Source organism: Rhodococcus sp. MPR-R1B (assembly GCF_058793255.1).
This window is the reverse complement of record NZ_JBXAFO010000011.1, coordinates 57,672-235,298: the sequence shown is the minus strand read 5'-3', so window position 1 is coordinate 235,298 and position 177,627 is coordinate 57,672. Positions and strand designations below refer to the sequence as shown.

General features: G+C 63.7%; 127 protein-coding genes and 1 riboswitch (1 of these 128 cut by a window edge). Of the genes, 52 read left to right on the top strand and 75 right to left on the bottom strand.

Translation table 11 applies throughout. The features are described 5' to 3' along the window. Positions 1-16 precede the first annotated feature (16 nt). The gene (locus AC1Q61_RS17730; protein ID WP_492654895.1) at positions 17-13,783 is read left to right on the top strand and encodes an amino acid adenylation domain-containing protein; all 13,767 of its coding nucleotides are present in this window, start codon (positions 17-19) and stop codon (positions 13,781-13,783) included. Position 13,784: 1 nt separating this feature from the next. Here AC1Q61_RS17730 and ku read toward each other — a convergent pair whose 3' ends face one another. After that, positions 13,785-14,624 carry a non-homologous end joining protein Ku gene (gene ku / locus AC1Q61_RS17725; protein WP_172932851.1) on the bottom strand — a complete coding sequence of 280 codons (840 nt, stop codon included), beginning with the start codon at positions 14,622-14,624 and terminating at the stop codon, positions 13,785-13,787. A gap of 149 nt (positions 14,625-14,773) precedes the next feature. Here ku and AC1Q61_RS17720 point away from each other — a divergent pair, with 149 nt between their 5' ends. Beyond that, complete coding sequence (locus AC1Q61_RS17720; protein ID WP_073512394.1) at positions 14,774-15,745, top strand: alpha/beta hydrolase; 972 nt, start codon at positions 14,774-14,776, stop codon at positions 15,743-15,745. A 14-nt stretch (positions 15,746-15,759) separates the two neighbouring features. Here the strand turns inward: AC1Q61_RS17720 and AC1Q61_RS17715 are convergent, their stop codons facing one another. Both AC1Q61_RS17715 and AC1Q61_RS17710 read right to left on the bottom strand, forming a co-directional pair. After that, positions 15,760-16,890 carry a lycopene cyclase family protein gene (locus tag AC1Q61_RS17715; RefSeq protein WP_042919803.1) on the bottom strand — a complete coding sequence of 377 codons (1,131 nt, stop codon included), beginning with the start codon at positions 16,888-16,890 and terminating at the stop codon, positions 15,760-15,762. Between the two features lie 10 nt (positions 16,891-16,900). Next, positions 16,901-17,686: an SDR family oxidoreductase gene (locus tag AC1Q61_RS17710; RefSeq protein WP_215515903.1), complete on the bottom strand. Its 786-nt coding sequence runs from the start codon at positions 17,684-17,686 to the stop codon at positions 16,901-16,903. A 129-nt stretch (positions 17,687-17,815) separates the two neighbouring features. On the opposite strand from AC1Q61_RS17710, the gene AC1Q61_RS17705 reads away from it, so the two are divergent. After that, complete coding sequence (locus AC1Q61_RS17705) at positions 17,816-19,447, top strand: ABC-F family ATP-binding cassette domain-containing protein (protein ID WP_003944932.1); 1,632 nt, start codon at positions 17,816-17,818, stop codon at positions 19,445-19,447. Positions 19,448-19,507: 60 nt separating this feature from the next. On the opposite strand, the gene AC1Q61_RS17700 is transcribed toward AC1Q61_RS17705, so the two are convergent. Continuing rightward, a complete protein-coding gene (locus AC1Q61_RS17700; protein WP_003944970.1) occupies positions 19,508-20,074 on the bottom strand; it encodes a TetR/AcrR family transcriptional regulator in 567 nt (188 codons plus the stop codon). 180 nt (positions 20,075-20,254) lie between these two features. Next, on the bottom strand, positions 20,255-23,056 hold the full coding sequence (gene acnA, locus AC1Q61_RS17695; protein WP_058226740.1) for an aconitate hydratase AcnA: 2,802 nt from the start codon (positions 23,054-23,056) through the stop codon (positions 20,255-20,257). 456 nt (positions 23,057-23,512) lie between these two features. On the opposite strand from acnA, the gene AC1Q61_RS17690 reads away from it, so the two are divergent. The 8 genes from AC1Q61_RS17690 (at position 23,513) to AC1Q61_RS17655 (ending at position 32,227) form a co-directional block, all read left to right on the top strand. Then, positions 23,513-24,103: an Rv1476 family membrane protein gene (locus tag AC1Q61_RS17690; protein WP_021332993.1), complete on the top strand. Its 591-nt coding sequence runs from the start codon at positions 23,513-23,515 to the stop codon at positions 24,101-24,103. A gap of 451 nt (positions 24,104-24,554) precedes the next feature. Further along, complete coding sequence (locus AC1Q61_RS17685) at positions 24,555-26,102, top strand: NlpC/P60 family protein (protein WP_003944866.1); 1,548 nt, start codon at positions 24,555-24,557, stop codon at positions 26,100-26,102. A 150-nt stretch (positions 26,103-26,252) separates the two neighbouring features. Then, positions 26,253-27,449, top strand: coding sequence for an AAA family ATPase (locus AC1Q61_RS17680; protein WP_215515904.1), 1,197 nt, complete (start codon positions 26,253-26,255; stop codon positions 27,447-27,449). Next, a complete protein-coding gene (locus AC1Q61_RS17675) occupies positions 27,446-28,438 on the top strand; it encodes a DUF58 domain-containing protein (RefSeq protein ID WP_003944991.1) in 993 nt (330 codons plus the stop codon). The genes AC1Q61_RS17680 and AC1Q61_RS17675 overlap by 4 nt, the downstream gene beginning before the upstream one ends. Then, a complete protein-coding gene (locus tag AC1Q61_RS17670) occupies positions 28,435-29,415 on the top strand; it encodes a VWA domain-containing protein (RefSeq protein WP_019748426.1) in 981 nt (326 codons plus the stop codon). Before AC1Q61_RS17675 ends, AC1Q61_RS17670 begins: the two co-directional genes overlap by 4 nt. 70 nt (positions 29,416-29,485) lie before the next feature. Further along, a complete protein-coding gene (gene fabG1, locus AC1Q61_RS17665) occupies positions 29,486-30,235 on the top strand; it encodes a 3-oxoacyl-ACP reductase FabG1 (RefSeq protein WP_007727875.1) in 750 nt (249 codons plus the stop codon). 57 nt (positions 30,236-30,292) lie between these two features. Continuing rightward, positions 30,293-31,090: an NADH-dependent enoyl-ACP reductase InhA gene (inhA, locus tag AC1Q61_RS17660; RefSeq protein WP_003944803.1), complete on the top strand. Its 798-nt coding sequence runs from the start codon at positions 30,293-30,295 to the stop codon at positions 31,088-31,090. Positions 31,091-31,174: 84 nt separating this feature from the next. Then, positions 31,175-32,227 carry a ferrochelatase gene (locus AC1Q61_RS17655; protein ID WP_492650822.1) on the top strand — a complete coding sequence of 351 codons (1,053 nt, stop codon included), beginning with the start codon at positions 31,175-31,177 and terminating at the stop codon, positions 32,225-32,227. An 11-nt stretch (positions 32,228-32,238) separates the two neighbouring features. On the opposite strand, the gene AC1Q61_RS17650 is transcribed toward AC1Q61_RS17655, so the two are convergent. Together AC1Q61_RS17650 and AC1Q61_RS17645 are read right to left on the bottom strand one after the other, a co-directional pair. Continuing rightward, positions 32,239-32,847: a transcriptional regulator gene (locus tag AC1Q61_RS17650; protein WP_215515905.1), complete on the bottom strand. Its 609-nt coding sequence runs from the start codon at positions 32,845-32,847 to the stop codon at positions 32,239-32,241. A 106-nt stretch (positions 32,848-32,953) separates the two neighbouring features. Next, entirely contained in the window at positions 32,954-33,295 is a 342-nt protein-coding gene (locus tag AC1Q61_RS17645; protein ID WP_003944783.1) for a metallopeptidase family protein, read from the bottom strand. A gap of 77 nt (positions 33,296-33,372) precedes the next feature. On the opposite strand from AC1Q61_RS17645, the gene AC1Q61_RS17640 reads away from it, so the two are divergent. Then, complete coding sequence (locus AC1Q61_RS17640) at positions 33,373-33,864, top strand: hypothetical protein (RefSeq protein WP_003944993.1); 492 nt, start codon at positions 33,373-33,375, stop codon at positions 33,862-33,864. A gap of 181 nt (positions 33,865-34,045) precedes the next feature. Continuing rightward, positions 34,046-35,812, top strand: coding sequence for an enoyl-CoA hydratase-related protein (locus tag AC1Q61_RS17635; protein WP_492650785.1), 1,767 nt, complete (start codon positions 34,046-34,048; stop codon positions 35,810-35,812). Here AC1Q61_RS17635 and AC1Q61_RS17630 read toward each other — a convergent pair. Further along, positions 35,802-36,593 (bottom strand): Rv1486c family protein, encoded by a 792-nt coding sequence (locus AC1Q61_RS17630; protein WP_007727857.1) that lies wholly within the window; start codon positions 36,591-36,593, stop codon positions 35,802-35,804. The genes AC1Q61_RS17635 and AC1Q61_RS17630 overlap by 11 nt on opposite strands. Positions 36,594-36,660: 67 nt before the next feature. Here AC1Q61_RS17630 and AC1Q61_RS17625 point away from each other — a divergent pair, with 67 nt between their 5' ends. Genes AC1Q61_RS17625 through AC1Q61_RS17615 form a run of 3 tightly spaced genes read left to right on the top strand, consistent with a single transcriptional unit; the run spans position 36,661 to position 39,245 of the window. After that, on the top strand, positions 36,661-37,488 hold the full coding sequence (locus tag AC1Q61_RS17625; RefSeq protein WP_042919794.1) for a DUF3097 domain-containing protein: 828 nt from the start codon (positions 36,661-36,663) through the stop codon (positions 37,486-37,488). Between the two features lie 42 nt (positions 37,489-37,530). Next, complete coding sequence (locus AC1Q61_RS17620; protein WP_003944877.1) at positions 37,531-37,962, top strand: NfeD family protein; 432 nt, start codon at positions 37,531-37,533, stop codon at positions 37,960-37,962. After that, positions 37,962-39,245 (top strand): SPFH domain-containing protein, encoded by a 1,284-nt coding sequence (locus tag AC1Q61_RS17615; protein WP_030536387.1) that lies wholly within the window; start codon positions 37,962-37,964, stop codon positions 39,243-39,245. Before AC1Q61_RS17620 ends, AC1Q61_RS17615 begins: the two co-directional genes overlap by 1 nt. A gap of 43 nt (positions 39,246-39,288) precedes the next feature. Here the strand turns inward: AC1Q61_RS17615 and AC1Q61_RS17610 are convergent, their stop codons facing one another. Genes AC1Q61_RS17610 through AC1Q61_RS17600 form a run of 3 tightly spaced genes read right to left on the bottom strand, consistent with a single transcriptional unit; the run spans position 39,289 to position 41,213 of the window. Further along, positions 39,289-39,822: a hypothetical protein gene (locus AC1Q61_RS17610; protein WP_003944797.1), complete on the bottom strand. Its 534-nt coding sequence runs from the start codon at positions 39,820-39,822 to the stop codon at positions 39,289-39,291. Between the two features lie 55 nt (positions 39,823-39,877). Then, a complete protein-coding gene (locus AC1Q61_RS17605) occupies positions 39,878-40,474 on the bottom strand; it encodes a hypothetical protein (RefSeq protein ID WP_042449124.1) in 597 nt (198 codons plus the stop codon). Positions 40,475-40,505: 31 nt separating this feature from the next. Next, positions 40,506-41,213: a TVP38/TMEM64 family protein gene (locus AC1Q61_RS17600; protein ID WP_215515918.1), complete on the bottom strand. Its 708-nt coding sequence runs from the start codon at positions 41,211-41,213 to the stop codon at positions 40,506-40,508. Positions 41,214-41,636: 423 nt separating this feature from the next. On the opposite strand from AC1Q61_RS17600, the gene mutA reads away from it, so the two are divergent. Genes mutA through meaB form a run of 3 tightly spaced genes read left to right on the top strand, consistent with a single transcriptional unit; the run spans position 41,637 to position 46,791 of the window. Beyond that, positions 41,637-43,532: a methylmalonyl-CoA mutase small subunit gene (mutA, locus tag AC1Q61_RS17595; protein ID WP_215515906.1), complete on the top strand. Its 1,896-nt coding sequence runs from the start codon at positions 41,637-41,639 to the stop codon at positions 43,530-43,532. Next, a complete protein-coding gene (scpA, locus tag AC1Q61_RS17590; RefSeq protein WP_003944912.1) occupies positions 43,529-45,781 on the top strand; it encodes a methylmalonyl-CoA mutase in 2,253 nt (750 codons plus the stop codon). The genes mutA and scpA overlap by 4 nt, the downstream gene beginning before the upstream one ends. Positions 45,782-45,798: 17 nt before the next feature. Further along, positions 45,799-46,791 (top strand): methylmalonyl Co-A mutase-associated GTPase MeaB, encoded by a 993-nt coding sequence (gene meaB, locus AC1Q61_RS17585; protein WP_003945003.1) that lies wholly within the window; start codon positions 45,799-45,801, stop codon positions 46,789-46,791. Between the two features lie 62 nt (positions 46,792-46,853). On the opposite strand, the gene AC1Q61_RS17580 is transcribed toward meaB, so the two are convergent. From AC1Q61_RS17580 to AC1Q61_RS17515, 14 genes are all read right to left on the bottom strand, one after another. After that, positions 46,854-47,801: a sulfite exporter TauE/SafE family protein gene (locus AC1Q61_RS17580; RefSeq protein WP_007727818.1), complete on the bottom strand. Its 948-nt coding sequence runs from the start codon at positions 47,799-47,801 to the stop codon at positions 46,854-46,856. A 230-nt stretch (positions 47,802-48,031) separates the two neighbouring features. Next, complete coding sequence (locus AC1Q61_RS17575; RefSeq protein WP_003945017.1) at positions 48,032-49,066, bottom strand: nucleoside hydrolase; 1,035 nt, start codon at positions 49,064-49,066, stop codon at positions 48,032-48,034. After that, complete coding sequence (locus AC1Q61_RS17570; RefSeq protein ID WP_007727816.1) at positions 49,059-49,535, bottom strand: OsmC family protein; 477 nt, start codon at positions 49,533-49,535, stop codon at positions 49,059-49,061. Before AC1Q61_RS17570 ends, AC1Q61_RS17575 begins: the two co-directional genes overlap by 8 nt. 31 nt (positions 49,536-49,566) lie before the next feature. Continuing rightward, the gene (locus tag AC1Q61_RS17565) at positions 49,567-50,880 is read right to left on the bottom strand and encodes a CoA transferase (protein WP_042919788.1); all 1,314 of its coding nucleotides are present in this window, start codon (positions 50,878-50,880) and stop codon (positions 49,567-49,569) included. 18 nt (positions 50,881-50,898) lie between these two features. Continuing rightward, complete coding sequence (locus tag AC1Q61_RS17560) at positions 50,899-51,777, bottom strand: hypothetical protein (protein WP_042919785.1); 879 nt, start codon at positions 51,775-51,777, stop codon at positions 50,899-50,901. 3 nt (positions 51,778-51,780) lie between these two features. Continuing rightward, entirely contained in the window at positions 51,781-52,869 is a 1,089-nt protein-coding gene (locus AC1Q61_RS17555) for a hemolysin family protein (RefSeq protein ID WP_003944826.1), read from the bottom strand. Next, positions 52,862-54,244 carry a hemolysin family protein gene (locus AC1Q61_RS17550; RefSeq protein WP_003944847.1) on the bottom strand — a complete coding sequence of 461 codons (1,383 nt, stop codon included), beginning with the start codon at positions 54,242-54,244 and terminating at the stop codon, positions 52,862-52,864. Before AC1Q61_RS17550 ends, AC1Q61_RS17555 begins: the two co-directional genes overlap by 8 nt. Before the next feature lie 311 nt (positions 54,245-54,555). Beyond that, positions 54,556-55,992: a GuaB1 family IMP dehydrogenase-related protein gene (locus tag AC1Q61_RS17545; protein ID WP_042919784.1), complete on the bottom strand. Its 1,437-nt coding sequence runs from the start codon at positions 55,990-55,992 to the stop codon at positions 54,556-54,558. A gap of 3 nt (positions 55,993-55,995) precedes the next feature. Beyond that, positions 55,996-56,877, bottom strand: a complete 882-nt coding sequence (locus AC1Q61_RS17540) for a DMT family transporter (RefSeq protein WP_042919783.1) — start codon at positions 56,875-56,877, stop codon at positions 55,996-55,998. Between the two features lie 4 nt (positions 56,878-56,881). Beyond that, entirely contained in the window at positions 56,882-58,384 is a 1,503-nt protein-coding gene (locus AC1Q61_RS17535) for a DEAD/DEAH box helicase (protein WP_042919780.1), read from the bottom strand. Positions 58,385-58,446: 62 nt separating this feature from the next. Next, positions 58,447-59,904 (bottom strand): NADP-dependent phosphogluconate dehydrogenase, encoded by a 1,458-nt coding sequence (gene gnd, locus AC1Q61_RS17530; RefSeq protein ID WP_007730904.1) that lies wholly within the window; start codon positions 59,902-59,904, stop codon positions 58,447-58,449. A 217-nt stretch (positions 59,905-60,121) separates the two neighbouring features. Next, positions 60,122-62,089 carry a DEAD/DEAH box helicase gene (locus AC1Q61_RS17525; RefSeq protein WP_050656951.1) on the bottom strand — a complete coding sequence of 656 codons (1,968 nt, stop codon included), beginning with the start codon at positions 62,087-62,089 and terminating at the stop codon, positions 60,122-60,124. A 261-nt stretch (positions 62,090-62,350) separates the two neighbouring features. Beyond that, entirely contained in the window at positions 62,351-63,304 is a 954-nt protein-coding gene (locus AC1Q61_RS17520; protein ID WP_492650784.1) for a M56 family metallopeptidase, read from the bottom strand. Between the two features lie 25 nt (positions 63,305-63,329). Further along, positions 63,330-63,743, bottom strand: a complete 414-nt coding sequence (locus tag AC1Q61_RS17515) for a BlaI/MecI/CopY family transcriptional regulator (protein WP_003944876.1) — start codon at positions 63,741-63,743, stop codon at positions 63,330-63,332. 192 nt (positions 63,744-63,935) lie between these two features. On the opposite strand from AC1Q61_RS17515, the gene AC1Q61_RS17510 reads away from it, so the two are divergent. Continuing rightward, positions 63,936-66,509: a bifunctional lysylphosphatidylglycerol flippase/synthetase MprF gene (locus AC1Q61_RS17510; protein ID WP_042450926.1), complete on the top strand. Its 2,574-nt coding sequence runs from the start codon at positions 63,936-63,938 to the stop codon at positions 66,507-66,509. Positions 66,510-66,519: 10 nt separating this feature from the next. Here AC1Q61_RS17510 and AC1Q61_RS17505 read toward each other — a convergent pair whose 3' ends face one another. Genes AC1Q61_RS17505 through AC1Q61_RS17495 form a run of 3 tightly spaced genes read right to left on the bottom strand, consistent with a single transcriptional unit; the run spans position 66,520 to position 69,916 of the window. Next, entirely contained in the window at positions 66,520-67,371 is an 852-nt protein-coding gene (locus AC1Q61_RS17505; protein WP_003945031.1) for an ABC transporter ATP-binding protein, read from the bottom strand. After that, a complete protein-coding gene (locus AC1Q61_RS17500) occupies positions 67,368-68,459 on the bottom strand; it encodes a FecCD family ABC transporter permease (protein WP_003944960.1) in 1,092 nt (363 codons plus the stop codon). Before AC1Q61_RS17500 ends, AC1Q61_RS17505 begins: the two co-directional genes overlap by 4 nt. Continuing rightward, positions 68,456-69,916: a FecCD family ABC transporter permease gene (locus AC1Q61_RS17495; RefSeq protein WP_073512408.1), complete on the bottom strand. Its 1,461-nt coding sequence runs from the start codon at positions 69,914-69,916 to the stop codon at positions 68,456-68,458. Before AC1Q61_RS17495 ends, AC1Q61_RS17500 begins: the two co-directional genes overlap by 4 nt. Positions 69,917-70,118: 202 nt before the next feature. Here AC1Q61_RS17495 and AC1Q61_RS17490 point away from each other — a divergent pair, with 202 nt between their 5' ends. Both AC1Q61_RS17490 and AC1Q61_RS17485 read left to right on the top strand, forming a co-directional pair. After that, positions 70,119-70,901, top strand: coding sequence for a hypothetical protein (locus AC1Q61_RS17490; protein ID WP_003944809.1), 783 nt, complete (start codon positions 70,119-70,121; stop codon positions 70,899-70,901). A gap of 236 nt (positions 70,902-71,137) precedes the next feature. Further along, the gene (locus AC1Q61_RS17485; RefSeq protein WP_215515910.1) at positions 71,138-71,566 is read left to right on the top strand and encodes a PaaI family thioesterase; all 429 of its coding nucleotides are present in this window, start codon (positions 71,138-71,140) and stop codon (positions 71,564-71,566) included. An 83-nt stretch (positions 71,567-71,649) separates the two neighbouring features. On the opposite strand, the gene AC1Q61_RS17480 is transcribed toward AC1Q61_RS17485, so the two are convergent. Continuing rightward, positions 71,650-73,065, bottom strand: coding sequence for an NAD(P)/FAD-dependent oxidoreductase (locus AC1Q61_RS17480; protein ID WP_003944885.1), 1,416 nt, complete (start codon positions 73,063-73,065; stop codon positions 71,650-71,652). Positions 73,066-73,476: 411 nt separating this feature from the next. Between AC1Q61_RS17480 and AC1Q61_RS17475 the strand changes: the two genes are divergently transcribed. Then, positions 73,477-74,274: an ArsR/SmtB family transcription factor gene (locus tag AC1Q61_RS17475; protein WP_081604857.1), complete on the top strand. Its 798-nt coding sequence runs from the start codon at positions 73,477-73,479 to the stop codon at positions 74,272-74,274. Between the two features lie 421 nt (positions 74,275-74,695). Here AC1Q61_RS17475 and AC1Q61_RS17470 read toward each other — a convergent pair whose 3' ends face one another. After that, entirely contained in the window at positions 74,696-75,007 is a 312-nt protein-coding gene (locus tag AC1Q61_RS17470) for a hypothetical protein (RefSeq protein WP_007732085.1), read from the bottom strand. A 52-nt stretch (positions 75,008-75,059) separates the two neighbouring features. Here AC1Q61_RS17470 and AC1Q61_RS17465 point away from each other — a divergent pair, with 52 nt between their 5' ends. The 5 genes from AC1Q61_RS17465 to galE are packed head-to-tail and all read left to right on the top strand — an operon-like array spanning position 75,060 to position 80,456. Next, entirely contained in the window at positions 75,060-77,147 is a 2,088-nt protein-coding gene (locus AC1Q61_RS17465; protein WP_042919774.1) for a glycosyltransferase, read from the top strand. 46 nt (positions 77,148-77,193) lie between these two features. After that, entirely contained in the window at positions 77,194-77,466 is a 273-nt protein-coding gene (locus tag AC1Q61_RS17460) for a PqqD family protein (protein WP_042919772.1), read from the top strand. A 7-nt stretch (positions 77,467-77,473) separates the two neighbouring features. Further along, on the top strand, positions 77,474-78,352 hold the full coding sequence (locus tag AC1Q61_RS17455; RefSeq protein ID WP_228232702.1) for a hypothetical protein: 879 nt from the start codon (positions 77,474-77,476) through the stop codon (positions 78,350-78,352). Then, a complete protein-coding gene (locus AC1Q61_RS17450) occupies positions 78,331-79,461 on the top strand; it encodes a nucleotidyltransferase family protein (protein WP_042919771.1) in 1,131 nt (376 codons plus the stop codon). The genes AC1Q61_RS17455 and AC1Q61_RS17450 overlap by 22 nt, the downstream gene beginning before the upstream one ends. Next, a complete protein-coding gene (gene galE, locus AC1Q61_RS17445) occupies positions 79,458-80,456 on the top strand; it encodes a UDP-glucose 4-epimerase GalE (RefSeq protein ID WP_042919769.1) in 999 nt (332 codons plus the stop codon). Before AC1Q61_RS17450 ends, galE begins: the two co-directional genes overlap by 4 nt. Before the next feature lie 7 nt (positions 80,457-80,463). On the opposite strand, the gene AC1Q61_RS17440 is transcribed toward galE, so the two are convergent. Further along, on the bottom strand, positions 80,464-81,249 hold the full coding sequence (locus tag AC1Q61_RS17440; RefSeq protein WP_492650783.1) for a hypothetical protein: 786 nt from the start codon (positions 81,247-81,249) through the stop codon (positions 80,464-80,466). A gap of 610 nt (positions 81,250-81,859) precedes the next feature. Here AC1Q61_RS17440 and AC1Q61_RS17435 point away from each other — a divergent pair. After that, positions 81,860-82,909, top strand: a complete 1,050-nt coding sequence (locus tag AC1Q61_RS17435) for a GGDEF domain-containing protein (protein WP_252194416.1) — start codon at positions 81,860-81,862, stop codon at positions 82,907-82,909. Here the strand turns inward: AC1Q61_RS17435 and AC1Q61_RS17430 are convergent. The 4 genes from AC1Q61_RS17430 to AC1Q61_RS17415 form a co-directional block, all read right to left on the bottom strand. Further along, positions 82,898-83,371, bottom strand: a complete 474-nt coding sequence (locus tag AC1Q61_RS17430) for a DUF5709 domain-containing protein (protein WP_007732075.1) — start codon at positions 83,369-83,371, stop codon at positions 82,898-82,900. The genes AC1Q61_RS17435 and AC1Q61_RS17430 overlap by 12 nt on opposite strands. 73 nt (positions 83,372-83,444) lie before the next feature. Then, complete coding sequence (locus AC1Q61_RS17425; protein WP_215515920.1) at positions 83,445-84,620, bottom strand: lipase family protein; 1,176 nt, start codon at positions 84,618-84,620, stop codon at positions 83,445-83,447. 110 nt (positions 84,621-84,730) lie between these two features. Continuing rightward, a complete protein-coding gene (locus AC1Q61_RS17420) occupies positions 84,731-111,307 on the bottom strand; it encodes a non-ribosomal peptide synthase/polyketide synthase (protein WP_492654894.1) in 26,577 nt (8,858 codons plus the stop codon). Between the two features lie 294 nt (positions 111,308-111,601). Then, a complete protein-coding gene (locus tag AC1Q61_RS17415; protein WP_042450945.1) occupies positions 111,602-111,958 on the bottom strand; it encodes a hypothetical protein in 357 nt (118 codons plus the stop codon). Positions 111,959-112,147: 189 nt separating this feature from the next. On the opposite strand from AC1Q61_RS17415, the gene AC1Q61_RS17410 reads away from it, so the two are divergent. Beyond that, a complete protein-coding gene (locus tag AC1Q61_RS17410) occupies positions 112,148-112,486 on the top strand; it encodes an RNA polymerase-binding protein RbpA (protein ID WP_003944971.1) in 339 nt (112 codons plus the stop codon). Positions 112,487-112,930: 444 nt separating this feature from the next. Here the strand turns inward: AC1Q61_RS17410 and AC1Q61_RS17405 are convergent, their stop codons facing one another. The 6 genes from AC1Q61_RS17405 to AC1Q61_RS17380 form a co-directional block, all read right to left on the bottom strand. After that, positions 112,931-114,109 carry a PrsW family intramembrane metalloprotease gene (locus tag AC1Q61_RS17405; protein WP_209908676.1) on the bottom strand — a complete coding sequence of 393 codons (1,179 nt, stop codon included), beginning with the start codon at positions 114,107-114,109 and terminating at the stop codon, positions 112,931-112,933. After that, on the bottom strand, positions 114,106-114,759 hold the full coding sequence (locus AC1Q61_RS17400; RefSeq protein ID WP_228400993.1) for a hypothetical protein: 654 nt from the start codon (positions 114,757-114,759) through the stop codon (positions 114,106-114,108). The genes AC1Q61_RS17405 and AC1Q61_RS17400 overlap by 4 nt, the downstream gene beginning before the upstream one ends. Before the next feature lie 136 nt (positions 114,760-114,895). Next, positions 114,896-115,726, bottom strand: a complete 831-nt coding sequence (locus AC1Q61_RS17395; RefSeq protein WP_042919763.1) for a hypothetical protein — start codon at positions 115,724-115,726, stop codon at positions 114,896-114,898. A 92-nt stretch (positions 115,727-115,818) separates the two neighbouring features. Next, positions 115,819-117,387, bottom strand: coding sequence for an apolipoprotein N-acyltransferase (gene lnt, locus AC1Q61_RS17390; RefSeq protein WP_492650821.1), 1,569 nt, complete (start codon positions 117,385-117,387; stop codon positions 115,819-115,821). Positions 117,388-117,424: 37 nt separating this feature from the next. Next, positions 117,425-119,059 (bottom strand): amidohydrolase, encoded by a 1,635-nt coding sequence (locus AC1Q61_RS17385; RefSeq protein WP_215515912.1) that lies wholly within the window; start codon positions 119,057-119,059, stop codon positions 117,425-117,427. 12 nt (positions 119,060-119,071) lie between these two features. After that, a complete protein-coding gene (locus AC1Q61_RS17380; RefSeq protein ID WP_003944915.1) occupies positions 119,072-119,632 on the bottom strand; it encodes an FxsA family protein in 561 nt (186 codons plus the stop codon). 250 nt (positions 119,633-119,882) lie between these two features. Here AC1Q61_RS17380 and AC1Q61_RS17375 point away from each other — a divergent pair, with 250 nt between their 5' ends. Next, the gene (locus AC1Q61_RS17375; protein ID WP_042919973.1) at positions 119,883-120,542 is read left to right on the top strand and encodes a hypothetical protein; all 660 of its coding nucleotides are present in this window, start codon (positions 119,883-119,885) and stop codon (positions 120,540-120,542) included. Positions 120,543-120,579: 37 nt separating this feature from the next. Here the strand turns inward: AC1Q61_RS17375 and AC1Q61_RS17370 are convergent, their stop codons facing one another. Both AC1Q61_RS17370 and AC1Q61_RS17365 read right to left on the bottom strand, forming a co-directional pair. Continuing rightward, positions 120,580-121,239 (bottom strand): response regulator, encoded by a 660-nt coding sequence (locus tag AC1Q61_RS17370; RefSeq protein WP_003945024.1) that lies wholly within the window; start codon positions 121,237-121,239, stop codon positions 120,580-120,582. Positions 121,240-121,296: 57 nt separating this feature from the next. Further along, positions 121,297-122,460 (bottom strand): sensor histidine kinase, encoded by a 1,164-nt coding sequence (locus AC1Q61_RS17365; protein WP_039973119.1) that lies wholly within the window; start codon positions 122,458-122,460, stop codon positions 121,297-121,299. A 38-nt stretch (positions 122,461-122,498) separates the two neighbouring features. Here AC1Q61_RS17365 and AC1Q61_RS17360 point away from each other — a divergent pair, with 38 nt between their 5' ends. From AC1Q61_RS17360 to AC1Q61_RS17345, 4 genes are read left to right on the top strand one after another with little or no spacing between them, the layout of a single operon-like run. Continuing rightward, positions 122,499-123,266: a TSUP family transporter gene (locus tag AC1Q61_RS17360; RefSeq protein ID WP_042919758.1), complete on the top strand. Its 768-nt coding sequence runs from the start codon at positions 122,499-122,501 to the stop codon at positions 123,264-123,266. A gap of 30 nt (positions 123,267-123,296) precedes the next feature. Next, positions 123,297-124,817, top strand: coding sequence for a TldD/PmbA family protein (locus AC1Q61_RS17355; RefSeq protein ID WP_042919756.1), 1,521 nt, complete (start codon positions 123,297-123,299; stop codon positions 124,815-124,817). Continuing rightward, complete coding sequence (locus AC1Q61_RS17350; protein WP_007729834.1) at positions 124,814-126,172, top strand: metallopeptidase TldD-related protein; 1,359 nt, start codon at positions 124,814-124,816, stop codon at positions 126,170-126,172. Before AC1Q61_RS17355 ends, AC1Q61_RS17350 begins: the two co-directional genes overlap by 4 nt. Next, positions 126,172-127,077 (top strand): TIGR01777 family oxidoreductase, encoded by a 906-nt coding sequence (locus AC1Q61_RS17345; RefSeq protein WP_042919754.1) that lies wholly within the window; start codon positions 126,172-126,174, stop codon positions 127,075-127,077. The genes AC1Q61_RS17350 and AC1Q61_RS17345 overlap by 1 nt, the downstream gene beginning before the upstream one ends. A 7-nt stretch (positions 127,078-127,084) precedes the next feature. Here the strand turns inward: AC1Q61_RS17345 and AC1Q61_RS17340 are convergent, their stop codons facing one another. Beyond that, entirely contained in the window at positions 127,085-127,465 is a 381-nt protein-coding gene (locus AC1Q61_RS17340; protein WP_054188250.1) for a PPOX class F420-dependent oxidoreductase, read from the bottom strand. Between the two features lie 218 nt (positions 127,466-127,683). Between AC1Q61_RS17340 and AC1Q61_RS17335 the strand changes: the two genes are divergently transcribed. Further along, on the top strand, positions 127,684-129,324 hold the full coding sequence (locus tag AC1Q61_RS17335; RefSeq protein WP_042919971.1) for a GMC oxidoreductase: 1,641 nt from the start codon (positions 127,684-127,686) through the stop codon (positions 129,322-129,324). 36 nt (positions 129,325-129,360) lie between these two features. On the opposite strand, the gene AC1Q61_RS17330 is transcribed toward AC1Q61_RS17335, so the two are convergent. Beyond that, positions 129,361-132,981, bottom strand: coding sequence for a cobaltochelatase subunit CobN (locus tag AC1Q61_RS17330; protein ID WP_042919753.1), 3,621 nt, complete (start codon positions 132,979-132,981; stop codon positions 129,361-129,363). A 39-nt stretch (positions 132,982-133,020) separates the two neighbouring features. After that, positions 133,021-133,153, bottom strand: a riboswitch (cobalamin riboswitch). Between the two features lie 51 nt (positions 133,154-133,204). Between AC1Q61_RS17330 and cobG the strand changes: the two genes are divergently transcribed. The 7 genes from cobG to AC1Q61_RS17295 all read left to right on the top strand — a co-directional run bounded on the left by cobG (position 133,205) and on the right by AC1Q61_RS17295 (position 138,165). After that, on the top strand, positions 133,205-134,347 hold the full coding sequence (cobG, locus tag AC1Q61_RS17325) for a precorrin-3B synthase (protein WP_215515913.1): 1,143 nt from the start codon (positions 133,205-133,207) through the stop codon (positions 134,345-134,347). A 19-nt stretch (positions 134,348-134,366) separates the two neighbouring features. Continuing rightward, complete coding sequence (locus AC1Q61_RS17320) at positions 134,367-134,993, top strand: precorrin-8X methylmutase (protein ID WP_007729839.1); 627 nt, start codon at positions 134,367-134,369, stop codon at positions 134,991-134,993. Then, the gene (gene cobJ, locus AC1Q61_RS17315; protein ID WP_492650781.1) at positions 134,990-136,474 is read left to right on the top strand and encodes a precorrin-3B C(17)-methyltransferase; all 1,485 of its coding nucleotides are present in this window, start codon (positions 134,990-134,992) and stop codon (positions 136,472-136,474) included. The genes AC1Q61_RS17320 and cobJ overlap by 4 nt, the downstream gene beginning before the upstream one ends. A 26-nt stretch (positions 136,475-136,500) precedes the next feature. Further along, entirely contained in the window at positions 136,501-136,860 is a 360-nt protein-coding gene (locus AC1Q61_RS17310; RefSeq protein WP_076948440.1) for an HNH endonuclease, read from the top strand. Next, complete coding sequence (locus AC1Q61_RS17305; RefSeq protein WP_007729842.1) at positions 136,857-137,261, top strand: nuclear transport factor 2 family protein; 405 nt, start codon at positions 136,857-136,859, stop codon at positions 137,259-137,261. Before AC1Q61_RS17310 ends, AC1Q61_RS17305 begins: the two co-directional genes overlap by 4 nt. Continuing rightward, a complete protein-coding gene (locus AC1Q61_RS17300; RefSeq protein ID WP_042919749.1) occupies positions 137,258-137,497 on the top strand; it encodes a PLDc N-terminal domain-containing protein in 240 nt (79 codons plus the stop codon). Before AC1Q61_RS17305 ends, AC1Q61_RS17300 begins: the two co-directional genes overlap by 4 nt. A 77-nt stretch (positions 137,498-137,574) precedes the next feature. After that, entirely contained in the window at positions 137,575-138,165 is a 591-nt protein-coding gene (locus AC1Q61_RS17295; RefSeq protein ID WP_042450962.1) for a dihydrofolate reductase family protein, read from the top strand. A gap of 413 nt (positions 138,166-138,578) precedes the next feature. Here the strand turns inward: AC1Q61_RS17295 and AC1Q61_RS17290 are convergent, their stop codons facing one another. The 9 genes from AC1Q61_RS17290 to dprE2 form a co-directional block, all read right to left on the bottom strand. Beyond that, positions 138,579-139,361, bottom strand: a complete 783-nt coding sequence (locus tag AC1Q61_RS17290; protein WP_042919747.1) for an alpha/beta hydrolase family protein — start codon at positions 139,359-139,361, stop codon at positions 138,579-138,581. 201 nt (positions 139,362-139,562) lie between these two features. Then, complete coding sequence (locus tag AC1Q61_RS17285) at positions 139,563-140,078, bottom strand: DUF1990 domain-containing protein (protein WP_007729847.1); 516 nt, start codon at positions 140,076-140,078, stop codon at positions 139,563-139,565. Next, entirely contained in the window at positions 140,078-140,437 is a 360-nt protein-coding gene (locus AC1Q61_RS17280) for a VOC family protein (protein WP_042919743.1), read from the bottom strand. Before AC1Q61_RS17280 ends, AC1Q61_RS17285 begins: the two co-directional genes overlap by 1 nt. Before the next feature lie 10 nt (positions 140,438-140,447). Beyond that, positions 140,448-141,089, bottom strand: a complete 642-nt coding sequence (locus AC1Q61_RS17275) for a ScbR family autoregulator-binding transcription factor (RefSeq protein ID WP_019748499.1) — start codon at positions 141,087-141,089, stop codon at positions 140,448-140,450. Positions 141,090-141,248: 159 nt separating this feature from the next. After that, positions 141,249-142,148, bottom strand: a complete 900-nt coding sequence (locus tag AC1Q61_RS17270) for a HAMP domain-containing protein (protein ID WP_225320034.1) — start codon at positions 142,146-142,148, stop codon at positions 141,249-141,251. A 166-nt stretch (positions 142,149-142,314) separates the two neighbouring features. Beyond that, complete coding sequence (locus tag AC1Q61_RS17265; protein ID WP_042919740.1) at positions 142,315-143,061, bottom strand: cobalt-precorrin-6A reductase; 747 nt, start codon at positions 143,059-143,061, stop codon at positions 142,315-142,317. Between the two features lie 23 nt (positions 143,062-143,084). Continuing rightward, positions 143,085-143,834 carry a precorrin-4 C(11)-methyltransferase gene (gene cobM, locus AC1Q61_RS17260; RefSeq protein WP_003944967.1) on the bottom strand — a complete coding sequence of 250 codons (750 nt, stop codon included), beginning with the start codon at positions 143,832-143,834 and terminating at the stop codon, positions 143,085-143,087. Continuing rightward, on the bottom strand, positions 143,831-145,114 hold the full coding sequence (gene cbiE, locus AC1Q61_RS17255; RefSeq protein ID WP_192712398.1) for a precorrin-6y C5,15-methyltransferase (decarboxylating) subunit CbiE: 1,284 nt from the start codon (positions 145,112-145,114) through the stop codon (positions 143,831-143,833). Before cbiE ends, cobM begins: the two co-directional genes overlap by 4 nt. Next, on the bottom strand, positions 145,111-145,872 hold the full coding sequence (dprE2, locus tag AC1Q61_RS17250; RefSeq protein WP_051649467.1) for a decaprenylphospho-beta-D-erythro-pentofuranosid-2-ulose 2-reductase: 762 nt from the start codon (positions 145,870-145,872) through the stop codon (positions 145,111-145,113). The genes cbiE and dprE2 overlap by 4 nt, the downstream gene beginning before the upstream one ends. A gap of 30 nt (positions 145,873-145,902) precedes the next feature. Here dprE2 and AC1Q61_RS17245 point away from each other — a divergent pair, with 30 nt between their 5' ends. After that, on the top strand, positions 145,903-146,328 hold the full coding sequence (locus AC1Q61_RS17245) for a PPOX class F420-dependent oxidoreductase (protein ID WP_030536346.1): 426 nt from the start codon (positions 145,903-145,905) through the stop codon (positions 146,326-146,328). Here the strand turns inward: AC1Q61_RS17245 and AC1Q61_RS17240 are convergent, their stop codons facing one another. Beyond that, positions 146,329-147,465, bottom strand: coding sequence for a M24 family metallopeptidase (locus AC1Q61_RS17240; RefSeq protein WP_030536345.1), 1,137 nt, complete (start codon positions 147,463-147,465; stop codon positions 146,329-146,331). Positions 147,466-147,502: 37 nt separating this feature from the next. On the opposite strand from AC1Q61_RS17240, the gene AC1Q61_RS17235 reads away from it, so the two are divergent. Then, positions 147,503-148,468 (top strand): 5'-3' exonuclease, encoded by a 966-nt coding sequence (locus AC1Q61_RS17235; RefSeq protein WP_058038861.1) that lies wholly within the window; start codon positions 147,503-147,505, stop codon positions 148,466-148,468. Positions 148,469-148,472: 4 nt separating this feature from the next. On the opposite strand, the gene AC1Q61_RS17230 is transcribed toward AC1Q61_RS17235, so the two are convergent. The 7 genes from AC1Q61_RS17230 to pafA form a co-directional block, all read right to left on the bottom strand. Then, positions 148,473-149,285, bottom strand: a complete 813-nt coding sequence (locus tag AC1Q61_RS17230; protein WP_042919737.1) for a DUF4333 domain-containing protein — start codon at positions 149,283-149,285, stop codon at positions 148,473-148,475. Between the two features lie 52 nt (positions 149,286-149,337). After that, entirely contained in the window at positions 149,338-152,049 is a 2,712-nt protein-coding gene (locus AC1Q61_RS17225; protein WP_211920143.1) for a DEAD/DEAH box helicase, read from the bottom strand. A 48-nt stretch (positions 152,050-152,097) separates the two neighbouring features. After that, the gene (tatC, locus tag AC1Q61_RS17220; RefSeq protein WP_003945030.1) at positions 152,098-153,126 is read right to left on the bottom strand and encodes a twin-arginine translocase subunit TatC; all 1,029 of its coding nucleotides are present in this window, start codon (positions 153,124-153,126) and stop codon (positions 152,098-152,100) included. 73 nt (positions 153,127-153,199) lie between these two features. Then, on the bottom strand, positions 153,200-153,475 hold the full coding sequence (gene tatA / locus AC1Q61_RS17215) for a Sec-independent protein translocase subunit TatA (protein WP_003944836.1): 276 nt from the start codon (positions 153,473-153,475) through the stop codon (positions 153,200-153,202). A gap of 134 nt (positions 153,476-153,609) precedes the next feature. Further along, the gene (locus AC1Q61_RS17210; RefSeq protein WP_030536343.1) at positions 153,610-154,587 is read right to left on the bottom strand and encodes a helix-turn-helix transcriptional regulator; all 978 of its coding nucleotides are present in this window, start codon (positions 154,585-154,587) and stop codon (positions 153,610-153,612) included. Then, entirely contained in the window at positions 154,587-155,597 is a 1,011-nt protein-coding gene (locus tag AC1Q61_RS17205) for a helix-turn-helix transcriptional regulator (protein ID WP_042919732.1), read from the bottom strand. Before AC1Q61_RS17205 ends, AC1Q61_RS17210 begins: the two co-directional genes overlap by 1 nt. A gap of 110 nt (positions 155,598-155,707) precedes the next feature. Beyond that, a complete protein-coding gene (gene pafA / locus AC1Q61_RS17200; RefSeq protein ID WP_007729869.1) occupies positions 155,708-157,066 on the bottom strand; it encodes a Pup--protein ligase in 1,359 nt (452 codons plus the stop codon). A gap of 144 nt (positions 157,067-157,210) precedes the next feature. On the opposite strand from pafA, the gene AC1Q61_RS17195 reads away from it, so the two are divergent. Beyond that, a complete protein-coding gene (locus AC1Q61_RS17195; protein ID WP_007729871.1) occupies positions 157,211-158,629 on the top strand; it encodes a bifunctional phosphatase PAP2/diacylglycerol kinase family protein in 1,419 nt (472 codons plus the stop codon). Positions 158,630-158,666: 37 nt separating this feature from the next. On the opposite strand, the gene prcA is transcribed toward AC1Q61_RS17195, so the two are convergent. From prcA to dop, 4 genes are all read right to left on the bottom strand, one after another. Continuing rightward, positions 158,667-159,434 (bottom strand): proteasome subunit alpha, encoded by a 768-nt coding sequence (prcA, locus tag AC1Q61_RS17190; RefSeq protein WP_003945006.1) that lies wholly within the window; start codon positions 159,432-159,434, stop codon positions 158,667-158,669. Next, the gene (prcB, locus tag AC1Q61_RS17185; protein WP_054187394.1) at positions 159,431-160,309 is read right to left on the bottom strand and encodes a proteasome subunit beta; all 879 of its coding nucleotides are present in this window, start codon (positions 160,307-160,309) and stop codon (positions 159,431-159,433) included. The genes prcA and prcB overlap by 4 nt, the downstream gene beginning before the upstream one ends. Next, entirely contained in the window at positions 160,306-160,500 is a 195-nt protein-coding gene (locus AC1Q61_RS17180) for a ubiquitin-like protein Pup (RefSeq protein WP_003944925.1), read from the bottom strand. The genes prcB and AC1Q61_RS17180 overlap by 4 nt, the downstream gene beginning before the upstream one ends. Positions 160,501-160,648: 148 nt before the next feature. After that, positions 160,649-162,148 carry a depupylase/deamidase Dop gene (gene dop, locus AC1Q61_RS17175; protein ID WP_003944852.1) on the bottom strand — a complete coding sequence of 500 codons (1,500 nt, stop codon included), beginning with the start codon at positions 162,146-162,148 and terminating at the stop codon, positions 160,649-160,651. A gap of 58 nt (positions 162,149-162,206) precedes the next feature. Between dop and AC1Q61_RS17170 the strand changes: the two genes are divergently transcribed. Then, positions 162,207-162,764 carry an NUDIX hydrolase gene (locus AC1Q61_RS17170; protein WP_116056719.1) on the top strand — a complete coding sequence of 186 codons (558 nt, stop codon included), beginning with the start codon at positions 162,207-162,209 and terminating at the stop codon, positions 162,762-162,764. Positions 162,765-162,799: 35 nt separating this feature from the next. Here AC1Q61_RS17170 and AC1Q61_RS17165 read toward each other — a convergent pair whose 3' ends face one another. Together AC1Q61_RS17165 and arc are read right to left on the bottom strand one after the other, a co-directional pair. Beyond that, complete coding sequence (locus AC1Q61_RS17165; RefSeq protein ID WP_003944961.1) at positions 162,800-163,477, bottom strand: TIGR00266 family protein; 678 nt, start codon at positions 163,475-163,477, stop codon at positions 162,800-162,802. A gap of 118 nt (positions 163,478-163,595) precedes the next feature. Then, the gene (gene arc / locus AC1Q61_RS17160; RefSeq protein ID WP_003944870.1) at positions 163,596-165,371 is read right to left on the bottom strand and encodes a proteasome ATPase; all 1,776 of its coding nucleotides are present in this window, start codon (positions 165,369-165,371) and stop codon (positions 163,596-163,598) included. A 195-nt stretch (positions 165,372-165,566) separates the two neighbouring features. Between arc and AC1Q61_RS17155 the strand changes: the two genes are divergently transcribed. Further along, a complete protein-coding gene (locus AC1Q61_RS17155) occupies positions 165,567-166,091 on the top strand; it encodes a WKL family lipoprotein (protein WP_003944789.1) in 525 nt (174 codons plus the stop codon). Positions 166,092-166,155: 64 nt separating this feature from the next. Here AC1Q61_RS17155 and AC1Q61_RS17150 read toward each other — a convergent pair whose 3' ends face one another. Then, entirely contained in the window at positions 166,156-167,079 is a 924-nt protein-coding gene (locus tag AC1Q61_RS17150) for a tRNA (adenine-N1)-methyltransferase (protein ID WP_042919726.1), read from the bottom strand. 138 nt (positions 167,080-167,217) lie between these two features. Between AC1Q61_RS17150 and AC1Q61_RS17145 the strand changes: the two genes are divergently transcribed. Next, positions 167,218-168,108 carry a RecB family exonuclease gene (locus AC1Q61_RS17145; protein ID WP_370852750.1) on the top strand — a complete coding sequence of 297 codons (891 nt, stop codon included), beginning with the start codon at positions 167,218-167,220 and terminating at the stop codon, positions 168,106-168,108. Position 168,109: 1 nt separating this feature from the next. Next, entirely contained in the window at positions 168,110-168,919 is an 810-nt protein-coding gene (locus AC1Q61_RS17140; protein ID WP_003944950.1) for a thioesterase family protein, read from the top strand. A 46-nt stretch (positions 168,920-168,965) separates the two neighbouring features. On the opposite strand, the gene hisG is transcribed toward AC1Q61_RS17140, so the two are convergent. From hisG to metH, 6 genes are all read right to left on the bottom strand, one after another. Next, a complete protein-coding gene (gene hisG, locus AC1Q61_RS17135) occupies positions 168,966-169,817 on the bottom strand; it encodes an ATP phosphoribosyltransferase (RefSeq protein WP_003944905.1) in 852 nt (283 codons plus the stop codon). A 97-nt stretch (positions 169,818-169,914) separates the two neighbouring features. Continuing rightward, a complete protein-coding gene (locus tag AC1Q61_RS17130) occupies positions 169,915-170,178 on the bottom strand; it encodes a phosphoribosyl-ATP diphosphatase (RefSeq protein ID WP_003944933.1) in 264 nt (87 codons plus the stop codon). A gap of 59 nt (positions 170,179-170,237) precedes the next feature. After that, a complete protein-coding gene (locus AC1Q61_RS17125; RefSeq protein WP_047270562.1) occupies positions 170,238-171,098 on the bottom strand; it encodes a pseudouridine synthase in 861 nt (286 codons plus the stop codon). Between the two features lie 57 nt (positions 171,099-171,155). Next, entirely contained in the window at positions 171,156-172,016 is an 861-nt protein-coding gene (gene trhO / locus AC1Q61_RS17120; protein WP_042450983.1) for an oxygen-dependent tRNA uridine(34) hydroxylase TrhO, read from the bottom strand. A 12-nt stretch (positions 172,017-172,028) separates the two neighbouring features. Next, positions 172,029-172,727, bottom strand: coding sequence for an HAD family hydrolase (locus AC1Q61_RS17115; protein WP_007729900.1), 699 nt, complete (start codon positions 172,725-172,727; stop codon positions 172,029-172,031). Further along, on the bottom strand, positions 172,720-176,289 hold the full coding sequence (gene metH / locus AC1Q61_RS17110; RefSeq protein ID WP_214925684.1) for a methionine synthase: 3,570 nt from the start codon (positions 176,287-176,289) through the stop codon (positions 172,720-172,722). The genes AC1Q61_RS17115 and metH overlap by 8 nt, the downstream gene beginning before the upstream one ends. Before the next feature lie 168 nt (positions 176,290-176,457). Here metH and AC1Q61_RS17105 point away from each other — a divergent pair, with 168 nt between their 5' ends. Then, on the top strand, positions 176,458-177,312 hold the full coding sequence (locus tag AC1Q61_RS17105; RefSeq protein ID WP_223257810.1) for a PAC2 family protein: 855 nt from the start codon (positions 176,458-176,460) through the stop codon (positions 177,310-177,312). After that, positions 177,309-177,627, top strand: partial view of an MFS transporter gene (locus tag AC1Q61_RS17100; protein ID WP_050655280.1) — the 5' end (the start) only. Its footprint extends 842 nt past the window's final position; the window shows 319 of its 1,161 coding nt (coding positions 1-319); it begins with the start codon at positions 177,309-177,311; its stop codon lies beyond the right edge, outside the window. The genes AC1Q61_RS17105 and AC1Q61_RS17100 overlap by 4 nt, the downstream gene beginning before the upstream one ends.

Here is a 177,627-nt window from a genome sequence, read left to right as displayed (position 1 = left end):
GATCTACACCGCTGTGGTGCGCGATCTGCCAGTTCCCCCAGCGGTAACTGCCCCCCTCCAATCGTTGGTGAAGGCAGAGGCCGACTATCTGGGCTCCACGCGGTGGGAGCGCGATCGCGACTACTGGAACACCAAGATGGCCGACAAACCGGGCGGAACCTCGCTCGCGTCCTCGACTGCTCCGTCGCAGGCATGGTCTCGCCTACGGTCGGCGACGGTACCTACGGAACTGCGGAGCTCCCTCGAACGGCTGGCCGCCGCCCACGATGTGACGACGTCGTCAGTGGTGATCGGTGCTCTGGCGGCTTACCTCGCCCGGGCCACCGGGACCCGCGACGTGGTCCTCAGCCTGCCGGTCTCGGGGCGGACGACAAAAGCTGCTCGCAGGTCCGGCGGAATGATGTCGAACGTCGTCCCGATACGTGCGAGCGTCGATCCGCATTTCGCGGTCGGGGACTTGCTGCACGAGGTGAAGATCGAACTCACCGGCGCACTGCGTCATCAGAAATACCGCCACGAGGACCTACGACGCGACCTCAACGCCGGTGATCACAGCATCGCCGACGGACGAGGCTTCCACGGGCCGTTGATCAACCTCATGCTGTTCCATTCCGGAATCACTCTCGGGGACGCGCACGGCGAACTGAACGTGATCTCGACCGGGCCGATCGAAGACCTCTCCGTCAACGTCTATCAGACTTCCGCAGCCGAAGAGATCCAGATCGACTTCGCCGCGAATCCAGACCTGTACACCAACGAGGACATCTCGCGTCACCACCGGCGTTTCCTCGAGTTCCTCGACTTGTTCTGCGCTGCGGAATCGGGAACTCGATTGATGGATATCGACCCCGACGCCGCGGGTAAATGGATCGCCGAAGTTCAACACGCCCGCAACGTCGAGTACTGGTCTGCGACCTTGTCGAACCCCGCCGAGGAACTGGGTTTGCCGGTCGTCGCCGGATCCGGTCGAACGTCCACGCCCCTCGAGATCGAGGCAGGCCTCTGCCGGAGCCTCGAGACGATGGCGACGACGATGAACACGAGTCTGTTCGTGCTGTTTCAGTCTGCGATGGCCGGACTGCTGCGCCGCGTCGGTTCGGCCGACGAGGTGTCGATCGGCGTCTCGGTCCGAGGGTACGGCGCCTCCAATCCGGACGATTTCGTCTCGATGTTCGCCAACCAGTTGGTGCTTCGCTCGACGGTGTCGAACACCATGACGCTCACCGACCTGGTCGGTGCGGTGGACACCGTCGCAATCGAAGCTCTCGAACACGCAGACATTCTTCTGTCTTCGGTGACCGCCGCACTCGGTGACGGCCGCTGGGTCGAGACGGGCCCGTTGTTCCGGGCGATGGTCTGTTTCGAGGAGCCGCTGGATGCTCACCCGAGATTTCCGGGGCTCATGGTCGGTGCGCCTATCGGATCGGATCTGGCCACCGTGCCGGAACTGTTTGTCTCCCTGGCGATTCCGACTGGTGAGCATGCCGATTTCGATCAGCCGATCTCCGGTGTTCTGGATTGGCTCGGCACGAAAGAGCAAGCCGAGGACCTCGCCGACCGTTATCTACGAATCTTGACCGCGATGGTCGGTACCCCGCACTCGGCGCTCGGCTCAGTGGATCTACTGCGCCCGGAGGCGCGCCAGGCGCTGGTGCCGCCCGTTCTGCCGATTACCCCGGTCCGAACGCTCTCCGAGATCCTTTCCGACCGCATTCGGGCGACCCCGGAAGCGATCGCCGTGGTCGCGGGCAGCGAGCGCGTGTCGTACCGCGAACTCGATCGACGATCGAATCAGTTGGCGCGCAAGCTCGTCGATCATGGCGTGCAATCCGAGTCGTTGGTCGGAATCATGCTGCCGAAATCCGTGGACATGATCGTTGCCGCTGTCGCGGTAGTGAAGGCCGGCGGCGGATACCTCCCACTCGATCGTGCACACCCCGCCGAGCGTTTGGCATACGTGGTCGAGGATGCGCAACCGGTGTGCGTCATCTCCGATTCCACTTTCCCGAACTCCGCCTTCCCGAACTCTGACGTGGTGGTCGTCGGCGTCGAATCCGACGAATACTCCGGTGAGAGTCTGGAAACCGATGAGCGCCCGCGCGGACACGGAGCCGACAATCTGGCGTACGTGATCTACACCTCGGGGTCGACGGGCCGACCCAAAGGTGTCTCCGTCACCCACGCCACCGTGGTGCGATTGTTCGAGAACACGCACGTCGAATTCGGATTCGACGGCAACGACGTGTGGACGATGTTCCACTCGTTCGCCTTCGACTTCTCGGTCTGGGAACTGTGGGGCGCGCTGCTCCACGGCGGAACGCTGGTCCTGGTCGATCACGAGGTATCACGCGACCCTGACGCCTTCCGGGCGCTGGTCGCCGCAGAAGGCGTCACCGTGCTCAATCAGACGCCCTCGGCCTTCTACCAGTACATCGAAGCCGACCTTCGGGCCGATTCGGAGACCCGGCTCCGGTACGTGATCTTCGGTGGCGAAGCCTTGGACCTGCGTCGACTCGGGCGCTGGTACGACAATCACCCGGGGTACGAAAGTCACACGGAATCCGCGCCTGCACTCGTCAACATGTACGGCATCACCGAGACGACGGTGCACGTCACCCATCTCGAACTCGACCGGGCGAGCGCGAGTGCGCTGACCGGCAGCCGGATCGGTGACGCGATCGACGGACTTCGTGTGTACCTGCTCGACGAGCATCTCTCCCCGGTCCCGGTGGGGATCGCGGGGGAGATCTATGTCGCGGGCGGTCAACTCGCCCGTGGCTATCTGGGCCGTCCAGACCTCACCGCGGGCCGGTTCGTTGCCGATCCTTTCAATGCCGGCGGACGACGGTTGTACCGGTCCGGCGACCGCGCACGATGGATTGCGCCCGGACAACTCGAGTACCTCGGACGCGGCGACGCGCAGGTCAAGATCCGCGGATTCCGGATCGAACTCGGCGAAATCGACTCCGTCATCCTCAGCGCGCCGGGAATCGACGATGCCGTGACGGTTGTGGCTCCGACGCCGGCGGGCGGCGCTCTCGTGACCTATGTGACCGCTTCCAACGTCGTGGACGCCGACGCCCTCCGAGCTCACGCCGCCGAAGCCCTCCCGACCTACATGGTTCCCGATGCCTTCATGGTCCTCGATTCGATTCCGTTGACCACCAACGGAAAACTGGACCGGCGTGCGCTGCCGTCGCCTATCCTGGCCTCCACCAAGGTCTTCCGACCCCCGACGACCCCGACCGAGGGCAAGGTTGCGGCGGTTCTGGCTGACATCCTGGGTAGTGGACCGCTCGGACTCGACGATAATTTCTTCCATCTGGGCGGAAACTCGCTGGTAGCGACGACGGCGGTAGCGCGCTTGACCGAAGCCACCGGGGTTAAAATGCCGCTGCGTGCACTCTTCGACCATCCCACGGTGTCTGGGATCGCGGCGACGATCGAGCGTGCGGCACAGACCCCGGACGCCGACGGTATTCAGGTCGTGGCCCGGCCGGCTGTACTGCCTCTCGCTCCCGCGCAGCAGCGACTGTGGTTCCTGAACCGCGTGGCACCGGAATCAGGTGCGTACAACATTCCACTGGCGGTGTCGTTGCGCGGCGCCGTCGATCCCGACGCACTCAGTGCCGCGATCGTGGACGTCGTGACACGTCACGAGTCACTACGCACCGTGTTTCCTCAGATCGGGGACAACGCGACGCAGAAGGTTCTGGGCCTGGGCGAGGGGATCGCAGGGCTCGAGTCGATCGACGTGGAACGCGGAAGCCTCGAGAGAGTGATCTTCGAATTCTCTTCGGCCGGTTTCGATCTGGTCCGCGAACGTCCGGTGCGCTACCTGCTGATCACTGTCGCCGCCGAGAAGGAAGGCGATGACGAGGAAGCTGTCCTCGTAGTGGTTCTGCACCACATGGTGGCCGACGGTTGGTCGCTCGCGCCGTTGGCTGCTGATCTCACCGGCGCCTACGCCGCCCGCGTCGGCGGCAACAGCCCGCAGTGGGCACCCCTTCCGGTGCAGTACGCCGACTACACGCTCTGGCACCGAGAACACCTCGGCGACGCGTCATCCACCGATTCACTTGCCCACTCACAGATCGCGTTCTGGAAGCAGCAGCTGGCGGGAGCGCCCGAGCAGCTCCACCTGCCGACGGACCGTCCGCGCGCACTCGACCCGACCATGCGCGGAGCCGGAGTCGACATCAGAATCGGCGCTTCCACGCATCAGAAGCTCGTTGTACTTGCCGCCGATCACGACGCCACGCCGTTCATCGCCCTGCACGCGTGCTTCGCCCTGCTTCTGGCCAGGTACAGCGGCACGGACGACATCGTCATCGGAACACCGGTGGCCGGACGAGGGGACAGATCTCTCGATCTGCTCGTCGGCATGTTCGTCAACACTCTTGCCCTGCGGACCGTCGTCGATCGGGACGCAACGTTCGCCGCATACCTGTCACAGGTCAGGGCCGTCGACGTGGATGCCTTCGACAATGCGGACGTGCCTTTCGACGTCGTCGTGGACGCGCTCGAACTGGACTGCTCGCCCGCACACCACCCGGTCTTTCAAGCGGCCATCACCTCGCGGATAGCCACCACCCACACAGCCGAACTGGCCGGGGTGTCGATGACGGCGCGGGCAGTCGAGACGGGGCTGACCAAGTTCGACCTCGAGCTCACCGTCACCGAACGTCACGAGGCCGGGGCCGCAGCAGGAATCGATGCCACGTTCACCTATTCCACCGACCTGTTCGACAGCGCGACCGTCGAAGCGTTGGCGCGAAACTTCGTGACACTCGTGGAATCGGCAGTGTCGGAACCGACTGCATCGGTTGGTGACCTTCGTGTACTCGGATCGCGGGAGAGTGCCGCGACGTTGCCGCGACGCGGTGTGGCTTCGGTGGGCGAATCGACGCTGGCGCAGATCCTCGGGGACACCGCGAGGACGTATCCCGACGCGATCGCCCTCGAAGACTCCGAGCGCTCACTCTCGTACGGGGAGCTGGAGCGTCGATCGAATCGGATCGCTCGATACCTCATGGACCTGGGAGTCGGCCCCGAGACACCGGTCGCACTGGCCGTCGCCCGATCGGTCGACTCCGTGCTCGCAGTCTGGTCGGTCACCAAAGCCGGTGGCGTTTTCGTCCCGGTCGATCCCCGTTATCCCGCAGATCGAGTTGCGCACATGCTCGAGGATTCGGGTGTGCGGATCGGAATTCGGTCCGCCGAGGTTGCGGCTGGTCCGGCAGCCGGTGGGAACGTCGCAGTCTGGATCGACCTCGGCGACGCGGACACGGTTGCAGAATGTGCCGCCTACTCCGACGCTGCCATCGACGACGCTGACAGAACAGCGTCGATCACTGCGGCGTCGGCTGCGTACGTCATCTACACGTCCGGCTCGACCGGAGTGCCGAAGGGCACCGTCGTCACTCACGCGGGTTTGGCCAATCTTGCTCGCGAACAACAGGATCGGTACCGGATCACCGCCGGGTCGCGAACTCTGCATTTTGCGTCACCGAGCTTCGACGGCGCCGTACTCGAGCTACTGCTCGCCGGTTCGACCGGCGCGACGATGGTGATCGCCCCTCCCGACATCTACGGAGGGGAGGCGTTGAGCGAGTTCCTCCGAAGCCACGAGGTCACTCATGCCTTCATCACTCCGGCTGCGCTGGCGACCGTCGATCCGGCGGGCGTGACGGCACTGGAATGCGTAGTCGTCGGCGGCGACGTGTGCACGCCGGAATTGGTCTCGAGCTGGGGCAACGGGCGCAGACTGCACAACGGATACGGTCCGACCGAAACCACTGTCATGGTTGCCATCAGTGACCCACTCTCACCGGGGGAGCCGATCACCATCGGCGGTCCCATCCGCGGAATCGACGCCGTGGTGCTCGACTCTCGGCTGCAACCGGTCCCGATCGGCGGCGTCGGCGAGCTGTACATCGGTGGGCCGGGCCTTGCACGTGGTTACCACCTTCGTCCCGCGCTGACGTCGGATCGGTTTGTCGCGCATCCGTACTCGACGCCCGGTGCCCGGATGTACCGAACCGGTGACCTGGTCCGCTGGACCAAGGACCTGACCCTTCGCTACGTGGGCCGCAGCGATCATCAGCTCAAGATCCGCGGGTTCCGCATCGAACTCGGCGAGATCGACGCTGCTCTGATGGATTCCCCTCTCGTCCAGTTCGCCACGACGATTCCCGTCGAATCCGCCGCGGGTACCACTCTGGCGTCGTACGTGTTGCTGAGCGGCGACGCTGATATCGAGTCGCTGTTCGTGGGACTCGCCGACACGCTGCCGCGGTACATGATTCCGTCGTCGATCACCCCGATCGACGCCATTCCGTTGACTCCGGTCGGCAAACTCGATCGCAGAGCGTTGCCGACGCCGATACCGCGCGAAATCCTCGGAACGGGCCGTGAACCCGAGGCCGGACTCGAACGAACCGTTGCCGACGTGTTCGCTTCACTGCTCGACGTGCCCGAGGTCCGAGCTGGAGACAGCTTCTTCGATCTCGGGGGCAACTCGCTCGTCGCGACGCAGGTGTCCGCGCGGTTGAGCGCAGCGACGGGACTCACCGTGGACGTGCGCTCGATCTTCGAAGCACCGACCGTCGAAGCGCTCGCTGCACGTCTGGCGGCGAGCGCCGAAGAATCAGACGATCGACCTGCCCTGAGCGCCGGTGCTCGCCCGGACCGACTACCGCTCTCCGCTGCGCAACAGCGGCTGTGGTTCGTCAATCGCTTCGACCCGCAGTCCGCGGTCTACAACATTCCGTTCGCGATCCGCATCACCGGAGACATCCACGGCGATGCACTCGAGGAGGCGCTTGCGGACGTCATTGCACGCCATGAGGTGCTTCGAACGATCTACGTCGACAGCGCCGACGGCCCGAGCCAGGTCATCCGAGCGCTCTCCGACGTGCAGTTCTCCGTCGAGCGCTACTGCGGATCCGAAGGTGTCGACGCGGCGACGACGGAGTTCGCGGCGCGTGGGTTCGATCTCGGTTCGGATCTGCCGATTCGGGCCATGCTGGTGCGCGAGGACGCCGGCGCTCACGTACTGGTCGTCGTCATCCATCACATCGCCTTCGACGGCTGGTCCCTGACTCCCTTTGCGGCAGATTTCGTCGCGGCGTACTCCGCACGCGTCGTCGGAGACGCCCCGGTTTTCACAACGCTCGACGTGCAGTACGCCGACTACGCGGTATGGCAGCAGGACTCGCTCGGACAGGTCGGCGACCAGGAGTCTCTGGTTGCCCGCGAACTGACCTTCTGGACCACTGCCATGGCTGGTGCCCCGGACGAGGTACTGCTACCGGTCGATCGCCCACGCGGATCTGTCTCCACGACCGCCGTGGGATCGGTGCCGATCGTCATCGACGCGGCGACCGGGGAGCGTCTCGCCGCCGTGGCGAGGCGCAGTGGCTCGACGCAGTTCATGGTCGTACACGCGATCCTGGCGGTTGTTCTCGCGCGTCTCGGTGCAACCGACGACGTGGTGGTCGGCACCCCGGTGGCAGGCCGCGGGCGACCCGAGCTGGATTCCCTGATCGGGATGTTCGTCAATTCGGTACCGCTTCGCACGCCGGTCGATCACCGAGCGTCGTTCACCTCCCTGCTCGAGGTCGTCCGTGAACGCGACCTTGCCGCCTTCGCGCACCCCGAGCTGCCCTTCGAGGTGCTGGTCGACGCCCTCGATCTCGACCGGTCCACTACGCGACACCCCCTGTTTCAGGTCATGCTGTCGTACCACCAGAATGTGGTCTCGCCGCAGGTCACGGTCCACGACGCGCATCTCGAAGCGCAAGCACTCGAACCGTCCGTCGCGAAGTTCGACCTCGAGTTCACCCTGCTGGCAGGCGATTCCGAGAAGACCGAGATCACCGGGTCGCTCAGGTTCGCCGAGGCGCTCTTCGACATTGCCACCGCGGAAACGATCGCCGCGCGTGTGCAGTCGGTGGCCCGCGCCGTCGCCGCAGATCCGGACGCCGCGATCGACGACCTAGATTTCCTCAGCACCCTCGAGCGGGCGTCGCTGATGCCGGTACGAGGTCCGGCGTGGACAGCCTCGCGTACCTTGGCCGAAATATTGACGCGGACCGCCACCCGTTCAGGCGATTCGGTGGCCCTTCGATCCGGTGACACCACCGTGCTCTACCGAGATCTCTTCGCCCGTGCATCGGCGCTTGCCCGCCGTCTGACCACGGAAGGGATCGGTGCCGAAGACATTGTGGCGATCGCGATTCCGCGCTCGATCGACTCGATCGTCGCCTTGTGGGGCGTTTCCTTGACCGGCGCCGCGTTTGTTCCGGTCGATCCGCGATACCCCGCCGATCGCATACTGCACATGCTCACCGACTCCGGAGCCACTCGCGGAGTGACGACGGAAGCGGTGATCGAATCACTGCCCCGCCCGGTTCCGTGGATGGCGATGGACGACATCCACGGCGACGGTGTCGGGCAGCCGGTTCCGGCCGCGCCGATCCGAATCGACAACCTCGCCTACATCATCTACACCTCCGGATCGACGGGAAAGCCCAAGGGCGTCAGCGTCACTCATCGTGGCCTGAGCGCGTTGGCGGCCGAGCAGACGGCGCGTTACGGCATCTCGGCGCAGTCGCGGACGCTGCACTTCTCCTCACCGAGCTTCGACGCATCCATCCTCGAACTGCTGCTCGCAGTCGGTGAAGGCGCGACGATGGTGATCGCCTCTCCCGACGTCTACGGCGGCCAGGACCTCGCCGAATTGGTCACCGATCACCAGGTGACCCACGCGTTCATCACACCGGCAGCGCTGGCCTCGGTCGATCCCACCGGGCTGGACGTCCTGCAGTCGATCGTTGTCGGTGGCGAGGCATGCCCACCCGAACTGGTCCGTAAGTGGGCACCGGGTCGCCGATTGTTCAACGGCTACGGGCCGACGGAAACCACCGTCATGGTCTGCATCAGTGATGCCTTGAGCGTGGGGGAGACCGTGACCATCGGCGGGCCCGTCCGCGGCGTGTCCGCGGTAATTCTCGACGGCTCGGCTCAGCCGGTACCCGTCGGGGTCACCGGTGAGCTCTACATCGCCGGCCTGGGACTTGCCCGCGGCTACCTCGACCAACCCGCCTTGACGGCGACGCGATTCGTGGCAGCGCCGTTCGGCCCGGCCGGCACCCGCATGTACCGGACCGGTGACTTGGTTCGGTGGACGCCGCTCGAGACGATCGAATACGTTGGACGCTCCGATCACCAGGTGAAAGTGCGCGGATTCCGCATCGAACTGGGCGAGATCGACTCCGTCCTCAGCACTTACCCCGGCGTCGAGTTCGCGGTCACCGTGGGCGTCGACGCAGCTTCCGGTGAGACGATGTTGGCGTCGTACGTAGTGCTCGGTGCCGATGCGGTCGAGATGGACGAGTTGCTGAACCATGCGCGCCGCTCACTGCCCGCCTTCATGGTGCCGTCGGCGATCACCCCGATCGATCACGTACCGCTGACCCCCGTCGGGAAGCTCGACCGATCGGCATTGCCGGCGCCGACACTGCGTTCGTCCGAGCGAAGTGTCGAGCCGCTGACGACCGCGACCGAACTCCAGGTTGCCGGCGTCGTGGCGGAACTGCTGGGTATCGAACAGATCGGTGCGTCGGACAGTTTCTTCGAACTCGGTGGCAACTCACTGCTCGCCACCAGACTTGTCCAGCGACTCGGCGAGTCGTTGGGCAGGCAGGTACCTGTCCGAATGCTGTTCGAGCACCCCGAAATTCGGGAACTTGCCACCGCGCTCGACACATCCGCCGGGGCGAAGGCGCTACCACCGATCACCGCCGTAGACCGCCCCGAGCGAATTCCGCTGTCCTACGCGCAAGCACGCATCTGGTTCCTCAACCAGATGGATCCCGGCTCACCCGCGTACAACGTCCCTGCTGCGATCTCCCTCGACGGTGCACTCGACGTCCCGGCCCTCGAAGCTGCTGTCCTCGACGTGATCGAAAGACACGAAATCCTGCGCACGGTGTTCCCCGACTCCGACTCCGGCCCGCACCAGGTGATCCAGGATGCATTCACCTCGCTCGAGTACGGAAATGCGGACACCCGTGAACCGGCAGAGCTCGCCAGAGAATTCGCGTCGCGTGGATTCGACATCACGACCCAAGCTCCCGTTCGCGCGCTCCTGCTCGAATCGACGCCGCAGCACCACACACTTGTCATCGTGATCCACCACATCGCGGCGGACGGATGGTCGATCGCGCCGTTGATGAAGGACGTGCTCACCGCCTACGTCGCGAGAAGTTCGGGACACGCTCCCGAGTTCACCGCGCTCGAGGTGCATTACGCGGACTTCGCCATCTGGCAGCGGGAAGCGCTGGGCGCGGTGAACGAATCCGCGAGCGTGCTCGGGGCACAGGCGTCGTATTGGCGGGAGACGTTGCGGGGCGCACCTGAATTGATCGACCTTCCGAGCGATCGAGCGCGCCCGCTCACTCAGTCGTTGAGCGGTGCCCACACCGCGGTCTCGCTTCCGGCGCACACCCGGATCGCGGTCGAGGCGGTTGCTGGAGCCAATGCGGCGACGCCGTTCATGGTGCTGCACGCTGCCTATGCCGTCCTGCTGTCCAGGCTGAGTCGAAGCACCGACATCGTGATCGGATCTCCGGTCGCCGGGCGAGGACACCGAGTTCTCGACGACCTCGTGGGAATGTTCGTGGGCACGGTCGGACTGCGCACGACGGTCGATCCCGGGTCGACGTTCGTCGACGTTCTGCGTACTGTCCGCTCCGTCGATCTCGACGCCTTCGCCCACGCGGACATTCCGTTCGAGCAGGTCGTGGACGTGGTGGCGCCGACCCGGAGCACCGACCGTCATCCGGTGTTCCAGACGATGATCTCGTTCCACGGCGCCCACCCGACGACGTGGGACCTGCCTGGACTTGCCGTTCGTGCCCACGAGATCACACCGGACATCGCCAAGTACGACCTGCAGTTCACCGTTGTCGAACAGACCGCGGAGGAAGGCGGCGGCTACGAGGCCTCCCTCACCTACGCGAAGGATCTCTTCGACACCGATACGGCGGAGTCGTTTGCAGTGATGCTGGAAACGATCGTCGAGACACTGACTGCCCAGCCCTCCGCCGTCGTCGGTGACGTGGATCTTGCGGGACGTCGCCTGCGTGCGTTGCCCGGACGTCCGGCCGGCGATGCTTTGACCTTGCCGGAGTTGCTGCTTCGCGGCGCTGCCGATCCGCACGCTCCGGCAATCGTCGACGTCGCCACATCCGTCACGCTCACGTACGGCGAACTCGACCGACGCTCCGACGCTATGGCGTTTGCGTTGATCGCTCGCGGAATAGCGCCGGAAATGATTGTGGCACTGGCGCTTCCGAGGTCGGCTGACTATGTGATCGCGCTCTGGGCCGTAGCGAAAGCCGGCGGAGTGTTTCTTCCCGTGGATCCGGCGTACCCCGCCGAGCGGATCGAGCACATGCTCACCGACAGTGGAGCGGTACTCGGTATCACCAGGGGCGAGTATGCGGCCGACCTTCCTGGCGTCACATCGTGGATCGAGTTGGATGCGATCGAATTCACCACCGAAATCGAGGCAGTCCATTCCGAGACACTGCCGGACGCGCCACTCGAGTTCGACAACCCGGCCTACTTGATCTACACCTCGGGCTCGACAGGAAAACCCAAGGGCGTGTTGGTCACTCACGCGGGACTGGCAGCGTTTGCCGACGAACAGCGGGAGCGTTTCGGCGTCACCGCGCACTCTCGCGCTCTGAGCTTCGCCTCGACGAGCTTCGACGCGTCGGTTCTCGAGCTCCTTCTGGCTTTCGGCGCCGGCGCAACGATGGTGATAGCGCCGCCGACAGTTCTCGGCGGTGTCGAATTGCACGAACTGCTCGACGAGCAGACGATCACCCATGCTTTCGTGACTCCAGCCGCCTTGGCGACTGTCGATCCCGCCGGGCTCGACCATCTCGAAGCCGTCGTCGTCGGCGGCGACGCCTGTTCCGCCGACCTCGTATCTCGGTGGGCACCGGGGCGCCGAATGTTCAACGCGTACGGCCCGACCGAGGCCACCGTCGCAGTCACCATCAGTGATTCGCTGGTCGCGGGGGAGCCTGTGACGATCGGCGGCCCGATCCGCGGCGTGGACGCGATGATTCTCGATTCCCGACTGCACTCGGTTCCCGGCCAGGTCGTCGGTGAGCTCTACGTCAGCGGCGACGGTCTCGCCCGCGGGTACCTCGGCAACCCCGCACTCACAGCCGCGCGCTTCGTCGCCGACCCGCATGGACCCGAAGGCGCTCGGATGTACCGCACCGGGGATCTTGTGCGCGAAGATCGCTCAGGGGCACTGATCTACCTCGGACGCGCAGACCACCAGGTCAAGATCCGAGGGTTCCGAATCGAACTCGGAGAAATCGACGCGGTGCTGGCAGCGGAAGCGTCCGTGCATTCGGCTGTCAGCGTCGTCGTCGGGGAGGGCGTCGACGCTCGGATCGTCGCGTACGTCGTCCCGGCACATGCGGAATTCGACGCCGCCGCGCTGCGCCGTCACGCAGGTATATCGCTGCCTGCGCACATGATCCCGTCCGCTGTTGTCGTGATCGGCGCAGTCCCGACCACACCGGCGGGCAAGCTCGATCGCAGCGCTCTGCCTGCTCCCAACTGGGAGTCGCCGAGTGGACGCAGTCCGGAAGGCAGCGACGAGATCGCGATCTGCGCTGCTTTCGCGGAGGTACTCGATCTGGCCGACGTAGACACGTACGCCGATTCGAGTTTCTTCGAACTCGGCGGCAACTCACTCATGGCAACGCGTTTGGTCGCTGCCATCAAAGAACGCACCAGCATGACCGTCCCCGTCGCGTGGATATTCTCCGACCCGACTCCGGAGGCATTGGCGCGCAGACTCTTCGAACTCGAGGCAACAGTTGTGACAAGTGACGCGGATACCTCCGCACTTGCGGTAGTCCTGCCACTACGTCCGGAAGGCCGCGCCGAGCCACTGTTCTGCATCCATCCGGCCGTCGGATTGGCCTGGTGCTACGGAGCGCTCGATCGCTACGTCGACTCCAGCCGGCCGCTCTACGGCCTGCAGTCGCCGGTCCTGACGGACTCCGAATTTCGGGCGGAGCTGATCGAGGACTTCGCGGCGCGGTACGTCGAGGAAATTCGCGGAGTTCAGCCGCACGGTCCGTATCACCTGCTGGGGTGGTCGATCGGCGGATTGATCGCTCACGCGGCGGCGGTGCAGTTGCAAGCCGCGGGTGAGAGCGTCGCCGACCTGATTCTGCTCGACAGCTTCGTTCTCGAAGACCCGACGATGGCGGGCGCGCAGCCTTCTCTCGCCGAACTGATCGGCGGGTTGGGGATCTCGGTCCCGGACACCGGCGTGCGTGATCTGACACCCGAGGACGCCGAAGCACTCTTGCGCGAAGCCATCGGCGATCACCCTTTGGTCTCGAGCGATCGGATCGAGCGACTGTTCGAGGAATACTCCGCCGGCGCCGAACTGGCTCACCGATACCGCCCGGGCAAGTTCGTGGGCGATCTGCTGTTCTTCTCGGCAAACGCCGACACCTTCGACCCGCTGCGAACCGCGTCGGCGTGGCGACCGTTCGTCTCCGGGGTGATCATCGACCGTCCGGTGCCCACGTCACACGCCGAAATGTTCACCGAGGCAGGTCTGGAGGCGATCGGACCCGTGATCAACCTTGCGGTCGGAACGGGTCGTCACGCGGCCCCGGACGTCGACGCTGAGTTGGACGCTCTGATCGAGGTCCAAGACGTGCGCGGCTGACTCAGGCTCGTTTCTTCCTCGGTGTGGTCGACTTCGACGAGCCGGCCTTGGAGGCGTTCGACTTCGCTTCGTCCACACTGCGCTGCAGTGCGGCAACCAGGTCGACCACCTCCGCATCGGTGCCCTCTTGGTCGACCTCGGCGGCGGGGATGACCTTCTTGCCGCCGTTCTCGATCATCTCGTCGAGCAACTGCCGCAGTTGGAGCTGGTAGTCGTCGGTGAACTCGGTCGGATCGAAATCGCCCGCCATGCTCTCGACGAGCGTCTGCGCCATCTTCAGTTCCTTGGCCTTCGGCTTCTCCACGTCGTCGAGCGAAGGGAACTCTGCTGCGCGAACTTCGTCGGGCCACAGCAACGTCTGGATCACCAGGACGCCGTCGCGAGCGCGCATCGCGGCCAGGCGCGTCTTCTGTCGCAGCGTGAAATGCACCAGTGCCGTTCGATCACTCTCGGTGAGCACAGTCGAAAGCAGGACGTACGCCTTCGGCGACGCCGAATCGGGTTCGAGGAAGTAACTCTTCTCGAACAAGATCGGATCGATCTGATCGTTCGGCACGAATTCCAGCACCGGAATCTCGTGCTTCTCCGCGGCCGGGAGTTTGTTGAAGTCCTCGTCGCTCAAGATGACGCGCGATCCGTCTTCCGAGTCGTACGCCTTGTCGATGTCCGCGAACTGAACCGTGTTTCCGCACTCGGAACACACACGGTTGTACTTGATGCGGCCACCGTCTTTTGCATGGACCTGGTGAAATCGGATGTCGTGGTCCTCGGTCGCCGAGTACACCTTGACCGGGACGTTGACCAGACCGAAGGCTATCGAGCCTTTCCAAATCGAGCGCATGCCTCCCATGATGGTCGCCGCCGGCCGTTTACGCGAGGCAAACGATCACGGTTGATCCCGAACCGTTGCGTGTGGATGGGTCGGTTCGGGGCGTATCGAGCGGGTATCCGCTTCGAGAACCCGACTCGCACACCTGGGGGGACGCTCCGATGAGAATCCGAACCTACCGTCGACGCGTTACCGCGGCGCTGGCGATTTCACTGGTTTCGTTGCTGTTGGCTCCTTGGCATGCGGGCGCGGATCCGGCCCGTACCGTCCGGATCACTGTTCATTCGGAAGCGATGGACCGCGACATACCTCTCGAGGTGATCCTCCCCGCCGACACCAGTGCGCCACGCCCAACGCTGTATCTGCTCAACGGTGCCGGTGGCGGCGAGGACAGTGCAACGTGGGAAGGACGGACCGATGTCCTGGATTTCTTCGCCGACAAGAACGTCAACGTCGTGACGCCGCTGGAAGGAGCGTTCAGCTACTACACCGACTGGCAGAAAGACGATCCCGTACTCGGGCGCAACAAGTGGCAGACGTTCCTCACTCGCGAACTGCCGCCCGTCATCGATGCGCAGTTCGGTACCAACGGGGTCAACTCCATCGCGGCGATTTCGATGACGGCGACGTCGGTACTCAATCTCGCGATCTCGGCACCAGGGCTCTACCGGAGTGTCGGGGCCTACAGCGGGTGCGCGGAGACTTCCACCCAGCCGGGTCAGGACTATGTGCGGTTGGTGGTCGGCGCGCGGGGTGGCGCTGATCCGACAAACATGTGGGGACCGTTCGACGGTCCGGGGTGGCGCGAGAACGATCCGGTCGTGAACGCGGAGAAGTTGCGGGGGACCGCACTGTACGTTTCCACCGGATCCGGGCTGCCAGGTCCGCACGACAACCTTCAGGCACCCGATGTGAACGGAAATCCCGGAGCCCTCCTTAATCAGATCGTCGTCGGCGGCATCATCGAATCCGCGGTCAACGGGTGCACGCACGGCTTGGCGGACCGACTGAACGCACTGGGCATCCCCGCGACCTTCGACTTCAAGCCGACCGGAACCCACTCGTGGGGCTACTGGCAGGACGACCTACACAATTCCTGGCCGATGATCGCCGGCTCGATAGGAGCGCAGTAGTCGGTCCGGAGTGCTCACCTCAGAAACGGCGCGCGCATCAACGTCTTTCGGACGTGCCACGGTGACGATCGGAACAGGGTTGCCATCACCTTCGCCGTCGCGGACGCGTCCCGCCGATCGGACAGGTAGGACCGCTGAGCCTCGACCGGTAGATCGAAGAACGTGTCGAAGAATGTCGCGACCTCTCCCGAGCCGAGGGTGAGAAGTGCGTTCAGGCCAACGCGGCGAAGGGCAGACACCGCCTTGGCCGACCGCGGCCAGAGCGCCGCGTTGGGATCTCCACCGTCGGCGATTGCTTTGGCGACAGCGTCTGCCTCGGCGAGTGACGAGGCAACGCTGTATCCGGTTCCCGGATGCATCAGACCGCCTCGCCCGCCGAAACGGAGGACACCGTCGGGGAACGAGTACTTCGGGCCTTCGACCGCAAAACGGACTCGCTCGACCGGTGCGTCGTCGGGGACTCCGCAGCCCCGATTGTGAAGTCGGTTGCGCAATCGCGCTTCGAGTTCGCGCAACCCCAACGCCGGCCGGCCGACGAGGCAGGTCTCCTCGAGGAGAACTCGCTCGTCATCGAGTGGGACCGCATAGAGGAACGACGGGGCGTCGGCGTCGGAGGCGCCGTTGTCTGTTCGCCAGTCCATGAACCAGGCTTCGCCACCACTAAGAATCGGATCGGCCAGAGCGCGGTCGACGATCACTCCGAAGGCGGTCTGCTGGGCGGTTGTCACCGTCAGTTCGGTACCCCGGGCGTCGATGACGACGGATCCTGTCAGCTGCGATCCGTCCACGCACAGGACTGCGGTAGGGGACAGTGTTTGAGCACGCAAGGCTCTGAACTGTACGGATGTGCCCGAGAGAAATGATTGCAGTAAAGATGTATTCAATACGCAATATGTGCGATCGAGCGTTTTCTGTCTGCGGGTCCACACGCTCGGGCGTTCGATCCGGCTTGCGATCACATCGACCGGCAGCCACGACGGCAGCTCGTCAGCCCACGCCGAATAGGTCGGCGTCCACACCCGATGGGGATGCGGATCGACAACGACGACGGTGAGTTGCCGGGCGATACAGCGGGTGGCGAGTGCCCGCCCGGCCGGGCCGCCACCGACGATCACCACGTCGGCGGTGGAGTTGTCTGTGCTCACGACCGGCGCACTACATCGATCCCGTTGCGAGCAGACCGCCGTCGACCCGGACCGTTTCGCCCGTGATCCACGCCGCCGCGTCGGAGACGAGGAAGCCGACCAAGCCGGCAACGTCCTCGGGGGTGCCGAGCCGCTTCATCGGGTAGCCCGCCGACGCCTTGTCCTCGCCGGCAGCGACCAGGGCTGCCGCGAACTGCGTCTTGACGATCCCGGGAGCTACGGCGTTGACACGAATCTTCGGTCCCAGTTGCCAGGCCAGTTCTTCCGTCAGGCGGATGAGCGCAGCCTTCGACGCGCCGTACGCCGCGATGACGCCCGTCGACCGGATCCCGGCCACACTTGCCAGGTTCACGACGGCTCCACCGTGTTCGCCCATCCATGCCCGATGTGCTTGTTGGACGTAACCGAGGGCGGCAACCACATTCACGTCGAAGATCTTGCGCACGGCGTCGAGGTCCGCTTCCATGAGCGAACCGAAGACGGGGTTGATTCCGGTGTTGTTGACCAGAATGTCGAGTGAACCGAATTCGGACACGGCGCGGTCGACGGCACCGGAGCGGGCTTCGGCATCGGCTGCGTTGCCCGCGAATGCGACGACCTTTCCGCCGTGCCCCAGAGCGGACAGCTCGGATGCGGCGGCCTGGAGGGGCTCCGGCTTGCGGGCTGTGATCAAGACGTCGGCACCGCGAGCGAGGAGTTCGGCGGCGACAGCTTTGCCGATTCCGCGACTTGCGCCGGTGACGATGGCGGCACGGCCTTCGAGGTCGCAAGGACGAGTGCTGTTTTCGCTAGTCATGTCCCGAACGTTAGCGGACTCACACGCTGCTGGTCGGAACGACCGTCAGGTCACGGTAAAATCGGTAGTTCTTGTGTCTGTAGTCAGGCATTGTTTACCCGTATTCGTCGTTTTTCCTGAGGAGTTTGCTTGATTACCGCCACTGACCTCGAAGTTCGTGCCGGTGTCCGCACCCTTCTCACGGCTCCCGGGCCTTCGTTGCGCATCCAGCCGGGCGACCGGATCGGACTCGTCGGACGTAACGGAGCCGGAAAGACGACCACACTGCGCATCCTCGCCGGCGAAGGTGAGGCATATGCGGGAAGCGTCGTACGTACCGGTGAACTCGGATACCTCCCGCAGGACCCCAAAGAGGGCGACCTGAGCGTCCTCGCCAAGGACCGGGTTCTCTCCGCACGTGGCCTCGACACGATGCTCCGCGAGATGGAGAAGCAGCAGATTCTGATGGGCGAGGTGCTCGATCAGGAATCGCAGGACCGCGCGGTCAAGAAGTACGGTCAGCTCGAGGATCGGTTCTCGGCCCTCGGCGGATACGAAGCCGAGAGTGAAGCCGCACGCATCACCAGCAGCCTCGGTCTCGAAGACCGCATTCTCGGGCAGCCGCTCAGCACGCTTTCCGGCGGTCAGCGTCGTCGCGTCGAATTGGCGCGCATCCTCTTCGCCGCCTCCGACGGCAGCGGTGCCCGCTCGGACACGACTCTGCTGCTCGACGAGCCCACCAACCACCTCGACGCCGACTCCATCACCTGGCTGCGTGGCTTCCTCCAGAACCACGAGGGTGGACTGGTGGTCATCAGCCACGACGTCGACCTGCTCAACGACGTCGTCAACCGCGTGTGGTTCCTCGACGCCGTCCGCGGTGAGGCCGACGTCTACAACATGAACTGGAAGAAGTACCTCGACGCTCGTGCCACGGACGAGCAGCGTCGTCGCCGCGAGCGCGCCAACGCCGAGAAGAAGGCCGGTGCGCTGCGGATTCAGGCCGCCAAGATGGGCGCAAAGGCAACCAAGGCCGTCGCGGCTCAGAACATGGCCAAGCGAGCCGACAAATTGATGGCGAACCTCGATGCCGAACGTGTCTCGGACAAGGTTGCGCGGATTCGTTTCCCCGAACCCGCCGCTTGTGGCAAGACTCCGCTGATGGGCAAGAACCTCACCAAGGTGTACGGCTCGCTCGAGATCTTCACCGGTGTCGATCTCGCGATCGATCGTGGGTCTCGTGTGGTGATCCTCGGACTCAACGGTGCAGGTAAGACCACACTGCTCCGCATCCTCGCGGGCGCGGAGAAAGCGGACGCTGGTGAGCTGATCGCCGGTCACGGACTCAAGGTCGGCTACTTCGCTCAGGAGCACGACACCCTCGACGACGACGCGTCCGTGTGGGAGAACATCCGCCACGCCGCGCCGGACACAGGGGAGCAGGAACTGCGTTCGCTGCTCGGTGCCTTCATGTTCACCGGCCCGCAGCTCGAACAGCCTGCCGGAACGCTCTCGGGTGGTGAGAAGACGCGTCTGGCTCTGGCCGGTCTGGTGTCGTCCGCTGCCAACGTTCTGCTTCTTGACGAGCCCACCAACAACCTGGACCCGATCTCACGCGAGCAGGTGCTCGACGCGCTCCGCAGCTACACCGGTGCCGTCGTCCTGGTCACCCACGATCCGGGTGCTGCCGAGGCCCTCAACCCTGAGCGAGTCATCCTCCTGCCCGACGGCAACGAGGACCACTGGTCGCAGGAGTACCTCGAGCTGATCCAGCTCGCCTAACCCCCTGTGCGCCTTTTTGGTAGTGGGAACTACCAAAAAGGCGCACAGGGGCGAAGCCCCTCAATCTCTCCGCCGCACCGATTCCTCGACCAGATCGAGAACCGCTGACAGGTTGTCGACGCCGTGGCCGGAGGCGATTCTCGCGACCAGGCCGTCCATCACCAGATCCAGATACCCGATCAGAATTTCGGTGGGGACGTCGTCACGGAGCCGACCGGCCGATTTCTGTCTGGCGAGGCGCGCACTGGTCGCTTCCGTCAGTTCTACGGAGCGCTGCGACCACTTCTCGCGGAAATCGGCGTCGTTGCGCAGTCGACGCGCTATCTCCAGTCGCGTTCCCAGCCAATCGAATTGGTCGGGCTGCGCGAGCATGTCCCGCATGACCTGGACGAGGCCCTCTTCGGCGACGACATCTGCCATCCGGCTCGCATCCTCGCTTGCGAGAGCGAGGAACAGGCCGTCCTTGTCCTTGAAGTGATGGAAGATCGCTCCGCGGGACAAACCGGTGACTTCTTCGAGACGGCGAACTGTGGCGCCGTCGTAGCCGTATTCCGCAAAGCAGCGGCGGGCGCCGTCAAGGATCTGACTGCGCCGTGCCGCGAGATGGTCTTCACTGACCTTGGGCACGGGCATCCCTCCTTTGTCGGGTTGCCTGTGAACACTTTCGGCCGTAGGCGCTGAATGTCGACTCAGTGCACAAAGCGCTCACGACCACCGATGAAACCTGGTTCGCCTTCCGGCGAAAGTGGTCGTGAGCGCTTTGTGACCCGTCAGGGGCCGAAAGTGCTCACAGGCACGTAGTGCCTACTAGCCGCGGATCATGTTGCGAAGCACGTACTGCAGGATGCCACCGTTGCGGTAGTAATCCGCTTCGCCGGGGGTGTCGATGCGTACGACTGCGTCGAACACGACCTTCTCGCCGTTCTCGCGCGTCGCCGTGACCTTCATGGTCTTCGGGGTGACGCCCTCGTTGAGCTTCTCGACACCTTCGATGTCGAAGGTCTCGGTGCCGTCGAGCTTGAGCGAACCTGCGGACTCGCCGACCGGGAACTGCAGCGGGACAACGCCCATGCCGATCAGGTTGGAGCGGTGGATGCGCTCGAACGACTCGGTGATGACGGCCTTGACGCCGAGCAGGCTCGTGCCCTTGGCTGCCCAGTCACGCGAGGATCCGGAGCCGTACTCCTTGCCGCCCAGGACGACCAGCGGGATGCCGGCTGCCTGGTAGTTCTGCGACGCGTCGTAGATGAATGCCTGCGGTGCGCCTTCCTGCGTGAAGTCGCGGGTGTAACCACCGGAGACGTCGTCGAGGAGCTGGTTGCGCAGACGGATGTTCGCGAACGTTCCGCGAATCATGACCTCGTGGTTACCGCGACGCGAGCCGAGCGAGTTGTAATCCGCACGCTCGACGCCATGGGAGTCGAGGTACTGCGCAGCGGGGGTACCGACCTTGATCGGACCTGCCGGGCTGATGTGGTCGGTGGTGACCGAGTCGCCGAGCAGTGCGAGGACGCGAGCGCCCTTGATGTCCTTGACCGGAGCCGGATCCATCGTCATGCCGTCGAAGTAAGGTGGCTTCCGCACGTAGGTGGAGTTCTCGTCCCACTCGAAGGTGTCACCCTTCGGGGTTTCGAGGTTCTGCCAGCGGCTGTCGCCCGCAAAGATGGTGGCGTACGACTTGCGGAACATGTCCTGGTCGATCGAGGACTTGATCGTCTCTTCGATTTCCTGCGTGGACGGCCAGATGTCCTTGAGGTAGACGGGGTTTCCGTCGGTGTCGTTACCGAGCGAATCGGTCTCGAAGTCGAAGTCCATGGTTCCGGCGAGGCCGTAGGCAATCACGAGCGGCGGGGAAGCCAGGTAGTTCATCTTGACGTCGGGGGAGATACGTCCCTCGAAGTTACGGTTACCCGAGAGCACCGCGGTGACCGAGAGGTCGTTGTCGTTGATCGCCTTCGAGACTGCCTCGGGCAGCGGTCCGGTGTTACCGATGCACGTGGTGCAGCCGTAACCACCGAGGTAGTAACCGAGCTTCTCGAGGTACGGCCACAGGCCGGCCTTCTCGTAGTAGTCGGTGACGACCTGCGAACCGGGAGCCATGTTGGTCTTGACCCACGGCTTGGTGGACAGGCCCTTCTCGACGGCGTTGCGTGCGAGCAGTGCAGCGCCGAGCATGACCGACGGGTTGGACGTGTTGGTGCAGGAGGTGATACCTGCAACGACGACGGCGCCGTGGTCGAGAACGAACTCACCGGCGTCGGACTTGACGACGACCGGCTTGCTCGGACGGCCTTCTGCACCGTTGGCAGCAGAGAGAACGTCGACCGCTCCGTCGTCGGCAAACGACAGAACCGCGGGATCGGAAGCCGGGAAGGACTCTTCGACGGCCTCGTCGAGCTGGGTGTGCTCGGTCGGGTGGTTCTCTTCCACGTAGTTGTGGATGTCCTTGCGGAACGCAGTCTTGGACTCCGACAACAGGATTCGGTCCTGCGGGCGCTTCGGGCCGGCGATCGAGGGAACAACGGTTCCCAGATCCAGCTCGATGTACTCCGAGAAGACGGGTTCCTTGTCGGGGTTGTGCCACAGGCCCTGTTCCTTGGCGTACGCCTCGACGAGAGCGAGCTGCTCGTCGCTGCGGCCGGTGAGGCGCAGGTATTCGATGGTCTCGGCGTCGATCGGGAAGATCGCTGCGGTGGAACCGAATTCGGGGCTCATGTTGCCCAGCGTCGCGCGGTTCGCGAGCGGAACCTCGGCAACACCGTTGCCGTAGAACTCGACGAACTTGCCGACGACGCCGTGCTTACGGAGCATCTCGGTGGCGGTGAGCACGACGTCGGTTGCGGTGACGCCGGGCTTGATCTCACCGGAGAGCTTGAAGCCGACGACGCGGGGGATCAGCATGGAGACGGGCTGGCCGAGCATTGCTGCCTCGGCCTCGATGCCGCCGACGCCCCAGCCGAGCACGCCGAGGCCGTTGACCATCGTGGTGTGCGAGTCGGTGCCGACACAGGTGTCGGGGTATGCCTGTCCGTTACGCGACATGACGGTGGGTGCCAGGTACTCGATGTTGACCTGGTGAACGATGCCCATTCCCGGGGGGACGACCTTGAAGTCGTCGAATGCGCCCTGGCCCCAACGGAGGAACTGGTAACGCTCGCCGTTGCGCTCGTATTCGAGGTCGACGTTGCGCTCGAGTGCGTCGGCCTGGCCGAAGACGTCGAGGATGACCGAGTGGTCGATGACCATGTCGGCGGGGGAGAGCGGGTTGACCTTGTTCGGGTCGCCACCGAGGGTGGTGACGGCCTCACGCATGGTGGCGAGGTCGACGATGCAAGGAACGCCGGTGAAGTCCTGCATGATCACGCGGGCAGGCGTGAACTGGATTTCGATGCTCGGCTCGGCTGAGGGATCCCAGCTTGCGATTGCGCGGATGTGATCCGCGGTGATGTTGGCGCCGTCTTCGGTGCGGAGAAGGTTCTCGGCGAGAACCTTCAAGGAATAGGGCAATTTCTCGGTGCCGGGGACGGCCGAGAGGCGGAAGATCTCGTAAGAGTTCTCACCGACCTCGAGGGTTCCCTTGGCTCCGAATGAATCGATACTGGTGCTCACGTCTGCTCCACTCGTCTATGAGGGTCGCTACCGACGGGGCTGTGTCGGCAGCTGAAGCGAGGTACTTCGGCCGGGAAGATCCTCCGTAGCTCACGCCAATCGCACAGTTCGCGTGAGAACTGTCCGAACATCGGAGCTGCAGTAGAACCTGTCCTGACCGGTGGTACCTCTTGGTCCAAGTCTAACAGTACGCTTGTCCTGTGAGAATTCAGGGCAAGTTGACCGAAACAATCTTCATGCAGACTGCGGGCCTGCGCAACGCAGGCTTGGCTGGGTGACCGCACCCACAGCTACCGCTCGGGCGGCACGCGCGGCGGTTGTGTGTGACGCCTGGTGGCAGTCGACCTGAAGTAGGGTGCATGCAGGCCCGTCGCGGGTCGGCCGCCGAAAAACGACCTCGGAAGAACTCCCCGCATCTCAGCGGTGGACGGAATCCGAACAGCACCCGGATGAGAGATGTCTGCTCCTACAAATCACGCTTTTGCGCCTGTGCACGTGAAGTCCCCGTTGCACGTCGCTGTTCCGTCGGACGTCGATCTCGACGACGTGCTCGCGGACATTTCGACGGACGGCGTCTCCGCCCCCGCGGATGATGTTGCGGGGCTGACCGCGGTGGTGACCGACGCTCGTGAACGTGGTGTCGACTTGAGCGTCGTAGTAGTCGACGCAAATCCGGGCCGGCCGTCCGATCTTCGAGACCTGGCCACGACGGTCGGCAAAACAGAAGGCGGAACGGTTCTCGTTCTGAGCCCTGACTGGATGGGTAGCTACAGCGATTCGATCAGTCGAGTGCAGCTCGAAACTGCACAGGACCGATCTTTCGGCGAAAGCGCAAGCGTGACCGCGGACCGCTTCTCGCACGAGATCGTGGCGCCAGGTCCGCCGTGGACGCTTTACACGGTCCTTGTCATCGCAGTGGTGGCGGTTATTGCCGGAATTACCTTTGCCGTCAAGTGGCGGCGAGAGCCAGAAAACGCGCAAACCAGACATATCGCCTCGACTTCGGAAACACCAGCACCATCCGACCACCGGGCCGATTCCGTCTGACCTTGGTCCTCTTGCGAGATTTTCAGTAACTCGTCGAAAACAGGTACTCACTGCTGTTTGCGGTGAGTACCTGCCCTTTTTGGTGCCTGCATGCCATTCGACCAGCTCAAATACCGTTTGTGTTATTTGTGGCTAAAGTTTCCAAAGAGCGCTTGAGTGTCGTACGGTACAACTGGCACTTTTTGGGGAAGAAGTGTCGCAGACAGGCTGATGTTGTTCGACGCGTACTTGTCGGTTGCCTCGTTCTCGAGGTGTCGACGGTGGCGTTCGTACGGCACGTCCAGGTCGACGAGCAGCTCTCGGGCTGTGGCCGACCGGTGCTTGGTCTGCGCATTCCCTCCCCGCACGGATCGGCGACCCAGCGGGCCGTGGCGTTACACGCGAGGGAGAGTTATTTGTGAGGCAAGTAACACGTGGCGGCGAGTCCCGTCGTGGTCCTTCCCGTAAATCGATGCGCCTGGCGCAACTGGTCATCGGATTCGGCGTCGTCGGATCCCTGATCGTCGGGACGCCGGCCATGTCCTCGGCCGTACCGCCACCGCCGCCGAATCCGAGTGACTCGGATATCGCCGCGGCAGATTCGCAGGTCTCGTCGAGCGTCGGCACCGTCAGCGCGCTCATCAATCAAGTCGCATCGGCAAACGAACAGTTGTCGGCACTCGACAACGAAGTTGCGATCAAGCGTGAAGACGTCAACAAGACTCTCGTGGATCTGCAGAACGCTCGCGGCGCCGCAGACTCCGCAGCGCAGGCCGTCGGAGTCACGAAACAAGCTCTGAAGGACGCGTCGGCGCAGATCGAGGTCGCTCAGACGGACTTCGACAAGTACGCACGCTCGAGCTACGTCAAGGGCACCAATACTGCGTCGATCTCGTCGTTCCTCGACGCCAAGGGTCCTGGCGACGTTCTCGACCGCGCGCAGGTCCTCAAGCTTCTCGCCAATACGCAGAGTGCAGTGCTCGACGGTCTCCAGCGAGCACGTACCGAGCAGGCGAACAAGGATTCCGCGACCCGCCAGGCCAAGCAGCAGGCCGATGCCGCCGCCGAGGTCGCCGCGCAGCTGAAGGATCTGGCGGAGCAGGCGATTCAGATCGCGCGCAACGCTCTCGATCAGCAGGTAGCCAAGAAGGCCGCGATCGAAGCCGAGCGCAACTCTGCCCAGGCTCAGCTCGACGCCGCCCGCAACGCCGTCGCCGGCTTGCAGGGTCAACGCCAGGCATACGCGACCTGGGACGAACAGCGCCGTGCCGAGGAAGCTCATCAGAAGGCTCTCGAAGCCGCGGCCAAGGAAGCGGCCGCTCAGGCCGCCGCCCGTGCCGCAGCCGACCAGGCAGCCAAGGATCGAGCTGCCGCACTGGCAGCGGCCCAGCGTCCGCACACCGCGGTCGAAGACCCGACTCCGACCGTCATCCCGGACGACGACGACACCTGGACTGACGAAGAAACAGGGACGGACGAGGAAACAGGCACGGACGAAGAGACCGGCACCGACGAGGAAACGGTCACGACGCCCAAGCCCACCACCCCGAAGCCGACGACGCCGAAACCCACCACTCCGAAGCCTTCCGTTACCGGAAGCGCTGCAATCGAATCCGTCATCGACCGCGGAATGTCTCAGCTAGGCGTGCAGTATGCCTGGGGCGGCGGCGACGAGAACGGACCGACGCGAGGCATCCGTGACGGCGGCGTCGCTGACAGTTACGGCGACTTCAACAAGGTCGGGTTCGACTGCTCCGGCTTGATGATTTATGCCTTTGCCGGCATCGGGATCTCGCTGCCGCACTACACCGGCTACCAGTACACCGCAGGCACTCAGGTTCCGTCTTCGGAGATGAAGCGCGGCGACATGATCTTCTACGGCCCCAACGCCAGCCAACACGTGGCGCTCTACCTCGGTAACGGTCAGATGCTCGAGGCACCACAATCCGGTTCGAGTGTCATGGTCTCACCGGTTCGGTGGGGCGGAATGACGCCGTACGCCGTCCGACTGGTGTCCTGACCGTCAGAGGAAATGCCGCTGACACCCGCATTGTCAGGGAAGTATCAAGTTCCCGACGTGGTGTTACGGCATCGAGCGCAACTACCTGGAATAGTTGACGGGGAACACGTTACTGTCGGTACTTTTCTAGGTGAAAGCGATGGATTCTTGGTGACCTCACGTGAAGATTCGGTCGGAACGGTCGACGTAAGCAAGGCGAGTGGAAGTGCGGACGGAGCAGCACCTTCCCTGGCAGCCGACGTTCAGACCTTGGAACGAGCGATTTACGAGGTCAAGCGAGTCATCGTCGGGCAGGACCGGCTTGTCGAGCGCATTCTCGTCGGACTTCTCGCCAAGGGGCACGTCCTCCTCGAAGGCGTACCCGGTGTCGCCAAGACGCTGGCCGTCGAGACTTTCGCGAAGGTCGTCGGCGGTTCGTTCTCCCGCGTCCAGTTCACCCCGGACTTGGTGCCCACCGACCTGATCGGCACGCGCATCTACCGTCAGGGCCGCGAGGAGTTCGACACCGAACTCGGACCCGTCGTCGCCAACTTCGTGTTGGCCGACGAGATCAACCGTGCCCCGGCCAAGGTGCAGTCCGCGCTCCTCGAGGTGATGGCAGAACGCCACGTCTCGATCGGTGGCAAGCGGTACCACATGCCCGATCCGTTCCTGGTGATGGCGACGCAGAACCCCATCGAGAACGAGGGCGTCTACCCGCTCCCCGAAGCGCAGCGCGACCGCTTCCTGTTCAAGATCCTCGTCGATTACCCGACAGTGGAGGAAGAACGCGAAATCGTCTACCGGATGGGCGTCGCGGCCCCGGAGCCGCACCAGATCCTCGGTCCGGAGGAGTTGGTCAGGCTCCAACGCGTCGCCAGCAACGTCTTCGTTCACCACGCGCTCGTCGATTACGTTGTCCGGGTCATCGCCGCTACGCGTACGCCGCGTGAAGTCGGACTCGAGGACGTCGCAGGCTGGATCGCGTACGGTGCCTCACCCCGTGCGACGCTCGGCATCATCGCCGCGTCGCGGGCCCTCGCTCTCGTCCGCGGGCGCGACTACGTAGTGCCGCAGGACGTCATCGAGGTGATCCCGGACGTGTTGCGTCACCGTCTCGTTCTTTCCTACGACGCCATGGCCGACGAGGTGACTCCCGACGCCGTCATCGCCCGGGTGCTGCAGACCGTCGGACTGCCGCAGATCGCCGCGCGGCCGGTTCCTTCCGTTCCCGGACCGCCCCAGCAGGGCGCACCGCAGGCACCGCAGTTCAACGCACCGGGCACAGCTAACCCACCGGGCACAGCTAATCCGCAGGGCAACGGCGCGCCGATCGCGACCGCTGAGACGATGAGTCGCCCGCAGTGACCGAAGGCCGCGACGGTGGCCAGGCGACACCCGCCGGATCCACCGGTTCTCCGCCGTCGTTCCGATCCGGCGAGCTCAGCGACCCCAAACTCACCGCTGCGCTGCGCACCCTCGAACTGACGGTTCGCCGCCGCCTCGACGGTGTGCTGCACGGCGATCATCTCGGCCTGATTCCCGGTCCGGGTTCGGAGCCGGGAGATGCCCGCGAGTATCAGCCGGGCGACGACGTGCGGCAGATGGACTGGTCCGTCACCGCACGGACGACGCACCCACACGTGCGTCAGTCGGTCGCAGATCGTGAGCTCGAGACGTGGCTCGTCATCGACTTGTCCGCAAGTCTCGACTTCGGGACCGCCGGATGCGAGAAGCGCGACCTGGTCGTCGCCGCAGCCGCGGCGATCACTCACCTGACCAGTTCGGGCGGTAACCGCGTCGGCGCCATCATCTCGACCGGCGCACAGACAACTCGAATTCCGGCCCGCGGTGGGCGAATTCACGCACAGGCGATGCTCCGCAAGATCGCGACGACTCCGCACGCGCCGGACGGGGTACGCGGTGATCTGGTCGGCGCGATCGAAGCGCTCAGACGCCCACAGCGTCGGCGCGGACTCGCGGTCGTCATCAGCGACTTCCTCGGACCGATCGACTGGGAACGCTCGCTGCGCGCCATTTCAGGACGGCACGACGTGCTCGGCGTCGAAGTGGTCGATCCGCGAGACCTCGAACTGCCCGACGTGGGCGACGTGGTGCTCCACGATCCCGAGTCCGGCCGGACCAGAGAATTCACCACGACGCCGCAATTGCGCGCCGACTTCGCCAGAGTCGCCGCCGAGCACCGCGTCGAGGTCAGGCAAGCTCTACGTCGTTGCGGCGCACCGCTCATGTCCCTGCACACCGATCGGGACTGGATTGCCGACGTCGTGAGATTCATCTCGGCACGCCGACACAGTTATGGTGCCGGCGCCGGAACTGGGGGCGTTCGTTCGTGAGTCTTTCTCAATTCACCGCACCGTGGTGGCTGCTGTTCCTCGCTGTCATCGCCGCGTTGGTGGTCGGTTACGTACTCGTGCAGAAGCAGCGGGCCAAGCACACACTTCGGTTCACGAACTTCGCGCTACTGGAGAAGGTCGCGCCTTCGCGGCCCGGGCGGTGGCGTCATATTCCAGCGATTCTGATGGTCGTCGCGTTGGTGTTCTTCACCGTCGCCCTTGCCGGTCCGACGGCAGACAAGAAGGTCCCGCGAAACCGTGCCACGGTGATCCTCGTGATCGACGTGTCGCTGTCGATGCAGGCCACCGACGTCGAGCCGACGCGATTGGCAGCAGCGCAGGAAGCGGCCAAGTCGTTTGCCGACGGTCTGACTCCCGGCATCAACCTCGGGTTGGTCGCATTTGCCGGGACCGCTTCGGTTCTGGTGTCGCCCACCACGAATCGTGACGCGACGAAGGTCGCCATCGACAACCTCAAGCTCAGTGAGCGAACGGCGACGGGCGAAGCGATCTTCACCTCGTTGCAGTCGATCGACACGCTGTCGGCTGTTCTCGGCGGCAGCGATCAGGCGCCACCGGCGCGCATCGTGTTGCTGTCCGACGGTAAGCAGACCGTTCCCGAGAACTCGGACGATCCGCGGGGCGGATTCACCGCTGCCCGTCAGGCCAAGGACAAGGGCGTTCCGATCTCGACCATTTCCTTCGGAACGACATATGGGCGAGTCGAGATCGAAGGAGACCGAATCCCCGTCCCGGTCGACGACGCGTCATTGAAGGAGATCGCCAACCTTTCCGGAGGAAGTTTCTTCACGGCATCGAGCCTCGAAGAACTGCGCCAGGTGTACGACACGCTCGAAGAGCAGATCGGTTTCGAGACGACACGAGGCGATGCGAGTCGACCGTGGTTGGTCCTCGGCGTCGTGTTCGCGACCGCTGGTCTGACGATTGCCCTGGTACGCAGGCAGCGTCTGCCCTGATCGAGAGCAGTTCCGAATTGTCCAAATACCGCTGGTACGCGGCCCGCAGAGAATTGATAGGTTGATCGCCATGTCTACCCCTCCCACGACAGTGGTTTCCGAACGGACCGTCACCACACCGCGCTCGGTGCTCGTCACCGGCGGTAACCGCGGAATCGGCTTGGCCGTCGCTCAGCGGCTCGCCGCAGACGGCCACAAGGTAGCCGTCACGCACCGCGGTTCCGGTGTCCCCGAAGGGTTGTTCGGCGTCGTGTGCGACGTCACCGACACCGAGTCGATCGACCGTGCATTCAAAGAGGTCGAAGCGCACCAGGGGCCGGTCGAGGTCATCGTCGCCAATGCCGGCGTCACCGATGACACACTGATCATGCGAATGAGCGAAGAACAGTTCACGAGCGTCGTCGACGCGAACCTCACCGGTACGTTCCGCCTCTCGAAGCGTGCGACCCGGTCGATGCTGCGCGCGCGTTTCGGACGGTTCATCTTCCTCGGCTCTGTGGTGGGTCTGGCAGGACAAGCCGGCCAGGTCAACTACGCAGCGTCCAAAGCAGGCATCGTCGGTATCGCTCGTTCCCTGACCAGGGAACTCGGCTCACGTTCGATCACCGCCAACGTCGTCGCTCCCGGGTTCATCGAGACCGACATGACGGCAGCACTGGGCGACGACGTCAAGGACAAGGCCACCGAGTTCATCCCGTTGCAGCGGACCGGAAAGCCGGAAGATGTTGCAGCAGTTGTCAGTTTCCTCGCCTCCGACGATTCGGCATACGTCTCGGGTGCGGTCATCCCCGTCGACGGTGGACTCGGCATGGGCCACTGATCCGCTTTTTCGCACACGCACACCTTTCTCGTACGTCTGAAATCAGGAGGACATCTCATGGGCGGCTTGCTCGAGGGTAAGACCATTCTTGTCACCGGCATCATCACCGATTCGTCGATCGCGTTCCACGTGGCCAAGGTCGCGCAGGAGCAGGGCGCAAAGGTACTGATCACCGGATTCGATCGTCTGCGCCTCATCGACCGCATCGCCCAGCGCCTGCCGCAGCCCGTGCCGCCGGCAATCTCGCTCAACGTCCAGAGCTCGGAGGATCTCGCCTCTCTCGCCGAGCGTGTGCGCGAGCTGGCTCCCGAGGGTATCGACGGCGTCGTCCACTCGATCGGCTTCGCTCCCCGCTCCTGCCTGGGAAGCCCGTTCATGGATGCGCCGTGGGAAGACGTGGCGGTCGCACTCGAGGTGTCCGCATACTCGTACAGCGCACTGGCCAAGGCCTTGCTGCCGGTGCTCAACGACAACGCGTCCATCGTCGGAATGGATTTCGATCCGGCACGCGCAATGCCCTTCTACAACTGGATGGGTGTCTCCAAGGCAACCCTCGAGGCCGTCAATCGGTACGTGGCCAAAGAGGTCGGCGTCCGCGGCATCCGCTCGAACCTGGTGTCCTCCGGCCCGATCAAGACCCTGGCCGCCAAGGCCATTGCCGGTGACAGCACCGGTCCGGGCGCGGAGTTGGACAAGCTGAACACCGCCTGGGACGGTGCTGCGCCCATCGGCTGGGACGTCGACGATCGCGAGCCGGTCGCCAAAACGGTCTGCACCGTCCTCTCGGATTGGTTGCCCGGCACGACCGCGTCGATCATCTACGTCGACGGCGGCTTCCACGCGATGGTCGGCTAGTAGCACCCCTTCTACTACGCAGGTGAGTACCCGGGTGACTCCCGCCGAACGGCATCGCGCAAGATTGAACTCATGACCGCAAGTATGGACATGCAGTTCGATGCTCTTCTCGTTTTGTCGTTCGGCGGTCCCGAAAAACCCGAAGACGTACGGCCGTTCCTCGAAAACGTCACGCGCGGTAGGGGAGTGCCACCGGAGCGGCTCGACGCCGTCGTCGAGCACTACATGCATTTCGGTGGAGTTTCGCCCATCAACGCGCTCAACCGAGACCTGATCGAACGGGTCGAAGGTGAGCTGGCAGCAGCCGGCGTGGATTTGCCCGTGTACTTCGGCAACCGCAACTGGCACCCGATGGTCGAAGACACCGTTGCCAAGATGCGCGAGGACGGTGTCCGCAACGCCGCCGTGTTCGCCACGTCGGCGTGGGGTGGTTACTCCGGATGTCGGCAGTACCACGAGGACATCGCCCGTGCCCGTGAGGCGGTCGGTGACGGCGCACCGACGCTGACAAAACTTCGCCAGTACTACGACCATCCGCTCGTCGTCGGCGCGTTCGCCGACGGTGTGCGCGCGGCCCGCGCAGAGTTGCCCGAAGCGACTCGCGATACTGCGCGCCTGGTGTTCACCGCGCATTCGGTACCGAGTGCCGCAGACCGCAATGCAGGGCCGCCGGCAGAGGGCGGAAACCTCTACAGTCGACAGGTCGCCGAGGCCGCGAAGTTGGTTGCCGAGGCCGTCGGCGTCGAGGATTTCGATCTGGTGTGGCAGTCGCGATCAGGCCCGCCGCAGGTTCCGTGGCTGGACCCCGACATCTGTGATCACCTGGATACGTTGTCCGCCAAAAATGTTCGCGCCGTGATCGTATGCCCCGTCGGTTTCGTCTCCGATCACCTCGAAGTGGTGTGGGACCTGGACACCGAGGCCAAGGACAAGGCAGCCGAACTCGGGATGGATTTCGTTCGGGCAGCAACGCCCGGCCGCGATCAGCGTTTCGCGCAGCTGGTGCCCACGCTCGTTCGGGAACTGGCCGAGGCCGAGCAGCCACTGCGACTGGGGGTCGAGCCGCTGCTCGGCTCGACCACCAACGGTCTCTCGTGTGCAGTCAATTGCTGCGCGGCCGTTCAGCGTCCCCGCTGACGGTCCGGCGCTCAGGTGTTCGGATGCTTGAGCTTTCCGCAGGGCCCGGGAACGGTGGACGTGCTGCGAGAGGTGAGGAGCGTCTCGACGATCTGTCGATCCTCGGGGCTCAGTGACGGGTCTATGTAGTTGAGTTCGGGCGCGCCCAGTTCGCGGACTCGTCCGGCGAGGGTAGCGACAAACGAGACGCGTTCTTCGTCGTCGTCGTTGACGTCGTGGATCTGCAGCACCGACACCGGAAACTTGCGCAGCGTCACAGGCAGGAAGCGGGCGCCGAGCACATGGTCGACGTTGAATCCCGCCCACTGCCCCTGGTTGGCCTCCACGCATTCGGCGTCGGAGTGAATTGCGCTCTCGCCGATGTACTTACGTGCGGGCAGCATCTTCTTGGGGGCAAGTTCGGATGCGCCCTGCTGAAGGACGGGAAAGTCGCCGTCCGAGTACAACCAGGGCTGGTTGGCCATCGAGATCAACCGACCGGCGTCCAGATCCGGGAGATAGCGAGACTTGAGGAGAAACGCGACGCTGTCGACCGAGATGCCCAGCAGTTCTGCGGCCTTCTGTCGGCTCATCGCGAACGTCGGGGCATCCTTCGGGGCGATCTGGATCAAATTGACCATGCGAACTCCTGTAAGTGTTCAATTGTTGCGGGCTTGGTATAGCTGACATGACAATTCGCCGATTATCAACCTCTAGCTGATTTCCGACTTGTAGATGAGTCGGTTGTCACCATCCGAGTTCACGCAACCGGGGATCTCCGATCCCGAAGTGGTGGCCGATTTCGTGGATCACTGTTCGGCGAACTTGCTCGATCACCTCGTCTTCGGTGCTGCAGATCGCACAGATGGCCCTGCGGTAGATCGTGATGCGGTCGGGAAGGACGCCGGCGTACGTGGTGGTTCTCTTGGTCAGTGGGATGCCCTGATACAGCCCGAGTAGCCCCGGTCGTCCACCTTCGAGTTGAACGGTCACTGCGACATTGGCCATCTCCGCACCCAATTTCGGTGGCAGGCTGTCGAGCGCCCGCTTGACCATGTCCTCGAACTGGCTGTCGTCCACGTCGATCATCTGCCCATTGTGCGTGCGGGGGCGGGACCTGGGTGTGTCCATGTGGAAACAGTGCAGCTTACGGCTATGTTCATTGCGTGGCCGAAGACCTCTATCACCGTTACGAATTCACATTCATCGTTCAGATGCTGACAGTCTCGCAAGAGCAGGCGATCGAAGAGAGCTTGGGCGGAAGGGTCGAGGACCGGCGCGGGCTGCAGCTGCTGACGCTCACCTCGGAAGGTATGCGAGCGGCGACAACGGCTATCACCGTGGTGGACCAGTTGGTGGCTGCAGGCGTGCGTCCCCAGCGGACACATCCCGATCTGGTATCACGTCAGGACATTGCCGACCGCGCGGGGGTGACGCGGCAAGCTGTCGGGCAGTGGGTGCGAGGGGTCCGGCAGGCGGCTACGCCTTTCCCGATTCCGTACAACTCGGTTGCCGGGGGGATCTGGTTCTGGGGCGACGTCCTGGATTGGTTGCGCCGTCAGGGGTACAGCCAGGACACCGGTTTGCGCTACCCGACGCTGGATGAACATATTCGCATCGACCGCCATATCGCGATCAATCACAAGACTGTGGGTTGATCGATCAAACGGTTTGCTTAAAAATAGCTATTGAAACAAACCGACGGTAGGTATAAAGTCCCTAAATACCTCAATCAATCTATCGGTGCGTCGGTCCTGCTCTGGGGGGAGTTCGGTCTGCGCTGCAGATACCCGAGCATGCGAGCAGGAATCCATGGTTTCGACCCCCGAAGTTAGACCGATGCCCAAATCGGCCGCACTCACGACTTCTGTGGCTATTTCCAGCGCTGGAGCAACGACGAAGCTACGCGAAGATACAACGGGCAGGGGCCGTCTGCGAGCGGCGACGGCGGCGCTGTTCCGGCGCTCACGCCCACGTACGACTTTCGCGCCACCGTTGAGCGTGCTTCTTCTCGTCACCTCCGACAACGGTCTCTCGCAGCGGGCCGGTCTTGTTCTTCGCGAGGCGGGACACCAAGTCCGTACAGCCGTCGTCGCCGACGCGGACGCAGTGCTGGCCGCGACGTCTTCGGGAGATTTTGACCTCGTCATCTGCCCGTTCTTGAAAGCCTATGTCCCGGAATCTGTTTGGCAGCGGTGGACAACGATCATCATCCATCCCGGCCCGCCCGGAGATCGCGGGCCGTCGTCGCTGGACTGGGCGATAACGGATGGCGAACCGATCTGGGGTGTCACGGCATTGCAGGCCGCTGAGGAACTCGACGCCGGGCCGGTGTGGGCCTGGCGGACATTCGAACTCCGGAACGGGGCAACCAAATCCTCGGTATACAACGAGGAAGTCACCGACGCGGCGATGGAGTGCATTGGAGAGGTCGTCGAACATTTCCGTACTCCTGACTTCCAGCCGATCCCATCGGACCGAGTTGCGCGGCCCGTGGCTTCGACCCGATCGAGGCCGAGCATGAAACAGGCCGATCGCGTTTTCAGCTGGGAGGAAGACGCGTCGAGCATCGTCCGCGCCGTCAACGCCGCCGACGGGTTTCCCGGCGTCGCCGTTCAATTGGGGCTCGACCGGGTCTACGTCTACGACGCGCACCCCGATACCCACGTCGATGCAGCGCCCGGCACCATCGTCGAGTACTTCCACCAGGCAATACGTGTCGCCACCGGTGCGGGCTCCGTATGGATCGGACATGCGCGGCTCGTCGGCGCCGGCAATGTCAAACTTCCGTCAACCGCGGTCGTACGTCCGGACGTGTTTGTTCCACAGGTCTGGGAGAGTCGTTACCCCGAGACCGACTATCACCGCGACGGCGAAATCGGATATCTCTCGTTCCGCTTCTACAACGGTGCGATGAGTACGAAGCAATGCGCGCGACTGGCCGCCAGGCTCCGCTGGGCGATCGCGCAGGACACCAAGATCCTGGTCCTGACGGGTGACTACGACAGATTCAGCAACGGTATCCACCTCAACGTCATCGAGGCAGCGTCGGATCAAGCCGGAGAAGCGTGGGCCAATATCAAAGCCATCAACGAGATCGCGAAAGCGATCGTCACCTGTACGGAACAGGTTGTGGTGGCGGCATTCACAGGCAACGCCGGTGCCGGCGGGGTCATGCTCCCGCTTGGAGCCGACGTAGTCGTGGCCAGGGACGGTGTGGTTCTCAATCCTCATTACGCCACGATGGGCCTGTTCGGCTCGGAACTGCACACGTACACACTTCCGGCTCGGGTCGGCGAGCAGCAGGCCCGCAGTCTGCTGGCCGAGTGCAGTGCGATAGGCATCCGTCGAGCCTTGGACATCGGACTTGTCGACGCGATCGGCCCCAGGCGGCCGGATCTGTTCGAGGCGTGGTTGCGCGAGGTCGCCACCGACTTGCTCGAAGGAGATCGGCTGGAATCGATGCTGGAGCGCAAACGTCTTCGACTGGAACGTGATCCGGTGGAGCCCTACGAGGAGCGTGAGCTCGAAGAGATGAAGATCGACATGTTCGGTGACCGCAACGGGTTTGCCGAGAAACGCCGGAACTTCGTGCTCAAGCTCTGATCGACACGCTGTTCGCCGACGCGACACGGGCAGTGCGAACAACGTCCCACAGTCGTCGCAGCAGGTCGTCACGCCTCTGCGCAGTGGACACGCTCGGGGCCTGGTTGGTCGATACCGACGCAGCCACGGTGAGAATGGCTGCCACGTTGTCGGCTGTGTCGATCACCTGTAGATGGCGAGGTGACAGTGTCGACGGCCAGCGGTGTCCGGCCTGTGCCTGCAGGGCTTCGGCGACCAGCGTACGAGCGTCGTTTCCAGGCATTCCGGTGGCTACGGCCGGAAGCCCGCCGAGCACCTCGGCTGCGTCCCGAACAGCTTGGCGCAGTTCGTATTCGGCTTCGCGGAGTCCGATCGATTCGGCGCTGCCCGCCACAGTGGGAATGGAGAAGACCGTCCATCGCAGGACGTCCGGGCCTTCCTTCGACGGCACGAGTCCGACTCCGGGCTTGCCGACGGCGCCGATCTGTATCCCTTCACCCGTTGCGATCGCAGCGCGCGCGAACTCGGTCCCGGTGGGCAGACCACGTACATCACCGGCCGTGGGAAGGACCAGGCGGACCTCGGCAGCCTCCGAGCGCGCGATTCTGAGCAGGGTGGGCACACCGGAAGCCGTGACTCCCGGCCACTCGAGATCGTGGCGGACCGCGGTTTCCGCATCGGCGGCGCCGATCAGGTGCATCGGTGCCCACGCGGCAAGGGCGTCGATGACGTCGTCCGGCGCAGCGTCGCCGGCGAGCCATGACGCTGCCCACACGGTGAGGGTTGCGCTGGGAGAACTCATGACCGTGAAGTTTAGTTCGGCGTGGCGACATGCGCGGCCCCGGCGTTGTGACCTAGCGTGATCCGGCGTGAGCGGTGGCAACGGATACGGTGACATTTTTGCGGGTCATACCCGCAAACAGAAGCGCGTGACGCCTGAAGTCGCGGCCGAGCGTGATCTTGTCGTCGAGGATGCGGCGACGGGATTCTGCGGTGCGGTAGTCGGTTTCGAGCGCACGTACGACGGCGATTTCGTGCGGCTCGAGGACGGTCGTTCCCGAACGCGGTTGTTCGCGATGCGCGAGGCGGCCTTCCTCATCGACGGCGCACCGGTCACCCTCGTACGCCCGGCCCCCAAGCCCGTGTCCACCAAACCCGCACGGTCGGCTTCGGGTTCGACGCGAGTCGAAGGCTTACGCGCCCGCACGGCACTGCCCAGCCGGATCTGGGTGGAGGGAGTACACGATGCTGCCCTCGTCGAGCGGGTGTGGGGTCACGATCTTCGCGTCGAAGGTGTTGTCGTCGAACATCTCGAAGGACTCGACAATCTGGGGGAGCGGCTTGCCGAATTCGGGCCTGGTCCCGGCCGCCGCGTCGGGGTCCTGGTCGACCACCTGGTCACCGGTTCCAAGGAAACCCAACTGACTCAGGGCCTCGGCCCGGACGTGTTGGTGACCGGGCACCCGTACATCGACGTGTGGGAGGCCGTTCGTCCCAAATCTGTCGGAATCGCCTCCTGGCCGAAGATTCCACGCGGCGAGGATTGGAAGACGGGAATCTGCCGCGAACTGGGCTGGGGGACACCTCAGGAGGGCTGGCGGCGGGTCTACAACTCGGTCGAGAGCTTCCGCGATCTGGAAGCTCCTTTGATCGGTGCAGTCGAACAACTTGTCGATTTCGTTACCGAGCCGAACTGACGTAGCGGCGGCCTGGGTCACACATTCTGGTTAGATGGTGTTGTGGCTGCACTTATTTGGCTGATCGGAGCACTGGTGCTCGCCGGGGCCGAAGCGCTGGTGGGGGATTTCTTCCTGCTGATGCTCGCCGGTGGGGCGCTCGCTACTGCCGGTGTCAGTGCTGTCACCGACTTCCCGGTGTGGGTCGACGCCGTCATGTTCGGAGTGTTCTCCGCCGCCCTCGTCCTGGGCGTGCGACCGATCATGTTGCGTCGCTTCGGTAGTCCGCCGCCGACCCCGACCGGAATACAGGCACTCGAAGGTAAGCACGCTCTGGTTCTGGAAGAAGTGGGCGAGCATTCCGGGCAGGTCAAGTTGGACGGCGAGGTGTGGACTGCCAGGCCGTACGACACCACCGAGGTGTACCCGCCGGGTACCAAGGTGACGGTGATGGAAATCAACGGCGCAACAGCAGTCGTCTGGAGGGGACCTTAATGGCAGCACTCATAGTGCTCGGTGTGTTGGTGCTATTCGTGATCTTGGTGGTCGCGAAGTCGGTAGCACTGGTACCGCAGGCAGAAGCCGCGGTGATCGAGCGGCTCGGTAGGTATTCGAAGACGGTGTCCGGGCAGCTCACGTTCTTGATCCCGTTCGCCGATCGTGTGCGCGCCAAGGTGGATCTTCGTGAGCGGGTGGTCTCCTTCCCACCGCAGCCGGTGATCACCCAGGACAACCTGACACTGTCCATCGACACGGTGGTGTACTTCCAGGTCACCAATCCGCAAGCTGCGGTGTACGAGATCAGCAACTACATCGCTGCCGTCGAGCAGTTGGCAACCACCACGCTGCGAAACGTCGTCGGCGGAATGACCCTCGAAGAGACGCTTACCTCGCGTGATTCCATCAACGGCCAGCTTCGTGGTGTCCTCGACGAGGCGACTGGTCGCTGGGGCCTGCGAGTGGCCCGCGTCGAGCTCAAGAGCATCGATCCGCCGCCCTCGATCCAGGAGTCGATGGAAAAGCAGATGAAGGCGGACCGCGAGAAGCGCGCGATGATTCTGACGGCTGAAGGTCACCGCGAATCCGCTATCAAGACCGCCGAGGGTGCCAAGCAGAGCCAGATTCTTTCTGCCGAGGGAAACAAGCAGGCCTCGATCCTGAACGCCGAGGGTGAGCGTCAGTCCCAGATCCTTCGCGCTCAAGGTGACCGCGCGGCCAAGTACTTGCAGGCTCAAGGCGAGGCCAAGGCCATCGAGAAGGTTTTCGCTGCAATCAAGTCCGGTAAGCCGACTCCGGAATTGCTTGCATACCAGTATCTTCAGACGTTGCCGCAGATGGCGCAAGGCGATGCGAACAAGGTGTGGCTCGTACCCAGCGACTTCGGTGACGCGCTGAAGGGATTTGCCAAAACGCTTGGCGCGCAAGGGCAGGATGGCGTTTTCCGGTACGAGCCGCCGGCCGCCGAAGAGAATCTTCCCAATCCTGAGGACGATTCAGCCGAGGTGGCGGAGTGGTTCGAGACCAAATCCGATCCGGCTATCGCGGAAGCAGTGCGCGCTGCTGAAGTTGCTGCACGCACACCGGTCGAAGACCCGGCAGCTGCGGTCAGGCACCGCCGTGAGAGTGCGCCCGAGCAGCCTGGATTCGTAGATCCCGCGTTGCCACAGCAGGGCGAAAATCCTTGGCCGGGTCAGTTGCCGCTGCCGCCCGAGCGTGAAGATTTCCAGCAGAAGTACCCGTACCAGGGGCAGCCGCCCGAGGGTGGCCAGCGCCAGTAGACGCCTCTCGTAGCGAACGTTGATCGGGACGGGCACTCATCACCTACGTGATGAGTGCCCGTCCCGTTCCGCATACGGCGATCGCCCAGAGGACACTGACGAAGGTTCCCATGATGAACTGCTCGGACGCATGAGGTTCGCGAAGTTCCGGGTACCGCGCGAGCCCCTTGACTGCCAAGACGATCGCGATGCCTTCCGGCCAGGTTGCGAGAATCGATGCCGCCACCGCGAGCCGTTCGAGGATGCCGATCACACGTCCGCCGCGAAGAGGTCCGGCGTCCGGTGCCGGGCTCCCGTCCGGTTGGCGACGAGCGATCTTGAAGGTGGCAAGTACCAACGGTGCACCGGCCGTGGCGGCGGCAAGTACGCACAGGACAAGCGTCGCCCCGAGAGCGAAACCGGTGACCGGGGTCGTTCGGGTCGATGCCAGTGCGGCAACACCCAGCGCCGGAAGAGCCACCACGGACGACGCCCATTCGGGGACTTCCAGTCGACCACGACTGAGCGGTCCCAGTGCCGCTGCAACTGCTGGTGCCGCGGCGGCGACGGCGAGCGCGATCAACGCCAGAACGACCATGTATTCGAGCCCCCTGCTGTGTCGACGAGTTTGTACCGGTGCGAGCGTGAGCAGTCTAGGGCTGGAGTCTGACCAAAAGTCGTTCTGCGAGTCTGCGCCCGGCGAGTTCTGCGTGCCACCCGGCTGTCAGGAGTCGCTTGGACATGGCCTGTTTGGTGATTCCGAGGTGGGCCGCTGCGCTGACCTGAGTGAGTCCGCTGTCCATCAGGGCGATGGCTTCGCGTCCGTCCTTCGTCTGTCTCGTGACGATCGTTCCGAGCAAGGTGAACGCGGCATCGACATCTGCGGCGAGTTCGTCGCGTGAGCTATCCGCCGGCGCCTGTTCGACGGCAATTCTGGCCGGAGCTCGCTTGGCTCGCTCGACGGCGATCCGAGCAGCTTCGAATGCCGGTCCGCGTCCGGCCCGGGTCTGCCGTGGGAGAGGCTGCTCGACGGGACCGATCCCGATCCCGACACTCCAGTGCTCGCGCCGAATCAGCTCGAGTGCGACGAGGACGAGTAGCGCCGGATCGTCGGTCACCGCTTGAATCTCGTCGCCCGCTGTGCGCTCGAACGGCCGCAGGAGCCTGCAATCGGCCATGTCGTCGATGATGTCCCCGACGCGGTCGACATCCCGTCGGCTACCTCGCTGATCCACCGTCAGTACAAACATTAGTCAATGCTAGATAGTTGACTTTCAATAGTCAATCATTTTGGGTTGACTCAATCAAATCGACCTCTTGGGGTTGACCGTTGTCAACGATGGTTTCGCCCGGTGAAGGCTGACGGCGAGCGTCGAACACCAGACCGGCGATGCCGATCGCAATGCAGATCCCGGACAGAATCAGGAGACGAGGATCGGCTTCGCCGGAGAGCGCATCGCCCAGAATGACAATCCCAACAGTGCCGGGCAAGATGCCGACGACGGTGGCAAGGATGTAGGGCACGATCCGGATCGACGAAATGCCGCAGCAGTAGTTCACCACCGAGAAGGGGACAAACGCGATCAAGCGCAGAGAGCCGACGGCCAGCCACCCCCGCTTTTCGATCCGCTCGTCCACCCGCCGGATCGTCGGACTCGAAATCCGTTGCCACACGACGTCGCGGCCGATGGCGCGGACCAGGTAGAGGGCCAGAACGGCGCTCACAGTCGTTGCCGCCACGGTAAGAGCGATGCCGGTCACCGAGCCGAAAAGAACCCCCGCGCTGAGCGTGAAGACGGTGCGCGGGAACGGCGCGACGGTGACTATCGAATGAACCAGGAAGAACACGAGGGGAAACGCCGGGCCAACCGAGTCCGCCCACTCTCGCACCTGGGACACCGTGGGATGTGGGGCGAGGAGGGCTGCGAGGAACAAAGCGAGCACTACCAGGACTATTGCGATCAATCTTCGGTCCAGCAGGCGTCCCATCACAGGTCACAAGGCTACCTGCGAACGGTGAACCGGGCCGACTGCCGACCCGCAATCGTGAGTCGAACATCGCCACGGGGGCGGGAAAGCGACGTGCTCCAGGCGACAATGAAACGGCGCTGTGACGAAAACCACTAGGCTTTCGGAGTGGCCTTCACCTGCAGTCCCGGCCAGTGAAACGAACTCGCGGGTAACCCGCAAACATGCTGAACAATCGCTAGGTAAGGGCCGGTTACACGTGCACGAACGACCGAATCCGCACGTCGCCCGGCCGGTCGGAAAGTGGCCACGAACAGCCCTGTGAAGAACATGACGTGATCCTCACGATATCTGGGCTCAACCGCGGGTTAGCATCACAGAACTAACGAACAAATCCGATTATCGGTAAAGCGCTCACGCAAAAAATGAGAGGGAGCGGACACAGTGTCATTAGCTTCAGAAGCCGAGGCTGTCGAGCAGGCGTACGCGGAGTGGCAGCGCTCCGTAGCCGGTGTGCTCGCCAAGTCCCGCAGAGTCGATGCGGCAGAACTGGGCCCCGAGCCACAGAAACTGCTCGAAACCGTCACCTACGACGGTGTCACTGTCGCACCGCTCTACAGCCCACGCGACGAGCGTCCCGAGCAGAGCTTGCCGGGCACGTTTCCGTACGTGCGTGGCGTCGACGCTCACCGTGATGTCAATGCCGGTTGGTTGGTTTCCGCTGCATTCGGAACCGCCTCGGCGGCCGAGACCAATCGCGCCATCCTGGACGCCCTCGAAAACGGAGTCAGCGCACTCTGGTTGAAGGTGGGCGCCGACGGCGTTCCGGTCACCGACCTCGCCGCTGCGCTCGAGGGCGTGCTTCTCGACCTCGCACCGCTCACGCTCGATGCAGGCGCAGCGACAAACGATGCAGCCCGAGCACTCATCTCACTCCTCGATGCACGCAGCGAAGCCGGCGACGGTGTCAGCGATCGCAGCAGTATCCGAGTTCACCTCGGTGCAGCACCGCTGACCAGTTCGTTCTCCGGCGCAGCCGACGTCGAATTTGCAGGCGCAGTCGAGTTGGCCGCCCTCGCCGCCGCTCGTGCGGAAACCGTGCACGCGATCACCGTGGACGGCACGGCCTTTCACAACGCGGGTGCCGGCGACGCCGAAGAACTCGGAGCCGCAATCGCCGCCGGCCTCGAGTACCTCCGTGCACTCACCGCCCAGAGCGGCCTGACCATCGGTGCTGCGTTGTCGCAGTTGGCTTTCCGCTACGCGGCAACCGACGATCAGTTCCAGACCATCGCGAAGTTCCGCGCCGCACGTCTCGTATGGGCACGCATCGCCCAGGTCTGCGGAGCTTCCGATTTCGGTGGAGCGCCGCAGCACGCAGTCACCTCCGCCGCGATGATGGCTCAGCGTGATCCCTGGGTGAACATGCTGCGCACGACCCTCGCTGCATTCGGCGCCGGCGTCGGCGGAGCAGATGCAGTGACTGTTCTTCCGTTCGACGTCGCCCTGGCCGACGGCACCCTCGGTGTCAGCAAGTCCTTCTCCTCGCGCATCGCGCGCAACACACAGCTGCTCCTGCTCGAGGAGTCGCACCTGGGCCGTGTCCTCGATCCGTCGGCCGGGTCTTGGTACGTCGAGGACCTGACACAGCAGATCGCCGCCACCGCGTGGGAGTTCTTCCAGGAAATCGAAGCAGCCGGCGGATATCTGGCGGCACTCGAAGCGGGAATCGTCTCCGGTCGCATCGCCGCTACCAAGGCCAAGCGCGACTCCGACATCGCACACCGCAAGACCACGGTCACCGGTGTCAACGAGTTCCCGAACCTCGGCGAAACGCCGCTGTCCGCCGAAGCCGTCGAGCCCGGCCAGTCCGTCGCCCGCTACGCAGCTGCATTCGAAGCGCTTCGTGACCGTTCGGACGCGTTCCTCGCCGCCGGCGGCGCCCGTCCCACTGCGCTTCTCGCGCCGCTGGGCTCGGTTGCAGAACACAACGTGCGCACCACGTTTGCGTCCAACCTGCTCGCTTCGGGTGGTATCGACGCAGTCAACCCCGGCCCGCTCGAGGTGGGCGCCGAGGCCATCTCCGCTGCAGTCAAGGCTTCCGGTGCCACCGTCGCCGTGCTGTGCGGCACGGACAAGCGCTACGGCGAGAGCGCCGCAGCGGCCGTCGCCGAACTTCGCGCCGCCGGCATCAGCAAGGTGCTGCTCGCAGGACCGGAGAAGGCAGTCGCCGACGCGACCGGCGATTCTCGCCCGGACGGATTCCTCACCGCCCGCATCGACGCAGTGTCGGCTCTGACCGAACTGCTCGACTTCATCGAGACGGGAAGCTCCAAGTGACGACACGAGAGGTCAAGCACGTGATCGGCAGTTTCGCCGAGGTCCCACTCGAGGACCCGCAGTCTCCGGCACCCACACCGCCGTCGGTCGAGCAGGCCCAGGCGCTCATCGAAGAGGGCGCCAACGCCAATAACTACGCCGCCGAGCAGGTTGTCTGGTCCACCCCGGAAGGCATCGACGTCAAGCCGGTGTACACCGGTGCGGACCGCACGGCCGCCGCCGAGTCGGGTTACCCGCTCGACAGCTTCCCGGGCGCAGCGCCGTTCCTGCGTGGTCCGTACCCGACCATGTACGTGAACCAGCCGTGGACCATTCGCCAGTACGCCGGATTCTCCACTGCCGCGGAGTCGAATGCGTTCTACCGTCGTAACCTCGCGGCCGGTCAGAAGGGCCTCTCGGTCGCCTTCGACCTCGCCACACACCGCGGCTACGACTCCGATCATCCTCGCGTTGCCGGTGACGTCGGAATGGCCGGTGTCGCAATCGATTCCATCCTCGACATGCGTCAGCTCTTCGACGGAATCGACCTCTCGCAGGTCTCGGTCTCGATGACGATGAACGGCGCCGTGCTGCCGATTCTCGCGCTGTACGTCGCTGCGGCAGGCGAGCAAGGTGTCACTCCGGACAAGCTGGCCGGAACGATCCAGAACGACATCCTCAAAGAGTTCATGGTTCGTAACACCTACATCTATCCGCCGAAGCCCTCGATGCGGATCATCTCGGACATCTTCGCGTATTCCAGCGCGGAAATGCCGAAGTACAACTCCATCTCCATCTCGGGCTACCACATCCAGGAAGCCGGAGCGACGGCCGATCTGGAACTGGCGTACACCCTCGCCGACGGCGTCGAGTACATCCGCGCCGGCCTCGACGCCGGTATGGACATCGACAAGTTCGCACCTCGCCTGTCCTTCTTCTGGGCCATCGGCATGAACTTCTTCATGGAGGTCGCCAAGCTCCGCGCCGGACGCCTCCTGTGGGCCGAGCTTGTCGCCAAGTTCGACCCCAAGAGCGCGAAGTCGCTCTCGCTGCGTACCCACTCGCAGACCTCCGGCTGGTCCCTGACCGCGCAGGACGTCTTCAACAACGTGCCGCGTACCTGCGTCGAAGCCATGGCTGCCACCCAGGGCCACACCCAGTCCTTGCACACCAACGCACTCGACGAAGCGATCGCATTGCCGACGGACTTCTCCGCCCGCATCGCCCGTAACACCCAGTTGCTGCTGCAGCAGGAATCCGGCACAGTGCGTCCCATCGACCCGTGGGGTGGCTCGTACTACGTCGAGTGGCTCACCAACGAACTCGCCAACCGGGCTCGTAAGCACATCGAAGAGGTCGAGGAAGCCGGCGGAATGGCTCAGGCCATCAACGAAGGCATCCCGAAGCTGCGCATCGAGGAAGCTGCCGCCCGCACCCAGGCACGCATCGACTCCGGTCGGCAGCCGCTCGTCGGCGTCAACAAGTACGTTCCCGACGAGGTCGACACCATCGAAGTTCTCAAGGTCGAGAACTCCAAGGTCCGCAAGGAACAGCTCGAGAAGTTGGTTCGCCTTCGCGCGGAACGTGATCCGGAAGCCGTCGAGGCCGCACTGGCGAACCTCACTCGCGCTGCCGCATCCACCGAAGGCGGCATGGAGAACAACCTCCTCGCCCTCGCTGTCGTCGCCGCCCGCGCGATGGCTACCGTCGGCGAGATTTCCGACGCCCTCGAAAAGGTGTACGGACGCCACCAGGCCGAGATCCGCACCATCAGTGGTGTGTACCGCGACGAGGCAGGAACGGTGAGCAACATCAGCAAGGCGATGGAACTGGTCGAGAAGTTCGCCGAGGACGAGGGACGTCGTCCCCGCATCCTCGTCGCGAAGATGGGCCAGGACGGTCACGACCGTGGCCAGAAGGTCATCTCCACCGCCTTCGCGGACATCGGATTCGACGTCGACGTCGGACCGCTGTTCCAGACCCCCGAAGAGGTCGCCAATCAGGCGGCCGACAACGACGTCCACGTAGTCGGTGTGTCGTCGTTGGCAGCCGGTCACCTCACCTTGGTGCCGGCGCTGCGGGAGGCTTTGGCTGCGGCCGGTCGTCCCGACATCATGATCGTCGTCGGCGGCGTCATTCCGCCCGGTGACTTCGACGAACTCTACGAGGCCGGCGCTGCTGCCATCTTCCCGCCCGGCACCGTCATCGCTGATGCTGCCAGCGGATTGTTGGAGAAGCTCTCCGCCCAACTGGGTCACGACAACAGCTGAGAAGGGGGTCACTGAAGATGGCACGTCAGCCCATCGACATTGATTCCCTCGCCGAGGCGGTGCGCGGAAATCAGCGTGCCGGCCTCGCTCGGGCGATCACCCTCGTCGAGTCCACCCGCGACGACCACCGGGCCCTCGCGCAGCAACTTCTACTGAAGTTGCTGCCGGAGGCCGGGGGAGCGCACCGGATCGGCATCACCGGCGTTCCCGGCGTCGGCAAGTCGACCTTCATCGACGCGCTCGGAATGTACTTGCTGGGCAAGGGACATCGGGTTGCGGTGTTGGCGGTCGATCCGTCGTCCACCCGCACCGGCGGCTCGATTCTCGGCGACAAGACACGCATGGCTCGGCTCACCGTCGAACCGAATGCGTACATCCGGCCGTCACCGACGTCCGGCACGCTCGGTGGTGTTGCCAAGGCAACCCGCGAGACCATCGTGCTTCTCGAAGCTGCCGGTTTCGACGTCATCCTGGTGGAAACGGTGGGTGTCGGCCAGTCCGAAGTCACTGTTGCCAACATGGTGGACTGCTTCACGTTCCTGACCCTCGCTCGTACCGGTGATCAGCTCCAGGGCATCAAGAAGGGTGTCCTCGAGCTCGCAGATCTGGTGGCGGTCAACAAGGCCGATGGCAAGCATGAGCGCGAGGCAAAGGGCGCTGCCCGCGAATTGGCGGGTGCGCTTCGCCTGATCTACCCGCACGACGCCATCTGGAAGCCGCCCGTCATCACGATGAGCGGTCTCGAAGGTGTCGGGCTGGACGAGTTCTGGGGAACTGTCACCAAACACCGTGAGGTGCTCACCGAAGCGGGACAGTTCGAGGAGAAGCGTCGCAAGCAACAGGTCGATTGGACCTGGACGATGGTCAACGATCAGCTGCTACGCAGGCTCTCGAGCAACGATCGGGTGCGTGCGATCCGGGCCGACGTCGAGCAGAGCGTGCGTGACGGTTCGCTGACGGCAGCGTTGGCGGCGGGGCGAATTCTCGACGCGTTCGACGGAAGCAACTAGCGCGGAAAGAACGAAATCCCGGGTATCCGAGCGCGGATACCCGGGATTTCTTCTGTGACGAGCTATCGTTCGCGTTTGACTGCAGGCTCGGTGAGTTCGGTCTCGACAGCGAGTTCGACTCCCGTGAAATCGCCTTCTGCCTCGGCCGGGGTGAGCGTGGACCGCTTCCACGCGTAGAACAGCAGCGCTGCCCACGCGCCGAGAATGGTCAGGTAACCGGCCACTGTGACCGCCCCGGTGATGTCGAAGGATTTGAACAGCTTCTGTGCGTTGGTCAACACGATGACGCCGCCCACCGCCGTTCCGAGCAAGGTTGCAGGTACGCGGCTGACCAGCCACGCCGCGAACGGAGCTGCGATGACACCGCCGAGCGCGAGACCGGCGACAACGAGGAGGTTTCCCGCCGACTCACGTCCCAATCCGACAAGGAATCCCAGCGACGCGGCTGACGCGACCAGAAACTCCGAGGCGCTGACCGAGCCGATCACGGTGCGCGGCGCGGTCTTTCCTCGTGAGAGCAGCGTGCTGGTGGTGATCGGACCCCAACCACCACCGCCGGATGCATCGATGAAACCACCGAACAGGCCGAGTGGGGACAGGAAACGTGCAGTGTGCGGGGTGGTACGAGCGTCCGCGACGGCCGGTGGGCGGACCGAAAAGCGTAGTGCCACATAGATACCGATGGCCAGCAGGATCGTCGCCGTGATGGGGACTGCCGCTTCGGTGGACAGACCCGAGAGCACAGTTGCGCCGATGAATGCACCGACTGCGCCGGGCACACCGAGCTTGGCGACGAGCTTCCAGTCGATGTTCTTGAACTTCCAATGCGACACACCCGAAGCGAGGGTGGTGCCGACCTCGGCCAGGTGAACAGCGGCGCTGGCCTGAGCCGGACCGAGGCCACCGATCATCAACAGAGTGGTTGCGGTGACACCGAAGGCCATACCGAGGGCGCCGTCGACGAGCTGGGCGCCGACGCCGACAAGGGTGAACAAAAGAAGGTTGAACATGAGAAGACAGACTCCGAGCGAAGAAGCGACAAAGTCAGGGGTGCAGGCAGCGAGAATCGCCGCTCAGCAACACGCCTGATCGAAGCATGCGCTACGACGAGTGGGCCAGAACGCCATCAATCCGAGCGCAAATGCCGGGGAGGCATCGTGGCTGGAAATCTGCACGTCAGGTCCTTTGTTCTCGTTCGTTGGTGTTCTGTCCATGCGAGCATAGCCGGTGACCGGCTCGGTCAACCCACGACGCGGGCGTAATTTCCCACTCGGTGGACAAGTCGATCGAAGAATTCCGCCGGATCGGTTCTGACCGCGATATCCGCGTTGGGCTCACGCTGCCAGTGCCCGACCCAGTCCGCGACCGTCGTTCCGATCAGCAGTGGACTCTCGGTTTCGACATCTACCGTTGCCGGTTTCAGCGTCGCCAGGCTCGGATCGAGCGCGACGGCAGCAGCGAAGGGATCATGCATGTGAGCAAGAAATCCCTGGTCGTATTCACGATGGAATTCCATGTAGAACCGGATTGCGTCGGACATATGCCTGATCACGCTGTTGGACGCGGAACTGCGGACGTCGGGACCGTCGTCAGGCGAGATGATCTCTTCCGGGGTGCTCCCGGCAGCTTCGGCGAGCCGACGCACATGTTCGGGGAACATCTCGATGGATTCGGTGACGTTGAGGCCGCAGATGATCGGGCGCCGGTGCGCGGGTACGACGGAGAACGCGTCGAACACCTCCTTGGCGGCGTGCGGATCCACCGAGACGTTCCACTCCGCGGTCGGCGTCGTGTTGCCCGGATAGTTGAACGACCCACCCATCACTACCAGTCGCTTCAGCAGAGACGGCAGATCGGGTTCACGTCTGATCGCCAAGGCCAGGTTGGTGAGCGGCCCCGTCACCAGCCCGGTGAGTTGTCCGGGGTACTCCCGGACGAGATCCACCCAGAGGTCGGTGGCGGTTCGGACCGAGCGCTTGCGACCCGAATCGGGGAGGACCGCATGGCCGATTCCTTGCGGACCGTGAGTCTCCTCGGTGGTGCGCAACGGTATGACCAATGGCTCGCGGGCGCCGAGTGCAACCTCGATGTCCGGGGCGCCGCAGAGCGCAAGCCAGTTCAAGTTGTTGGCCGCGACCTGTTCCACCGGAACGTTGCCGGCGGTGCTCGCAATCCCCAGTATCTCGGCTTCGGGGCTGGCAAGGAGATAGAGAAGCGCCAACGAGTCGTCGATACCGGTGTCGACGTCGACGATGAGCTTGTGCATGTCACTCATCGGTGGCCACCAGGATCGTCGGGGAATGCAGGACGGGGAAGTTCACCGACCGAGCGATGAAGCACTTCGTGTGTGCGGGGCCGTGAAGCTCCTGGGCCTTCTCGACCATCGACGCCTCCGCGACCAACACCGTCGGATTCAACGTCACTTCGATGAACTGGCCGCCGCCATCGGATTCCTCGATCATGCTGCCGACCGGCTGATCGCTGTAGTCGAGAACGACGACCCCAGCGGCAGCTGCCAGCCCGAGGTACCAGAGCATGTGGCACTGGGCGAGGGAGGCAACGAGCAGTTCCTCGGGGTTCCATCGCTGCGCGTCACCGCGGAACGAGGGATCGGAGCTGCCGAGAAGTTCCGGCTTTCCGACCGCGGATATTGCATGATTGCGCGAATATCCCTGCGTGCTGGACGTTCCGGTTCCCAGATCGCCCGTCCACTGAAGGTCGAGTGTGTAGGTATGTGACTTCACAGGTCCATCTTGCCCTGAATGTGCCGGTCCCTCAGTGTGCCCACTCCGCGCGATCCGATCCCCACGGATGGGCTGGTTCGGGGTAGTCCTCGAACTCTGCCAGCGCGGGTCGTGCGGTGGTCACGTCGGCATGGTTGACAACAACATTCAGGCCGGGAGCCGTCGGCAGACCAGGATGGGCGGTTCGGCCGGGTGCGTCGAGAAGACGAGCGCCTGTGCTTGCCAGCGACACGTCGACGTCGCGGCCACGGCCGTCGTGCGAGCGCAGTGTCAACGCGTCGAGGATCCCCGCTGCCAGGAAGTATCCGGTCGAGTGGTCGAGTGCCTGCGCCGGAAGTGCGCCAGGGTTCTCACCACCCTCGAGGAACGAAATGCCGGACGCGGCCTGCACGATGCTGTCGAAGCCACGGCGATTCGCCCACGGACCTTCCCATCCCCATGCGCTGACGCGCCCGTGAATCAGGTGGGCGGGAAGATCCTGCCCGATGAGCGCTTCGAGTGCACCCGGCCGGTAGCCGGTGACCAGTACGTCTGCGGTTTCGAGGAGTTCTCGGAACGCTGTCGCTCCCGCCGAGGACTTCAGGTCGAGAAGCGCCGACCGCTTGCCCTGTCCACTGTCGAGGTGCTGCCATCCGATCTCGGGGATCGCCGGGGGATCGATCCGCAGAACGTCAGCGCCGACCAACGCCAGGGCGCGCGTCGCGACCGGACCGGCGATGACGCGGGTCAGGTCGAGAACGCGTGGGCGCGTCGGATGCGTGCGGGGTTTTCCCTCGTCGCGTGCTCGGATGGATACCAGAGGCGCAGACCTCGCAGCTGCGCACTGCTCACTCAGGCGCCACTCGGTCTCGGTACGAACACGGACCGCGATGGCTCCGATCTCGGCGGCCTGCTGCTCGATCTCGATGGTGCTGAGTTCGGATATCCGTTGCGCCACTGCATCTTTGGGTGATCCGTGATCGAGCTCGAGGACGGCGAGCAGGCGGTCGCGATGGTGCGGATAGTTGCCGTGCGTGCGGACCCAACCGTCGCGGGCGGCAAAGAACCCCGAGTGCTCGGAGAACCCGTTGATCGGCTCGCCGCCGATCCGGAACAGTCGATCGCTCGAGAAGGACGCGGCGATGCGCTCGGGATCGAGGGTCCAGTGTCCGTCGCCCGGGCCGGTTGACCGATGAATCGCCGAGGCGAACGCCGCTACCGAGCCCGCAGCGAGGTCGAACACCGGCAAGTGCGCCGCAAGGAAACCCGCCGAGTCCGGGCATTCGATGTGCCCGCGTCGGTCGTCGGTGTGCACCCCGACGTCACGCTGGTATTCGTCGAGATAGAACCCGTACCCGTGATCCATGCGACGCCTTTCGGCAGTTCAGTGGCCGAGAAGCTCCCGGCACTTCTCTGCCAGCGTATCGCGGAGCGGCGCAGCACGATCCGCCAACTGTTGTTGCTGACGCACGTATTCGGCGCGGCCCGCGGGAGTTTCGATACGAATGGGGGAGTACCCGTACTCGGCAAGGTCGTATGGGCTCGCGCGCATGTCGAGTTCACGGGCCAGGAGCGCGTGTTCGAAGCACCGCATCACCAGGTCGGAATCGACGAGTGGCAACAACTTGAAACTCCACTTGTACAGATCCATACCGGCGTGCAGGCAGCCCGGCTGTTCGTGATCGATCTGAGTTTCGCGTGCAAGCGGGAGCGAGTTCTTGGGGGCCGCGTCCGGTGTGAAGAACCGGAACGCGTCGTAGTGCGTGCATTTGAGTGGCAGGGATTCGACGACCGCGTCGGTACCGGCGAACCCGAGTCGCAGCGGCACCGACTGGTGACGGATTGCGTCCTCGCCCCCGCGATAGACCATCGCCCATTCGTGGAGGCCGAAGCAACCCAGCACAGCGGGCCGCGCAGACGTCTGATTCAACAGATTCCACACGAATTGGACTGTGTGACGCCGACGCTCCAGCACTGAGGCCTCGACCGTCGCGGTACCCGACCCGTCGACGCGGTAGCCGGAGAAGGCTGCGTATTCGGCGGCGTTCTCGAGCGCGACTCCGTACCCGGGGTGCCAGCGGCGCAGTTGGGCGGGTTTGAAGTTGTAGTACGTGAAGAGGAAGTCGTGCACCGGGTGAGAGATACCGGCGCTACGACGCGCTCGGTGCGGCTCGACGAGCTTCTCCACCTCCTCGAGGTGAAGTGCCCGCCGAGCCGTCCACTCGCTCTGCGCGAGTGCGAGTGAATGCACCGAACGTGTCATCGATCAGCTGTTTCTTTGTCCGGGAACAGCATCCGTGCCGCGATGCGTGCCATCGCGGACCGTTCCGACGTACTCCTCGAGGAGATCCTCGAGCGCGACGATACCGATCACCACTCCGTCAGCGTCCGTGACAGCGCCGAGGTGCGAGCTGGCCCGACGAAGGCCGGCCAACGCTTCGGCCAGCGGTGTGCTGAGCGGAACGATGGGCAGCGGCCGGATATCCGACGTCGGAACGACGGTGTCCGGTCCAGCGGCCTCGTCGAGCACCTCGTCGAGCACGTCCTTGAGGTGCACGTACCCAGCCAGCGATCCGTCGCTCGCTCGCACCGGGTAACGCGAGTATCCGGTCTCGATGACCGCACGCTCGATCTCACCCAGTGTTGTTCCCGACGGTGTGAGGGGAATGGTCCGCACCTTGTCGAGAGTGATCAGGACCTCGGAGACGGTCCGATCGGTCGATTCGAGTGCCTGCTTCAACCGCCGGTGTTCTTCGGCGTCGATCAGACCTTCGGATCGCGATTCACCGATCATCGCGGACAACTCCACCGCCGAGACCGTGACGTCGAGTTCGTCCTTGGGTTCGACGCGCAGGAGCTTGAGCACTCCGTTCGCGCACAGGTTGTAGAACGCGATGATCGGGCGAGCGATCTTGATGAACGCCAGATGCACGGGAACGAGCAGCATGGCCGTCTTCTCGGGGCCGGCCAACGCGATGTTCTTGGGCACCATCTCGCCGAGCAGGATGTGCAGCACTACGACGAGCGACAGCGCGATGGCAAACGAGATCGGGTGCAGCAATCCGTCGGGCAGGCCGACGGCTTCCATCGGCACCTCGAGGAGGTGCGCAATGGCGGGCTCGGCGACCTTACCGAGGAGGATCGAGCAGATCGTGATGCCCAGCTGAGCCGCCGCAAGCATGAGCGAGAGGTTCTCACCGGCCTTGATGACTGTGAGCGCCCGCTTCTTGCCTTGCGCGACCAGTGCTTCGAGGCGGTCACGTCGTGCGGAGATCAGTGCGAACTCCGCACCGACGAAGAATGCATTGCCGGCGAGCAGCACGACGGTGAGGAGTACACCGAAGAGGTTATTCATCGTCGGACTCCTTCTTGCTGTCGTCTGCGGATTCGGGTTCGACGTAAGCGGGGACCGGCGTGATGGTCACCCGGTCGATACGGCGGCCGTCCATGCCGGTCACTCGTGCAATCCACTTTCCGCGCGAATCACCGGACGAGTCGACGTCGGGCAATTCCACCTCGTCACCCTCGTCGGGGATGCGGCCCAGTTCGGTGAGCACCAAGCCGCCGAGCGTGTCGTAGTCGCCTTCGGGAGCGGTGTACCCGGTAGCCGAAGTGACCTCGTCGATGCGCAGGAGACCGGAGCACGACCATCCGTCGCCGACGCGCTGTACGTCGAGTTCGGGTTCGTCGTGTTCGTCGCGCACATCGCCGACGATTTCCTCGATGAGGTCTTCCATCGTGACGATGCCGGCAGTTCCGCCGTACTCGTCGACGACGAGCGCAACCTGCATGCCGTCGGAGCGGATCCGCTCCATGACGGTGTCTCCGTCCAGGCTCGACGGCACGACGGGAACACGTTGAGCCAGACTGTCGACGCGCGTCGTGCGCCTGCGCTCGGCCGGAACGGTGAACGCGTGCTTTATGTGTACGACGCCGACCGTGTCGTCGAGATCGCCGCGAACGACCGGGAAGCGCGAATAGCCGGTCCGCGACGCCGTCACGATCAGGTCTGCGACGGTGTCCGAGAGTTCCAGCGATTCGATCTTCACTCGCGGAGTCATCAGCTCTTCTGCCGTGCGGTCACCGAACTGCAGTGAACGGTCGACGAGCATCGCCGTGCCCTTGTCGATGGAGCCGCGCTGCGCGGACGTCCGCACGAGGGACCCGAGTTCCTGCGGTGATCGCGCGGAGCGCAATTCCTCCGCGGGTTCGATGCCCAGGCGTCGCACGATCCAGTTGGCGGTTCCGTTGAGGCCGTTGATGGCCCACCGGAAGATCAGCGAGAACCCTGCTTGCAGGCCCGCAGTCGCGCGGGCGGTGGGCATCGGCTTGGAGATTGCGAGGTTCTTCGGTACGAGCTCACCGAAGATCATGGAGAACGAGGTCGCGATCACGAGCGCCAGGATCAAAGACGTTGTCGAGGCAGCGGATTCACTGAGCCCGACGGCCTTCGTGACCGGTGTGATGAACCGTGCCAGGACCGGCTCGGCCAGGTAACCGGTGATCAGGGTTGTGATCGTGATGCCCAGCTGAGCGCCGGAGAGCTGGAACGAAAGAGTCTTGTGCGCGTGTTGAACCTGCCGCGAGCGTCGGTCGCCGCCACGAGCAGCTTCGTCGACGGTGCTGCGTTCGAGCGCGGTCAGTGAGAATTCGGCCGCCACGAAGAGGGCGGTGCCTGCAGTCAGCGCGATGAAGCCGACCAGGCTGAGAATGGTGAAAACGATGTCCATGTGTCATCGCCACCTGAGATGTGCACGGGGGCCGCCGGGTTTGTCTCCCGGCTCGCTAGAGGAGCCCTCCGAACCGGCGGAATCAGAAGATTCCTCGGATAAAACGACGGGTGTAGCGCCGGGTAAGTGTGTGGGTGCCTCGGGCACCGGGTTCCTTTCGTCAGAGCCGAGTAGTTCTCGGCTGTAGCGGGCTCGGTCGGGTCGCCGAAGGGCACCCGACCGAGTTTTGTTTTCTGTTTACGGATCCAATGATACCGGCGGGTGCCCGGGAGTAGGGACCCGAGCACCCGCCGACAGTCACAGAACGTGGTTCACCAACCAGACGGAAGCGGCCGTCCTTCGGCAAATCCGGCGGCGGACTGCACGCCCAGAACGGCCTTCTCGTGCAGCTCCTCGAGAGAGCGCGCACCCGCGTACGTGCAGGTACTGCGCACGCCGGAACAGATCTGATCGATCAGGTCCTCGACTCCGGGGCGCTCGGGATCGAGACGCATCCGCGAACTGGAGATGCCTTCCTCGAACAATCCCTTACGAGCGCGATCGAAAGCCGTTTCGGTGGCCGTGCGAGCGGCAACAGCGCGCTTGGAGGCCATACCGAAGCTCTCCTTGTACGCGTTGCCCGCCTGATCGACTTTGAGATCGCCGGGGGACTCGTACGTGCCGGCGAACCACGAGCCGATCATGACGTTCGACGCGCCCGCCGCGAGGGCGAGTGCAACGTCGCGGGGGTGTCGAACGCCGCCGTCGGCCCAGACGTGCTTGCCGAGCTCACGTGCCGCTGCAGCACATTCCGCGACGGCCGAGAACTGCGGGCGTCCGACGCCGGTCATCATGCGAGTCGTGCACATGGCTCCGGGTCCGACGCCGACCTTGACGATGTCCGCGCCTGCGGCGATCAGATCACGGGTTCCCTGTGCGGAGACCACGTTGCCTGCAACCAACGGGACGCCGAGATCGAGCGCCTTGAGGGTGGTGAGCGCATCGATCATTCTCTGCTGGTGACCGTGAGCCGTGTCCACGACGATCACGTCGGCACCGGCGTCGACGAGTGCCTTGGCCTTGGCGCCCACGTCACCGTTCACACCGACCGCCGCAGCGACCCGGAGTGCGCCGCGCTCGTCGACTGCGGGGTCGTAGATGCCAGCACGGATCGCGCCGGTGCGGGTGAGGACGCCGGCAAGAGTCCCGTCTTCGTTGACGATGACCGCCAGCGGATCGTGCTTGGTTTCGAGCAGTTCGAAGACCTCACGCGGTGTGGCGGTGACCGGGGCCGTGACGAAGTCGGTGATCGCGACGGTACGGAGGCGAGTGAACCGATCGACATCCGCGCAGGCAGCCTCGGTGACGACACCGAGAGGCTTACCGTCCTCGACCACCACGACCGCGCCGTGAGCGCGCTTGGGAAGCAGCGCCAGCGCATCGGAGACGGCGTCGTCCGGACTCAGCGTGACCGGCGTATCGGCGACGAGGTGGCGGCTCTTGACGAACGCCACGGTCTCGGCGACAGCGTCGGTGGGGACGTCCTGCGGAATGATGACCAGTCCGCCGCGGCGGGCGACAGTCTCCGCCATGCGGCGGCCGGCGACTGCGGTCATATTGGCGACCACGACGGGAATGGTCGTTCCGGATCCGTCGGAAGAATTGAGATCGACGTCGAACCGAGAGGTGACCTCGGTCCGGTTAGGGACGAGGAAGACGTCGTCGTAGGTCAGGTCGTATGGGGGGCGTTGCCCTTCGAGGAACTGCACGTTTCACGAGCCTACCGTCGATTCCGCCGTAGCGCCCTCGGTATCGCGCGCTTGTGAGCGGGAGAGGGCGATCGTGGTCATGATCATGACGGCGACGGCGCACCCGATGAGAGCAATTCCGGGACCGTCGACGCGGAGGCGTTCGTCGAGCACTGTCATCCCCAGGAAGATGGCCGCGATCGGCTCGCCGATCGTCAGGGCGGGTAGCGACGCCGACAGCGGCCCGACCTGGAACGCGCGCTGTTGCAGGTAGACCCCGATTGCGCCCGAGGCGATCAGCGCCCACGTCTGCCATGCCGAAATCACCCCGATGACGCCGTGGCCGAGTAGGTCGGTGACGTACTTGGTGAATGCGACGGCGACGCCGTAGAAGATGCCTGCCGCAGAGCCGAGAAGCAGTGCGCGCCAGCCGCCGTCGAGTTTGGACAAGCCGCCGACAGTTGCGGCCACGGCCACTGCGACCGTAATCGTCAGGGGCACAGCCCAATCCGACCATGGAGCATTGCTGTCTCCCTCGGTGGGATCGCCGACGACGAGGAAGATCGCCAAGGAAATCGCGAGCATGATCGCCAGTGACCACGCGGAACGGGTGATGCGGATTCCCGAGAATTTGGCCGAGAGAGGCAGCGCGAACAGCAACGAGGTCACGATCAGCGGCTGCACCACCAACACCGAACCCAACGACAGTGCAACGGCCTGCATGACGTACCCGCCGCCGTCACCGATCAGCCCGGCCCACCACCGAGGACTGCGAATCAACGACGCCACCAACGCCTCGCCCTCGGGAACCGCGGACGCCGCCCGTTGCTGAGCGACCGAAGCGCACGCGAAGAGCAGTGCAGCGAGAAGTGCGCAGAGAACCGAGATCAGTGGAAGATCACCCATTCCCTCAGTGTGCGCGCTTGCCCGCCCGATTTCCGGCAGACGGCTTTCCTGCGCCGGGTGCGCCGCGACGCGGGGTCAAGCCCTTGGACGCCAGACGCTCCGAACGGGTCGGGACCGGAGTGCCGTCCGCACGGATCTTCTTCACACTCTTCGGATCGGTGACGCGCCGCGAGGAGGCGGCGCGCTTCTCGCCGTCCTTCTTCATCCGGCCTCCGGCAGCGGTCCGGCCTGCAGTGTCGTGTTCCTGACGGCCACGCTTGGCGGTGTGCTTGACGGCAACCGTCGTATCGGGAGCCTCGACCGGAATTCCCGTCGGCTCCATCGCACCGGTGATGCGCGTGAGTTCAAGATCGTCAGGACGAACCCGCACACCGTGAACCTTGATGCCTGCCTGCTTGGTCAACTTCTCGACCGAATCACGTTCTTCGTCGGTGACGATGGTGACGACGACGCCTGATTCCCCGGCGCGTGCCGTCCGGCCGGCCCGGTGCAGGTAGTCCTTCGCCTCGGCCGGGGGATCGACGTGAACGACGAGCGTCACGTCGTCGACATGGATTCCGCGCGCGGCGACATCGGTGGCGACCAGGACCGGTGTTGTCCCGTCGGAGAACGACGCGAGGGTCTTGGTCCGATTGTTCTGCGTCTTGCCGCCGTGCAGAGCCCCGGCCGAGACGCCGATCAAATGCAGTTGCTGCGCAAGACGATCCACACCGTGCTTGGTCTTGACGAACATGATGGTCCGCCCCGCGCGCGAAGCGATATGTGCGACAACGGATCTCTTGTCGTCGCGGTCGACGAAAAGCAGGTGATGCTCCATGGTCGAGACGGTCGCAACCGGGGGAGCAGTCGAGTGCGACGCCGGATTGCGCAGGTAACCCGCGACCAGATCGTCGACCTTGCCGTCGAGTGTCGCCGAAAAGAGAAGACGCTGACCGTCTTTCGGAGTCGTGTCGAGAATCTTCGCAACCTCGTCGATGAAACCCATGTCTGCCATGTGGTCGGCTTCGTCGATGGTCGTGATCACGACGTCGTCGAGAATCACCGACTTCTGGTCGAGTAGGTCGAGTAGGCGCCCGGGGGTCGCAATCAGCAGATCGACGCCGCGGGCAAGGATGTCGGCCTGACGCTTGATCGGAACGCCCCCGACCGCATTTGCCACACGCAAACCGATCTCGGTAGCGGCGTCGTCGAGTGCCTTGTGGATCTGGATCGCCAGCTCACGGGTGGGAGCGAGCACCAAACCGCGCGGACGATTCCGCTTGCTCGCCCCACCCTTGAGGCGCACCAGCATCGGAAGCCCGAAGGCCAGAGTCTTTCCGGAACCCGTCGCACCGCGCCCGAGTACATCCCGACCGGCAAGAACATCGGGGATGGTTGCCGACTGAATGGGGAAGGGGGCATCGATGCCGCTTCGGCGCAACGCGTGCACCATCACGGCGGGGATTCCGAGGTCGACGAACGAACGCCCTTCGGTCGAGGTGGGCGAGTCGATCGTCGATTCCTGCATTTGTCCAGGCTACCGGGTATCGGTAGACGCAGATGACCGCATCTACCGATACCCGCTGTGAATCAGGCCTCGATTTCGCTGCGGTCACCGCTCCACAGTGTGTGGAACTTGCCCGGCTTGTCGATGCGCTCGTAGGTGTGCGCGCCGAAGAAGTCGCGCTGACCCTGAGTCAGGGCGGCCGGCAGACGCTCCGCGCGGAGACCGTCGTAGTACGACAGCGAGGACGCGAACGCAGGTACCGGAATGCCGAGCATCGTCGCGGTGGCGACCACGCGGCGCCAGCTGTCGATGCCTGCCTCGATGGCCTCGCGGAAGTACGGCGCCAGAATCAAGCTCGGCAGGCTCGGATCCGCGTCGAACGCGTCCTTGATGCGGTTGAGGAACTGCGCACGGATGATGCAGCCACCGCGCCAGATCGTCGCCAGGTCGGCAGGCTTGAGGTTCCAGTCGTACTCGGCGCTGCCGGCAGCGATCTGATCGAAGCCCTGCGCGTACGCCACGATCTTCGACGCGTACAGCGCGGCCTGGATGTCGGCGGCGAACTGCTCGGCGTCAGCAGGCTTGTCGCCGAGAGAGCCGGCAGCCAGACCCTGCGCCTGAGCTGCAGCGCGCTGATTGCGGCTACCGGACAGTGCGCGAGCAAACACGGCTTCGGCGATACCGGTGACCGGCACGCCCAGATCCAGAGCGGACTTGACCGTCCAGCGGCCCGTGCCCTTCTGCTCGGCAGCGTCGACGATGACGTCGACCAAAGGCTTGCCGGTCTCGGCGTCGACCTGGCGGAGCACCTCGGCGGTGATCTCGATCAGGTAGGACTCGAGGGTGCCCTTGTTCCACTCGGTGAAGACGTCGGCAACCTGACCGGCGTCGTAGCCCAGAGCGTCGCGGAAGAGGTTGTACGCCTCGCCGATGAGCTGCATGTCGGCGTACTCGATGCCGTTGTGCACCATCTTGACGAAGTGACCGCTGCCGTCGGGGCCGATGTGCGTGCAGCACGGGGTGCCGTCGACGTGAGCGGAGATGGACTCGAGAAGCGGGCCGAGAGCCTCGTAGGACTCCTTCGGGCCGCCCGGCATGATCGACGGACCGTTGAGTGCGCCTTCTTCGCCACCGGAGATACCGGCGCCGACGAAGTGCAGTCCGCGGGCGCGGATCGCCGCTTCACGACGGATCGTGTCGGTGTAGAGCGAGTTGCCACCGTCGATGATGATGTCGCCGGGCTCCATGGCGTTTGCGAGCTCTTCGATGACAGCATCGGTCGGGGCGCCGGCCTTGACCATGATCAGGACGCGTCGCGGCTTCTGAAGTGCGGCAACAAACTCCTCGACGGTCTCGGTGCGCACGAAATCGCCCTCGGAACCATGCTCGGCGATCAGGGCATCGGTCTTCGCGATGCTGCGGTTGTGCAGGGCAACGGTGTGACCGTGGCGGGCGAAATTGCGGGCAATATTCGAACCCATGACGGCCAGGCCGGTGACGCCGATCTGAGCTCGGGGTGATTCGGTGCTAGTGGTTGACATGCTTACAGCTTTCCCTCTCGGTCCGCGGCTGTGAAATCCTGCGCTGTGCGCAGCCGAAAACGGTGCGGCCGCGACGCGCGTGAACATCAGACCGTGCATACAAAACACGGATGCAGATCACTTTAATTGCAGTGACCTGCATCCGTCTCGATACAGCTTCCGGCACAGCCGGAAGGTTCTCAGTGTTCAGTTGTCGAGCCGCAGCTCAGCGCAGGTATTACCGCTGATCGCGCTTCGGGCCGTCGAATCCGTCATAGCTACGACGGTCGGTGCGGCTGCGGAAGCCGCCACCGCTGGTCGAGGCTGCACGGTTGTCGCCGCCGTCGCGGTTGCCCTGGTAGCCACCGGAAGAGCGGTTGCCCTGGTAACCGGTCGAGGGGCGGCTGTCGCGATCGCCGTACGAGCGGTTGTTGTCACGGCTGCCCTGGTATCCACCACCGGACGAACGGTTGCCCTGGTATCCGCCGCGGCTCTCGCCGTCACGGCTTCCCTGGTATCCGCCCGAAGAGCGGTTGCCCTGGTAACCCGTCGACGGGCGGCTGTCGCGGTCTCCGTAGGACGGACGGCTGTCACGGTTGCCCTGGTAACCACCGCTGGAGCGATCACCCTGGTATCCACCGGAAGAGCGGTTGCCCTGGTATCCGCCGCGGCTCTCGCCGTCGCGGTTGCCCTGGTAGCCACCGGAAGAGCGGTTTCCTTGGTAGCCGGTCGAGGGGCGGCTGTCGCGGTTGCCCTGGTAACCACCACTGGAGCGATCACCCTGGTATCCGCCGCGGCTCTCGCCGTCGCGGTTGCCCTGGTAGCCACCCGAAGAACGGTTGCCCTGGTATCCACCGGACGAGCGGTTGCCCTGGTAGCCGCCACGGCTTCCACCACGATCACCGAAGGAACGCTCGCCACGAGAAGAGCTCTCGCGCAACGGTTCTCCGGTCGGCTTCTTGGCGCCGGTGATGCGAGCAAGTTCAGCAGAACCCGGGGTGACGGCAACGGCTGCGGCATTGACGCCGGCCATACCGGTCAGACGCTTGAACTGACGCTTCTGGTTCGGCAGCACGATGGCGACAACGGTGCCCTTCTCGCCGGCGCGAGCGGTACGACCAGCGCGGTGCAGGTAGTCCTTGTGGTCGGCCGGGGGATCGACGTGAACGACGAGGTCGATGCCGTCGACGTGGATTCCGCGTGCTGCGACGTCCGTTGCGACGAGGACCGGGGTGCGGCCGTTCTTGAAACGCTCGAGGACGCGGGTGCGCTGGTTCTGTGCCTTGCCGCCGTGAAGCGACTCGGCAGCGATGCCGACTGCGCGGAGGCGGTCGGTGATTCCCTCGCAACCGAGCTTGGTGCGGGCGAACATGATGGTGCGTCCGTCGCGGGCACCGATCTCGGCGAGGACTGAATCCTTCTGTCCACGATCGACGAGGAGAACGTAGTGCTCCATCGTGTCGACGCTTGCGCGGCCGTCTTCGGTGGAGTGGGTGACGTGGTTGGCCAGGAACTGACGAACCAGCGACTGGACCTCACGGTCGAGGGTTGCCGAGAACAGCAGACGCTGTCCGTCTGCGGGGGTCTCACCGAGGATCGAGCGAACCTCGGGCAGGAAGCCCATGTCCGCCATCTGATCGGCTTCGTCGAGTGCGGTGATTTCCACCGAGTCGAGGATGCAGGTGCCCTGACGCAGGTGGTCGCCGAGACGACCCGGCGTTGCGACGAGGACGTCTACGCCGCGGCGAAGCTGATCGACCTGCTTGGCGAACGGCGTTCCACCGACAGCGGGGCGAACCGTGAGTCCGAGTGCTCCGGCGTAGGAGTTGAGGGAGTCGACCACCTGGAAAGCAAGCTCACGGGTGGGGACGAGCACGAGTGCGCGGGGACGCTTGGCGGCCGGGCGATCTTCGTGGCGTGAGAGGCGGGTCAGCATCGGCAGGCCGAAGGCGAGGGTCTTGCCCGATCCGGTCTGTGCGCGGCCGAGAACGTTGGTTCCGGCGAGCGCGTCCGGGATGGACTGCGCCTGGATGGGGGACGGGACGGTGATGGAGTTGCGCGCCAATGCGGCAACAAGTTGCTCGGGCAGGCCGATCTCGGCGAAGGTGATACCCGGCTCGGTGGCGACTGCTTCTTCGGCGGCGGGGGTGTTGACGGTGGGGTCTTCGATGTTCTCGGAAGACGACATTTGGACAGCGTTGGTCACGCGGAAACCTCTCCGGACTACGGGCACGTCGCGGAGCGGAAGAAGCCATGCTGAAATACACGACACAGTTCGCAAAGGGACGAGCCAGGGCACATGTCACCTGGCAATCCGAACGCATACTGCGGGGAATTGGGCTGTGTGCCGTTATATGTTGACGGACCACGATGGTGGCCGTGATCCACTCTACGCCACCGGGGACACCGAAGTCAGGTAGCCCCGCCTGTGACCTGCACTACTACACGGGGTTACGCAGGTCAAGACTCAGTATGCGTTGAAAAGCAGTCGAAGTTCGGTGAGCCAGGGCACAGCCACCGCAACCGTGGGAACAACGAGAATCGCGACCGCCCCGAGATACGCAAAAACTGCGATGCGGGGATCTGCGTCGTCGGCCGAGAGGCGTTGCACTCGGATGAGCGTCGACGGCCCGCCCGCTGCCATTGCCCCGCGGGGTGCCGTCGATCCGGCACACGCGACAAGCGCCCGCGCGAGGGGAGTGGGACCGGTAGCCCGCACGGCTGAATCGTCGGCGAGCAACTCCACCAGTAGCTGCACCGATCCCAGGGCCGACTTGCTACGAACGAAACGGGGGAACGCGTGGTTGACGGCAGTGAAAGCCTCGAGGACCAGATCGTGACGAGCTCGCAGGTGGGAACGCTCGTGCGTCAGGATGGCTTTGACCTCGGCATGATCGAGGTTCTGCAGAGTGCCTTGACTGAGAACCACGCGTTGACGCAGACCTGGCAGGCAGTATGCGATCGGTTCGTCGACGTCCAGTACCCGCAGATCGGGTGTGCGTTCCACCGACGCGGGCATGGCGCAGTCGTCGAGAAGGTCCACCAACACGCGGTGACGTGCACGGCGACGTCGGGTTCGCACAGCGACCTGGATGATCGAGAAGATCAGCTTCGCGCCGATCAGGAGCGTCAGGGCAAAAACAACCACGTACAGAATCCACAGTGGGAGCCCGAGTGCATCGATTTCGGCGGTCGGGGCCGTCGTCGGCCTACCGTCAGCGCCGGGAACGAGCAGCTGGCTGGCAATGGCCAGGCCCGAGCTGAATGCCGACAACACCGCAGCAATTGCGACGGCTTGCCACAGGACCAACGCCGCGCGTGGAGCGCGGTACGCCCACGTGGAGCGGCTCAGGAGTGCGGGAACCGGACCGGCCAGCAACAAGGCAAGCAGTCCGAAAACCAGTGCAGTAGTGGCGTTCATGTCCTACACATCATGCACGACGAAATCAGTTCGGCCTAGAAATTCCGGGCTGCGCAGCCTTTTTCGCGGACTCGCGCACCTCGAGGGCAGCGAGCGCTTCGCGGAGAGCATCGGCTTCGTCAGCATTGACCTGTCCCACGAAGTGGACGAGCGCCGCAGCGCGACCGCCGGACTCCGGAGCCTGGGCCAGCGCGTCGACCATCAGACTCGCGACCAGTTCTTCGCGCTTGTTGACGGGAAGATAGCGATGTGCGCGATCGTCACGCTGCTGAATCACCAGATGCTTCTTCGCCAGGCGCTGCAGAACGGTCATCACCGTCGTGTACGCCAATTCGCGATGCGTCGCGAGTGCTTCATGCACCTGTCGCACAGTTTGCGGTTCCGATGTGGACCACAAATGATCCATCACCGCGCGTTCGAGTTCACCTAGACCTGCCATTCTTCGATTCTACGGACTTCCACGACGAAATACGTACTACTGGTAGTAGTAACCACCTCGGTGGGGGTGTGGTATTGGCCATAGTGATCTGCGTGACGGTTACGGTGGTGTGAGACGACGAAAGTCCCGACAATGACGATGCCCGATAATTGCAAGCCAAACAGTCGATCCGCAGAAAGTAGCCGCACGTAGATGACGATCGACAGTTCGCCGGGCACCGAAGAATCGACATCACGGGCGCGGGTAGTCACGCAGAAAGCTGCCGGCATCATCCGTTTCGGCATTCGCGACGCACCGTTGACGGTCGTTCTACTTCTCACCATGTGGATCGTGGGTGCCGCAACCGGCAGCCTCGTTCACGGACCGTCCCGCGATCTCGAGCACACGATCGGTGCCGGAATGGGCTCGATCCAGCACGGCCGCATCTGGACGCCGCTCACGTCCGTGCTGTGGGCAGGAAACCTGCTCGGGTACCTCGGCGCGACCGTGCTCCTGATCGCAGTCGCCGCACCCCTCGAACGCCGAATGGGAACGATCAAGCTTGCGATCGCCGGCGCAAGCACTCAAATCCTGGGAGTCCTGCTCGGGCTCGGCTGGGCGTCGTTTGCGAAGGTGTTCGATTCCAGTTGGGGATTCCGCCTCCACGTGGGCTCCGCGGTCGGAGCCAGTGCATGGATCGTCGGCGCTGCGATGGCCGCCAGCTCGAACATGGGCACCCTGTGGCGCCGTCGCATTCGCGTCGGAACTTTGGCGTTGACGATCACTTTGGCCTTGTTCAGTGGTCAGCTGCAAGACGTCATCCGATTCTTTGCCGCTGTGGTGGGTTTGGTGATCGGTCAGTGGATCGTCGGACGATCGGCGCGCGGTGAGCGCATCGCCGGGACACAGCGAGAGGGTCGCGTCCTGGTCGCCATCGTCGTCGCGGCGAGTGCGATCGGCCCGATGATCGCCGCATTGTCCCCGCAGGCGGTCGGCCCACTCGCGGTCCTCCGTGACCTCTTCCGCGGAGTTCCCTGGACTGTCGCCGAGGTTCGAGAACTGTGCGAGGAGTCCTCGTCGGATCCGGACTGCCGACGAGGACTCCTCGAGCTCAGACTCTCCGGTATCGGCCCGACTCTGCTCTCGCTGATGCCGTCGATCTTCGTTCTCGTGTTGAGTGACGGGCTCCGTCGTGGCCGCAGATTCGCCTGGATTGCGACAGTGTGTGCTCAGGTAGTCCTACTCGTCCTCTCGATCGGGAACTTCGTCATCAGGTTCGTCGACGCCGTCGACAGTGACAGCTTGTTCTACGGAATCAGCGATCCGAACGTGTACCGAACTCTGGTGCCGTTCCTGACACCGCTCTTCGTACTGATCCTGCTGATCGCGACACGTCGATACTTCGACGTCGCGGCCCCGGCCAAGACATACCGACGTCTCGGTGCTGCGATCGTGACCTTGCTCGCGGTCCTCGCCGTGATCTACGTCGGCGGCGGAATGCTCGCCAGGCACGGGTTCGATCGCGAGCCAACCGTAACGATGTTGCTCGCGGACTTCCCTCAGCGCCTTGTACCGCCCGTGTACCTGCAGTTGATCGATCCGCGTCTGCTTCCCGTGGACATCGAGTCGACGTTGCTCTTCGAGTGGACCGGCGTCGTGTTCTGGGGCGTCGCCGCCGTGTTGGTGTTCGTGAGTTTCCTCAAGCCGGTCAAGACCGCCGATCCCAAAGCCGCCGAACGAGCGCGATCCATGTTGATCGCCGGTACCGGCAGCCCGTTGTCCTGGATGACGACGTGGAAGGGAAACACATACTGGTTCAGCGCGGACGGTTCGAGTTACGTCGCGTATCGCGTCATCGCCGGTGTTGCTCTCACAACCGGTGATCCGGTCGGTCCTCCAGATCGCATGCGCACGGCGATCGAGGAGTTTGCCGAGTTCGCGTCGTCGAACGGTTGGATTCCCTGCTTCTATTCAGTGACCGACGACGCCCGAAGCATCACTGATTCCATGGGCTGGAGCGGCCTGCAGGTCGCCGAGGAAACCGTGCTCGACCTCGGACAGGTCGCGTTCACAGGAAAGCGGTTCCAGGATGTGCGAACAGCACTGAACCGGGCGAAGAAGTCCGGGATCACGGCCGAGTGGATTTCCTTCCCTCATGCACCTCTCGCGATCAAGGATCAGATAGTTGCGATCTCGGAGGAATGGGTGGCGGACAAGGGGATGCCCGAGATGGGATTCACCCTCGGCGGACTCGACGAGGTCGACGACGAACAAGTGCGGTGCCTGATCGCCGTCGACGAGGATCGCACCGTGCACGGTGTCACGTCGTGGCTACCGGTGTACCGCGACGGCAAAGTCGTCGGGTGGACACTCGACTTCATGAGGCGACGCTCCGAAGGATTCCGTCCCGCGATGGAGTTCCTCATCGCCTCCGCTGCACTGAAATTGGAGGAGGAGGGCGTCGAGTTCCTCAGTCTGTCCGGTGCACCGTTGGCAACAATCGCCGGTGACTCCGAGAGGAATGCGAACGAACCGGAGGCCACGACTTTCTCGGCGATGATGGACAGCGTGCTCGACCTACTCGGTCGCACCCTGGAACCGGTGTACGGATTTCGTTCGCTGTTGGCCTTCAAATCGAAGTTCCAGCCTCGGTACGTGCCGATGCACATGACCTTCGCCGATCCAGCCGCGTTGCCGAGCATCGGGAACGCGGTCGGACGGGCGTACCTGCCGACCGTGACGATCGGTCAGGGATTCAAACTTGTTCGGACGATTCTGGGTCGCTGATTCGCGATCGTCACGCAGGCTTTGCCGGCCCGCCGACGGCGCCGAACACGTGCCGGGTTCCGATCGGAACGATCAGCGGCCGATCCGAGACGGGATCGTCGATGACCGCAGCTTCGAGACCGAACACCTCGAGCAGAAGTTCCGCGGAAATGATGTCCTTGGGGACACCAGAAGCGACGACGGCGCCGTCGCGCATCACGATCAGATGATCGCTGTATCTGACCGCGAGATTGAGGTCGTGCAGAACCATCACCACGGTGCGCCCCATTTCCTCGTGGAGTTGATCCACCAGGTCGAGGACTTCCATCGAGTGCGCGAGGTCCAGATAGGTAGTCGGTTCGTCGAGAAGCAGAATGTCGGTTCCCTGGGCGAGAGCCATCGAGATCCAGGCTCGCTGGCGCTGACCGCCGGACAATTGATCGACGGGTCGATCGGCGAGATCCGAGACACCGGTCAGCTCCAGCGCTTCGGCGACCTCGCCCTCGTCGTCCGCGGACCACTGCCTGATCCACGACTGGTGCGGGTGGCGCCCACGTGAGACCAGATCGGCGACCGTGAGTCCTTCCGGCGCAACCGGAGTCTGGGGGAGCATTCCGAGCACCCGTGCGACTTCCTTGGTCTTCATCGAACTGATCGCCTTGCCGTCCAGGACAACCGATCCGCCCTTGGGCTTGAGCAGACGACCGAGCGCACGCAGGAGCGTCGACTTGCCGCAACCGTTGGGGCCGATGACCGTCGTGATCACGCCGGTAGGGATCTCGAGATCGAGTCCGTCGACGATGATGCGGTCCCCGTACCCGAGCGTCAGGTTCTTGGCGACGAGACGCGAAGGAGTATCGGTGGACTGGGCGATGGTGGTCATGCTGTGACCTTCCGATTGTTACGAACCAACAGGTAGAGCAGGAACGGACCACCAAGTGCGGAAGTCACGATTCCGACGGGGAGTTCCACAGGCAGAATTGTTCGAGCGATGACGTCGCTGCCGACCACCAGTACAGCACCGGTCAGCGCGGACGCCACGATGGGCGGGCCGGCAGAGCGCACCAGACGCATGGCGACCTGTGGCGCAGCCAGGGCGACAAAGCCGACCGGACCTGCTGCGGCGGTTGCGATGGCGGCCAGCGCCACGGCGGAGAGCAACAGTTTGGCCTGCGATGATTGCAAGCGAACACCGAGAGAGGTGGCGTTGTCGTCGCCCAACCGCAGCGCTCCCATGGTGAACGAAGCGATCACCGCGTAGCCGCCGACTACCGCGACAGCGATGGCTACCGGCCACATCTGATTCCAGGTGGCACCGTTGAGCGAACCGTTGAGCCACACCTGTGCGCGGGAAGCATCGTTGATGTCCGCCGAGATGAGGAGCCATCCCGTCGCTGCCACGAGCATGGCGTTGATGCCGATACCGATCAGGATGAGGCGGAACCCCTCGACGCCCTTGCGCCACGCCAAGGCGTAGATCACCACTGCTGTCAGTAGGCCGCCGCAGAGTGCAGCCAACGGAATCCCCAGTGTGGCAAGCAGTCCCACGAACGACCCGCCACCACCGAGCACGATGAGAGCAACCGCGGCAGCACTCGATCCGGCCGTGATTCCGAGGATGTCGGGGCTGGCGAGGGCGTTGCGAGCGATCGTCTGGGTGACCGCACCGGCAATACCGAGTGCCATGCCGATGAAGAGTGCGGTGAGCGATCGAGGAAGTCGGAGATCGAAGACGATCAGGTTCTGTGTCTTGCTTCCATTACCGAGCAGGACGGAAATGACATCGGGGATCGAGATCGGATAGTCGCCGCGTCCGATGTTGATGCAGAGCAGAAGGAAGAGTGCGACCGCGAGCGCAATGCACACCGACACCGCGAGTGGACGGTAGACCAGCGAGAATCCACCGATACGAATCGACTTACGTGAGGGGACGGTCCGGGGGAGTACCCGGAGTTCTTGCTTGAGCGTCACAGACTTGCCAACTTCCTGCGGCGTACGAGAGCGATGAAGAACGGGGCGCCGAAGAGGGCCAGGATGATTCCGACCTGCAACTCGCCGGGGCGCACGACTACGCGACCGATGATGTCCGCGGTGATCAACATGACCGCACCGAGCAAGCCCGCGTACGGGACCAGCCAGCGATAGTCGGGTCCGGTGATGGCCCGGGCCACGTGGGGGACCACCAATCCGATGAACGCGATAGGTCCACACGCTGCGGTCGCGGCGCCGGTCAGCAGGGTGATCGCGATGATGCCGAGGGTGCGACTGAACGCGATGTTCGTTCCCAACGCTTTTGCGACGTCTTCACCAAGGCTGAGGACATTGAGACCAGGCGTACTCGCCAGGGCGATGACCAACCCGAGTATCAGGAAGGGGAGGACCTGCCAGAGAACGTCGAACCCGCGACCGGACACCGACCCGACTACCCAGAAACGGTAGGCGTCCAGGCTCGTCTGGTCGAGGATTATCACGGCGTTGGTCATGGCTTGCAGGAAGAACGCGACGGCCGCGCCCGCCAGAGCCAGACTCAGAGGACTTGCGCCGCCGTTTCCGATGGAGGACAAGCCGAAGACGACGATGCTGGCGACGAACGATCCTGCAAACGCGAACCAGAGGTACTGACTCGGTGCGGTGAAGCCGAAGAGATAGATCGCCATGACTACGAAGAAAGCCGCGCCGGCGTTGAGGCCGAGTAGTCCGGCATCTGCCAACGGGTTACGCGTGTGTCCCTGAATCAGGGCGCCGGCGATACCGAGTGCGATGCCGACGACAAGACCCAGGATGGTCCGCGGAGCGCGCAACGTTCGCACGATGATGTCCGTCTGGGTGCCGTCCGAACTGAAGATGGCGTGGAAGATCTCGGCAAACGTCAGCGGACGTGCGCCCACCGCGATGCTCGCGAGCATGACGAGCGCGAGAAGAACCGTGAGCACCGCGAGACCGATCAGCCGGCGTCGACGAGTTGCCCCGACGCTGTTGTCGCGCGCGAGTTCCTCGAACCCTTCTTCGCGCGCCGTGCTTTCACGGACCACCTCGATACCGGTTCGATCGAACGGCCTGCGCAGAGCCCGGCGAACACCGATGGGCTGCTTTGTCTTCGCGTCACGCGTGACCAGACCTACCCATCCCTTTCCCGAGGTCCGGCCTGTGGCACCTTCGCGGAATCCCAGGTTCCACACGAGGAGACCAACGGCAATGGCTATTGCCGTCCCACCGAATACTGCGCGGTCGGCTTCGCCGCCACCGTTCTCGTCTCGGAGCGACTGAACGACGTACCAGCCGACGAGCAACGGAAGCAGGAACACCCCCGCGTCGAAAATCCCAGCTAGAACACGCATTCGGACAGGAGCCGGGCCGCGCGGCACTATGCGCCGTCCGTACGTCTCGCTGGGTCCTCGGGGATGTCCGTTCCCGAGCGGTTTGATCATCGTCACTGGCGGATCGAGCTCCTGGTCTTTGTGCGCAGGGAATTCGCATCTTAGGTTACGGAACCCTATGTGGGTGTGCTCCCTGCGGGGCAAGTTCCTGTGAATATGCGGTGCCCAGCGTCACAGTTCTTTACTCTTGAATTATGGTGAGGCTAACCTACATTAAGAACCACAAGACAACTTCGGCCGATTGGAGTGCACGGTGACAATCACCTTGACCACCCAGCATGCGGATGTTCGTGAATTCGAACTCCGGTCGAACGCATTGAGCCGCACCAGCGTTCGCCTACGAGCACTCAACCCTGACTACCCGCGCGTCTACGCGGTTGCCGCCATGTCAGGTGAAGGCAAACGGCGTTGGTGGCAGTTGAGTGAAGGCTTGTGCGGGGATCGGGTGCATCAGATGTTCGCCCGCTCGCTCCAGGATCTCGACAGTGCCGAAGCTGCGGCGATACAGGTCGCAACATCACTGATTCACGCTGTGGTCGGCAGGGTTGCCGCATCGATCGTCTCCGAAGGTGCCGCTTGGGATCCAGGCCTCGAGAACCTGTTCATCCACATGGACAGCGACGGCGGTATCGACTGGGCCGGGGTGATCGACGAGACTCTGCGCGTTGCGCCGAACGGACGGGAGTCCGGCAGTGACGGCGTCGTCGACATGCCGTGCGAAGAAGCGCTCCTCGTCTGGACCGCGCACCGTTGCCTGACCTCGCTACGGGCGATCTACGACGCCGTCTCCAGGTGTGCGCCCGTCGACCAGTTCAGATTCTGGGGCTTGGTAGGGGAGTCGATCCTGGGCGCAGCGGCATATGTCCCCATCTTGGCCGGCGGGGGCGAATCAGCCGCTCAGCGCCGCGGGCAGGGGCTGCTGGACGCTTTTGTCGCCGCCGGACTGCCCGTGCGTGCACGCCGCAAGGTCTCGCTGCGTCCTCGTTGGAACCAGTTCGACGAAGGGCTTGCTAAATTAGGTCAGCCTTGCCTATGATTGTGGAACACCACGCGGAGAGTTACACCCCGCGAGAGTGACGAAACTGCCGGACCGCGCCGGAGTCCTGAGGGCTGCAGAGACTCCCGGTCCTTCCCACGGCGGGTTTCACATCGAATGATGTGAAACCCGCCGGTTCTTTTTCCAGACCTGATTCCAAGCTCGAGTTACCTCTCGTGTAATCAGGTAGGGAGTGGCAGCCACACCGGCGCCAGAGAATCACAGATGGAGATGGCATGGTCGACACTGCTGAGACCGCAGAGATGATGAAACGGCTCGGAACGGGCTTCGACGCCACCATCGGCCTGGAATACACCGAACTGAGCCCAGATCGCGTGCGGGCGCAATGGACCGTCAAGCCCACGCTGCACCAGCCCGCCGGGATACAGCACGGGGGTGTGTACTGCTCGGTGGTGGAGTCTCTCGCCAGCGTCGGTGGCACCGTGTGGCTGGGCGAGCGAGGACAGGTGGTCGGAGTCAACAACAACACCGACTTCCTGCGCGCAACGCGGGAGGGCACTCTCACCGCTGAAGCCACCCCGATTCATCGCGGACGCACCCAGCAACTCTGGGAAGTTCGCATCACCGACGAGAACGACCGACTCGTTTCAAAGGGACAGGTTCGCCTCGCGAACATCACCGAGGTGGCGAAGATCGGAAACTGACCACGCGGCAGTCGATCGAATGACGGAGGGCGGCTGCGGAGTTGAACTCCACAGCCGCCCTCCGCCGGTCACTCAGGTGTTGATCAGCCGGCGGCCTTCTGCTGCTTGCCGGCAGCCTTCTTGGCTTCGCCATTCGAAGCGCTGCCGGACTCCGTCGCTTCCTTGTTTTTCTTCTCCAATTCGCCCATCGCGTTTCGCGCGAAGACCTGCTGCTCGGTGGACGCCATCTGAGCACGGCCACGCCCGAAGAACGTCACCGCCCACGACAACAGCGTCGAGGCACGGGAACGGAATCCGACGAGGTAGAGGAGGTGAATTGCCAGCCAGGCAACCCACCCGATGAAGCCGCTGATCTCGAGCTTGCCCACCTTGGCTACCGCGCTGAAGCGCGAGATCGTTGCCATACTGCCCTTGTCGAAGTACTTGAACGGAACTCGTTCCGACGGGGACTTGCCGTCCAGTGACGCTTTGATCTGCTTGGCCGCGTACTTGCCACCCTGCATGGCAACCTGAGCCAATCCGGGCAGCTTGTCGAGCGACATCATGTCGCCGATGACAAAGACGTTGGGGTGCCCGGGCAGAGACAAGTCGGGATTGACCATGACGCGGCCGGCGCGGTCGGTTTCTCCGCCGCTCTGTTCAGCGAGCTGCTTGCCGAGGGGGCTGGCCTGCACGCCGGCGGACCACACCTTGCACTGCGACTCGATACGGCGAAGCGTGCCGTCCTTCTCCTTGATGATGAGACCGTCGTTGTCCACGTCGGTGACCATCGCGTCGAGCTGGATCTCGACGCCGAGCTTCTCGAGCGTCTCGGCAGCCTTGCGGCTGAGCTTCCCGCCGTACACGGGCAACACGGCAGGGGCGCCGTCGAGGAGCACGACGCGCGCTTCACGAGGATCGATCTTGCGGAACGCGCCGTCCAGCGTTCGACGGGAAAGCTCGGCGATCTGCCCGGCCAACTCCACGCCGGTGGGGCCGGCGCCGACAACGACGAAGGTGAGCAAGCGCGCACGCTCGGCGGGATCGTCCGACAGTTCGGCCTGTTCGAAGGCCCCGAGGATTCGTCCGCGCAGTTCGAGGGCGTCGTCGATCGTTTTCATTCCGGGGGCGAACTCCGCGAACTGGTCGTTGCCGAAGTACGACTGACCGGCACCGGCTGCCACGATCAGACTGTCGAACGGCGTAACCGTGACGCGTTCGAGCAGGCGCGAGGTCACGGTCTGATTCTCGAGATCAATTGTCTCGACCTCACCGAGCAGTACCTGTGCGTTCTTCTGCTTGCGCAGCACCAGTCTCGTGGCGGGAGCGATGTCACCGACCGAGAGGATGCCGGTCGCAACCTGATAGAGGAGCGGCTGAAACAGATGGTGGGTTGTACGCGCGATCATCGTGATGTCGGCATCGGCTTTTTTGAGAGCCTGAGTGCCGAACAATCCTCCGAAGCCGGAACCGATCACCACTACGCGGTGGCGGTGCGGTTCAACCGACTGGATGCTCATTCCGTACTCCTCGAGTTCTAGGCGACAGTCCTACGGTAGTCCCACCGCGGCCGAGCTTCTCTGCGAGCAGTCCGACGCGCGCCGGTGTGTCCGAATCGATCAAGCGGCCTCGAGGGTGATCACTCCCGAGGTGATCGGCTTGGCCGGACCCCGGGGTGATCACCACTTTGTCGAGGTGTCAGCTACTGGCGGACGGACAAGATGAACAGTGCGATGCACCCGCCGACGAAAACCAGGATCGACAGGGCCACCGAGGCATACCCGACACCCACTCCAATTGCTGCCCAGTCCATGTGCCCAACCTCTCTTACGGTGCAATCCGGGATTCAGATCACATCTGCCTAGAGACATCACACCTCATCTGTCCCAACTTTCGAAACCCGGCACGCCCAACCGTTGACATGCAAGTAAATGCTTGCATATTGTGAAGTTGTGAACGACCGGATGAATGCAGCCTTCAAAGCACTGGCCGATCCCACACGAAGGCTTCTCCTGGACCGCTTGTTCGTAGCCAACGGTCAGTCGCTCGGCGAGCTGTGCGACAGCCTCGACATGAGTCGGCAAGCTGTCACTCAACACCTCACCATGCTCGAGGACGCCAATCTGATCAGCACGGTCCGACAGGGGAGGGCAAAGCTTCACTATCTCAATCCCGTTGCGCTCGAGGAGATTCGAGAGCGGTGGATCAACAAGTTCGAGGTACCGCGCCTTCGTGCGCTCAGTACCGTCAAAAGAATTGCGGAGGAAGCCATGACCGACAAGCCCAGTTTTGTGTACGTCACCTACATTGCGAGCACGGCGGACAACGTCTGGAAAGCGCTCACCGACGCACAGGCCACCGCAGAGTATTGGGGACACAGCAACGTCTCCGACTGGCAGCCGGGATCGACCTGGGAGCACCGCCGGATCGACGGTTCGAACATTGCCGATGTAGTCGGCACCGTAGTCGAGAGCAACCCTCCGTCGAGGTTGGTCACCACCTGGGCTGATCCGAACGGCGAACCGGGCGTCGACATCTCTCGGGTGAGTTTCGACATCGAAGCCTTCGGCGCGATCGTGCGACTGACCGTCAAGCACACCGATTTGGCGGACGAATCGGCTCGCATGGAGGTGGCCGGTGGATGGTCGGCGGTGTTGTCGAACCTGAAGTCCTACCTCGAAACCGGAAGCACTCTTCCGGTGGCGCCGTGGGAGATGCCGGCCGGCTGACGGTGATGGAACAGGACAAACGTGCTCCCTGTGCTGGAGGGAATTGTCGTACTCCCGTCCGAATTGCCGGCCCAGTCCAGTCTCAACTTCGCATAAGAACCAAATTTCGGCGGGTTCAGTCTGTAAAGTTGCCGGAAGGATGCTAGCGTTTTGCCCGACATCGAGTGAGGACGACCTCGTCTCGGACGCATGGGAGAAACACTATGGGCGACGACGCTTTTCAGAATGTTCCGGTTGATCGACGCAAGTTCGTCAAGACAGTTCTAGCGGCCTCGGCGGTAACTGTGCCCGTCGTGACGTCGATCAGCCTCGGTGGTGCGGCGCCGGCCTTCGCAGCCGGAGACACGCCGAATCTCTCCGGAGCGCCAAGTCGTGGCCAGCAGAACCCGAATCAACCAGGCGGCGAACAACCAGGCGGGAATCAGCCCGGTGGCCATACTCCGGGAGGGAACCAGCCGGGCGGAAACGAGCCGGGCAACCCCGGATCATCGGGAAGTTCGGGATCGTCAGGCAGTTCGGGTAGTTCCGGGAGTTCGGGATCGTCTGGAAGTTCCACAGGTTCCGGATCAACCGGTAGCTCTTCAGGTTCCGGTGGAACGACGACGGCTAAGCCGACCGGGCCGACTGTGCCGACGGAGCCGACCGTCCCGACTGTGCCAACCGTACCGACAGTGCCAACCACTCGCACCGAGCCGACCTTCCCGACCCCTCCGACCCAGCCGACGAATCCCACGGAACCTACGTAGCCGACACGACGCGACTGGTTCCGAGGGGGAACACCGACGATGACAGAGTTCGATGTCGCGCTACACCGCGCTCTGAAGAAGTTTCAGAGCGCGGGGTCGGTTCAGGTGAAGGAGACTCCACCGCACGGAGAACCGGCCGATCTGACTATCGCGATCGCGACCTACGACGATTTCGACGGCGCGTACTTCACGATCCACTCGATCTTGGTCCATCATCGCGAGGTTCTGGACAGAGTCGAATTCGTCTTGTTGGACAACAACCCCGAGGGGTTGCCGGCGCCGATGCTCGAATCGTTTGCGGGGTATATCGATCGGTTCCGCTACGTTCCGTTCACCGACGTTCGATCGACTGCGGTGCGGGACGTCCTGTTCCGCAAGGCAACAGGAAAGTACGTCCTGGTCCTCGACTCCCACGTGATCTTGGCACCGGGATCGTTGTCGGCGTTGCTGGCGTATTTCGATGCGGACCCGGAAACCGACGATCTGATCCAGGGACCGATGCTCTCCCAGGATTCCTCGCACATCGCGGCCACCCACATGGACCCCAAGTGGCGCAACGGGATGTTCGGCTCGTGGGGAGTTGATCCGCGAGCGAAGCAACACCCTGACGTGCCTTTCGAGATCGTCATGCAGGGCCTCGGCTCATTTGCCTGCAGGCGTGAGGCATGGCCGGGATTGAACTCGCACTTCACCGGATTCGGCGGTGAAGAGGGATACATCCACGAGAAGTTCCGGATCAACGGCGGAAAGGTCGTCTGCCTTCCGACATTTGGTTGGCACCATCGATTCGAGCGCCCGGCCGGTGTCCCGTATCGAATAAACTGGGAAGATCGTGTTCACAATTACCTGCTCGGTTGGAGTGAGGTCGGATGGGATCTCGACTCACTCCATCGTCAGTTCTCCAGGTACCTCGGTGATTCGTATCCCGAGATTCGTCGCCGTGCCGAGCTGAGCGTCCAGCGACCCGAGTTGGTCTTCGGTGGGGTGGTCGTTCTCAGCGACGACGGCCGAGTCGCTCCGTGGCGTTCATGCCTGGCGGAGGCCGAGTCGATCGAACTGACCGTTCACCGTGCCATTCCGGCGGAGGACGACGGTCCGGATGGGTGGAGGACGGTCTCTGCGTTCGTCGCCGGACTCGACAAGGCAATTCTGCTGGGCTGGAAGTCGGTGGTTTTTCTGGACGAGGCGCGCGTGATCGAACCCGCGGTTATGTACAAGCTACGGAACATCGTCGACGACCTCCCCGCCGAAGCCGATACGGCTGTCATCCACGCACACGGCGAAGATCTGGTCGGAGCTGCACTGATTGTTCGCGCGGCGACATACGGAACTTTGCGAGACGAACTCTCACGAAGGATCAACGGACCCGTGCCGTCCGACTTCTCACTGGCGGCTTATCTGCTCGAGCGAGGCGCAGTCGACGTTGTGCTCGATCGCCCACTGTCGCCTGTCCGAGTAGGGGGAGAACCCAACCCCGTTGTCGAGGATTCTCAGTCGGACCTCGGTGTTGCCGTCGTGAATCTCGATCTTGACATCGACAGATGGAAAGCGTCCTGGCATAGATTCATTCGCTTACCGCGCGTAACAGCGGTGGAAAGAGTGTCGGCTTTCGAGGACGCGATGAATCAGGACGCGGCCTTCACCGTCTCGTGGCGTCGTGCGCTCGCTCGGGCGACTGAGAAGGGCTGGGATTCGGTCCTCATCGCTGCTGACGACGTCAGTTTGCTGGATGCCGCCGCATCGATCCTTGGCCATGCCCGCGAAGAGTTGGATCACGGCGATTGGGATGTCGTCCACCTCGGACACGACCCGAAATCGAGGGACGGAGCTCTGCTCGACGGTTCGGCACTCTTGCGCACCAGTCCTGAGAACCGTGGAGTCCACGCCGTTCTCGTACATTCACGCGCCTTCGAGCGAATTCTCGACGAGATTGCGGATCCGGAGTCAGATCCCGAAGCATTCGGACAATGGGCGGGTCACTACCGAACTCTGGGCGACTACCTGGTGGATGCGAGTGCCGGGGGAGCGCTCACGTGCCTGACGCTGTCGCCCGGCATCGCCTCCACACGCAGCCTGATTCGTTCGGGCGCAATCGAATCCGAATACTCACGACGCTTCGCACTGTGAGACCACCACCAAAACGAAATCGGATTCGCTGAATCAAGGAGATATCTTGACCGAACTACTCGAAGGTGTGAGACCGCAACGCTCTCAGACGGTGGAGAGCAACGATCTCACCGACGGTGTTGTGCTGTACGACAGCTCCAGCGAGGTTGCCCATCACCTCAACCCGGTCGCGACGTTGGTGTGGGAACTGTGTGACGGCCGGACCGTCAGCGAAATTGTCCAGGCCGTGGCAGAAGTGCTCGAGATCCCTGACGACGAGGCGAAGTCGGTAGTCAACGAGACGTACGGACGGCTGAGCACCTCTCGTCTGCTGGTGTGAGAATTCCGTGACAGGCAACCACGTACCACAATTCCGGGCGCACTACCTTTGGGTTGACGCGATTGTGCGCGGTTTCCGCATACCCGAGGTCGGTGTCGTCGAGCATCGGATTGCCAGCCCGTGGCCTGCGGACAACAACGTCGAAGTTCGGATTCAGCGGAATCGAGCGACATTCGGTCGCTGGGACGTCACCATCGAATCGACCATCGGCGGCAGCCATGAAACGCTGATCGGTCTGGACGGTCTCCAGCTCGCGGAGAGCGTGTACCGCACGGTGCACCGGGATGTCATGACGGCCGCGCACGCCCGACAGTGGACACGCCTGCACGCCGCTCTGGTCGACTGCAACGGTGTGAGAGTGGCGATCGCCGGGCATTCAGGGGCGGGCAAGACCACCTTGGCGCTCGCCCTTGCCATGCGGGGTGCACAACTGCGTGCTGACGAAGGCGTCTTCATTCGTGGTACCGAAGCTGTGGGCTTACCGCGGCGGGTTCACCTCAAAGCCGGTACGTTCGACGTCCTCCCGGAGATCAAAGCGCACGATTCGCTGTATCTTCCGTACGCCCCGCCGGTGTGGGCGTTGGACCCGTCAACCTTGCCTTCTGAACGAAACGTCAGCTCGGCGGTTCGCGGAATCGACCTGGTGCTGATCCTCGATGGATGGGACGAGGGGCCGACTCGACTCGCTCCGATGCCCGTACCCCAAGCGATACAGTCGCTGGCCGAGCAATCCGCACTGTGGTCCGACAACCACAGATTGACCCTGAGAAACATCGCTGCTCTACTCTCGAATGCCCCGTGCTACAGACTGATTCGACATCACGGCGATACCGGCGCCGACACGGTGGAGGAACTGGTGGCGTCATGCGTGACACCCGGTACCTGATTTCCATGTTGAAACCCGAGTGTGGGGCCGACGTCATCCGCTTGTGTTCGCAGCAGGATTGGCCCAGAGTCATCGACGCCGCTGTAAGGCACAAGGTATTGCCGTTGCTCGCCTCCCGAGCGGTCGAGGCCGGCTTCGCATCGGTCCTACCTGCGAGCTTCGCGGAAATGCTGTCGGAATCCTCGGCCACCGCATCGAGTCCGGAATTGACGCTGAGCCTTGTCCATCACCGAAACACCATAAGGATCTCGGACCTCGACGCGCAACGAGTGGAACTGCAAGAGTTGTTACACAGCAACGGCTTTCCGACGGTTGCACTGAAGGGTGCCGCCCTTCTCGAGCGAAGAATCTGGCCGAACCCGGCAGCTCGACGGATGACGGACATCGACCTTTTGGTCGTCGACCCTGCACATGCCGTTCCGGCCAACGACGCGATCCTCGATTTCGGCTACCGAATGGTCCGCCCCGACGAAGTGGACTCCGACTCCATCGATCACGACGATCACCAGGAACCGGCACTCCTTCGCGACGACCGTCATGGCTCCGTCGAAATCCATTCGCACTTACTTCCGAGGTTCGCCCGTCACGCGCTGACCCGGGAGGCCGCGGTCCGAGGAATCAGCTCGGAGGCGGAAGGATCCCGCCTTGCGATGGCCGACGTGACGCTGCACGTCATCGCTCACGCGCGGCTTGCCGATCGGGCCTTGATTCGAGCCGATTTGTCGTTGAACAGTGTCTTCGACGTGGGGTACCTGCTCACTTCCGAACCGGAACTCGCTGTGACGCTCTCCAGACGCCAGTTGCCACGCGATGTCCGTCGGGCGGTGAACGTCCACTGGGCGGCGGTGGAATCGATCTTCGGCGTCAGTACCGGAATGACGACCTTCCCGGCGCGTTGGTGGTGGCGATGGACGCTGTGGTTGGCGGATCGCCCACGCCTGCACTCGCTCTACCGCGATCTGGTCATGGTGCCGCTCTTTCTCGACCGTGATCGGCTTTCCATCCGGGACGGGCGCGACCTACGTGGATGGGACTTGGCGCGCTCACGCGTGTCCCACTTCGTCCGTCGTGCGAGGACTGCCGTCGAAGATGCCGGGGGAGCGGCGTGAAAGTACTGATCACGGGCGGAGCGGGATTCATCGGAAGCACCGTCGCGTCGAAGTGCGTCGACGCCGGGATCGATGTCGTGATTCTCGACAACCTGCTGACCGGCCGCGCCGAATTTGCGCACAGATTCCCGTTCTACTGCGGCGACATCGCGGACGAGAAACTGCTCGACAAAGTATTCGCAGATCATTCCGATATCGATGCGACAGTTCACTGTGCGGCCTTGATCGTGGTCGGAGATTCCGTGAGTAACCCGGCGCGGTACTACGAGAACAACGTATCCAAGTCGCTGACGCTGGTATCGAGTGTCCTTCGGAACGGGTGTGAGCGCTTCTTGTTCAGTTCCTCTGCGGCGGTGTATGCGCCGAGCGACGGTGGGTGTGTCGACGAACGTTGGGGGATCGCACCGCAGAGTCCCTATGCGCACAGCAAGGCTCAGTTCGAAACGATGCTCGACGACATTGCGGCGGCCACTGAATTATCGGCGATATCTCTACGCTACTTCAACCCCGTCGGGGCAGATCCGGATCTGCGAAGTGGTACACCATCGGCACGCCCGACCCACGCACTCGGAAAGCTGTTCGAATCATATTCGACAGGAACGCCTTTCAGGGTTACGGGAACGGATTGGCCGACGCGCGACGGATCCGGAGTGCGTGACTACGTTCATGTCTGGGACCTTGCAGACGCTCATGTTCGAGCACTGAAAAGGTTCGACCGGGTCACCGCTGAATCATCACGCATGACTGTGGTCAATCTGGGCAGCGGACGGGGGACGACCGTGTGGGAGCTGGTACACACATTCGAGAACGTGCTCGGCGAAGATATCGACGTGGTCGCTGCCGGCCGACGCACCGGTGACACTGCCGGCGCTTACGCATCGAACGATCGTGCGTTGCGACTACTCGGGTGGGTTCCGACATTCACCCTGGAACAGGGGATCGAGGACACCGCGCGGTGGCTGGCAGTGCGGCCGCACCTGCTCAACTCGGTGTAGCCGAACGTCAGCCCGTAGGGTCGTCGTCAACGGTGATGTTGTTGCTACGTAGCCAGAAGGTGGCGTCCGGATCCCACCCGGCGAGCACAGTGGCCCCCGCGTTGGCCGACAACGGGATCGCGACACCTGGCGTGGTCAGATAAGCCATCATGGTCAGGTGCACGGCGTCGTAATCCGCGGACACCGAAACCCAGTCCGGAATGAACCAGTCACGGTATTCACCGGTCGTGTCGTACCACACGGAGCGACGTGAAGCGGGCACAGGCAGGGGATAGGTATCGACCAGATTCGCCCAGTCCTGCGGACCGGTGATCTCGTAGATGCGGGGCGCGCCGTAGATCCTTACCGGCTGCACCCGCGCCTCGTTCGAGGAGCTGTCTTCTTCGAGAATCACCCCGAGGGCCCCGATACCGTCGCGGGCCCTGGTTGTTTCGGTTGTGCCGTTGGCAAACGGGATAGACCACCATTCGCCTCCGATGTGACGGTCCGGATCTTCGATCTGGTATTCCAGAAACTGACGTTCGTTGTCGAGTGCCTCAGCACGCCACTGTTCGAGGCCGTCTTCTGTGCGGCGTGCAAAATCTACGGCATACGCAAGACAGTGCAGAATCTCGAGTTCGGACATCTCGGCGATTGCCCGGATATCAACAGCGCCGAGAACTTCGAGCGCATGTTCCGGCGATTGAGGCCAGTGTCCACCGGAGTTGCTTGCGCTGGCGCGGCACGCGTGCCCGACGTTCGCACAGAAGCGACGGCCACGTGGTGAACCGAGGATGAGCGCAACGAAATCCATGTGGGTAAAGCTAGCGGACAGGCTGACGGGGGACGTCCGATTAACCGTTACTTGACATAATGTAGATTATCGGCAAAATCTCGACCTGGCGATATCCGGTTCACGCCTGGTTCGTGCAACCTTCATTGTTTCCGCCCACCCACGTCTGTCTGCCGGTACATTTGCCGGCTTTCCTGCGTTTCCGTCCGAGATCTGCGACCGGCTTGCACGACTCGACTATTGCGACTCCGCGATCGCCGGCTGAATTGCTACCGATCACCGCCGGGCCTCGCCGGCGACTGCGGCTACGCCGCGCGACCTGGACGCTCACGAGCAGAAACGACCAATAAGTGCTCTGATGTGGATTGATGCCGATAAACACGTCTCACCGACTTCCGGCTACCCCACCTCAATTCGTCACTGTGACGTATTACGGTTGACAGGCTGGAGGCGAGTTCAGTTCCATTGTCATCGCCACGGACTACTATCGCCGCATGTGTTGTATTCGACCGGCCGCTTCTCATGGTCAGTGGCCGCGATGAGCGACACACCCAAGGTCGTGCATCGCTGGCTCGCAGTGCCAGACCAGTTTGACCGATTCACGCGATTCTTGCGCGACAACGGAATTCTCATGCCGACTCGGATAGGCATCGGCGTATTGGTTTTCCTCCTGGGTATCACGATTCTGCTGAAGCGACTGGGCACTCATTCGGTACAGACCATCGGATTTCCGTTGGACGTCGTCGTCGCAGTGCTTGTGATGATCGGCGGAATTGCCCTGCCTGTCGTAGCGACCACCCGTGAAAGGTCGTATTTCTTCGTCGTTGCCGGGGACTTCGCTGTTGCGGTGATCGTGCTCGCTGAGGCGAATCCGGATCAGAGATTGCTCGGATGTCTCGTCTTCGGGCTCGTCGGCTCGTACATAGCCTTCTTTCACAATCTTCGAACTCAGCTGTGGCACCTGCTGTTTTCCGGGGCGGTCATCGTTGTCGCCAGCATCGGCGTGTTCACCGATGTACCTTCTGGCCTTCCAGACGTCCTGGGGCGCATTGCCTTTGCCATTCCTGTCATCACTGTCATACCGGTGGTCACGCAGATTGCTCTGGCGCTCCTGAGCAACGACGCTCAAAGCTCAGAACTCGATCCGTTGACGGACCTGCTGAATCGGCGCGGACTCGCACGGCGGACTTCCGAACTACTGCAAGCGAAATCCAGCCTCGACCAGTCTTTGCTGGTGGTGGTGATCGACATCGACAATTTCAAACACTTCAACGACACCTACGGTCACGACGTCGGCGACCGAGTCATACTGCGCACGGCCTATCGACTACACGACTGGGCCAGATCGGACGCGGCGATAGCGCGCATCGGCGGTGACGAGTTCGTCGTCGTTCAGATGATGCCGTTGCCGTACGTCGGCGATCTACTGGCCCGGATTGCGCCCATCATGAACTCCCCTACAGGCGAACCAATCTCGACGACAAGCATCGGCATAGCCATCCACAACGGCGCCTGGCCGGACGTACACGCAGCAGAAAGTGGCGTTCACGATCTACATCGCCTCGCCGATTCGGCGATGTACGAAAGCAAGAGAATGGGTGGAAATCACGTCCACTCCATCGTTCTCACCGATCAACAGCTACAACAGCCACAACAGTCAGGCGATCGTTCAGTCCTCTGAATCGTCGATCAGATGCATCGCGGCTTCCTCTGCCGACGCTGCGCCGCCGTCGATTCCGACGTCTCCGGCAATGAGTTCACTTTCCTCGTCCTCGTATCTGCCCTCGTCTTCGGCAACGAGACGCCCGACCCGACGGTTACCCACTTCGTCACCGTCCGGGAATTCTTCTTCCCGTTCGAATTCGTCGGCATCGGCGGGATCCTTCAAAGGATCTCCGAGCGACGCGTACGGATCGGGTTCTTCTTCGGCCAGGCGCTCGTCGAGGGTCTCCCCCGCTGATTCCTCGCTGCCGGTCAACCCGTGGGCATCAAGTCCCAGTGGGCGTTCCGGTGGTGAGATTCCCTCGTCGAGAATGTCGTCGACGCCTCGATCGATCAGAGTGTCTTCAGGTTGAAGCTGGTCGTCGGGATCGAGACTGTAATCGCCATTGCCGGCCGCGCCGGTGTCATCCGTGTCGCTCATACGATCAACGATGCCACGGGCACACCGAGTTGGCCATGTGCCGCGCCTGCTCGATACATCACTGCGGAGACATTCAGCACGAACGCGGGGCCGGCACTCCGTCGAATCGGCCCTGTAGGTACTCGAATGCGGTGGGCAGACCGAGGACCGCAGTGGTGAGGTGGTCCGGGCTGGGGAACAGTTGGGATTGAATCGTGGCTCCGGCGGCGCAGTACCGCGAAATCGTGTTGACCACCGAATCGATGGGGATCAGAACGTCGTCGGGTGTGTGCCATTCGAACACCGGGGCAGTCGGCACACCCGGATAGAGTTCGACGCTGTTGTCGTCCATCACCTTTCGCACTTCAGGGCTGGACAGCAAGGATGTCGACGTCGACACCTGAGAGGCACTGCGCCCGGCACCGACCCTGAGGATGTCGTTGGTGCACGCGTTGGTGAGTTCGGCCCGCATCGACCGTCCGAGGTCGTTGAGTTGGTTGCTCAGCGGCAGTAGGTCGGGATACTCGCGTTCGAGGCCCATTGCTGCGGCGAAGGCGAGGCCGAATGCCGGGTGCGGATCCTGTCCGAGGCCGTTTGCCATCTTGGACAGATTCATCGGGACGCCGCCCTCGGCTACACCGACAAGGTTGACCTCGGGTGCGTAGCTCGGGGCCAGTGCGGCCGCCCACGCGGTGGCCATGCCGCCGCCGGAGTAGCCGGCAATACCTACAGGGCTGGCGCCACTACGCAATTCGGGGACTTTCTGAACGGCGCGGATACCGTCGAGCGTGATCTGTCCGCCCAGGCGCGCGGCGCCGTACGCACTGTTGGGTCCGAGATGGTCGGGAAGGGCAATGGTCCATCCACGTTGCAGCGCGACGTTGAGGATGGGCGCTTCACGGATGACGATGTTGGGATCCGATGCGTAAAGCGCGCGAGATGGCGCACATCCCGTACCGAGTGCATTGACGATGTGCTGATACGAGAGCAACGGGCCGTCTTGTGCTTGATTCGGCGGGACCAGGATCGTGCTGACCGCGGCAATAGGCTTGTTCTCGGAGTTCGTGGACCTGTAACTGACCTGCCAGATCGCGACGCCGGGAAAGGTCATCAGGTCAGGGGCCCGGCGCACGGAGATCGGCGTGCCGGCGGTCCCCTCGGCAGCTGCTTGCGAGTAGAACGGGTCCGGGTCCGGTGCCGGATATGCGGGATCGGCCTGTGCAGTCCCCCCGGAGAGCAGTGCGGCAGTCAGTGCAGCGGCAGTCAGCATCGATCCGGTAAACACGCGTGTGGTTCGCAGTTTCAACGTTTTCCCCTCGTCCGGACCCACCCGGGGTCCATCACCCTGTGTGTTTCACTCATACCCATGTCGAACCTGGTTCAGACACCCCACTGAGCGATAACTTCTCGCAATCGTACAGCTATGGTTGCCGCCGGACCCGGTTCGATCATCTGGTTGTGTTCGCAATCGACTTCGGTGACTCGGATGTCCCCTTCTACAAACCTTCGCCATTCGGCGACATCGTGTCCGTTCTCCGTAGATCTTCCGGCTACGAAGAACTCGATGGCTCCAACGTGGACAGGCGGTTGGTGCCGATTCGTCAATTCGACGGAGTGGGAGTAACCGCGACTGATCCGCGCCAGATGCTCCGCTTCGATTCCGATTCCGGCACCCAGGGTCTGCTCCAGCAATTCCGCCGCTTCTTCGAAGGTCTCGACCGTCTTGGATCCCGCCGGCATCGCGAGCCCGGCCAGTAGTTCGGAGACCGAGAGTTCTGCGGGCTGATCGGAATCCGACGACGGATAGCTGTCGAGTATCGACAGAGTCACGTCACGTCCGCTCCGAGTGAGGCTGTGTGCCACGGCGTGTGCGATCACGCCGCCGAGCGACCAGCCGGCCAGATGGATCGGGCCGGTCGATGCCACGGCTGCAATGCGATTCGCGTAGTCGTCGGCGAGTTCGGTCAGCGAGTCGAAGCTGGGCCCGCCGCTCAGGGACGGTAGCTGAAGACCGTAGACGGGTTGATCCAGCTCGAGATGCTTGACGAATTCTGCGTAACCCCAGGATAATCCGATACCCGGATGGACGAAGAACAGTGGTGCACGATCGGATCCGGCGCGCAGCGTGATCATCGGGGCGAGAAGATCCGACGAATCGTCCGGCGAGTGTGCGTCCATTCCGTCGGCAGCCCGGGCGACTCCGGCAGGTGTCGGATCCAGGAAAAGCGATTGCAACGGCACTCGCATCCCGAGACGCTTCTCGAGTTCGATGGTGATGCGAGTGGCCACGATCGACGTTCCGCCCAGTTCGAAGAAGTCGTCGTCGACGCCGATGTGCTCGTGCCCGAGCACGGTCTCGAAGATGTCGACGACCGTTCGTTCGGTGTTGTTTGTCGGCGGTGCGTACGGGACCGTGCGTCGCTCGAAGCTCGGGGTCGGCAGTGCCTTGCGGTCCAGCTTGCCGACCGGTGTCACCGGAATGCGGTCGACGACGACGATCGCGCCGGGAACCATGTGCGCGGGCAGGCGAGAAGACAGATGGCGGCGAAGCTCCCAGTCGTCGACGGTCTGTCCTTCCACGGGCTGGATGTAGGAGGCGATCATCGTCTCCCCCGACGGCGCTTCGTGCCCGAGTGTGGCGGCGAAGTAGACGGATGGGTGTGCCATCAGGACAGAGTCGATTTCGCCGAGCTCGATGCGGAATCCGCGGACTTTGATCTGGAAGTCGCTGCGGCCCAGGTATTCGAGGGTGCTGTCGGAGCGCCAGCGCACCAGGTCGCCCGTGCGGTACATCCGCTGGCCTGGTTCGCCGAACGGATCGGCGACAAATCGGTCGGCGGTGAGGTCGGGACGATTGTGGTATCCCCGGGCGAGTCCGGGGCCGGTCACGTACAGCTCCCCGATGACTCCCACCGGCACGGGCTTGAGGTGCCCGTCGAGGACCAGTCCGGCAAAGCCGATGGCCGGTCGTCCGATGTTGATGTCCTTGCCCGGCCGCATGGGTTCACTGACGCTGGCCTGGATGGTGGATTCGGTGGGTCCGTATCCGTTGAACATGCGACGGTCGCGGCCCCAGATGTCCACGAGTTCGGGTGGGCAGGCCTCGCCACCGACTGCGAGTACGCGGAGTTCGGGTAGCGCGGAGCTTTCGATCGAGCTGAGCGCGGTCGGAGTGATGAACGCGTGTGAGACGTGTTCGTCGGCAAAGATTTCGGCCAACTCGGATCCGCCGAAGACCGTCGGTGGGATGACGACCAGGCACGCTCCGCTGCCGAACGCCATCATGAGTTCGAAGACCGAGGCGTCGAAGCTCGGTGATGCCAGGTGAGAGATCCGCGAATAGGGCTGGACGTTGAATCTCTGATGTTCCTCGGCGTTGAGGTTTGACAACCCGAGGTGGGTGACGATGACGCCCTTCGGCTTCCCGGTTGAACCCGAGGTGTAGATCAGGTACGCGGGATGCCCGTGATGCAAGGGGATCGTGCGGTCGCGATCGGTGATCGCGGCTGCGCTCTGGGCGTCGATCTCGTCGACGGTCTCGGCTTCATCGAGGACCATCCACTCGACCGTGTCGGGAAGTTGACTGCGGTGAGCGTCGTCGGTGATGCCGAGTACGGCCCGCGAATCGTCGAGCATGTGGTTGATGCGATCGTCGGGATAGTTCGGGTCGACCGGCAAGAACGCTGCACCGGTTTTCGTGACCGCCCAGATCGCGACGATCTCCGCAGTGGACCGCGGCAGACCCAGCGCCACAAAATCTTCGGGACCGACGCCGCGCCGACACAGCGCGCGCGCCAGCTTCGTCGATTCCTCGTCGAGCTCGCGGTAGGTCATCGACCTCTCGCGACTCGAGAGGGCTGGGGCATCCGGGTTCGAGGCGACTGCTTCGGCGAGGATCTCCGGCCACACCCGCGCTCGAGTCGCGGCGGCACCGGATGCCGGCACCAGGGCAGCTGTTTCATCGGCGCCGAGGATGCCGATGTCGGCGATACGTGTTGCGGGTTCGCGTCCGACAGCGTCCAGGATCAGGCGCAGTCGGTCGGCAAACCGACGAATGGTGGCGGGTTCGAAGAGATCGGTTGCGAAGTCGAAGGCTGCGGACATCCCAGCCGGGATGCCGAACTCGTCGAACTTCTCGTCGACGATCAGCTCCAGGTCCTCCTTCGCGAATTTGGTTTCCACGGTCAGTCCGTCGATGTCGAGGCCGGGTAGGTGGAAATGTGCGGGTTCGTTGTTCTGAAGTTCGAGGGCGACCTGGAACAACGGTGAGTACGACGTGGATCTGGTTGGGTTGATGACGTCGACGAGCCGTTCGAATGGCAGGTCCGAGTTCTGGAATGCGGCCAGGTCGATTTCCCGGACGTGCTCCAACAGGTCGGCAAACGTGATGTCGGGATCGACGCTGGTTCGCAGGACCAGTGTGTTGACGAACATTCCGACGAGATGGTCGAGCGCTGCCTGACCTCGGCCGGCGATCGGTGTGCCGATGGTGACTTCGTCGGCGCCCGACAACTTGGACATCAGCACTGCGAGCGCGCCGTGCAGCGCCATGAACATCGTGACACCGTTTGCCCTGGTGAGGTCCGCGAGGGCGCGGTGGGTGTTCGCGTCGATGTCGAAGGTGAATCGGTCACCGTGGAAGGTCTGTTGCACGGGTCGCGGGTGGTCGGCGGGCAGTGCGATGACGTCGTCGAGTCCGGCGAGTTGCTCACTCCAGTAGTGCAATTGGCGACTGATGACGGATTCCGGGTCGTCTTCCGATCCGAGGACGCGATGCTGCCACAACGTGAAGTCTGCGTACTGCACCTCGAGTGGCGCCCACGTGGGCTCGGTCCCTGCCGTACGCGCCAGGTAGGCTGTCATCACGTCGCGTGCGAGCGGCGCCATCGACGAACCGTCGGCGCAGATGTGATGGACCACGACAAACAGAATGTGAACGGGTTCAGCGGTGTCGAGTCGGAACAGTGCCACGCGCAGCGGCAGGTCCACCGACACGTCGAAGCCGGTCGTGGCGAGTCGTTGCATGCGCTCTGCGAGTTCGTCCTCCCCCAACGTCATTTCACGGACCGGCGGTACTGCCTCGTCGACGGTGAGCACTTGCTGAATCGGATCGCCGCCGACGGCGGGGAACACCGTCCGCAGTGTTTCGTGCCGCTCGACGACGTCGGCGATGGCCTGTTGCATGGCCGTGACGTCGAGGTCACCGGTGAGGCGAACAGCTAGTGGGATGTTGTACGCGGCTGAGCGTGTGTCGAATTGGTTCAGGAACCACATGCGCTTCTGCGCCAACGAGAGCGGGACGCTGCCATTGCGCTCCATGGGAGTGAGCGGCACAGTGCCGACGGCAGTGACAGCGCTGGAGAGCCGTTCGGCGAGCTGAGCCGTCGTCGGTGCCTCGAACAGCACGCGCACCCCGACGTCGATGTTCAGTGCGGAGTTGAGCCGCGAGACCACGCGAGTGGCGATCAGCGAGTTGCCGCCGAGCTCGAAGAAATTGTCGTCGACGCCGACCCGTTCGACGCCGAGTACGTCGATGAACGCATCGGCGATCCGACGTTCGAGGCTGGTGCCGGGCGCCCGGAATTCCACACCGGTTCCGGTGAACTCCGGCGTCGGCAACGCTTTTCGATCGAGCTTGCCGACCGCGGTGCGCGGTAGCTCGTCGACGATCATGATGCTGGCCGGAACCATGTGCGAGGGAACACGTCCGGCGAGGTGCGCGGTGATCTCTGCCCCGGTCAGCGTCGATCCTTCCTCGACGGTGAGGTAGGACGCTAAAACTGTGGCGCCGGCCGGTCCGTCGACGCCGAGTGTCACGCAATTCGTGACACTCGCCATTGCGGTGATCTGGGCGTCGACCTCGCCGAGCTCGATGCGGAATCCGCGAATCTTGACCTGGAAGTCGCTACGCCCGACGTATTCGATGGTGTGATCGCTTCGCCAGGAGACGATGTCGCCCGTGCGGTACATCCGGTCGCCTGGCTTGCCGAAGGGGTCGGCGACAAATCGCTCGCTGGTCAGGCCGGGACGCCGGTGGTATCCGCGAGCCAGGCCGATGCCGGCGATGTACAGCTCACCGGGAGCTCCGACGGGTACAGGTTGCAGGCGCGAATCGAGGATCATCTCGTGCACGCCGCGGATCGGTCCACCGATCGTGATGGGTGCGCCCACTGTCATGGGTTCGCTGATGTCTGCCATGACGGTTGTCTCGGTCGGGCCGTAGGCGTTGACGAATTCTCGTCCGGGAGCCCAGAGGCCGACGAGATGCGGCGGTAGTGTCTCTCCCCCGACGACGACGTGCCGGAACTCGTCCAGGCCGGCCGGGTCGACGGTGGCGAGTGCTGCCGTGGTGACGAACGCGTGAGTGACGTGTTCGCGGCGGATGAGACTTGCCAGTTCGGCGCCGCCGTAGATGTCGGTCGGGACGATCACCATGGTTGCTCCGACACCGAATGCCTGCAGGTACTCGAAGACGGCTCCGTCGAAGCTGGGGGTGGCGAAGTGCAGGGTTCGAGAGTGGTGATCTGCGTGGAATCGACGCTGCTGGTCGAGTGCGAAGCTGTCGAGTCCGGTGTGGGTGACGACAACTCCCTTGGGTCGGCCGGTGGATCCCGAGGTGTAGACCACGTAGGCGGCGTTGTCCATGACCACCGGTGCACGCCGTTCGTCCTGGGTGATCGGCAGCGTGCAACTGGTGGCGACGTCGTCGTCGAATGCCTCTTCTCCGAGCACCAACCAGGACACGATGGGTGGAAGTGTGTCGATGGCGTCGACGACGGTCAACCCGAACAACACCTCGGAGTCGCTGAGCATGTGTTCGATTCGGTCAGCCGGATAGGTGGGGTCGACGGGGACGAACGCTGCGCCGGTCTTGGCCACCGCCCACACCGCGAGTACGGATTCGACGGACCTTTCGATGCCGATGGCAACCGACGTCTCGGGCCCGGCGCCGCGGCGAATCATGGCTCTGGCCAACTGGTTCGAGCGCCGGTCCAGTTCGGCGTAGGTCATGGAACGGCTGCCGGCCGAGAGCGCGATGCGGTCGGGATAGGTGGCAGAGACGTCGGCGAGAATCTCTGGGAGCGTTCGCGCGGAGCGCCCCGGGGAGCCGAAGACCGGCGCAAGATCACGGCTCTCGAACTCCGTGAGAACCTGCAGACGGGCCAGCGGCTGATCCGGTGCCGAGGCGAGTTGCCCGAGGACGATGCCCACGCGCTCGGTGATCTTGGCGACTTCGCGGGCGGAGAAGTGCGTCGGCAAGTACTCCATCTTCAGATTCAGCGTGTCACTTTCGGACGCCACCACGGCAATCGGATAGTGCGCCGAGTCGCGTCCGTCGATGCCGAGAACGTGCATTCCCGCGATGTCGGTTTCGGCGGTCAGGGCTGTCTCGTCGACGGGATACGACTCGAATACCGTCAGGGTGTCGAAGGAACCGGCGGCGCCGACTGCTCCGGCGATGTCCGACAGTCCGATGTGGTGGTGGTCGAGCAATGACGCTTGCTCGGATTGGACGCGAATGGCCATTTCGGCGAGGGTTTCTCGGGCGTCGAGGCGGACTCGGACAGGCACCGTGTTGATGAACAGGCCGACTATCGATTCCACGCCGGGCACCTGTGGTGGGCGTCCTGAGACCGTTCCGCCGAAGACGACGTCGTCGCGTCCGAGAAGTTCGGCGAGCACGATTCCCCATGCCACCTGTACCAGGGTCGCCATGGTCAGACCGCGGCTTCGCGCGAACGCCCGAAGAGTCTCGGCTCGTTCGGTCGGCAGCGAGTACGAGTGGATTTCACTTGCCACGGTTTCGGCGGCGGTGTCTGCCCTCGAGAGGTGGGTGGACGTGTCGACGCCCCGTAGCGCTTCTTGCCACGCCCGTAGCGAAGTCTCGGGTTCTTGCTTCGAGATCCAGGAGAGATAGTCGCGATACGACTGAACTCGGGGCAGAATCTCGGGGTCACCGTCGGTTGCGTAGAGAGTGAGCAGGTCTCGAAGCAACAGCGGGGTGGACCAGCCGTCGAGCAGGATGTGGTGGTTCGTCACGACGAGGCGTGCTGTGTCCGGTCCGATTCGCACGAGCATGAAGCGGATCAACGGGGCTGTTTCCATGTCGAAACGATGAGCGCGATCGCGTTCGAGCAGCTGACCGAACGCGACTTCGCTGTCTTCGGCTCCGGACAGGTCGATCTCGGCCCAGCCGATGTCGACACCGGAACGGATCACCTGCAGTGCCCGCCCTCCCGGTGCGGAGACAAATCCCGCGCGCAGGCTCGGATGACGATCAACCAAGGCCTGCGCGGCGCGGCGCAGGCGCGGCGCCTCCACCCGACCCCCGAGCTCGAGGGTCAGTTGCACCATGTACGGGTCGATTTCGGTTTCGTCGAACTGGGCGTGGAAGAGCATGCCCGACTGCAGAGGTGACAGTGACCAGATGTCGGTCAGGTCGGGGAATCTGCGCTCGAGCTGTTCGATGCTCTGTTGATCCGCGGTGACGAGATCGAGATCGGTGGGCGTGAGCTCGCGCTCGGAGTGTTCCTCCACGTATTCACTCAGTGCGCCCAGTGCTCGGGCCCAGAGCTCCGCCAGTTCGGTGACTTCGGCCTCGCTGAGAATGCCGCGGGGGAAGGACCACGTAGCGCGCAGAATCGGACCGTGTGCGGTATCGGTCGTGACGGCGTTGATGTCGAGCACCGACGCGGCGGCCAATTCGCCGCTGTGCGCTTCGTCGAGGGTCACTTCCGAGATCGGCAGCCACGGCACTTCGCCGTGCTCGGGATCCGAGCCGGCAAATCGTCCGAGGTAGTTGAACGAGATCTGCGGCGTGGGCAGCTCACGAAGTTCCTCGTTTCGATCGAGGTACTTCAGGATGCCGAACCCGATTCCGTTGTCGGGCAGGCCGAGCAGCGTTTCCTTGACGAGTTTCACGGCGGAGGCGGCGGTTGATCCCCCGGCCAGTGCATCGACGACATCGAGTCCGGTGAGATCGATCCGGACGGGGAACAAGGTGGTGAACCAGCCGACCGTGCGCGAGAGGTCGGCGCCCGGTACGGCGTTCTCCTCGCGGCCGTGCCCTTCGAGGTTGACGAGCACGTCCCCGCTGCGCTGTCCGCGCGATCGACGCCAGGCGGTGACGGCAATCGCGAGAGCAGCGAGCAGCCCGTCGTTCACCGAGCCTCCGAAATGCTGAGGCACCGTCGAGATGACGTTCTCGGTCACGGAGGTCGGAACGTCGACGCTGACTCGGTCGACGGTGGCTCCGACATCGACGGCTGGGTCGAGCCCGCGTGCCCCGAGCAATGGCTCGTCGGTCCGCATTCTCGACCACAGGTCGATCTCGTCGCGTCGCTGCGCAGCGGTCTCGGCGAGCGCTGTCGCCCAGCGACGTATCGACGTTCCGCCCGGCGGAAGTATGGGTGTTTCTCCGTCGAACGCCGAGGCATAAGCAGTGACCAGGCCCGGGACGAGCATGCGCCAGGACACACCGTCGACCGCGAGGTGATGAAGGACCAGGAGCAACCGTCCGGCTTCGGCCCGGTTGCCGTTCGAGCTGACGGGATCCAACCAGACTGCGCTGATCATCTTCCCGTGTTCGGGATCGAGGCGGCTGGATGCGTCCTGCATCGCGGTTTCCGCAGCGGCGACGAATTCTTCGCCGCTGGTGGACACGATGGAGGTTCGGCGCAGGATGTCGGGGGCGGTGATGCTCCCTGGCTCGCGGATCTCGAGTTGGTGAGTCGCGGCGTCCAGGCGCGCCCGCAGCACGTCGTGACGATCGAGGATCGTTTGCAATGCTCGTTCCAGCGCGGGGCCGGAGACATCCGCGGGCAGTGCGATCAGCGCGCTCTGGCTGTAACTGCGGATCGTGCTCAGGTCACCGCGACTGCGTTCGACGAGCCACTCCATGATCGGCGTGAGCGGTAGCGGGCCGGCTCCCCCGCCGGGTAGCTCCGTGAGAACCGGTGCCGTTTCCGATGATTCGATGAGGAGCACTTTGGTGAGGCCGGCCACGGTCTTCGCTTCGAAGACGTCCCGCGGAGTGAAGACGAGGCCTGCGGACTTCGCCCGTGAGACGAGTTGGATCGACATGATCGAATCGCCGCCGAGACCGAAGAAGGAATCGTCTACTCCGATACTGCCCCGACCCAGCACCTCCGCGAAGAGGTCCGCGAGGACCGCTTCGGTAGCGGTGGCCGGCGCCCGCGTCGCCTCGGTTGTTCCCGTGACGGTGAAGTCCGGAGCCGGGAGGCTGCGTCGGTCGAGCTTTCCGTTGACCGTCAGTGGAAGCGATTCGAGGACGACGATCGCGGTGGGCACCATGTACTCCGCGAGTTCGGCGGCGACGAAGTCGGTCACCGTCGCTGAATCGACGGTACTGCCTGTTTCGGCGACCACGTACCCGACGATCCGCGGTGACGCTCCCTCCGTTCGAACAAGTGCTACCGAGGCAGCGACGCCGGGGCAGCGGAGCATTGCGGCTTCGATCTCGCCGAGTTCGATGCGGAAACCACGCACCTTCACCTGGAAATCACTGCGGCCCACGTACTCCAACTGCCCCGCGTCGTTCCACCTCGCCAGGTCCCCGCTCCGATACATTCGATCCCCCGAACTACCGAATGGATCGGGAAGGAACCGCACCGAAGTCAATGCGGGTTTCCCGAGGTATCCCCGAGTCACCTGATCACCGGCGACGTACATTTCGCCGACGACACCTGGTGGTACCAAGTTCAGTCGCCGATCGAGTACGTAGACGGACAATCCCGGTACTGCTCGCCCGATGATGCTCGCCGACGCGTGCTCGCTGTCGTTGCGGTCGAGTGCGATTCGACTGACGTGCACTGTCGTCTCGGTGATCCCGTACATGTTGACCAACGTCGGAGCCGTGTCGGCCCGCCTGTCGTACCACTTGCGTAACTGCCCGAGGTCGAGCGCTTCGCCACCGAAGACGACGTAGCGCAGTGCAAGGTCGGGATCCGTGCCGTTCGGTGAGTACGCACGGTCGGCTTCGGCGAGTTGGTAGAAGGCGGTGGGTGTTTGGTTCAGCACCGTCACTCGCTCCCTGCGGAGCAGTTCGTGGAACATGTCCGGTGATCTGGTCGTGTAGTAGTCGACGACGACCAGCCGGCCCCCGTGTAGCAGCGGCCCCCACAGCTCCCAGACGGAGAAGTCGAATGCGTACGAGTGGAACATGGTCCACACGTCCGTGTCGTCGAACCCGAACGTCGGGGCGGTGTTGTCCATCAGAGTCAGGACGTTGCGGTGGCTGACCTGGACACCTTTGGGGCGCCCTGTGGATCCGGAGGTGTAGATGATGTACGCGATCGCGTCGGGCAGAAGTGGTGTCGTCCGGTCCGCGTCGGTGATGCGACGGGGCGCGGAGTGATCGAGGCGTACCGCGATCTCCGGCGATCCGAGTTCGACGACGTCTATGCCGGATTCGATGATCTCCGAAGGTAGGTCACTTCGGAAGTCTCCGGTCGTGACCAGGCATACCGGCCGCGCGTCGTCGAAGAGGAACCGCATGCGCTCGGCCGGGTAGGTGATGTCGACCGGCAGGTATGCCGCTCCGGTTTTGATGACGGCGACGAGGGCCAGCACGAGATCGGTGGTTCTGGGCATCGCAACAGCCACCACGGATTCCGGACCGATACCGCGGCCGATCAGGAGCCGCGCCAGGCGGTTAGCGCGCCCGTCCAGTTCGGCGTACGTCATGGCGCCGTCGCTGTCGTTGACCGCGGTCGACGACGGATGTGCTGCAACAGCCTCGAAGAATCGGTCCGCGATGTTGTCCGCTGGAGCCGGTTCGGCGTGAGTGTTCCACTCGGTCAGCATCTGTCGACGCTCGTCGGCGCCCACGACGTCGATGTCACCGGTAGGAGTCGACGGCTCTCGCGAGACCGCCTCGAGGATGGTGAGCAGTCTGCGTGAGAACGAATCGATCAAGTCACCGTCGAACAGGTCTGTGGCGTAGATGAATTCGGCGTCGATTCCATCCGTTCCGCCATCCGCGTCGTAACGCTCGGTGACCGAGAGTTGCAGATCGAACTTGGCGACGGGTAGGTCGAACTCGACTCCCGAGACCGACAGCCCCGGCAATTCGAGTTGTGGGAGTGCATTGTTGCGGAACTCGATGAGGATCTGGAACAACGGAGTGTGCGAAGTCGAGCGTTCCGGGTCGAGTGCGTCGACCAACCTTTCGAAGGGCAAATCGGTGTGCTGGAACGCGCCGAGGTCGCCTTCGCGAACCTGGGCGAGGACGTCCTCGAACGACGCGTCGGGCGTGATCTGTGTTCGCAGCACGAGAGTGTTGACGAACATACCGACCAGGTGATCGAGTTCGGCCTCGCCGCGGCCGGCGACGGGTGTTCCGATGGCGATGTCCTCGGTACCGGCCAGGCGCGCCGCAAGTACCGCCAGTGCTGCGTGCATGAGCATGAACATGGTGGTGCCGTGCTCACGTGCCAGGTCGGTCAGCGCCCGATGGGTCTGCGGCGATACCGCGAACCGGTGGACCGAGCCGACCATGGACGGCTTTGCCGGACGTGGGAACGACGTCGGCAACGCGATCGGCTCGCCCAGTCCCGCGAGTCGGTCCTTCCAGTAATCGAGCTGACGGGTCAGAGCCGAGTCCGGATCTTCCTCGGAGCCGAGCACTTCGTGCTGCCACACAGCGAAGTCGCCGTACTGCACGGCCAGTTCCGACCAGTTCGGCGCACTGCCGGCACTGCGGGCCGCATAGGCCGCTGCCACGTCCGCTGCCAGGGGGTTCATCGAGAACCCGTCGGCGACGATGTGGTGGACGACGATCACGAGTACGTGCCTGCGCTCGTCCCCGTCGACGCGCAGGACCGCGCAGCGGATCGGAACTTCGGCCGAGGCGTCGAAGCCTGCCGAGGCCAGCTCGAGGATTCGATCGGACACTCTGGCAGCAGTGACGATTTCCGGCTCCAGGATCGGCATGACCTCGTCGCTGGACATCACCTGCTGAACCGGCTGTCCGTCGATCGAGGGGAACTTCGTCCGCAAGCTCTCGTGGCGCCCCAGTACGTCCGCTACCGCGGCCTGCAATGCGGCGAAGTCCAGATCGCCGTCGAGGCGCACTGCCAGGGGAACGTTGTAGGCGGGGGACGTCACGTCGAACTGGTTGAGGAACCACATCCGCTTCTGTGCCAGTGACACGGGCAGTGGGTCCGGGCGGGATCGCCGAGTCAACGGTGGTCTGGGGTTCTCTCCGCGGCCGACGCTCTCCGCCAGACGCGAGAGCTGCCGAACTGTCGGAGACTCGAACAGTCCTCGAACGCCGATGTCGGTGCCGAGAAGTGCGTTGACGCGGGCGATGACGCGGGTCGCGGTCAGTGAGTTTCCGCCGACGTCGAAGAAGTGAGTGTCGATACCGATCGGAGACACTCCGAGCACGTCCTCGAAAACGCCCACCACCAGCCGTTCCAACTCGGTGGCCGGTGCAGTGAGTGTTTCGGCATCGGTGTCGAAACGAGGCGCCGGAAGAGCAGCCCGATCGACCTTGCCGACGCCGGTCAGCGGTAGTTCGTCGAGCACGACGACGCTTGCGGGCACCATGTGTGCCGGCAGTAGCTCCCGTGCCGCCGCCCGGATGTCCTCGGCGCTCACCCGGCGTTCGTCGTCGCAGACGACATATGCCGCCAAGGCCTGCTCGTCGGAGGGTCCGCGCACCGCCAACGTGACCGCGTACTCCACGCCGGGCAGCTGACCCAACGCCGTGTCGACCTCGCCGAGTTCGATACGGAAGCCGCGGATCTTGACCTGGAAGTCGCTGCGTCCGAGGTACTCGATGGTGCGGTCGCTGCGCCAGCGCACCACGTCGCCCGTGCGGTACATCCGCTCCCCCGGCTCGCCGTACGGGTTGGCGACAAATCGTTCGCTCGTCAGTGGTGAGCGCCCGTGATAGCCGCGCGCGAGTCCCACTCCGGCGACATACAGTTCGCCGGGAACTCCGAGGGACACCGGTTGAAGTCTGCGATCGAGGACGACCTCGCTGAATCCGCGGTTCGGCGGTCCGAGATAGACCTTCTCGCCGGCCGGGATGGGGTCGCTGAGGTTGCAGGAGATGGTGGTTTCGGTGGGTCCGTAGACGTTGACGAACGATCTTCCCGGCGCCCAGGTGCGCACCAGGTCCGCCGAGGGCGCCTCGCCGCCCACCGTGATGGTGGTCAGTTCGTCGATTCCCTCGGGATCCACCGACGTCAGCGCTGCAGGCGTGATGAACGCGTGGGTGACATGTCCCTCGCGGAGAAGGTCGGCCAGTTCGGTTCCTCCGTAGACGGTGGTGGGAGCTACGACCAGTTCACCGCCGACGGCGAAGGCGAGCAGATACTCGAGAACGGAGGCGTCGAAGCTCGGAGAGGCGAAATGCAGTGCGCGTGAATTCTCGGTGAGACCGTAGCGATGACGCTGTTCGTCGGCGAAGTTCTCGAGACCGGTGTGCGTGACGACGACGCCCTTGGGTCGGCCGGTCGAGCCCGAGGTGTAGATGAGGTAGGCAGTGTTCTCCAACCGCGGGGTTCCTCGACGCTCGTCCTCGCGTAGCGGCGCCGCGGATACTCCGGAGAGCCGAGCGATGCTCGTCGGGTCGTCGAGTTCGAGCCACTTCGTCACACCGCCGTCGCCGGGTCTGTGGGCAGCCGTGGTCAATCCGAGCGAGGATGCCGAGTCCTCGAGCATGAACGAGATCCGGTCACTCGGGTAGCGAGGATCGATCGGCACGAAGGCGGCGCCGGTCTTGGTGATCGCCCAGACCGCTGCGACGGATTCGAAGGAGCGTTCCACACAGATCGCCACCCGTGAGTCCGGGCCGGCGCCTTCCGAGATGAGCACGCGCGCCCACTGGTTCGACGCCTCGTCCAGCTCTCGATAGGTCATCTTTCTCTCACCACAGGACAGTGCGACCCGTTCGGGGAATCTGCTCGCGGTGTCCGAAAAGATGCGATCGAGTGTCCTGACCGAGCGGCCCTGCCGGCCGCGCGCGGGAACCAATTGCTGCACTTGCGAATCCGGCATCAGGCGCAGTTTCGCCAGCGGGAGATCCGGTTGCGCGGTGATCAGCTCGAGGGTGCGGAGCAGCCGGTCGGCGATCGCGTCGATGTCGTGATCGCCCAGGACTCCCGGGAAATACTCGAATTTGAGCCGCAGTCGCCCGTCTGCCGCAGAGGCGACGATCGCGAGTGGATAGTGCGCGGCATCCTCGGCGTCGTGGACGTCGAGAACGTGCATTCCGGCTATGTCGGTGCCGGAGGAGAGTCCACCGCGGTCGACGGGATACGACTCGAACACAGTCAGCGTGTCGAACGATGCAGCGGACCCCACAGCCGAAGTGATGTGCGAAAGCCCGACATGATGGTGATCGGACAACCGCGCCTGTTCCGCTTGGACGCGAACGCACAGCGCCGCCAGGGACTCTCTTGGATCGAGGCGAACTCGGACGGGGACGGTGTTGATGAACAAACCCACCATCGACTCGACGCCGGACACCTGGGGTGGTCGGCCGGAGACGGTTCCACCGAAGACGACGTCGTCGCGGCCGAGGAGTTCGGCGAGCACGATTCCCCAGGCCACCTGGATCAAGGAGGCTGTCGTCAGGCCACGGGAGCGGACGAATCCACGCAGAAGTTCCGTCTCACGTTCTCCGAGCGCTGTGGTCGTCGAGCGTGAGGTAGCGCCGTCCTCGTCGACGGCGTGAGTTCCGGTGAGCAGCGTCGGGTCGTCGAGTCCGCGGAGTGCTTCGCCCCAGGCCTCGATCGACACGCTGTCGTCGCGAGTGCTGATCCAGCTCAGATAGTCCCGGTAGGGGTGTACGCGTGGGATGGCACTGTGATCACTGTCTGTCGCGTAGAGCGTCAGTAGGTCGCGGACCAGCAGCGGCATCGACCATCCGTCGAGGAGGATGTGGTGGTTGGTCAGGATCAACCGATACGCGTCGTCACCGGTTCGCAGAAGCAGGAACCGCAGCAGGGGCGGAGTGGCCATGTCGAAGCCGCGGACCCGATCCGCATGGAGAAGCTCGCGTATCTCGGTCGCTTGTTCGGTGGGGGCCAACGGAGAGATGTCGATCTCGGTCCACGGCACGTCAACGTCTGCGTTGATCACCTGCACCGATCGTCCACCGGTGTCGGTCGTGAACGCCGCGCGTAGGTTCTCGTGTCTGTCGAGCAGTGCCTGTGCGGCGCGGTGCAACCGGGACGCGTCGACGCCGTCGAGTTCGAGTGCGAGTTGGACGGTGTACGCGTCCACAGTGTGTTCGGCGTAGCGGGCGTGGAAGAGCAGTCCGGATTGCAGTGGTGAGAGGGACCAGACGTCGGTCAGTGTCGGGAACTCGCGCTCGAGGTGGTCGATGGAATCCTGGTCGAGGTCGATCAGGTCGATGTCCGACGGGGTGAGTCCCCCGCGTTCGCTGTGTTCGGCATAGGTGGCCAGCGCGCGCAACGCCTGCACCCAGAGGTCGGCGATGGCGCGAGCATCGCGCTCTGCCAGTACGCCGGTGGGATAGGCGATAGTGGCACCGATGTGCGGTGCGCCCGAGATCTCGGTGGTGACGACGTTGACGTCCAGGACCGAACCCACTGGCATCTCGGACCGCGCTGCCGCTTCCAGATCGACGTCCCGGGCCAGTGCCCAGTCCCCCAGTGACTCTCCTGCTTCGGTGCCGGAGAAACGGCCCAGATAGTTGAACGAGATCTGCGGTTGGCGGAGGTCTTCGAGTTCCGCTCGACCCACCTCGTCGAGGTAACGCAGAACTCCGTAGCCGATGCCGCTGTCCGGAACACCCAAGAGTTCTTCCTTGACACGCTTGAGCACCACCGCTGCCTCTGGGGCGCTGCTCATCACTTCCGCGATGTCGATGCCGGCGAGGTCGATCCGCATCGGGAAGACGCTGGTGAACCAGCCGACCGTGTGCAGGACGTCCGCACCGGGCACCACGTGAGCTTCGCGTCCGTGGCCCTCCATCGAGATGAGTACGTTGTCGGTTCGTATGCCCTGTGCCTGCCTCCACTGCGTCAGTGCCAGTGCGAGAGCAGCAACGAGACCGTCGTTGACTGATCCACCGAAAAGCGCCGGAAGCGTGGTCAGGACTGTGTCGGACAGTTCGACGGGTACGTCGGCGACAACTCGGCCGACCGAATCGAACGTGTCGAGCCGCGGGTCCAGCGGCCGGGTTCCGATCAGCGGGTCGGCACCTTCGAGTATCGAACGCCACCGGGGCAATTCGACTCTTCGATCGGGCGCGATGTCGCGGAGCGCATGCGACCAACGACGAACCGACGTGCCCGAGTACGACGGCTCCGGTTCCTCGCCTGCATCGATGCGGTGGAAAGCCGACGCAAGTTCCGGCACGAGGACGCGCCAGGAGACACCGTCGACGGCGAGGTGGTGGATTACCAGGAGCAGCCGGCCGGTGTTGTGCACGCCGGACAACCAGACGACCCGCACCATCACGCCCCGGCCGGGGTCGAGCTCTCGGCGCGCACCGTCCAGTGCGTCGACGATCGCCGCGTCGAACACCGCGGTGCCCGGCTCGGCCTCTACCTCGATCACCCGGCAAATATTCTCGGCTGCAACAGATCCCGGCTCGCCGACAACAAGCCTGCGCTCGCCGTCGAGCTCGAGGCGTGCGCGAAGGATGTCGTGACGATCGAGAACAACTTGAAGAGCCGCGGTCAACTGCTCCACACTGTGAAGCCCGTGCGGCGCGTTGAGAAGAGTCGCTTGGGAGAACGAATCGAGACCTCGGAGATCGGAGCCGAGCCGGTCGAGCCACCACTGAGCCACCGGCATCAACGGCACGAGGCCCACGCCGTCTCCGGGAAGTTCCTCGAGCACCTCGGGTTCGTCGTCCTTGGTCGATGCCAGCAAAACCGCAAGACCGGCGACCGATTTCACCTCGAAGACGTCACGCGGGGTGAAGACGAGCCCGGCATCGCGGGCACGGGCGACGAGCTGAATCGACATGATCGAATCGCCGCCCATCGAGAAGAACGAGTCGTCGACGCCCACCGATTCGACACCGAGGACATCGACGAACAAGGCGGCCAGCGTGCGTTCGGTATCGGATTCGGCGGCCCGCGAGCGTGCCTGGGTTGCTCGCAAGTCGGGAACCGGCAGGGCTCGGCGGTCGAGCTTTCCGTTGGCAGTCATCGGCAGTTCGTCGAGAACGACCACGACCGCAGGAACCATGTACGGGGCCAGAGCCGAGCCCGCGAACGCGATGACGGCCTCGGGATCCACAGTCTGAGCGTCGTTGGCAGGCACGACGTATCCGACGATCCGTGCGGCGCCTCCGTCACGTTCGAGCGTGGTCACCACGGAATGTGCAACGCCGGGATAGCGAGCCAGAACTGCCTCGATCTCGCCGAGTTCGATGCGGAATCCGCGAATCTTGACCTGGAAATCGCCTCGACCCTGGTACTCGAGTTCGCCGTTCTTGTTCCACCTGGCGAGGTCGCCGGTTCGGTACATCCGTGTGCCCGCACTGCCCGCGGGATTGGGCACGAATCGTTCGGCGGTCGTGCCGGCGCGGTTTCGGTAACCGCGGGCGAGTCCGTCGCCGCTGACGTACAGCTCTCCCGTCACTCCGACCGGGACGCGGTGCAGGCGATTGTCGAGGACCCACGCGCTGATGCCGGTCGACGGGCGACCGATCGTCACTCGATCGGTCGGGGACATCGGCTCGGTGATGCTGGCGACGACCGTCGATTCGGTTGGTCCGTAGGCATTGATCATGATCCGGTGATCGCTGACCCAGGCGGCGACGAGGTCGGGTGGGCAGACGTCGCCGCCGGTTCCGATGCACACCAGCTCGTTCAGTCCGCTCGGATCGACCGTGGCCAGTGCGGCTGGTGTGATGAAGGCGTGCGTGACGTGCTGGTCGGCGATCAGACTCGTCAGTTCGGTTCCGCCGATGATGCTCGGTGGGGCGATGACCATCGTGGCCCCGGCACCAACAGCCATCAGGAGTTCGAGAATCGAGGCGTCGAAGCTCGGTGAGCTGAAATGCAGCGTGCGCGAGGTCGACTCGACGCGGAAGCGACTGCGTTCCTGCTCGGCAAGTGCCGAAAGCCCACGGTGAGTGACCATGACGCCTTTGGGGACGCCGGTGGAACCGGAGGTGTAGATGACATAGGCCGGGTTGTCCAGGGACACCGCAGCCAGCAGCTCCGAGGCATCTATCCGCTGATCACCGATCTGTTCGAGGGTTGCGAGTGTCTTTGCCTGATCGAGCAGAACGGCGTCTGCCTCGTCGGGGACGACACCCACATGCTCGGCGGTGGTGAGAACGACGCCCGCTCCCGAGTCGTTGATCATGTGGTGCACGCGGTCGACGGGATACGCCGGGTCGACGGGTACGAATGCAGCGCCGGACCGGGCAACCGCCCAGATCGCGACCACGGATTCCAGTGAGCGTGGTAATGCCAGGGCGACAACGGATTCCGGACCGACCCCGCGGCTGATCAACAGTCGTGCAAGCCGGTTGGCGCGGCGGTCCAGATCGGAGTAGGTCAGATGGCGGTCGCCGAAAATCAGTGCAGTCCTCTGCGGTTCGTCGACGTACTTCCGCTCGAGCAACGTCGAGAAGTGAACCTGCTCGGGAAGTTCCGGTGTGACGGCGCGAATCGTGTCGAGATCACTCACGAGATCGATGTCGCCGACCGGCGTGTGCGGTGATTCGGTGACAGCACCGAGAATCCGAACCAGGTATCGAGCGAAACCTTCGACGGTCGACTCGTCGAACAGGGCGCTGGCGTAGGTGAACCCGGCCTCGATTCCGGCCGGCCGGCCGTCGTCGTCGAAGGTCTCGGCAAGCATGAGTTGCAGATCGAAATTCGAGACGGCGGATTCGAGTTCGAGGACCTCGACGTCCAAATCCGTCAGACGAACTGCTGGCCGAGTGGTGTTCTTGAACTCCAGCATCACCTGGAACAACGGTGAATGCGACGTCGACCGCTCCGGAGCCAGCGCATCGACGACGCGCTCGAAGGGGACGTCTGCGTGAGCGAAGGCGTCGAGGTCGGTGCTGCGAACTCTGGCCAACAGATCGGTGAACGAGGCGGCGGGGTCGACGTCGGCGCGCAGGACCAACGTGCCGACGAACATACCGACCATCGGATCCAGCAGGGCATTTCCGCGCCCGGCGATCGGTGAGCCGATCGTGATGTCTTCCATGCCGGACAATCTCGCCACGAGCACTGCGTATGCGGCGTGTACCGCCATGAACATACTGCTTCGGTGTTCGATCGCGGTTTCGCTCAGACGGCGGTGGATGCCGGCATCGATGTCGAATCGAACGACGCCGCCCGAGAGATCCTGCACACGCGGACGCGGTCGATCTGCGGGGAGCGCAAGAAGTTCGGGAACACTCGCCAGTTGACGTGTCCAGTACTCGAGCTGACCGGCAAGAGTGCTGTCCGCTTCGTCGATCCGACCGAGAGCCCTTTCCTGCCAGATGGCGAAGTCCGCGTACTGGACCGGAAGAGGAGACCAGTCGGGCGCCTCACCTCGATGCCTTGCCGAGTACGCGCTCATCACGTCGAACGCCAACGGTGCCATCGAGAATCCGTCGGCGCAGATGTGATGGACGACCACGGCCAGGACGTGATCTTCTTCGTCGACCTCGATCAGTTCCGCCCTGATCGGTGGAGCCTGCGTGACGTCGAAGCCCCTCGAGGTGAGACGTTCGATCTCCCCGAGTACCGCTTCGGCGTTTGCGGCGACAACCGGCAGCGCGCCCAACGTTTCACCGGGTTCGACGATCACCTGCGCCGGCACTCCCTCGATCATGGGAAACAGCGTGCGCAGCGATTCGTGGCGAGTAAGCACGTCGGTGATCGCGCCCTCCAACACGGCAACGTCCAACCGGCCTCTCAGCCTGATCGCTATGGCGACGTTGTACGCCGCGGACGTGACGTCGAATTGATTGACGAACCACATGCGCTTTTGTGCCAGCGACAGCGGGATCGTCTGTGGCCGCGGCAATGCCTCGAGCGGAAGGACTGCCGCTCCCCCTCGTGCCGTGGCGCACTCGACCGCCAACTGCGCAACGGTCGGCGCGTCGAACAACTCTCTGATCGACAAGTTCAACGACAGCGAATCGTTCACGCGCGCCACAGCGCGTGCAGCGACGAGGCTGTTTCCGCCGATCTCGAAGAAGTTGTCGTGAACACCGACTGCCCCGGATTCCAGAAGCTCCTCGAAGATCGCCGCCAACTGCGCTTCGAGCGGTGTTCGCGGCGCCAGATACGTCTGCGAGCTGTCGAAGCTGGGCGCGGGCAGAGCCTTCCGATCAAGCTTGCCGGTCGAACCGAGAGGGAACACGTCGAGGGCGATGACCACAGCGGGAACCATGTAGGCCGGAAGGAGACCTCTCAACTCGGTGCGTAGGCCGTCCGTGTCGATCGAGGTGCCGGTCTCGGCGATGACGTAGCCGACCAAACTGTCACCGACCACGTCGTCGTGATGGACGAGAGCAGCAGCTTGCGCGACACCGGGCAGCCTGAGCAACGCTGCTTCGACCTCGGCGAGTTCGATGCGCTGGCCGCGGATCTTGACCTGGAAATCGCGTCGACCGACATAGTCGAGCAGCCCGTCGGCGCGCCACCGGACGACATCACCGGTTCGGTACATCCGGGTGCCCGAAGGGCCGTACGGATCGGCCACGAACCTGTCGGCGGTGAGATCGCTGCGCCCGAGGTATCCACGCGCCAGTTGCACTCCCGCCAGGTACAGCTCGCCGTGAACGCCGACCGGAACCGGATGCAGCCGCCCGTCGAGGACATAGAGCTGGGTGTTCCACACGGGCGCACCGATGGGAACGGTGACGGTCATGTCGGGGGTGAATTCGGCGGCGCTGACGTCGACGGCAGCCTCCGTGGGTCCGTACAGGTTGAACAGTCCCGCAGAACTCAGACGGGTGAACGCCTCCGCAGTGGTAGGCGCGAGCGCTTCACCGCTGCAGAACACCTGACGCAGGCTCGCACACTGCCCGGCAGTCGCGGCAGCGACGAATTCCGCGAGCATCGACGGAACGAAGTGCGCCGTCGTGACGCCTTTTTCGGCAATCAACGCCGACAGGTACCCGGGATCACGGTGCCCGTCCGGTTCCGCGATCACCAACTGCGCGCCGGTCTGCAGGGGCCAGAACAGTTCCCACACCGAGACGTCGAAGGTCACCGGGGTCTTGTGCAGCACCACGTCCGACGCGTGAAGGGGGTACGTGTCCTGCATCCACAGCAGGCGATTGACGATCGAACGGTGTGATACTGCAACACCTTTCGGTCGACCCGTCGATCCGGACGTGAAGATCACGTAAGCAGCATTGTCCGGGCGCAGGGGTCCGAGCCGATCAGCGTCGGTGATCGGCGCCGTCGTGGACACCTGACGATCGAGATCGACGTCCACGATCGGGACTCGCGCGGGAAGAGCGCCGTGGTCCTGGGGCCGGCTCAGCACGCAGATCGGTTCCGCGATGTCGAAGACGTACGCGATGCGCTCGGCGGGATGATCGGGATCCACCGGGACGTATGCCGCACCGGCACGGATCACGGCGTGGACCGCGACGAGTAGTTCCGGTGACCGTCGAATCGACACCGCGACGCGCATGTCCGGGCCGACCCCGCGGGCGATGAGGGTTCTGGCAAGTTCACCGACCCTCGCGTCGAACTCCGCATAGGTCAGTGTCCGCTCGCCGTAGACCAGCGCGGCCCCCTCGGGTGTCCGGGCTGCCTGCTCCGCCACCAGGTCCGAGAGGGTGGTGATCGGTACGGCGTGTTCGGTGGCATTCCAACGCTCGAGGACCAGTTCCGCCTCGCCCGGAGCTGTGAGATCGACGTCGCCGACGACGGATTCCGGGTAGGCAGCTACCGCGTCGAGGAGCATCGTGAAGCGATCAGCGAGGCCGGACATGGTGTCCGAGTCGAAAAGCTGGCTGGCGTAGTTCAACTGGCCGTCGAGATGGTCGCCGCGGTCGGTGAGAATGACCTGAAGGTCGAACTTTGCCGCGCCCGTCGACAGTTCGTCGACCGTGACCTCGAGCTCGGGCAAAGTGACCTCGGTGGGAGCGGCGCCCTGCATCACCAGCATCACCTGGAACAGCGGCGCCTGGTTGTCTGCGAGGGATTCGACGAGTACGTCGTACGGCACTTCGGTGTGCTGCAAGGCCGCCACGTCGACGTCGCGGACGCGGGTGAGAACTTCACCGAAGGTGAGTCCCCCCTCGAGAACCGTCCTCAGCACCACCGTGTTGACGAACATTCCGACGACGTCGTCGAGAGCGCGCTCGCTCCGCCCGGCCACCGGAGTGCCGATCGTGATGTCGTTCGCTCCGGATTCTCGGCTGAGCAGGACGGCCAGCGCGGCGTGGATCACCATGAACACGCTGACATCGCTGCGCGCCGCGATCTCGCCGACCCGGCGGTACGTCGCGGAGTCGATCCGGAAATCGAGATCGTCACCGCGCAGCGAGACACCCGCAGGGCGCGGATGATCCATCGGCAGTTCCGCGAGCTCACCGCGTTCGGTGAGCGTGTGCGACCAGAACCGCAACTGCTCGGCAAGAATCGAATCCGGGTCGGACGCTTCACCGAGCGCTCCGCGTTGCCACTCGCTGAAATCGCCGTACTGCACTTCGAGTGGCAGCCACGCCGGCACGCGTCCGCTCGCCCGCGAGGCGTACGCCACCATCACGTCACGAGCCAGCGGCGCCATCGACAGGCCGTCTGCTGCAATGTGGTGCACGACGAGGACCAAGGTGTGCTCGCGTTCGTTCACCTCGAGCAGAGTCGCGCGGATCGGCACCGATTCGCTGACGTCGAATCCCTCTCGCGCGAGCTCACTCGCCCGCGCCGAGGTCGCTGCGGCAGGTACCGTTTCCACCTCGAGATGATCGAACATCTCGTCCACATCGAGAACGTGCTGGACGGGGCCACGCGCACTCTCGGGGAAAACGGTCCGCAAGATCTCGTGTCGAACGATGACGTCCCGCAGCGCGGTGAACAGTGCATCGACGTCGAGATCGCCGGTCATCGAAACCGCGATCGGAATGTTGTACGCCGGCGAACTCGGATCGAGTTGATTGGTCAGCCACATTCGTTGCTGCGCCAGAGATACCGGTATCCGGTCAGGGCGATCGATACGCGTCAGTGCCGGGGCACGTGTGTTCCGCGAGTCCGCGAGGTCGGCACGTGCTGCCAGAGCGGAGACGGTCGGCGCCTCGAAGAGGTCGAGAACGCTCAGCGTCGTTCCGAGAGCTCCGTTGACCCGCGACACGACGCGGGTCGCGATCAACGAGTCACCGCCGAGGTCGAAGAAACTGTCGTCTGCTCCCGCCCGGGTGATACCGAGCAGATCGCAGAACACCGCCGAAATTCGCTTCTCGGTCGAGGTCTCGGGGGCACGGTATTCAGCCGACCCGCCCACAGAATCGATGTCCGGTAACGCTTTCCTGTCGATCTTTCCTGCCGGAGTCAACGGAATGGAGTCGAGGACGACGATCCGCGCGGGAACCATGTGGGCTGCCAACGAAGATCTCGCGTGGGCGACCAGCTCGGAGTTGTCGATGTGTGTGCCCGCAGCCGCCGTGACGTACGCCGCCAACAGTGTTTCCCCACTCGGGCCCGCAACTCCGGCGGTGACTGCCTGTGCGACGCTCGGGTGGCGGCGCAGCACGTCGTCGATCTCGCCGAGCTCGACGCGGAAACCGCGGATCTTGATCTGGAAGTCGCTCCGGCCGAGGTACTCCAGCTCACCCTCGCCGTTCCACCGCGCGAGGTCACCCGTGCGGTACATGCGCTCTCCCGCAACACCGTTGGGGTCGGCCACAAATCGTTCGGCCGTAATCGTGGCACGCGCGTGGTACCCGCGCGCCAAACCGACACCGCTCACATAGAGCTCGCCGGCGACACCGATCGGCACCGGTTGAAGCCGCGAGTCCAGGAGGACGGTTGCGGCTCCGCGCATCGGCTTCCCGATGGTGACGGGAACATCGCTGCTCAGCGGTCCGGTCAGAGTGGCGACGACGGTGGTTTCGGTCGGTCCGTACGCGTTGAACATCGAGCGTCCGTGTGACCACTGATCCACCAGCGCGGGTGAGCATGCGTCGCCGCCGGTCACGACCACTCGTAGATCCGGTAGGCCGGCGGGATCGACTGTTGCCAGCGCGGCCGGGGTGACGAAAGCGTGGGTGACCCGTCCGATACGCATCACCTGTGCCAGTTCGTCGCCGCCGTACACGGTGGGCGGCGCGATCACCATCGTTGCCGCGCCCCCGAAGGCAAGGAGGAGTTCGAGGACCGAAGCGTCGAAGCTCGGCGAAGAGAAATGCAGGGTGCGGTCTCCAGGTTCGACTCCAAACCTGACTCGTTCTTCGTCGGCGAAGCTGCTCAGCCCGCGGTGACTGACCACGACGCCTTTAGGGACACCGGTGGAGCCGGACGTGTAGATGAGGTATGCCGGATCGTCGTAGCTCAGGCGCGTACGCCGCTCGGCGTCGACGACCGGTGCATCGGAATGGTGCGAGGTGTCCAGTTCGTCGAGGAGCAGCCAATCCACCGAATCGGCGAGCCCGCCGTGGTGCTCCCCCACACTGATTCCGACTACAGCTCCCGAATCGGTGAGCATGTGCCGAACACGATCCTCGGGGTAGTGCGGATCGATCGGGAGGAAGGCACCGCCGGTCTTGGCCACCGCCCACGTCGCGGTCACCGATTCGAGAGACCTCGACAGCGCAAGGGCGACATAGGTGCCGGGGCCGACTCCCCTGTTGATCAGTTCACGGGCGAGTGTGTTCGACTCGGCGTCGAGATCCCGGTAGCTCACCTCACGATCACCGAAAACGAGCGCTGGGGCATCGGGGTTCACAGCCGAGGCCCGGCGGAGAATATCGGGGAGAGTCAACGGGGAGGACGCGGTCGCTCCTCGCGCCGGTACCAGGGACTCACGCTCGAAGTCGTCGAGGAGATCGAGGTCTCCGACCGGCGTTCGCGGGGCTGCTGCTGCGCCTGCAAGGATCCGCACCAGTCGCGAGAGGAAGGCTCGGACCGTGGATTCGGCGTAGTGCTGCGTGGAGTACGCAACCTCGAGGGCGCCGGTATCTGCGTGGACGTCGATCGCCACGTCGAGGCCGGCAATCGTGGTCTCCTGCGAGCCGTCGTTGAGGTGGACGTGCAACTCGGGCAGTGCGGGGACACCTGCCGCCGATCGAATCGACAACGTATCGCGTTCTCGAGCAAGAGAACTCACGAACTCGTCGAACGGCGCCGCCGGATCGACCTCGCAGCGCAGGGGCAGAGTTCCCCACTCGGTCCTCGTTCCGATCAGCACGTCCCGGCGCTCGGTCGATCTCGACAGCAACGCAGCAAATGCGGCATGGACAACGGCAAAGAGGGAGACGCCTTCCGTGCGCGCAAGTTCGGCGACCGCGGGATCGAGTGGGACGCTCAGCCGATTCGTACCGGTGGGCTCCGCTTCGGAGTCGATTCGCTCGAGGCCCAGTGTCTCGAGGTCCAGTGTGGAGCCCTCGTCGGAGTCCCCCAGGTATCTCGCCCAGAACCGCTCGAGTTCCCTGCGCTGTGCACTGCGCGCCCCTGCCTCGGCACTTGCCGGATGAATCCGGTTCATCGGCGTACCGGCCGGTGCTGCTGTCAGTTCTGCGACCAACTCGGTGAACGCCCGGTGGTGCTCGGCCAGTTCGTCGTGGCCGTAGCGATTGGGGTTTCCGCGAAAGTCGATCAACGTCTGCGCCGGATCGCCGCTCTGGTACACGTTGACCAGCAGATCCTCGACCGGACCCGACGTGACGATGTGATACTCACCGGTCAGTGGCCCGAGGGTTATCTCCTGCCGGAAGAGCATCACATTCATCATCGGGCCGGACAGACGCGCGTCGCCGACGGTCAGACCGGCATCACGCCGGATGTCCTCGAGGCTGCATCGCTGATGACGAAGCGCACCGAGAAGTTCGAGTTGCACGCGCCCGACCAGATCGTCGACACTTTCGTCCGGGTTTACGTGGATGTGTAGCGGCGCGACGTTGACCAGCATTCCGCCGGACCGCTGCAGCGGTGCCGTCGTCCTCGCGGAAACCGGCAGGTTGATCAGCACGTCGTCGTAGCCGGTACTGCGGGACAGGTAGCACGCCAGCGCCGAAATCAACACTGCGGCCGGAGTTGCACCGGAACGTGAATTCCATTCGTCCAAGGCAGCAAGGCTGTTCGCCGACATCGCGGCACTGACGAGCTCACTGCGTGCAGTCGGGGGTCCCTCACGGGTGGCCAATGTCGAACCGTGTTCGACGCCCGACACACGCTGGGCCCAGTACTCGCGGTCGGCTTCGAATCGGCTCGATTCGCGGTACTTCTGGTCGAGCTCGGACAGCGTCGTGACGTCGAGCGCCTTGTTCACCGCAGGCTCTCGACCTTCGACGGCTGCGGTGTAGATCGCCGCAATCCGATTGACGATCGTCATACCGCTGTATCCGTCGAGAGCGACGTGATGAATCCTGGTGTACCACAGGTAATCCCGATCACCAGTTTGAAGAATTGTCATCTCGACGAGACGATCGCGAGTCAGATCGAGCGTCGTCGCGTAATCGTTGTCCATCCACTCCGAGGCAGCCTGCCGAGGGTTCTCACGCTCGCGGAAGTCGAAGTAGTCGATGCCCGGGTCGATTGTGAAGTCCACGATCTGGCAGGGCTCCCCATCCGGGTACATCAACCGTAGAAACGGCGATTCGAACTCGTGGGCAGCCTCCACCGCGGCGCGACTGAGCAGTTGCATGTCCAAATCGCCGTGGAACTCGATGTACTGCGCGATGAAGTACGGGACCGTCGGGTGAAGTTGCTGCGCAAACCACATGCTGCGCTGCACCGCAGACAGGGGGAACGCTCCTGCCGGCAGGCTTCGCGATCCGGTGAGCGGGTCGATCCTCTTGTCGGTATCCATCACGACCACCCCCACACAGCGTTGTGACGATCAGCGTTGTGACGATCAGCGCCGGGAAGTGTGGCTCGGGGATTGAAGAGAAACATCGCACCGCCTCGATATCGAGTGGAAACCATGTGGCGATCCTGCGAGAGCGCAGCCGAAGGTCATCGACCTCGACGAAGGGTCGCTTCGAAGTCCGAACCTCCCCGAAGGTCCGAACTCAGGATCAAAATTTGTCGTCGTCAGGCGTCAGGAGCACCGCAGTGTTGCAGTGCTCGACGCAAGGCTAGAAACCGGTTGCCCACACCTGCTCTACCGGAAACGTTCGGCTTCGCGGGCAAGCTCGGTCAACCGTTCACACAACTGTGTGAGCTCTGAACTCTCTGCGCCCTCGGCAACTGCTGTCGCCACATCTTCGGCAGCGCATCGGACCTCGAACATCCGATCCACGAGTTCGACCGCTTCGACTGCGGTCAAGATGACGGCGTCAGCCGGGATCGACGTGCCCTTGACGGCATTGCGCTGCTCGTACGCACGCTGTCGACAAGACTGGCTGCAGTACCGGCGTCGACGACCGACACCGGTCACCGCGACCTCTCGACCACACCACACACACGGGTTTCCCGAACGCGCAGACTGCGGTGATCCGACGCGTGTGCTCTCAGCCATGAATCGACACTGTACTCGAGATTCGGACGCCTTCGATGAACGCGCACGGTACCCGGTAAGATGGAGAGGTTGCGTCTTCTCGCCACACGGGAACCAATCGGGTGCTCGTGGCGTTGTAGATGAGTGTGAGCGTCTACTCCCCAAGTCAGGGCGCCCACCAGCGGTGACGAACGAAGAGAGGACACCACCATGGCAGATCGCGTACTTCGAGGTAGCCGACTCGGAGCTGTGAGCTACGAGACCGACCGTGACCATGACCTCGCGCCCCGTCGTATGGCCAAGTACAAGTGCGAGAACGGCGAGATCTTCGACATCCCGTTCGCGGACGAAGCCGAGATCCCCGGCACCTGGTTGTGCCGAAACGGCCTCGAAGGCACCCTCATGGAGGGGACTGCTCCCGAAGCCAAGAAGGTCAAGCCTCCCCGCACCCACTGGGACATGCTGCTCGAGCGTCGCTCGGTCGAGGAACTCGAAGAGCTCCTCAAAGAGCGTCTCGATTTGCTGAAGGCCAAGCGTCGCGGCGCATGAACTAGCACTTCGATCAAGACCGTCCGGTTCTACACCGGGCGGTCTTTCTCGTTCTTCGGGGAGTGATCGTTCACAAGTCGACGTCATACTTCGGCCCTTCTTCGACGTGGCAACTTCAGGATGCTTCGCGGTCCTCAAAGACACTTCAGGGCAACGTCATTCAGCATCCAGGCGCACTTGCGGGCCGACAGTGCGCAAATCCTGGACTTGCGCTGAAGAACCATCGGCACTGCTTCATGCACCAGTGTGAGCTGTATCCCCCACCCCGCGACACACCAAACTTCGGTACACCAAACTTCGGTACACCAAACTTCGATACGGAGTGAACTGGTAGCCCAGTCACTCGGCCGGGTTGCTTGCCAAGTGACGATGGCAAGCAACCCGGCCGACTGGGGTGTGGGTGAATGTTTTGCGGTGCTGAACGGTTCTTCCGCTACTTCCCGGTCACCGAGTGATGCTCTGTGCCGCGGTTCCTTGGCGGAGGCGGGTGATTTCGTTGCGTGATTCGACGACCTGGGGGCTGTCGTCGCCCTTGCTGACAGCAAGGTCGCTGCACAGATCCAGCGCGGCACGAACGATATGTCGTCGTTGGCGACGTTCGGTGCGAGTGGGTGCGGCTTTCGCGTAAGTACGTTGTTGTCGCCATCCGCCGGCGGCTGTCACCTCGGCGTCGGTCAGGACGCCGGACTCGATTTCCGGGGCGAGAATGTCACGGACGAAGTGGGATTCACGTGGGTGCGCCCAGACGAACGCGATCCACAAGGCAGTGAACGCGAAGACGATGTCGCCGATCATGATGACGAACACGAGCGAACTGCTGCCGCCGGCGATCGCGAGCATGGAATCCCACACGCCGTGGATCAAGATGGGTGCCACGATCAACGCCAATCCGCGTCCGATCCGCCGGGGCTGGGCCGGGGTGCCGATCAGATAGATCACGCCGGCGCAGAAAAGGGCGGTGAACAGGGGATGAGAGACGATGTCGGAGTAGGTGCGGGTGGCGATGGAACCGAGCAGGCCGTCGGTTTGGTGGGCGCCGAAGCCCTGTGTTGCGCCGGCAATCGAGTACAGAAAGTCTTCGCTGGTCTGAAATCCCAAGCCGATGAAAGCACCGAGGAGCAGGCCGTCGGTTGCGGTGCGCACCAGGCGTGGTGCAAGCGCGAGGAGGACTACGATGCCGATGCCTTTGGCGGTTTCCTCCACGAAGGGTGCAGAGAGGCCCGCATGCCAGTCCTGAGCCCATACCTGCCCGAAAATCTTCGAGTAGAGCGAACCGACTGCTCCGTTCGCGGGTACTGCGATAGTGAACGTTGCTGCGGTGGCGCCCCAGATGAAGCCGGTGACCACTAGTCCTACGGGTTGGCGTTCGTAGCGGTCGATGTGCCGGAACCACCATGTCCAGACCGCGGCGCTGATGACGCCGACGATGCCGGCAACGAGGAGTGCGCGCCCGAAGTATCCGGCGAAGGGAGCAAACATCTGCCAGCCTTTGACGAGGCCGAATCCGCACATCCACAGGTATATCCAGAACACGACGTTGCGTTGCTGGAAGAAGTGAAATTTCTCGCCCCAGGCCGTCGTATCGAATGCGCGGGAGCGGGTTTCGAGGAGATCGGTGCTCACTTGGTGTCTCCCTCGTGTGTGCCGATAGAGGCGATCATGTCGGTGATTTCTCGACTGCGGGCGGCGATCTGATCGGGTGGGCCGACTACCTGTACCCGAATTCCCTTGCCGTCGACGACGAATGTGGTCACCGATCCGGCGGACCGCGGAGTGTCAAAGCTGACCTGGACGCCGCTCAGACCCCCGGCGGTGCTGATCGGCTGGCGCGCACCGGAGACCGCAAGCACGGAACTGCCGTTCGTCGCAAGACTCACGGCATCTGTTTGGGAGAGGAGTTCGTCGGCAGTTCCACTGAATGTGTCGGCGTCGACGCTCACGGTGACGGTGCCATCGGTCAACGTCACACGTGGGAGCGAATCGGACGCGCCATGTTGGTCGGTTCGGAAACCACTGTCGACATTCCAGCCCGCAGGTGCGGCGAAGGAGACCGTTTCGGTCACGGCCATCCGGTCTCCGGCGCCGGTTGGATCTTCGGAGGAGACAGCGGAATCGATGGCGGGCACGATCACGGTCCAGAGCATCCACACCGCCAAGATCGCGAGGGCGTGTGGGAAGACTCGTGTGTCGAATCCGAGGAAGCGGTGATCCGCTGGTGGACGTCTTCCGTGTAGGGGCTCGTGCTTGTGTGCAGTACTCGAAATAACGCTCAATTTCCCTCGTTTCCATTGCACGGCAGGTGCACTGACTATCGCAGAAACGGACAAATTCCGTGCATCAGCCGGCACCTGCCGGTCATCGAGACGATCGTGCACCAAGTTCCCGTAGGCGCGAGATCACCGAGAGCTCCTAGTCGACGGTGAACCGTCGCATCGCCAGATGTCCGAACACGCCGACCAGAATCAACGTGACGCCTGCGGCCACGGAAACGGAGTCGGTCACCAACCCCGCGATGCCGGTCACGGCTACGAACACCGGCAAAAAGTCGAACAGCCTGAAAATCGACTGCGGTGGTTCGGTTTCGAGGCCCTGAGCCTGAGCGGCCTTGTTCGGCGCATACTCGGGGTACCACTCGGTGAAGGAGATCGCGAAGAAGGTTCCGAGCAACTGCAGAATCCATCCGGTCCAGAAGTTGTCACCGTCGTGCAGCAGTGCGTCTCCGAACAGGCCCACTACGGCCGACCAGGTGAAGGCGAGAGCCCACACCGCCGTAATGACGTAGTTGATGCGCAGAAACAGTGGCGTCGTCCAATACTCTTCAGGCGTCGACTCTTTCGCGTACTGCAAAGTAAAAGGATTGCGGAGCAGGATCGATCCGAAGGCAAAGACCACCAGCGCGATGTTGGTCAGTTCGCCTCCCCAGAGTTCGAACCACCGAATCGTGTTCGCCGACGCGAGGAGGCCGATGGCCGCCAGAACGCCGAAGAACACGACGTCGAAGACCTCCAACAGCTTCACGGTGCCGCCGCGCCGGTGACTGGCCGCCAAGATCAGCAGCGACAACCCGAGGGCTGCGGCCGCGGATTCCTCGAACCTTCCCGGCCCGGAGAGCAAGGACAGCAAGATCCACGGCGACAGGCCGGCGAGCGGTGACTGCAGAACCGCGTCGACGACACTGGTTTTGTGAACTGCATCCCGGGGCTCGGACTTGTCTGGCTCGGTTTTCTCAGGCTCGGTCACAAGAAGCCGCCTTACGCAGGAACGGGTGGCACAGCGAGTACCCGCGTAGGCGCTCCTCGGAACATCGGCAGCCCTAATATCCGATGCTCGGCTCAGATTGCCGCAGTCTCCTCGGGTGAGTGCTCAGCCTGATCTCGGCGCCGGGCCAGCACTGCCATGGCAATCGCGCCGACCGCGATGATGCTGAGCACGATCTCCGGCACCGGACCTACTCGGCTGGCAAGGGTGGAGCTGGTCGAGAGCGGCACCTTCGCCACCAGGGCCGCCGGCACGAACAGGTCGGTTTGCGAAGTCACCGCACCGTCGGGAGCGATAATGGCGCTGACACCACTGGTTGCGCCGACAACGACGGCGCGGCCGTGCTCGACTGCCCGCACACGCGACATTGCCAGCTGCTGATAGGTCATCTCGGTGTCCCCGAAAGTAGCGTTGTTGGTCGGTACCGCCAGCAACTGTGCACCGTTGCGCACCGATTCCTGGAACGCCCGGTCGAACGCCACCTCGTAACAAGTCGCGACACCGATGGGTACCCCCGCTGCATGGACAACGCCGTTGCCCTCGCCGGGAACGAAATTGCCCGCGCGATCGGCGTACGAGGAGAAGTTCCGGAAGAAGCTTCGGTAGGGCAGGTATTCGCCGAACGGCTGAATGATCTTCTTGTCGTGCTGTTCCTGAGGACCGTTGGCGCCGTCCCACACGATCACCGAATTGGTGGTCGTACGATCGGCATTCACGAGTACGGTGCCGACAAGAATCGGCGCTCCGATCGCTTCGGAGGCCCGGGTGATGTCGGCAGCGGCATCGGCGTTTCGCAGGGGGTCGATGTCCGAGGCGTTCTCCGGCCAGATCACGACGTCAGGCTGATCGACGCGGCCCGCGTCCACCTCGGCAGCAAGTTTCACGGTTTCGGCGACATGGTTGTCGAGGACCTGCTTGCGTTGCGAGTTGAAGTCCAAGCCCAACCTCGGAACGCTTCCCTGAATGGCGGCGACGGTGATCGTTCGATCACCGGAATCCATGGTGGACAAGAACGGCGACACCACGAGAGCAATGATCACGGGCACGAGGGCAGCGGCAACAGCTCCGAAGAATCCTCGGTCCCATCGTTTGGCCGCGACAGCGACTGCAACTGCTGCCAAGCCGGTACCGGTCAGGGCCACCGCGAAGCTGAGCAGCGGCGCACCGCCGACACTCGCAAGAGGGAGGAGCCACCCTTCGGATTGACCGAATGCGAGCCTGCCCCAAGGAAATCCGCCGAAAGGAACGCTGGAACGAAGCCACTCGGTGAGCGTCCAGGTCGCAGCAATCCACAAGGGTGCCCATGGCAACCTCGCCACCAGAACCGCAAGCAGCCCGAACAGTCCGATGAACAACGACTCCACCGCGGCCAACGCGATCCACGGGACCGCACCTACGAACACACCGATCCACGGAAGCAACGGCACCAGAAATCCGAGACCGGCCAAGTATCCGTAACCGAAGCCGGCACGAAGGCGCAGTCCGCCGCGCCCGAAGTTCGTCAACACACACGTCAGAAGAGCGATCCCGACGGGCGCCAAGAACCACAGCGGGCGGGGTGGGAACCCTGCGAAGATCAGGAATCCACCAGCGGTCGCGTAGAGCGAACGTAGCCATGCGGAACCGGTGAGCACAGCGCTCACACGGGAGCGATCACCGACAGACGCCTCTGCGCCGGCCTCACTCACTCGACGAGCCGCGCTGATAGACGACGCGTCCGCGATGCACCGACTTGATGCAGACCGGGATCGGCGCATCTTCCGCCAGCCTCGGCAGAGCGGGTACGCGCGAGCGCGGATCGGTAGACCATCGCTGAACCGAGTCGGCGGGTGCGCTCACTTCGAGTTCGCCTGCCTCCCACAACACGTAGGAGGCCGGTGCGCCCGGATTGAGGGTTCCCGCGGCGCCGTCCCGCACTCCGCCCGCGCGCCAGGCGCCGCGAGTGGCCGCGGAGAAGGCCGCACGCGGCGAGATTCCACTTCCGTCGGTGCGGTGCTGGACAGCGGCGCGCAGCATCGCCCACGGCTCGATGGGGGTGACCGGGGCGTCGGAGCTGAATGCGAGCGAGACACCCTTACCGGCAGCAGGTGCAAACGGATTCAACGCTGCTGCGCGCTCTACTCCCAGGCGCGTGGCGTAAAGACCGTCGGTGCCACCCCACAGTGCGTCGAACACCGGTTGGACGCTAGCGATGACACCCAAGGCGGCAAAGGTTTCCGCGTCGGCCATAGACATCATTTCCGCGTGCTCGAGGCGGTGACCCAACGCGGCGACCTTGGGGCCACCCAGTTCGTCGGCGACCTTGCGGAACGCGGCCGCTGCCGACGAGACGGCACCGTCACCGATGGCATGGAAGCCGGCCTGGACACCCGCGAGGGTGCAGGCCCGGATGTGTGCGGCGATCGCGTCGACGTCGAGATAGGCGTTGCCCGTCGAATCAGGTTGGTCTGCATAGGGTTCGAGCAGCCACGCGGTATGCGAACCGAGCGAGCCGTCGATGAAGAGATCCCCACCGAGTCCGTCTGCTCCGGTTTTGTCGAGGAGCGCGCGAGCATCCTCTTCGCTGTCGACACGCTCACCCCAGTAGCCCCGAACCTCCACGCCGTGATCGTGGGCCAACAGTTCCTGAAAATCGGTCAATCCCGAGATGTCCGGTCCCCCGCACTCGTGAACGGCCACGATTCCGCGTGAGGCGCAGAGATCGAGCGCAGCGGTACGAGCAGAAGCGCGCTGAGTTTCCGTCAGCAGATTCCGAGCGGCATTGCGCGCCAGGTGGTGTGCGTCGAACGTCAACGGGCCTTCGGCTGAGTATCCAGCGGTGTCGGCGAGGCCGGAGATCCCGTCGCGCAATGCGCTCGAGCACGCGGCCGAGTGAACGTCGATCCGCGAGAGATACACCTTGCGGCCAGGGGCGGCCGCGTCGAGATCTGCGGTCGACGGCGGGGTCTGCTCGGCCCACTCGGCGTCGTCCCAACCGTGTCCCCAGATGACTGCGTCGGGATGGGCAGTTTCGGGGTTCGCGGCTGCGAATGTTCGTACTCGCGAGAGACATTCGTCCAGAGAGTTCGCGCCCACGAGATCGAGGCCGACGAGATTGAGTCCCAGTGCGGTGATGTGGACGTGGGTGTCGACGAACCCGGGAGTGACAAACGCACCACCCAGGTCTTCGATCTCCGCGGCGGGGTGCAACGCCCGTCCGGCGCGCTCGTCGCCGACCCACACGACGGTGCCGTCGGTGATGGCGATCGAGGTCGCGTCAGGTGCAAATGAACTGTAGATCCGGCCGTTGACCAGCAGACGAGTAGTCACGAGCACCCAGTCTGCCTGTTAGTACTGCGGCCCCCGCGAACGGGTGGGTGTATCCGTGTCCAGAATCTCACCCTCGAGCACCAGTTCCTTGCCGTTGCTGGCGACGTACTCGGTGGTTTCGGGTGTCTCGACGATGATCTCGCCGTCGATCACCTCGCCGTTTCCGCGCATCCGCGCCGCGTAGCCGACGGTTCCGGCGAAGGCGTCACCACCGGCGGCAAATGCTGCTGCGCGCTTACCTGCCAGGAGCACTGCAAGCGGGCGCAGCGCCCAGCGGGTCGGCGGAATCAGAAGCAGCAGGCCCAGAACCGAAGTCACGAGTCCGGGTACGAACATCAACGCGGAGCCCGCCGCGACCAAGGCGCCGTCGGCGACCGCCAGTGACGGCGATCCCTCACCCCGCGTGGCCTTACGGAACCCGTCCATGACCCGTCGCCACTGCGAGCGCATGAGGATCAATCCGACAAGCGATCCGGCGAGAAACAGCAGCACTGTCCAGGCGACACCGATGGCGTTGCCCACGATGACCAAGGCTGCGATCTCGACGATCACGTAGAGGAGAAATACGGCGGCGATCATGACGTCCCCTTTCAGACGGTCTATTCGTTCAACGCTCGAGAGGCCGGTTTTTCTCCCGACAACGACGCAGAGGTGCAAAACAGGTGGGTGCCGTGAGTCACACGGGCCTTCTCTCACGCACGTGCGACTTGCCTGGCGTTAACTAACGCTCCGCTAACGATTCTAAACCTCAAGTTGACGTTGAGACTCTGCGCATGGTCAAGTCACTTCGGGCCGTATTTCCCGGCCTCATGAAATGAAGGAGCCCGACATGAGCCGACTCCCCGGCAAGACACTCGCCCGACGCATTCCCGCTGCCATCGCCGGCACTGCCGCCGTCGTGGCACTCACCGCCGGCAGCGCGATGATCAGCGCGGGAACCGCGGCCGCAGAACCGGTGGTACCCGAAGGAATTGCCGCACTGATCGCGCAGGCCGCAGCCATCTCCCCCGAAGCCTCTGCTGCTGTTCAGCAGTTGATCGGCACGGCAGGCGCTGATCAGATCACGACCGCTCTCGATCTCCCGGGCATCGGCGTCACCAAGCCGCAGTCGTTCATGTACCCCGCACCGACGGTCGGGTGTGGCGTGGCCGGTGAACCCGTCACCGTCACCCTCAGCTCCGCACAGGCCGGTCCGAACTTCCCGTTGCCGCCGTGGGTCGAGGCCGACCATCTCCGGTTCCAGGCAATCCCGGGTTACGTCGGCATACCCAAGACCTCAGGGTTGAGTGTTGCCTGGATCAACGTCGGCACGTTCAAGGGCGGCATCGTCCCGTTGGACGAGAAGTTGCCCGTACTCGATACGCCGTTGCTCTCGAAGGTCGTCGACACCGGTGACGGCAAGGTGTTTGCCGCTCTGTTCGGCAATGTCGATTACGCAGACGGGAAGACCTGCATCGTGCTGCCAACAGTGGGCTCTTTTGATGCTTGAGCAGAGCGAAACGCTCGCTGCCTGACAGGCGGCTGGCCTACGCGCCCGGAGTCACCAGTCCGGTCTCGTAGGCCAGCACCACAGCCTGCACACGATCACGCAGATCGAGTTTGGTGAGAATGCGTCCGACGTGCGACTTGATCGTCGATTCGGACAGGTACAGCTGCTGTGCGATCTCGATGTTCGACAATCCCGTGGCCACGTGCCCGAGTACTTCGCGTTCGCGTTCGGTCAGGACGTCGAGAACCACCGGATCGCGCCGGGGCGCCGGACCGTCCACGATGAACCTCGACAGCAGACGACGTGTCACCTTCGGGGAAACAACCGCGTCACCGGCTGCCACGCTGCGGATAGCCGACACGAGGTCCTCGGGCGGGGTGTCCTTGAGAAGGAAGCCGCTGGCTCCGGCGCGCAAGGCACCGAGAGCGTGTTCGTCCAGGTCGAACGTCGTCATCACCAGGACCCTGGATTCGATCCCGGACGCAAGAATCTGCTCCGTCGCTTTCACCCCGTCGACAATCGGCATCCGCACATCCATCAACACGACGTCAGGCTTCAGCGCCACCGCCGCTGCGACCGCCGCGGCTCCGTCACCGGCCTCACCGATAACCGAGATGTCTTCATGTGCTTCGAGCACCATGTTCAGGCCCATCCGCATGAGTTCCTGGTCGTCGACTAGCAGCACGGTGATGGGCACGGCGTAAACCTATCGGGCCTGAGACGTCGGTGCCAATGCGATTGCGGCGAGCCGGTATCAATCGTGGATCTCGAGCGGCAGCTCTGCGTACACACGCCAACTGCCGTCGGGGCGTCGTCCGGTCTCGAGTGTCCCGTGCAGTACGGCCACCCGCTCACGCATGCCGACCAGTCCGTTGCCCGAACCGTGAGCGAAGGTCGAGCTCGACGTTCCGTTGTCGACGACCTCGAGTAGTACCGCGGTCTCGGTGCGGCGCACGGTGACTCGGGCCTTCGGGTTTGCGCCGGCGTGGCGGAGGACATTGGTCAGTGATTCCTGAACGAGGCGATGAATGCCCAGGCTGACCGATGGACTGACGTCGTCGAGCTCGCCGGTCAGCTCGAGGCGCACGCCGAGACCAGCGGCACGCATCATCTCGACGACCTTGGCGATGCCGGCCGTTCCGTGTTGCGGCATCAAATCGCTACTGACCTCGGTGCGCAGAAGCGAGACGGTCCGGCGAAGCTCGGCAAGGGCGTCGCGTCCGGTGCTGGAGATGTTGCCGAGCGCCTTCTTGGCCAACGCGGGATTGGAATCGACCGCATACGACGCGCCGTCCGCCTGGACGATCATCACGCTGACCGCGTGGGCGACGACATCGTGGAGTTCGCGGGCGATTCGGGTTCTTTCCGTGGCCACCGCATCCTCGGCACGCCGATCCCGTTCGTATTCGGCCACTTCGAGTCTGGCGGCCACTTCCTCGTCGTAGGCGCGGCGGGCGCTCAAGAACTCGGCGGTGATCCAGGCCAGTGCATAGAGCAGGGTCGCAATGATGATCGTGAGGATCACGTCTTCGCGGATGACGAGCAACGAGAGTGTCATGTCCAGGGCAAGGAAGCACGCGAAAATCGCCCCGGTGCGTCGATCGACATACGCAACGAGTGTGTAGAGCGAGACCCCGAGCGCCAGCAGGCCTGGATGTTCCGCAGCCGGATCCCCGGTCGCCCACATCATCAAGGTTGCGAAGTACGACATCGACAAAATGGACGCAGCGGACACACGCGGATATTTGCGACGCCACACGACGGGAAGGCAGATCAGAAATCCGACGACGAGCTGAGGCCACCGCTCCTCACGCGGCGAACTGACGAACGTAACTACCTCGAGCGCGAAGAACACGAGCGCCAGCGCGCTGTCCGCGATCATCGGCTTTCCTCGCAGCCACAGGCTGAACCTCCGCATGTGCTCAAGAGTGTCACAGCTGTGAAAGAGTCACCGCCGTGGATATTGCTGATTGGGGACTGCTGATGACGGCAGCGACGGCGGCGGGTTGGGTCGACGCCGTGGTCGGCGGCGGTGGATTGATTCTGTTGCCGGCGCTCTTTCTGGTCGCACCCCAATTGACCCCGCAAGCGGCCCTGGCCACCAATAAATTGACGGCCTTCACCGGGACGAGTGCTGCGGTGTACACGTTCTCCCGCCGAATCCCGATGGAATGGCGGCAGATGGCGCCGGCAGCCGCGTTGGCTGCGGTGACGGCCGCGTGCGGGGCGGCGGCCGTTTCGCTGATCGACAAGAAGTACTTCATTCCGATCGTGATGGTCGTCCTCGTCGCCGTCGCCGTCTTCGTGACCATGCGTCCGACGCTGGGCACGACGATCGCCACTCATCGTCCGACGCAGCGCAAGACCGTCCTCGTCCTGCTGCTCTCCGCCGGACTCGTCGGCCTCTACGACGGTCTGCTCGGACCCGGCACCGGCACCTTCCTCATCATCAGCTTCGCGACCTTCCTCGGAACCGAATTCGTTCGGAGCGCAGCGATGGCGAAGGTGATCAATCTCGGTTCCAATTTCGGCGCGCTCGCCTACTTCGCCGTCACCGGGCATGTCTGGTGGAGTTTGGGTTTGGCGATGGCGGTGTGCAACGTTCTCGGCGCGGTCATCGGTTCGCGGATGGCGCTGAGCAAGGGATCCGGATTCGTGCGGATCACGCTGTTGGTGGTCGTGATCGCCATGGTGATTCGCCTCGGATGGCAGCAGTTCGGCTGAGATCGGCGGTCGTCGGCTAGCGTCGTGTGCGTGACCGTCACCCGAGATGTCGATGCAGATTTCCTCGCCCTCCCGCTGCGAGCTGTCGCTGATGCGGCGCTGTCGGCAGCGAGAACGGCCGGCGCCCAGCACGCCGATGTTCGTGTCCACCGCGTGCTCACACAGTCGATCCGCTTGCGCGACGGCGTAGTTCAGGCGGTGTCCGACGGAGACGAGATCGGGGTCGCCGTCCGTGTGATCGTCGACGGCACGTGGGGATTCGCCTCGCACGCCGAGGTGTCCCCCGATGTCGCTGCTGCGCTGGCACGCCAAGCGGTCGAGGTCGCGAAGGCATTGCGCTCGCTCAATCGGGATCCGGTCACCCTCGCCGACGAGCCCGTCTACGCCGACGCGACGTGGGTGTCGCCGTACCTCGAAGATCCCTTCGCGACACCGACGGCCGAGAAGGTAGGCCTGCTGGTCGACTACTCCGGACGGCTTCAAGCCGCCGACGGCGTGGATCACGTAACGGCGAGTGTCCTCCAGGTCAAGGAGCAGACCTTCTACGCGGATCTGGCCGGTTCGTCGATCACCCAGCAACGGGTGCGTCTGCACCCCGAGTTCGAGGCGACCGCCGTCGACAAGTCGGCCGGCAGCTTCGAATCGATGCGCACCTTGGCGCCGCCGGTAGGCCGCGGATGGGAGTACCTCGGGGCGGAGAGCACATGGAACTGGGGCGATGAGCTCGCGCAGATCCCGGAGTGGCTGGCCGAGAAGACCAAGGCACCGACCGTCGAAGCAGGTCCGACCGACCTCGTGATCGATCCGACCAATCTGTGGCTCACGATCCACGAATCCATCGGACACGCCACCGAATACGACCGCGCGATCGGCTACGAAGCGGCCTACGCCGGTACGTCGTTCGCGACGCCGGACAAGCTGGGAACGCTGAAATACGGAACGCCACTCATGCACGTGACCGCCGACCGAAACGAAGAGCACGGCCTGGCCAGCGTCGGATTCGACGACGACGGCGTCGCCTCTCAACGGTGGGATCTGGTGGCAGAGGGAACACTGGTCGGGTATCAACTAGACCGCGTGTTCGCGCCGAGGCTGGGGCTGACGCGTTCCAACGGTTGCTCGTACGCCGACTCCGCACATCACGTTCCCATCCAGCGTATGGCCAACGTCTCGCTCTCCCCCGACCCTCACACGGACACGTCGACCGCAGACCTGATCTCGCGAGTCGAGAACGGCATCTACGTCGTCGGAGACAAGTCCTGGTCGATCGACATGCAGCGCTACAACTTCCAGTTCACCGGTCAGCGGTTCTTCAAGATCCGTGACGGAAAGCTCGACGGTCAGGTGCGCGACGTGGCGTATCAGGCGACGACGACGGATTTCTGGGGCTCGATGGAAGCCGTTGGCGGTGAGTCGACCTGGCGTCTGCAAGGCGCATTCAACTGCGGCAAGGCGCAACCCGGTCAGGTTGCGGCGGTCAGCCACGGCTGCCCGTCCGCACTCTTCCGCGGAGTCAACATCCTCAACACTCGTTCGGAGGCTCAGCAGTGATCGATCCGCAGCAGGTCGTCGAGCGTGCACTGGCCGCGAGGACGGTAGACGAATCGTTGGTGATCGTGACCGATGCGAGTGAGGCGTCGCTGCGGTGGGCCAACAATTCGATGACCACCAACGGAGTTTCGCTGTCCCGGACGTGGACGGTGATCTCGATCGTGCGCGAGGGTGACATCGCGAAGGTGGGCACTGTCAGTTCCAGCAGTGTCGATCCGGAGCAGATTTCCGCACTCGTACAGGCAAGCGAAGAAGCTGCGCGCACAGCCACTCCGGCTGACGACGCGTCCGACCTGATCACGCAGTCGGCGGCGGAGACCGACTGGGACCTGCCGGCCGCCCTGACCGACATCGGTGTCTTTGCGCCGTTGGCTGCCGACCTGTCCACGGCCTTCGACGGCGGCGACCAGTTGTTCGGCTTCGCTCACCACCAGTTGCACACCACCTGGCTCGGCACTTCGACGGGCGTGCGACGTAGAACGGCTCAGGCCACCGGCTCCGTGGAAATCAACGGCAAGCGCGGCGACGCCAGCGCCTGGGTCGGATCCGGAACTGTCGATTTCAGCGATATCTCGATACCGAAGCTCTTGTCGCAGTTGACCACTCGACTCGACTGGGCGGGTAACTCCGTCAGTCTGCCTGCCGGCCGCTACGAGACAATTCTTCCGCCGTCGGCTGTGGCGGACCTGATGATCTATCTGATGTGGACCATGGAGGGTCGCGGCGCCGAAGAGGGCCACACCGCACTGTCCACCACCGGTGGTACCCGGATCGGCGAGAAGCTCGGATTGCCACTGACACTCACCTCCGACCCCGGCGCCGAGGGCTTGCAATCCGCGCCGTTCGTGATCACGACGTCGTCGAGTGAATCCGTCTCACTGTTCGACAACGGTATGGAGATCGAACCCGTCGACTGGGTCCGAGACGGCGTCGTCAATGCGCTGGCGTACCCGCGCCACGCTGCACGAGAATTCGGTCGACCTGTCGCAGTTCCCGGCGACAATCTCATCCTGACCGGTGGTGACGACACCTCGATCGAGGACATGATCGCAGGTACCGAGAAGGGTCTACTGCTCACAACCCTCTGGTACATCCGTGAGGTGGATCCGACGACGCTGCTGTTGACCGGACTCACCCGTGACGGGGTGTATTTGATCGAGGACGGCAAGATCGTCGGCGCCGTCAACAACTTCCGTTTCAACGAGAGCCCTCTCGATCTCCTGCGGCGGGTCACCGAGGCTGGACGTACCGAGATCACGCTTCCCCGGGAGTGGAAAGATTGGTTCACCCGCACGGCCATGCCGCCCATGCGGATTCCCGACTTCCACATGTCCTCGGTCAGCCAGGCGCAGTGATGACGAAGGTCGTGATCGCCGGCGGCACCGGCGCTCTCGGCCGCCGGATCAGCGACGATCTCGCGGACCGTGGGTATGACGTCGTGGTCCTGACTCGCTCACCGAAACCTGGCAGGCACAGGCAGGTTCAGTGGGACGGTGTCACGGTGGGCGACTGGGCGGGAGAACTCGGCGGCGCCGCGGTGATCAATCTGGCCGGCGAGTTGGTCGATCGCCGACCCACCCCGGCAAACATCGCACTACTCACCAACTCCCGAGTCGATCCGACCCGCGCGCTGGTCGAAGCGTCGAAACTACTGGCGAACCCTGTTCCGGTGTGGATCCAGGCGAGCACGCTCGCGATCTACGGCGATGCGGGTGAGGCACGATTGGACGAGGATTCTCCCCTCGCTGACGGGCCACCTCAGATGACCGACGTCGCAAAGGACTGGGAGGCAGCGGTCGAGGGTGCAAACGCGTCACGAGTGGTGATCCTGCGAACCAGTGTCGTGTTGGAGAAGGGCACACCGGCGCTCGAGCGATTGCTGTTGCTCGTGCGTCTCGGACTGGGCGGACGCGTCGCCTCGGGTAGGCAGTGGACCAGTTGGATTCACATCGAGGACTGGCTGTCGATCGTTCGTTGGGCACTCGAACCCGTTTCGGCTGCCTCGGGGGTGGTCATCGCGACGGCTCCGGATCCCGTCCGAAACTCAGAGCTGATGGCCGGGCTGCGCAAGCACCTTCACCGGCCACCTGCGCCGCCGACGCCCGCTTTCATGGTCAGATTCGGCGCGTTCCTTCTTCGCAGCGACGCTGCCCTGGGCCTGACGGGTCGTCATGCCGTATCGAAAGTGTTGGCGGACAAAGGCTTCCCCTTCACGTATCCGCGGTTCGATTCAGCGTTGGACGATCTGCTCGGCAACTGACGCGCGGTCAGGCTGCAGTGATGGCAAGTCCGATCGTTCCGGTCTTGCCGCGGCGCAGGAGACTGCCTTTCATGGTGATCCAGCCGAGGATTCCGTACCGACGTGCTATCGCGTCGCGAGCATGATCGGTGCCCGGTCCGTCGAGGATCTCGGCGACGGCGGCCACCGGTTCACCCTTGGGATTTCCCCGAGCGTCACACGCAGCGACGGTGACCGACGGGTTTCGCCTGATGCGCTTGACCTTGTAGGAATCGGTGACGGTCCACATGAGGAGCTTGTCGCCGTCCGGCGCGGCCCAGAGTGGAGTCGCCACCGGAGTTCCATCCTTGCGGAAGGTCGTGAGTAGGACGTACTTGGCCTCGGAGACGCGCTTGAAGTCGGGGTTCACTCCTCGAGGATAGGTGCGAGCGCCTCTCGCTGAACACCGACAAGATTCCGCGACTATCTGGTGACCGATCAGTACCACCCAGGAAGTGCCACTTATGCACGTTTTATCCGGTTCTTCATGACGTCAGACACGCCGTTTCGTCCCCGAACTCCATCTCGAGTTATTCTGGGGCAAACCGTCGAACTGGGGAGTCGAATTTACACATGCAGCGCCGTGACATGCAGCGTCGTGACTTTTTCAAAGCCGCCGGGGCGGGGGCGGCAGTTGCAGCCGCGGCGCCGCTCATGTCGACGTCGACCAGCCACGCCACCCCCGCACCACTGCGGGCGCTCCCGATGGGTGCTGATCACTACCGCGCGCTCGTCCCCGAGTTGTTCGCACCATCTCCTACTCCCCCGGAGCATTCCGAAGCCATCGTCATCGGGTCCGGATTCGGCGCAAGCGCCACCGCCCTCCGGTTGGCGCAGAGCGGCACCCAGATCACCATCCTCGAACGCGGACTTCGGTGGCCGCATGATCCGCAACGGGAGATTCACACCTCCGACATGCTGGCCGACGGCCGCGGAGTCTTCCGGCGAACATCGTTCACCAACCTCACCGGACTCCCCGTGGCGTGCGACTACTTCAGCGGCGTCCTCGATGCCACCGACTACCAACACATCTCGGTCTGGCGCGGCGCTGCAGTCGGCGGTGGTTCCATCATCTTCACCGGCGTGATGATCGCGCCCGAGCGCCGATTCTTCGACGCAGTCTTCGGCAACTCCCTCGACTACGACGAGATGGCGTCCACCTGGTACCCCAAAGTGCGCCAGATGCTGCGTCTGAGCCCGTTGCCCGAAGACATTTACCAAACCCCGAACTTCGGTCACTCGCGTCGTTGGGATCAGGACGCTCGTCGTGCCGGATTCGATCCGCAGCGGATCGACGGGATCTGGAACTGGGACGTGGTGCGCTCAGAACTCGACGGCCGAACCCGAGCCTCGGCCACTGTCGGTGACAGCAACATGGGTAACTCCAACGGCGCGAAGTTCGACCTCACACAGAACTACATTCCCGCCGCCGAAGCCACCGGACGAGCCACCGTCTGTTACGGACATCAGGTGCTCGCGATCAGTCGCGAACGTGATGGACGCTACGTCGTCGACGTCGAATCGACGGATCCGACGGGTGGCGTTCTGGCCCGGAAGACTCTTACCTGTGACCGTCTGTTCCTCGGCGCCGGCTCGATCGGCACCTCCGAACTGCTGGTACGCGCCCAGGCGACGGGCGCGCTGCCCAACCTCAACGAACACGTCGGTAAGGGCTGGGGAACGAACGGCGACGCCGGGATGGTGCGCTCGTTCGGCTTCAGTGACGGCACTGCGCAAGCCTCACCGTCGGCATCACGCATCGTCGACGAGTCGGGAATGCCACTCTCCCTCGAGAATTGGTATGTCCCCGGCTTGCCCGTCAACATCGGCATGCTCGGAACATTGGGGATGACCCTCGACTCGCAGCGCGCCGACTTCGCCTACGACGGCGGCTCCGATCGGGTGGTGCTGAACTGGCCGAAGAACGGCAACGACGCCACCGTCGAGGCACTACGCGCCGTCCAGAACAAGATGGCCTTCGCCGGCACCACGCTGCCGTCCGCCCTGCCGTTCGCGAAAGACGTCAATTCCTCGTTCACCGCGCATCCCCTAGGCGGTGCGGTTCTGGGCAAGGCCACCGACGGCTACGGGCGAGTCAAGGGCTACGACGGCCTGTACGTGATGGACGGCGCTGCCATTCCGGGCAGCACCGGCACCGTCAACCCGTCACTGACCATCACTGCTCTGGCGGAGCGGAACATCGCTCAGATCATCAAGTCCGGACGCTGACTCACTTCAGCGCCCGGACCTGACGGTGATCGAGGTTTACTCCCCCTCGAGCTCGCCTTCGGTTTCGAGGTACACCTGACGCAAGCCGTCGAGTGTCTTCTGCTCGGGGTGCTCCCACATGTTGCGTTCGGCGGCTTCGAGGAGCCGCTCGGCGATTCCGTGCAAGGCCCACGGGTTGGACTGCGTCATGAACTTCTGGTTCTGCTCGTCCAGAACGTAGGTCTCGGCGAGCTTTTCGTACATCCAGTCCGCGACCACGTTGGTGGTGGCGTCGTACCCGAAGAGGTAGTCGACCGTGGCCGCCATCTCGAACGCACCCTTGTACCCGTGACGGCGCATCGCGTCGAGCCAGCGGGGATTGACCACGCGCGCCCGGAAGACACGTGCGGTCTCTTCCGAAAGTGTGCGTGTGCGAACCGATTCCGGCCGAGTGCTGTCGCCGATGTACGCCTCGGGCGACTTTCCGGTCAGCGCGCGCACGGTCGCAACCATGCCGCCGTGGTACTGGAAGTAGTCGTCCGAATCGGCGATGTCGTGCTCACGCGTGTCGGTGTTCTTGGCCGCCACGTTGATTCGACGGTAAGCACTGCGCATGTCGTCGGCTGCCGGGATTCCGTCGAGCCCACGGCCGTACGCGAAGCCGCCCCAGTTGGTGTACACCTCGGCGAGGTCGTCGTCACCGCGCCAGGTCTTGGAGTCGATGAGTTGCAGCAGGCCGGCGCCGTAAGTTCCGGGCTTCGAACCGAAGATGCGGGTGGTCGCACGCCTGGCATCGCCGTGCTCGGCAAGGTCGGCCTGCGCGTGGGCGCGCACGTAGTTCTGCTCGTCCGTCTCGTCCAATGCGGCGACCAACTGAACAGCGTCGTCGAGCAGTGCGAGCACGTGCGGGAACGCATCACGGAAGAATCCGGAGATGCGGACGGTGACGTCGATGCGCGGGCGGCCGAGCTCTTCGAGATCGATGACTTCGAGGTTGACCACACGTCGGCTTGCTTCGTCCCAGACAGGGCGAACACCGAGGAGCGCGAACACTTCGGCGATGTCGTCGCCGGAGGTACGCATGGCGGCGGTACCCCACACGGACAGACCCACCGAGCGCGGGTACTCGCCGTGATCGGCGAGATATCGAGCGGCGAGCGACTCGGCCATCGCCTGACCGGTCTCCCACGCAAGTCGTGAGGGAACTGCCTTGGGATCGACGGAGTAGAAGTTACGACCGGTGGGAAGCACGTTGATCAGGCCGCGCAGCGGTGACCCACTCGGGCCGGCGGCGATGAAGCCGCCGTCGAGCGCGTGCAGGACCTGCTTGATCTCGTTGTTCGTCTGTCGGAGGCGTGGAACCACTTCGGTGGCGGCGAACTGAAGGATCTTCACGACGGTCTCGTCGTCGCTGAGTTGTTCTGCCGCAGCGGGGTTCCAATCGGCGTCGTACATGCCGCGAACCAGAGCGTGCGCCTTTTCCTCGACGTCGTCGACACGGTTGCGGGACTCGTCGCCGTCTTCGCTGAGCCCGAGAGCTTCGCGCAGACCAGGGACACTCTGTTCGCCGCCCCACATCTGACGGGCACGGAGCATGGCCAGGACCAGTTCGATTTCGGCGTCGCCCTCGGGTGCGCGGCCGAGAATGTGCAGACCGTCGCGGATCTGGACGTCCTTGATCTCACACAGCCACCCGTCGACGTGCAGGAGCATGTCGTCGAACACGTCTTCTTCGGGACGCTCCGCGAGGCCGAGGTCGTGGTCCATCTTGGCCGCCCGCATCAGCGTCCAGATCTGCTGGCGAATGGCAGGGAGCTTGGACGGGTCGAGTGCGGAGATATTGGAGTGCTCGTCGAGCAGTTGCTCGAGGCGGGAGATGTCGCCGTAGCTTTCGGCGCGGGCCATCGGCGGGATCAGGTGATCGACGAGAGTCGCGTGGGCGCGACGCTTTGCCTGTGTTCCTTCACCCGGGTCGTTGACGAGGAACGGGTAGATCAGCGGCAGGTCGCCCAGGGCTGCGTCGGTACCGCAGTTGCTGGACATGCCGAGTGTCTTGCCGGGCAACCATTCGAGGTTTCCGTGCTTGCCGAGGTGCACAACGGCGTCGGCGCCGAATCCGCCGTTGTCCGGTGTTGCAGCGATCCAGCGGTAGGCCGCGAGGTAGTGGTGGCTCGGCGGCAGATCCGGGTCGTGGTAGATCGCGACGGGCTTTTCACCGAATCCCCGCGGCGGCTGGACCATGAGGACGATGTTGTTGAATCGCAGTGCCGCGATGACAATTTCGCCGTCGGGATCCTGCGAGCGGTCGACGTACAGCTCTCCGGGCGCTGCGCCCCAGTGCTCTTCGACACCGCTGCGCAGTTCCTCGGGCAGGGTGGCGAACCATTCGCGGTACTTCGCTGCCGAGATGCGGATCGGATTGCCCTCGAGCTGCTCGGCAGTGAGCCAGTCGGGATCCTGTCCGCCGGCCGCGATCAGGGCATGGATCAGCGCGTCGCCGTCCTTCGCCGCCAGGCCGGGAACTGCGTCCGGACCGTCGACCGGACCGAGATCGTAACCGGCAGAACGCATTTCGGTGAGCAGGTCGATTGCGCTCGCCGGAGTATCGAGACCGACGGCGTTGCCGATGCGGGCGTGCTTGGTCGGGTACGCCGAGAGCATCAGAGCAACGCGACGCTCGGTGGTGGGAATGTGGCGCAGCTTGCCGTGACGGACCGCGATCCCGGCGACACGGGCAGCGCGCTCGACGTCGGGGACGTACGTGGACAGTCCGTCGGAGTCGATTTCCTTGAAGGAGAACGGGACGGTAATGATGCGGCCGTCGAATTCCGGCACCGCGACCTGGGTCGCGACGTCGAGAGGCGACAGTCCGTCGTCGTTCTCGTCCCAGGTGGCGCGGCTACTGGTCAGGCACAGGCCCTGCAGGATGGGGACGTCGAGCGCAGCGAGTGCGGCGACATCCCAGGCTTCGTCGTCGCCACCGGCGGACGCGGTCGCGGGCTTCGTGCCACCGGCAGCAAGAACTGTCACGACCATGGCGTCGGCGCGGCGGAGCGTGCTCAGAAGTTCGGCTTCTGCGGTTCGCAGAGATGCGCAGTAGATCGGCAGCGCGGTGCCACCGGCCTCGGCGACCGCGTCGCACAACGCCTGGATGTACCGGGTGTTTCCGGCCAAATGCTGGGCGCGGTAGTACAGAACTGCGATGACCGGACCGCTCGCCGAGTCGAGATCGGGCGCGAAATCAGCGATGCCCCAGGAAGGCAGGTGGGCCGGCGGTTCGAACCCGTGGCCGGTGAGCAGGACGGTGTCGGACAGGAAGTGGTGCAGCTGTGCCAGATTCTGTGCGCCACCCTCGGCCAGGTAGTTGTGCGCCTCGGCAGCAACACCGGCGGAAACCGTCGAGCACTCCATGAGGTCGGCGTCCGGCGCGTGCTCGCCGCCGAGAACGACTACGGGAAGTCCGGAGGCGAGGACCATGTCCAAGCCGTCTTCCCAGCTGCGACGGCTGCCGAGGATACGAACGATCACGAGGTCGACGCCGTCGAGCAAGGGCGGCAAGTCCTCCGAGACCAGCAAGCGTGAGGGGTTGGCCCAGCGGTAGGAAACTCCGTCGCCGGCTTCCTGGCTGGCGCGGGCGCTCAGCAGATCGGTGTCGGACGTGGAGAGCAGAAGAATCACGGGTGAAGCCTTCCTGGGGTTTCGCGCCCCGTGGCACAGATCTGTCATCGACGGCGGTTGAGGGTCTGACTCGTGTTTCCGGGCGGAAACACGTCCCGCTCGAGCAACACTCACAGTGGCGCGACCGCACCGGACTTTCACCGGTTTCCTCAACTGCCGTCACTGGTGGTGGTGATGCTACCGGTCCGCAGAAGGCACTCATGACAGGTCGTACCCTGGAGCCATGCCCACGGACCGTTCACAGCCAGACGCGTGCCCGGGTGCACTGCAAGTTCACCACGCCGCCGACGGCGCACTGGCACGCGTGCGCCTACCCGGCGGACTCCTCACCCCCACCCAGTTGCAGACGCTCGCCGACGCGGCGCGCGATCTGGGCAACGGGCAGATGGAACTCACCTCGAGGGGCAACGTACAACTGCGCTCGGTCTCGGACCCCGAAGCCTTCGCGGCGCGTATCGCTTCGGCCGGTCTGCTGCCGTCAGCGACGCACGAGCGAGTGCGCAACATCCTCGCGTCCCCACTGTCCGGCCGTATCGGGGGCGTAGCCGACATTCGTGAACTGGTCCACCGTCTCGATTCGGCGATCCAAGCAGATCAAGCATTGGCGGATCTGCCAGGGCGAACCCTGTTCACCCTCGACGACGGGCGCGGAGACATCACCGGGCTACGGGGCGATTTCGGACTCCATGCGCGCAGCGCCACCGAGCATTCACTGGTGCTCGCCGGTCACCACACCACTCATCTCGTCCAGGCGGACGACGCCGTCGAATTGCTCCTCGCGGCGGCTCGATCGTTCCTCGACGTTCGCGACAAGCACTGGCGCCTGGCCGAGGTTCCGGACGGAATCGAACGCACCCTCGAGCAGCTGGGTCTGAGCGCCGAGTCCACCGTTGCGGCGGACCTCACGCCGGATGCACGGCCCACTGTCGGCTGGCTCGAGCAGCGCGACGGGACCGTAGCTCTGGGCGGCGGCCTGCGATTCGGACTGCTCGACGCTCGGCTGGCCGAGTTCCTCGCCGCCGTCGACAAGCCCGTCGTCGTGACGCCGTGGCGATCGGTGCATATCTTCGACCTCGACGAATGGGCAGCCGAGCAGGTAGTCCGGGTGCTGGCACCCATGGGGTTGATCTTCGACGAGAACTCACCGTGGCTCGAGGTCACCGCCTGCACCGGAAGTCCGGGATGCGAGAAGTCGCTCGCCGACGTGCGCGCCGACGCGATCACCGCCGTCGAGCAGGCAGAACTTCCGGTTGTCGGGCGCCAGCACTGGGCCGGGTGCGACCGCAGCTGCGGACGTCCCCGCGGGGACGTAGCGGATGTGATCGCGACGGGTGACGGTTACCGGGTGAATCCGCCCGATCGGTGATGCCTCTATCGTGTGGCACATGATCGAGTACATCCGTGACGGCGCGGAAATCTATCGCCAGTCCTTTGCCACCATTCGGGCCGAAGCCGACCTGAGCCGTTTCCCGGCGGATGTCTCGCAAGCTGTAGTGCGCATGATTCATGCAAGTGGCCAGGTCGATCTCGTCGACGACGTCGCCTTCACACCCGGTGTCGTCTCGGCTGCGCGCGCAGCTCTGCGCGACGGCGCGCCGATCTTCTGCGACGCCCAGATGGTGGCTGCCGGCATCACGCGCAAGCGTCTGCCCGCCGGCAACGACGTCATCTGCACCCTCGGCGATCCGCGGGTTCCCGTGCTGGCGTCGACCATCGACAACACTCGCTCGGCGGCTGCTCTCGAACTGTGGGGAGCCAAGCTCGAGGGCGCTGTTGTCGCGATCGGAAACGCACCCACCGCACTGTTCCATCTCCTGAACCTCATCGAAGCCGGCGCACCCCGTCCGGCCGCCATCGTCGGAGGTCCGGTCGGCTTCATCGGCGCTGCCGAGTCGAAGGAAGCCCTCATCGAACACGCCAGCGGGATCGATCATCTCGTTCTCCGCGGCCGACGCGGCGGCAGCGCGATCACCGCCGCCGTCGTCAATGCGATTGCGAGCGAAGTCGAATGAGTGCAGGCAAGCTCTGGGGTGTCGGTATCGGCCCCGGCGATCCCGAATTGGTGACCGTCAAGGCAGCCCGCGTCATCGGCGAGGCCGATGTGGTTGCGTTCCACTCCGCGCGGCACGGCAAGAGCATCTCCCGCGGAGTTGCAGCGCCGTACATGCGCGAAGGACAGATCGAAGAACACCTCGTCTACCCCGTGACCACCGAGACCGTTGATCATCCCGGATACCAGGGCGCGATGGACGAGTTCTACGAAGCAGCTGCCGAACGGCTGGCAGTTCACCTCGCGGCCGGTCGAACCGTCGCGTTGCTCGCCGCCGGCGATCCGCTCTTCTACAGCTCCTACATGCACATGCACAAGAGACTGGCCGATCGCTTCGACGCCGAAGTGATTCCCGGCGTCACCTCCGTCAGCGCGGCATCTGCTGCACTCGGAAAGCCGCTGGTCGAGGGTGAAGAGATCCTCACGATCCTGCCCGGAACGTTGCCGCAGGCCGAGCTGACCAGGCGGCTCAAGGAAACCGACGCCGCGGCCATCCTCAAGCTCGGACGTACCTTCCCACCGGTCCTCCAATCGCTCGAGGATTCCGGCCGCCTCGGCGAGGCCCACTACGTCGAGCGCGCGAGCACCACACGTCAACGCGTCGAATCCGCTGCCGAGGTCGACCCGGACGGAGTTCCGTACTTTTCGATCGCCATCGTTCCGAGCCCGTCGAACAACCCTCGACCCGCAGCCGAGTCTCGCGGCGAGGTGGTCGTGGTCGGACTCGGGCCGGGCGACACCGCCTGGACCACACCCGAAGTGGCGCATGAGCTTTCGTTGGCAACCGACCTCGTCGGCTACGGCCCGTACGTCGATCGCGTGCCGACGCGTCCGGGCCAGCGTCGCCATTCCAGCGACAACCGCGTCGAAGCGGAACGCGCCGCGATGGCGTTGGACCTGGCGAAGAACGGCGCCCGTGTAGCTGTCGTCTCCTCGGGTGATCCCGGCGTATTCGCCATGGCTGCAGCAGTTCTCGAAGTTGCCGCCGAAGACCAGTGGCGCGGGGTGCCGGTCCGCATCCTTCCCGGCATGACGGCGGCAAACGCTGTCGCCAGTCGCGTCGGCGCTCCCCTCGGGCACGACTACGCGGTGCTCTCGTTGTCTGATCGCCTCAAGCCGTGGGATGTCGTCGCGCGCCGTATCTCGGCAGTTGCAGCCGCGGACATGGCGTTTGCGGTCTACAACCCGGCGTCGAAGTCCCGGACGTGGCAGGTCCAAGCCATGAAGGACCTCGTGCTCGAGCACCGCTCCCCCGAGACTCCCGTCGTCATCGGCCGCGATGTTGCCGGTGCCGAGGAATCAGTTCGCGTCGTGACCCTCGGCGAGCTCGAGCCTTCCGAGATCGACATGCGGACGCTGCTCATCGTCGGTTCGTCGATGACAACCGTCGTCGAAACCGGTTCGGGCCGTCAGGTGTTCACCCCGCGGCGCTACCCGGAGTGAACGCCGCACGGCGATAGCATGGCGTCATGCCCGTCAACCGGACCCGGAAAGCAAGATACGCGCGTAAACGGAAACGCCGGATGGATTTGGTAGAGCACGATCTGTCCGTCGAGCAGTGGTCCGCGCTCAAAGCGGCCTGGGGTGGCTGCGCGTACTGCGGCGAGTCGGACGAGTCGCCGCAACGTGACTGCGTGCTGGCGATCTCCCGCGGTGGGCGCTACACACTCGACAACATCGCACCGGCGTGCCGCTCGTGCAATGCAAGCAAATGCAACAGCGAGGTCACTCTCTGGTTGCGGCGCAAGGGGTATGACGAGAAGGCCTTCCTCCTGCGACACGCGGAGATAGGGATCGAGATGAGGGCGCAGTTCTCGGAGCAGTCGTGACGACCCCACACGAGTTTCGCCCGATCCTCGACGAGTTGATGGAGTTCGAACCTCTGTTTCACCGAACTCGAGTAGCGATGTCACGAGACGAGTTCGATGCGGTCGTCGACCCGCAGTTCCGGGAGATCGGAGCCTCCGGCGCTCGATACACCCGCGACTACGTGCAGTCGGTAGTTGAGCGCCGACGCCTCCGCGGCGAGGTGAACGACGCCGCCGAACTCGGGTGGACGGCTGACCGGCCAGCGCTGAGCCGGATTGCGCCTGACACGTATCTGGTGACGTACCGGCTGGCGCAAGCGCAACGAGTTACCGAGCGATCATCCATCTGGCGGTTCACCGAGAATCGATGGAGCGTGTTGTTTCATCAAGGCACAGTCGTCGAAAGTGGTCTGGAAGCGTGAACGAATCGACCCCCAACCCCACCATTCCGCTTTGGATGGACATCACCTTCACCGTCTTCGTTCTTGCCTGGATCTTCATCACGATTAGCGCGCTCGTGGCGATCGTGCGCACCGATTTCGACCGCTTGGGGAGCAAATTCTGGTGGTCGGCACTGGTGATCGCGGTGCCTGTACTCGGTGCGCTCGTCTGGTTACTGTTCGGTCGACCCCCGTGTGACTCCAGGTCCCGAACCTGATCTACACCGACGGCCCGGCAGTAGTCTGAGTACGGTCCGGTGCTGTCACTCTGCGCGTATCAGGGGAGAACAACGAGATGAGACCACTTCGATACTCGATCAACGTCACCCTCGACGGCTGCTGCCATCACGAGGCGGGGCTTCCACCCGACGAGGAGTCGATGCGCTACTGGACCGCTCAGATGGAACGAGCCGATGCTTTGCTGTTCGGCCGGGTGACCTACGAGATGATGGAGTCGGCGTGGCGGCGGCCCGCAACGGGGGCGTGGCCTGACTGGATGGACGAGTGGGAGATCCCGTTCGCCGAGGCAATGGACCGGGCTAAGAAGTACGTCGTGTCGAGCACGCTGAGCGGGGTCGATTGGAATGCCGAACTCGTGCAAGGCGACTTGGGGTCAGCGATTCAACGGCTCAAGGAGCAGCCCGGCGAAGGTCTGTGGGTTGGCGGCGTGACACTCCCCCTGGCATTGGCAGACCTGGGACTGATCGACGAGTACGAGTTCGTTGTGCAACCGGTCCTTGCCGGACACGGACCGACGTTGCTCGCCGGTCTGCACGAGCGCATCCAACTCGAACTCGTCGATCGCCACGAGTTCCAGTCGGGTGCAGTCGCCGTGCGATATCGGCCCACTCAAGTACCGCCCCCAGGTCAGGTATCGGACGGTTAGTCGACGCATGGCTGGACATGCGCGGTTGAAAGACATGTCGTCGCCTCAGGTCGGACACGAGAAAGTTTCCAGTCTTGTTCGATGTTCGGTATTGACCGGACACTCGGCACAGCACGAGCATTAGCCACCGAAGTCTCCGGACAATCCTCAACGAGATCGAAGCATCGAACTGGATCACGAACAAGTTCGTTCCGCCCGGCGGACCGTAAGGACCACTCGTCGCTATCGAACACTCTGGCCCCCTATTCCACGGGCACTGCACCTCGAGCTGTAAGCACCCCCGGTCGAGGGCCATGCTTGCGCGCGCCCTCGCGCGCCTCAACAAAAATGGCCAAGCTGGACGGCTACTAGCGAGCGAAGGATCAAAATCGTATCGGCGTCCGACACAGGCCGGACGCCGATACGTGTTCACGTCAGCTCACAGGAGCGCCACCGCTCCCGCCGAGGTGGCGGGCGAAGAACCGAGCCGAACTGTCGCGCTCGTAGTCGGGCACCGGATAGTGCCTGCCCGAGTAGGCGTGCAGCGTCTTCTCCTTCGAGCCGAAGGCATCGAACAACGCTATCCCCGACGTGCGGTCGTAATCCTTGTCGTCCCAAGGGATCCGGTACTCGACCGGGACCGCGAGCTTTCGTGCCGCTTCGATGAGGGAGTCGTCCACAAAAACTCCCCCGAAGCTCACGGCAGCGATCCTAGACTCGACCGAGGCCAACATCAGCCCGGTCACGACCCCTAGCGACACGCCGCCGAAGCCCATCGGAGCGTCGGCGTCGACGTCGGGCAGCGTTTGCAGAGCGTCGATGGTCACCTGCCATTCCGGCACTGCACGCTCCGCCAACGATCGGTTGTACTCGACGACGATCGGGGCGATCGGTTCGTGGGCCGCCCTAGCCTGGTGGATCGCCTCGACCCACTGTTCGTCCTGCGCGTTGCGCGGCCGGTCGCCGTGTCCGGGCGCGTCGATCGCGGCGACTGCGAACCCGTGGGAGCTCACACTGTGGAGTGCGCTGGCAACAAGTCCCGGCGCCTTCTTGTGCATGCCGCCGGAGTGCCCGGACAGCAGAAGTGGTGATTCGACAGATCCGGACGCGAGTGACCAGAGCACGCCGGTGATGTCGTCCAGAATGAAATGGCGTTCGACGACCCCGTTCGACGTTGTCTCGGAAGTGAATTCGATGGTCTGAGAATTGGATTGCATGGTGTTACCTTTCGGGATTGCCTACTCGAGGCGCTCCCGGCGACACCTACGTCAATCGCCGATCCGTGAACACGAGTGGGAGCACCCACATGGTTACAGCGTTCATGGGTCTCACCTCCTGGCGTGTTGTCACGGTCTCGCACAAGCTATCAACCCCAACCGAAGCTCGTCCAATCATTTTTCCAGCGCGCCCGGCAGCGGTCATACCCGCGATCGGGCGACGCTCTGGCGGACGGCACGGATGTAGCGGCGCGTGACAAACGCCTGTACTCGACGTCCGATCGGGGCGCCGAGACGCACCCACCACGTTCCGGGCTTGGAGAACGCAACGATCTCGATACGAACCGCTTGGCTGGCCTCGTCGAACTGGACGACAAACAATTCCTCCCCGCATTCGGGGTGGCCCGCGCGGGTTCCGTACGCGAAGCCCTTGCGATTGGGTTCGTCTACGACATAGACGATCCGAACGGGGATAGTTACCGGACCGAGTCCGAAGGTCGCATCCTGACCCGCCACGGCGGTCGGGGCTGCCGTCCGTACGGCCAGTCCGGCTCCGCGGTGCATTCCCCAATTCGCGACGGTTCGAGCGGCAACCTCGAAATCCTCCCGTCCGGATCCGACCGTCGCGCTCTCGTGAACGTGGTGATAGCCGGCGGGGAGAACGCCTGACGTTGCGCCCACCTCGAGGTACGTCAGCCCGCCCGGGCGGGACGCCATCATTGCTCGCGTCGGTGGCTGAGGATGTTGATCACCTGGCCGTCGGGGTCGGCAGCGAAGAACCTGCGGACACCCCACGGCTCCTCGGTGACGGGATAGACGATGGTGTCGCCGCGCTGCACCGCGGCCTCGTACGCCGCGTCGAGATCATCCACCTCGACGGAGACGTCCGGTACTACGGGCGCATGAGCGTCGTGCGTCATGACGCTGATCTGCAATGACGGATCCGTCGGCGAAGCCAACGTCACGATCCACCCGTGATCCATGACAACTTCGAGGCCCAGCACTTCGGTGTAGAAGCGCTGCGCGGCCTCGAGCGAGCTACTCGACAGATCCGAAACTATCCGCGTGACGGCCATGTCCCGCAGGCTACGCCGCCGCCGGAGTCCACCGCGACTTGACGAGGCGCTCGATATCACCGGAAAGTTCGTCGCTGACGATTCCCGGAAGCAGGATCTGCCACATCTCGTCGACACGATCCGGAAGATCCGAGCGTCGGGTGAGGACGTTCGAAACCAGCTGTACCCCCGTGAATGCCGAGGGCATGAACCTGCCGAACGATTCTGCGCTGACCGATTTTCGGATTTCACCTTCCGCCTGAGCTCTGGCGGTGAGATCGGTGATTGCCGAGATCCATTCGGCGTACGGTTCCACCGGCCCCTCGTACGTGCTCAGTTCCAGCGTGAGGCGAATGCCCGCGCGAACGATCGGCTCGTCGACAATCTGGCGTGCCATTTCGTGCGTGAGCATGATCATCTGTTCCAACGGGTCCTTGCCCGTCGCGGAAATCGCCTGCACCGACTCGATCGAGAGCCGATGCTGTTCGGCAATGATGAATTGCGCGAGCTCGTCCTTCGACGCGAAATGGAAATACAACGCGCCCTTGGTAGTACCGGCCCCCGAGACTATGTCGGCCATGCTGGTGCTGCCGTAACCAGTCTTCTCGAACTGCGCGGCCGCGCCGGCAACGATTTGCTGCCGAGTCAGCTCGGCGCGTGCTTGCTTGACCACTGAATCCCTCTCGTCCTCCAAAGGCCCCCGCCCAGCAAACCCCACGGTTCGCGCCACATTCCAGCTATACCCAAAAATTTCACAATTGCCCCACATTACCAGCGCTCCTTCCATTGCTTCAATTACGAATGCAACAAAGTCGCTGGTCAGACGTCCGATTTAGAGGGAATCTCCTCTCCCCAACGTGCTTTCGTCAACCCGCGCACGGTCCACCAACTCTCCGACGAGGAGCGTCAACTCCATCATCTGGTCGGTGATTTCCTCACGCAGCTGCGTTGCATCCGCCTCGGAAATCGCGCCGGACTTGGTATCGAAAGACATCAACAACTCGATATTGGTGCGAAGTGCAGTCAAAGGAGCCAAAAGATCCTGGCCCGCTTCGGTGATCAGACTTCTCTGGCGTGCCCGCGATTCCGACAACGTCCCGAGCATCCGATTGAAACTGACTGTCAACGACGCCAACTCGTCGTCACCGGTCACCGGGATCGGCGCAAGATCATCCGTTTCGGCGACCCGCCGCGTCGCCGCAGTAAGTCGCGCAATCGGCCGTAATCCTGTGCGTGCCACAGCATCTCCGGCCGCGTAAGCTAGGGCGATTCCGGCCGCCCCGAGTGCCGCCAACACCACTGCCAGTCGCTTGAGTACCGAACGCGTCGGCCCCAGGGATTGCGCGACAACCAAAGTCTGGCCCGCAACCGAGGGCTCGACAAGAATTCGATACGCATCAACCGTCGCGATTGTCTGCGACGAATTGCCGTCTGCGATCGACCTGATGGCGTCTGCGCTCGTGCTGAACGGCGGCAGACCGGGAGTCGCCGTCACCAAGGCGCCGTCGGCAGTGAGAAGCCCCACCGCCTGGATGACCGCTGTATCCGCGCCGGCCGTCAATCCCAGAACCGGTGTGACACCGCCGAAATTGACGGTGTCGGTGATCGCGTCACTCGTGCGCTCGAGTTGCCGATCGACGTTGCCTTGCAAATACGCGTTGAACACTATGTACACCGCCGACGCCGACACGATCACCGCGATCGCCACCAGGCCTGCAGTCAGCAATTTCACGCGAGCATGGAGCGTCCGCACGTGAATTCCCGATGGTTTTCGACGGCTCATTCCGGGAACCGACACTCTCATGCGCGGTCCCGCAGTGCGGCGTCGAAAAATCCCAACATCCCCCCAGTATGGTCACGGAACCTTAGACGAACCTGAAGCGAACGCGATGTCGGCCTCACAGCGCCGTTCCACGACCGAAAGCCGTGAGCCAGTCCATCGCCTCGGCTTCGGTATCGAATGCCGGGACGGTCGCCGGGATCGGTGGTCGTTCGACGACGATCACCGGGATCGACAATTGCCTGGCTGCGGCGATCTTTGCGTACGTCTGCTCGCCGCCACTGTTCTTGGTGATCACGACGTCGATGCTGTGAGTTCGCATCAGATCGACTTCCGCTTCGATGTCGAATGGACCACGTGCGAGCAGCAATTGCGCGTGAGGCGGCCATGTCCCCGAAGGCGGATCGATCGAGCGGACGAGAAACGAGACGCTCTTCACGCGGTCGAACGCCGAAACTCCTTGCCTCCCGATCGTCAGAAAAACGCGTGAGCCGACCGTCGGCACCAACTCTGCGGCGTGATCGAGATCGCGTGCCGGAAGCCAAGTGTCACCGGGTTGCTCGCGCCAGGGCGGGCGTCGGTACATGGCGTACGGCACGGAATTCGCAAGGCACGCTTCGAACGCATTCTGGGTGATGCGAGCGGCAAACGGATGCGTGGCGTCGAGCACTGCACGAATATCATTGGCCGACAACCACTCCGACAGCCCTTCGGCTCCCCCGAACCCGCCGATACGCACTTCCCCCTCGGGCCATCGAGGATCACGAACCCGGCCGGCCAGCGATGTGACAACCTCGAGGTCGGCTGAACCGGCCAAGCGAGAAGCGATCACTCGACCTTCGCCTGTGCCGCCGAGCAGGAGCACGCGACGACGAGTACCTGTCGAGGTCAGTGTGTGCTTCTCTCGCGCGCTGCCGAGTAGAGGTAGCTGTCCGGAAACCCCTCCGCAGTCAACACTCGGCCGACGATCACGACGGCCGTCTTCGTGATGCCGGCCGCATGAACAAGTTCGACGATCGTCTTCAAAGTGCCTCGAACAACGATCTCCTCGGGCCGTGAGGCGAAGGCGACCACCGCGACCGGGCAATCCTCGCCGTAATTGTCGGCCAACTCGGATGCGATCTGTTCGATGCGATGAGCGCCGAGGTGAATCACCATCGTCGCGCCGCTGCGGCCGAGGGACCGCAGATCCTCGCCCTCCGGCATTGCCGTCGACAAGGTGGAGACTCGGGTGAGAACAATGGTCTGCGAGACGCCTGGGACAGTCAGCTCGCGCCCCAGCGCGGCTGCTGCCGCGGTAAATGCAGGAACACCGGGAATCATGTCGAAATCGACTCCTGCGGCGTCCAGGCGACGAGCTTGCTCTGCCACTGCACTGAAGATCGACGGATCACCGGAATGCAAACGCGCGACGTCCAGCCCAGCGGAATCCGCTTCGACAAGAATCGCGGTGATCTCGTCCAGGCTCAGCCGAGCAGTGTCCACGACCTGAGCTCCGACCGGGCACCACTCGAGCAACTCCGCTGGAACAAGGCTGCCTGCGTACAAGCACACAGGGCTCGCAGCGATGATCCGTTGCGCGCGGACAGTGATCAAATCTGCCGCACCGGGACCCGCACCGATGAAATGAACGGTCATTGTGTGGATTCCTCCGGCGTATCTGTGTCTGCGCCTGCAGACGGCTGACGTTTTGTGACGGACCATTGGACCACCGGAAGTTGCGGTCGCCAAACGTTGAACGTTCCCAACGGCTCGGCGCGCTGCACCTGAAAGCGTCGCAGCGTCCCACCATGGCGACTCATCCAGCCGAGCAGCAACGATTCGGACTCGGCGGTCACGGCGTTCGCGACCAGACGACCACCCACGCTCAACTGCTCCCAGCACGCTTCGAGCATTCCCGGTTGCGTGACGCCGCCGCCGACGAACACCGCATCGGGACGTCGAGTTTCGTCCGCAAACGCCTCCGGCGCGGCCCCTTTCACGTTCAACGCGGGCACGCCGAGATTGAGTGCATTGGCACCGATCTGCGACACGCGGCTCGCCACCTTCTCGAATGTTGTTGCAGTGCAACGTGGGTGAGTTCGCATCCACTCGATGGCGACGGTTCCCGACCCACCGCCCACGTCCCAGAGGTGTTCTCCCGGCGCCGGGGCAAGCGCGCACAACGTCAACGCACGGATCTCCTGCTTGGTCATCTGACCGTCGCCGACAAAAGCAGCATCCGGTAGCCCCGGGATTCGAGTCAGCCGCAAGAGAGGATCGGCCGCGATGCACTCGACGGCCAGAACGTTCAACGCGTCCACGTCCTCGTCCGCGTGATCCCACTCGTCTGCGACCGTGACGGTCCGCGATTCCCCGGCCCCGCCCAGCTGGGCCAGCACGGTCACGATCGATCGACCGAAGCCCGCGCCGGACAACAGACGTGCCACCTCCCCCGGTGTCGAGCGCCCGTTGCTCAACACCAGCAGTCGCGCACCGTCAGTCACGGAAGCCAATACTGTCGCCGAGTCTCGGTTGACCAGGCTCACGACGTCGATCTCGGCCGATGCCCATCCCATTCGCGCGCTCGCCAACGCCGCCGACGACGGGTGGGAGATCACTCGCACGTTGTCCGCGCCGAGCAGCCTGACCAATGTGACACCGAGACCGTGGAACATCGGGTCACCGCTGGCGAGCACGCATACTCTGCGGTCCGCGTTCTCGGCGAACATCGACGGCAACGCCGGAATCATCGGAGACGGCCAGGTCAGCCTGGTGGGCGCACGCCGTGCCCCGAGATGTGTCGCCGGGACCAAGTCCAATTGGCGCGGCGACCCCATCAGGACCTCCGCGCCCAGGATTGCGCCCTTTGCGCTCTCGGACAGCCCATCCCAGCCGTCGGCGCCGATGCCGACGATCACCACCGGGTGTGTGGTCATCGCGGCATCCGGCGCCAGATCGTCTGAGGCAGAAGCCGCATGACGAAGAACACCGGCTGCAGAATTCGCGGTACCCACACACGCGTCGCCCCGGAGTTCAGTCCCCGCACGACGGCGTCCGCGACCTGCGACGGAGTGCTCGACATAGGGGCAGGCGACATTCCCTCGGTCATCTTGCCGATGACGAACCCGGGCCGTACCAGCATCAATTGGACGCCCGAACCGTGCAGCGCGTCGCCGAGGCCGCTGGCAAAACCGTCCAAGCCGGCCTTTGCGCTCCCGTAGACGTAGTTGGCGCGGCGAACCCGGACGCCGGCGACGGACGAGAACACCACGATCTTTCCGGTTCCCTGTCCGCGCATGATCTCCGCGAGATGCGTGAGGATGCTGACCTGAGCCACGTAGTCGGTGTGCACCACCGCGACCGCGTGCGCCGCGTCGGTTTCGGCACGCGCCTGATCGCCGAGAATCCCGAAGGCCAGCACTGCAATCGAAATCCGGCCGTGCTCGGCCACTACGGCGCCCAGGAGGTCTCCGTGCGTGTCGACGGCGTCGGCGTCGAACTCGACGGTGGAGACGTCGACAGCGCCGGCGTTTTTGAGCATCTGCTCCTGCTCCGACAGCTCTCCGCTGCGTCTGGCAGCCAGAACGATGTTGCGGCCTGGCGCGAGCCTGACCGCGATCTCGAGGCCGATCTCACTTCGTCCGCCGAGGAGCAGTACCGTCTCGATGTCATTCACGTTCGCACCCGCAGTCACCGCTCCAGTGTCCTGGATTACCGTCGTGGCATGACGCTCACCCCCTCCACCACGCCATCGTCACAGCAGACTCTCACCGAAGACGGGCTGAAGTTCGTCGGTGAATACCACCTCGCGACACTCACGACGTTGCGTCCGAACGGCACCCCACACGTCGTTGCCGTCGGGTTCACCTGGGACCAGGAAGCCGGAAAGGCGCGCGTGATCACCAGCGGTGGCTCACAGAAGGCGATCAACGCAGCGCGTGGCGGATACGCCGCCGTCAGTTCGGTCGACGGTGGCCGCTGGCTCACGCTCGAGGGGCCGGCACGCGTGCTCACCGACGCGGACTCCGTGGCCGACGCCGTTCGGCGCTATGCCGAGCGGTACCGCCAGCCACGGGTCAATCCCGCGCGCGTGGTCATCGAAATCGACGTCACACGCATACTCGGGTCCGCTGCATTCAAGGAAAGCTGATCAGTCGAGGACAGTCAGGCCGTGCGGACGGTTGTTGAACGACTCGCAACCGTCCGCGGTCACGACGACGATGTCCTCGATACGGGCACCCCAACTGCCGCGGAAGTAGATTCCCGGTTCGATGCTGAAGGCCATACCTTCGACGAGTTCGATGGTGTTGCCCTCGACGATGTACGGCTCCTCGTGTACGGACAGCCCGATACCGTGACCGGTGCGGTGAACGAATACCTCTGCAAGCCCTTGTGCGGCAAGCACTTCGCGAGCTGCAACGTCCACGGATTCTGCGGAGATTCCTGGCCGCACCGAATCGACCGCAGCCTGCTGCGCCGCCTCGAGTACCGCGAACTGTGCGGCAACCTCCGCGGACGGCTGCCCCATGCTGTACGTGCGAGTGGAGTCCGAGTTGTATCCGGGCTCGACCGGTCCGCCGATGTCGATGACCACGATATCGCCGCTCTCGATCACCCGGTCCGAAACCTCGTGATGCGGATCGGCGCCGTGCGGGCCCGAACCGACAATCACGAACGCGGCCTCGGTGTGCCCCTCTTCGAGAATCGCCGCCGAAATCGCTTCGCCTACTTCAGCTTCCGTACGTCCGACGACCAAGAACTCGGCCATGCGGGCGTGAACACGGTCGATGGCCGCACCGGCTCGCCGCAACGCCTCGATCTCGGCGCCGTCCTTGACCATCCGCAATTCGCGCAAGACGCCGGTGGCGAGAATCGGCAACGCGCCCAAGGTGTCTGCGAGCGGGATCAGATGCAGCGCAGGCATCGCATCCGTCACCGCCACCTTCGCGCCGGTCGGGAGTTGCGCCGCCACAATCGCATACGGGTCGACACCGTCGACCCAGTCGAGGACGGTCAACCCGAGATCGCCCACTGCCGATTCCTTCAGCGACGCCAACTCCAACCGAGGAAGTACGACGGATGCCTTCGCCGTGTCCGCGGCGATGACCAACGCGGTCAAGCGCTCGAACGAGTCAGCCCGAGAACCCGTCAGGTACCGCAGATCCGGACCGGGAGTCACCACCAGACCGTCGAGACCTGCTGATCGAGCCAACTCGGCGGCACGAGCGATACGTGCGCCGTACACGGCGCTGGAGAATCGGGAATCCTGTTCGGCTGGAGACGTCATGGCTTACAGGTTAGTGCCGACTGGCAGGATGGTGACCATGAGTGGGCCATTGCTTCTCCTCGACGGTGCCAGCCTGTGGTTTCGTGCGTTCTACGCACTGCCCGAGTCATTCGTCGACCCCGACGGCAGACCTGTCAATGCGGTGCGCGGATTCACCGACATGGTTGCTTCCCTGATCACCAAACACCAGCCGAGTCGTCTCGCGGTGTGCCTGGACTTGGACTGGCGACCGCAGTTCCGCGTCGACGCCGTTCCGACGTACAAAGCACATCGCGTCGAGGAAGGCTCTGACGGTGCGTCCGAAGAAGTTCCGGACACGTTGACGCCTCAGGTCGACATGATCATGGACGTGCTCGCTGCAGCGGGTATCGCGACGGCGGGTGCAGTCGGACTCGAAGCCGACGACGTACTGGGAACGCTTGCCGCCACCGAGCGCGAAGATCTCACCGTCGTCGTCAGTGGTGACCGAGACCTACTGCAGGTCGTCACAGACGAGTACGTGCCCGTCCGTGTCCTGTATGTGGGCCGTGGCCTGTCCAAGGCGGAACTCTTCGGACCGGTCGAGGTTGCGGAGAAATACGGAGTACCCGGTGACCGTGCGGGCGAGGCTTACGCCGAACTCGCGGTACTTCGCGGAGACGCCTCCGACGGTCTACCCGGCATCAAGGGTGTCGGTGAGAAGACTGCGTCGACACTGATGCTCCGTTACGGCTCGTTGGCCGGACTTCGGGCGGCCGCAGCTGATCCTGAATCGGATATGGCCAAGGGGATTCGCGCAAAACTGACCTCACCTGAGGCAATGGCTTACCTTGATGCTGCGTTGCCGGTCGTACGAGTGGTTCGCGACGCGGACGTTCAGTTCTCGAAGGACGACCGACTCCCGGCGACCCCCGTCGATCCCGCACGCCTCGAGGAAGTGGCGGCCTCGCTGAACATCGAGCGCTCGGCCGGCCGGCTTGCCGCCGCGCTCGAGGCTGCGGCGGCAAGCCGGTCCGACCAATAGGGCGTCAGCTCGGGCGGCTGACCTCGTACGTGCCGTTGTCGTCGACAAACGTCACGGTCACGTTCGACTTCACACCCGCGATCGAAAGCGTGCAGGTGAACTTGTTGCCTGACTTGACTTCCTGGTCCGCGGGGCACTGAACGTTGCTCACGTTCTTCGCCCCGTAGGACTCGGTGACGATCTTCTCGACGCCGGCCTGAGCCGCGCTCTGATCGAGTGTGTTCTTGCCGAAGACTCCGAACACCAGGGCCACCACGACAGCGGCAAGAACGACGAGAACGCCGATCGCACCGAAGATCAGGGGCTTCTTCGACTTACCCGACTGGTTTCCGGGCGCACCGGGACTCGGGAACGGCTGAGCCTGGTTCCACTGGTTCTGCTGTCCCGGAGTCTGCCCGGGGGCCGTGGCGCCCCACGCCTGCTGCGGTGCGGCAGCCGGAGGCTGACCCCACGCCTGGGTTGCGTCAGGTGACTGCTGTTGCCCGGGCTGACCCCACGGCTGTGCGGGAGGTTGTTGCTGGGGTTGTCCCCACGGCTGTTGCTGGCCGGGTTGTCCTTGTCCAGGTTGCTGCGGCTGACCGTACGCAGGCTGACCACCCGGCTGGCCGTAGGCAGGCTGTCCCCACGGCTGTTGCTGGCCGGGCTGCGGTGTTTGACCAGGCTGACCCCACGGCTGTTGCTGGCCGGGCTGCTGACCAGGCTGCTGTTGTCCGCCCGGCTGCTGAGGATTCTGCCCCCACTGCTGCTCGTTCGGCTGCTGCTGATCACCAGGACCCCATTGCCGATTCGGATCGTTCGGTCCGTAAGGCCCGCTCATGTTCGCCTCCCACTCGAAATACCAGTCTGCGAATCAAACCACATAGTTGCGGTCATGCTGCGTCGACAGCAACTACCCCGCGACGAATTGCAGCTACCGCCCGCGCCGCAGTCTTCGCGACGTCGGCATCCGTCGAAGTCAGGCGGACCTGATCGAGGAGATCGATCACCTGACGACACCAACGTACAAAGTCACCCGCAGACAGCGCACGACCCTGCACTCCGGCCGCGATCAGTGCGTCGACAAGCGAGTTTTCGCTCGCCCAGTGATAAACGGCAGTGACGAATCCGAGATCCGGTTCCCGCGTCGGCGGCAGCTTGTGGCGAATCTCGTCCGACCGCAGTTCGCTCCACAATCGTTGAGTGTCGTTGAGGGCGTGACGAAGCGCCGCTGTCGGCACCCGATCCACGGTGTCCCCGTCCCGACGTGATTCGTAGACCACCGAGGACACGACGGCCGCCAACTCAGCCGGGCTGAGACCTGTCCACGCCCCGGTCCGCAGGCATTCGGCGACCAGAAGGTCGCTTTCCGAGTAGATGCGGCTGAGTCGTCGTCCGGATTCGGTGACTTCGGGCGCTGCTTCGGCAGTCATGTACTCACGCTCTTTGAGTAGCGCAATGATGCGGTCGAACGTCCGCGCCAACGAGTTGGTGGTGGCCGCAGCCTTTTCCCTCATCGACTGCGTTTCCCTGGCCAGCCGGTTGTAGCGCTCACCGATCCGGCTCAGATGTTCACGATCGGGCCAGCTATGGCACGGATGCGAACGAATAGCACGTCGCAAAGTAGCGACCTCGGCATCTTCGGATGCGCCCGCCTTGCGGCGCTTCTTTCGCCGGGGGGCACTGATCCCGGTACTACGCAACGCCGAGGCCAGATCGCGCCGGATCCGGGCGGTGTGGTGATCGACATGCTTGGGCAGTCGCATCTTTCCCAGAACGTCGGCTGCTTCCGGGAAATCACCCGAGGAGAGTCGGCCGGCCCACTGGTCGGCAGTCAGAACCAGCGGACGCGGGTCCTTCGGATCGTTGTCCGGGACGAGGACCACCGCCACCCCGGAATGACGACCGATGGGAATTGCGATCACGTCACCGCGGGCGAGTGCACGAAGGGACTCCACCGCATCTCCGCGTCGGTCTTCGCGGCCCTTACGTTCGAGCGCGCGCTCGCGCGCACTGAGCCGCTCACGCAACGACGCGTATTCGAAGTATTCGCCGTCCGCACCGCCGAGTTTCTCCTGCAAACCCTTCAGTGCTTCTTCGTTCCGCTCGATGCCACGCACCAGGCCGACCACCGAGCGATCCGCTTGGAACTGCGCGAAGGAACGTTCGAGCAGCTTCCGTGAATCCGCCGCGCCCATGCGCTCGACGAGATTGATCGACATGTTGTACGAGGGGCGGAACGAACTGCGGAGCGGGAACGTCCGTGTCGACGCCAAGCCGGCGACATCCGTCGGCTCGACCCCGGGCTGCCACAGGACCACAGCGTGGCCTTCGACGTCGATGCCGCGTCGGCCGGCCCGACCCGTCAGCTGCGTGTACTCCCCCGGCGTCAGTTCGGCGTGCGATTCACCGTTGTACTTGACCAGACGTTCGAGCACCACCGTGCGTGCCGGCATGTTGATGCCGAGGGCCAGCGTCTCGGTCGCGAAGACCGCCCGCACGAGCCCCTTGACGAACAGTTCCTCGACTGTCTGGCGGAATGCCGGCAGCATGCCGGCATGGTGAGATGCCAGTCCGCGTCGTAGTGCCTTGCACCAGTCCCGATATCCGAGAACTTCGAGATCCTCTTCGGGTAGTTCCCCGGTGTGTTTCTCGATGATGGTGTCGATCTCGCGGACCTGCTCCGGCGAAGTGAGATCCAGTCTGGACCGCAGGCACTGTGCAAGAGCCGCATCACAACCGGCGCGGCTGAAGATGAAAGTGATGGCCGGGAGCAGTCCGGACTGATCGAGCTGAGCGATGACGTCAGGTCGTGGCAAGGGCCGGAAATCGTTGGAACTCTGGTAGCTGCCGCGTCGTCCGCGGCCACGCGGCTGCCAGCTCTCGACGCGTTCGAGAGCCTGACGCTGCTTGACGTGGCGAACCAGATCCTGATCGACGAGCACGGTCATCGGCCCGGCAGCAGGATGACTACGACTGTCGAAGAGATCGAAGATTCGCCTACCGACCATGATGTGCTGCCACAGCGGGATCGGCCGAGTCTCGTCCACGACCACAGTGGTGTCGCCGCGGACGGTTTCCATCCAGGCACCGAATTCTTCGGCATTGCTCACGGTCGCCGACAAACTCACCAGGCGTACGTCCTCGGACAAGTGCAGAATCACTTCCTCCCACACCGCCCCACGGAACCGGTCGGCCAGGTAATGCACTTCGTCCATGACGACGTGCGAAAGCCCGCGCAGTGCCTCGGAGTTGGCGTAGAGCATGTTCCGCAGGACTTCGGTGGTCATGACGACCACCGGTGCGTCGGAGTTGATACTCGAATCACCCGTCAGCAGACCGACTTCGCCGGGGCCGTACCGCTCGACGAGTTCGGCGTACTTTTGATTGCTCAACGCTTTGATCGGCGTCGTGTAGAAACACTTGCGGCCCGCCGCCAGAGCCAGGTGGACAGCGAACTCGCCGACCACGGTCTTGCCTGCACCGGTCGGCGCGCAGACAAGGACGCCGTGGCCCGCTTCGAGCGCAACGCATGCCTTCACCTGGAATGGATCGAGTTCGAACTTCAGGCTGGACGCGAACGTGCTCAGTTCACTCTTGTTCATAACCACCTCGTCAGGGTTTCACACGCCGCCGACGTGGTGGCACGGCGCTCAGAGAGTGTCAGTGAAATCCTGGCCGGGCGCGTTGTCGCCGGCGGTGTCGGATTTCTCCGCGACCGGAGCCTTGGACTTGGACTTACGTCCGAACAATCCACTCGATTCGGCCTTGGGTTTGGTCGGATTGTCGAAAGCCTCGTTCAGATCGGACGGAGCCGAGATGGAGGAAGCTTCCTCGTCGGACAGTGCGCCCCAGTCTTCACCGGCTCGCTTGGCCTTACGTTTGTCGTTGAGGCGAGCGATCTGGACCGCGACCTCGAAGAGAAGCGTCAGAGCCAGCGCGAGCGCCAACATCGAGAACGGATCCGACCCTGGCGTGGCAACTGCAGCGAATACGAAGAGCCCGAAGATCAATCCTCGACGCCAGGCCTTCAAACGCTCGTACGTCAGAATGCCGGCAAAGTTCAACACGACGACGAGCAGTGGAATTTCGAAGCTGACGCCGAAGATGAGCAGCAGATTGATGATGAAGCCGAAGTACTCCGAACCACTGAGCGCGGTGATCTGGACGTTGTCACCGATGGTCAGGAGGAAGTGCAAAGCCTTCGCCACGACGAGGTACGCCAGGATTGCGCCGAGAATGAAGAGAGCGGCACCTGCGGTGACGAATCCGACCGCGTAGCGACGCTCTTTGGCGTAGAGGCCCGGGGTGATGAATGCCCACAATTGGTAAAGCCACACCGGGCAGGCAAGAACGATGCCGGCGGTGAGCGCCACTTTGAATCGCAGCATGAACTGCTCGAACGGCCCGGTCGCCAGCAATCGGCACGCGTCGTCGGTGCTGAGGTTGGCGCGACTCTCGGACGGAAGCTCACAGTACGGTCCGCGAAGCAGATCGCCCAGACTTTCGAGACCGAGTATCGAGTGTGAATACCAGAAGAAGCCGAACGCCGTGGTGATGATCACGCCGAGGAATGCGAACAACAAACGAGTCCGCAATTCGTACAGGTGGTCGACCAACGACATGGTGCCGTCTGGGTTGACCTTCCGCTTGCGGTTACGCGGGTCTAACGGAATACGCACTGTGCATCCTGGTCTTGGTCAGCAGACAACCGGGGTGAACGAATATTTCACCCCGGCTAGAACGCAGTGTGTACTAGAGCGGCTTGACTTCGGTCGGCTGCGCAACAGGTGCTGCTGCACCGTTTGCGACCACCGCGGTGTTGGCCGTCGGCAACTGTGCCGGAGCAGGCTGTGCGACCGGCGCGCTTGCGGGCGCCGCATCGTCGTTCTGCATTTCCTTGACTTCGCTCTTGAAGATGCGGAGGGAACGACCCAGACCGCGTGCTGCATCGGGAAGCTTCTTCGACCCGAACAGAATTACGACGACAACAGCGACAATCAGCCAATGCATCGGCTGCATTGCACCCATAACGACCTCCCATGATCAGATTCCTCGATGCTACCGGACACAACCGGCGCTCGGAGGTGCCAAAGCACTTACTTCAGCTACCTTTTACCTGTTTGTTTCCTGCGAACTCACTGAACGTGAAGTTTCCCGAAGTTTTACGAACCGATTACGTCATAGGCGTCGAGCGCCGCAACGGCTCGATCATGGACTTCGGAGACCAGTTCCGGCGGATGAAGGACCCGAACGCCCTCACCGAATCCCAACACCAGCCTTGCCATCCATTCAAGTGTTCCGAAACTCATCGTCGCCTCGACCGACCCGTCGTCGTTCACGTGCTCGACGTCCAACGGGTAGTAGTCGAGCATCCACACCCACTCTTTGGTGATGAACAACCGCGCTTCCGGAAGGGAACCGTCGCCGCTGAACAATTCGAGATTCGAATCCTCCTCGAGGGCCTGCGGCGGCGGGTCGGCGGGCTCGTCGAGTTGGACGGCGGCGTCGATCCGATCGAATCTGAACAACCGCACGCCCTCGGCTTGACGGCACCACGCCTGGAGGTAGCTGTAGTTGTCGACCAACACGATACGAACGGGGTCGACGATGCGCTCGGAGACCGCGTCACGCGAGGCCGAGTAATACGTCAATCGCAGGGCGGTCTTGTCTGCGAGCGCGGCTCTGACCGTCGCGGCTATCGGGTCTTCGGCGATGTCCGGCGCAGGCGATGTGTCCCGGTCCTGACCGATGGCTCGTGCCGCGGCCGAGCCTGCTGCGTCCTCGATCTTCGCGATGGCACGCTGCGCCGAGGACGGATCGACCATGCCCGGCATTTCCACCAAGGACCGCAGGGCGATCAGCAACGCCGTCGCCTCCGTCGAGGTGAGGCGCAACGGGCGATCGATCCCGGCCGAGAACGTGACCTCGATACTTTCCTCGGAGAAGGACAGGTCGATGAGATCACCGGGACCGTAACCGGGCAGTCCGCACACCCACAGTTGATTGAGGTCGGTCATCAGTTGAGTGGTGCTGACACCGAGCTCCTCGGCGGCCTCGGCGGGACTGATGCCAGGATTCGCGATGAAGTACGGCACGAGGTTGAGCAGCCGTGCCAACCGCGACGACAGTCGATTGCTCATCAGTGGTCCCCCTGTCCATGGCCGGTGATCGGGCTCGCCGCGGCGGCGCGCAGCTTCGCGACGACCTCAGCACGCAAATCCGGTGGGTCCAGCACCAATGCGTCCAACCCGTGACCAGCGATCAACCGAGCGGTCCATTCCCAGGATCGAACGGGGATGGCCAGCACGCTGCCGTCGCGATCGGTCAACCGCCGTTCGGACGACGACGTCGCAAGCCGCCGAAGCTCATGGGCGCGGCCGTCTGCGACCCATACCGTAGCCGTCCCGGTCACGACGCCCGAACCGGTCACGCGATCGACGACCTCGCGAAGGTCGACACCTTCAGGTTTGTGAACCGAACCGGCCGGGCCGAACTCCCTGACGTCGTCACCGATCCGTGAGAGCCGGAAGGTCCTCACCGCATCACGGTCGACGTCGTGCCCGACCAGGTACCACTTGCCGTTGTGCGTGACGACGCCCCACGGCTCGACGGTGCGCTCGGTGAACGGTTCGTTCAATGCGCCGCGGTGCTGAAAATGAACTGCTCGGCCGGCGTCGACCGCTGCAAGAAGCTTGCCGAGCGCGGGCTCCGAACCGCGGGTGCGCGCGGGAATCGCGGTGACCGGGGCGGCACTGACTTCTGAGTCGACCTGGACGCCGGCCGCTCGGAGTTTGAGTAGTGCACTCTGGGCTGCCGAAATCAGTTCCGGCGACTCCCACAACTGCACCGCGACGGCGACTGCAGCAGATTCCTCGCTGGTGAGGTCCACGTCCGGAAGCTCGTAGGCATTGCGATTGATCCGATACCCCTCGACGGTCGAGAACCGTCCTGCCAGACCGGTTTCCAACGGGACACCCAGGTCACGAAGTTCGTTCTTGTCGCGCTCGAACATGCGACTGAACGCTTCGTAGTTCGCGGAATCGTTGTACCCGGCCACACTGTCACGGATTTTCTCCGCCGTGAGGAACTGTCTGGTGGACAGCAATGCGATCACCAGGTTCATCAACCGCTCGATTTTTGATGTCGCCACGCCGAAATCCTAGTGGCTATCCGATAACCGAACGCGGGCCGGACACTTTCGTGCCCGGCGCGTCGCCGCAAAACAGACCTACCGTCTTGTACATCTCGAAATTGAGTGACCTACATCGAAGCGATCAAACGCTCGACACGCTCGTCGACGGAGCGGAACGGGTCCTTGCACAGCACCGTTCTCTGCGCCTGATCGTTGAGCTTGAGGTGAACCCAGTCGACTGTGAAGTCCCGGCCTGCTGCCTGGGCTGCGGTGATGAAGTCGCCCCGCAATTTGGCGCGCGTGGTCTGCGGCGGATTCTCGACGGCGTCGTCGATCGTTTCGTCCTCGGTGACCCGCTTGACCAAGCCCTTGCGCTGGAGAACGTCGAAGACACCCCGGCCGCGTTTGATGTCGTGGTACGCCAAGTCGAGCTGCGCGATCTTGGGATCGGACAGATCGAAACCGTGACGGTCCTGGTAGCGCTGGAACAGCTTGCGCTTGATGACCCAGTCGATCTCCGTGTCGACCTTCGCAAAATCCTGAGCTTCGACGGCATCGAGGGTGCGACCCCACAGGTCGACAACCTGCTCCACCTGCGGGTCCGGTTCGCGGTTACGCAGATGTTCGACTGCCTTGGCGTGGTATTCGCGTTGAATATCGAGGGCACTGGCCTGACGTCCACCAGCAAGGCGAACCGGCTTTTTACCGGTCACGTCGTGACTGACCTCGCGGATGGCACGAATCGGGTTGTCCAGCGCGAAATCGCGGAACGACACCCCGGCTTCGATCATCTCGAGCACCAGTGCGGCAGAACCGACCTTGAGCATCGTCGTCGTTTCGGCCATGTTCGAATCGCCGACGATCACGTGCAGGCGGCGGTACTTCTCGGCGTCCGCGTGCGGTTCGTCGCGGGTGTTGATGATCGGACGCGAGCGAGTGGTAGCCGACGAGACGCCCTCCCAGATGTGTTCCGCGCGCTGCGAGAGGCAGAACGTCGCGGCCTTCGGAGTCTGCAGTACCTTTCCGGCGCCGCAGATCAACTGGCGCGTGACGAGGAACGGCAACAAGACATCCGAAATGCGGGAGAACTCACCGGCGCGCGCGACGAGAAAGTTCTCGTGGCAGCCGTACGAGTTTCCGGCCGAGTCGGTGTTGTTCTTGAAGAGATAGATGTCGCCACCAATACCCTCCTCGGCGAGTCTCGCCTCGGCGTCGATCAGCAGTTCTTCGAGCACACGCTCACCGGCACGGTCGTGATTGACCAGCTGGATGAGGCTGTCGCACTCGGCCGTCGCGTACTCCGGGTGCGAACCCACATCCAGGTACAAGCGGGCTCCGTTACGGAGGAAGACGTTGGAGCTGCGACCCCACGACACGACACGACGGAAGAGGTAACGAGCAACCTCGTCGGGGCTCAGTCTCCTGTGCCCGTGAAAGGTGCAGGTAACGCCGAATTCCGTCTCGATACCCATGATTCGTCTCTGCACACTTCGACAGTACAACCAGAATGCGAGGTTCACCCGTGTACTTCGATCGCGTCGTAAGTCACGACTCGACAACGTCGGGCGGCAGCATAGTGTGACGGTGTGAGCCTTATTCGCCGAAAAGTTGTCCGAAGCGACGTCAAAGTCATGGAAAGCACTGGAGCACTGCGCCCTTCCGTGCTCGACCCGACCATGCGGTTTCTCTCCAGAGCCGCCGATCACGGCGTTTTGTGGATGGTTGTCGCCGCCTTGCTCGCGATGATCGGCGGGCGGCCCCGTAGGGCAGCAGCACGCGGGCTGCTCGCACTGGCCGGTTCCAGCGCGCTGGCCAACGGCATACTCAAGCCCCTCTTTCCCCGCCGACGCCCACCGGCACGCGTCTGGCTGAGCCCGAAGCGAGGCGTCGACATTCCGACGTCGTCCTCGTTCCCCTCCGGACATTCGTCTTCGGCCGCGGCATTCACCGCGGCAGTGGCCATGGAGTCCCCGGTTGCTGGAGCTGCTCTCGCACCACTGGCCGCAGCAGTGGCGTACTCACGCGTTCACAACGGAGTCCACTGGCCGTCCGACGTCTTCGCAGGCCTCGCGGTCGGCGGTGCTATCGCTGCCGGCACGCGTCGTTGGTGGGCGGTGCGCGACGAAGAACCCGCCGAACTCGGACCCGAGTGCGTGGTTCCCGCGCTCCCGCGCGGAGAAGGCTTGTTGGTCTTCACCAATCCTGGTTCAGGCTCCGAGGACGACGGGATCGTGGAATCGATTCGAGAACTACTACCGGAAGCGATCGTCTACGAGTTCGACGCGGACATCGACTTCGACATGCAGATCGATGCCAAGATCCCCGAGCTCTCGCCGAAAGCGTTGGGTGTATGCGGCGGCGACGGAACAGTGGTCACGGTCGCGACCGCGGCGACAAAGCACGAGCTACCACTTGCGGTTTTTCCCGGCGGAACATTGAACCATTTCGCCCGCGACGTCGGGGCGGTGAATGTCGAGGAGACCGCACAGGCAGTCGAGTCCGGTCAGGCGGCATTCGTCGACCACGCGGTGGTGCGCACGGATTCCGGAGTGACTGCACGGTTTCTCAACACAGCCAGCCTCGGTGGATACCCGGATGCTGTGCGCCTGAGGGAAAAATGGGAACCACGATTCGGTAAGTGGCCGGCCGCAGGAGCCGCGATGATCCGGGTTCTCGCAGCGGCGGAGCCGATGACGGTGACCATCGACGGGAAGCGGACCACAATCTGGATGCTGTTCGTCGGAAACGGGCGATACTCCCCCGCCGATCAGGTGCCGATGTCGCGTCCGGAGATGAACCGTGGACTACTCGACGTCCGCTATCTGCGCGCGGACAAGAAATTCTCGCGCTCACGTCTGCTGTTTGCGGCTGCCACAGGAACATTGGGCAGCTCGCGGGTCTACGTTCGCGAACTCGTCTCGTCGATGTCGGTTCGAGTCGCCGATTCACCGGTAGCCATCGCCACCGACGGTGAAGTGGTGGCAGACGCGCGCCGGTTCGATTTCGACACCGAACCGGGCGCGGTGGCCGTCTACCGAGTCACTCAGTAACTCCAGACCTGCAGTAACTCCCAGACCTACGGAGTACCTACGAGGGTGCGTCGCCGTTTGCCGGCGGCGCATCCTCGACTGCTGCCGGAGCTGGAAGCATCTCTTCCAAAACCGTTCCAGCGATCCGTTTGAACGCACGGCGTGGACGATTGCTGTCGAGTACGGCAACCTCGAGTGCACTCACATCGAGAGTTCGTGGTTCCGCCTCAGTGGTTCCGGCCGGTGCCGGGCCGCCCTTTTGGAGCGCCCCGACTGCAATCCGCACTGCGGATTCGAGGTCGAGGTCTCGCTGGTACGACTCGCGCATCGCCGTCACGATCGGTTCGGTCGTGCCGCCCATGACCACGAATTCCTGCTCGTCCGCGATGGATCCGTCGTACGTGATCCGGTAGAGCTGAGCCGGCGTACTGCTTCCGAAGCGACCGATCTCGGCAACACAGATCTCGACCTCGTACGGCTTGGGCTGCTCGGTGAAGATCGTTCCCAGGGTTTGTGCGTACGCATTGGCGAGCGAACGCCCGGTGACGTCCCGACGGTCGTACGAGTACCCACGCATGTCTGCGTGGACGATGCCCGCGCGGCGCAGATTCTCGAACTCGTTGTACTTGCCCACTGCCGCGAATCCGAGACGGTCGTACAGTTCGCTGACCTTGTGCAGAGCACGCGACGGGTTCTCGGCGACAAAGAGCACTCCGTCGCGGTAGGTGAGAACGACGACGCTGCGCCCGCGGGCAATTCCCTTGCGCGCCAATTCCGAACGATCGCGCATGATCTGTTCGGCTGATGCGTAATACGGCATCGTCATAGCGCAGACTCCCCTTCCGGACTCGCGGTCGCCGTGCGAGCCGCGACGATCTCCCTGGCGATCTCGGCAGCCCTGGTGGGCGACAACTCCACAGCGCCGGCCGAGGTGATGGTGACCGCCGTCGGATAGATCCCTCGTGTCAGATCAGGACCACCGGTAGCCGAATCGTCATCTGCCGCGTCGTACAGCGCCTCGACGGCGAACCGAAGCGCGGTGTCCTCGTCGATTCCCGGTGAATACAGCTTCTTGAGCGCCGATTTCGCGAACAGGGAGCCGGATCCGACTGCGTGATAGCCCGCGCGCTCCTCGTATCGCCCACCGACGACGTCGTAGGAGACGATGCGACCGGCGGTGGACGGATCGACCGCGTCCAGGTCGTAACCCACGAGCAGTGGCACAACCGCCAAACCTTGCATCGCTGCTCCGAGATTTCCTCGAACCATCGACGAAAGTCGATTGGCCTTGCCGTCGAACGTGAGTGGGACGCCTTCGATCTTCTCGTAATGTTCGAGCTCGACCGCGAAGAGCCGGACCAGTTCGATTGCGATCCCGGCCGTACCGGCAATACCCGCAGCCGAGTAGTCGTCCGTGACGTACACCTTCTGCACGTCACGGCTGGCGATGAGATTGCCCATCGTCGCTCGGCGATCACCCGCGAGCAGAACACCACCCGCATAGCTGATCGCGACGATGGTGGTGCCGTGCGGAGCTACGTCTCCCCCGCCCATGACAACACCTCCTGTGTCGGCGAAGCGGTTCTGCGGAAGATGCTCCGGTGCATGCACCCGAAGGTATTCCGAGAATGACGACAGATTCGAGCCGAAGCTCAACCGTGTGTCCCCGTCTGTGATCCGGGGCGCGCGATCCACCGTCACTGGCCGCCCTTCTGGACGTAGGCACGGACGAAGTCCTCGGCGTTCTCTTCCAACACGTCGTCGATCTCGTCGAGCAGGTCGTCGGTTTCTGCAGCGAGCTTCTCGCGACGTTCCTGGCCGGCACTGCCGTCGCCACCAGTGGTTTCGTCGTCTTCGCCGCCACCGGCACGCTGCGTCTGTTCTTGAGCCATCGCCGTCGACCTCCTTGTGTGAAGGGAGCTCTCGCGAGCATCCTGTTCGGCCCAGCAGAGTCGGTAACTGATCCCGCTCGGACCTTCACCCTACCGAGCGGCACCGTCAGGTGTGGAGAGACGCGACGGCGAGCCGCATCGGCTGATTTCAGTGAGTGAGCTGATCAACCAGTTCCGCGGCGCTGTCCACGGAGTCGAGCAACGCTCCGACGTGCGCTTTGGTACCTCGAAGCGGCTCGAGGGTGGGGATACGGATCAACGATTCACCGCCGAGATCGAAGATGACCGAATCCCAGCTCGCGGCCGCGATATCGGCACCGAATCGGCGTAGGCACTCGCCCCGGAAGTATGCGCGAGTGTCGGTGGGGGGGTTCGTGACCGCGTCGAGAACCTGCTGTTCGGTGACAAGCCGCTCCATGGAGCCGCGAGCAACCAGGCGGTTGTACAGGCCCTTGTCGAGTCGCACGTCGGAGTACTGCAGATCCACCAGATGCAATCGCGGCGCCGACCACGCGAGTCCCTCACGATTGCGGAACCCTTCGAGCAGACGCAGTTTGGCCGGCCAGTCGAGGATGTTCGCGCACTCCATGGGATCGCGCTCGAGGAGATCGAGAACCATCGCCCACTTGGCGACGATATCGTCCGCTCGCGGATCACGATCGGTCTCACGGTCGAGGAACTTCGAGACACGTTCGAGGTAAATGCGTTGCAGCGCAAGCCCTGTCAGTTCACGTCCGTCGGCCAGCGCAACGGTCTTGCGCAGAGTGGGGTCGTGACTGATGTGGTGGACGGCGGTGACCGGACGCGCCAGTTGCAGATCGGTGAGGTCGACACCTGCCTCGATCAGGTCGAGTACCAGCGCCGTTGTTCCAACCTTGAGGTACGTCGACATCTCCGCGAGGTTCGCGTCACCGATGATGACGTGCAGGCGGCGATACTTGTCCGCATCCGCGTGCGGTTCGTCGCGGGTGTTGATGATTCCGCGCTTGAGAGTGGTCTCGAGGCCTACTTCGACCTCGATGTAGTCGGATCGCTGCGAAAGCTGGAATCCGGCCTCGTCGCCGGACTGACCGAGACCCACACGACCGGAACCGCAGATCACCTGCCGGGACGCGAAAAACGGCGTCAATCCGGTCACGATCGAGGCGAACGGGGTCTCACGTGAGCAGAGGTAGTTCTCGTGCGTGCCGTACGAGGCACCCTTGCCGTCGACGTTGTTCTTGTACAGCTGGAGCCGAGGCGCACCCGGCACGCTGGATGCGTGCCGCGCAGCCGCTTCCATGACGCGTTCGCCGGCCTTGTCCCAGATCACGGCGTCGAGCGGGTCGGCGACCTCGGGCGCCGAATACTCCGGATGGGCGTGATCGACGTACAACCGTGCCCCGTTGGTGAGAATCATGTTCGCGGCGCCGATCTCGTCCGCGTCGATCACCGGCGCGGGACCGCTCATTCGCCCCAGATCGAAGCCTCGGGCATCTCGCAGCGGAGATTCGACCTCGTAATCCCAGCGTGTGCGCTTGGCCCGTGGCACGCCCGCTGCGGCGGCGTAGGCAAGCACCGCCTGGGTTGAAGTGAGAATCGGATTCGCCGACGGCTCACTGGGTGAAGATATTCCGTATTCGACCTCGACACCGATGATCCGCTGCATGACACAAGAGCCTATGTGATTGCGGCGCGGCACCCACAGGCGTGGCACAGTTGGAGGAATGCACCAACCTCTCACCGCAGACCTGAATCCCGCGGACGAGGTAGTCGCGGTGTACGACCGGACGGGTAATCCGATCGGCCGAGCACCACGTTCGGTCGTCTACTCGGGTGGGCTCTGGCACGCGAGTGCGGGCGTCCTGGTTCGTACCGGGGACGGCTCCCGCATCTACGTCCATCGCCGAACCGACACGAAAGCGGTGTTCGGGGGCTATCACGACTGTCTTGCCGGAGGTGTCGTCGATCCAGGTGAGACGCCGCAGGAAACTGCGATCCGTGAAGTCGGTGAAGAACTCGGAATCTTCGCAACGGCAGACCAGCCACTCCGACTGACGGAGATCGCTCGAAAATCCTGGGACGGCGAGTGGAACAACTCTCCGTTGCGCTGTCACCTGTTTGCGTTCGAACTCAGATACGACGGGCCGATGGCACATCAGCCCAGCGAGATCGCCGAAGGTTGGTGGTGGACGCCGAAAGAACTCGGCGCCCACCTGCAGGACCCGTCGTGGCCGTTCGTTCCGGACTCACGCGCGCTGCTGGCCGACTATTGCTGGAGCTGAACACCGCTGGGACTGAACACTGGTGGGACCTGTGATCAGCCCGGGGTGATCGCCGAAAGCCAAGCAGCGAACGCGCTGGGGTTGCGGGTCTGCGCGAGAACGCGACCGGGTCCGGTGAAGTCGAAGACAAATCCTTCACCGGACTTCATCGACTGAATGGTGCGCCCCTGAACGGCGCGCCGCATGTTGAAATTCATGCCGAGGTCGTAGGCGACCACGTGACCAGTATCGATCGTGACTGTCTCGCCTGGCTGCAAGTCGATGACGTCGATCGCGCCGTAGACGGCCAGCACTACTTCACCGTCGCCACTTGCCCGCAGGCCGAAGCCTCCCTCACCGCCGAAGAGGTTGGACATGCCGCCCCACTTGGACTCGACCGTCACACCGTAGGAGTTGGCCAACCAGGTTCCACGGTTGAGGAAGAACGGGCGATCAGAGGTGATGGTCAGCGGGATCAGATCTCCGGGAAGCACACCAGTCACGTCGACCCAACCACCCTGCGGCGGAGCGGTATACGTCGTGACGAAGAATGATTCGCCGCTCAGCATCGACCGCTTGAGTCCCTGCAGGACGCCGCCCTGCGCCTTCGCTTCGAGAACTACGCCGGCAGAATGCGCGAGCATCGCCCCGCTCTCCACGCGCAGCGGTTCGCCGGGCGCGAGGTAGCAGCGAGCGACTGTGGACGACGGATTGTGTCGAAGATGTATCTGCACGGCGGGACTCTAAACCAGCGCGACCGACCGGTCCAATCGCAACGAAGTCAACGGCAGCGACGCAGAGATCGGGCCGACAACTCTCGAGGAGTGGCCGGCCCGATCGATGTTCGTTTCGCTACAGGTACTGGCCGGTGTTCGATTCCGTGTCGATCGCGCGGCTTGCACTGGCGTTCTTGCCCGTGACGAGAGTGCGGATGTAGACGATCCGCTCCCCCTTCTTACCCGAAATACGTGCCCAGTCATCAGGATTGGTGGTGTTGGGCAGATCCTCGTTCTCGGCGAACTCGTCGACGATGGAATCGAAGAGGTGCTGCACACGCAAGCCCGGAGCACCGGTGTCGAGTACCGACTTGATCGCGTACTTCTTGGCGCGGTCGACGATGTTCTGGATCATCGCACCCGAGTTGAAGTCCTTGAAGAACAGAACTTCCTTGTCGCCGTTGGCGTAGGTGACCTCGAGAAAACGATTCTCTTCGCTCTCCGCGTACATGCGATCGACGACGCGAACGATCATCGCCTTCAAGCAGGCGGTGCGATCGCCACCGAACTCGGCGAGGTCGTCTGCATTGATCGGCAGACCGTCCACCAGGTACTTCGAGAAGATGTCCTGAGCCGATTCCGCGTCGGGGCGCTCGATCTTGATCTTCACGTCCAGTCGGCCGGGACGCAGGATGGCCGGGTCGATCATGTCCTCACGGTTGGAGGCGCCGATGACGATGACGTTCTCGAGCCCTTCCACGCCGTCGATCTCGCTGAGCAGCTGCGGAACAACCGTTGTCTCGACGTCGGAGGAGACTCCCGAACCACGGGTACGGAAGATCGAGTCCATCTCGTCGAAGAAGACGATCACCGGAGTGCCCTCGGACGCCTTCTCACGAGCACGCTGGAAGATCATCCGGATGTGACGCTCGGTTTCGCCGACGAACTTGTTCAGAAGTTCCGGGCCCTTGATGTTCAGGAAGTAGGACTTGGCGTCCTTGCTGTCCTGACCGCGGGCTTCGGCGATCTTCTTGGCCAACGAGTTGGCGACGGCCTTGGCGATGAGCGTCTTGCCGCAACCAGGCGGACCGTAGAGCAGTACACCCTTCGGCGGCCTCAGTGAGTACTCGTGGAACAGATCCTTGTGGAGGAACGGGAGTTCGACGGCATCACGGATCTGCTCGATCTGACGCCCGAGACCACCGATGTCGTCGTAGTGAACGTCCGGAACTTCCTCGAGAACCAGATCTTCGACCTCGGCCTTCGGGATGCGCTCGAAGGCGTACCCGGCCTTGGTGTCGACGAGCAACGAGTCACCCGGACGCAGTTTCCTGGTCGGAGAATCGGCGTCGTACGCGATGATGTCGGCTTCGGGGTCGGCGAAGACGGCCGCCAACGGCGCTGCGAGCCAGACGATGCGCTCTTCGTCGGCATGGCCGACCACCAGTGCGCGCAAGCCGTCGTCGAGTACCTCACGGAGCGTGCTGATCTCACCGACCTGCTCGTAGGTGCCGGCCTCGACGATGGTGAGTGCCTCGTTGAGGCGAACCGTCTGCCCGAGGGCGAGGGTGTCCGTGTCGATGTTCGGTGAGCACGTCAACCGCATCTTGCGACCCGACGTGAACACGTCGACGGTCTTGTCCTCGTGTACCGAGAGAAGGACTCCGTAACCGCTCGGCGGTTGACCGAGTCTGTCGACTTCTTCACGAAGCGCGATGAGCTGCTGACGGGCCTCTTTGAGGGTGTCCATCAACTTGCTGTTTCGGATGGACAACGAGTCCACCTTCGACTCCAGCTCACGCACCTGCTCCGGCGATTGTGCAAGTTGTCGGCGCAGTACTTGTGCTTCCACTCGTAGCGCGTGGAGTTCTTCTGCTGCCGCAACCGAATCCGGGTTCTCTGTCGAGCTCATGTGCGTCTCCTCCCAGTGCGATCCATCAACGCTACCGGCATAAGGCCCCAACTGTCGCCAGACACGGTGCGCGAGTGCGAATTCACACCCGCGCGCGGACCGTGCCGACTGGTCTCGAGCCAGAATTTGGTCATGTTAGCCTTGCCTACAAGATGGAGACAGCGCCTGTCTCTCTTTACAACGAAAGGTAACGCTGTGATCATCCGCAAGACTCTCATCAGCGCTTGTGCTGTCGCTGCCGTCCTGACCATGGGTGCATGCAGCTCGGACGACAACAAGGATTCGACGGCTGCAAGTTCGACTTCCGCCGCCGCCTCGAGCACCACGGCCAAGGCCTCGGCTTCCGCCACGACGTCAGCTGCCGCTGCCGCAGCGGCTCCGACGGCCGAGGAGCTCAACGCTTCGCTCGTCGCTCTGATCGATCCGGCCAAGCCGATCGAGGAGAAGACCGCTCTGGTGGTCGACGGAACCAAGCGTCAGGCCAACATCGAGACGATGAGTGCTGCGCTGGGCGGTAACCCTGCCTACGCGATCACGTTCAACGTGGACAACGTCAAGGTCGACGGTCAGACCGCAACTGCAGACGTCGCCGTCGTCAGCCCGCACGGCGCCGCCCCGGCCACCCCGTGGACCTGGGAGCTCGAAGACGGCTCCTGGAAGCTGTCCGACACCTCGGCATGCGTGCTCCTGGAAATGGGCCGCGCTTCCTGCACCGCATAACTTCCAGCTACGACAAGAGCGGCGATCCGGATACCGGATCGCCGCTCTTGTTGTTTTCGTGTGACTACTTGGCCGCGGTGTTCGAGCCCTTGCCCGCACGCCGCTGCGGCTTCGGGGTGACAGTTCCTTCGGCGAGACGACGAGCGCTCACGAGGAACGCGGTGTGGCCTTGCATCCGATGTTCGGGGCGCACCGCCAATCCGACGACGTGCCAACCGCGCACGATCGATTCCCACGAGCGGGGCTCGGTCCAGCATTCCTGCTCCCGCATCGCCTCGACGACCTTCGAGAGCTGAGTAACGGTCGCGACGTAGACGATCAACACGCCGCCCGGCACGAGTGCCTGCGAGACGGCGGGCAGGACGTCCCACGGGGCCAGCATGTCGAGTACGACGCGATCGACCTTGCCTCCGTGCGCTTCCGGATCGAACTCGGCGAGATCGGCGATGGTCAGTTCCCAGTTCGGCGGACGTTCCCCGAAGAAGGTCTCGACGTTGCGAACCGCATGTTCGGCATGATCGTCGCGGACCTCGTAGGAGATGACCTTGCCCTCGGGTCCGACGGCACGCAGCAGCGAACATGTCAGTGCGCCGGAGCCGGCTCCGGCCTCGAGCACGCGTGCCCCTGGGAACACGTCGCCTTCGTGGACGATCTGAGCTGCGTCCTTCGGGTAGATGACCTGGGCACCGCGCGGCATGGACAGCACGTAGTCCACCAGCAGGGGGCGCAGTGCGAGATAGGGCGTGCCGTTGACCGACTTGACGACGCTGCCCTCGTCGGCACCGATCAGATCGTTGTGAACGATTCCGCCCTTGTGGGTGTGGTATTCGCGGTTCGCCTCGAGAACGATCGTGTAGTGGCGTCCCTTGCCGTCGGTCAGCTGTACTCGGTCGCCGACGCGGAACGGACCTGACGGCCGCTTGCCCGGCGCAGTGAGATCAGCTTCTGGAAGCTCTTGTTCGGGAATCTCGGCGACAGCGGACTGCACAACCTCATCCACTTCGGTCGTGCCTTCTTCTGGTTGCAGCTCGTTCGCCATGCGCAGATGATCCCTGTTCGCTTGTTTCCGGTGTCCTCGCCACCGGCTCCGACGGAGTTGTCGGACCAACCGCATAGCCTGCCAGGTGTGAGCTCTGTCGAATTGCCAACCCCCACTCCAACGGGTGCAACATCACACGAGCGCCCGCGTAGTCGGCCGGCGCTCTCTCCGTCTCGGGCGGGTGACTACAAACAATGCCCCCTGCTCTATCGCTTCCGAGCAGTCGACAGAATTCCGGAAACGCCAACCAGAGCCCAGGTCAGAGGCACCGTCGTACACGCGGCACTGGAAGCACTGTTTGCACTCCCGACCGGTCACCGGGTTCCCGATCGCGCAGCCGAACTCGTCCGTCCCGCGTGGGAACGTGTCAGTGCCGAGTCTCCCGAGGCCGCTGACCTTGTTCCGGAGGGCGAGCTGGATTCGTTCCTCGACGAAGTCGGCAAGCTCGTCGCGACGTACTACACGCTCGAAGATCCCACTCGATTCGATGCCGAGGCGTGCGAGGTCTACGTCGAGACCGAATTGGAGAACGGCGTTCGACTCCGCGGCTTCGTCGACCGGATAGACGTTGCACCGACGGGTGAGGTGCGGGTGGTCGACTACAAGACCGGAAAAGCGCCTCGCGAGTTCACCGAATCCAAGGCGCTCTTCCAGATGAAGTTCTACGCGCTCGTACTGCTGCGCACTCGCGGAATCGTTCCCGCACAACTGCGCCTGATCTATCTGGCCTCCGGCTCGATTCTCACGTACGCCCCGGATCACGACGAGCTCATCCGATTCGAGCGAACCCTCTCCGCCATCTGGAAAGCGATCCTCGCAGCAGGTGCGACCGGAGACTTCAGACCCAAGCCTGGCAAACTGTGCGACTGGTGCGATCACAAGTCACTGTGCCCCTCGTTCGGCGGAACACCTCCGCCGTATCCAGGTTGGCCGGACCTGCTGAGCACCGAACCTGTTGCCGCAAAGGAGAATTCATAACATGACGGACAGTTCGTACTACCGCTACCTCGGAACGACGGAGGAAGGGCACGAGCGGTTCGCGAGCACGCAGGCAACTGTCAGCATCTGGGGCCCGACACTGCAGCACGGCGCTCCCCCGTCGGCGCTGTTGGTACGAGCCCTCGAGCGGTGCGGTGCGCGCGACGAAACCCGTCTGACGCGCGTCGTCGTCGAGATTCTCGGACCGATTCCGATTGCCGACCTCGAAGTCCGGTCCTGGATCGAACGACCCGGTCGCCGAATCGAATTGATCGTCGCCGAACTGTGGGCAACCACCGCCGACGGATCTGCACGCGCGGTTGCGCGCGGTACGGCGTGGCGGATGGAGACGGTGGATACCGGCGACGTCGTCCACGTAGTCGATCCCCCGCTCGAACCCCGCGACAGCGGCACCCCGGGCGTTCTCGAGGGTCTGTGGAGCGTCGGCTATCTCAAGACCCTCGACTGGTCCTGGATTGCTCCGATCGGGTGCGTGGGAACCGGGAAGGTATGGGCGCGCCCCAAGCCAGAGCTGGTCGAGGGTGAGAAGATGTCTGCTCTCGAGCGTTTGTTCGCGGTGGCCGACATCTCAAACGGGGTCGGCGCCAAGCTCGACCCGGAGCACTGGACGTTCCTCAACACAGATCTCACGGTGCATATCTTCCGTGTGCCCGAGGGAGAGTGGGTCGGTGTCGCCGCCGAAACCACAACGGGTCCGGACGGCGTCGGCATGTGTGCGGGCGTGCTCTACGACGAGCAGGGTGCGGTGGGCCGTATCGCCCAGACTTTGCAGATTCGCGCCCGTTCCTGATTTCCAGGAACGGGCGCGAATGCGCGTAAATCTATTCAGGCAGTGATCAGAAAGCGCGTACCGAGCGGATGTTCGACGCGAGGATGGCCTTGGCACCGAGTTCGGCCAAGGCATCCATCACCTGGTTGTGTCCCTTGATCGGGACCATCGCGCGAACCGCGACCCAGTCGGGATCGGCCAACGGCGAGAGCGTCGGCGACTCCATACCCGGAGTCATCTTGATGGCGTCGTCGAGGATGGTGCGCGGGCAGTCGTAGTCGATCATCAGATTCTGCTGCGCGAAGACAATTCCGCGTACGCGTTCGATGAGCTGGTTGCGTGCGGGATCGTCCTGCGGAGCGCCGGTGCGCTCGATCAGGACACCTTCGGAATCGCAGAGCGATTCACCGAAAGCCACGAGGTTGTGTTGGCGGAGAGTACGGCCCGACCCGACCACGTCGGCGATCGCGTCGGCGACGCCGAGCTGAATCGAGATTTCCACTGCTCCGTCGAGACGGATGACGGTGGCGTCGAGTCCGCGATCTGTGAGGTCCTTACGGACCAGGTTCGGGTACGACGTTGCAATGCGCAGGCCGGACAGATCCTCGACGGCCCAGTCCTTGCCGGCCGGTGCTGCGTAACGGAACGACGAACGGCCGAAGCCCAGTGACAGACGCTCGGATACGGGAGCACCCGAGTCGCCGGCGAGATCACGACCGGTGATGCCGAGATCCAGCTCACCGGAGCCGACGTAGATCGCAATGTCCTTGGGGCGCAAGAAGAAAAACTCGACCTGATTGGCCGGATCGAGGACTGTCAGATCACGGGAATCGGTGCGTCGACGGTAACCGGCCTCGCTGAGAATCTCGGCGGCGGACTCGGACAGTGAGCCTTTGTTGGGAACTGCTACGCGCAGCATGGTGGATGTCCTTTCGGAAGGTGTGGGTGACGTGAGACGACATGAATCGGAAGCCCTGGACGAGCGAGACGGAGTACATCTCGCTGGTCAGCTCCGATCACAGATGTCGGTACACGTCCTCGAGGGTCAGTCCGCGACCGACCATCAACACCTGCGTCCAGTACAGCAGCTGGGAAATTTCCTCGGCTAGCTGCTCATCGCTCTGGTATTCCGCAGCGATCCACACTTCACCGGCTTCCTCGATGACCTTTTTGCCCTGAGCATGCACACCGGCGTCGAGGGCGGCGACAGTGCCGGACCCCTCGGGGCGAGTAGCAGCGCGCTCGGTCAATTCGGCGAACAAGGATTCGAAGGTCTTCACGGGTAGCTATTCTTTCACGAGGACGGAAGCGGTTTTCACACGCCCACGAACAGCGGTGTTCACAGGCCTGCGTCGAGGCTGCGCGAACTCACGAACCTGCGGGTCTGCCCGGTGATCGGATCCGGGTACTCCAACGCTCGCGCCAACAATCGCAACGGAGTCGAGAAGTCACCGGGCACTGCGGGCAGATACTCCGGATAGTAGTTGTCACCGACGATCGGGACGCCCAGCGAGTTGAGGTGCAGCCGAAGCTGATGGGTCCGGCCGGTCCGTGGGAGCAACCTGTATCGCCCGAGCGTCCGGCCGGCCGAGTCGGTGATCACCTCGATCAGTTCGATCGAGGTCTCACTGTTCGGCTCGCCCGCGATTTCGGTAGCCGTCATCTCGCCGTGAACTTTGTTGATGCGGCTGCGCACCGTGCGAGGGAAAGTCAGTTCCGGATCGAAGCCCGCAATCGCCTCGTACTCCTTGACGATCCGCTGCTCGGCAAAAAGTTCCTGGTACGGCCGTCGTAGGTCCGGTGTCACGGTGAACACGATGACACCCGCCGTCATCCGGTCGAGGCGGTGAACTGGCGCAAGATCCGGAAGGTCCAGGTCACGACGCAGGCGCACGACTGCGCTTTCGACGATGTGCGCTCCCCGTGGAATGGTCGCCAGGAAGTGCGGTTTGTCGATCACGAGAATCGAGTCGTCGCGGTACAAGATCTCGATCTCGTGCGGAACCGGAATCTCGGGGGCCGGCTCGCGGTAGAAGTACACGAACCGGGTCGGCTGATAGGGCGTTCGGCTCGTGATCTTCCGCCCGTGCTCGTCGACGACGTCCCCGGCGCTGACGAGGTCCGCCCACAGGTCCCGCTCCCCGGGATGCTCGCCGACCAGGTGCTCGAGGACGGTCCGCGCCGACGACTCCGCCGGCATCCGCAGCCGGTCAGGTCCGAGACCGTTTCGGATCGGCAACGGAGCCTTGGGCACAGCTCAGTCCTGCTCGAGGTCTGGTGAACAACTCTCGCAGAGCAATTCGAGGGTTCGGCCGTCGCCGTCGATCCGGTTGCGGTACCGCGGGGTCGGAGTACCACAATCGACACACACGCCGAGTGTCTTGGCTTCGGATGAGAACTCGATGTTCATCCGCTTGTCGAACACGTACAGGGAACCGTCCCAGAGGCCGCGGTCGCCGAAAGTCTCGCCGTAACGGACGATTCCGCCGTCCAACTGATAGACCTCGTCGAAGCCACGTGAGCGCATCAGCGAAGACAACACCTCACAGCGCACTCCGCCGGTGCAGTACGTGACCACGGCTTTGCCCTTGAGATGGTCGTATTTGCCACTGTCGAGTTCGTTGACGAAATCCCGAGTGGTGGCGACGTCCGGAACTATCGCATCTCGGAAACGGCCGATCTCGGCTTCGAAGGCATTGCGCCCGTCGAAGAACACGACGTCGTCACCGCGAGTGTCGACGAGTTCGTGTAGTTCCTTGGGCACCAGGTGAACTCCTCCGCCGACCACACCGTTCTCGTCGACTTTCAGCTCGTCGGGGGCACCGAACGTCACGATCTCCGAGCGTGCCTTGACACTCAGACGAGGGAAATCGTTCCCGAGGCCGTCCGACCACTTGATGTCAGCGGTACGGAAGGGTTCGTAACCACGCGTACCACGGACATATCGCTTGACATCCTCGATGTCTCCGCCGACCGTCGCGTTGATCCCGTGCGGCGAGACGATGATCCGGCCCGTCAGGTTGTTGGACTCGGCCAGGCTGTGCTGCCACAGCTTGATCGCTTCCGGGTCCGCCAACGGCGTGAACTGGTAGAAGAGAACAATTTTCGGAATAGCCACAGCAAATCCAGCCTAACGTGCCGCGCTCGAGTGAACGTCGTGAAGATCGTGAATGGACAAGTCCAACAGGGACTCTCGAAACACGCGTCCAGGGCCGGCGGGGACGTCGACCTCACACGGAACGACGAGCACCGCGCAACCCGCAGCGCTGGCCGACGCCGTGCCGGTCGGCGAGTCCTCGATCGCGAGGCACTGCGCCGGCTCGAGTCCGAGCAGATGCGCGCCGCGCAGGTACGGATCCGCTGCCGGTTTCCCGTTGGGGACCTCGTCGCCACACACCGAATGGTCGAAGAACTCACGGCCGAGCATGCCGAGTGCCCGATCGACCAGAACTCGCTCGGTGTTGGTGACCAGTGCAGAACGCAGACCACCGTCACGCACGGTCGACAGTGCGTCGCGAGCACCTGGCCGCCAGGTCACGCCGTCCTCGAAAAGATCGCCGACGCGGGTGTACATCCAGTCCTTCGCCTCGGCGATGGCATCGGGATGCTTCTCCAGGCCGAGAGCGTCGAACACCGTCGCAAGGGCGAAGGGGCTCGACGCACCGATGACGGCAACGCGTGTCGCTTCCGTCATCGGTCCGCCCAGGCGTAGGGACAGCTCACGAAGCGCGATGTCCCACAGCTTCTCCGAATCGAGCAGGGTGCCGTCCATGTCCCACAGGACACCACCGAGCGTTGATTCGGATACTTCGGTCAACAACTCAGACATTGAAATACTTTGCTTCCGGGTGGTGCAGGACAAAAGCGTCCGTGGACTGCTCGGGATGCAGCTGCAGCTCCTCGGACAATTCGACGCCGATTCGTTCGGGTTCGAGCAACGCCACCAACTTGGCTCGATCCTCGAGATCCGGGCACGCGCCGTATCCGAACGAATAACGAGCGCCGCGGTACTCGAGATCGAAGTAACCGGCAACCTCGGTGGGATCCTGCTCCGCGACGGTGTGACCCTCGGGGAGCACTAGCTCTTCACGGACGCGTCGATGCCAGTACTCGGCCAGAGACTCCGTGAGCTGGACACCGATTCCGTGAACCTCGAGGTAATCGCGGTACGAGTTCGATGCGAACAACTCGTTGGCGAAGTCCGCGATCGGCTGACCCATCGTCACCAACTGGAACGGAAGAACGTCGACCTGCCCGGTGGCCTCGGCGTCCTTGCGCGAGCGAACGAAGTCCGCGATGCACAGAAAGCGGTCGCGGTGCTGGCGCGGGTAGGTGAACCGGAACCTTTCGGGTGCATCCGGTTTCGGCTCGGTGAGCACGATGACGTCGTCGCCCTCCGAGATCGCCGGGAAGTACCCGTACACGACCGCGGCATGCGCGAGGATGCCCTCGGACGTCAACCGATCGAGCCAGTACCGAAGTCGCGGACGGCCTTCCGACTCGACCAGTTCCTCGTACGTCGGACCGTCGCCCTTGCGCTGACCGCGAAGGCCCCACTGGCCGAGGAAAAGAGCGCGCTCGTCGAGCAGCCCCGAGTACTCGGACAGCGAGATTCCCTTGACGATGCGCGAGCCCCAGAAGGGAGGTGTCGGCACCGCGATGTCGGCTGCGACATCGGAACGCTCCGGCAGGACCACGGGAACCGCTGCAGCCTTACGCTTTTCGGCGATGCGCTTGGAACGCTCGTGACGTGCCTTACGCTCGGCAGCCTTCTCGCGAGCAGCGATGGCCTCCGGGCTGTCCGGCGCCGGGCCGCCACCACGCTTGGTCGTCATGATCTGGTCCATCAAGTTCAGACCCTCGAAGGCGTCGCGGGCATAGCTGACGTCGCCCTCGTACACCTCCTGCAGGTCGTTCTCGACGTAGGAGCGCGTGAGCGCCGCACCACCGAGCAGAACCGGGAACTTCTCGGCGACTCCGCGTGCGTTGAGTTCCTGGAGGTTTTCCTTCATCACGACAGTGGACTTCACGAGCAGTCCGGACATGCCGATCACGTCGGCTTTCTTGTCCAACGCGACGTCGAGGATGGTCGCGATCGGCTGCTTGATACCGATGTTGACGACCTCGTAGCCGTTGTTGCTCAAGATGATGTCGACCAGGTTCTTGCCGATGTCGTGAACGTCGCCCTTGACGGTCGCGATCACGATGCGACCCTTGCCGTCCTCGTCGCTCGCTTCCATGTGCGGTTCGAGGAATGCCACGGCAGCCTTCATGACCTCGGCCGACTGCAACACGAACGGCAACTGCATCTGTCCGGAGCCGAACAGCTCGCCGACGGTCTTCATGCCCGAGAGCAAGGTCTCGTTGATGATGGCCAGTGGAGGCTTGATCGTCATCGCCTCGGTGAGGTCGTCGTCGAGGCCGTTGCGCTCGCCGTCGACGATGCGGCGTTCGAGCCGGTCGAACAACGGAAGTCCCGCCAGTTCCTGCGCACGGGACTCACGCGCCGACGCTGCCGAAACGCCCTCGAACAGAGCCATCAGCTTCTGCAGCGGGTCGTACCCCTCGCTACGACGGTCGTAGACGAGGTCGAGTGCAGTTTCACGCTGCTCGTCCGGAATTCGGGCCATCGGCAGAATCTTGGACGCGTGAACAATCGCCGTGTCCAGACCTGCCTCGGTGCACTCGTGCAGGAACACCGAGTTGAGGACCTGACGAGCTGCCGGGTTCAAACCGAACGAGATGTTTGAGATACCTAGGGTGAAGTGCAGTTCCGGGTACGCAGCCTTGAGCTGACGGATCGCTTCGATGGTCTCGATGCCGTCGCGTCGTACCTCTTCCTGACCGGTGGAGATGGGGAAGGTCAAGGCGTCGACGATGATGTCGGACTCGGCGAGTCCCCAGTTTCCCTTGATGTCCTCGATCAGACGCTTGGCGATGGCGACCTTCGTCTCGGCGGTGCGAGCCTGGCCCTCTTCGTCGATGGTCAGGGCGACGACCGCCGCGCCGTGCTCCTTGACCAGAGTCATGATCTTGTGGAAACGCGATTCGGGGCCGGCGCCGTCTTCGTAGTTGACGGAGTTGACGGCGCAGCGGCCACCGAGGTGCTCGAGGCCGGCTTGCAGCACGGCAGGCTCGGTGGAGTCGAGCATGATCGGCAGCGTCGAGGACGTCGCCAGGCGGCTGGCAAGTTCCGACATGTCGGCGGCACCGTCGCGGCCCACGTAGTCGACGTTGAGGTCGAGCATGTGTGCGCCGTCGCGGGTCTGGTCCTTGGCGATGTCCAGGCACTTCTGGTAGTCCGCGGAGAGCATCGCCTCGCGGAAAGCCTTGGAGCCGTTGGAGTTCGTGCGTTCGCCGATCATCAGGATGCTGGCGTCCTGCTCGAACGGCACCGCCGAGTACAGCGAAGAGGTGCTCGGCTCGTGGATCGGCGTGCGCTGGGCCTTCTCGACCTGACGAACCGCGTCGGCGACCGCGCTGATGTGCTCGGGCGTCGTACCGCAGCAGCCACCGACGAGGCCGAGTCCGAACTCGGAGACGAAACCACTGAGGGCTTCGGCCAATTCGTCGGCAGTCAGCGGATACTCGGCGCCCTTGGGGCCGAGCTGCGGCAGGCCGGCATTGGGCATGACCGACACCGGCAGCGTGGAGTACTTGGACAGATGACGGAGATGTTCACTCATCTCGGCCGGCCCGGTGGCGCAGTTCAGACCGATCATGTCGATACCGAGTGGCTCGAGTGCCGTCAGCGCCGCACCGATCTCACTGCCCAGGAGCATCGTTCCGGTTGTCTCGACCGTCACGTGCGTGATGATCGGCAACCGCAGTCCGAGTTGCTCCATCGCACGCTGGCTGCCGAGGATTGCAGCTTTCACCTGAAGCAGGTCCTGGCAGGTTTCGACGAGGATGGCGTCGGCGCCACCGTCGATCATGCCGAGCGCAGCTTCGGTGTACGCGTCACGCAGGACTGCGTACGGTGCGTGTCCCAGGCTGGGGAGCTTGGTTCCCGGTCCCATCGAGCCGAGTACGAATCGGGCCATGCCGTCGCGGCCTGGTCCCATCTCGTCCGCTACTTCACGGGCGAGAGCAGTGCCTTTTTCCGCGAGTTCGCGGATCCGGTGAGAGATGTCGTAGTCGGCGAGGTTGGGCAGGTTGCAACCGAAGGTGTTGGTCTCGACGGCATCGGCACCAGCGGCGAAGTACGCACGGTGGATGTCTTTGAGCACGTCGGGACGGGTGTCGTTGAGGATCTCATTGCACCCCTCGAGGCCGAGGAAGTCGTCCAGGGTGAGGTCCGCGGCCTGCAACATGGTGCCCATCGCTCCGTCGCCGATGACAACGCGCTGTTTCAGCGCATCAAGCAGGGCAGAGTTAAATGGGGCAGACATGCCGTCCAGAGTAGTGGGCGCACCGACAAGCTCTGGCCGTAGGCTGGGTGGGTGAGTCCAAGTGAGTTCCCCGTCACTCCCGACGGCCCGGTCGATTTCGATGATTCCGCGGCCTTCGAGAGTCCTGACGGCTTTGCCGTCGACAGCAGCGACCGCCTCGAGGGCGACATCCCTGTCCTACGTGATCCCATCCTCGTTGCAGCTTTCGAGGGCTGGAACGACGCCGGTGACGCAGCCAGCGGTGCGGTCGAACATCTCGAGCTGATCTGGGATGCCCAGCCGCTCGCCGAACTCGATTCAGAGGACTACTACGACTATCAGGTCAACCGCCCCACAGTCCGGCAGGTCGACGGTGTCACTCGCGAAATCGTCTGGCCGGCAACACGTTTGTCGGTCTGTTCGCCTCCTGGCAGCGAGAGCGACATCGTCCTGCTTCGCGGGATCGAGCCCAACATGCGGTGGCGCAGTTTCTGCGAGGATCTGCTCGAGCTGATCGACCAACTGAACGTCAAGACGGTCGTCATCCTCGGCGCCCTGCTCGCCGATACTCCGCACACCCGACCGGTCCCGGTGACGGGCACGGCCTACAGCAGTGAATCCGCCGCCCGATTCAACCTGGAACAGACGCGGTACGAAGGCCCGACGGGCATCACCGGGGTTCTTCAGGACGAGTGCGTTCGTGCTGGTGTACCCGCTATTTCGTTCTGGGCGGCGGTTCCGCACTACGTCTCGCAGCCACCCAACCCGAAGGCCACAGTGGCCCTCCTTCAACGAGTCGAGGATGTTCTCGACATCGAGGTCCCACTCGGGGAGCTCCCGGCTCAGTCGGAGGATTGGGAGGAAGCGGTCAACGAAATGACCGCGGACGACGAGGAAATCGGCGAATACGTGCGCACCCTGGAAGAACGGGGAGACGCCGAAACTGACATCAGCGAAGCAATCTCCAAGATCGACGGCGACGCCATCGCCGCGGAATTCGAGCGCTACCTCAGACGGCGAGGCCCCGGCAGCTTCGGACTGTGAGCAAGAACACTCCAGAAGAAGGCGGAAGTACACAGCGCCCACTGCGCCTACGGCTTCAGCTGATCGCGCTGTACGCCGGCGGGTTCCTCGGCCCGTTCGGCGGCGGCGTGGTTGCTTCGATCCTTCCCGAGATCGGTGACGATCTAGGGGTCGGTCCGTCGGCGGCCGCCTCTTCCCTCACCGCGTACCTGCTCCCCTTCGCCGCTCTGATGTTGGTGTCGGGGACACTCGGGACGCGGTGGGGCAAGGTTCGGACGGTGCGCATCGCTTACGGCGTCTACGTCCTCGCGTCGTTGGCATGCTTCCTCGCCCCGA

What these genes read in the sequence shown, in the direction of transcription:
- AC1Q61_RS17115 (WP_007729900.1), bottom strand. Translation starts at nt 172,727, where the DNA reads ATGTCTGAGTTGTTGACCGAAGTATCCGAATCAACGCTCGGTGGTGTC.
- AC1Q61_RS17345 (WP_042919754.1), top strand. Translation starts at nt 126,172, where the DNA reads ATGACGAAGGTCGTGATCGCCGGCGGCACCGGCGCTCTCGGCCGCCGG.
- arc (WP_003944870.1), bottom strand. Translation starts at nt 165,371, where the DNA reads ATGAGCTCGACAGAGAACCCGGATTCGGTTGCGGCAGCAGAAGAACTC.
- AC1Q61_RS17610 (WP_003944797.1), bottom strand. Translation starts at nt 39,822, where the DNA reads ATGGTCGTTCTGGCGTTGATCGCGCTCGCCGTCGCCGCCGCGGCACCA.
- AC1Q61_RS17375 (WP_042919973.1), top strand. Translation starts at nt 119,883, where the DNA reads ATGAGCCGACTCCCCGGCAAGACACTCGCCCGACGCATTCCCGCTGCC.
- prcA (WP_003945006.1), bottom strand. Translation starts at nt 159,434, where the DNA reads ATGACGATGCCGTATTACGCATCAGCCGAACAGATCATGCGCGATCGT.
- AC1Q61_RS17180 (WP_003944925.1), bottom strand. Translation starts at nt 160,500, where the DNA reads ATGGCTCAAGAACAGACGCAGCGTGCCGGTGGCGGCGAAGACGACGAA.
- AC1Q61_RS17295 (WP_042450962.1), top strand. Translation starts at nt 137,575, where the DNA reads ATGAGACCACTTCGATACTCGATCAACGTCACCCTCGACGGCTGCTGC.
- AC1Q61_RS17655 (WP_492650822.1), top strand. Translation starts at nt 31,175, where the DNA reads ATGGACATGCAGTTCGATGCTCTTCTCGTTTTGTCGTTCGGCGGTCCC.
- AC1Q61_RS17650 (WP_215515905.1), bottom strand. Translation starts at nt 32,847, where the DNA reads ATGGTCAATTTGATCCAGATCGCCCCGAAGGATGCCCCGACGTTCGCG.
- AC1Q61_RS17430 (WP_007732075.1), bottom strand. Translation starts at nt 83,371, where the DNA reads ATGAGCGACACGGATGACACCGGCGCGGCCGGCAATGGCGATTACAGT.
- AC1Q61_RS17140 (WP_003944950.1), top strand. Translation starts at nt 168,110, where the DNA reads ATGACGGACAGTTCGTACTACCGCTACCTCGGAACGACGGAGGAAGGG.
- dop (WP_003944852.1), bottom strand. Translation starts at nt 162,148, where the DNA reads ATGCAGCGGATCATCGGTGTCGAGGTCGAATACGGAATATCTTCACCC.
- AC1Q61_RS17320 (WP_007729839.1), top strand. Translation starts at nt 134,367, where the DNA reads ATGATCGAGTACATCCGTGACGGCGCGGAAATCTATCGCCAGTCCTTT.
- AC1Q61_RS17225 (WP_211920143.1), bottom strand. Translation starts at nt 152,049, where the DNA reads ATGAACAAGAGTGAACTGAGCACGTTCGCGTCCAGCCTGAAGTTCGAA.
- fabG1 (WP_007727875.1), top strand. Translation starts at nt 29,486, where the DNA reads ATGTCTACCCCTCCCACGACAGTGGTTTCCGAACGGACCGTCACCACA.
- ku (WP_172932851.1), bottom strand. Translation starts at nt 14,624, where the DNA reads ATGCGCTCGATTTGGAAAGGCTCGATAGCCTTCGGTCTGGTCAACGTC.
- AC1Q61_RS17635 (WP_492650785.1), top strand. Translation starts at nt 34,046, where the DNA reads ATGCCCAAATCGGCCGCACTCACGACTTCTGTGGCTATTTCCAGCGCT.
- AC1Q61_RS17575 (WP_003945017.1), bottom strand. Translation starts at nt 49,066, where the DNA reads ATGAGTGACATGCACAAGCTCATCGTCGACGTCGACACCGGTATCGAC.
- AC1Q61_RS17690 (WP_021332993.1), top strand. Translation starts at nt 23,513, where the DNA reads ATGTCTGCTCCTACAAATCACGCTTTTGCGCCTGTGCACGTGAAGTCC.
- AC1Q61_RS17410 (WP_003944971.1), top strand. Translation starts at nt 112,148, where the DNA reads ATGGCAGATCGCGTACTTCGAGGTAGCCGACTCGGAGCTGTGAGCTAC.
- AC1Q61_RS17240 (WP_030536345.1), bottom strand. Translation starts at nt 147,465, where the DNA reads ATGACGTCTCCAGCCGAACAGGATTCCCGATTCTCCAGCGCCGTGTAC.
- AC1Q61_RS17485 (WP_215515910.1), top strand. Translation starts at nt 71,138, where the DNA reads ATGGTCGACACTGCTGAGACCGCAGAGATGATGAAACGGCTCGGAACG.
- AC1Q61_RS17245 (WP_030536346.1), top strand. Translation starts at nt 145,903, where the DNA reads ATGACGCTCACCCCCTCCACCACGCCATCGTCACAGCAGACTCTCACC.
- meaB (WP_003945003.1), top strand. Translation starts at nt 45,799, where the DNA reads ATGGCACGTCAGCCCATCGACATTGATTCCCTCGCCGAGGCGGTGCGC.
- AC1Q61_RS17555 (WP_003944826.1), bottom strand. Translation starts at nt 52,869, where the DNA reads ATGAATAACCTCTTCGGTGTACTCCTCACCGTCGTGCTGCTCGCCGGC.
- AC1Q61_RS17125 (WP_047270562.1), bottom strand. Translation starts at nt 171,098, where the DNA reads ATGCCGGCGGAGTCGTCGGCGCGGACCGTCCTCGAGCACCTGGTCGGC.
- AC1Q61_RS17550 (WP_003944847.1), bottom strand. Translation starts at nt 54,244, where the DNA reads ATGGACATCGTTTTCACCATTCTCAGCCTGGTCGGCTTCATCGCGCTG.
- AC1Q61_RS17475 (WP_081604857.1), top strand. Translation starts at nt 73,477, where the DNA reads ATGCTTGCATATTGTGAAGTTGTGAACGACCGGATGAATGCAGCCTTC.
- AC1Q61_RS17435 (WP_252194416.1), top strand. Translation starts at nt 81,860, where the DNA reads ATGCCGACTCGGATAGGCATCGGCGTATTGGTTTTCCTCCTGGGTATC.
- AC1Q61_RS17210 (WP_030536343.1), bottom strand. Translation starts at nt 154,587, where the DNA reads ATGAGCAATCGACTGTCGTCGCGGTTGGCACGGCTGCTCAACCTCGTG.
- inhA (WP_003944803.1), top strand. Translation starts at nt 30,293, where the DNA reads ATGGGCGGCTTGCTCGAGGGTAAGACCATTCTTGTCACCGGCATCATC.
- AC1Q61_RS17440 (WP_492650783.1), bottom strand. Translation starts at nt 81,249, where the DNA reads ATGGATTTCGTTGCGCTCATCCTCGGTTCACCACGTGGCCGTCGCTTC.
- gnd (WP_007730904.1), bottom strand. Translation starts at nt 59,904, where the DNA reads ATGTCAACCACTAGCACCGAATCACCCCGAGCTCAGATCGGCGTCACC.
- AC1Q61_RS17560 (WP_042919785.1), bottom strand. Translation starts at nt 51,777, where the DNA reads ATGACACGTTCGGTGCATTCACTCGCACTCGCGCAGAGCGAGTGGACG.
- AC1Q61_RS17450 (WP_042919771.1), top strand. Translation starts at nt 78,331, where the DNA reads ATGCGTGACACCCGGTACCTGATTTCCATGTTGAAACCCGAGTGTGGG.
- AC1Q61_RS17195 (WP_007729871.1), top strand. Translation starts at nt 157,211, where the DNA reads ATGGAAAGCACTGGAGCACTGCGCCCTTCCGTGCTCGACCCGACCATG.
- AC1Q61_RS17535 (WP_042919780.1), bottom strand. Translation starts at nt 58,384, where the DNA reads ATGCAGGAATCGACGATCGACTCGCCCACCTCGACCGAAGGGCGTTCG.
- AC1Q61_RS17235 (WP_058038861.1), top strand. Translation starts at nt 147,503, where the DNA reads ATGAGTGGGCCATTGCTTCTCCTCGACGGTGCCAGCCTGTGGTTTCGT.
- AC1Q61_RS17645 (WP_003944783.1), bottom strand. Translation starts at nt 33,295, where the DNA reads ATGATCGACGTGGACGACAGCCAGTTCGAGGACATGGTCAAGCGGGCG.
- AC1Q61_RS17170 (WP_116056719.1), top strand. Translation starts at nt 162,207, where the DNA reads ATGCACCAACCTCTCACCGCAGACCTGAATCCCGCGGACGAGGTAGTC.
- AC1Q61_RS17380 (WP_003944915.1), bottom strand. Translation starts at nt 119,632, where the DNA reads ATGATCGCCGCCGTATTTCTCCTCTACGTGATCGTCGAGATCGCAGCC.
- AC1Q61_RS17630 (WP_007727857.1), bottom strand. Translation starts at nt 36,593, where the DNA reads ATGAGTTCTCCCAGCGCAACCCTCACCGTGTGGGCAGCGTCATGGCTC.
- AC1Q61_RS17285 (WP_007729847.1), bottom strand. Translation starts at nt 140,078, where the DNA reads ATGGCGTCCCGCCCGGGCGGGCTGACGTACCTCGAGGTGGGCGCAACG.
- AC1Q61_RS17465 (WP_042919774.1), top strand. Translation starts at nt 75,060, where the DNA reads ATGACAGAGTTCGATGTCGCGCTACACCGCGCTCTGAAGAAGTTTCAG.
- hisG (WP_003944905.1), bottom strand. Translation starts at nt 169,817, where the DNA reads ATGCTGCGCGTAGCAGTTCCCAACAAAGGCTCACTGTCCGAGTCCGCC.
- AC1Q61_RS17230 (WP_042919737.1), bottom strand. Translation starts at nt 149,285, where the DNA reads ATGAGCGGGCCTTACGGACCGAACGATCCGAATCGGCAATGGGGTCCT.
- AC1Q61_RS17580 (WP_007727818.1), bottom strand. Translation starts at nt 47,801, where the DNA reads ATGTTCAACCTTCTTTTGTTCACCCTTGTCGGCGTCGGCGCCCAGCTC.
- AC1Q61_RS17310 (WP_076948440.1), top strand. Translation starts at nt 136,501, where the DNA reads ATGCCCGTCAACCGGACCCGGAAAGCAAGATACGCGCGTAAACGGAAA.
- AC1Q61_RS17420 (WP_492654894.1), bottom strand. Translation starts at nt 111,307, where the DNA reads ATGGATACCGACAAGAGGATCGACCCGCTCACCGGATCGCGAAGCCTG.
- AC1Q61_RS17540 (WP_042919783.1), bottom strand. Translation starts at nt 56,877, where the DNA reads ATGGGTGATCTTCCACTGATCTCGGTTCTCTGCGCACTTCTCGCTGCA.
- AC1Q61_RS17335 (WP_042919971.1), top strand. Translation starts at nt 127,684, where the DNA reads ATGCAGCGTCGTGACTTTTTCAAAGCCGCCGGGGCGGGGGCGGCAGTT.
- metH (WP_214925684.1), bottom strand. Translation starts at nt 176,289, where the DNA reads ATGTCTGCCCCATTTAACTCTGCCCTGCTTGATGCGCTGAAACAGCGC.
- tatA (WP_003944836.1), bottom strand. Translation starts at nt 153,475, where the DNA reads ATGGGTGCAATGCAGCCGATGCATTGGCTGATTGTCGCTGTTGTCGTC.
- AC1Q61_RS17280 (WP_042919743.1), bottom strand. Translation starts at nt 140,437, where the DNA reads ATGGCCGTCACGCGGATAGTTTCGGATCTGTCGAGTAGCTCGCTCGAG.
- AC1Q61_RS17290 (WP_042919747.1), bottom strand. Translation starts at nt 139,361, where the DNA reads ATGCAATCCAATTCTCAGACCATCGAATTCACTTCCGAGACAACGTCG.
- cobG (WP_215515913.1), top strand. Translation starts at nt 133,205, where the DNA reads ATGCCCACGGACCGTTCACAGCCAGACGCGTGCCCGGGTGCACTGCAA.
- AC1Q61_RS17685 (WP_003944866.1), top strand. Translation starts at nt 24,555, where the DNA reads ATGCGCCTGGCGCAACTGGTCATCGGATTCGGCGTCGTCGGATCCCTG.
- cobJ (WP_492650781.1), top strand. Translation starts at nt 134,990, where the DNA reads ATGAGTGCAGGCAAGCTCTGGGGTGTCGGTATCGGCCCCGGCGATCCC.
- AC1Q61_RS17510 (WP_042450926.1), top strand. Translation starts at nt 63,936, where the DNA reads ATGACGATCGACAGTTCGCCGGGCACCGAAGAATCGACATCACGGGCG.
- cbiE (WP_192712398.1), bottom strand. Translation starts at nt 145,114, where the DNA reads ATGACCACACACCCGGTGGTGATCGTCGGCATCGGCGCCGACGGCTGG.
- AC1Q61_RS17515 (WP_003944876.1), bottom strand. Translation starts at nt 63,743, where the DNA reads ATGGCAGGTCTAGGTGAACTCGAACGCGCGGTGATGGATCATTTGTGG.
- AC1Q61_RS17615 (WP_030536387.1), top strand. Translation starts at nt 37,962, where the DNA reads ATGGCAGCACTCATAGTGCTCGGTGTGTTGGTGCTATTCGTGATCTTG.
- AC1Q61_RS17710 (WP_215515903.1), bottom strand. Translation starts at nt 17,686, where the DNA reads ATGACTAGCGAAAACAGCACTCGTCCTTGCGACCTCGAAGGCCGTGCC.
- AC1Q61_RS17565 (WP_042919788.1), bottom strand. Translation starts at nt 50,880, where the DNA reads ATGGATCACGGGTACGGGTTCTATCTCGACGAATACCAGCGTGACGTC.
- AC1Q61_RS17720 (WP_073512394.1), top strand. Translation starts at nt 14,774, where the DNA reads ATGAGAATCCGAACCTACCGTCGACGCGTTACCGCGGCGCTGGCGATT.
- AC1Q61_RS17600 (WP_215515918.1), bottom strand. Translation starts at nt 41,213, where the DNA reads ATGGGACGCCTGCTGGACCGAAGATTGATCGCAATAGTCCTGGTAGTG.
- AC1Q61_RS17425 (WP_215515920.1), bottom strand. Translation starts at nt 84,620, where the DNA reads ATGCTGACTGCCGCTGCACTGACTGCCGCACTGCTCTCCGGGGGGACT.
- cobM (WP_003944967.1), bottom strand. Translation starts at nt 143,834, where the DNA reads ATGACCGTTCATTTCATCGGTGCGGGTCCCGGTGCGGCAGATTTGATC.
- AC1Q61_RS17365 (WP_039973119.1), bottom strand. Translation starts at nt 122,460, where the DNA reads ATGCGGAGGTTCAGCCTGTGGCTGCGAGGAAAGCCGATGATCGCGGAC.
- AC1Q61_RS17605 (WP_042449124.1), bottom strand. Translation starts at nt 40,474, where the DNA reads ATGTTTGTACTGACGGTGGATCAGCGAGGTAGCCGACGGGATGTCGAC.
- AC1Q61_RS17495 (WP_073512408.1), bottom strand. Translation starts at nt 69,916, where the DNA reads ATGATCAAACCGCTCGGGAACGGACATCCCCGAGGACCCAGCGAGACG.
- AC1Q61_RS17480 (WP_003944885.1), bottom strand. Translation starts at nt 73,065, where the DNA reads ATGAGCATCCAGTCGGTTGAACCGCACCGCCACCGCGTAGTGGTGATC.
- AC1Q61_RS17415 (WP_042450945.1), bottom strand. Translation starts at nt 111,958, where the DNA reads ATGGCTGAGAGCACACGCGTCGGATCACCGCAGTCTGCGCGTTCGGGA.
- AC1Q61_RS17520 (WP_492650784.1), bottom strand. Translation starts at nt 63,304, where the DNA reads ATGAACGCCACTACTGCACTGGTTTTCGGACTGCTTGCCTTGTTGCTG.
- AC1Q61_RS17505 (WP_003945031.1), bottom strand. Translation starts at nt 67,371, where the DNA reads ATGACCACCATCGCCCAGTCCACCGATACTCCTTCGCGTCTCGTCGCC.